We start from the raw sequence: 224218 nt of genomic DNA, 5'->3' as shown, positions 1-224218 counted from the left end.
GCTGTGCGTGGTATTGGCCGCCGCCATTGGCCTGGCCCTTACCCGTGGACTGCTGCGCGAGCTCGGGGGCGAGCCGGCCTACGCCTCCAGTGTCGCGCATGCGATCGCGAAGGGGGAGCTGCAGCACGGCGTCGATACCCGCCGGGCCCGGCCCGGCAGCCTGCTGGCCGCGATGAGCGCCATGCGCGACAGCTTGTCCGGCATCGTCGGAAAGGTCCGCAGCGGCACCGATACGATCGCCTCGGCTTCAGCGCAAATCGCTACCGGCAATGCCGAGCTGTCGCAGCGCACCGAGTCCCAGGCCGCCGAGCTGGCCGAGGTCGGCGGCGCCATGAAGGCCCTGATTTCTTCGGTGCGCCGGAATGCGGACTTTGCCGCCGAAGCGGCCGGGCTGGCGCGGGACGCCGCGCGCGTTTCGCGCCAGGGCGGCGACACGGTCGAGGGCGTGGTCGAGACCATGAACCTGATCCACGCGTCCTCGAAGAAGGCTGTGGAAATCATCGCCGTGATCGACGGCATCGCGTTCCAGACGAATATCCTGGCGCTGAACGCTGCGGTCGAGGCGGCGCGCGCCGGCGAGCAGGGGCGCGGATTTGCCGTCGTGGCGGCAGAGGTGCGCAACCTGGCGCACCGCTCCGCCGCCGCCGCCAGGGAAATCAAGGCCATGATCGAGGATTCGGTGAGCAAGGTCGGCGCCGGCACCGAGCTGGTCGCGCAGGCCGGCCGAACCATGCGCACGGTGGTTGACGGCGTGCACCGGGTGAACGATCTCATGGGCGAGATGTCGACTGCGACGCGCGCGCAATGCGAGGAGATCGACAGGGTCGACAGCGCCATCGCCCGGCTCGACCGGATGACGCTGCAGAACGCGGCCCTGGTGGAAGAGGCGTCGGCCGCCGCGCAATCGCTGCGCATCCAGGCCGAGCAGCTGGCGTCGGTGGTGAATACCTTCCAGCTGGAGCAGCCGGCGGCGGCATCGCGCTACCGGATGCTTGGCCGAGTCGCCTAGTGCAGGGTATCGGCGGGGGCTGCCTTGTCGGCCTGCACCAGCACGAAGGGATTGACCACCGAAGCCCACAGGCGGGCGTCGGTCGCATGCCACTCGAGGGCCTGGGCGTCCGACACCTTGGCGACCTTGCCTTCGTTCATCCAGCGCGCGATGGGTTCCTTGTCGTCGTGGGCGATGCGCAGGGCCACCTCGACCAGGTCGAGTTCCTGGCTCACGTAGATCACCATGCCGTGGGCGAAATGGCGCTCGAGTTCCGACCAGTTGATGCGGGCGGTCTCGCGGTTGATCTTGTCGTGCAGTTCGGTGTCTTTTAATGGATCGGTTTTCATGGCTTCGTTGAATCAGATGGGTTCGACCGTGGGAGCCGGCGAACCCGCCCATGTTAACCGATACGCCCGGCCCTTGCGGACATTCCCGACCAGCGCAGGGCGGAAGCACGCGAGATTCGTGCCTCCGGGCCGGCGCACGCTGGGGTAGATGATGCCCATCGAGCCGGCTTCCAGCAATTCCGCCGCCAGGCGCTGCGAGGCGATGTAGCTGTCCGTCGCCAGGCAGTCGGCATAGGCTTCGTTCGCGCGCAGGTCGTGCAAGGTGGCGGTGAAGTCGGCCAGCAGGGCCTGGTAGCTGACGCTGTCGTCGAAGCGGCCGATCTCCTGGTATTCGACGGTCTTGTGGAAGCTGACCTCGGCCAGCGCCGTCTCCGGCTCGAAGGCGCAGTACCAGGCGCCGCGCTCGCCGTCGTTGAAGCGGCTGCCTTCCGGGCGTGCATAGGTATAGGCCGCATTGATCATGCGGAAGTTGGGCACGCCGAACACCAGCTCGTCCATGCCGATGCCGGGCAGCAGGCCGGACTCGCCGCGCAGGCGGTCATTGGTGGCGTTGTCGAGGTCGAACAGGTCGCGCAGCACGGCATCGTTTTCCGCCAGCGGCGCCAGCACCGAGTCTTCGGCATCGGCGAAGCGGGACGGGATCAGGCGGACGGTATCGAACTGGCGCAACTGGGTGAGCCCGGGTTCCTGCCTGGAGACCAGCTTCACTCACAGCCCTCCGCGGCGGGCGTCGAGCAGGCGGCGCACGGTCTGCATCGACAGCAGTCCACCCGCCAGCATGAAGGCCAGCGGCGCGCGGCCGTTGAAGACGGGATTGCTGTTGGGGAGGTGCACCCATTCGTCGGCCAGCTTGTCGCCGTACAGGATGTGCAGGGCCTTGTAGATGCCGAGCAGGTAGGAGATGCGGGTGATGCGGTCGACTTCGAGCACGCGGTCCGGATGTTTCTTCCATTCGTAGAAGGCGGACGAGGAGACGCCGCCGAGCAGCTCGCGCGCATCGTCGTCGCGTACCCGCCAGGCATTGGCGAGCTGGAAAAAGCCCAGCAGCGCGGAGCGCGACAGGCGTTCGCGCTGTTTGCGGTCGTTGAGGTCGACCAGCACTGCCGTTTCGAAGCGGCTCTTCGGGTAAGCGTAGGCGAGACTCATAGGAATCCTCCGGTTCCGGACCATTTATACTCCGCTTCCGGACTCCATGCAAGCGACTTGTGCAAATGGTATTGCCGTGACAAAATTGTCCGCTTAGCAATAGCCGATTTCAAGCCCGGAGTTCCACACGTGGAGGATGCATGCGTCTGCTGTCGATTGGGGTTTTGTGCATCAGTATGTTCATGCTGGCGGTCGCCAGCGCGGCGCGGCCCTCGAACGCCGAGCTGAAGAAGCAGGTGGCCGACACCGAACGCGCCTTCGCAGCCACCATGAAGGCGCGCGACCACGCGGCCTTCACCAGCTTCCTGTCCGAGGAAGCCGTGTTCTTCTCGGGCCCGGGCAGCGTGCTGCGCGGCCGCGAAGCCGTGTCCACTGCCTGGAAAAAATACTACGACGGCCATCAGCCGCCGTTTTCCTGGGAACCGGAAGAAGTCGAAGTGGTCGAGTCCGGCACCCTGGCCTACAGTGGCGGCCCGGTCTACGACGCCAGCGGCAAGAAGATCGGCCGCTTCAACTCGATCTGGCGCCTGGAAGCACCAGGCCGCTGGAAGATCGTCTTCGACCGCGGCGAACAGCCTTGCGACTGCAAGCCCAAAATCGATACGCCCTGAGCTGCAATTCGGGGTCAGAGCACTTTTTCGGGCAAGTGGGCTTAGGAAATTGCCAGGAAATGTGCTCTGACCCCGATTTAACCCCGATTTACGCATGTCGATCTGGCGTCTGTAATTCGGGGTCAGAGCACTTTTTTGAACAATTGGATTGAGGAACTTGCCAAAAAATGTGCTCTGACCCCGAATTTGGTTTTAGTCCCACACCGGCGCCAGGCCCTCGGGGTTGACTTCGCGGCCATTGCGGTCCAGCGCCGCGATCAGCGCCATGTCGTCGGCGTCCAGCACGAGTTCGCGCGCCAGCAGGTTGCTCGCCAGGTTCTCGGGTTTCGTCGACGATGGAATCACCGCATAGCCCAGCTGCAGCGCCCAGGTCAGCGCCACCTGGGCGACGGTGGCCTGGTGCTTGTCGGCGATGCGCGCCAGCACCGGATCCTTCAACACCTTGCCATAGGCCAGAGTCATGTAGGAAGTGACGGTGATGCCCTGTTGGTCCAGGAAAGCGGTCAGCTTGCGGCCCTGCAGGTAGGGGCTCAGCTCGATCTGGTTGGTGGCGATCTGGTCCTTGCCGACGACGTCGATGGCCTCCTGCGTCAAAGCGATGTTGAAGTTGGAGATGCCGATCTGGCGCGTCAGGCCCAGCGATTTGGCTTCGGCCAGCGCTTCCATGGTTTCTTTCAACTCGACGCCGTTGCCGGGCGCCGGCCAGTGGATCAGGGTCAGGTCGACGTAGTCGGTGCGCAGTTTCTCCAGGCTTTCGCGCAGGCTCGGAACAAGCCGCTCCCGCGCATGGTTGGCGGTCCAGATCTTGGTGGTCAGGAACAGCTCGGCGCGCTGCACGCCGCTCTCGGCCACGGCCTGGCCGACCTCGGCTTCGTTGCCGTAGATCTGGGCCGTGTCGACGGCGCGATAGCCGAGCTCGAGTGCGGTCGACACCGAGTCGATGACGGTCTGGCCGGTCAGGCGGAAGGTGCCGACGCCGAAGGAAGGGATGTTGTTGTTCATGCTATATGTTCTTGTTAACCTTGAGTCAGATGGAAGACGAGGAAGTGCAGGCCGCATCGCGCTGGCGGCCGGCGTTGCCGATCCACACCAGGGCGAGACCGCCGGCTGCGAGCGCCGCACCGACGTAAGGCACGGCCGCATAACCGAGACCCTGGCCGATGACCACGCCGCCGAGGGCAGCGCCGACCGCATTGCCGAGGTTGAAGGCGCCGACGTTCACCGACGAGGCCAGGCCCGGCGCCTGGGCCGCGGCCTGCATCACGCGCATCTGGACCGGCGGTACGATGCCGAAGGCGGCGGCACCCCAGACCAGCAGGCCGATGGCGGCGCCGGCATGGGTTTGCATCAGCAGCGGCAGCAGGACCATGACGACGGCGAGCGAAGCGAGGATCAGCTTGGTGGCGCCATCCAGCGACCAGTCGGCCAGGCGGCCGCCGAGGCTGTTGCCGACGGTGAAGCCGATACCGATCAGCACGAGTGCAAGGGCGACGAAGCCGGGGCTGGCGTGGGTGATCTCGGCCAGCATCGGCGCCACGTAGGTGTAGAGCGCGAACATGGCACCGGAACCCAGCACGGTGGTGCCCATGGCCAGCAGCACTTCGCGGCTGGTCAGCACCTTCAGTTCGCGGCGCACGTCCGGACGTGCGCCCGGTTCACCCTTCGGCAGGGCCAGCCACAGCGCGCCGATGGTGACCAGGCCCAGTACGGCGGTGCCGCCGAAGGCAAGACGCCAGCCGACCTGCTGGCCGATCCAGGTGGCCGCCGGCACGCCGCCGACGTTGGCGACCGTCAGGCCCATGAACATGGCGGCGATCGCGCTGGCCTGTTTCTCTTTCGGCACCACGCTGGCGGCGACGACGGCGCCGATGCCGAAGAAGGCGCCATGGTTGAGGCTGGTGATCAGGCGCGACAGCAGCAGGGTCGTGTAGCCGGGGGCGAAGGCCGACAGCAGGTTGCCGATCGTGAAGATGAGCATCAGCGACATCAGCGCCGCCCGTTTGCCGAAGCGGCTGAACAGCAGGGTCATCACCGGGGCGCCGACCATCACGCCGATCGCATAGGCGGACACGAGCATGCCAGCGGTGGGGATGTCGACCTGGACGCCGTCGGCGATCACCGGCAACAGCCCCATGGGCGTGAATTCGGTGGTGCCGATGGCGAAGGCGCCGGTGGCCAGGGCCAGTAATGCGGTGGAAGATTTCATTGAAGCTCCTTGAAGAAGAATCCGTCGGTTTTTTCGATGGAAGTATTGTCCTTGGTTTATATTTGCGGATTAAGACCCTAAGCGGCCAAAGACTTTTGCGTTTGAGTCAAAAATGAAGACAACCCTCGACGAAATGCAGGCCTTCGTGGCCGTGGTGGACACGGGCTCGCTCACCGCTGCCGCGGAACTGCTGGGGCTGACGGTATCGGCGACCAGCCGTGCGCTGGGACGGCTGGAAGAAAAGCTGCAGACGACCCTACTGCGCCGGACGACGCGGCGGCTGGAATTGACGGAAGAGGGCGGGGCCTTCCTGGCGCATGCGCGCACCATCCTGGATGCGGTCGACGCGGCGGAAGAGCAGATGGCGGCGCGGCGCATGCGTCCGGCAGGGCGGCTGCGGGTCGATGCGGCGACACCCTTCATGCTGCACGTGTTGGTGCCGCTGGTCGAAGGTTTTCGCGCCCGCTATCCGGATGTGGAACTGGAATTGAACTCGAACGAAGGCATCACCGACCTGATCGAAAAGCGCACCGACGTCGCCCTGCGTATCGGTGTCCTGAAGGATTCGACCTTGCACGCGCGCCTCGTGGGAACCAGCCGCATCCGCGTGCTGGCCAGTCCGGCCTATCTGGCGCGTCACGGCACGCCGGCCGGACCGGAGGAACTCGGGCAGCACGTGCTGCTCGGCTTTACCCAGCCCGAGACCCTGAACGACTGGCCGCTGCGCGATACCGACGGCTGCACGCTGCGGATCCGCCCGACCATCGCCTCGTCGAGCGGCGAAACGCTGCGGCAGATGGCGCTGGCCGACCTCGGCATCGTCTGCCTGTCGGATTTCATGACCCGCGAAGACCGCGCGAACGGCCGGCTGGTCCAGCTCTTCCCCGAACAGACCCTGGACGTGCTCCAGCCCATCAACGCCGTCTACTACCGCAATACGGCGCTGGCGGCCCGCATCACCTGCTTCGTCGACCACGTGGTGGCGGTGCTGGGCAAGCGTCCTTTCGACGCCTGACCGGCTTGTCTAGTCGGTGACCTTGCCGCGCAGCGCCTTGAGCTGGCCGCTGCGGGTCTTTTCGTCCAGCCGGCGCCGTTGGGATGAGCGCGTCGGCCTGGTCGGGCGCCGCACCGCCTGCACCACGGCCGCCTTGTCGATCAGCGCCTGCAGGCGCCGCAGCGCGTCTTCCTTGTTGGCTTCCAGGCTGCGCGACTGCTGGGCTTTCAGCACCAGCACGCCGTCCTCGGTGAGGCGGCTGTCGCGCATCGCCAGCAGGCGCTCCTTGACATGGTCCGGCAGCGAGGAGGCCTTGATGTCGAAGCGCGCGTGCACGGCGCAGGAGACCTTGTTGACGTTCTGCCCGCCCGGGCCCTGGGCCCGGATCGCGCTGAACTCGACCTCGTCCGGATTCAGCTTCACACCGGCTCGGCGTGCTCGACCAGCAGCTGCACCTTGGTCACGCCGTTGTACTCGTTGGCGTCGAGCCGGAAGGCCACACGCGCGCGTTCGCCCAGGGCTGCGGTATTGCCGAACCAGATCGCGTCATAGCGCCGGCCGTTCCGCTCCAGCAGCAGTTTGAGGTGCTTTTCCTTGAGGACGCGCTGGCTGACCACGCGGAACTCGTCGCAGAACACCGGCGGCGCGAAGCCCTGGCCCCACACCTGGGCGTCCACCAGCTCGATGAACTGCACGGTATAAAAATCGTCTTCCAGCGGACCGTCGGTCTCGATCACGCGCTCGAGCTGGGCTTCGCTGAGCCATGCGCGGCCGATGGCTTCGAAGGCTTCGCGGAAGGTGTCGAAGTGTTCATGCCGGATCGACAGGCCGGCCGCCATCGCGTGGCCGCCGAACTTGTCGATCAGTCCCGGCACGCGCTTGGACACGAGGTCGAGCGCGTCGCGCATGTGGAAGCCCGGGATCGAGCGCCCGGATCCCTTGATCCAGCCGTCGCCGGCCGGCGCGAAGGTGATGGTCGGGCGGTAGAACTTCTCCTTCAGGCGCGAGGCGACGATGCCGATCACGCCCTGGTGCCAGCCGTCGTCGAACACGGCGATGGTGCTGGCGTCCGACGGGCTGAAATCGTCCAGGTGGAGCAGGGCGGTGTCCTGCATCTCGGCCTCGATCTCGCGGCGCTTCAGGTTGATCTCGTTGAGCTGCTGGGCGATCTGCCAGGCGCGGTCTTCATCGTCCGTCACCAGGCACTCGATCCCGAGCGACATGTCTTCCAGCCGGCCGGCGGCGTTCAGGCGCGGACCCAGGGCGAAGCCGAGGTCGAAGGGCGAGGCGCAGCGCGCTTCGCGGCCGGCGACGCGGAACAGTGCGGCGATGCCGGCATGCATGCGGCCCGCGCGCATGCGTTTCAAACCCTGGGCGACCAGGATGCGGTTATTGGTGTCGAGTTTGACGACGTCGGCCACCGTGCCCAGCGCGACCAGGTCGAGCAGGGAATCCAGCTTCGGCTGGGAAGCGGCGTCGAACACGCCGCGCTTGCGCAGCTCGGCACGCAGGGCCAGCAGCACGTAGAACACGACCCCGACCCCGGCCAGGTGCTTGCTGGGGAAGCCGCATTCGGGCTGGTTGGGGTTCACGATCACGCGCGCGTCGGGAAGCATGTCGCCCGGCAGGTGGTGGTCGGTGACCACGACTTCGATGCCGCGCGCACGCGCCGCCTCGACGCCGTCGATGCTGGCGATGCCGTTGTCGACGGTGATGATGATGTCGGGCGATTTTTCGCGCGCGGTCAGCTCGACGATTTCCGGCGTCAGTCCGTAGCCGTACTCGAAACGGTTCGGCACGATGTAGTCGACCTGCGCCCCCATCGCGCGCAGGCCGCGCAGGGCGGTGGCGCAGGCGGTGGCGCCGTCGCAGTCGTAGTCGGCGACGATGGTCATCTTCTTCCGGCCCTGAATGGCGTCGGCCAGATACACGGCGGCGGCATCGATCTGCAGCAGGGCGGCGGGCGGCAGCAGGGCCTGCAGTTCGCTGGCCAGCTCGCGCGGGTCGGACAGGCCGCGCGCGGCGTACACGCGGGCCAGGACGGGATGGATCCCGCCCTGGGCCAGCAGCTCGCTCTGGCGGCCGGGGCAGGGACGGGTGGAGATACGGGTCTTCACTTCTTCAGGGGTTCCAAGGTCGGACGGCGCCAGAATTTGCGCTGGGCCATCGGTGTGGTCGTGGTTTCCAGGTGGCCGTCGCGGTGGCTCAGCACCAGCCGCAAGGACTTGATACGACCCTGCTTGAGGGCCGCCAGCAGGGGCGCGAACAGCGTCTGCTCGAGGGTGTGCATTTCCTGCAGCCAGGCGTGCCAGTCGGCCGCGATCGCCGCCGCGGCGGCGTTGCCGCAGACCAGCAGGCGGCCCTTGTCGGCACCCCCATCGGCATCGCCGGCGGCGATCAGGCCGCCGATGCCGCCCAGGCTGTCGAGGCGCTGGTCGGCCAGGGCAGTCAGCCAGCCCGGCGTGGCGTAGGTGGCGACCGCCGGCTGGGGCGCCAGCTTGCCGGCGGCGCGCGCAACCAGCTTCAAGGCATGCTCGCCCGCCATGCTGGACGCGCCCCAGGGCCAGATCGAATTGATCGGCGCCTGGCCGCGCGCTTCGCGGGCGGCGTTGACCGGGTCGGTGTACCAGCTGACCTGGACTTCGTTCTGCAGCTTGCGGAAGGCGCGCGCCTGTTGTCCGGCCGGCACCCAATCGGTCAGGTTCATGCCGACCGCGGCGTCCGGGCTGGCGGTCTGGATGCCGTCCCAGGTGTCGGCGCGCAGGAACCAGGTGTCGGGCGCGCCGTACAGCAGCGCATGGCCGGCGTCCTCGCAGCAGGCGCGCGCGCTGTCGAACAGGCCGCGCGCTTCATCCTCGCGCAGGTCGAGCCGGCGCGTGTCGCCCATCATCAGGTGGCTGTGGGCGATCTGGATGTGGGCCGGGTTCACGATGAACCAGGTGCCGTCGCCCGGATCGAGGCCGTAGCCGCGCATGCTGCTGGTGGCGAAGCCGGGCGCGGTGCCGTTGGCCAGGCCGAGGCTGCGCGCGATCCAGAGTTCGTGCGGCAGCACGCGCGCGCTGCCCTCCAGCGGGCGGAACGTTTGGCTGGATGAGCGCGACAACAGCGCCGCCAGAGCCGGGGCCTCGAGGGCGCGGATCAGGTCGGGCGCGAATTCGGGAACGGGGAGGGCGAACGGCAGGACGAGCGATATGTGGGCCATGGCGTATTGTAGGACAAATGGACGGTCCGCGAGAACAGCGGCCAGCCGGAAATCTTTATTTCAATCGTGACAAGCCCTCACATGGATGAGCTTTGTATGGCACACTGCGGGCCTCGAGCAGCGTTTATCATGGAGCCCATGAGCATCATCCACAAATTGCCCTACGAATGGCTGGTCGGCCTGCGCTACACGCGGGCCGGCAAGCGCAGCGGCCGGAACAGTTTTATCTCCTTTATTTCGCTGATTTCGGTGTCCGGTATCGCCCTCGGGGTGGCCGCGCTGATCGTGGTGCTGTCGGTGATGAATGGCTTCCAGAAGGAAGTGACGGACCGCATGCTGTCGGTGCTGGCCCACATCGAGGTCTTCGACGCCAGCGGCAGCATGCCCGACTGGCGCCAGGAAGAGCAGCAAGCCTTCCGCAACCCGGCCGTGCGCGGCGCCGCACCCTTCGTCGAGACCCAGGGCCTGCTGGTGCGCGACGAGGTTATGAAGCCGGCGGCCATCCGCGGCATCCTGCCGGAAGAAGAGTACAAGGTATCAAGCGTCGGCAAGCAGGTCCGCCAGGGCAGCCTGCAGAACCTGCGTCCGGGCGAGTTCAACATCGTGCTGGGCTATGTGCTGGCGCGCTCGCTCGGCGTCGGCGTCGGCGACAAGGTCACCATGATGCTGGCCCAGGCCCAGACCACCCCGGCCGGCATGGTGCCGCGCACCCGCAGCTTCACGGTGGCCGGCATCTTCGAGGCCGGCCATTACGAATTCGATTCGGCGATGGCCTTCGTCCACCTGCAGGACGCCGAGCGCATGGAGCGTCTGCAGGCGCCGATGGGCCTGCGCCTGCGCATCGCCGACATGCACCAGGCGCCTCGGGTGGCGGCGGAACTCAAGAAATCGATGCCTGGCGACCTCGTCATGCGCGACTGGTCCAAGCTGAACGCCAACTGGTTCGCCGCCGTACAGACCGAAAAGCGGATGATGTTCATCATCCTGACCCTGATCATCGCAGTGGCCGCGTTCAACCTGGTCTCGACCCTGGTGATGACGGTGACCGACAAGCAGCCCGACATCGCCATCCTGCGCACGCTCGGCTCCTCGCCGCGCTCGATCATGAAGATCTTCATGATCCAGGGCGCGCTGGTCGGCATCCTGGGCACCATCGCCGGCGTCGCGCTGGGGGTGCTGGTGGCCCTGAACATCGACGTGATCGTGCCCTTCATCGAACACCTGTTCGGGATCCAGTTCCTGTCCAAGGATATCTACCTGATCAGCGAGATCCCCTCGGATATGCGCTGGCCGGACGTTTTCAAGATCGGCGGCGTGTCGGTGCTGCTGGCTTTCGTGGCGACCCTGTATCCGAGCTGGTCGGCGTCGCGCGTGAAGCCCGCGGAGGCCCTGCGCTATGAATGACATGCGAACAGAAATGAGCAATACCATGAACACTGCCGGCACGCCGGTCCTGTCCTGCCGCGGCGTCGGCAAGACCTTCCGCGAAGGCGACTACGCCGTGCGGGTGCTGGACAATATCGATTTTTCCATCGGCCGCGGCGAACGCGTGGCCATCGTCGGCGCCTCCGGTTCCGGCAAGTCGACCCTGCTGCACATCCTCGGCGGCCTCGATACCCCGAGCGGCGGCGCGGTGGTGCTGCAGGGCGAGGACTTCGCCACGCTGTCGGAAACCCGGCGCGGCGAGCTGCGCAATGCTTCGCTCGGCTTCGTCTACCAGTTCCATCACCTGCTGCCGGAATTCTCGGCGCTGGACAACGTCGCCATGCCGCTCCTGATCCGCCGCGTGAAGCGCGAGGAGGCGGTGGCGCGCGCGGAAGCCATGCTGGCCAGGGTCGGCCTGGCCAAGCGCGCCATCCACCGTCCGGGCGAACTCTCGGGCGGCGAACGCCAGCGCGTGGCCCTGGCGCGCGCCCTCGTCACCGAACCGGCCTGCGTGCTGGCCGACGAGCCGACCGGGAACCTCGACCACAACACCGCCGAAACCATCTTCGACCTGATGCTGGAACTCTCGCGCACCCTCGGCACCGCCTTCGTGATCGTGACCCACGATCCGGAACTGGCGCGCCGCTGCGACCGCGTGCTGCGCCTGACCGAGCACGGACTGCAGGCCGGACAGGCCTGAGCCGCCATGTGGATCGACACCCACTGCCACCTCGACGCCCACGAGTTCGGCGACGAGTCCGTGCAGGTCGCGGCGCGCGCGGGCCAGGCCGGGGTGTCGATGATCGTGATCCCGGCCGTTGAACGCGGCAATTTCGAGATCGTCCGCAAGCTGGCCCATGCCGCCCCGAACGCCAGCTACGCGCTCGGCATCCATCCGATCCATGTGCCGCGGGCGACCGAGGAAGATCTGGTGCTGCTGCGCCGCCTGGCCGAGGAAGCGATGGCGGACCCGCGCTTCGTCGCCATCGGCGAAATCGGCCTGGACTTCTTCATTCCCATGCTGTGCGAGCCGGCCATGCGCGAGAAGCAGGAGCTGTTCCTGCGCGAGCAGCTGCGCATCGCGCGCGACCTCGGCCTGCCGGCGCTGACCCACGTGCGCCGCTCGCAGGACCAGGTGCTCAAGCACGTCCGCCAGATCAGGCCGAACGGCGGCATTGCCCACGCCTTCAACGGCAGCTTCCAGCAGGCGCAGAACTTCATCGACCTGGGCTTCCGCCTCGGCTTCGGCGGCGCCATGACGTTTACGCGCGCGCTGCAGATCCGGCGTCTGGCGGCCGGGCTGCCGCTGGACGCCATCGTGCTCGAGACCGATGCGCCCGACATCGCCCCAAGCTGGATCCACCCCGGCCGCAACAGCCCCGAGGAGCTGCCGGCGATCGGCCGCATGCTGGCCGAGCTGCGCGGCGTGCCCGACTCCGAGGTCGGCGCGGCGACCTGGCGCAGCGCGCTGGGCGCGATTCCACGCCTGGAATCGCTGCTCGCGTCTTGAAGATCGTCTAATCGCGCGCTTCCCCACCCATTCCGCATGCAGGGTGCCGTCCGCCGCAACCGGGAGGCGCGGCGGACGCGCCGTCGCCCGCGCCGGCTTCCGCGTTCACGCTGCCACGACCATTCCGGCCGGATGAAGTTCCGTCCGGAGCCGCCCCGAAGCGTATGACGCATTGCAATGTTTGCTCCACGCACCGTGGAAGAATGTGTGCTTCGGCGGCACGACGGCACGCATGGAGGAGAGACGGTGGAGAGCGCGAGCGAGTTCCTGCGGATGCTGCAGTACGAGAAGTCCCTGAGCACGGCCCATCGCCCCCTGCGCCTGCGCCTCGCGCACGGCGGCCAGCTCGCCGAGGACATCCTGCTGCCGCAGCGGGTGGTGGGCAGCGAGGCGGTCTGCGGCGGTATCGAGTACCGCGTCGCCTGCCTGGCCGGCAGCCCGCACCTGCCGCTCAAGGAACTGATCGCGCTGCCGGCCGAGATCCAGTTCGTCACCGACCGCGGCCAGTTGCGCAGCGTCTGCGGCCTGGTCACCGAGGCGCGCGCCGGCGACTCCGACGGCGCCCTGGCGGCCTACGAGCTGGTGCTGCGCGACGTCTTCGCGGTCATGGAAAAGCGCAGCAACAGCCGCGTGTTCCGCTACCAGAACGAGCTGGAGATCGTGCAGATCCTGTGCGACGAATGGCGCCACTCGAACACCGTGCTGGCGAACGCCTTCGAACTGGAAATCGACCCGCTGATCGACAAGCGCGACTATCCGCCGCGCGAACAGACCATGCAGCACAACGAATCCGACGCCGCCTTCGTGCGCCGCCTGCTCAAGCGTCGCGGCATTGCCTGGGTCTTCCGCCCGGGACGCAGCCGCAACACCGCGGTCGACCCTACCCACGACCGCACGCCGGCCCACACGCTGCTGCTGTTCAGCGACGCCACCAGCCTGCCGCGCAATGCCGCCGGCAGCGTGCGCTACCACCGCGACGGCATCGCCGACGGCCGCGACACCGTGACTTCCTGGACCGCTGCGCGTCGCCTGCAGCCCGGCGTCACGACTCGCCACAGCTGGGACTACAAGAACCCGGCCGGCGGCCAATTCATGACGGCCAGCGCGCGCAGCATGGCCGACCAGGGCCCGAGCGGCAACCAGCTCGCCGCCACACTGGATGACTACCTGATCGAGATGCCGCATGCCGGCAACGACGTCGAAGACCACTGGCGCCTCGGCCACGTGCGCATGAGCCGCCACGAATTCGAATCGAAGTGCTTCCACGGCGAGGGCAGCGTGCGCGACTTCTGCGCCGGCCAGTACTTTTCGCTGGAAGACCACCCCGAGATCGACACCCACCCGGCGCCCGAGCGCGACTTCGTCATCACCGAACTGCGGGTGGTGGCCGACAACAACCTGCCGCGCGAGCTGGCCGCGCCGGTGTCTTCGCTGCTCGGCACGGTGGCTCCCGCGTCCGCGGCGGAAGGCGGCGGCCGCGTGCGGATTGCCTTCAGCGCGGTCCGGCGCGGCATCCCCATCGTGCCCGCCTTCGACCCGCGCAGCGACCTGCCGCATCCGCAGTTGCAAAGCGCGATCGTGGTCGGTCCGCCGAACGAGGACGTGCATTGCGACGTCCTCGGCCGCGTGAAGATCCGCTTTCCCGGCATGCGCGCCGCCGACCACGCGCATGCGCGCGGCGCCGGTGCCTCCGGCGGGCCCGCGGACTCCGCCTGGGTGAGAGTGGCCTCCAACTGGGCCGGCAACGGCAGCGGCAGCCAGCACCAGTCCGGCGACGTCCACCTGCCGCGCGTCGGCACCGAGGTGCTGGTGGCCTTCCTGGGCGGCGATCCGGACCGCCCCATCATCCTCGCCCAACTGTACAACCAGCGCTCGGCGCCGCCGGCCTTCAACGGCGCGGGCACCCTGCCGGGCAATCGCTACCTGTCCGGCGCCCGCAGCCGCGAAATCGGCGGCGCCCGTGGCAACCAGCTGCGCTTCGACGATACCCGCGGCCAGATCAGCGCCCAGCTGGGCAGCGACCATGGCGCCTCGGAACTCAACCTGGGCTGGATGACCCAGCCGCGCGACCACGGCGCCGCCGAACCGCGCGGCGAGGGTGCGGAACTGCGCAGCGAGCTGTCGGTGGCGGTGCGCGGCGCGCAAGGCGTGCTGATCAGCGCCGAACCGGGCGAGGGCGGTTCCACCGGCCAGCTCGGGCGCGCCGGCCTGGTCGGGCTGGCCGAGGTCATGCAGGGCATCCTCGACGAGGTCGGCAAGCTGGCGGCCGTGCACAACGAAGACGAGCCCTCGCAGCAGCGCCTGGCCGCGCTGGTCGAGAAGCTCAAGCGCTGGCACGAGGGCAGCAACGTCGCCGAGGGCGGCGCCGGCGGCGGTGCGGCCATCGTCGCCGCCAGCGCCCCGGCCGGCGCGATCGTCGCCAGCAGCGACAACCTGGCGCTCGGCGCGGCCAGCAAGGTCGACGTGGTGAGCGCCGGCGATGCCGAGATCTCGACCGGCCGCAACATCTTCTTGCGCGCCGCCCGCGGCCTGAGCCTGTTCGCCCACGAGATGGGCATGAAGCTGGGCGCGGGGCGCGGCGATATCGTGCTCCAGACCCACCTGGGCAACATCCAGATCAAGTCGTCCGGCCGCATCAGCCTGATCGCCGCCGAACGCATCGAACTGGAGGCGCCGGCCGTGAAGATCATCGCGCCGGGCGCCACCACCGACTGGGTCGACGGCAAGATCACGCACCAGAGCAGCGGCCAGCAGATCCACAAGGGTTCCGAATTCGCCTACTACGGCCCCGGCAGCGCCAGCCCGAAGGACCTGAATCTGCCGACCGCGCACCTGCACACCGATGAATACCTGGTCCTGCGCCACCTGCAGACCGGCGAGCCGATCCCGAACCAGCGCTACCGCGCGACCTTCGAAAACGGCCGCACCGTGACCGGACGCACCGACGACCAAGGCCGGACTTCGCTGCTGATCGGAGAAATGATCGCAGGCGTGGACATGGCCTACCTTCCAGAAGACGACGGTCCGGCCGCCTGAGCCGGATCCATTACCTCACACGGAGCGCGCATGCCAGACCCGACCCGCCCATTGCCGAACCTCGTCCCCCAGCCGGACGGCAGCTGGACCGGCCGCGCGGTGCTGACGCCGACGGCGCTCAAGACCAGGGGCTTGTTTACGATGCCGCCGTCGAAGGTGGTGCCGGTGATTGTGGTGCCGGGGATTATGGGAACGAATTTGCGGGCGAAAAAGAAGGGAAAGCAGCGAAACAAGGTGCTGAATCCAGGTGAGTCGGCTTGGCGCGCACCGAATGGCCCGATCGAGGGGCTTGCCACTGCACGTACCTGGCGGAGGCTCGACGCGATCGTTCGCCAAAACATTCTCGATGGGGAAACTCTCGAAGTCGATGACGACGGAGGAATTCATTTGCCGCCCGAAGCGCGGAACTACGGGATGTCTGAAAAGGAGGTGCATGACCGGCACTGGGGCGAAATCCATTGGGGATCCTATGGCGACCTTTTGTATGGTCTAGATGTCGGGTTGAACCACACCTTCGAAATCGGTGTGGTAGACAACGCAAGGGTGCTGTGCCGCCATTGGAAACAAGTGATGGCTTCCGATCCCGCAAAATGGGGTGTGCGCACCATTGAGCGTATTACAGAAAAGGAGCTGGAGAAACACGCGGAATATTTTTTTCCGGTATATGCCTGTGGCTACAACTGGCTTGAATCTTGTGAAGAGTCTGCGCTTCGACTACGCAATCGTATCGAGGAGACGATCAAATTCTGGAGAAACAAGAAGCGCGACTGCACGAAAGTCATCCTGATCACGCACTCGATGGGCGGGCTTGTCGCACGTGCATGTGCGAAACAAATTCCTGACCAGATCCTTGGCCTCATCCATGGCGTCATGCCGGCGCTTGGAGCGCCTGCGTGTTACCGCAGAATAGCCTGCGGTACCGAAATCTGGAGCCCAAGCAATGACGTCATCGATAATACCAAGGCTGAGCTGGTAGCGGACATCCTGGGCAGTCAGCCGAAGCTGACCATGCCTGTCATGGCGCTCGCGCCCGGCCCACTGCAACTTCTGCCAAATCACCTGTATCCGCGTCCTTGGCTGCACGTATGTCTGCTAAGCAAAATCAACAATAAGGATGTGCCGCGCGACGTGCTACATCTGCCAGTTGGAAATCCATTTGATCTATACCGCGACACACAATCCTGGTATCGGCTGATTGATCCTGAGCTGGCCGATCCCGCTGGGAAATATATTGGAGAGGCTGGAGTCAAGGATCAGATCAAGAAATCGATAAGTATTGCCGAGCATTTCCACCGGGAAGTACTAGATACCTATTATCATCCGAACACCTACGTCTTCTACGGCGCCGATCCGTCACACATGTCCTTCGGGGCGGTACGCTGGGTAGCGCGGGATCCGGGCGCAGGCGCCGTTTTCACCGAGGCCAATCTTCGCGGGGCAAGCCTGACGGGATACCGGGAGACCGTGGGTCGCCGTATCAAGGTCGAAGGCAAGACCGTGTTGGATGTTGTGCCAGCACGTCAGGACATTGCCGGCGACGGCACGGTACCACCTCAGTCCGGGGGAGGACCTCGGGGTAAGGTCCGACAAATTTTCGAGATGCGCGGGTTCGACCACCAGGAAGCATTCAGGAACGAGACCGTTCTGTTGTTGGCCCAGCACCTCGTCGTAAAGATGGTCCAGGAGATGCCATGAAGTTCGTGTGCATCCAACTCGGCAATATTGAGATGTCGCACGACGACGCGCATGAAGCCACGGTAAGTAGGTTGGCGTCCAATCATTTCAACGTCAAGCATTTACAGAAGTTGCCATGACGCGAATAAGGAAACGCGGGTGGCGGGAACTTATCGTTCTGCTGGCAGCCCTTGCCTGTGCCGGAAGCTGGGCCGCTAGTCAGGTCCGCAGCATGCGTGACAGATCCGAGGTAGCACAAATGACGGAAAAGATGAAGACGGTATGTGTCGGCCGCTACCTAATCGACGTGCCGGATCGCTCGGAAATTAGCCTCTCCCATGAACGGATTCATGGATTCGCAATTGAGACGATCGAGGAAAGCGAGACCGAATTTCGTCAGCGGATCGCGCAACGCGAGGCCGAAATCGAAGCACATGGAGGCGATACCAAACCTGGATTGGAAGGGGGCATGATCGAGGCAAGGGACCTGCGCGTCCCTGGCGTTGTCGGGCGCACTTTCATTTTTGGGCGCAGCCGTGGGTATTTGATGGAAGGGGATCGCCGAGTCAATCTTGAATCCGTTTCTGTTGAGACCCATGGACATATTGGAGGGCTGAGCTTTTCGCTTTCCGCAACATCAACCGGGGAAGACAGCGCACGCGAGGCTGAATCGTTGATGGCGCAGCTTCGACTCCGTGGTGAAGACGAAATTCCGGCCACACCTGGCTTTTGTATCTGGCGTGCAGTGTTTGTGGAGCCCTTGCCGTCACATAAAAACGAGCAGGTAGCAATGCACCTAAGCATGCCTGATCATGCCGATCTCGTATTAACCCTGCTTAGCGTCGCCGGTGGCCGCTCCGGCCCAGGCTTGCTCGCGCGCAGCGCACTTGTGGATGCGAACGCTAGTGCAGATGAAATGCTACGGGTGACCAAGTTGCGCTCCGAGCAACGCAGCATCAATAGTCTGGCGGGCGAGGAAGTGGTAGAGCGGATACGGGAGTTCAACTTCACTACAACCTATACGCTCAGTTGGGAGACGCGAGGCGCGGAGGGTGATGTGTCGTTGCCATTCTTGTCTCTGCAAGCCCAGGCCGGAATCAATGTGCGTCCCAGTTCTCCGCCACCGGGGTCGAGTTTGCATGAAGACGCTGTGCTCGTTCTGTGGGACAGCATCGCGTCCAGCCTTCGACTGCGGAAGGGTGGCCCGCCCCCGCGGTCGAGTTCACCCCGTGAGCCAACAGGACCCAAATTGGGGGCGGTGGTCACGGCTGGCGAAATATGCCCACAGTCAGGCTGGTGGCGCTGCTCCGGGGGTGGCCCTGGCGTCGACGTGCACGGTGGTCAAGTGCAGTACCTCCGCAAGGGGGGCCGAATGCCGCAGGTATTGTTGTTAGCGCGTCAGACGCTTTGGCAGAAGGTTAAGCGAGTTCAGCCGCGTGTCGAGATTCCAAGCCCCACAGCATGGACTTTGGTCGATAAACGACTAAACCCGCGGCGCACGACCGCGGTGACCCTGGTACCTGCAATGTTGCCCGCATCGGTAACGCAGTTGTCTGTCAGTGATGATCATCAAATCGCGCTCGGAACGTATGTCCGAACCGGCGATGCCTGTCCCGCCAGTGGCTGGTGGCGCTGCGAGGAGTTGCACGCTCTGGACGGAACACGCTGGTTCCAACGAGGCACTCTACTGCCGGCAGCAAGCTTCCAAGTTCCAGCGGGCGTATTTGGGAAATCTGCCGGGCCTGAAGCGATCCAACGCCGAAGTGCATGGCAGCTCATGCGGCATTCCGAGTTCCCAAACGAGCCACGGACCGCGCCTTCACCGCCGGATAGTATGCCTCCTGGCGAGCCCCCGGCATTGGTTTGAGTGCCGGGCACCTTTTGCGGTGGGATTAACAGGCATATAGGGAGAAGTCCGGTATGCGCCGATGGCTACAACTCGTCGTTTTGCTGTCAGTACTCGCTTGGATAGGAGGCTGGGCAACCGGACAGATCGGTGAGGCTGAGATTGCAGCCCGTAACACTGCTTCGGGCGGTTCGGATGGGATGTTGGAGGATGTTCTGTTACGCATGAATAAACTGCGTGAACGTCAACGCTCGATTAATGGCATCGAGGGTGACTTGCTGCTTCCGTATTTATCATTGGAGCTTCAGACCGCTAAAAGTGCCACGCCAGGCGGCACACCGGTCGACACGATCCTGCACGAAGACGCAATGCTGGCACTATGGGATCGCATCGCCTCCAGCATCCGCCTCCGGAACCCGGACACGACCAGCCCCCGCTCGAATCCCCGTCCAGCAGATCCGCGGCCGCCTGTCGCGCCCTGATCACCCGTCCACGAGATCCGCGATGCGCAGCGCCATCCTGGGTTTCACAACCGGCGTGCTGGTACTGCAATCCTCCGCCGAGCTCCCATCCATCGCCGTGCTGTGCGCCTGCGGCGCGGGCGTCATGGCACTGGGCGCACTGATCGCGCTGGCGAAACGCCCCGGAAGCGTCGGCAATGATGCGGGAAAGGCCGGCGCCGCTGTCATCGCCGCCACGCTGCTCGGCTACGCCTGGGCCGCTCTGGTGGCCTACCACGCGCTGGCTCCCCGGCTGTCCGCCGATGACGAAGGCCGCGACCTCGCCATCGTCGGCATCGTCGACAGCCTTCCATACCGCTTCGAGCAAGGCTTGCGCTTCAACCTCCAGGTCGAGCGCACGGAAACGCCGGGCGTCACCGTCCCGCCGCGCATCGCACTGTCGTGGTACGCTGATCGCCGCGGCGAAGCGAAGCTGCCCGCGGCACTGATGCCCGGCGAACGCTGGCGTCTGACTGTCCGCTTGCAGCGCCCCCACGGCAACGCCAATCCTGGCGGCTTCGACTACGAAGCCTGGCTGCTGGAGCAGGGCCTGCGCGCCACCGGCTATGTGCGCGCCGACGATGGCAACGCCCGCCTGGACGCCTTCGTGCCGCGCTTCGGCACCCTGGTCGAGCGCGGCCGCGCCCTGCTGCGCGAACGGATCCTCCGCGCGCTCGAGGGGCGGCAGTACGCCGGGGTGATCGTCGCGCTGGTGATCGGCGACCAGCGCGGCATCGACCAGTCGGACTGGCAGGTCTTCAACCGCACCGGCATCGGCCACCTGATTTCCATCTCGGGCTTGCACATCACGATGATTGCCGGGCTGGCGGCGCTGGCCGTCTCGAGCCTGTGGCGGCGCTCCTTCTTCACCGGCGCCCAGCTGCCCTTGCGGCTGCCGGCGCAAAAAGTCGCCGCCTTGAGCGGTGCGCTGGTCGCGCTGTTGTACGTGCTGCTGGCCGGCTTCGGTGTGCCGGCCCAGCGCACGCTCTACATGCTGACGGTGGTGGCGCTGGCCTTGTGGGTGGGAAGACTGTCCAGCGTCACCCACGTGCTGTGTGCGGCGCTCGGCGTGGTCTTGCTGCTCGATCCCTGGGCCGTCCTGTGGCCGGGGTTCTGGCTGTCGTTCGGCGCGGTGGCGGTGATCCTGTTCGGCGGCCACGGCAGGATAGCGGCGCATGAGACCGGGCTGAGGGACAAGCTGGCGCTGGCCGGTCGCACCCAGTGGTCGGTCACCTTGGGACTGGTGCCGTTGACCATGCTGCTGTTCGGCCAGGTGTCGCTGGTCAGCCCGCTGGCGAATGCGGTGGCGATCCCGCTGGTGAGTTTTGTCGTGACGCCGCTGGCGCTGCTGGGCAGCCTGCTGCCCGCGCCCTTGTCCGGCTGCTTGCTGGTGACTGCGCACGCGGCGGTGGCGGGACTGGCTTTCGTCCTCGGCCAGCTAGCCGCGCTGCCCGCGGCCGTCTGGCGCGCGCCGGCGCCCCAGCCCTGGGTCTTCCTGTTGGCCCTCGGCGGCACGCTGTGGATGCTGATGCCGCGTGGCTGGCCGCACCGCTGGGCGGGCGCCGCGGCCTGGCTGCCGCTGCTGCTGCAGTTGCCCGAGCATCCGGCGCCAGGGCGCTTCCGGGTCGTCGCCTTCGACGTCGGCCAGGGTATGGCGCTGCTGGTCGAGACGGCCGGCCACCGCCTGCTGTACGACACCGGCCCCGGCTATGCGCCCGGCGCGGATGCCGGCAGCCGCGTGCTGCTGCCTTATCTGCGCATGCGCGGCATCGGCGCGCTCGACGGCGTGGTGGTCAGTCACGGCGACCTCGATCACACCGGCGGCGCACTTGCGGTGCTGGGCGAACAGCGGGTTGGCTGGGTGGCCTCGTCGCTGGAAGACGGCCATGCCATCGTGCGCGCGGCGCGGCGCCACCTGCGCTGCACGGCGGGCCAGCAGTGGGAGTGGGATGGGGTGCGCTTCGAGATGCTGCATCCGCCGGCGTCGATCTACGCGGATCCGAAGCCGAAGGCGAATGCGCGCAGCTGTGCGCTGAGGATCACGAACGGGCGCACGGCCATCCTGCTGGCCGGCGATATCGAGGCGGCCCAGGAAGCAGCGTTGGTCTCGGCAAACGCGCCGAAGCTGCGCGCCGATGTGCTGCTGGCGCCGCACCACGGCAGCGGCACCTCGTCGACGGCGGCCTTCCTGGCGGCCGTGCGGCCGGGCGTGGGGGTGTTCCAGGTGGGCTGGCGCAACCGCTACAAGCATCCCAAAAAGGAAGTGTTCGAGCGCTACGGCCAGCTCGGCATCGAGCGTCTGCGGACCGACGAGCAGGGCGCCGTCACCCTGGAGTTCGGCGACGATCTCGGATACCAGCAATACCGGTTCGGGCATGCACGCTACTGGTACACCCGACCTTGATGGGCTGATTCTTACCGGCTGTCTCGTTCGGGTTGGCAGGACTGCATGGCCACGGGATTCAAATGATGGCGTTTGAGTTTTCGCCACATGACGCTATTATTGATTTCCATAAGGAAACAATTGCGGATTACTGACTACGGTTTTCAGGGAGGTATTAAGGTGTATTTGCTTAAAGAGGGGCGAGCGGCTTTCCTCGAGTTTTTGCGTAATCTTACGCCGCAGATCCTGTTGTTATCGTTAGCATTCTTAGTCGGGAGTAAGCTGGATTTCACAAGGCTTGATTTTTCGAATACGACCCCGACGCTTATTTTCTTTATATTTGTGATAATCGCTTTGATGGCAGGTTGGGCGAACGTCACGCTCTTGATGGATCGATTTGCCCCAATGATCAGATTTCGTCGCGGCGTCAGGTTGATAGATAAGGCGGCATCGCATAAATTCCGCGCCAAACTAGGATTCGCTTCGAGAAGAAGGGCGGCCGTGATCGACGGGATTTTGCTTATTGGCTTGGTTCAGTTCGGCGTTGCTGCGACCTTCTTGTCCGCCATCGCAACCGCCAACAAGATGGTTATTTGAGGTCTTGGCCTTTGCGCCAAATAGCGGTCCAATGCATCCGTGGCATTGCGGGATGACTGCCGCCGGCAGGCCCGGCCGCGCTGGCTCAAGCCTCGCGCGGCAGGGTAATCGTCACCCGCAAACCCCCACCGGCGCGGTTGGCCGCCGTGATCCGGCCGCCATGGGTCTCGACCACGCGCTTGGCGATCGCCAGGCCCAGGCCGTGGCCGTCGACGTTGTTCTGCGACGGATTCGAACGGAAAAAGGGATCGAAGATCCTGCCCATGTCTTCCTCGGCGATGCCGGGGCCGCGGTCCAGCACTTCGATGTGCACCGAGCGGTCCTCGGGGTGCAGGGCGACGTCGACCGCGCCGTCCGCGCCGCCGTGCTTGACGGCGTTGCGCACGATGTTCTCGACCGCGCTCCACAGGAGGTCGGGCGCGCCGCGCACCGTCACCGGGACCGGTGCGTCGACGTCGATGCGGGCGCCGGCTTCGAAGCGGGCGTCGTCCGCGATCTGGTCGACCATCTCGACCAGGTCGACCGATTCCATCGCCGGCGGCTTGCTGGCCGCGTCCAGGCGCGACAGGGTCAGCAGCTCGCCGACCAGGCGGTCCATGCGCACGCTTTCGCGTTCGATGCGGTCGAGCGAGGCCCGGATCTTTTCCGGCTGCTGGTGGGCCAGGCCGATCGCCGCCTGCAGGCGCGCGAGCGGCGAGCGCAGTTCGTGGGAGACGTCATGCAGCAAACGGCGCTGGCCTTCCATCAGGGCGCGCAGCTGGGCGCTCATGCGGTCGAAGTCCTGTCCCAGTTCGGCCAGCTCGTCGCCACCGACCGCCATTTTCGTCTCGGCGAACTTGGGTGCGAGGTCGCCGGCGGCGGCGGACTCGAATGCGCCGCGCAGGGCGCGGATCGGGCGCGAGAAATACCAGGCGAGGAGGGCGGCGAACAGGAAGCTGGCCAGGGTCGCGGCGACGATCGGCAGCCAGCGGCCGACGTGGCGTCCGAACTCGGACGGCAGGCCGAATCCGCTGCCCGGGCCACGTGGACCGAGGCCGGGACCGAGCCCGGGACCGGTGCCGCGGCCCGCGCCATAGCCGCCGGCGTCGCGCGAGGCGATCCGCGGGCCGGGCGGGGTGCCGACGCCGGCCCCGGCCCCGGCGCCCGCGCCGCCGGCAAACCCGGGCTTCGGCATCTCGCCGCCGAGGCCCGGATAGGGGCCAGGAACCCGCGACGCAAATGCCAGGTAGCGGCGGCCGTCCGGGGCGGTCAGTCGGGCGACGGCATGCAGGGACTGCGGGCCGGCCAAGAGGTCGCGCTCGACCTGCTCGCGCAGTTTGACCGGGACCGTGCGGCCGAGCAGTTCCCGGCCCTGCTCGTCAAGTACGTAGAGGCGCACGCGGCGGCTGTTGGCGGCCAGCTCGCGCAGGCCCTCGATGCCGCCGTACCTCAGGGTGGCGGTGGCGGCGTCCAACATGATGACGGCGGGTGGGCCGACGTCCAGCGTCGGTTCGGTGTTGCGATGCCGGGCCTGGTCGCGCAGCCATACGGTGCCGCCGATGCCGATCGTGGCCGCCACCTGCGCGAGCAGGATCGACAGGAAGAACTTCCAGAACAGCCGGCCCATCGCTATTCGCGGATCAGCTGGTAGCCGAGACGGTAGACGGTCTGCAGGCAGGAGCGGCCGTCCGACAGCGTGCCCAGTTTGTGGCGCAGGCTGCTCAGGTGGACGTCGATGTTGCGGTCGAAGCGGGCCAGCGGACGGCCCAGGCCCTGTTCGGACAGGTCGTTCTTGCTGACCGGGCGGCCGGCGTTGCGGGCCAGGACTTCGAGCAGGTTGAATTCGGTGCTGGTCAGTTCCAGCGGCACGCCGTCCCAGGTGGCGCGGCGCTGTTCGGGCAGCATGGTCAGTTTGCCGACCGACAGCGTGATGCCGGAACCCTCGGTGCCGGTGCCCTGGGTGCGGCGCAGGATGGCACGCACGCGGGCCGTCATCTCGCGCGGGGTGCAGGGCTTGGTCACGTAGTCGTCGGCGCCCAGTTCGAGGCCAAGGATGCGGTCGGCGTCGTCGCCGCGGCCGGTCAGCATCAGCACGGGGATGCGGCTGGCGGCGCGGATGCGGCGCAGGGTCTCGATGCCGTTCACGCGCGGCATCATCACGTCGAGGATGACGATGGCGTACTGGCCGCTGAGCGCTTCGCGCGCGCCGGTTTCGCCATCGTGGGCACAGGCCACCCGGAAGCCTTCCTGCTCCAGGTATTCGGTGAACATCCCGACCAGTTCGGTATCGTCGTCGATTAACAGCACTTGAGTCATGTTCGCATCTTAGCAAATGGCGGCAAATGGGGCAGCCGGCCAGCGATTCTCTTTACGCCGTTTTACACCGGCCTAACACCACTTAACAGATGCGCACACGACAATGCGGCATCCCAACCACGCAAGGATGCACGACATGAACCTGACGCGCAAAACCATCGCCGCCGCACTGCTCGCGGCCTGCTGTGCCACCACCTTCGCCGCCGGCCAGCTGGAAGCACCTCCGGCTGACGGTGGCCAGGACGCCGCCCAGGGCCGCGAAGGCCGCGGCCCTGGTCCTGGTCCCGAAGCGCAAGGCCGCGGCCCTGTCGGCCCCGGTTTCGGCCCCGGTGGCGGCCACGATGGCGGTCCAGGCTTCGGCCACGAGGGCGGCCACGAATTCGGCCCCGGTTTCGGCCACCACGGTGGCCTGCGCCTGACCGAAGCCCAGCAGGACAAGGTGTTCGCGATCCGGCACGCCGCCGCGCCGCAGCACCGCCAGCAGGAAAAGGCGGTGCGCCGCGCCCACGAAGCCCTGCGCGCCCTCGGCGACGCCGTCCCGTTCGATGAAGCCAGGGCGAATGCCGCCTCGCGCGAACTCGGCCAGGCGATCGCCGCCCAGGCCCTGCTGCGGGCGCGCGTCCACGCCCAGATGCTTGCCGTGCTGACGCCCGAACAGCGCGAGCAGATGCGCAAGCGCCGTCCGCAGCCGCCGCAAGAACGTCCCTGATGTTGGCGGCGCCTGTAGGCGTTTCCCTCTAAACGGAAAGCGCGCCGGGAGCCAGTCCGCGGCAATGCCCTTACAATGGGCGGCATGAACAAGCCTCTGCTGCACTTCACGCACGGGAACAGCTATCCGTCGGGCTCCTACGGGCGCCTGCTCGGGGAGCTGGGCCGCGACTTCGACGTCCGCACCACCGACATGCTGGGCCACGATCCGCGCTATCCGGTGGACGACAACTGGCATGCGCTGATCGACGAGCTGATCGCCCAGCTCGAGCGCTATGCCGATTCGATGAGCGAACCGGCCATCCTGGTCGGGCATTCGCTCGGCGGCGCGGTCGGCATGCTGGCCGCCTGGCGCCGGCCGGACCTGGCGCGCTGCGTGGTGATGCTGGATTCGCCGGTGGTGGCGGGCTGGCGCGCCCACGTCTGGCGGATCGCGAAAGCGCTGGGCCTGGGCCGCAAGCTGTCCCCGGGCGGCATCGCCGAGCGCCGCCGCAATGTCTGGCCTTCGCGCGCGGCCGCCTACGAACACTTCCTCTCGAAGCCGATCTTCCAGGCCTGGGCGCCGGGCGCCCTGGACGACTACCTGGACCATGGCCTGGCGCCGCATCCGGAAGGCGTGCAGCTGCGCTTCGACCGCGACGTCGAGGCGGCCATCTACAGCAGCCTGCCGCACGACATGGGCGAGGTGCTGCGCAAGCCCTATCCGCTGCCGATCGGCTTCGTGGCCGGCACCCGTTCGGAGGAACTGCGCCAGGCCGGCATGGCCTCGACCCGCAGGCTGGTGGGCGGGAATCTGGTCATGATCGAGGGCTCCCACCTGTATCCGATGGAGTCGCCCCAGCTCACCGCGCGGCTGACCCGCGAGATGATCGCGCGTCTCCTGCCCGAGCTTGCGACAGATGACCGCCGCAAGGCTTTCGCGTAGAATCGCGGGCTAATATTCATTCACCGGAAAGCCCTGCGATGAGCATCAAAAGCGACAAATGGATCCGCCGGATGGCGGAAGAACACGGCATGATCGAGCCTTTCTCGGCCAAACAGGTCAGGGAAAACGAAGGCCGCAAGATCATCTCCTGGGGTACCTCGTCGTACGGCTACGACATCCGCTGCGCCGACGAATTCAAGGTGTTCACGAACATCAACAGCACCATCGTCGATCCGAAGAACTTCGATTCGAACTCTTTCGTGGACGTGAAAAGCGACGTTTGCATCATCCCGCCGAACTCCTTCGCGCTGGCCCGCACCATCGAGTACTTCCGCATTCCGCGCAACGTGCTGACGGTCTGCCTGGGCAAGTCGACCTATGCGCGCTGCGGCATCATCGTCAACGTGACGCCTTTCGAGCCGGAGTGGGAAGGCTATGTGACCCTGGAGTTCTCGAACACCACGCCGCTGCCGGCCAAGATCTATGCGGGCGAGGGCTGCGCCCAGGTGCTGTTCTTCGAGAGCGACGAGGTCTGCGAGACCTCGTACAAGGACCGTGGCGGCAAGTACCAGGGTCAGCATGGCGTGACCTTGCCGAAGACCTGATACGGTTTTCAAGAGCAGGTACGAAAAAATGTATCAAATCAAAGGAGGCTGCGGCCTCCTTTTTACTTGCCGGCGAATAGCCGGCGGTTGTAGCTGGTACACCCCGGTCCTTGCTTGAGACCGGGACCGGGGGCATGCGTGCTACTGGCTGACCCGCTGGGCCGGGGCGCTGGCCTGCAAATCGACCAGGGCGTTCGTGTAGCCCTGCGGTATCGGTCTCAGGGCCGCCAGGCTCCCTGCGATTTCCTCGAGCCTCTCGGCGCTGCGCAGTGCATAGATTTCGTTCAGCTGGTTGAGCTCAGCGGGCATGCAGGCCGTGCCCCAGCTGTGCTTGAGGATGCGCTCGATCTCGGTCCAGCGCGAGCTGAAAATGGACGCCGGGTCGAAGCTGAGATGCTGGATGGTGTGCCTGAAATTTCCGGCCTGGATGGTGACCTTGTCCGGATTGCCGCTCATCTCGGAGAAGTCGGTACCGGTCGGCAGCAGCACGGACAGCAGATCGGTGGGATCGGGGTGTCCGGGCCGCGGCCTGAACTGCGGCTCGTTGCCGCACCAGCCCGCAAGATTCCAGCCGAAGTGGTACTCCGCCTGCTGCCTCGTGAATTCGGCGGCGGCGAACAGATCGGCACGGTCACTTTCGCCGCGCTTCCCGAAGTAGGGGAAATGGTGCAGGAAATGGCCGAACAGCATACTTGTCTGCACCATATACAGTTCCGAGTCCGCCATGTGGCTATGCCAGACGTGATCCACATAGCGCGACGGCGACAGGGTCTTTCCCGGATTCGCATGGCACAGGAACAGGAAGCCCTTGTATTTCTTGACGGCGTCGAGGGATTGTTCGAAGGACAGGCCCGGCCGGTCTTCAGGGTGCATGAGCTTATGGGTCAGGGGACCGAAGTCGAGCTTGTTGAGCCTGGTGAGAAATTCCGCGTGCTTGCTATTGTCCTGCAGGCCTTCGTTCATGTCGTTACCTCCAATGGAATCGCTGCGGGCGCACATCGTTTGGCGGGACAAGCGCCGGGTGCGCACGGCGCCGGTCGCGCACCCGCGTCAACGATACTGTGCGAACCAGGCCCGCATGTGGGATGCATCAATCGGACGCGAACAGGCAAAAAAAAGGCGCTGTTCGCGCTAAGTGTTGAACCTGCCGAGCGCCGCTCTCAAAAAGGCGTCGGAGCTGGCGATGCGCTGCCCGTCCAGCGCCCAGCGCCAGCCGAAGTAATGGTCCAGGTAACGGCTGGCGACGCCGCGAAATGGCACCAGCCAGGCGCGCATCCGGCTGTGATAGGCGTTGACGTTTTGGATGTGCAGCGCACCGCGCCTTCTTTCGCCGGCGCTCGCGTTGATGGCTTCATGTGAGATCCCGAGCTCCCGCGCGAATTCCGGATAGGCCGCATGGCTATCGGTCACCAGCAGCACGTCACGTTCAAGGCGCGGCCCCAGGTGCTCTACTAGCTGACGCTTGCTGACGCTGCCCTTGCCGGTCACGGCGTCGATGGTCTGGCCGCTGCGATCGCGTGCGACGAGGATGCACACCTGCTCGTTCGATATCCCACGCTTTGTCGCCTTGCCGCCGCGCTTTCGTGGTGGACGAGTGAGATGTCGGGAACCCTTGTGCGATTCGAGCACATACATCTCATCGGCTTCGGCGATACCGCTCAAGCGCTGCGGGCGGTCATCCTTGCTCAAGGCCAGGAAGCGGTGACGCCATCGAAAACTGGTCGCGCTGGCCACGCCGATCTCGCGCGCCGCGCGGCGCACGCTGCGGGAGTCGAGCATGCCGCCGAGGTAGTCGAGCCAATGCCCTTTGTAGCGCAGCCGGGCCAGCGGCGTGCCGCTGAGCAGGTTGAAGGTGCGGCGGCAATTGCGGCAGCGGTAGCGCTGCAGTCCATGTGCGTGACCGTGACGATAGGGTTTGCTGGCCTGGCAGTGCGGGCAACAGAGCGGCGCGGCGGGCTGCTCGACGATCTCGAGAACGCGGTCGAGGCCGGCTGCCGATTGCAGCAGGGCGAGCAGGCGGTCGCGTTGCCGCCGGGTCAGGCTGGACAGGCGTTGCAGGAACTGTTCGAACTGCCGTGCTTGCATGGAGCCTCCGTCAACGGTTCAGGTCGACATTGGACCGCAGGCTGACGGAAAAGATTCCACACTTGGCGTGAACAGCGCCAAAAAAAATCCCGGAAGGCTCCGGGATTTCCTTGGCGTCGGGCAGGGAAATCAGTCCTGCTTCACGCAGTCGACGAAATACCCCAGCTTGCCATCCACCTCACGCTTGACCAGGCCGTGCACATCGGTCTCGAAGCCCGGGAAGCGCTCGTTGAAATCACGCGCAAAGCGCAGGTAGTCGACGATGGTCTTGTTGAAGCGCTCGCCCGGGATCAGCAGCGGGATGCCCGGCGGGTAAGGCGTCAGCAGGATGGCCGTGATGCGGCCTTCCAGGTCTTCGATCGCCACGCGCTCGATCTCGCGGTGCGCCATCTTGGCGAAGGCGTCCGACGGCTTCATCGCCGGGATCATGTCCGACAAATACATCTCGGTGGTCAGGCGGGCCACGTCGCGCGACTTGTAGAAGTCGTGGATCTGCTGGCAGAGGTCGCGCAGGCCCCAGGACTCGTAGCGCGGGTTGGCCGAGGTGAACTCCGGCATGATGCGCCACATCGGCTGGTTGCGGTCGTAGTCGTCCTTGAACTGCTGCAGGGCGGTGACCAGGGTGTTCCAGCGGCCCTTGGTGATGCCGATCGTGAACAGGATGAAGAAGGAGTACAGGCCGCACTTCTCGATGATCACGCCGTGCTCGGCCAGGTACTTGGTCACGATCGAGGCCGGGATGCCGGAATCGTCGAAGGAGCCGTCCAGCGCCAGGCCCGGGGTCACCACGGTGGCCTTGATCGGGTCCAGCATGTTGAAGCCTTCGGCCAGCTTGCCGAAGCCGTGCCAGGTGTCCTCGGCATGGATCATCCAGTCGGCCTGAGTGCCGATGCCTTCCTCGCTGGTGACCTGCGGGCCCCAGACCTTGAACCACCAGTCGTCGCCGATCTCTTCGTCGACCTTCTGCATCGCGCGGCGGAAGTCCAGCGATTCGTAGATCGACTCTTCGACCAGGGCGGTACCGCCCGGCGCTTCCATCATCGCCGCGGCGACGTCGCAGGACGCGATGATCGAGTACTGCGGCGAGGTCGAGGTGTGCATCAGGTAGGCCTCGTTGAAGGCATCCTGGTCCAGCTTGACGGTCTCGGATTCGCGCACCAGCACCTGCGATGCCTGCGACAGGCCGGCCAGCAGCTTGTGCGTCGACTGGGTCGAGAAGATCATCGACTCCTTGGCGCGCGGGCGGTCGCGGCCGATCGCGTGCATGTTCTTGTAGAAGTCGTGGAAGGTCGCGTGCGGGATCCAGGCTTCGTCGAAGTGCAGGGTGTCGATCTTGCCGTCCAGGAGTTCGCGCAGGGTCTCGACGTTGTAGACCACGCCGTCGTAGGTCGACTGGGTGATGGTCAGGATGCGCGGCTTCTTGTTCTTGGCTTCGCGGGCGAAGGGGTTCGCCTCGATCTTCCTGCGGATCGACTCCGGCGAGAACTCTTCCAGCGGGATCGGGCCGATGATGCCGAGGTTGTTCCGGGTCGGCATCAGGAAGACCGGGATCGCGCCGCACATGATGATCGAGTGCAGGATCGACTTGTGGCAGTTACGGTCGACGACGACGATGTCGCCCGGCGCGACGGTCGAGTGCCAGACCATCTTGTTCGAGGTCGAGGTGCCGTTGGTGACGAAGTAGCAGTGATCCGCGTTGTAGATGCGGGCGGCGTTGCGCTCGGACTTGGCGACCGGGCCGGTGTGGTCCAGCAGCTGGCCCAGTTCCTCGACCGCGTTGCAGACGTCGGCGCGCAGCATGTTCTCGCCGAAGAACTGGTGGAACATCTGGCCGATCGGCGATTTCAGGAAGGCGACGCCGCCCGAGTGGCCGGGGCAGTGCCAGGAATACGAGCCGTCGTTGGCGTAGTTGACCAGGGCGCGGAAGAAGGGCGGCGCCAGGCTGTCCAGGTAGGCTTTCGCTTCGCGGATGATGTGACGCGCCACGAATTCCGGCGTGTCCTCGAACATGTGGATGAAGCCGTGCAGCTCCTTCAGGATGTCGTTCGGGATGTGGCGGCTGGTGCGGGTCTCGCCGTAGATGTAGATCGGGATGTCCGAGTTCTTGTGGCGGATCTCCTGCACGAAGGCGCGCAGCGCGCTGAGGGCGAAATTGGTCTCTTCGAGCGTCCCGCCGCCGAATTCCTCGTCGTCGATCGACAACACGAAGGCCGAGGCGCGCGACTGCTGTTGGGCGAACTGGGACAGGTCGCCGTAGCTGGTCAGGCCCAGCACTTCCATGCCTTCTTTTTCCATCGCGGCGGCCAGCGCGCGAATGCCGAGGCCCGAGGTGTTCTCGGAACGGAAGTCCTCGTCAATGATGACGATAGGGAATCGAAATTTCATGGACAGCTCCAAAGCGAAGCGCCGTGCACCCCATCTTCCTCAGGCGGAGATGGCCGGGCACGGCACCGTAAAAATTGAGAAGCGGATTTTCGCAGAAAACTTCCGGTCCCGTGCAAAAATTTTTGCTAGGTTAACCAGACTGGACCGATCGTGGCGCACTCTTGTGGCCGAGCTTACTTCCTGCGCTCGTAGGTGACGAAGGCAAACGCCACCCCATCGGCCGAGCGATGCTCCTCGCGCGCGGTCTCGATCCAGGTTGCCGGATCGATCTCGGGGAAGAAGGTGTCGCAGCGGTAGACGCCGTCGATGTGCGTGACGATCATGCGGTCGGCGATGCCCATCGACTCATGGAAGATCTGGGCGCCGCCGATGATGCTGGCGGGTTCGGTGCCGGCGAGGGCGACGGCCTCCTGCAGCGATCCCGCCACTTCGACGCCTTCGTGCGACCAGCCCGCATTGCGGGTGACGACAATGTTGCGGCGCTTGGGCAGCGGGCGGCCGATCGAGTCGAAGGTCTTGCGGCCCATGATGATGGGATGCCCGAGGGTGACCCGCTTGAAGTGGGCCAGGTCCTCCGGCAGGTGCCAGGGCAGCTGGTTGTCGACGCCGATGCCGCGCTGGGCGTCCATTGCGACCACGAGGGTGATTTGTTTAGCCATGGATTACACCGCCACCGGGGCCTTGATCGCGGGATGCGGATCGTAGCCGACCACCTCGAAGTCGTCGAACCTGTAGTCGAACAGCGAATCGGGCTTGCGCTTGATGACCAGCCTGGGCAGCGGACGCTCTTCGCGCGCGAGCTGCAGCTCGACCTGTTCCATGTGGTTCGAGTACAGGTGGCAGTCGCCGCCGGTCCAGATGAAGTCGCCCACTTCCAGGCCGGCCTGCTGGGCCATCATGTGGGTCAGCAGGGCGTAGGAAGCGATATTGAAGGGCACGCCGAGGAAGATGTCGGCGCTGCGCTGGTAGAGCTGGCAGGACAGCTTGCCGTCGGCCACGTAGAACTGGAAGAAGGCGTGGCAGGGCGGCAGCTTCATCTGCGGCACGTCGGCCACGTTCCAGGCGGAGACGATCAGGCGGCGCGAGTCCGGATTGTTCCTGATCTGGTCCAGCACCTGGCTGACCTGGTCGATGTGCCGGCCGTCCGGGGCCGGCCAGCTGCGCCACTGGTAGCCGTAGATCGGGCCCAGGTTGCCGTTCTCGTCGGCCCACTCGTCCCAGATCGAGACGCCGTTTTCCTTCAGGTAGGCGATATTGGTCGAACCGTTCAGGAACCAGATGAGTTCATGGATGATCGACTTCAGGTGCACCTTCTTGGTCGTCACCAGCGGGAAGCCGTCCTGCAGGTTGAAGCGCATCTGGTAGCCGAACACGGAACGCGTGCCGGTACCGGTGCGATCTAGCTTGACCGCGCCATGGTCGCGTACATGGCGCATCAGGTCTGAGTATTGGCGCATCGGAGTGTCGGTATAAAGCGGATGGATGATCCGGCATTTTAACCGATCGCCGCCTGTACCTCGGCCGCCAGCAGCGCCACCGCTTCGCGCACCCGTCCATCCGGCGTGTCGAGCAGGTTGTCCCCCACGTAGAGTTCGAAGTAGGAGGTGTCGGGCAGCACGCCGTGGCTGATGCGGTGGAAGATCCACAGCCCGTGCTCGGCCGCCAGCTTGCGGCGGATTTCGAGCGCGCGCTCGCGGCCGACCGGCAGGTGCACGTGCAGCATATTGGCTTGGGGCGCCGCCGGATTGACCTTCAGGACAGGATGCTCGGCCAGCACCTCGTACACGAAGCGGGTGCGCTCGAACAGGGCCGGCATGCTGGCCAGGCGCGCGTCGAACTGCATGGCCGCCGCCACCACGTAGGGGCTCTGGTGCACCAGCTTGCCGCCCTGGCGCGCGAACCATTTGGCGGCGCGCGCCACGAACTCGCGCGTCCCCAGCAGCATCGCGCCGCCCACGCCGCCGATGCCCTTGTACAGCGAGACGTAGACCGAATCGAAGCCGGCCGCGATCTCGGCCAGCGGGCGGCCATAACCGGCCGCGGCTTCCCACAGGCGGGCGCCGTCCATGTGCAGGTGGATGCGGTTCGCGCGGCAGTGGGCCTTGATGGCCTGCAGTTCGTCCCATCCGGAGAGCTGGCCGCCGATCTCGCGCATCGGGATTTCGAGGCCGACGGCGGACAGGCGGTCGGGAATGCCGGTGATGTCGGCAGCGGTCCATGGACGGTGGCGCTCGCCGACCGACAGCGCATCGAAGTGGTTCAAGAGCTGGTAATTCGACTGCTCGTGCACGAAGATGTGCGACGTCGGATGCAGGGCCACCGGCGCATTGCCACGGTCCATTGCCGCCAGGCGCAGGGCGGTCACCTGGGTCATGGTGCCGGAGATGCAGAACACGGCCGCCTCGAAGCCGAGCAGCTCGGCCACCTTGCGTTCGAAATCCTGCACCACGGCGCCTTCGCCGTAGACGTCGTGCTGGATGCCCTTGGCTTCGCACCAGGCGGCCATGGCGGAGAACATCTCGGCCGGGCGGCGGGCGCGGTGGCCGGGGAGGACGGTGGTGCAGCGTGCAAGCAGTTCGGTATCGCTCAAGGGGGACTCCAGTGGATCGGTCTTGTCAACCGCGCCACTCTACACCGAACTGCCGGGACCCGAAAGGGCGGCCCCGGCGGCCTCGGCCGGGTCGAGCGTGAACAGGCGCACCGCGCGCGCCAGCTGGCCGGCCTGTTCCCGCATGGCCTGGGCGGCGGCGCTGGCTTCCTCGACCAGCGCGGCGTTGTGCTGGGTGACGCGGTCCATCTCGCCGATCGAGCGGTTGACGTTCTCGATGCCGCCGGCCTGCGCGTGGCTGGCGGCGCTGATGCGGCCCATGATGGCGGTGACCTGCTCCGCGCTGCCGAGCACCTCCGCCATGGTGGTGCCGGCTTCCTGTACCAGGCTGCTGCCCGCGTCCACCTCGGCACCCGAGGCCTGGATCAGGCCCTTGATCTCCTTGGCCGCCGCGGCCGAGCGCTGGGCCAGGTTGCGCACCTCGGCGGCCACGACCGCGAAGCCGCGGCCCTGCTCGCCGGCGCGCGCGGCTTCGACCGCCGCGTTCAGGGCCAGGATATTGGTCTGGAAGGCGATGCCGTCGATGACGCCGATGATGTCGGCGATGCGCCCGGACGACTGCTTGATCGCTTCCATGCGCGCGATCACCTGGCTCACCATGCGGCCGCCTTCCTGCGCCACCATCGAGGTGTTCACCGCCAGCTGGTTGGCCTGGTGGGCGTCGCCGGCGTTGCGGCGTACGGTTTCGGTCAGGTCCTGCATCGCGTTGGCGGTGGCGGCCAGGGTCGCAGCCTGCTGTTCGGTGCGGGCGCACAGGTCGAGGTTGCCGGACGAGATCTCGCTGGACGCGTTGGCGATCTGCTCGGCGCCGCTGCGCACCTGGCCGACCACGCTCGACAGGCCCTTGCCGATCTCGTTCATGGCATCGGCCAGGCGACCGATCTCGTCGCGGCGGCCGGCGTTCACGGTGACGGTCAGGTCGCCCTGGGCCATGCGCACGGCGGCGTCGCGGGCTTCGGAGAGCGGACGGGTGACGGTGCGCTTCAGGACGGCGTTGAGGATCACGGCGAAGATCGCCAGCGCGGCCAGGCCGGTGAGGATGGCGCGGTCGCGCAGGCGGTTCGCTTCGCGCACGATCTCGTCCTCGTAGGTGCCGCCGGCGATCAGCCAGTTCCAGTCCTTGAACAGGGTATAGGCCACCACGCGCTTGCGCGGCCTGGCGTCGCCGTCGCCCTGCCACGGATAGACGGTCAGGCCTTCCTTCGATTCCAGCATCTCGCGCACGAATTCGCGGCCGCCGGCATCGCGGTTGCCGAGAAGGTTCTTGCCTTCGTCGGTCGGGTGGACGATCAGCTCGCCGTAGTTCTTGCCGGGGGCGGCGTTCAGCACATAGAAGTAGCCGGTCTCGCCCACCTTCATGGTCTTGATGTGCTCCTTCAGCTTGGCCAGTTCGGCGCTGATGTCGATACCCACGTACAGCACGGCGATGACCTTGCCAGCGGCATCCAGGACAGGCTGGTAGCTGGTGATGGTCTGCTTGCCGAACAGGGTGACCAGGCCGACGTAGGATTTGCCGGCGCGCAGGCGGGCATAGGCCGGGCTGGCGTGGTCGAGGACGGTGCCGACCGCGCGCTCGCCGTTCTCCTTGCGCACCGAGGTGGTGACGCGGATGAAGTCGTCGCCGCTGGCCACGAAGATGGTGGCGTTGCCGCCGGTCTCGCGGGTGAAGCGGTCGGGGGCGCTGAAGTCGAGGTTGAGCGTGGCGTCGCCGTTCTTCAGCAGCGGCACCCGCTTGCCGCCGATGTCGACGGTGTTGGCGGTGTCGACGCTGAATTCGCCCGGCAGGCCGGCGGCGAAGATCTTGCCGAAACTGGCCGCCTCGCTGGACACCGCATTGTCGAACATCTCGACCGTGGCCGCGACGCTGCTCAGCTCCGCCTTGACGCTGACGACCGCGCGCTCGTGCAGCAGGCTCGAGGTGGTCCAGCTGTTGGCGGTGACGAGTGCTGCGAGGATCAGGCTGACGAGGGCGAAGGTGAATACGGTGATCTTCGAGCCGACCGACCAGCTCGAGACGTCGAACATGCGCTTTTTCATGAATCGTGGGGAGGGGATGGAGTTTCCCTATGATACTGGAAGTATCTTTAGGGAAACTACTCCAATGTCACGACCTCGACGTATTCCTGCAACAAAAATGCGAGCAATGCATGGTTAGTCGCTAGGGCCGCCCGGATTCAATGTGCCACTTGCACGTGATGGAACTGCAGCGCCGCCAGGTTCGCATAGATGCCGCCCAGCGCGACCAGCGAGGCGTGGGTCCCGGTCTCGACGATGCGGCCGTCTTCCATCACGATGATGCGGTCGGCGCGCTGCACGGTGGCCAGGCGGTGGGCGATGATGAGGGTGGTGCGGCCGACCATCGCCGCTTCCAGCGCGCTCTGCACCAGGCGCTCGGATTCGGCGTCGAGGGCGCTGGTGGCTTCGTCCAGCAGCAGCAGCGGCGGATTCTTGAGCAGCGCCCGCGCGATCGCGATGCGCTGGCGCTGGCCGCCGGACAGGCGCACGCCGCGTTCGCCCAGGTAGGAGCCGTAGCCCTCGGGCAGGCGCTCGATGAATTCGTGGGCGGCCGCCATCTTCGCCGCCGCGATCACCTCCGCATCGCTGGCCTCCGGACGGCCGTAGCGGATGTTCTCCATCGCGTTGGCCGAGAAGATCACCGTGTCCTGGGGCACGATGCCGATCGCGTTGCGCAGCACGTGCAGGTCGAGGTCGCGGATGTCGACGCCGTCCAGCAGGATCGCGCCCGATTGCGGATCGTAGAAGCGCAGCAGCAGCTGGAACAGGGTGGTCTTGCCGGCGCCGGACGGGCCGACGATGGCGACCGTCTCGCCAGGCTTGATGGCCAGGTCGAGGTGGGACAGCGCAGCGTGGTCCGGGCGCGAGGGATAGGAGAAGCCGACGCCGGCCAGCTGCAGCGAGCTGCCCGCGGCCTGGCGCGCCGGCAGCGGCTTCGGCTGCAGCGGGCTCTCGATGCTGGAGCGCAGGGCCAGCAGCTCCAGCAGGCGCTCGGCGGCGCCGGCCGCACGCTGGGCCTCGCCCATCACTTCGGACAGGGCGCCGACCGCGCCGGAGACGATCGAGGCATACAGGATGAACTGGCCGAGGTCGCCGCCCGTCATCCGGCCTTCCAGCACCGCGTGCGCACCCATCCACAGCACGAAGACGATGGCGCCGAACACCAGCACGATGGCCAGCATGGTGAGGATGGAGCGCGCGCGGATGCGCCGCATCGCCGTGTGGAAGGCGTGTTCGACCGAGGTGCCGAACCGCTGGGCCTCGCGCCGCTCGCCGGTGAAGGACTGCACGGTCGGCATGGCGTTGAGGATTTCGCCCGCCAGCGCGGAAGCGTCGGCGATGCGGTCCTGGGAATCGCGCGACAGCTTGCGCACGCGGCGGCCGAACAGCACGATCGGCACCACCACCAGCACCAGCAGGCCGAGGATGATGGAGGTGAGTTTGGCGCTGGTCACGAACAGCATGGCCAGTCCGCCCACGAACAGCAGGCTATTACGCAGGGCCAGCGAGATGCTGGTGCCGACCACGGTCTGGATCAGCGTCGTGTCGGTGGTGAGGCGCGACAGCACTTCGCCGGTGCGGGTGGTCTCGAAGAATTCGGGGCTTTGCCGGACCACGTGGGAGTAGACGGCGCTGCGGATATCGGCGGTGACGCGCTCGCCCAGCCAGGACACCATGTAGAAGCGGGCGGCGGTCGCCACCCCCAGCACCGCCGCCACGCCGAACAGGGCGAGGAAGGTGGCGTTGACGTTGGCGATGCTCTTGCCGCCGGCCGCGGCGCCGAAGCCGTGGTCGATCATCTGCTTGAAGGCGTAGGGAATGGCCAGGGTGGCGCCGGCGGCGACCAGCAGGGCGATCCCGGCCAGCACGAACTGGCGGCGGTAGGGGCGCAGGAAGGGAAACAGGCCGGCGAGGGCGGCAAAGGTGCCCTTGCGGCTGACGTTATCGTTTTTATTTGAATCGGTAGGACGCTTGCTCATGTCTCTTGGCTTCTTGTTGTCGGGGTGGTTCAGAGTTTCATCGGGTCGAGGTAACCGGTCAGTTCGAGGTAGCCGCGGCCCAGCGGGCGGCCGTCGCGCTCCACCGTCACCGCGCCTTCCCAGTACACCGCGCCGGTCGAGCGGCGCGAGTCGAGTTCCTGGTCCGGCTGCAATGGCTTCAGCTGCCAGCGCAGCGTGCCGGTCGTGATCGTGGCCGCCACCGGGTAGGTGGCACCGGTGCGCGGCGATTTCCAGTGCACCTGCGGCGCAAAGCCGACCTGGTCCGGGCCGTACTGGCTCAGGCGGCCGGCGCCGTCGCGCAGGGTCGCGTGGGCCCACAGCTTGCCGCCATCCTTGGCGCGGATCTGGAAGGCCATCAGGGCGCCGCCGTCGTCGAGATTGATCCCGGTCCAGTCCCAGCCGGCCGCATTCGTGTCCAGCACCTGGCTGGACCATTCGTGGTCGAGCCAGGCAGTGCCCTTGACTGCCAGCGGCTTGCCCTTGCTGGTCACCGTGCCCGACACCGCCAGGTGGGGCTCGCTGTAATAATAACTGGCGTGCCCGGCCTGCGGGCCCTTGCGCGAAAAACCGGCCTCGCCTTCGAGCAGCAGCGGCTGGGTCGGCGCGAGCTGCAGCTCGAAGGCCAGTTCGGCGCCGCGCACCGAGACCAGGTAGCGGCCGTCCGGCGCCCGCCGCATGCGCCAGTCTTCGAGCTTGACGTCGGTATCGCCGGTCTTCGCCCAGGCCAGGCCGAAGCCTTCGCGCGCGCTGCGCTGGTCGTGCAGCAGGCGGCCGGCGGCCGGATCGGACAGGGCGGCGTGGCCGATCACCAGCTGCTTGGGGGCGAAGGCGCTGGGATTATCCGGGTCGTGTTCAGTGCGGCTGCGGAAGAAGGTCACCTGGAAGCCGAGCGGCTTGCCGTCCGGCGTGTTCAGCCAGCCGGTCACGTACCACCATTCGGTGCGGTGCTCGGGATGGGCGCCGTAGTCCTGCGGGAACTGGAGCGTGCGGCCGGGCGTCACCGGCGCGAATTGCGGCGGGCCCGCATTGGCGGCGCCGCCCAGCATCGACAGCGCGAGGAGCAGAAGGCGGAGCAGGCGCATCACCAGTCCTCCCTCACCGCCCGCACCGGCCCGCCGGACAGCGCATAGCGGCCCGACACCAGCGCGGTGGCGACCGAGGCCGCCACCAGCACCGCGGCCACGCTCCCGAGCAATGCCCAGGGCAGGTGCAGCTGCATGGTCCAGTGGAAGGATTGCGGGTTCACCACGTAGACCAGGATCAGGCTGATCAGCAGGCCGAGGGCGAAGCCGGTGGCCACCCCCAGCACGGTCAGCGAGCCGCCCTCCAGCGCCAGGATGCGCAGCACCTGGCCGCGCGATACGCCCACGTGGCGCAGCATGCCGAACTCGCGGGCCCGCGCCAGGGTCTGGGCCGAGAAGGTGGCGGCCACGCCGGACAGCCCGATCGCGATCGCGATCGCCTCCAGCAGATAGGTGACGGCAAAGCTGCGGTCGAAGATGCGCAGGCTGGCGGCGCGGATCTCGCCGGGGCTGGCCAGCTGCAGGATGGCGCCGAAGGGCAGGGCGCGCAGCCGCGCGGCGATGGACTCGGTCTGGCTGCCTTCGGCGGCCCACAGCGCGGCATCGGTGACGATGGTATCGCCGGTCAGGCGCCGGTAGTCCGCCAGCCTGACGATCACCGAACCGGACTGGTTGGCGTAGTCGCGCCAGACGCCGGCCACGAAGAAGCCTTGCTTGCGGCCGCCCAGCGGCAGTTCGATCCGCTGGCCGACGTGCATGCCGTACAGGTCGCTCATGGCTTCCGACACCCATGCCGGCAGTTCGCCGGCCGGCGCCGAGGCGCTCGCGCCGACCAGGGCCAGCAGGCGGCCCGGATCGGCGGCATCGATGTCGCGCGCGACCAGCGTGATGTTCGGCCGCGCCGGATCGAGCGACAGCGGGCGGGTGCGCAGGAAGGTCGCCCGGGCGACGCCGGGCAGCGATGCGATCGCCGCCTGTTCGGCGGGCCCGAGGCCGCCGGTATTGCCGCCGCTGGCGGTGCGCACGTAGAGGTCGGCCGGCAGGATGTGCAGCATCCAGTCGTCCACCGAGATGCGGAAGCTGGCCACCATGATGCCCATCGCGACCATCAGGCTGAAGCTGGCCAGCACGCCGCCGAGGGCGATCGAGGCCTGGCCCGGCGCATTCGCCAGCCGCGCCAGCGCCAGCGACAGCACCGGCGACGGCGCGCGGTCCGGATGCCCTGAGCCGCGCCGCATGTGCAGCCGGTTCAGCAAGCGGAAGCTGCTGGCCGCCAGGCGCGGCATCAGGCCGATCCCGCCGATCAGCAGCAGGGCCACGGCAAAGTAGCCGAACAGCGGCAGCCCGAACACCGGCGGGGCGAAGGCGCAGGCCGCGGCCGCGCCGAGGCAGAGCAGCGAAGGCCAGATGCGCGCCAGGCGGGCCAAAGCAGTCTCGTCGTTGCCGGACTTGAGGGCGACGGCGGGCCGGGCGCGTGCCGCTTCCCAGGCCGGCGCCGCGCAGCCCAGCAGGGCCACGCCCAGGCCGAGCAGGAAGAACACGCTCGCCGCGACGGGCGTGAATTGCACGGTCGGCTTCACGCCGGGGAAGTAGCCGGCGCCGAGGTCGCCGCCGAAGAAGGCCAGCGCCGCGGCGGCCAGTCCGTAACCGGCGCCGATCCCGAGAAGCGAACCGATCACGCCCAGGCTGGCGCCTTCGACCAGCACCTGGCGCAGCAGCAGCCGGCGCGGCAGGCCCAGCACGCGCAGCAGCGCGAACTGGCTGCGCCGCCGCAGCACGGACAGGGCCTGGGTCGAGAACACCAGGAAGGCGCCGGTGAACAGCGCCACCAGGGCCAGCACCGTCAGGTTGACGCGGTAGGCGCGGCTGAGGTTATTGTTGCGGCTTTCCTGGTTGGCGTCGTTCGGCGCCGCCACCGTGAAGCGCCCCGGGAAATCGCGTTCCAGCTCGCGCGCCAGGCCGCGCTCGAAGGCGGCGCGGTCGACGCCGTCGCGCAGCTTGAGGTCGATCCGCGACAGCTTGCCGAGCTGGTGGAAGCGCCACTGCAGGGCGCCGATGTCCATCACGCCCAGGCGCTGGCCGCTGCGGGCGCGCAGGATGGGGCCGGCCACGCGCAGCGGCACATCCTGCGTGCCGGCGCGCAGCAGCAAGGTGGCGCCGGCCTGCGCGCCGAGCCAGCTCTGGGCCGCCGGCGAAAGGAAGAGGGTGTCGTCGGCCAGCACGTCGGCGCCGCGTCCTTTTTGCGGGACGCCGGCCAGGTCGGGCGAGACGTAGCCGGCGCGCAGCGCGTCGAGGCCGACGATCTTCAGCGCACCCGGCCTGCCGGCCAGGGCGGCGTCGAGTTCCAGCACCGGCGAGGCCAGTGCCACGCCTTCATGGGTGGCCAGGCGCGGATAGATGCTTTCGTCGAACTGGGCTTCGCGCCCGCTCACCTGCAGGTCGGCCTGGCCGGCCAGGCTCTGGATGGCGGCCGAGAATTCATTGAAGGCGGCGGCATTGATCAGGTGGATGGCGAAGCCCATGGCGACGCCGACCGCGATCGCGGCCACGGCCAGCAGGGCGCGCATCGGATGCGCGCGCCACTCGCCGAACAGCAGCCAGCGCGACAGCAGCCCTAGGCCGGACATTCCACCGCCAGGGCCTCGGCCTGGCGCCTCAGTTTGATGCCCGCCGCCTCATGCTTCGGCCCATGCGCGGTACGCGCCAGGTCTTCTTCCGCCCACTTCCGGCGCAGGCGCAGCTTGTCGCATTTCTTGCGCTGGGCCTGGGCCGCTCTGGCCTGGCGGACCTCGACGCGGCCCTGCTTCTCGGCTGCCTTGTCGCGGGCGATGCGGGCCTTTTCCAGTTCCAGCAGGGTGCGGGCGTCGCCGCCCTGCAGACCGATCTGGTCCGAGATCGAGATGCCGGCCGGCGGTGGCGGCAGGGCTTTCGACGCGCCTTGCACGCAGGGTTGGTCGGTGTAGCTGGTCTTGCCCTCGTGCGAGCATTTGTACACGTCCTGGGCCTGCACGGCGGCGGGCAGCAGGGCGGCGGCGAGGAGGAAAGCGCGCATCATGAAGGATCTCCGGTCAAAGGATTTTGCCAGGGTTCATGATGCCCAGCGGGTCCAGCGCGGCCTTGATCGCACGCATCAGGTCGAGTTCGACCTGGGCCTTGTAGCGTGGCAGTTCGTCGCGTTTCAGGGCGCCGATGCCGTGCTCGGCGGAAATCGATCCGGCGAAGGCCGCCACGCTGTCGTGCACGATGCGGTTGACGTCGCCCTGATAGGCGAGGAAGGCTTCGTGCGGCGTACCCTCGGGCGGCGCGATGTTGTAGTGCAGGTTGCCGTCGCCCAGGTGGCCGAAGCAGACCACCTGCACGCCGGGCCAGGCGTGTTCGAGCAGGACGTCGGTCTTTTCGACGAAGTCGGCGATGCGCGAGATCGGCACCGAGATGTCGTGCTTGATGTTCTTGCCGTCCGCGGCCTGGGCCAGCGGGATGTGCTCGCGGATCGCCCACAGCGCGCGCGACTGGGCGATCGAGGTCGCCACCACGGCGTCCTGGGCCAGGCCGGCTTCCAGCGCGCGTTCGATGGTCTCTTCCAGCAGGCGCACCGCGTGCTGCTCCGACTCGTGGCTGGACAGTTCGAGCAGGGCGTACTGGGGGTGGGTCTGCGGGAAGGGCCGCGGCAGGTCGGGGAAGTGCTTGCCGACCAGGCGCAGGCAGACGTCGCTCATCAGTTCGTAGCCGGTCAGGGTCGGGCCGGCGGTGTCCTGGGCCAGGCCCAGCAGCGCCAGGGCATCGCGGCAGGAGTCGAGGGCCACGAGGGCGGTGATGCCCGCCTTCGGCTGCGGGAAGAGCTTGAGCACGGCGCCGGTGATCACGCCGAGGGTGCCTTCGGCGCCGATGTACAGGTCGCGCAGGTCGTAGCCGGTATTGTCCTTGCGCAGGCCGCGCAAGCCGTCCCACAGCTCGCCGCGGGCGGTGACGACCTCGAGGCCGAGGCAGAGCTCGCGCGTATTCCCGTAGCGCAGGACGCCGGTGCCGCCGGCATTCGTCGCCAGGTTGCCGCCGATGGTGCAGCTGCCCTCGGCCGCCAGCGACAGCGGGAACAGCATGCCGTGATGGCTCGCGGCCTGCTGGATGTCGTGCAGGATGCAGCCGGCGTCCACCGTCATGGTGCGGTTGACCGGATCGACGGCACGGATGCGGTTCAGGCGGCGCAGCGACAGCACCACGGCGTGGCCGGATTCGTCGGGCACGCTGCCGACCACCAGGCCGGTGCGGCCGCCCTGCGGGACGATGGGCACGCGGTGGGCGGCGCACAGGCGCACCAGGCCGGCCACCTGGGCGGCATCGAGGGGGCGCAACACGGCGCGCGCACGGCCGGTGAAGCGGCCGCGCCAGTCGGTCAGGTAGGGGGCGACGTCGGCCTCGTCGGTGAGGACGTGCTCGACGCCGATCAGCTCGCGGCAATGGGCCAGGAAGAGATCGGATACGGAATCAGTCATGCGGTACTTTTACCTTGTCGAGCAGCTCCTTCGCCAGCTTCTGGGCCTGTTTCTTGTAGGGGCGCAGGTAGAGCAGGGCGAACACGAAATAGGAGACCACCAGCAGCACCTCGCCCAGCGCCATGATGCGCGAGATGTCGGTCTTGTCGCTCCAGGCGCGCACCACGCCTTCGACGAAATAGATGAGGATGACCATCGACGACCACTGCAGCGTGTACAGGTCGCGTTTGATCACGCCGCGCAGCGGCAGCAGCAGCGGCAGCGCTTTCAGCGCCAGCAGAGAGCCGCCCGGGTGCAGCGGGGCGACCGCGATTTCCCAGGCAAGCAGCCAGACGCACAGGATGACCAGGCTGGTCACCGCCCCCGTGTGGAATACCCGATGCACTTGCATGTCCTACTCCATCCCCTGCAGCTTGCGGCTCGCCAGCGCCAGGCGCCGGCCCAGCGCGACCGCGAGCCGCTTCTCGTCGTCCGTGATCGGGCGGTTGCCGTCCACGCCGGACCAGTGGGTCGCGCCGTAGGGGCTGCCGCCGCTTTCGGTGGTCATCAGTTCCGGCATGGTGTAGGGCAGGCCCATCACCATCATGCCGTGGTGCAGCAGCGGAATCATCATCGACAGCAGGGTCGATTCCTGGCCGCCGTGCAGGCTGCCGGTGGAGGTGAAGACGGCAGCCGGCTTGCCCGACAGGGTGCCGGACAGCCATTGTGCCGAGGTCCCGTCGAGGAAGTACTTCATCGCCGCCGCCATATTGCCGAACCGGGTGGGCGAACCCAGGGCCAGTCCGGCGCATTCCGCCAGGTCCTCGAGCTCGACGTAGGGAGCGCCGCTGCGTGGGATGTCCGGTTCGGTGGCTTCGGCCACCGTCGACACCGCCGGCACGGTGCGCAGGCGCGCCTCCGCGCCGGGGACGCTCTCCACGCCCTGGGCAATGAGTTCGGCGAGCTTGCGTGTCTTGCCATGTCGAGAGTAATAGAGGACGAGGATGATCGGATTGGTTGGGTTCATCGTTGGTATTATAGGGCGCTTTATAATATGACACGAAGCGCGTCATGACCGCGCGCCGCTACCAGGGTCCAATGCTTTCCAAAACCGTCTCCAGTATTTCCCGTTCCACCAGCGAGATGATCAACGTCGGCGTCGACAAGGTGCGCGGCCTGACCTGGGCCGAGGTCCGCGACCTGGTGCGTTTCGCGCGCCGCCGCCTGCTGACCGAGAAGCTGCCGCAGGTGGCCGGCAGCCTCACGTTCACCACCACGCTGGCGCTGGTGCCGCTGCTGACCATCGTGCTGGCGATCTTCACCACCTTCCCGATCTTCGGCCAGCTGCGCTCCTCGCTCGACCATTACTTCGTGCAGATGGTGATGCCGAAGGCGATCGCCAACACGATCACCTCGAACCTGACCCAGTTTGCCAGCAAGGCGACCAAGCTGTCGGCGGTCGGCGCGGTGGCCCTGGTGCTGACCACGGCGGCCATGATCGGCATGATCGAGCGCGCCTTCAACCAGATCTGGCGGGTCAAGCGCCCGCGCCCGCTGGTGCAGCGGGTGCTGATCTACTGGGCCCTGGTGACGCTCGGGCCGCTGCTGTTCGGTATTTCGCTGACCCTCACCTCCCAGCTGTTCAGCGCCACCACGGGCCTGATGAGCGCGATTCCCTTCATCGGCACCCTGTTCTATACCGCGATGTCGGTGGCGCTGACCACCGGCGCCTACACGCTGCTCTACATGACCGTGCCGAACCGCTGGGTCGACTGGCGCGACGCCCTGTGGGGCGGGCTGGTGGCGGCGATCGCCTTCGAGATCGCCAAGCGCGTGTTCGCCATCTTCATCCGCCAGTTCCCGACCTACGCCATCATCTACGGCGCGCTGGCGGCGCTGCCGCTGTTCCTGCTGTGGCTGTACCTGTCGTGGCTGATCACCCTGGTAGGCGCCCTGCTCACCGCCGCGCTGCCGGTGGTGAAGTACGAGCGCTGGTGGTACGAGCCGGTGCCGGGCGGCGCCTTCGTCGATGCGATGGCGATCCTGAAGGTGCTGCACGGCGCCGCCGCGACCACCGGCACCGCGCTGGCGACCGGCGCCCAGATCCGCGCCCACACCCGCATCGGCTACGACGAGATGACCCTGCTGCTCGAACAGATGGTGGCGGTCGGCTGGGTGGGCCGGGTGCATGCGGAGGAGACGGTCAAGGCGATCTGGGGGCGCGGCGCGCGCCAGGGCGGCGACGGCTGGGTGCTGCTGGTCGATCCCGGCCTGATCCGCCTGTCCGACGTCTACCGCCTGTTCGTGTTCGGCGGCGCCGGTGTCGAGGGCCCGCCCGCGCCGGGCGCGGCTTCGGGCGAGACTGCCCAGGTTTCGCCGCTGGCGCTGGATACGGCCACGCTGGCGCGCCGGGTCGAGGCGGCGGTGGAGCGCGGGCTGGACCAGACCCTGGCGGCGCATTTCTCCGCCTAGCTGTGATGTTTCAATAGGTTGTTCTGGTTCATTCGGATTGGATTTGAGAAACTGGAAATCGCCAAACCCCCAGTTTTCAAAGTGACCAACCGAATGAACATCCATAAGAATGCCCGATTGACCTTCATCCGTCGAGTCGAAATGGTCGAAGAYGTCCTCAAAGGTGGSCTGGTGGCCGCTCAAGCCGCCCAGTTGTATGGCGTCAGTAGCGCCACAGTTCGCAAGTGGGTTGGCCGTTTTCTGGCCGAAGGACGCACTGCGCTGGTCGACCGGTCGTCCCGTCCAGCTTGCAGCCCACGTGCCATCGACGCAGCAAAAGCGCTGACCATCGTGGAGCTGCGCAGGAAGCGCATGACGCAAGCGCGCATCGCCGAGTATCTGTCGCTATCGAAGGCGACAGTGAGCCGGGTGCTGACTCGTGCCGGCCTGGCGCGCCTGTCCGACCTGGAGCCGGCAGAACCGGTGCAGCGCTATGAACATGAGCGACCAGGGGACCTGATCCACATCGACACCAAGAAACTCGGGCGCATTGAAAAGACCGGACACCGCGCGACTGGCGACCGCCGTGACCGCAGCCGCGGCGCCGGCTGGGAAGTGCTGTTTGTCGCTATCGATGACCATGCACGGATCGCCTACACCGAGCTGTATCCCGACGAGTCGCAGGAGAACGCATGCCGCTTCCTGACCAACGCCTACGCGTATTACTCGTCGCTGGGCGCCAGGCCGAAGGCACTCCTGACCGACAACGGCTCGGCCTTCCGCGCCAAGAGCTTCAGCCGTGTCTGYGCAGCCCTGGAACTCAAGCACCGCTATACACGGCCCTACCGGCCACAAACGAACGGCAAGGCCGAGCGTTTCATCCAGTCGGCACTACGTGAATGGGCTTACGGCTTCGTCTACAAGAACTCTGACGAGCGAACAAACATGCTGCGTCAGTGGAACCATCACTACAACTGGCACCGCCCGCACCAGGGCATCGGCGGCAAAGCACCGATGTCCAGGCTCTCATCCAGCCGAAACAACCTCTTGCAACTTCACACCTAGCCCGCTGTTCAAGTTGCTGTTCGCCAACAGTTCCAGTTTGTTTCGCTGGGGATATAGTTGAATTGTGGAATCTTGCGTTGCCTGATGTTACTATTCTCGGCATACGTTTGGAGACCACATGGTTGTGCGCCGCTTGCTCCTGGGCCTGCTGTTCCTGTGCTGGACTGCGCTGGCCCATGCCGGCGACGACCAGTACGAATTCAATCACGAGCTGATCAATGCCCGCGAGGAAGCCTATGTCATGCCCCTCGACGCCCTGCGCAAGCTCGAGGTGCTGAAGGAAGGGCGCAGCGGACCGCAACTGGGCCTGGTACTGGTGGAAAGCAGCCGCGCCTGGTTCTGGCGCGGGCGCAAGCACGAAGCCTTGAATGCCGCCGTCCAGGCGGAACAGATCGCCCGCGAATCCCACGACGATAACCTGCTGGCCAAGGCCATGCTCAACCACGGCCTGGTGCTGTCCAGGCTGGTGCACGACCAGGATGCGGCGCGCCGCCTGGTGGACGACGGCGCCGCACTGGCCGCCGACAGCCGCGACGTCCACCTGCAGACCCGCGCCCTGGTCGCCCAGGGGCTGCTGGCCGACCAGGAAGGCCGCCTCGACGCTGCCCTCGACTTCATGACGCGCGCGGTGGTCCTGGCCCGTGCGGGCGGCGACCCGGACGCCTTGTCGATGGCGCTGCGCGAACACGTGCGCCTGCTGGCCGGCAATGGCACCGCCGGCGCGGCCCAGGCCCTGTCGCTGAGCGACGAACTGGTGTCCATCGCCAGGAGCCGCGGCATCCCGGCCCAGCTGGCCCATGCCAGGCTGACGGAATACGCGGCCGCCGCCCGCGCCGGCAACCAGAAGCGCGCCGAGAAGGCCTTGCTGGCGGCCGTCGAGACCCTCGAAAAGCTGCAGGCCCGCGAGAGCCTGGCGGTGCCGATGGCCAACCTGGCCGAGCTCTATATCCAGTCGCGCCGCTTCGGCGAAGCGGCCCGCACCAGCGAAGCGGCGCTGCGCATCGCGCGCGAATACGAGGACGACACCGGCAGCCGGCTCGCGTCCTTCCAGCTCGGCATCGCCACCATCTATTTCCGCAACATCGCCGGCGGCCGCGCCATGGTCGAGAAGGCGCTGGCCGGCATGCAGGGCGACGAGCGCTATGTGCGCATGCTGCTGGATTACGGCCACGCGCTGAACCAGGTGGGCTGGGGCGACGACGCGCTGACGATCTACGAGAAGGCCGGCTCGGTATCGCTGGCCGCCTGGCGCAAGGAAAAGCAGCTGTCCTACCAGGCGCTGCAGCGTGCCTACGCGGTCCAGAAGAAGCAGGCCGAGTTGGCCGCACTGCACCACGAAAGCGAGTTGAGGGCGGCCGAACTGGCCAACGTCAAGCGCCTGCGCCGCATGTGGGTCCTGCTCAGCGCGACGACCCTGGCCGCGGTCGTCCTGATCGCCCTGCTGTACACCCGCGTCAGGAAGGCGAACGCCACGCTGAAGCTGAAGAACGAGCAGCTGTTCCTGCAGAGCACCCGCGACTCGCTCACCGGCCTGTTCAACCGCCACTATTTCTACGAGCAGGTCGTGCCGCAACTGCACGCCCAGCGCAGCCGCGGCGAAGACAAGGCCGGCGGCGTCTTCCTCCTGCTCGACGTCGATCACTTCAAATCCATCAACGACCGCTTCGGCCACGGGGCCGGCGACGTGGTCCTAAAGAACGTGGCCGCGCGCCTGGCGGGGGCGCTGCGCGAACAGGATGTGCTGATCCGCTGGGGCGGCGAGGAATTCCTGGCCTACCTGCCCGGCGTCGCCACCGACGAGGCGCGCCAGGTCTGCGCCCGCCTGCTGGCGGCGGTGTCCGGCACGGCCATCGTCGCCGAGGAGCGCGAGCTGACCATCACCGTATCGATCGGCTTCTGCCCGAACCCGGGCGGCAGCGAGGCGGCTCCCGGCTGGGAGCAGCTGGTCCACCTGGCGGACCTCTGCCTCTACCTGGCCAAGACGGCCGGCCGCAACCAGGCTTTCGGCGTGCAGGATGCCGCCGAGTTGACCAGGGAGGCGATCGCCGCCGCCGATGCGGACCTGAAACAGGCTTCCGCCGACGGCCTGCTCAGCCTCGTCAACGTTACCAGCTGAGCTTCCCGGTCAGCATCTGCCAGTACATCACCCAGTCCGCCCGGAACGACCACCAGGGATTGCCGAAGGTCGCCGGGCGGTTCTTTTCGTAGACGAAGTGGCCGATCCAGGCCCCGCCATAGCCGCTTGCCAGCGCGAACAGCAGCCACCAGGGGTTCAGGCTGTCGAGGTACTGGGCGATCGCGGCGATGGCCGACGAGGTCCCGATGAAATGGGCGCGCCGGCACAGGCGGTTGTCGTGCTGGGTCAGGTAGTAAGGATAGAACTCCGCAAAGCTGCTGTAGCGAACGGCCGCCATCTCGAGGTCTCCTCTTATCGTCGGCGGGCTTCGGCGAAGGCGATCAGCGCGTCGAGCACCGCATCCGGCTGCTCGGCCATCATGGCGTGGCCGGCATCCACGCTGACGATTTTGCCATGGCTGATGGCTGACGTCAGCGCTTGCGCGGAACGCGGCGGGGTCATGATGTCGCGCGTACCCAGTACGAACAGGGTCGGGCAGGCGACGCCGGCCGCCGCCGCGCCGCCGTTGGCGTAGGCATTACAGGCCGAAAAGTCGGTGTGGAAGAGCTGGTCCGGGTTCTGCTCGGCCAGGCGCTGCATCAGGCGGCGCGACAGGCCGGTGACGGAAAAGCCGGGCGCCGGGCAGGCCGGCCGCGGCAGCGGACCGGTGTGCGACCAGATGTTGACCATGTCGATCGCGTCCTGCAGCCGGTCCTTCGAGGCGGCGAGCAGGGTGTCGGACACCTTCATCGGCCAGGTCGTGCCGAGCAGGGCCAGGCCCGTCACCCGGCCGGGCGCGCGGTGGGCGGCTTCCAGCGCGATCAGGGAGCCCATACTGTGGCCGGCCAGCACGGCCTGGCCGGCGCCGGCCGCATCCAGCAGGGCCAGCAGCCAGCCGGCCATCGCCTCGACGCTGCCGAGGGCCGGACCGCCGCTGCGGCCGTGGCCGGGCAGGTCGGGCGCCAGCACGTTCCAGCCGTGCCAGGCGAACCAGCGGCTCTGCAGGGCCCACACCGAGTGGTCGTTCTGGGCGCCGTGCAGGAAGACGATGGTGGGCTGGCGGGTATCGAAGGCCTTGCCGCCCGTGTAGGCATAGGCCGGGGCGCCGCTGATCTCGTAAATCATTTCAGGCTCCCTTCTGGGCCAGCTTCAGCCCGCGCGTCAGGTCTTCGATCAGGTCGTCGGCATCTTCGAGGCCGACCGACAGCCGGATCATGCCTTCGCCGACCCCGGCCGCGGCCAGCTGGTCGGCGGGAACCCGGAAATGGGTGGTCGAGGCGGGGTGGATCGCCAGCGATTTCGCATCGCCGACATTGGCCAGGTGCGAGAACAGCTTCAGGCCGTCGACGAAGCGCTTGCCGGCCGCGCGTCCGCCGCGCAGGTGGAAGGAGAACACGCCGCCGCAGCCGCGCGGCAGCAGGGTCTTGGCCAGCTCGTGGTCGGGGTGGCTGTCGAGCTCGGGCCAGACCACCGATTCCACCGCCGGGTGGCTGGCCAGGAATTCGACCAGCTTGCGCGTGTTCGCGACGTGGCGCTCCATGCGCAAGCCCAGGGTTTCGATGCCTTGCAGGATGGCGAAGGCGTTGTGCGGGCTCATCGCCGCGCCGAAGTCGCGCAGGCCTTCGCGGCGCGCGCGCAGGGCGAAGGCAGCGACCGTGGACTCCTCGGCGAACACCATGCCATGGAAGCCCTCATACGGTTCGCACAGTTCGGCGAAGCGTCCCGTGCGCGCATGGGCGCGCTGCCAGTCGAAGCTGCCGCCGTCGACCAGCAGGCCGCCGATCGCGGTGCCGTGCCCGCACAGGAATTTCGTTGCCGAGTGGAGCACCAGGTCGGCGCCGTGATCGAAGGGTCTCATGAGCCAGGGCGTGCTGAGGGTGGCATCGACCATCAGCGGCAGGTCGTGCTCGTGGGCGAGTGCGGCCACCCGCGGGACGTCGAGCACGTCCAGGCCCGGGTTGCCGAGGGTTTCGCCGAACAGCACCTTGGTTTCCGGGCGGATCGCGGCGCGCCAGGCGTCGAGGTCGCGCGGATCGACGAAGCTGGTGTCGATGCCGAAGCGCTTGAGGGTGTAGGCCAGCAGGTTGTGCGAGCCGCCGTAGAGGGCGCGCGAGGCGACCACGTGGCTGCCGGCGCCGGCGATGGTGGACAGGCCCAGGTGCAGCGCGGCCTGGCCGCTGGCGGTGGCGATGCCGGCCACGCCACCTTCGAGGGCGGCGATGCGTTCCTCGAGCACGGCATTGGTCGGGTTCGAGAGGCGGGAATAGACGTGGCCGGCGCGTTCCATATTGAACAGCGAGGCCGCGTGGTCCGCATCGCGGAACGCGAACGAGGACGTGAAATACACCGGCGTGGCGCGCGCGCCGGTGGCCGGGTCGGGGCTGGCGCCGGCGTGCAGGGACAGGGTGTCGAAGCCGGGATACCTGGGACCGCTCATGATCTGTTCATCCGTAGTGATGGTGACGAGCGGCATCCTACCACCAGCCGATAGCAATGCGACATCGCCAAGAGCCTTAAATCATCATTTGTGCAAGTTTGTTAGCGCGCAAGTATGGCTTTTTCGGAAGGCATAGGCTAGAGTCGGCGTTATGTGTTGAATAAGGTCCAAGTACCTCCGAATCCAGTGTCCAGCTCTCTCGTTCCCAGCGCTCCCGTACCACGTACCCACGACATGGTGACCACTATGAAAGTATCTGAAATCCTGCAGGTGAAAGGCGATATCCTTTACACGGTGTCTCCGGACACGCCGCTGGCCGACGCCGCGGCGACGATGGCGGAGCGCGATATCGGTTCTCTGGTGGTCATGGAATACGGCGACCTGGTCGGCATGCTGACCTTCCGCGAAGTGATCCAGGCCGTCAATACCTTCGGCAGCGCAACCGCCGCCGGCAGCGTGCGCAAGCACATGGACGACAGCCCGATCACCGTGACCCCGGACACCGAGGTCAACGAGGTCCGCCGCATCATGCTGGAAAAGCATGCGCGCTACCTGCCGGTGATGAACGCCCGCACCCTGTTGGGCGTGATCTCGTTCTATGACGTCGCCAAGGCGGTGCTGGAGGCGCAGAGTTTCGAGAACCGGATGTTGAAGGCTTATATTCGGGATTGGCCGGCGGAGCAGGCGGCTGACGACTGAGTGTTGGCCTGAAGACCGTCATCCCCGCGCAGGCGGGGATCCAGGTTTGCTTGGGTAGTGCAGGCAGGCGCCGTCAGTTCGCGGCGAACTTGGGTTGCCGCCTGCGCGGGAACGACGTAGTTGATATTCAAGCCGCGCGCGTCAGCGCATCCGCCCCCAGCCACTCCAGCAGTTGTTCCGGCGCCAGCGGCCGCGAAAACAGGAAACCCTGCGCCAGCGGGCAGCCCAGCGCCTGCAGGATCTGCGCCTGGCGCTCGTCCTCCACACCCTCGGCGATGATCGACAGCCCGAGGTTCCGACCCAGCTCGATCACCATTTCCGCAATGCTGCTGCCGCGCGCCGAGCCCGTGATCTCGGTGACGAAGGCGCGGTCGATCTTCAGGCGGTCGACCTGCAGGCGCTGCAGGTAGGACAGCGACGAGAAGCCGGTGCCGAAGTCGTCGATCGCGATCGAGACGCCGGTGCGCTTGATCGCGTCGAGACGCTCGATCAGCAGGTCCGGCTCTTCCATCGCCATCGATTCCGTGATTTCCAGTTCGACCCGCTCCGGCGGCGCGCCGGTTTCGAGCAGCGCCGTGCGCAGCATGTCGAGGAAGCCCGGGTGGCGGAACTGCACCTGGGAGACGTTGATCGACATCGTGAAGTCCAGGTAGCCGGCCGCGCGCAGGCGCATCAGCTCGGCGCAGGCCTGGCGCAGCACCCATTCGCCGATCTCGATGATCAGGCCCGACGACTCGGCGATCGGGATGAAGCGGTCGGGCGGCACCAGGCGTCCATCCTCGGTACGCCAGCGCAGCAGGGCTTCGGCGCCGAAGGGACGGTGGGCGCCCAGTTCGACCTGGGGCTGGAAGGCCAGGAACAGTTCGCCGCGCGCGAAGCCGCTGCGCAGCGCGTGCATCAGGCGCACCCGTTCGCGGATCTCCACGCCCATGCCGCGCGAGAAGTAGAAGTGGCCGCCGCGCTGGCGGCTCTTGGCGCGCTTGAGGGCGATGTCGGCGTCCTTGAGGGCGTCGGCGCCGCTGCCGTCGTGCTCGAGCATGCGCACGAGGCCAAGGGTGATCGAGACTTGCAGGTCCTGGCCCTCGATCGAGAAGGGCGCCGCGAACAGGGCGCGGATCGCTTCCGGATCGACCGCGGCGGCGTCGCCCAGCACGCAGAAGATATCGCTGCCGATGCGCGCCAGCTGAAGGCGCGGATCGAGCAGGGCGCGCAGGCGCTGGGCCACCGCGACCAGCAGGGCGTCGCCGAACTGGTGGCCGAGGGCGTCGTTGATCTCGGCAAAGTGGTCGAGGTCGATCAGGCACACGACCTCGTCCGCCATGTCGGCGTTGCGGGTGATGCCTTCGTCGAGCAGTTCGACCAGGCGGGTGCGGTTCGGCAGGCCGGTCAGCGGGTCGTAGAAGGCGGCGCGCTGGAGGTCGGTCAGCAGGGCCACGTTGTCGAGGCCGACCGCGATATTCGACGCGAACAACTCCAGCAGCCCGCGGCGCAGCGGATCGAGCGGACGCTCCAGCTCGATCCAGGCGGCGAAGTCGCAGTGGGCCTTGCCGCCGAAATACAGGGTCAGGTAGCGCTCGCCGAACACGTGGCGCTGTTCGAGGAGGGTCTGGCGGATCGCGGCCGCGGCAGGGTCGCTGCCGGCGGCCAGCATGCCGGTCGGCGCCAGCGCAGCCTTGTCGTGGGTGGCCGCCAGCACCTGCCATGCCGCCGCCTGCAGGCCGCCGAGGCAGGCGCACATCAGGCCGGGCGCGGGCTGGCCGATCAGGCGGGCCGCTTCGCGCAGGATGCCGTCCGCCATGCCGCCGACGGTGCGCAGCGCCATCAGCTCGGCGTTGGCGCGCACCACCTCGGCCAGGCCCTGGCGGCTGGCTTCCAGCGCGCTGATCTGTTCGTAGGCACGGATCGCCGACGCCACCGAGGTGTAGAGCTTGGTGCGCGTGAGTTCGGACTTGGTCCGGTAATCGTTGATGTCGTAGCCGCGGATGGCGTCCATCTCGGGCGCGTAGCCGGGCTGGCCGGTGCGCAGGATGATGCGCAGGTCGTGCCGGCCCAGGGTTTCGCGGATGTACCGCACCAGGTGCAGGCCGGCGTCCGCCTCTTCCATGACGACGTCGAGCAGGACCACGGCGATGTCGCCTTCACGCTCCAGCAGGGCGCGCGCCTCGGCGGCCGAGTAGGCATGCAGGAAGGCGAGCTTGCGGCCGTGCAGTTCGAGGCTGCCGAGGGCAAAGGTGGTCGTCGAGTGGACGTCGGCGTCGTCGTCGACGATCAGCACCCGCCACGCGCCGGCGCTGCCGGCTTCGTTGTCCGGGGCGCCGGAGGCTGCCGGCGCTTCGTCGACGAACACCAGTTCGTCGTCCTGCGCCTGGCCCTGAGGCGTCGTCGGTGCGGGCATTGCGGTATCTCCAGGTTGGCATGGAACAATGAAATCTAGTATATCTGAGTTGCCAGCTCGACAGGAAAAAAATTCTCTACGGCAACATCGAAAGCGTTGTTCCGCGACCCCTCGCCACCATGGTTTGGGTCCTGCTGGTAGAATCGTCCATTCCGTTTACTTAACTCACGCATCCATGTCCGGTAATACCTTTGGCAAGCTGTTTTCCGTCACCACTTTCGGCGAGTCGCATGGCCCGGCCATCGGCTGCGTCATCGATGGCTGCCCGCCAGGGCTCGCTCTTTCCGAGGCCGATATCCAGCCCGAGCTGGACCGTCGCAAGCCCGGCACCTCGCGCCACGTGACCCAGCGCCAGGAAGCCGACCGCGTGCAGATCCTGTCCGGCGTCTACGAGGGCGTGACCACCGGCACCCCGATCGCGCTGCTGATCCCGAACGAGGACCAGCGCAGCAAGGACTACGGCAACATCGCCGATACCTTCCGCCCCGGCCACGCCGACTACACCTACTGGCACAAGTATGGGGTGCGCGATCCGCGCGGCGGCGGCCGTTCGTCGGCGCGCCTGACCGCGCCGGTGGTGGGCGCCGGCGCGATTGCCAGGAAATGGCTGCGCGAGCACTACGGCACCGAGTTCATGGGTTGCATGTCCCAGCTCGGCGACATCCCGGTCCCGTTCCAGTCCTTCGAGCACGTGCATGCGAACCCCTTCTTCGCCGCGACCTCGGACGCCGACCTGATCGCGCGCATGGAAATCGCGATGGACGACCTGCGCCGCGCCGGCGACTCGATCGGCGCGCGCATCGACGTGGTGGCGAAGAACGTCCCGGTCGGCCTCGGCCAGCCGCTGTACGACAAGCTGGACGCCGACATCGCCTACGCCATGATGGGCATTAACGCGGTGAAAGGCGTCGAGATCGGCGCCGGTTTCCTGTCGGTGGCGCAGAAGGGTTCCGAGCATGGCGACGAGCTGACCCCGGAAGGCTTCGTCGGCAACAACGCCGGCGGCGTGCTGGGCGGGATCTCGACCGGCCAGGACATCACGGTCTCGATCGCGATCAAGCCGACCTCGTCGATCCGCACGCCACGCCGCTCGATCGACAAGGACGGCAAGCCCGTCAGCGTCGAAACCTTCGGCCGCCACGACCCCTGCGTCGGCATCCGCGCGACGCCGATCGCCGAGGCGATGCTGGCGCTGGTGCTGATCGACCATGCGCTGATGCACCGGGCGCAGTGCGGGGATGTGCGGGTCGGCACGCCGCGTATTTGAGCCAAGTTCGCCGTCGGTTCCGGCATTGCCGGAACTGACTTCCCGCTGTCGCGGGAATGACGGCCGCCGTATGTACCGCCCCCTCGCCAACTTCGCGCTGTTCCTGTTCGTGTATTACGCGTTCATGGGCACGCTGACCACCTACGCTCCTCTCTATTTCGCCGCCCACGGCGTGACCGCCGCCGAAGTCGGCATCCTGATGTCCCTGGTCCAGGTGATGCGCATCGTCGGCCCGACTTTGTGGGGCTGGGTTGCCGACCACACTAGCCGGCGCGTGCTGGTGCTGCGCATGACGGCGCTCGGGGCACTGGCGGCCTTCTCCGGCATCGCCTTCGGGCGCGGCTTCGCCCACTTCTTCGTCGCGATGGTCTGCCTGAACCTGTTCACCAGCGCCCAGGGGCCGCTGACCGAAGCGCTGATGCTGGCCGAGATGCGCGGCGACACCAGCCGCTACGGGCGGGTCAGGCTGTGGGGCTCGCTGGGCTTCGTCGCTGCCGTGATGGCGGCCGGCTTCGCGCTCGACCGCCTCGGGGTCGCCGCGCTGCCCTGGCTGGCGGGCCTGGTCCTGCTGCTGGTGCTGGGGCAGTCGCTGCGCATCCGCGAGGCGCCGCGGCTGGACGGTCCGCACGCCGCGGCGCCCCTGCTGCAGGTATTGCGCCAGCCGGCGGTGATTGCCTTTTTCGCGCAGGCGGCGCTGATGGTGGGCGCGCATACCTCGCTGTATGCCTTCTACTCCCTGTACCTGGAGCGGGCCGGCTACGGCAAGGCGCTGACCGGGACGATGTGGTCGCTGGGCGTGCTGGCCGAGGTAGTGTTCTTCTATTTCCAGGCCAGCGTATTGCGGCGCGTCGGCGTGCGCACCACGATGATGGCCTCGTTCGCGGTAGCGGTACTGCGCTTCGGCATGATCGGCCTGGGCGCCGGCTGGCTGCCGGTGCTGGTGCTGGCCCAGCTGCTGCACGCCTTCACCTTCGCCGCCCATCACTGCGCCTCGATCACCGCGATGCAGCGCTGGTTCGGCGGGCCGCTGCAGGCGCGCGGGCAGGCGCTGTTCATGAGTATCGCCTATGGGATCGGCGGTACTTGCGGGGGCTTGTTCATGTCGTGGTGCTGGGAGCGGCTGGGGCCGGGTTCGGTGTATGGGGCGGGGATGGCCTTGAGCGTGCTGGCGGCTGGGGCGGCCGGCTTGTTCTGGCGGTGGGAGGGCTATTCCGAACGCCATTCCCGCTTTCGCGGGAATGAGGGTGCAAACGGGACGATGGAAATCAGGCGCGAGTAGCCACCGCCTCCAACTGCTGCCTGCGCTCCACCGACTTCACCACCAGCGCCCGCAAATCGTTCAGCAGCCCGAATTCGGTCTGGCTCAGGAAGACCTGGGGAAAGCGGTCGTCCCAGTCGCCGTAGATGAAGCCGACTGGTTCGCCATGGGTGCACAGCGGAATGATCACGAAGCAGCGCGCCGAGCCGAGGGTACCTTTCCACCAGCCGGGCAGCTTGCTGGCGAATTTCGGGTCGCGTGCGTTCTCGATGAAGATCACGCGGTCGCTGCCGAGCGAAGCGAAGAATACGTTCGGCTCGTAGGTGTCGTCGAACACCAGGTTCGGTTGCAGGGTGCGGGCGCCATCGCCGAGGCCGATCTTGGCGCTGTACTTGCCCTCGCGGCGGCTTCGCAGGAAGCCGAAGGCGCGCGTGAACGACAGGCCGTGGTAGGCGGTTTCGAGCGCGATCGACATCATCTGGCCGGGCGTCGCGCCGGCGGCCGCTTCGCGCATCTCGGCCACGCCGGCCTTCAGGATCTTGTTGCCGGCATCGCGCATGCGGGTCGCGGCGGCGGCGCGGGCGCGCTTCTCGGGCGGGTTCGCCAGCGGCGCGATGGTGAGGTCGGCCGCCGCTTCGACCTTGGCCTGCTCGATGGCGCCGACGATCTTCTCCGACTCGATGCCCAGCATCGGCGCGAAGCTCGAGGCCAGCTGGGCGACTTGTTCGAGTCCCTGTTCGTCGCCGTGCCACAGCGACTCGGCGCACTGCGAGGACATGGTGCCCAGCGCGGCCAGCCAGTCGTCGTGGCCGAAACCGTCGCCGCGTTCGCCCGGTTCGATCCGGCGCATGCCGGCGATCAGGTTGCGCGGCAGGCCCCAGTGTTCGGCGGTGGCGCGGCCGACCTGTTCCAGGGTCAGGCCGAGCTGGTCGAGTGCGGCGGCGTCTCCCGCGCCTTCGCTCGCGGCCTGCTGGAGCAGGGTCCAGCGTTCCGGCAGGTAGAAGGTCACCATCATCCGACCCAGCGAGTGCAGGATCGAGCAGACCACCGCTTCCTCGGGGTCGCGCACGTCGGCCTTGGAAGCGACCTGCTGGGCCACCATCCCGGCCAGCACCGCCTTTTCCATCTCGATGTGGGCCTGCATCGAATCCGGCGTGGACTTGCTCAGCTCCTCGATCAGCTTCAGGCCCAGCGCCAGGTGGCCGATGGCTTCGGTGCCCAGCACCAGCACGGCTTTCGAGACGGTGTTGATGCGCTGGCCGAAGGCCGAGTACATGCCGCTGTTCGCCAGGCGCAGCACCTTCTGGGTCAGCACCGGGTCGGACAGCACCGTCTGGGTCATGGAGAAATCGCGCTCGTCTTCGCCGCGCATCGAGGCCAGGATGGCGTTGATGGCGCGCGTGAAGCCGGGCATGTCGCCGCGGCGGCGGATACGCTCCCACAGCAGGGCGAGGGTGGCGTCCGCTTTCGGCGAGCGCTCGAGTTGGAGTGTCTGGTTCATGGTGTGCCCGCGCGCAGGTCGTCCGGCAGCAGCTCGGTGTACAGGTCTTCCTTCAGTGCGGCCAGGGCCACGTGCGCCGACATGGGCTTTCCGGTCAGGTAGCCCTGCACGTAGTCGCAGCCGCGCGACTCCACGTAGGTGAGTTGTTCTTCGGTCTCGACGCCTTCGGCCACGACCGACAGGTCGAGGTGCTTGGCCAGGTCGAGCACGGCGTTGCAGATCGCCGCATCCTTCTCGGACGCGGGCAGGTCCTTGATGAAGGCGCGGTCGATCTTCAGTACCGAAATGGGGAAGCGTTTCAGGTAGGCCAGCGAGGAGTAACCAGTGCCGAAATCGTCGATCGCGATGCGCGCGCGGCGCTCGGCCATCTTGCCGAGGATGCTCTCGGCGTGGGCCGGATCGACCATCAGCGTGCCCTCGGTGATCTCGAGCACCAGCTTGTCGCCGGGGGTGCCGGAAAAGGCGAGGGCATCGTCCAGCACCGACAGGAAGCGGTCGTTGCGGAACTGGCGCGGGCTGATGTTTACCGAGATGTACAGGTCGCGCCTGGCGACTTCCTCGAACTGGCGCAACTGCACCAGCGCCGACTTCAGCGCCCAGGCGCCCAGCATGTTGATCAGGCCATTGGTCTCGGCGATCGGGATGAAGCGGACCGGCGGCACCATGCCGAGGGTCGGGTGCTTCCAGCGCATCAGGGTCTCGAAACCTTCGATGCGGCGTGTGCGGCTGCTGACGATCGGCTGGTAGTACAGCATGAACTCGCCCTCGCGCACCGCCGAGAACATCGCGGCTTCGAGCGAGATGTCGTGCTGGTGCGGGCCGCGCATTTCGCCTGCCGTATGCGCGCTGTAGGTGACGGTGCGGGCCCCGCCGGTTTCCTTTGCGCTGCCCATCGCGCTGTCGGCCAGGGCCACCAGGCGTACCTCGTCTTCGGCGTGGTCCGGATAGACCGAGACCCCGATCGAGGCGCCCAGGTAGACCGTATGGCTGTCGATCTCGAACGGCGACTGCAGCGCGGCCAGCAGGCGGCCGGTGACCAGCTTGATCTGCGCTTCGTTGAACGTGCCTGGCAGGACCGCGACGAATTCGTCGCCGCCGACGCGGGCCAGGGTGTCGGAATCGCGCAGCGTCTTGCGCAGGCGGCCGGCGGCCATGCGCAGCACGGCGTCGCCGACCGGGTGGCCGAGGCCGTCGTTGACCTTCTTGAAGCCGTCCAGGCCGATGGTGGCGACCGAAAAGCCCTGGCCGGAGCGGCGGGCGTTCGCGATCACCATGCGGATGCGGTCGGACAGCAGCAGGCGGTTCGGCAGTTCGGTGAGGGCGTCGTGGGTCGCCATGTGGCGCAGGCGCTGCTCGGTGGCGCGCTGGGACGACATGTCGCGCCCGACCGCCAGCAGCTCCGGGCCGCCGTCGAGCAGGCTGACGCGCAGTTCGAACCAGGTATCCTTTTCGCCGGCGCGCACGCGGGCTTCGACCAGTACCGGTTCGGCGCGCGCAGTGGCGTCGACGATGGCGTTGCGCAGCGCGGGCTGGTCGACGTCGAGGGCGAGGGCGGACAGGGTGGTGCCGCGCAGTTCGGCGGCGCCGAGCAGGCGCAGGGTGCGCCGGCTGGCATGGCGGATCAGGCCGGAGGGGTCGATCCGGAACGCGATGTCGCCCGCCGCTTCCATGAGCGCATCCAGTCCGTGGACCGCAGGCGCATGGCGCGGATCCTCGTTCGCTGCTGCTGGTGAACCGGGGCGCATTATTAAAATATCTGCTTTCTTATCTTGGCCGAAACGACGGGTTCCGGTGGAGCCGCACGAGTGTACCAAATCAACAGGCAATGTATCACTGAAAGATTCTCAAGAGCATTAAAAAACACAATGCGTTCGCCTGATTGGCCGTCTCTTGAGGTCCCGCAGCTGCCGTTTCGGACAGGTCGTGCTTGCCCGGCAAAAGGCTTTAGGCTAGCCTTGTTGCCTTGTCGATAACTCGATTGCGGCGCCGAACCGCTGCATTGTCGCCGATATAGTGCAAATAGGAAACTTTTCCTTCCTAGCCATGATGCTTACGTGCAACAACAATTGGACACCACGCAAGGAGACGCGGCCATGAACCGATTCGATACGCACGAGGTCTTCAACCAGGCGCCGCCCTTCGGCGACGTCAACCTGTTCCGCTGCGACCCCGCCCTGCGCGAGGGCCTGGAGCGCGAAGGCGCCGGCTGGGCCACGGAGATGCTGGACGCGCTCGGCGCCAGGCTGGGCAGCAACGAGGTGCTGGACCTGGCGCGGCTGGCCAACGAATTCACGCCGCGGCTGCTGAATTTTGACCGCGCCGGCACGCGCATCGACGAGATCGAATTCCATCCCGCCTGGCATCGCCTGATGAGCATGCTGATCGAGAACGGCGCGCATTCGCTGCCGTGGGAGCGCAACGAAGCTGGGCAGCCCGGCAGGCAGGTCGCGCGCGCCGCCGCCTACCTGCTGTTCGGCCAGGTCGAGAACGGCTCGCAATGTCCGGTGACGATGACCTATGCCTCGGTGCCGGCGCTGCGCCAGAACCCGGCGATCGCCGCGCGCTGGCTGCCGAAGATCCTGTCGCGCGACTACGATCCGCGCTCGCTGCCGGTGGAGCAGAAGCGCGGCGCCCTGATCGGCATGGGCATGACGGAAAAGCAGGGCGGCACCGACGTGCGCGCCAATACCACGCGCGCCACGCCACTCGATCGGGAACACGCCAAAGCCCGCTTCGGCGAAGAAGGCGAGGGCGCATTCGCGCTCGTCGGCCATAAATGGTTCTTTTCGGCGCCGCAGTGCGATGCCCACCTGGTGCTGGCCCAGACCGGCAGCGAGGGTAGCGCCGGACTCAGCTGCTTCTTCGTGCCGCGTTTCCTGCCGGATGGCAGCCGTAACGCCATCCGCGTGCAGCGCCTCAAGAACAAACTGGGCAACCGTTCGAACGCGTCGTCCGAGGTCGAGTTCTGCGACGCCGTCGGCTGGATGATCGGGCGCGAAGGGCGCGGCATCCCGACCATCCTCGAGATGGGCAGCCATACCCGGCTCGACTGCGTGCTGGGGACCGCCGGCATCATGCGCGCCGCCCTCTGCCACGCCTTGCACCATGCGCGCGGACGCAGCGTATTCGGCCGTCCGCTGGCCGAGCAGCCGCTGATGCAGAACGTGCTGGCCGACCTGGCGCTGGAATCGGAGGCGGCCACCGCCTTCGCGCTGCGCCTGGCCCGTTGCTACGACCGCCAGGACGATCCGGACGAGGTGCTGCTCGGCCGGATCCTGACCCCGGCCGGCAAATACTGGCTGTGCAAGCGCGGCCCGGCCTTCGGCGCCGAGGCGATGGAAGTCATGGGCGGCAACGGCTATGTCGAGGATGGCCCGCTGGCGCGGCTGTACCGCGAATTCCCCGTGAACTCGATCTGGGAGGGTTCGGGCAACGTGATGTGCCTGGACGTGCTGCGCGCCTTCGGCAGGTCGCCCGAGGCGGGCGCCGCCCTGGCGCGGGAGCTGGGCCTGGCGGCCGGACGCGATGCCCGCTTCGACGCCTGGTGTACGGGCCTGCTCGACGAACTTGCCGGGGGGGCGGTGCCGGAATCCGGTGCGCGCCGCCTGGCCGAGCGTCTGGTGGTCGGGGTCCAGGCCGGGCTGCTGCTGCGCCATGCGCCGGCCCAGCTGGCCGATGCCTTCGTAGCCTCGCGCATCGCCCGTGACGTCGGCGGCGCCTTCGGTCGGCTGCCGGATGGGGTCGACGCGGCCGCGATCCTGGCCCGCGCTCTGGAAATTTCTTCAACAAGATAGGGACAAATGGTCCCGCGGCTGGGATAATGCTGCTCTTTCAGCATCGCTGACCGCAATTAGATAGAGTTCGATAATGAAACAAGATCCGCGTTTCCCCAGCCTGTTCATCCTGAATCACCCGCTTATCCAGCATAAGCTGTCGCACATGCGCGACCGCGGCACCTCGACCCGGACCTTCCGCGAGTTGCTCAGGGAGATCACCTTGCTGATGGGCTACGAGATCACGCGCGATCTGCCGCTGACCACCCGCGAGATCGAAACCCCGCTGATGACGATCGACGCGCCTGTCATCGCCGGCAAGAAACTGGCGATCGTCCCGATCCTGCGCGCCGGCGTCGGCATGAGCGACGGCCTGCTCGAGCTGGTGCCGTCGGCCCGCGTCGGCCACATCGGCGTGTTCCGCGATCCGGACACGCACCAGCCGGTGGAATACCTGGTGCGCCTGCCGGACACCAACGAGCGTACCTTCATCCTCTGCGATCCGATGGTCGCGACCGGCAATTCGGCGGTCTACGCGGTCGACGTGCTCAAGAAGCGCGGCGTGCCGGACGACCAGATCATCTTCCTGGCCCTGGTGGCGGCGCCGGAGGGCGTGGAGGTGTTCCACAAGGCCCATCCGAACGTCAAGCTCTACGTGGCCTCGCTGGACAGCCACCTGAACGACCACGCCTACATCATTCCGGGCCTGGGCGATGCGGGCGACCGCATCTTCGGCACCAAGTAACGCACGCCGATGAGCACGGCCCAGGGCATGAACGGTGCGGTCGACGTCGAATTCTTCGAGCGTCTGGCAGCGCTGAACGACAAATTCGCGGCCTCCCTGCCGCTGACCCTGGGGCGGCTGTCGGCTGCGCGCAACACCTTCGACACGGTTCGGCCGCAGCCTGAGCTCATCAGCGAGCTGCACGCCGTGCTCCACACCCTGGCGGGCTCCTCCGCCACCTTCGGTTTCCGCATCCTCGGCCACCAGGCCCGCAACCTTGAACAGCGCCTGCGGGTCCTGATGACATTCGACGCCGTCGCGCCGGACGACTGGGCCGCCTGGCTGTGCGAACTGGACGTCTTCGTGGCCTGGGCCCTGCGCGACCCGAAGGACGCCTATCCCAATGACGAGTCTGGCATCTGATCTTTGGACAAGAATTTTGTCTGAAAGTCGTTTGATATATGACAAACTTGCCAAGATTCGTTACTCTATATTCTGCTTACAGCCGACGTTAAATAAAGGCTCGTGAAAGTTGGTTTTAGGAATGTCACGAATCGCGCTTTTTATTTTTCGAAAACCGTGTATGTTCTGGTTTATTCGGTATAATGTGGGATCGTTGGATTCGCGGTTGCAGTGCAGTTAGTCTGTCATTTGTTTCTTGCTTCTTCAAACGATCGTAAACGGGCGCAAGCCCACTTCAACTGAAATAGGAAATAGTAATGGCAACTGGCATCGTTAAATGGTTCAATGACTCCAAGGGCTTCGGCTTCATCACCCCGGACGAAGGCGGCGAAGATCTGTTCGCTCACTTCTCGGCGATCCAATCCCAAGGCTTCAAGTCGCTGCAAGAGAATCAGCGTGTTTCGTTCGACGTGACCTCGGGTCCGAAGGGCAAGCAAGCATCGAACATCCAGCCGCTGTAATCGTCACGATTACTCGCTGAATGTGAGCAAAAAATCCTCGGCATGTCCGGGGATTTTTTTTGCCTGTAGCATTCTTTTTTGTCGGAAACGTTCTTTAATTTCCAAGCTTGTTCCGCCAATACTCCGGCTGGGAATAGGCGTGCCGCAGGAAGTCGACGAAACTCCTGATGCGCAGCGGCAGGTGGCGCCGCTGGGCGAATACCGCATAAATATCGTTGCCCGGCGCAGCGTATTGTTCCAGTACCGGCACCAGCCTTCCGGCTGCGATTTCCGGCCCCACTTCCCACATCGAACGCCAGGCGAGGCCGCGTCCGGCCAGCGCCCAGTCGTGCAGCACGGCGCCGTCGTTGCAGACCATATTCCCGCCCACCTTCAGGGTCACGATACGGCCGTCTTCCTGGAAGGTCCAGCCGCGCTGGCTGCCTTCGCTGCTGATCGCCAGGCAGTTGTGGCGCGCGAGTTCGTCCAGGGTCTGCGGCGTGCCGTGGCGCTTCAGGTAGGCCGGCGCGGCCACCACCACGCGATGGTTGTCGGCCAGCTTCACGCCCACCAGGCTGGAATCGGACAGGGCGGCGATGCGGATCGCCACGTCCACGCCTTCGCCGATGACGTCGACCACCCGGTCGTTCAGGTTCAGGTTGAGCGTGAGGTCGCGGTGCTCGGCGAGGAAGGAGGGCACCAGGGGCGCCACGTGCTGGCGCCCGAAGCCGGCCGGGGCCGATACCAGCAGGTGGCCGGTGGCGCGCGCACTGCGCTCCGAGACGGCCGACTCGGCTTCCTCCAGCTCGGACAGGATGCGCTGGCAATCCTCGAGGAAAGCGGCGCCCTCGTCGGTCAGGACCAGCTTGCGGGTGGTGCGCTGCATCAGCTTGACGCCGAGGCGGGCCTCGAGGGCGTCGAGGCGGCGGCCGATCATGGCGGGGGCGATGCCCTCGGCGCGCGCCGCGGCGGACAGGCTGCCGCGCGCGACGACTTCGACGAAGGTGGAAATCTGACGAAAATGACCCATGCTGACTGTGTAGGCTCCCCATCTGTGACATAAACGCACAGATGAATATATTTTTTGTCTCGTTTAATGACGCTTGAGTGAATATACTTGACCAGATAGCAAACGCCAACCCTAGGAGAATAAGTCATGAGTATCGCCACCCCGTCCGGAATGGAGATCCGCGCCGAGATCAAGCCCGGCTACGAACAGATCCTGACTCCCGAGGCACTCGCCCTCGTCGCCAAGCTGAGCCGCGAGTTCGAGCCGCGCCGCCAGCAACTGCTGGCCGCCCGCGCCGAGCGCGCCAAGCGCCTGGACGCCGGCGAGCGTCCGGACTTCCTGCCGGAAACCGCCAACATCCGTAACGGCGACTGGAAGATCGCGCCGATCCCGAAGGCGCTGGAGTGCCGCCGTGTGGAGATCACCGGCCCGGTCGAGCGCAAGATGGTGATCAATGCCCTGAACTCGGGCGCGGACAGCTACATGACCGACTTCGAGGATTCGAACACCCCGAACTGGGACAACCAGATCACCGGCCAGCTGAACATGGTCGACGCCGTGCGCGGCACCATCTCGCTGGAGCAGAACGGCAAGCAGTACAAGCTGAACGACAAGGTGGCAACCCTGGTCGTGCGTCCGCGCGGCTGGCACCTGGACGAGAAGCACGTGCTGGTGGACGGCAAGCGCGTCTCCGGCGGCATCTTCGATTTCGCCCTGTTCATGTTCCACAACGCCAAGGAGCAGCTGGCGCGCGGCGCCGGCCCCTACTTCTATCTGCCGAAGATGGAATCGCACCTGGAAGCCCGCCTGTGGAACGACATCTTCAAGATGACCCAGGACGAACTGGGCCTGCCGCAGGGCACGATCAAGGCCACCGTGCTGATCGAGACCATTCTGGCCGCCTTCGAGATGGACGAGATCCTGTACGAGCTGCGCGAGCACAGCGCCGGCCTGAACGCGGGCCGCTGGGACTATATCTTCTCGTGCATCAAGAAGTTCAAGCTGGATAAAGAGTTCTGCCTGGCCGACCGTCCGAAGGTGACGATGACGTCGCCCTTCATGCGCGCCTACGCGCTGCTGCTGCTGAAGACCTGCCACAAGCGTGGCGCACCTGCGATCGGCGGCATGTCGGCGCTGATCCCGATCAAGAACGATCCGGAGAAGAATGCCATCGCGATGGGCGGCGTCATCAGCGACAAGGCGCGCGATGCCACCGACGGCTACGACGGCGGCTGGGTCGCCCACCCGGGCCTGGTCGAGCCGGCCATGACCGAGTTCAAGAAGGTGCTGGGCGACAAGCCGAACCAGATCGGCAAGCAGCGTCCGGACGTCGAGGTCACGGCCGCCCAGCTGCTCGACTTCAAGCCGGAAACCCCGATCACGGAGGCCGGCCTGCGCTACAACATCAACGTCGGCATCCACTACCTGGGCGCCTGGCTGGCCGGCAATGGCTGCGTGCCGATCCACAACCTGATGGAAGACGCCGCCACCGCCGAGATCAGCCGCTCGCAGGTGTGGCAGTGGATCCGCTCGCCGAAGGGCGTGCTGGACGATGGCCGCAAGGTCACCGCCGAGATGGTGCGCGCGATGATTCCGGAAGAGCTGGCCAAGGTGAAGGAAGTCGCGCCGAACGGCGACAACCCGAGCTATGCGCGCGCGGCCGAGATCTTCGAGCAAATGTCGACGTCGGAGGAGTTTGCCGAGTTCCTGACCTTGCCGCTGTACGAAGAGATCTGATCGTTGGCGTGGGCACGGTGTGCCCACCCTAGGTGCGCGACGCTAGGGTGGGCGTGCGTGCGGGAGTGCCCACCCGACGTTGTGCCAATGGTTCGCGCGCCAGGAACGCGGCCAGCTGCTGCTCATCGACCGCACCGGCTTCGAGCCGCCACAGCAGCGCTTCGATGCGATCCCCGCCCCAGAACAGCTCGCCATCGAGCCGGAAAGTCGGCACCCCGAAGATACCATCGGCAATCGCGGCATCGGTCGCCGCTGCCAGCGCCTGCTTGGCCTGCGGCGTCGCGGCCCGCTCCAGCAAGGCATGGCCATCGAAACCGGCCTCATCGGCCAGGCGCGCCAACACGGCCGCATCCGACACATCGTCCCCACCTTCCCAGCAGGCCGCCATCAAGGCCAGCGCCAGCCTGCGCCGCTCGAAGTCGTCGCCGAGCGCCGTGCACATGCGCAGCGCCGTCAGCGGATTGAAGGGATGGCCGGGCGGCCCGGCGAAGGGCAGGCCGCGGCGGGCCGCTTCGCGCATCACGTCGCGGAACAGGTAGAGACGTTTGGCCGGCACTTCGGCCGGACCCAGGTTGCCGTGGGCCTTCAGCAGGCCGGCGAACAGCACCGGCACGAAGCGGACCTGACCGCCGGCATCCTCGAGGCGATCCAGCGAACGTGCCGCCAGCCAGGCATAGGGGCTGATCGGGTCGAAGTAAAAGTCGGCCAGCGCCGGCGCGGCGCTCATCAGAACACGTTCTTCCACTCGCGCAGGGCGGCGAAGGCGGCTACCGGCGAAGCGCCCGGCTGCAGGCGGCCGGCGGCGACCAGGCTGTCGACGATGCCGGGCTCGCCGGCGCGCAGGAAGGGATTGGTGGCTTTTTCAGCGGCGATGGTCGAGGGCACGGTCGGCAGATTCGTGCCGCGTGCCTTGCTGTCGGCCTCGATCCGCATCCTGAGGGCGCGATTGCCCGGCTCGACGGCCTCGGCAAAGCGCAGGTTGGACAAGGTGTATTCGTGGGCGCAATAGACGAGGGTATCGTCGGGCAGGGCGGCGAGCTTGGCCAGCGACGCGGCCATCTGCTCGGGGCTGCCTTCGAACAGGCGGCCGCAGCCGGCGCCGAACAGGGTGTCGCCGCAGAACAGCCAGTGTTCGCCCGCGGCGTGGCCTGCATCATTCCTGACGTAGGCGATGTGGCCCAGCGTATGGCCCGGTACCTCGAGCACCGACAACGCCAGCGCCAGGCCCGGCACCTGGAAGCGGTCGCCTTCGCCCAGGGGATGGGTCACCGCGGCGATGCCGTCGTTGCGCGGGCCGTAGACCGGTACGTCATATTCTTTAAGCAATTGAGGCACGCCACCGATATGGTCAGCATGGTGATGGGTGAGTAGAATGGCGGTGAGGGTCAGGCCGTTCGCGCGCAAGGCATCGAGGATGGGCTGGCCGTCGCCCGGATCCACCGCCGCGGCGTGGACACCGTCATGGATCAGCCAGAGATAATTGTCCTTGAAGGCGGGTACGGTCAGGACTGCCAGAGTGCTCGGCGAATTCGTCATAAGCGATGAAAATGCGTGTAGAGATCCGATTCAGGAAAGGATGGCATGGATAGCGCTGCATCCGAAAAATCCATTATAGCGCTCGACCGCTGGCTGCAATCGCCGGCCGGCGCCTACGTGCGCGCCTGGGAGCAGGCCTGCCTGGACGAGCTGACGGCCGACATCTTCGGCTTCAACGCCGTCCAGATCGGCGTGCCGCAGATCGATGCGCTGGCCGCCAACCGCATGCCGAACAAGTGGCAGGCCGCAACCCGCACCTCGAACGCCGACGAACTGGCGATCGCCGCCAGCGGCAAGCAGGTCGCCGTCGCCCTCGACTTTGCCGACCTGCCGTTCGCGTCGCAGAGCCTGGACCTGGTGGTGCTGCCGCACGTGCTCGAGTTCGCTGCAGAACCGCACCAGGTGTTGCGCGAGGTCGAGCGGGTCTTGATTCCGGAAGGGCAGTTGATCATTTGCGGCTTCAATCCGGCCAGCATGTGGGGCGTGCGCCAGGGCATGGGCCGCATCACCAGCAGCACCTACCTGCCGACCGCGGGCGAGTTCATCTCTATGCCCCGGCTGAAAGACTGGTTAAAATTGTTGAATCTCGGCGCCACCCGCAGCCATTTCGGCTGTTACGCGCCGCCATTCCGCACTTCCCAATGGCTGAACCGCTTCGCCTTCGTCGAGGGGGCAGGGCGGCGCTGGTGGCCATATCTCGGGGCCGTCTACATCGTGCACGCGATCAAGCGGGTCAAGGGCATGAACATCATCGGGCCGGCCTGGAACAAGAAGCCGGGCAAGGCGCCGAAGGCGGTGCCGGCGACCAACCGCAACGAACGCAACAACCAGAACTAAGGCAAGAGGAAAAGAACGCAGCATGACGACCAAAGTAGAGATTTTTACCGACGGGGCCTGCAAGGGAAATCCGGGCACTGGCGGCTGGGGCGCGCTGCTCGTGGCCGGCGACCACGAAAAGGAGATCTTCGGCGGCGAGCCGAACACCACCAACAACCGCATGGAACTGCGCGCCGTGATCGAGGCGCTGGGCGTGCTCAACCGCCCCTGCCACGTGGTGCTGCACACCGACAGCCAGTACGTCCAGAAGGGAATCTCGGAATGGATCCACGGCTGGAAGGCGCGCGGCTGGAAGACCTCGACCAAGGAACCGGTCAAGAACGAAGACCTGTGGAAGGCCCTCGACGCCGCCCAGCAGCAGCACGCGGTCGAATGGCGCTGGGTGCGCGGCCACAACGGCCACCCCGGCAACGAGCGTGCCGACGTCCTGGCGAACATGGGCGCGGCCTCGGTGCGGCGCTGAAGCGCTGTTCCGGAAATGCTAAAATAAGCCTTTGATTTTCAACGAATTCTCTCAATAAGCGCATGCGCCAGATCGTTCTCGATACCGAAACCACCGGCCTGAATCCACGCACCGGCGACCGCATCGTCGAAGTCGGCTGCGTCGAAATCTTCAACCGCAAACTCACCGGCAGGAACCTGCACTACTACGTCAACCCCGAGCGCGACTCCGACGAGGCGGCGCTGGCGGTGCACGGGCTGACCACCGAATTCCTGAGCGACAAGCCGAAGTTCCACGAAATCGCCGAGGAGTTGCGCGAGTTCGTCAAGGGTGCGGAAATCATCATCCACAACGCGCCCTTCGACCTCGGCTTCCTGAACCACGAATTCGAGCGCATCGGCCTGCCGCCCTTCGTCAACCATTGCGCCAGCGTGATCGACACCCTGGTGCAAGCGAAGGAACTGCACCCGGGCAAGCGCAACTCGCTGGACGCGCTGTGCGACCGCTACGGCATTTCGAACGCCCACCGCAAGCTGCACGGCGCACTGCTGGACTCGGAGCTGCTGGCCGACGTCTACCTGGCGATGACGCGCGGGCAGAACATGCTGTCGATGGATGTCGAGGTCGAGGAGACCGGCGGCGGCGCGCTGCTGGAGGCGGTCCCGCTGGGCGACATCATCGTGGTGGCGGCTGCCGAAGACGAGCTTGCCGAGCACGAGAACGTGCTGGCTGCACTCGATAAAGGCGTGAAGGGAGAATGTGTTTGGAGAAAATATTCTCCGCAGGGGTGACAAAACGCAAAACTCCCCCTATAATGCTCGTCATTGCAGCGATGCATTCGCAGCAAAAGCAGTAGATAGAGAGTAACAAGCAGGGAGGTTAGCTCAGGGGTAGAGCACTGCATTCACACTGCAGGGGTCGCAAGTTCGAAACTTGCACTTCCCACCAGGATTCATCGAAAAGGCCAGCAGATTTGCTGGCCTTTTTGTTTTTGCACGGCAAGCCGCAAAGCTTGCATCCCCCATCCCCGGCGTTTATCCTCTAGGCAACTTCTGCCTGCGTAAAGCCACATGCCAGCCTTCGCATTCCGCCTCCTGTTCGCCCTTTGCCTCATATCGAGCGTCACAGGATGCAAGACCGTTCAAGTCCTCGCCAAGGCCCAGCCCGGCACCACAGCCGAAGCGGCAGGAATCGCAGGCCGCTGGGCGGACGCGAACGGCGACATCGCCGTGGCAAGCACCTGGTCCCGCAAGGTCGCGGCAGGCATATCGCCCAAGGAAGTCGAGGAAGCCTTCGCCAGCGTGGCCGCCGAAGACAATCTGCGGCCGGTAGGGGAGTTGTTCCTGTCGAAGGAACTGGCGGCCCGCTCCGGCCACCAGCAGAAGTTCCTCAAGATCTACTCCTACTGTGATCCCGAAACTGCACGCGCGATCGTCGATTTCAGTCCCGCCATGTCGGCCTTCCTGCCTTGCCGGATTGCCGTGGTCGAACAGGACGACGGCCTGTGGATCTACGCGATGAATATGGATGTGCTGCTGCGCCTTGGCCGTCGAATGCCGCCGGATCTGCAGCAGTCCGTGCTGCGGGTGCGCAAGACCATGCTCAAGATGCTCGACCGTGGCGCCGCGGGCGAATTCTGATCCCCACATGCGGCGATGCAATATCGAAAGTTCTTGCGATAGTGCCAATGTGATGGTTATATGCGCATACACGCATAGATGAATACGAACACATGGACCCCGATCTCGACAACACGGAAATGGCCGAAGTATTCGAGCAGGTGTCGAACTACTTTTTCCTGCTGTCCGAGCCGACCCGCCTGAAGATCCTGCACGCGCTGTGCAATGGCGAGCGTCCGGTCGGCACCATCGTCAGTGAACTCGGCGCCACCCAGGCAAATATCTCGCGCCAGCTGAACATGCTCTACCGCGCCCGCATCCTCGGCAGGCGCAAGGAGGGGGCGCAAGTGTATTACCGCATCGAAGACCAGAATACGATCGAACTCTGCCGGACGGTCTGCACCCACATGGCCGAGAAAGTGAAGAAGAGCCGGCGCATCGACCAGGCCGCAATCGAACACTTCATGTCCACGGACGCGTGAAGCAGGGCGCACAGGCGCCAGGCAAGCTATTGATTTAATGCGCATATGCGCATTTAGCGATATGCGCATATGACTATATGCGCAGTTGGTAATGCATCATCAACCGGAACGGAACAGAGGATGGATAAACCTGTACGCAGATTTGGCCGTGTCGTGAAGGCGCCCGAGAACTTCCTTGATCGGGAGCTGGTCGACGAGATCAATACCCAGGGACTGGACGAGCGGCGGCGCGGCTTCCTGCGCCGCAGCTTCCTTGCCGCCAGCGCCGCGATGGCCGCCGGCAGCGCGCTCGGCCAGGAAGGTCCTGCCGCAGCAGGCGATGGCGATCCGCACATCCTGACCCTGCCGGAACATTCGCGCACCCTCGGCCGGCCGGTCGCGGCCATGCCCTATGGTCTGCCGTCGAAGTACGAAGCCAAGCTGCAGCGCCGCGAATCCCCCGGCCTGACCCGCGTCTCGGCGGCCTCGGTCGCGTTCACCCCGCTGCAGGGCCTGTTCGGCATCATCACGCCGTCCGGCCTGCACTTCGAGCGCCATCACCAGGGCTGGCACGACATCGATCCGAGCGGGCACCGCCTGATGATCAATGGCCTGGTGCGCAATCCCAAGGTCTACACGATGGACGACCTGATGCGCATGCCGTCGGTCTCGCGCATCCACTTCATCGAATGCGGCGCGAACACGGCCATGGAGTGGGGCAATGTGGCGGTGCCGTCGGTGCAGTACTCGCACGGCATGCTGAGCTGCAGCGAGTTCACCGGCGTGCCGCTGTCGGTCCTGCTGGAGGACTGCGGCTACGACAAGAAGACCGCCCGCGTCGTGCTGGCCGAAGGCGCGGACGGCTCCTCGATGACGCGCACCATCCCGCTCGACCGCGCGCTCGACGACGTGATCGTCGCCTGGGGCATGAACGGCGAGATGCTGCGGCCGGAGAACGGCTATCCGCTGCGCCTGGTGGTGCCGGGCATCCAGGGCGTCTCCTGGGTCAAGTGGCTGCGCCGCATCGAGGTCGGCGACAAGCCCTATGCCACCAAGGACGAAGCGATCCACTACATGGACGCGATGCCGGACGGGAGCTATCGCCAGTACACCTCGATCCAGGAGTGCAAGTCGGTGATCACGACGCCGTCCGCCGGCCAGCGCCTGCTCGGCACGGGCTTCTACAACATCACGGGCCTGGCCTGGTCCGGGCGCGGCAAGGTCAGGCGCGTCGACGTGTCGGTGGACGGCGGCCGCAACTGGCGCACCGCGCGCCTGGAGACGCCGGTCCTGAGCAAGGCCCTGACGCGCTTCAACATCGACTGGGAGTGGAACGGTGCGCCCGCCGTCCTGCAGTCGCGCGCGATCGACGACACCGGCTATGTCCAGCCGAAGATCAACGAACTGCGCGCGGTGCGCGGCACCCGCTCCATCTATCACAACAATGCCATCCAGTCGTGGCAGGTGGCGGCTTCGGGGGAGGTGGCGAATGTCCAGGTTTATTAAGATCGCCGCCGCCATCGCGGTGGCCGGCGCCGCCGCCGCCGCCATCGCCGGACCGCTGAGCGGCCTCGGACGCACCGCCACGCCGAAGGAGATCGCGGCCTGGGACATCGACGTCCGCCCCGATTTCAAGGGCCTGCCCAAGGGTTCGGGCAGCGTGTCGGCCGGCCAGGCGGTCTGGGAAGGCAAGTGCGCATCCTGCCACGGCACCTTCGGCGAGTCGAACGAGGTGTTCACGCCGCTGGTCGGCGGCACCACGGCGGAAGACGTCAGGAACGGCCGGGTCGCCGCTCTTGTCAACGGACGCCAGCCGCAGAAGACCACCTTGATGAAAGTGGCGACCGTGTCCACGCTGTGGGACTACATCAACCGTGCCATGCCGTGGAACGCGCCGAAGTCGCTCACGACCGACGAGGTGTACGCCGTCACCGCCTATCTGCTGAACATGGGGGAGATCGTGCCGGACGACTTCGTCCTGTCCGATACGACGATCGCCCAGGCCCAGCAGCGCATGCCGAACCGGAACGGCATGACCACCAACCACGGCATGTGGGACATCAAGGGCAAGCCGGACGTGCACAGCGTGGCCTGCATGAAGAACTGCCCGGCCGATCCGGCCCCGCGTTCGACCCTGCCGGAAGCATCGCGCAACGCCCACGGCAACCTGGCCCTGCAGACGCGCGACTTCGGTGCCACCCGCGGCGTCGACACCACGCGGCCGGCGCCGGCAAGGCTGGGCGAGGGCGCCGCGGCGCCGGCCGTGGCCATGGCCAGCACCGCATCGAAGGCGCCGCCGGCGGCATTCCAGGCCAATGCCTGCCTGGCCTGCCACGGCGTCGACAGCAAGGTGGTGGGGCCGAGCTTCCTGTCGGTGCGCGCCAAATACAAGGACGACCCAGGCGCATCCGCGCGCCTGGCGCAGAAGATCAGGAACGGCAGCACCGGGGCCTGGGGCCCGATCCCGATGCCGGCCCAGGGCCACGTGAAGGACGAGGACCTCAAGGTCCTGGTGGGGTGGATCCTCGCCCCGCAATGAAGCTGTAGCCAGTTCAACTTGGAGATGGAGTACATATGAAACATGCAGTTCTCGGCATCGCCTTGTCGCTCGCCTGCGCGGGTGCCATGGCGGCCGATCACCAGGTCAGGATGCTCAACACCGGCAAGGACGGCAGCATGGTGTTCGAACCAGGCTTCCTGCGCGTCGCCAAGGGCGATACCGTCAAGTTCGTGAAGGTCGATCCCTCCCACAACAGCGCCTCGGTGCTGGTGCCGGCCGGCGCCACGCCGTGGAAGGGCAAGCCGGACGAAGAGATCTCGGTGAAGCTCGACCAGGAAGGCGTCTACCTGTACGTGTGCGAGCCGCACAAGATCATGGGCATGGCGGGCGTGATCCAGGTCGGCAAGCCGCTCAACCTGGCCGAGGCCAAGGGCCAGGCCGAGACCCTGTCGAAGTCCTTCGTCATGAACAAGGATCGCCTGGCCGGCTATATGGCGCAGGTGAAGTGACTCTCAACCAACGGAGAACCGTATGAATCAACAGCGACGCAACATCATGCGCATCAGCTCGGTGCTGGGGGCCGCCTTTGCGGCCGGCCTGCTCAAGCCCGCCGACGTCTTTGCGGCGGAATGGAGCCAGAAGGTTTTCGACGCCAAGAGCCTCGAGGCGGCGGTCAAGGAGCTCGGCGGCGACAAGTTCACCGTCAGCCAGGACGTGACGATCACCGGTCCGGACATTGCCGAGAACGGCGCCGTGGTGCCGGTGTCGATCGCCAGCCGCGCGCCGAACACCGATTTCATGGCCATCCTGGTCGAGAAGAATCCGAGCGCCATGTCGGCCAGCTTCAATATCCCGGCCGGTACCGAACCGGCGGTGACGACCCGGGTCAAGATGGGCGCGACTTCCAACGTCCACGCCCTGGTACGCGCCGACGGCAAATGGCTGGTCGCCAGCAAGGAAATCAAGGTCACCCTCGGCGGCTGCGGCGGCTGACATCTCACCACGAGACAGAGAAAGGAAGAAAACATGGCAGACCCAATGCGTATCCGCGCCAGCCTCAATGGCGACACGGCCGAGGTGAAGGTCCTCATGCGGCACGACATGGAGACCGGGCAGCGCAAGGATGCGGGCGGCAAGACGATTCCCGCGCATTTCATCAAGACCCTGGTGGCCAAGGTGAACGACAAGGTGGTGCTGGACGCGAACTTCGGCCCCTCGGTGTCGAAGGATCCCTTCCTGTCCTTCAAGGTCAAGGGCGCGGCCAAGGGCGACAAGGTCAGTGTGACCTGGGTCGACAACGCCGGCGACACCCGCACCGACGAAAGCACCATCGGCTAATAAAAGGTGAGCGCGGCGCCAGACTGCGCAGGCCATACCAGGAGGAGAGAGGCATGAGGATCTTACGTTTCGTTTGCGTCGCCCTGCCGCTGCAGGCGGCGTGCGCGCTGGCGCTGGCGCAATCGTCGGCCACCGACGAGATCGCGAAGTACCGGCAGATGCTCGCCGACGGCAATCCCGCCGAGTTGTGGGAGATGCGCGGCGAGGAGCTGTGGAAGAAGAAGGCGGGACCGAAGAATGTCTCGCTCGAGCAGTGCGACTTCGGCAAGGGGCCGGGCGTGCTGAAGGGCGCCTATGCCGAGCTGCCGCGCTACTTCAAGGACGTGGGCAAGGTAATGGACCTCGAGCAGCGGCTGGTGTACTGCCGCATGACCCTGCAGGGACTCAGCCTGGCCGACGCCACCAGGGTGCCTTTCGGCTCGACCGGCAAGCAGTCGGACATCGAGGCCCTGGTCGCCTACATCACCTCGGAGTCGCGCGGCGTCGCCATGGCCGTGTCGACCAATCACCCACTGGAGAAGCAGGCCTACGAGGCCGGCAGGCAGCTGTTCTTCTACCGCGGCGGCGCCCACGACTTCGCCTGCGCCACCTGCCATTCGACCACCGGCCAGCGCATCCGCCTGCAGGAACTGCCGAACATCCTGGATAAAGCCAATGCACAGGCGGCCTATACCACCTGGCCGGCCTACCGCGTCTCGCAGGGCGAAGTGCGCACCATGCAGCACCGGCTGTACGACTGCTTCCGCCAGCAGCGCTTCCCGGAACCCCTGTACGCATCGGATGCGATCACCGCGATCACGATGTTCCTGGCGAAGAACGCGAATGGCGGCGTGTACGCCGGCCCGGCACTCAAACGATAGGAGGGCAGCATGAACATCTTCGCAAGAACCCTGGGGGCGCTGGCCGGCGCCGTGGCCGTGGCGGGCTGCGCCACCGTTGCCGCCGAAAGCGACGCGGGACAGAGCGCGCTGGCGCTGCTGAAGCAGGACTTCCGTTCGAAAGGCCCGGCCACGCTCGAACGAGTGACGGAGCGCGACGAGGCCCAGCAGCTGTGCAGCCAGTATCCGCAGGAGCGTCCGGCCGAGGTGGCGACCCGCATCGAGACGGCGCAGCAGAAGACCATCCGCCCGCCGGCCGACGGCAAATACCTCGGCAGCTGGCAGGAAGGCGAGAAGATCGCCCAGAACGGCCGCGGCATGCAGTCGTCGGACACGGTCGGCGGCATCAACGGCGGCAATTGCTACGCCTGCCACCAGATCACGAAGCAGGAGATCTCCTTCGGTAACATCGGGCCCAGCCTCTACCAGTACGGCAAGCTGCGCGGGAACAGCGAGGAGATCGTCAAGTACACCTGGGGCAAGATCTACAACGCCCAGGCCTATACCGCCTGCTCGAACATGCCGCGTTTCGGCCACAACGGCATCCTGAGCGAGGCGCAGATCAAGGACGTGGTGGCGCTGCTGCTCGACCCGGCGTCGCCGGTGAACCAATGAGGCCGGGGCGGGAGGAGGACCGATGGGAATGAATCGACGCGAATTCGCGCAACTGCTCGGGATCGCCGCCGCCGGCGGCATGCTGCTCGACGCGAAGTCCGCGCTGGCGGCCCCGCGGCCGGACGCGATCTACGACCTGCCGCGCTTCGGCAACGTGCACTTCCTGCATTTCACCGATTGCCATGCCCAGCTGATGCCGGTCTACTTTCGCGAGCCGAGCGTGAACATCGGGCTCGGCCCGGCGGCCGGGCGCATGCCCCACCTGGTCGGCGAAGCGCTGCTGAAGGAAGCCCGCATCCCGGCGCGCTCGCCGCAGGCGCATGCCTTCACGGCGCTCGACTTCGAAACGGCGGCCCGCAATTACGGCAAGATCGGCGGCTTCGCACACCTGGCGACGCTGGTGAAGAAGATGCGGGCCGGACGTCCGGGTGCGCTGCTGCTCGACGGCGGCGATACCTGGCAGGGTTCCGCCACCGCGCTCTGGACCAGGGGCCAGGACATGGTCGATGCCTGCCTGCAGCTGGGCGTGGACGTCATGACCGCGCACTGGGAGATGACCCTGGGCGACAAGCGGGTGCAGGAAATCGTCGGCAAGGACTTCAAGGGCAAGGTCGACTTCGTGGCGCAGAACGTCAAGACCAACGACTTCGGCGACCCGGTGTTCGACCCTTACGTGATCAGGGAAATGAACGGCGTGCCGGTGGCGATCATCGGCCAGGCCTTCCCCTACACGCCGATCGCCAATCCGCGCTACATGGTGCCCGACTGGAGCTTCGGCATCCAGGAAGAGAACATGCAGAAGATGGTCGACGAGGCGCGCGCCAAGGGCGCGAAGCTGGTGGTGGTCCTGTCGCACAACGGCATGGACGTCGACATCAAGATGGCTTCGCGGGTGCGCGGCATCGACGCCATCCTGGGCGGGCACACGCACGACGGCGTGCCGGTGCCGGTGGTCGTGCCGAATGGCGGCGGCAAGACCCTGGTGACGAACGCGGGCAGCAACGGCAAATTCCTCGGGGTGCTCGACTTCGACGTGTGCGACGGCCAGGTGCGCGGCTTCCAGTACCGCCTGCTGCCGGTGTTCTCGAACTTCCTGCCGCCCGACCGCGACATGGCCGCGCTGGTGAAGAAGGTCCGCGCGCCCTACGAAGCCCGGCTGAACGAGAAGCTGGCGCTGACCGAAGGCACCCTGTACCGCCGCGGAAACTTCAACGGTACCTTCGACCAGCTGATCGTCGACGCGCTGATGGAAGTGAAGGGCGCCGACCTGGCCTTCTCGCCGGGTTTCCGCTGGGGCACCACCTTGCTGCCGGACAGTCCGATCCTGATGGAGCACCTGATGGACCAGACCGCGACCACCTATTCCTACAGCACCCTGACCGAGATGAGCGGCGCGACCATCAAGACCGTGCTCGAGGACGTGGCCGACAACCTGTTCAATCCGGATCCCTACTACCAGCAGGGCGGCGACATGGTGAGGGTCGGCGGCATGAGCTATGCGATCGACCCATCGGCGCCGATGGGTTCGCGCATCGGCGACATGCGCCTGAACGGCAAGCCGGTCGAGGCGGGCAAGACCTACAAGGTGGCCGGCTGGGCGCCGGTGGCCGAGGGCGCGTCGGGCGAGCCGGTGTGGAACGTGGTGGCGCAGTGGCTCAAGTCGAAGAAGACGATCCCGCCGCGCAAGCTGAATACGCCGCGCCTGGTGGGCGTGCAGGGCAATCCCGGCATCATGGCCTAGCCGCCGTGCGAGGGCTGGCGATGGCGGCGAGGATCGGGGTGGCGACGGCGCTGGCACTCACCGTGCTGCTTGGGGCCGTGCGTGCGGCGCCGGCGCGGGCCACGCTGCCGGCGGCGGACGATCTGGCCCGCGACGGCCGCACCGCCCTGCAGCGCGGCGTGCCGCTGGTGATCCTGTTCTCGCTGCCGGGCTGCGCCTATTGCGAAGTGGTGCGCCGCCATTACCTGCTTCCCTTGGCGCACGAAGGTCCGGCCGGCGAGCGGCCGCTGGTGCGCGAAGCCGACCTGTCGTCGGCCGCGCCCCTGCGCGGTGTCGACGGCGGCGCCGCTTCCGGCAGCGCGCTGGGCAAACGCTTCGGCATCCGCGTGGCGCCCAGCGTGCTGGTGCTGGATGGACGCGGGCGGCAACTGGCGCCGGTACTCGAAGGCGGCGACGTCGCCGGCATGTACGGCGCCTACCTCGACGACACCTTGGCGGCGGCGCGCCGTGCGCTGGCGGAGAAGCGGTGAACGACTATCTTGACATCGCGCCGGTGCGCGGGAGGAGTGGGGAATGCGTTTGTTTCAGATGATGTCGGCGTGGCTGCTGCCGCTGGTGCTGTTTGGCTTGACCACGGGCGCCGGGGCCGCGCCGCCGCAGCCGCAGCCGCAACCGCCGGTACTCACGCCGATCAAGGTCAGCGCCCACGCCTGGTTCTTCCACGGCCAGCCCGGCGTGGCGGGCAGCGACAACAAGGGATTCATGTCGAATGCCGGTTTCGTCGTCACCAACGACGGCGTGCTCGTGTTCGACTCGCTCGGCACCCCGGCCCTGGGCGAAGCGATGGTGCAGGCGATCCGCGGCGTGACCTCGCAGCCGATCCGGCGCGTGATCGTCAGCCACTACCACGCCGACCATTTCTATGGCCTGCAAGCCTTCAAGGCCGCCGGCGCCGAGATCTGGGCGCACCGGAACGGCCGCGCCTACCTGGCCTCGGATACGGCGGCCCTGCGGCTGGCGCAGCGCAAGGAAACGCTCAAGCCCTGGGTCGACGACCGCACCCGCCTGCTGCCGGCCGACCGCTGGCTGAGCTTCGGCGACGGCAGGTATATCGCCTTCGAGATGGGTGGCCTCCACTTCAGGATCATCGATGCCGGCGGTGCGCACGCGCCGGACGACATCATGCTCGGCGTCGACGAAGACAGGCTGCTGTTCGCCGGCGACCTGTTCTTCACCGGCCGGCTGCCCTTCGTCGGCGATGCCGACAGCCGCATCTGGCTGGTGGCGCTGGACCGCATGCTGGCGCTGGCGCCGGCGGTCGTTGTGCCGGGGCATGGCGAGGTGTCGCGCGACCCGCGCAAGGATCTCGACCTGACCCGCTCCTACCTGCTATTCCTGCGCAAGACCATGGGCGAGGCGGTGGCCAACCTGGACTCCTTCGACGAAGCCTACGCAAAGGTCGACTGGAGCGCCTACGCGGGTTATCCTGCATTCGAGCAGGCCAACCGGCTCAATGCCTACGGCACCTTCCTCCTGATGGAGAAGGAAAGCCTCGAACCGAAGCCGAAACCGTCGCCACAACCTTGAGGAGCATCCCATGAAGCTATTCCGTGCAATCGCTGCGGTGCTGTGCCTGGCCGTCCTCGCCGCCGCCGTCGGCGCCGCCGGCGGACGCGAAGAGAAGGTCGTCTATCACATCAACGATTCGTCGACGGCGATGGCGGCGATGGGGAATATCCGCAACCACCTGAATGCCAGCCCGAAGGCCCAGATCGTCGTGGTGGCGCATGGTCCGGGCATCGACTTCCTGCTCGAGGATGCCAAGGACAAGAACGGCAATCCCTACGATGCCGTGGTCCAGGAACTGTCGAACCGCAACGTCAAATTCAGGGTGTGCAACAATACCCTGGAGGCGCGCAAGATCGACCGCAAGCGCGTCATGCCGGAGGCGACCATCGTGCCTTCGGGCGTGGCCGAGGTGGCGCGCCTGCAGTACCAGGAAGGCTATGCCTACCTGAAGCCTTAGACCGGGGCTGTCATGGTGGCGGACACGAACGCGCTGCTCGTCCACCTGTTTGCCTTCCCCTGAGTCGCCGCGCTCGCCAGGTGCGCGATCGTTTAGAATAGCCCGATGACGAAAGCAAGCCGATCGAAGACCGCCATCCCCAAGGAAGAGGAAGCAGGCACCCGCGACAGGATCCTCGAGGTCGCGCTCCAGGAATTTTCCAGGCGCGGCCTGAGCGGCGCCCGCATCGACGCGATCGCCGCGGAAAGTGGGCTCAACAAGGGCATGATCTACTACCACTTCGGTAGCAAGGAGGATCTGTACGTCGCCGCGCTGGAAGAGAGCTATCGACGCTTCCGCCAGATCGAGAGCGACTTCCATCTCGAGAGCCTGCCACCGGTGGAGGCCTTGGGCGCCCTGGTCGGCGCCAGCTTCGATTTCCATGCCGCGCATCCCGAATTCATCCGCATGGTGATGAGCGAGAACATCAACCACGGCGAATACATTCGCAAGATCCCGCAGCTGCGTGCGATCAACCGTTCGGCGATCACGGTGCTGGAAGCTTTGTGCCGGCGCGGCATCGACGACGGCGTGTTCCGCGCCGACGTCGATCCGGTCGACCTGCACATGACGATCAGCGCGCTGTCCTTCTACAACGTGTCGAACCGCCATACCTTCAGCTTCATCTTCGACCGCGACCTCGGCGCGCCCGAGGTGCATGCGGCGCGGCGCGCGTCCGTGATCGACACGGTCCTGCGCGCCGTGCGAGCTTAGTCAATCAGAACGTGATCTTCAGCTGGGTGCCGATCGCGAGCGCGTTCCGGGTCGAGCGGTAGCTGAAGGCGCCGGGTTGTACGACGTACTGGACGTCGGCCCGCACGCCCAGCCAGCGCCGTGGCTGCACACCGTAGCTCAGTTCGACCACGGATTCGCCGGCGGGCAGCGAGGCATCGTCACCGTCCTCGAGGTTCGAGAGGGCCGCCACTTCGCGCAGGCGCGGATTGACCTGCGCATGCACCAGGCCAAGCGCCACCGTATCCGCATCCCGGCCGGCAAAGGTGCCGGTCTTGACCAGGCCGGCCGCAACCCAGCGCGTGATCTGGGCCGAGGCCCGCGGATTCGCCGTGAACTGGCCGAACACCGACAAGCCGCGGCCGCCGGGACCCTCGCGCAGGATCATCTGGTCGGCCAGCAGGTAGATGCCATAGCGTCCGCTCACGGTACCTGTTTCGCCTTGCCGCTTCACGTCCGCCGTATCGTAGAAGACGCCCAGCTTGTAATGGCCGGGCAGGGCCTCGCTGTGCGGCGCGCTGCCGGGCGCATATTCCAGTTCCAGCGGCAGCATCATGCCGGCCGTGCCGGCGGCGAATGGCCGGAAGGCGTTCCGCCTGTCGCCGAGGCGGGGATTGTCCTGGAACAGGCCGGTGCGGAACAGCAGCTCCGGGGCCAGCTTGTAGCGGACGGCCGCGCCCCAGCGCGCATTCGGGTAGTTGTACCAGCCGCTGTTGCCCGAGAGCGAAAGCGGGTGGGCGCAGAAGGCCGCATTCACCAGCTGGCAGCCGATCGCCATGCCGCCGAGGTCATTGCCCATCGCAAAAAACCCGAGGCGCAGGTTGAGCCGGTCCCCAAGCAGGTTCTGCTCATAGCTGGCCTCGCTCAGTCGGGTATAGGGACCGCCGTAGACTTCCTGGACCGGCAACCGGTTGCCGATGTAATCGGCGGACACGCCCGCACCGCGCCGGTCGTTGATGGTGAGGTGGAGCGTGGCGCCGGACCAGCCGGCGAGGCGCGCCATGTCGAAGTCTGCGCCCAGGCGCAGTTGCTGGGCATAGGTGCTACCGCGCTTCAGGCCGCCGCTCACGTTGGCAAAGGTCTCGGAGACGTAATCGCCGCGGAAATTCACCCCGGCGTCGAGATACCGGGTGCGCGCGCCGCCCCAGTCGCCGGTCAGGGTGGAGTCGTCGGCAGCCGACGCCACCGGGGCGAGCGCGACCAGGGCCATCAGGGTGGCGCAGCCGGCCGGGCGCCAGATGGGCTGGCGCCGGGATTCATTAATATTTTTCATTAGTTACCTCGATCATTCAGCGATTCAGCGCATAAGCGATGACGTAATCGCCGCGGTCCGGCGACTGGCGTGCGCCGCCGGCCGAGATCAGCACGTACTGCTTGCCGGTCTTCGGCGACACATAGCTCATCGGTCCGCCCTGGCTGCCCACCGGCAGGCGCGCCTTCCAGACTTCCTTGCCGGTTGCGCTGTCGAAGGCGCGCAGGTAGTAGTCCTGGGTGCCGGCGATGAAGACCAGGCCGCCCTGGGTCGCCAGGGTGCCGCCGAGGGTCGGCATGCCGACCGGCATCTTCATGCGCATCTTGATGCCCATCGGGCCGGTGTCCTGCACGGTACCGACCGGCACTTGCCACAGGATCTTCCGCGTCTTCAGGTCGACGGCCGACAAGGTGCCGAACGGCGGCTTCTGGCAGGGGATGCCGAGCGGGGACATGAAGCGGTTCTTGTTGACCGCATACGGCGTGCCCTTCAGCGGGACGGCGCCCATGCCGGTGTTGACCGCCTCGCCGCCATTGCTGGCGGGGCCCGCTTCAAGCTTTTGCGGGATCATCTGCACCCACAGGCCGAGGCGCATGTCGTTCACAAAGATGACGTGGTGGTTCGGGTCGACCGACAGGCTGCCCCAGTTCATGCCGCCCAGCGAGCCGGGGAAGCTGAGCGAGACGTCGGTGCCCGGCGCCGTGAACAGGCCTTCATAGCGCATGGACTTGAAGCTGATGCGGCACATCAGCTGGTCGAAGGGCGTCGCGCCCCACATATCCGATTCCTTCAGGGTGTCCGCGCCGATCTGCGGCATGCCGACCGAGAAGGGTTGCGTGTTCGAGTACTGCTCCTGCCGGATGCCGGCGGTCTTGACCGGGCGCTCCTCGACCCGGGTCAGCGGCTTGCCGGTCAGGCGGTCGAGCACGAAGAGCTGGCCGGACTTCGAGCCGAACACGACGGCGGGCCTGGTCGAGCCGTCCCTGGCCGGGAAGTCGACCAGGCTGGGCTGCATCGGCACGTCGAAGTCCCACAGGTCGTTGTGCACGGTCTGGTAGACCCATTTCTCCTTGCCGGTCGCCGCATCCAGCGCGAGGATGGAGGTGGCGTAGCGGTGATCAAGCGGGGTGCGGTTGCCGCCCCACAGGTCGACCGAGGAACTGCCCATCGGGATGAAGACGGTATTCATCGCCGGGTCGTAGGACATCGGCGCCCAGGAATTCGGCGTGCTGCGGGCGAAAGTCTGGCCCGGCGCCAGCTGCGCGTTCGGATCGTCGTGGCCGGGGTCGAAGGCCCAGCGCATCTGACCGGTGATGACGTCGAAGCCGCGCAGGACGCCGCCCGGCATGTCGGTCTGCACGTTGTCCGCCACGCGGCCGCCCACCACCACGGTGGTGCCGGCGAGGGTCGGCGCGGAGGTGAGCTGGTATTTCGGATCGTCGGCGATGCCGAGGCCCGCCTTCAGGTCGACGAAGCCGCCCTTGCCGAAGCCTTCGCACATGGCGCCGGTGTCGGCGTCGATGGCGACCAGGCGGGCGTCGATGGTATTCATCAGCAGGCGGCGCCGGCAGTTGGCGCCGGCCGGCAGCGTGGCCGGCGGGACCGGGGTCGCGCCGGCGAGAGTCGGCTGGGCCAGCGGCTGGGTGACGTCGAAATAGGCCAGGCCGCGGCAGCGGTTCCAGACCTGGGATTGCGCGTTGATGTCGCGCTCCCAGATCTTCTTGCCGCTGTCCGCATCGACCGCGATGACGTTGTTATGCGGCGTGCATAAATAGATGCGGTCGCCGATCTGCAGCGGCGTTTCCTGGTCTTCCGCGCCGTTGCCGGTGGGGCTGACCGGGGTGTCGCCGGTGTGGAAGGTCCAGGCCACCTGCAGGTTCTTCACGTTGTCGCGGGTGATCTGGTCCAGCGCGGCGAAGCGGCTGCCGCCCGGCGTGTTGCCGTAGTTGCTCCAGTTCTTCTGCGCCTGACCGGGGGCCACCGGCACCAGCGGGGTGGGCGTGCCCTGGAAGGCGACGGTCGGATGCGGCTGGAACATGTTGACGAAGGCGATCGCCATGCCGGCCGCGAGCAGCGCCGCCAGGCCGTAGGCGCCTTTGCCCGCCGCCTGTCCGCTGGCGAGCCTGCGCAGCGAGGGCCAGGTCAGCAGGGCCAGCACCATCAGGCCGGTCGGCAGCATCAGGCGCGAGACCAGCGGCCAGAAGTCGATGCCGGCGTCGAGCGGCGCCCAGACCAGGGTGCCGGCGAAGGCTGCGCCATACACCAGCACCGCGGACGCCTTCTTCCGCCAGAACTGGACGGCGGCCGCGACGATGACGAGGCCCGCGACCAGGAAGTACCAGCTGCCGTGCAGCGAGGCGAGCCTGGCGCCGCCGACGGCGAAGAACAGGCCGGTGGCCAGCAATACCAGGCCGAACAAACCACACCACACCCTCAGCCCTGTCGACGGAGGGGTTTCACTTTTAGTCATTACGAATTCTCCAAGAACTAACCATGCAATCAAGCGTTGTTCGTTCAGCCTCGGAGGAGGGGGCGCGTCGATTCGTATCGCCTGTACGGCAGGCCCCGTTCGCCAGGCCGGCGGATAACTAACCAGTTAGTTAAACATGGTCCGTTTCGATGTCGTCCTGGCTGCGATGCGATAAGAAGCCTGGCCGAAGCTTGCCGGATATGTAATGAATTGCGGCGCGCGATCAGTGTCCTGATGCGGCCCTGGTCTTTGCTGAGCGGGGAGAGTCGAGGGTGATACTAGTCAAAAGTCGATACGGCCATCCAAGCGAGGTTTTCCCGAAGGCAGGATTTTAACACGCTCGTTCGATGGCCGCTGGGCGATGCCTGTTTGCGAAGGCCGCTTAGTGCAGGGTATCACCGCCGCCCTGCACGCCGATGCGGGCGGTACGGGCGGCGGCGATGGCGCGCGAAGAGCCGGTCACGGCCAGCGCCTCGTCGGGCGGCACGCCCAGCTGGTTCAGCACGATGGAATAGGGCGACTTGTGCCCGCGTTCCTTGAAGTCCGCGCCGGTCAGGACGACGGAAAAGATGTGGTGGGCGGTGTCGCCGAAGCGGCGGCGCAATTGCTGTTCGGCCTGGCGGTAAGGAAGTTCGGAGATCAGGGCGCAGGGCAGGCCGTGCTCCACCGCTTCGTGCAGCAAGCGGTCCGTGTCCATGTTCACGAATGCGGATAAGTCGAAGATGAGCGCTTGTGCCGACATGATGAAATCCTTTTCTGAGCCGTTGTTGCTGGATGGGTTTTACTATACGGCCGCGCAAGATAAAATAAAAATAAATATTTCTTGGAATTCGATAAGGTAGAGCTTATGTCTCCAGCCAGCTTCAAGCAATTGCAGGCCCTCATGCTGGTCGCGCGCCACCAGAGCGTCTCGCGGGCCGCGGAAACCATGCACGTCACGCAGCCGGCCGTGTCCCTGCACCTGAAACTGCTGGAACAGGCGGCCGGTGTGCCGCTGACCCGGCGCCAGGGCCGCAACATCCAGATGACGGCCGCGGGTGAATTGCTGGTGGGCTACGCCGAGCGCATCCTCGGCTTGTGGGAAGAGGCGGGCGACGAGATCGCCGCACTCAAGGGCGTGACCAGCGGTACCCTGCGCATCGGCGCGGTGATGACCGCCGAGCACCTGCTGCCGCCGATGCTGGTGCGCTTCACGACGGGGCGGCCGCACGTGCGCATCAAGCTGCAGGTCGGTTCACGGCCGGAAGTGATCGGCATGCTGAGCCGCGACGAGATCGACCTTGCCATCATGGGCACGCCGCCGCGCGAATTCCCCACCAGCGCCAGCCGCTTCGCCCGCCACCCGATGGCCTTCTTCGTGGCCCCCGGCCACCCGCTGCTGGCACAAGCCACAGTGACCCTGGACGATATCGCCGCCCACAACCTGCTGGTGCGCGAGCGCGGCTCGGGCACGCGCGCGGCCATCGACCGCCTGTACGAGGACGAAGGCGTGCCGCTGGCGATCGGCTCCGAGCTGTCGAGCAACGAGGCGATCAAGCAGATGACGGCCGCCGGCCTCGGCGTCGGCTTCCTGTCCGTGCACGCCTGCACGCTGGAGGTCAGGAACAATCTCCTCAGCGTGCTGCGGGTGCCGGGCGTCAAGGTGCAGGGCGATTGGTACGTGATGCACAAGGAGGCGCGGGCGATCCCGAAGGTGGCCGCCTCCTTCCACGAATTCATGGTCGAGCACGGGCAGCAGCTGATCTCGGACGAGCTGGAAAGCTTTGCCTGGCGCTGAGGTCGCCGAGGGTGCTGGCGCCGCTTACTTCCTGAGCGTGCCCGCCGGCGCCGTGCGCGGCCAGGAGCCGGGTTCCGGAAATGCCGGTGTTCATGGCTGTGCTCATCGATGGGTGGATGACAGGTTCAGGGCTGCAGGACGTAGACGCCGGGCGCCTCGCCCAGGCCGTCGACGGGCCCCGGCGGCGCCGTCAGCGGACCGGCGCGCGCGGCCAGCCAGGTCTCCCAGGCCGGCCACCAGCTGCCTTCGTGATGCTGGTTCGCCGTCTGCCATCTGTCCGGCGCCACATAAGGGGCATCGTGGGCGTGGGTCGCGACCTGGTAGCTGCGCCTGGGCGTGCCCGGCGGCGACACCACGCCGGCATTGTGGCCGCCCGTGGTCAGCAGGAAGGTGACGTCGGTATCGGTCAGCGGCACGATCTTGTACACCGAATGCCAGGGCGCCACGTGGTCGGTCATGGTGCCGACCGCGAAGATCGGAATATGGATGTCGGTCAACGCCACCGCGTGGCCGTCGACGATGTAGCGCGCGCTGGCCAGGCTGTTCTTCAGGAACAGCTTGCGCAGGTATTCGGAATGCATGCGGTAGGGCATGCGGGTGGCGTCGGCATTCCAGGAGGCGAGGTCGTTGTCCTTGTCGGGAATGTCGAGCAGGTAGTGGCGCAGCCGCCGCGACCAGATCAGGTCGTTCGAGCGCAGCAGCTGGAAGGCGCCGGCCATCTGGCGGGTGTCGAGGTAGCCCTGCTGCCACATCACGGCTTCCAGGAAGGCCACCTGGCTGTCGTCGATGAACAGCGAGAGCTCGCCCGGCTCCGTGAAGTCGACCTGGGCCGCCAGCAGGGTCATGCTGGCCAGGCGGCGGTCGTGGTCGCGCGCCATCGCCGCCGCCGCGATCGCCAGCAGGGTCCCGCCCAGGCAGTAGCCGCAGGCGTTGATTTTCTCCGCGCCGGTCTGGGCGGCCACCGTGTCGAGCGCCGCCATCACCCCCAGGCGCCGGTAATCCTCGAGCGAGAGGTCGCGGTCCCCGGCGTCCGGGTTTTTCCAGGAAACCATGTAGACGGTGTGGCCGTGCTCGACCAGGTAGCGCACCAGCGAATTCTCCGGCGACAGGTCGAGGATGTAATACTTCATGATCCAGGCCGGCACGACCAGCAGCGGCACGGCGTGGACCTGGGGCGTCTGCGGATCGTAGCGGATCAGCTCGATCAAGTGGTTTGCCATCACCACCTTGCCGGGCGTGATCGCCACGTCGCGGCCGGGGCGGAAAGTGACGGCGGCGGTGCCGGCCAGGCCGCGGCGCAAGTCGCCGGCCGCGCGCAGGGCGCCGTGCAGCAGGTTTTCGCCGCCGCTGGCCAGGGTGGTCTGCTGCGCCACCGGATTGGTGGCGATGAAGTTCGAGGGCGCCAGGCCGTCCAGCAGCTGGCGGGTGAGGAAGGTGACGACGTCGCGGTGGTGCGGCGACAGGCCGCGCACGCCGCTGGTGGCGCGATGCCACCATATCTGGGTCAGCAGGAAGCCCTGGCTCAACTGGTTGTAGGGCCAGGCGTGCCAGGGAGGATCGCTGAAGCGCTTGTCCTGGGCCAGCGGCCGCACCGGTTCCTCGGCATTGCCGAACATGGCGGCGGTGCTGTAGCGCAGCCATTCCTCGACGCTGGTGGCGGCCTGCATCGCCAGCTCCATCTGCTTGGCCGGCGACAGCAGCAAGTGGATCGCCCAGTCCTGCCAGGCGGCGGCCAGGGCGGCCGGCGACACATAGCCGGTCATGCGGCCCAGCCAGGCATTCAGGGTGAGGTCGACGTGGGCGTGCTCGACGCTGGAGTCGGGATAACGCGGCGGAATGCCGCCCTGCCAGGCGCTGGCTTCGCGCATCTGCTCGCTGGGCGGGATGTCGGGACGGGCGTTCATGGAGGCGACCTTTCGGAAGAGGGCATGAGTTCGACCACAACTGGGCGGCAAAGTGCCGCGCGCTTGTGAAGTTTCCGTATACACATGGTCCGTACCACAAAGATAAGTTTGTGTCGCAGAAATTTGTTGCGTTACAATGCCGGACGAATTTTCTGCCCAGGCTGTTCAAACGTGTTCGGTAAAACAAGACTGCTCCCGCTGGCGCACCGCATCGCCCTGTCCATGTCCCTGGTCGCCTTCGACGTCCAGGCCCAGGCCTCCGCGCCCGATCCGCGGGAACTCGGCGACCTCAGCCTGGAAGAGCTGGCCAACATCCAGGTCACCTCGGTGTCGCGCCGCCCGCAAGCCCTGGCGGAAGCCGCCTCGTCCATCTTCGTCATCACCGGCAGCGAGATCCACCGCGCCGGCGCCACCAGCTTGCCGGAAGCCCTGCGCCTGGCGCCCAACCTGCAGGTGGCGCGCGTCGATGCGCGCAACTATGCGGTCACCGCGCGCGGCTTCAGCAGCGCCTTCGAGAACAAGCTGCTGGTGCTGATCGACGGCCGGACCGTGTATTCGCCGCTGTTCTCCGGCGTGTTCTGGGACGTCCAGGACGTGGTGCTGGAAGACATCGACCGCATCGAGGTCATCAGCGGACCCGGCGCCACCCTGTGGGGCGCGAATGCCGTCAACGGCGTCATCAACATCATCACCAAATCGGCGGCCGGCACCCAGGGCACGCTGGTGAGCGCCAGCGCCGGCAAGGACGAACGCAACGGCGCGGTGCGCCATGGCGGCGTCCTCGGCAACGGCGGCCACTACCGCGTCTACGGCAAATACGCCGCCAACGACGACGTCGAGCGCGAGAACGGTGCCCGCACCCGGACCGGCTGGCGCCGCCAGCAGGCGGGCTTCCGCGCCGACTGGGGCGACGCGGCGCGCGGCGCGACGCTGCAGGGCGATGTCTACGACGGCAAGCTGCAGCAGGCCGGCACCGCGGACATCGCGGTGCGCGGCGCCAACCTGCTCGGCCGCCTAACCCGGAGCTTCGCCGGCGGCTCGGCCGCGACCCTGCAGATGTACTGGGACCATACCGAGCGCGACCAGCCGCTGGCCTTCGTCGAGCACCTCGACACCCTCGACCTGCAGCTCCAGCACGCGGTCAGCCTGGGCGAGGGCCACCGCCTGGTCTGGGGCGGCGGCTACCGCTGGGGCCACGACCGGGTCGACAACGGCGCCGCCTTCGGCTTCCTGCCGGGGCATCTGAACCTGCACTGGGCCAACCTGTTCGCCCAGGACGAGATGGCGCTGGGCGACAAGCTGCGCCTGACCGCGGGCATCAAGCTCGAAGACAACAATTACACCGGCGTGGAAGCGCTGCCGACCCTGCGCCTGGCCTGGACCCCGCGGCCGTCGACCCTGGTGTGGGGCTCGCTGTCGCGCTCGGTGCGCGCGCCTTCCCGGATCGACCGCGACCTGTATTCGCCGACGGTGCCGGCGGTCGTCAACGGCGTCCCGCAATACGCGATCGCGGGCGGGCCGGACTTCGAATCCGAGGTCGCCAATGTGTTCGAACTCGGCTACCGCGCCCAGCCGCTGGCGGCGCTCTCGTATTCGGCCACCGCCTTCTTCGGCCGCTACGACAAGCTGCGCACCCTCGAGCCGAACCAGCATGGCAGCGGCTCGGTGTTCCGCAACCTGGCCGACGGCCGCACGCGCGGCATCGAAGCCTGGGCCAGCTGGCAGGCAGGCAAGAACTGGCGCCTGTCGGGTGGCGGCGTGGTGCAGCGCATCGACACCGCCGTCAACCCCGGGAGCCGCGACCTGAGCGGCGCCACCGGCCTCGCCACCAGCGATCCCAGCCATTACTGGATGCTGCGCTCCTCGCACGACCTGGCGGACAACCAGGAGCTGGACTTCACGCTGCGCCACGTCGGCGCGCTGCCCAGGCCGGCCGTGCCCTCGTACACGGCACTCGACCTGCGCTACGGCTGGCGGATCCGCACGGGCCTCGAGCTGGACCTGATCGGCCGCAACCTGCTGGATCCGGGGCACGCCGAGTCCGGCGCGGCCGGGACGCGCAGCAGCTACGAGCGTGCGGTCCTCCTCAAGCTGGTCTGGAAGCTGTAAGCCGTGCCACACCTGCGCATCCTGTTCAGCGGCGCCTTCCTCGCCGGCATTTGCCTGGCGGGCGCCGGCCTGGGCGCGGCCCTTGACGCCGCGGCGGCCGGCGCTCCCATGGTCGCCAGCGAAGAGAAGGTCGAGGCGGCCTACCTGCACAAATTCCTGAATTACGCGGAATGGCCGCCCGCCGTGTTCCCGGCGGCCGACAGCCCCTACGTGATCGGCGTGGCCGGCGACGACACCGTCGCCGACGAGCTGGCGCGCATCGCCGCCGGCCGCAGCGTCAACAATCGCGGCGTGGTGGTCAAGCGCCTGCTGCCGGGCGACGCCGTCAACGACTTGCACCTGCTGTTCGTCGGGCGTGGCGAACGCGGCCGGCTGGCCCAGTGGCTGCGCCCGGCGAAGGGGCGGCCGATCCTGACCGTCACCGCCTTTGACGGCGCGCTGGAGCAGGGCAGCATCATCAATTTCCGGACCGTCGACGACCGGGTCCGCTTCGAAGTCTCCGTGGACGCCGCCGAGCAGAGCGGCATCCACCTGAACTCGCGACTCTTTAGTGTCGCGACCAATGTCGTGAAAGGAAACCATTAGGCATGTTCGGCGCCGTAAAACAATCGATCTCCCGCAAGCTGGTGCTGGGCGTATTGGTGAGCACCCTGACCGCGCTGCTGGTCGCCGCCGCCTCCATGCTGGTGCTCGACGTGCATAATTACCAGACCGGCTGGGCCGAGGACCTGCGCGCCCAGGCCGACATCCTGGCCGAAGTCACCAAGCCGGCCCTCGAATTCAACGACGCCGGCGTGGCCCGGGAAAACCTGCTGCAGCTGCGCGCGCGTCCGCCGATCGTCGCCGCCGCCATCTACCGCCCGGACGGCAAGGTCTTCGCCAGCTATGCCAAGGCCGCGCCGGACCTGGCGCGCCTGCCGAAGCGCCTGCCGCGCCCCGGCCAGGCCATCGATGGCGGCAAGATCCGCGTCGCCACGCCGATGCTGCGTAACGGCGAGCTGGTCGGCACGATCTATGTGGAGGCCGAATATCCGCTGATGGCCCAGGTGCAGCGCTACCTGTCCATCCTCGGCGCGGTGCTGGCCGGCAGCCTGCTGGTGGCGATGCTGATGTCGAGCTGGCTGCAGGCGACCATCATCAAGCCGGTGCTGGCGCTGACCGAGGCGGTCGACCGCGCGATGCGCAAGCGCGACTTCTCGACCCGTGTGCCGAAGACCACCGAGGACGAGGTCGGCGTGCTGGTCGACGCCTTCAACGGCATGCTCGGCGAAGTCGGCGAGCGCGCCAAGGCGCTGGAAGCATCGCATGCGCGCATGCAGCACGAGATGGACGTGCGGGTCGAGGCCGAGGAGGCCGTGCGCCAGCTGAACAACTCGCTGGAAGCGCGCATCCGCGAACGCACCGCCGAACTGGAAAAGACCCACGCCCAGCTGCGCCAGTCGCAGAAGCTGGAGGCGATCGGCCAGCTGACCGGCGGCGTGGCCCACGACTTCAACAACGTGCTGCAAGTCATCGCCGGCAACCTGCAGCTGCTGCAGATGTCGTTGGCGGGCAATCCGGAAGCCCAGCGCCGCCTGGAATCCGCGGCCTTCGCGGCCGACCGCGGCGCCAAGCTGTCGTCCCAGCTGCTGGCCTTCGCGCGCCGCCACCCGCTGCAGCCGGTGGCGACCAATATCGGCCGCGTGCTGCGCGGCATGGACGACCTGCTGCGCCGCGCGCTGGGCGAATCGGTGCAGATCGAGACCGTGGTGGCCGGCGGCCTGTGGACCACGCTGGCCGACCCGCACCAGCTCGAAAACGTGATCCTGAACCTGGCCATCAACGCGCGCGACGCCATGAAGGGCGACGGCCGCCTGACCCTGGAACTGAACAACGCCATGCTCGACGACAACTACGTCCTGCACGAGCCGGAAGTGGCGCCGGGCCAGTACGTGATGCTGGCGATCTCGGACACCGGCTGCGGCATGCCGCCGGAAGTCGTCGCGCGCGCCTTCGAACCCTTCTTCACCACCAAGCGCGAAGGCGAGGGCACCGGACTGGGCCTGTCGATGGCGTACGGCTTCGTCAAGCAGAGTAACGGCCACATCCGCATCTACAGCGAGGTCGGCAGCGGCACCACGATCAAGATCTACCTGCCGCGCTCGATGCAGCCGGAAGTCGAGCTGCCGAACCTGCGCAATGCGCCGGTGGTGGGCGGCTCCGAAACCATCCTGGTGGTCGAGGACGACCTGGCGGTGCAGGCCACCGTGGTCGACATGCTGCAGGGCCTCGGCTACCGCGTGCTGAAGGCCAGCGACGGCCAGGGCGCGCTCACCATCCTGCAGAGCGGCATCCCGGTCGACATGCTGTTCACCGACGTCGTGATGCCGGGCCCGGTGCGCAGCATCGAGGTGGCGCGCCAGGCCAAGCAGATGTTCCCGGCCATCGAAGTCCTGTTCACCTCCGGCTATACGCAGAACGCCATCGTGCACGGCGGCCGCCTCGATCCAGGCGTCGAACTGATCAGCAAGCCCTACCGCCGCGACGAGCTGGCGCGCAAGATCCGTCAGCTGTTTGCGGCGCGCAAGGAGGCCGCCGTGGCGGCGCCGGCGCCGGTGCCTGCCTTGCCGTCCGAACCGGCGCCTGCGGTCCCGGCTTCGGCCGCCGAAGCGGAAGCCGCGCTGTCGACCGCCGCCCGGCCGCTGTCCATCCTGGTGGTCGAAGACAACCAGGACGCCCGCGCCATGCTGTCCGAACTGCTGCTGGTGCTCGGCCATGCGGTGGAAGGCGCCGGCAGCGCCGAGCAGGCGCTCGGGATCCTGGCCGAAAGGCAGTTCGACATCCTGCTGACCGACCACTCGCTGCCCGGCATGACCGGCCTCGACCTGGCGCGCACGGTGGCGGCGCGCGGCATGGGAATGCGGATCATCTTCTCGTCCGGCTACGGCGCCCCGGATACCCCCGGCCTGGCGGTCAAACCGGCCTTCCTGCCCAAGCCCTTCACCCTGGCCGCGCTGCAGCAAGTGCTGGATGAGGCCACCTGCACGGACGGCGCTTGAGTTCGGACGGATTAAGGATATGATTCCGTGGTGTACTCAACAAAAGGAGGCATCGCCATGGAAACCTCGAACGTCCTGCATCCCGCCACCGACGACCAGGGCAAGCTGCTGCTGCGCGTGCTGCTTGCCGTCCTGCTGTTGTTCCATGGCGTGTCCAAGTTGATCGGCGGCATTGGCATGATTACCGGGATGCTCGACAAGCTGGGGATCCCGCATGTGATCGGCTATGGGGTCTACGTGGGCGAGGTGATCGCCCCGCTGCTGATGCTGGTCGGCCTGTTCACCCGCGCCGCCGCCCTCGTGGTCGTGATCAACATGATCGTCGCGCTGATGCTGGTGCATACCAAACAGTTCTTCACCCTCAACGAGACCGGCGGCTGGGCGCTGGAACTGCAGGGCATGTACCTCGGCGCCGCGGTGGCCGTGGCCTTGCTGGGCGCCGGGCGCTACAGCCTCGGCGGCGCGGCGGGGCGCTTCAACTAGGGGCGGCATCTTTTTGCGGCCGACGCCGTGAACCATCGGCCCTGATCCCGGTATCAACGGTGCCAGTCAAGCCCGCGCATGCGGGCGGGGCGGCATTCCATTGACGAACCGGAGGGGCTTATCATGAAGAGGATGTCCATACCACTGGCCTGCGCGATTGGCGCGCTGGCCTTCGCCGGCGCGCAGGGCGCCTGGGCGGGCGAATTCTACAAGCAGCGCAACCTGGTCTCGGACAGCAGCCAGATCAGCGCCGAACACCACGACCCGCACCTGGTCAATGCCTGGGGCCTTGCGTTCAATCCCTTCGGCGTGGCCTGGGTGGCGGACAACGGCACCGGTTTCTCGACCCTGTACGACGGCGACGGCAAGCCGCAGCCCCTGGTCGTCACGATCCCGGGCACCGGCAAGCAGACCGGCAACCCGACCGGCACCGTCTTCTATGGCGGCCCCGCCTTCATGGTCAGCAAGGGTGGGGTGTCGGCAGCGAGCCGTTTCCTGTTCGTCAACGAGGACGGCGGCATTTCCGGCTGGGCACCGACCGTCGACCTGAACCATGCCGTGCGCGTGATCGACAACGGCGCCGGCAATGCCGTCTACAAGGGTGTGGCGATCAGCGCGAACGGCCGCGGACCCCTGCTGTACGCGACCGACTTCCATAATGGCAAGATCGACGTCTATGACGGCAACTTCAAGCCGGTCACCCTGCCGGACCGCCCGTTCTTCGATCCGAACATGCCGTCCGGCTTCGCCCCCTTCGGCATCCAGGCCATCAACGGCGACCTCTACGTCAGCTACGCCAAGCAGGACGCCGATCGTCACGATGACGTGCAGGGGCGCGGCCTCGGCTTCATCGACGTCTTCGATCCGGACGGCCGCCTGGTGCGGCGCCTGGCCTCGAACGGCGCCCTCAACGCGCCCTGGGGCATGGCGCTGGCGCCGGCCAGCTTCGGCAAGTTCAGCAACCGGCTGCTGGTCGGGAATTTCGGCGACGGCAGGATCAATGCCTACGACCTCGACAGCGGCCGCTGGGTCGGGCGCCTGAAGGGGATGGATCACAAGCCCGTGCGCATCGATGGGCTGTGGGGCATCGCCTTCGGCAACGGCCTGCAGAACCAGCCGATCGATACCCTGTTCTTCAGCGCCGGGCCGGCCGACGAGCAGCATGGCCTGTACGGACGCCTCGACGTGGCGCCGGGCGACCAGTTCGACGACAGCAACGACGCCGAGTAGCGTTCGGCTAACCCGCGCCGGCGCGCTGGGCGGCGTCCACCGTCACCAGGCGCTGGATGTCCTCGAGCCGGCGGCCGCGGGTATCGATGCCCTTGCGGGCCAGCAGCACGGCGGCGCCCAGCATCGGCACGGCGATGACCAGGGCCGACAGCGAGACGTCGGCGAACAGCCCGGCCACGCCGAGGCCGGCGCCGACGATGCCGCCCAGCTTGGAACTGGCGGCGATCACGCCGGAACCGGTGGCGCGCAGGTGCACCGGATAGATCTCGGAGGCGTAGGGAATCAGGGTGGCGATCACGCCGCTGGCCGAGACCAGCAGCGCGCAGGTGGCGACCGCCAGCGCGGTGGTGGAGGCGATGCCCAGCCAGCCGAGCAGGAAGAAGGCCAGCAGGCTGGCGGCGCTCAGGGCGATGAAGGCGGCCAGGGTCTTGATCGAGCTCCAGCGGTGATACAGCCAGATCACCAGCAGGGTGCCGGGCAGGGCCAGGAAGGCGGCGCGGGCCAGCAGGGCGGTGGCGGTGGCGGCATCCATGCCCATGGCGCGCAGGTTCATCGGCAGCCACAGCAGGAATCCGAAGTTCGCCAGTCCCCAGGCCACGCCGGCCACGCTCATGCCGATCGTCAGCGGCGCGTAGCCGCCGCGCAGCAGCGCGCCGATGCCGGAGCCGGCCGCCGCCGGTGCAGCGCCCGCGGCCGGGCTCGGGGCCGCATCGCGGATGCTGCCGGCGAAGCGGGCCAGCACCGCGCGCGCTTCGGCATGCAGGCCGTTATTCGCAAGGAAGCGCGGCGATTCCGGCAGCAGACGGCTGAGCAGGATGATCACGGCGCCGGTCGGCAGGCCCAGCAGCCACAGCACGCGCCAGCTGTAGGTCGGCTCCAGCAGGCTGGCGGCGCCGGCGGCCACCAGGTAGCCGGCCGAGTTGCCGATGCCGCCCAGCGCCACCAGCAGCCAGCCGCGGTGGGCCGCCGGGATCATCTCGGCCATCAGGGTGAAGGTGATCGGCAGCAGGCCGCCGGCCGAGGCGCCCATCAGGAAGCACATCGCCAGGTTCCAGCCGAAGGAAGGCATGGCGCCGCAGATGGCGGTGCCGATGAACATCAGCGCGGACAGGAGGATCGTGGCGCGGCGGCCGTAGCGGTCGGCGATCACGCCCCAGGCCACCGAACCGACCGTGGTGCCGGTCAGCGCGACCAGGGCCAGGAAGCCGGCGTTCTGCTTGCTGAGGCCGTATTCGCTGGTCATCCCCGGCATCACGAAGCCGAGGGTGGCCGGTTTCATGACGTCGATGGTGAGGGCCACCACCAGCACCAGCACCAGGCTCCAGTGGCGGCGGTTCAGCGGGATGCCGTCCGCCACCTCGAACAGCAGGGGCGCGTGGCCGGCGCCGTGCGCGCGCAGGCGCCCCAGGCGGGGCATCAGGCCGTAGCCGGCCAGGACCAGGCCCAGCGGAATCAGCGCCATCCCGGCCAGCATCGCCGCATCCATCGGCATGCCGACCATGCGGTAGCCCATGTGGGAAGCGCAGACGAACATCGGCATGTGGGCGAGGACGCCGGCAACGATGGCGAGGGTGCCGATCCAGAAGGCGATGGGAGAGTGAAAGGTCAGGCCGTTCTGCTTCATGGGGCTTCCGGAAGAACACAGCGGTGCGGTGGAAGCGCCGATTATACCGACGTGCAACTGACTGTTGACAACTTAATGGGCGTCCTTGCCGAGGACGGTCTTGCGGATCCGCCGCCAGTTGGCCAGGAAGGCGTCGACCTCGGCCGCCTCGCTCTCTTTCCGCTGCAGCATGCCGGCCATGGCCCGCGTGGTGCCGCCGTTCAGGTACCAGCTCAGCGGCGGCTGGCGTCCCTCGGCCGTCCAGGGATAGCGCAGCTCGACCACGCGGCCGGCGCCGCAGCCGCCCAGCAGGCGGGTGGTTTCCTCCTCGGCGGCCTGGGCGCGCGCGTTGCGGGTCTGGTACAGGGCGTAGAACGGAAGCGACAGCTCGGGTACCGGCGGCACCACCTTGTCGCCGGGGCGCAGGCGCGCTTGCCAGGGCATGCGCAGGCCCACCGACAGCGGGCGCGGCGCCGGACCGGCGGCGGCATCGCGCAACTGGGCGCCCGTCGGGCAGATCCATTGCGACTGCGTGGCCGGCTCGTTTTCGATCAGCAGCACCACCAGCTGCCCGGGCTCGACCACCCCCAGTTTCAGGATCTCGCGGATCATCGCATTGAGCGTCGCCGCGCCCGAGTTCTCGAAATAGCCGCCGTCGACCAGGTAGTCCCAGCGCTGGCCGCCGGTGGTGGTCACCAGCGCGGCCGGGCTGATGTAGGGAAAGCGGGCGCTGTTGTGCACTGCCTGGGCCAGGGTCAGGCGGGTGGTGTCGAGCGCCTGGTCGCCCGGCGGGCTGGCGAACAGGTCGTAGGCCTGGGGCGGCAGGAAGGCCAGGTTCGACTGCAGCACCCGGCGGCCCTCGCTGGCGGAGGTCGTGTTGAACAGCAGCCGGGGCAGCGCGGCCGCTTCGGGTCCGGGCGCCAGCAGCGGACGGCTGAACCAGTCGTGCGCCGGCGACAGCGGAAAGCGCCGGGCCCAGCCGCGTTGCCAGGCGCCTTCCAGCGCCAGCGAGCGGTCGCAGGCACGGCAGGGGAAGGGCCAGAAGCGCGCCAGCAAGTCCGGATAGAGCAGGTAGCCGACCAGCGGCGCCAGGTAATCCTGGCCGAGGAAGGCTTCGGCCTGGTCGGCCGTGCGCTCGTACTGCGGATCGCCTACCGCCAGCGAGCCGGCAAAGGCAGCCAGGCCCAGGCTGCCGCCGGAGACCCCGCTCATCGCATAGACGTTGGGCGCGAAGCGCTTGCCCTGGCGGCGCGCCTGGCGCTCGAGTTCCAGCAGCAGGGTGCCGGCCCAGAAGGCGGCGCGCGAGGCGCCGCCGGCCGCGGCCACGAGGTAGACCGGTTCGCCGCCGTGGACCCCGCGCGCCGCCTGCCAGGCGCGGAAGTCGTCGGCCAGCGCCGGGCGCCGGACCGCCAGCGGCGGGCCGCCGTTGCGGGCCACGAAGTGGTTCTCGTTCGAGATCGAGGACAGCAGGACGGCGAACAGCGGCAGCAGGGCCAGCGAGGGCCAGCCGGCGCTTTTCGGCAGGTAGACCAGCACGATGCTGCCGAACACGGTCCAGGAGCCGAAGGCGAACAGCAGCAGGGCCGGGGCGCCGAGGAGGCGCGAGGCGGTCTCCCGGCCGATGCAGACCGCCGCCAGCACCATCCCGGACACGGCGAACATCAGCAGCATCGCGGCCAGGCTGATGCGCGGCGTATGGTGGGTGCGCGCCCAGGCCTTGTCCGCCACCGCCTGCCGTCCCAGCCAGCGGTTCAGGAGGCGCCGGCGCCTCACCATCAGCGCCACGAACAGGCCGCTGTACAGGGCCGGGGCCAGCCAGGCGCCGGGCGGCGCGTCCGGCAGCGCGAACCGGGTCGTGAGCGGGACGCAGGCCAGCAGGCCGAGTGCGCGCGGCAGCCAGGTATTGGTGGCGGCGGCAAAGCGGTGGCTGGCGCACTGGCCGACATTGTCGACCGCGAAGCGCTTGGCCAGCAGCAGCCGCGCGCAGTACCAGGCCGTCAGCGACCAGTAGACGAGGGCTGCGATGAAACACCAGTAGCCGCTGTTGGTCCAGACCTCGTCCCTGGTCTCGTTGAAGTTGCCGAAGGCGCCCAGGGCTTCGCGCGCCTGCGGCACCACGAGCAGGATGATGTTGCCGGCGACGACCGTCAGCCCCGGATAGAAATTCAGCAGCAGGGTGCGGCGCAGGAAGGTGAAGCGGGTGACATGGTTGCCGCGGCCTGGTGTGCGCCGGCGCGGCGCGGCCGGCGCGTGCGGCCGCTCCTCGCCGATGTCACGCTCGCCGACTTCCGTCCGTTCCGGCATCCTCCGTCTCCCTGTGTGGCACGCTCTCCAAGATCATACGGGCAAGGCCGGCGTCGTGGAGGGTTTCCCGCGCACGGCTTCGGCAAGGATCAAGACGGCGCCGCGCCGCTGCTGTCGGCCGGAAAAACCGGCCTCCAACGCGCGTGCTTAAGGCCGCGGCACGCGCTCGGGCGCGACGAAGGCCAGCGCCTCTTCGAAGGAACGCAGCACCATGTCGACCTGCTTTTCGACCAGCGAGGCGCTCGGCACCGGATCGATCAGCGGCAGGCGTATCGTCACCACCATCGATTCCGGCAGACCGGCGCGCAGGTTGGCGACGGTGGCCAGCCACTGCTCCAGCATGGCTTCGACCGGATAGGCGATGAAGACGGTCGACACCAGGTCGGCCGTGTCCGGGCCCGGATTCTCGTTGTCGGCGATGATCGAGAAGCTGCGCGCGTCGACGCCGGCTTCGCGCAGCGCGCGCACCAGCAGTTCGCTGAGCAGGTCGTCACGCATCGAGGCCAGGCCGACGCACAGCACGACCGAGTGGGCGGGCACGTCGAGGGCGCCCTGCCAGCGGCCCAGGCGCGCCTCGCGCATCTGGCGCAGGTGGGCGCCGACATTGGCGTCGAGCAGCGAGATGTCGCGCCGGCGGCGGTTCTTCGGCGGACCGCCCGATTCGGGCGTGAGGGTGATGGCGACGTCGGCGATGACGGCGCGGATCCGTTCTTCCTGGGTCTTTTCCATCTTTCCCGAGCGGGTGTCGCTGGCGGCCAGCACGATGCCCGGCAACAGGATGTGGTCGCAGTAGCGCGCGAAGCTGGAGCGCTCCAGGTAGGCGTGGGCGTCGTGGATGATGGCGGCGATGTCGCCGGCCAGCACGCGCTGGTAGAAGCGCTGGGCGCCGGAGACGGCCGGGGCGTCGCCGAGCAGGATGGTAACCGGCTCCAGGGTGCGGACGTGGCGGCCGGCCACCACCAGGCACAGGGTCAGCGGGGTCGACAGCAGCAGCCCGACCGGGCCCCACATCGCGCCCCAGAACAGGGCCGACACGATCACCGCCAGCGGCGACAGGCCCGAGCTGTGGCCGTAGACCTTCGGTTCGATGATGTTGGCCACCGCCAGTTCGAGCGCGATGAACAGGACCATCACCGACAGGGCGAGGGTCCAGCCCGGGTCGATGGCGGCGACGAACACCGCGATCACGGCGCCGGCGGCCATGATGCCGAGGTAGGGAACGAAGCGCAGCAGGCCGCTGAGCGCGCCCCACAGCGCCGCGTGCGGCACGTTGAGCGCCCACAGCAGCACGCCGATCAGGGCGCCGAAGGTGACGTTGACGATGAATTGCGAAAAGAAGAAGCGCGAGACGCCCTGGGCCGCATCGGCGAGGGCCTGGATCGTGCGGCTGGTCTCGGTCTGGCCGCCGAGCCGGATCAGGCGGTCGCGCAGCGATTCATGCTCCAGCGACATGAAAATCAGCAGCACCAGCACCAGGCCCGCTTCGCCGATCGGGCCCCAGGCCAGCGAGAACAGGCGGGTCAGCGCGCCGGTGGTGGTCAGGCGCGGGGCGCGGATCTCGACCGGGATCGGCTGGGTCGGGCTGATGGTGATCGTCGTCATGCCGCGCTTGCCGGTGGCGGTGGTGCCGCCCGACGGCGCCACCGCGCTCAGTTCGGCCTCGATGCGCGCGAAGGGCCGCTCGGCGATTTCGCGGACGGCGGCCACCTTGGTGCGCATCGCCGCACGGTACTTCGGCAGGTCGCCGGTGACGGCCACCAGCTGGAAGGCCAGCACGATCCCGACCCCGACCAGGCAGGTGGTGGCGAGCAGCACCGACAGCGCCGTCGCCGGCACCTGGGGCAGGCCGGCGCGGCGCATGCTGCGGATCAGCGGGGCGATCACCAGGCTGAGGATGGAGGCGAGGGCGATCGGCTCGAGAACGTCGCGCCCGACGTATAGCAAACCCAGGCCACAGGTGACGGTGATCAGGGAGCCGGCATTCAGGTGCTTGAACAGGGAAAGATCGCGCATTCGCGTGTTGCGTGCGGAATAGAAATCTATCCCGAGAAAACGTAAAACCAGCAATGTAGCGCAAAAACGTGAAGGCGATCAATTTTATGGTGGTTTTCAAGCCCCCTGGTCGACGCCGGCGGCCTGCAGCGGCGCCAGCGCCGGCCCTTCCAGCACCCGGCCGTCCGGCGCGAAGCGGCTGCCGTGGCAGTTGCAGTCCCAGCTGGTCTCGGCGCCGTTCCACCGGATGTCACAGCCCATGTGCGAGCACTTGCCGGCCACCGCCTGCAGGCGGCCGTCCTGGGAGCGATACACCGCCACCGGCTTGCCGTCGACCTCGATCTTGCGGCTCTGGCAGGGCGGCAGGTCGGCCAGCCCGGCGAGCTCGCCGGCGCCGAGCGCCACCGCCTGGTCCGGGCTGGCGGGACCGCTGCTTTCCTTCTCGAAGCCCTCGGGGCGCTTGTCGCCGGCCAGGCGCTCGACCGCGTACAGGTCGCGCCAGGGCGTGCCGCGGCCGAGGATCTCGTCGGCCAGCATCATGCCGGCCAGGGTGCCGTAGGTCAGGCCGTCGCCCGAGAAGCCGGTCGCGATATAGGTGTTCTCCGCATCGACGTTCCGGCCGATATAGGGCAGCTTGTCCTTGGCCCGGTAGCGCTGGGCGGACCAGCGGTATTCGACCGGCCCGATCGGAAAGTGGTCGCGCGCGAACAGTTCCAGCTGCTGGAAGCGCTCGGCACCGACTTCCTTCTCGCCCAGCTTGTGGGCGCTGCCGACCACCACCAGGTAAGTGCGGCCGTGCTCGGTGAAGGTGCGCACCGAATGCCGCTCGCGGCCGATGCACCAGTAGACGCCCGGTTCGGGAATGCTGTCGTGCAGCGGCGCGGCGATGCCGTATTCGCGCACCACCTCCAGCTGCGACTGCACCAGGTGGATGCCGACCGGCGTATGGGTGGCGATCACGATATGCTGGCAGCTGACCTTGGCGTGCTCGGTGTGGACCACGGCCGGCGCATCGTCGATGGCGGTGACGCGGGTGTTCTCGAAGATCAGGCAATCCTCGCCGCCGATGCGCTGGGCCAGTTGCCGCACGTAGGCCAGCGGCTGGAACTGGGCCTGGTCCTCGACCCGCAGGGTTTTCAATGCGGCGTCGATCGGCAGCGGGGCGTCGTCGCGCAGGTCGGCATGCAGGCGCGCGCGCATCGCCGCCAGCGCTTCCTTCTCGATATCGCCCACGTGGGCGGCGTCGACGCCGATCAGGTGCCAGGGCACGCGCTGGAAGCCGCAGTCCAGGTTCAGGCGGCCGACCGTGGCCTCGATCAGGTCGATGGCGGCCGAGCGCGACTCCACCACCCGGCGCATGGTTTCGAGGCCATGCCGTTCTTCCAGCGTGTGCAGGCCGAGGTCGACGGTGGCGTAGAGGTTGCCGGTCGAATTGCCGGTGCTGGCGTCGCCGGCCTTGTGGGCGTCGAGCACGGCGACTCGCTTGCCGGCCTGGACCAGCAGCATGGCGGCGGTCAGGCCGGTGATGCCGGCGCCGACGATGGCGACGTCGACGTTCAGGTCGGTTTGCAGGGTCGGCAGGCAGGCGGTCTTGGCCGCCTTGCCTTTCCAGAGCGATGAGGTATCCATAGGGGGCGCCTTTCTGTCGTTGTCTGTTCTATGCACGGCCGGCCGTGGGCGCTTGCCGCGTTCGGCTCATGATCCCAAGAACCGGCATGCCGCGGCGCAGCGTTGACGAACGTAAACGAAAGAAGATGCCGGCCGGCGCCGCCCTCAGCGCGCCACGATCAGGCGCAGGCCGAGCGCGATGAAGATGCCGCCGGCAATCCGGTCCATCCACATGCCGGCGCGCGGGCGGCGCGCCAGCCAGGCGCCGACCGCGCCGGAGAAGAAGCCCAGCAGGCCGAACAGGATGGCGGCCTGGGCCGTGAAGCTCAGGCCGAGCAGGGCGGTCTGCAGGTTGGCGTCGCCGCGCTGGGCCACCACGAACTGCGGCAGGAAGGACAGGAAAAACAGCGCCACCTTGGGATTGATGGCGTTCGCGAACACGCCGCGGAAGAACAGGGTGCGCGCGGATTCGGTCACTCCCTCGGCGCGGCTGGCGGCGGCGCCGCCGCGGCTGCGGATGGCGTTGAAACCCATCCAGGCAAGGTAGAGGCCGCCGCATACCTTCAAGGTCGTGAAGGCCAGCGGCGAGGCCGCGATCAGGGCGCTGACGCCGATCACCGCCAGCAGGGTATGGCTCAGGCAGCCGAGCGCGCAGCCGAGACCGAAGGCCATGCCGCGCATGCGGCCCTTGGCCATGCCGATGCCGAGGACCATCATATTGTCGGGCCCCGGAGACAGGGTCAGCAGGATGGCGGCGGCCAGGAAGGCGAGCAATTGTTCGGGTGTCAGCATGGGCGCATCTTACACTTCGTTGACATGGAGCACTAGTCCCGGTCCAAGGCTGCGCCCCCGGGCGGGTACGTTGGTGTACAGTGGCAATTTTGCAACATCTGTTGATTCCTTATACTGCATGCGACCGAGCAAACGCCACCGTCCAGTCCGCCACGCCACCGAGAGGGTGCTGAACACCCTGCTTGCGGGCGGCTGGGCGGCGGGACTCAGCTATCGCCTGGGCGGTCACGGCAGCCTCGGCGTGAGCCGCTACGAATGTGAACTGGGGCCGGCGCAGCGCCTGCCGCGTCCCCTGAAGATCGGTTTCGCCTCGGATTTCCATGCCGGCCCGACCACCCATCCGGCCCTGTTCGACGCGTTGCTGGCGCGCATCCGGCAGGAAGGTCCGGACCTGCTGCTGCTGGGCGGCGACTATATTTCCTTCGATGCCGCCAACATCGGCAAGTTGCGCGGTTTCCTGCGGGAAGCGAAGGCGCCGCTCGGCACCTACGCCGTGCTGGGCAACCACGATGTCTGGAACGGCAGCGCCGAGGTGGCCGCGGTGCTGGCCGAAGCCGGTATCGAGGTGCTGGTCAACCGGAACATCGCGCTGCCGGCGCCTTACGGGGCGGTCAGCATCTGCGGCATCGACGATCCCTGGACCGGCGCGCCCTCGGCCGAGGCCACGTTCGCCGGCGCCGGTCCGGTGCGGATCTACCTGATGCACTCCCCGGACGGCCTGTGGTGCCTGCAAGGCCAGCGTTTCGACCTCGGTTTTGCCGGTCATACCCACGGCGGGCAGGTGGTACGCCGCAATGGCGAACCGCTGAAGCGTCCCAGCGGTCCCTATTCGCGGGAATACGGCCATGGACGCTTCGACATCGCGGGCAACGGCCCCCTGTTGGTCAGCCGCGGCATCGGCTGCGCCGGCATTCCGTTGCGTGTTCGCGCCGATCCGGAGCTGGTCATCTGCACTTTGCGCTAAAAATTCTTCCCGAATTAACCGTTTTTCGGGCATCGGCGTACTCTATCGATTGATTTTTGAGTAATATGGCGTGCCGCTTAAGCTGCTGCCGAGCGGCAACCACGCCCGCGGAGGAGACATCCAATATAAAAGGGCCTGGGGACTATCTACTATCGATTGGAGAATGCAGTGAGTCTTTTTAGAACCAAGAATCTCGACCACATGGTCGCCGCCGCGGGCAAGCCCAGCGGACTGAAGAAGGTGCTGGGCCCCTTCGACCTGATCCTGATGGGTATCGGGGCGATCGTCGGTACCGGTATCTTCGTGCTGACCGGCACCGGCGCCCTGACCGCCGGTCCGGCGCTGACGCTGTCCTTCGTCGTCTCGGCCATCGCCTGCGGTTTCGCCGCCCTCTGCTATGCCGAGTTCGCATCGACGGTGCCGGTGGCCGGTTCGATCTATACCTATAGCTATGTGGTGCTGGGTGAACTGGTGGCCTGGATGATCGGTTGGGACTTGCTGCTGGAATACGGCCTCGCGACCTCCGCGGTGTCGGTCGGCTGGTCGGGCTATTTCCAGTCCCTGATCGGCGGCTTCGGCCTCGAGATTCCGAAGGCCTTGTCGGCGGCACCGGGCGCGCTGCCCGGCGTCAGCACGGTGATGAACCTGCCGGCGCTGCTGATCATGCTGGTCCTGACCGCCATGCTGTCGTGGGGCGTGCGTGAGTCGGCCCGCGTCAACAACGTGATGGTCGTGATCAAGATCTCGGTCGTGCTGCTGTTCATCCTGGTGGGCTTCAAGCACGTGACCCCGGCCAACTGGCATCCCTTCATGCCCTTCGGCGTGTCGGGTGTGATGAGCGCCGCCGCCGTCGTCTTCTTCGCCTTCATCGGCTTCGACGCCGTGACCTCGGCCGCCGAGGAAGTCAGGAATCCGACCCGCGACCTGCCGATCGGCATCATCGGTTCGCTGGCCATCTGCACCATCCTGTACGTGATCGTGTCGGCCATCATGACCGGCATCGTGCCGTTCAAGCTGTTCGAAGGCATCGACCACCCGGTCTCGCTGGCCCTGCAGCACGCCGGCGAAAACTGGTTCGCCGGCTTCGTCGACCTCGGCGCCATCCTCGGCATGACCACCGTGATCCTGGTGATGGCCTTCGGCCAGACCCGCATCGTCTACGCGATGTCGCGCGACGGCCTGCTGCCGGCCAAGCTGTCGACCGTGCACCCGAAATTCGGCACCCCGTTCTTCGCCACCTGGGTCGTCGGCATCCTGTTCGGCCTGATCGCCGCCTTCGTGCCGCTGAACGTGCTGGCCGAGCTGGTCAACATCGGTACCCTGGCCGCCTTCTGCCTGGTGTCGGTGGCCGTGATCGTACTGCGCAAGAAGCGTCCGGACCTGAAGCGCGCCTTCCGCTGCCCGGGCGTGCCGGTGATCCCGGCGATCGCCGTGATCTTCTGCCTGGCGCTGATGAGCTTCCTGAGCCTCATCACCTGGATCGCCTTCGGGATCTGGCTGGCGATCGGCCTGCTGGTCTACTTCGGCTACGCACGCAGCCGTTCGCTGCTGCATGGCGTGACCCGGTAAGCGTCATTCTTTGGTGTTGCCCGATCGGGGCGCCCCGGCTGTTGCCGCGGCGCCCCGATCGTTTTTCGAAGTTCCTTCTGGAAATTCGTGAAATTTTTGTAATCCCTGTCCGACACTCAGGTAAGCCGGCAACCGATTACGTGCGCGCCGGGCGCTACGGATAATCTTGGTAGAACATTTACCAATAGATTGTCTATGACTACCACCTACGCTATGGAGTTGCCTGAGCTGACCACCGCGCCGCGAGCGCGTGCAGGCCAGGCTCTCGCAAGCTCGAAAGCCCTGTATTTCTCCCTGCTGGACAACCCGGAGGTCGCCGCCGCCAGGTCGCGCGACTACCTGCAGGCCCAGATCGAGGCCGCGCGCCTGGAACCCTGCGACCTGCCGGAAGCCTTGTGGGAGCTGCCCGGCTGGATCCAGGGCCGCGCCGAAACGGTGGGCATCGCCTATCGCGAATACCTGAGCGCCCGCAAGAACGGTGCGCCGCGCCGCTATTTCGGCAGCAAATCGCATGCGCTGTACTTCCTGAAGGGCGTCGCCCCGACCAAGCTGGTCGACGGCGCCTGGCTGTACGGCACCCTGCCGCGCTGGGAAAACCCGGATTTCCATCCCCTCATCAAGACCTATCTCGAGGAGCTGGGCGACGGCGTGCCGGACAAGAACCACGTGACCCTGTACCGCCGCCTGCTGGCGGCCCACGGCTGCGAGCACTGGGAAGGCCTGCCGGAGAACCATTTCGTGCAGGGCGCGATCCAGCTGGCGCTGGCCTACAACGCCGACCGCTTCCTGCCCGAGGTCGTAGGCTACAACCTCGGCTACGAGCAGCTGCCGCTGCACCTGCTGATCACGTCCTACGAGCTGAACGAACTGGGCATCGACCCGTATTACTTCACCCTGCACGTCACCGTCGACAACGCCGGCAGCGGCCATGCGCACAAGGCCGTGCAGGCGCTGCGCAAGCTGATGGCGCAGTCGGGCGATCCGGCCGATTTCTTCCGCCGCGTGCTGGACGGTTATCGGCTCAACGAACTCGGTGCCTGCACCACCTCGGTGATTGCCGCCTTCGACCTGGAAGCGGAACTGGTCGAGATCTTCACGGCCAAGGCCGCGGTCGGCCGCAACATGCATTCCGATTACTGCCGCGTCGCCGGCCGTTCGATCAACGACTGGCTCGGGGAGCCGAAGCAGATCCCGGCCTTCCTGGGGGCGCTGGAGAGCGCCGGCTGGATCAAGCGCGGCGAGGACGTCGAGAACAGCCGCTTCTGGCGCCTGATCCAGGGCGAGCGCGCCGAGATGTTCGGCGTCTTCACCAGCTACGAACAACAGGTGCTGCGCGACTGGATCCAGACCCCGCGCGATGCCGAGGCGTCGCAGCGCACCACGCGGGTGCTAAGCCACCGCGCGCGCCAGCGCACCCTGGACACCCTGACCCAGCACGCCGGCAAGAGCGGCTATCCGGAGCGCGGCCTGATCCGCCGTCATGCGGCCGGCGCCCTGCAGGGCGATGCCGAGTTGCGCCAGCTGGAAGAGAGCGTCGCCGGCGCCGCCGGCAAGCCGGAAGCGATGGCCATGCTGGCGCGCCTGATGTCGCCGTCCGTGCATCATACGGCCATCGGCCTGATGGCGACCCGCATGTACTCGCAACTGCTGGACGCATAGCGGCCAGGCGGGAAGGAAGCAGGACCCAACGGCGCGGAAGGGATGGCTCTCTTCCGCGCCGCTGTGCGATCAGCCTTACAAGGACCAAGGACTTAGACGTGCAAATTCTCGAACAACGATTCCTGCGTGGCCCGAACATCCATGCGGACACTCCCTGTCTGCTGTCGGTGCTGGACCTCGGCGACCTGTACGGCGTCTCCACGCGCGACATCCCGCAGTTCAACGAAGCCCTGTTGAACCTGCTGCCTTCGCTGGCCGAGCACCTGGTGCCGATCGGCCAGCCCGGCGGCTTCGCCCAGCGCCTGCGCGAGGGAACCTACCTGGCGCGCGTGGTCGAACACGTGACCCTCGGCCTGCAATGCCTTGCCGGCGCGCCGGCCAGCTTCGGCCGCACCCGTCCGGTGGCCGGCACGCCCGGCCAGTACCGCGTGGTGTGCGCCTACCAGATCGAGAAGGTGGCGCAGCCGGCCTTCCAGCTGGCGGTGGAGATCGTCGACGCGCTGGCTCACGGCCATGGCTTCGGCGACCTGGCGGCGCGCCTGGAGGAGCTGCGCGAGCTGGCCGAGCATTACGCGATCGGCACTAGTACCGCCGCCGTGCTGGCGGCTGCCCGCGAGCGCGGCATCCCGGTCCAGCGCATCACCGAGGACGCCAATCTGTTCCAGCTCGGCTGGGGCGTCAGGCAGAAGCGCATCCAGGCCACCATCACCGGCGACACCAGCAATATCGCGGTGCGCATCGCCAGCGACAAGCAGCTCACCAAGCAGCTCCTGGCGGAAGCCGGGATACCGGTGCCGGAAGGCGAAACCGTCGACACCATCGACGACGCCCTGCGCGTGGCCCGCAAGCTGGCGGTGCCGGTCACCGTCAAGCCGCTCGACGCCAACCAGGGCAAGGGCGTGACGGTCGACTGCCGCACGCCCGAAGAAGTCGAGCAGGCCTACGCCTTCGCCCGCAGGTTCGGGCGCCGGATCATCGTCGAGCGCAGCATCCAGGGCCGCGACTACCGCGTGTTCGTGGCCGCCGGCCGGGTTGCCGCCGCTTCCTGCCGCCGTCCGGCCCATGTGGTGGGCGATGGCCGGCATACCATCCGCGAGCTGGTCGAGATCGAGAACCGCAACCCGGCGCGCGGCGCGGGGCATACGAACATCCTGACCCGGATCGCACTCGACGCCCATGCCGAGGACGTCCTGCGCAAACAGGGCCAGGCGCCGGACGCGGTCCCGGCCGAGGGTTTGACGGTCGAGCTGCGCGGGAACGCCAACCTGTCGACCGGCGGCACCGCCGAGGACGTGACCGAGCTGCTGCCGGAATCGACGCGCCAGATCTGCGTGCGCGCCGCCGGCAAAATCGGCCTGGACGTGGCCGGGATCGACATCGTCTGCCGCGACATCAGCCAGCCGCTGGCGGCCCAGGGCGGCGCCGTGATCGAAGTGAACGCCGCGCCGGGCATCCGCATGCACCAGTACCCGAGCAGCGGCGAGCCGCGCGACGCCGGCGACGCCATCGTCGAGGGCCTGATGGGCAATTCGGACGGCCGCATCCCGATCATCGCCTGCACCGGCACCAACGGCAAGACCACCACCACCTTGCTGATCGCCCACACCACGCGCCTGGCCGGCCGCGTGACCGGCGCCACCACGACCCACGGCGTCTACATCGACGGCAAGCAGATCACCAAGGGCGACTGCACCGGCTACTGGTCGGCGCGCACCGTACTGGCCGCGCCGGAAGTCGAGATCGCGGTGCTGGAGACGGCCCGCGGCGGCATCCTCAAGCGCGGCCTGGCCTTCGACCACTGCGACGTCGGCATCTGCCTGAACGTCTCGCCCGACCACCTTGGCCTGGACGGCGTCGACAGCATCGAAGACCTGGCCCAGGTGAAGGCCGTGGTGCCGCTGTCCGCCACCCGCGCCGCCGTGCTGAACGCCGAGGACCCATTGTGCGTGGCGATGGCGCGCCGCGTGCGGCCTGACGTGGAGCTGGTCTATTTCGCCATGAATCCCGAAGACCCGGTGCTGCTGCGCCACCTGGAAGAGGGCGGCCGCGCCGCCTACCTGCAGGACAACGCCGTCGTCCTCGCCGACGGCAACGTGCACCAGGAACTGCTGCGGGTCGAAAGCATGCCGATCTCGATGGGCGGCCGTGCGCGCTACAACATCGCCAACGCCCTGGCGGCCAGCGCGGCGCTGATGGCCGCCGGTTTCAGCAACCTGCAGATCGCCACCGGCCTTTCCACCTTCGTCAGCGACGGCAAGACCAACCCGCTGCGCACCAATGTGTTCGAACTGCGCGGCGTGACCGTGATCGTCGACTACGCCCATAACCCGGCCGCCTATGCCGCGCTGGCGGAAATGGCGCGCTCGCTGCTGCCCGGCCAGCTGGTCGGCATCGTCACCGCCCCGGGCGACCGCCGCGACGCCGACCTGCTCGAAGTCGGGCGCGTCTGCGCGGGACGTTTCGACGAACTGGTGGTCTACGAATCGTCCAGCCGCGGCCGCGACTACGGCGGCGCCGTCGACCTGATCATGCAGGGCGCGGAACAGGTGGTCGGCAAGACCGATACCCTGCACCGCGAGCTGGAAGTGGGAGCGGCGATCCGGCTGGGCATGTCGCTGTGCGGGCGCGGGGACGTACTGGTGTTTGCCTGCGGGTCCTCGCTGCAGGTGTTCGTGGATGCGATCCGGGAGATGGATCCGGAGAGTGCGGAGCGGATTGCGGGGCAGGTGGGGTGAGCGTATCGGGGAGCTGGAGCGTATCTAAATTGCATGATATGATGCAATCAGGAAACATTTCAGCTCACTCAAAATTATATGCTCCAGAAACTCAAACGTTCGCACATCCTGTTCATCTTCGTCGCCGGCTGCTCGACTGCCGCGACGGCAACCGACTGGGACATCAGGTTCGACAACCACCTGAAATACTACGACGCGTCCGAAAGCTACCGGGAATTCTACTTCGGTGACAACATGCGGGGACCGAACTTTACCCAGTTCGAGTTCTCGCGGGCGATCCTGCCGGGAGTCAAGGACGGCGTCGACATGAAAAACCTGTGCTACCGGGTCAATGCATTGACCGGCAGGCCGGGTCTCTTCAAGAGCAAGGCGACCATCGACGTCTATTACGTCAATCTGACGAAGATCGCCAGCGTCGAGAGCATCGGCCGCAGCGGTACCGACAAGGATCCCTATTTCACCGAGATGGTCAAGCTGCGGGATGGTACGAAGTTCGAGACCGTCAATTTCGACAACCGCTACGTCCTGGCCTGCGGCATGGCAGAGGACGGCAATTTGAAAGTGATGCCCCAGCAGTGGGTCAGTTTCAGTTCCTACCAGGAGGCGGACTGCAGCTATGACGAAACCCGCATGGACCGCAGCAAGTGGCCATATGCGAACCTGTCAAAGGTATTCGCCTACGGCAGACCGTCGAACGACGTCAGGGTCTACCTGGGTTTCAACCAGTTGGGAAAAGGCTGGACCACGAGCTTCGATACCGACCAGGCTGCGCTCGCGGCGAAGTTCGAACAATGCTCGAGCGGTAGCGCAAAGTACCTGGCGCTCGAAAAGGCGCAGGCGGCCGACCAGAAAACGGCTTACGAAGCGCGCAAGCAGCAGCAGGAGCAGGAGCAGCAGGAGCGGGCGCGGCGCCAACAGGAACTGCAGGCGAAGCTGCTGGCCGAGGCGGTCGAGATGCGCAAGACGATTGCAATCGGTACCAGGACCAATTGCGGTCTCGTCTTCGACATCAAGAAACCCATGATCGGCGTGCAGACGATGATGGGGATGCAGTACATCCACATCGACCAGCTCTGGGGCCCATCGTCCGACTGCCATTTCCGCAATGGCGTGTACACGGGTCCCACTCGCTAGCCGGCATGCAGGGCGGCCTCAGGCCGCCTCGGTCTCGATCCGCCTGGCCGCCTCCGGCGACGTCGGGCGTATCGCCTCCAGCAACTCGCTGATGTCCGAGCCGCAGCCGAACACCAGCACATCGCCCTTCTCGCAGCGCGCCAGCCCGGCACGGATCGCTTCGTGCACATCCAGCTCCACGCGCAGATGGTCTTCCTCGAACTTCGCCAGGCGGATGCCTTCGACCAGCCGGGCCGCCACGGTGCCGGCGGCGCGGCCGCGGTTCTCGGTCTCGTAGACCACCAGCTCGTCGAAGCCGGCGGCGCAGGTGATGCCGATGTCGACCAGGTCGGCATCGCGGCGGTCGCCCGGCGCGGCCACCACGCCGACCAGGCGGCCCGGCGTCATCGCGCGCGCGGTCTCGGCCAGGGCCGCATAGGCGGCCGTGTTGTGGGCGTAATCGAAGATCACGGTCACGCCGTCGACGTCGAACAGGTTCGAGCGCAGCGGGTTGTGCTTCCAGTCGGACACGAAGCTGCGCAGGCCGTCGGCGATTTCCTGGTTGCCGAAGCCGCAGGCCGCCAGCGCCGCGGTGGCGGCGAGGCTGTTGGCGATGTTATAGCGGGCCGCGCCCTGCAAGGTCACCGGCATCTGGCGCACGTCGGCAATCGCTTCGTGGCGGGCGCCGTTGGCCAGCACGATCGTATTGTCTTCCAGGTAGACCGCGCGGCCGCCGTTGTCCAGGTGGCGCAGCAGGTGCGGGTTGTCGGCGTCCAGCGAGAAGTAGAGCGGTTCGACGCCCTCCGCCAGGGTCGCCGCCATCGCCACGCAATGGTCGTCCTCGGCGTTCAGCACCACCGCACGCGAGGCGCGCTGGGCCACCACGGCCTTGACCCTGGCCAGCTCCTCGACCGAGTCGACGCCGTCCATGCCCAGGTGGTCGGCCGACACGTTCAGCACCACCGACACGTCGCAGCGGTCGTAGGCCAGGCCGCGCTTGAGGATGCCGCCGCGCGCCGTCTCCAGCACCGCGAAGTCGACGTCCGGCGAACTCAGGATGCTGCGCGCCGAGCGGTAGCCGGTGCAGTCGCCCTTGACGATGCGCTGGCCGTCGACGAATACGCCCTCGGTGGTGGCGACCCCGGCGCGCAGGCCGGCCATGCGGACGGCGTGGGCGATCAGCAGGGTGGTCGTGGTCTTGCCGTTGGTGCCGGTGACGGCCACCACGGGGATGCGGCCGTCGTCCTCGCCGAACAGGGCCTCGACGATGGCGGCGCCGGCGTCGCGCGGGGTACCGCGGCTCGGGTACTGGTGCATGCGGATGCCCGGCGCCGCGTTCACCTCGATGATGCCGCCGCGCTGCTCGCGCAGCGGCTGCGAAATATCCTCGCACACGATGTCGATGCCGGCGACGTCCAGGCCGATGGTGCGGGCGGCGCGGATGCAGATGTCGCGGGTCTCTTCCGGCAGCAGGTCGGTCACGTCCTCGGCGGTGCCGCCGGTGGAGAGATTCGCGTTGCCGCGCAGTTCGACGCAAGCGTCTTCCGCCGGCACCGAATCGAGATCATAGCCCTGCCTCGCCAATATCTGGAGGGCGATCTCGTCGAGCGGGATCCTGGTCAGGATGTTGGTGTGACCGTCGCCGCGCGCGGGGTTGCGGTTCTCGGTCTCGACCAGCTCCCGGATGGAATGCACGCCGTCGCCGGTCACGTGCGGCGGGCGGCGCCAGGACGCGGCCGCGATCCTGCTGCCGGTGACCAGCACGCGGTAGTCGCGCCCGCGCAGGAATTCCTCGACGATCACGCGGCGGCCATGCTTGCGCGCGAACGCGAAGGCGCGCTCGACCTCTTCCGGTGTCGCGCAGGCCGTGGTCACGCCCTTGCCCTGGTTGGCGTCGAGCGGTTTCACGGTGACGCTGCCGCCGTTCCTGCACAGCCTGTGGGCGACGCGCTGGGCCTCGGCCAGGCTGGTGACGGTGTCGCCGGCCGGGACCGGGCAGCCGGCCTGGTCGAGCAAGGTCTTGGTGAGCTGCTTGTCGCTGGCGATGCCGACCGCGATGTTGTTGGTGGCGCCGGTGATGGTCGCCTGCAGGCGCTTCTGCTTGCTGCCCCAGCCCAGCTGGAACAGGTTCGCCTGCTCGGTCAGGCGAAGGCTCGGGATGCCGCGCTTGCGGGCGGCATCGATGACGGCACCGGTGCTGGTGCCGATCGCATGGTCCTGCGCGATCTCCTGCAGTTCCTTCAATGCGGCGCCGAGGTCGACGTCCTCGTGCGCGGCGAGGGCCCGGATCAGCTCACGGGCAGTGCGCAGGGCGGCCCCGGCTACCTGTTCGATGGCATAGCCGCAGACCACCCGCAGCCGTTCCGCTTGTGCGGGAATGGGCATGCTGGCGCTGAAATCGGAGGCGGCGCCGGCCAGGCGCTGCAGCTCCATCGTCACCGGTTCCAGGGCTTCGGCGGGCGAAGCGCAGTCGGACAGGCGGACCGCGGCTTCCGGACAGATCCCGGGCAGCAGGGCCAGCAGGCGGGCGCCGAGGCCGGCGATATGGGAATGCGCGCCATCTTCGCCGGTGTCGACGACGGCCATCAGGCAGGGCGCGGCGGCGTACAGGTTGGGGCCGCGCAGGAAGCGTTGTTCGATGATTCTCATGAGAGCGGATTCCGTTTCGTTACGTTTTCTAAAAACTCGAGCAGCGGGGCCGGGATCCGGTGCGGTTCGCAGGATTCGTCCGCCTCCGGCAGGCAGTACTTGCTGCCGGCCGGGAGCAGGTGCAGGCGTACGTCGATCAGTTCGGGGGTTTCGCGGTCGGAGATCTCGGCGATGTTGGTGCTCATGTTGCGGCCGTCGACGATGGTCACCGCGCCTTCGCCCAGCACCTCGATGCCGACCCCGCGTTCGATGACCAGGGCGGTGTCCTCGTCGATGCCGATGCCCTGCAAGTACGGATTCTGGGCCACCACCGACAGCAGGCGCGAGAGACGCTGGCGCTCCGAGAAATGCTGGTCGATGACGACCTTGTGCAGGAAGCCCAGGCCTGCACCCAGGCTCACCGAGCCTTTCTCGGGATGCAGTTCGGCGCGCCCCTGGGCCAGCATGTGGCCGGACATCGCGGAGGCGCCGGCGCTGGTGCCGCCGATGCAGGCGCCGCGCAGCTTGAGGGCGGCGTGCATTGCGGTGTCGAGGGCGGTGCCGCCGATGATGGCCAGCAGTCGCTTCTGGTCGCCGCCGGTCATGAAGATGCCGGTGGCGTCGCGGATGTCCTCGATGTGTTCAGGGTCGTTGGCGCACTGGCGGTTCCGCAGGTGCAGGTGTACGCGGTTCGTGACGCCCAGTTCGCCGAAGGCCTGGTCGTAGATCTCCCACATCTCGTCGGCGACCGTGCTGGCGGCCGAGATCACGACGATCTTCGCATTCTTGCCGCCGGCGAGGTCGACGAAGCGGCACAGGATTTCCTTGTCGCGCTTGCGGTCTTCATGGCCGCCGATGATGACCAGGTGGCCGTGGCTTTCGCGCACCTGGCGCTGCTGATCCTCTTGTTCCTGGGTTTGTTCTCGTGGTGTCATGTGGTCGGTGCTTTTCAATCCATGATGCTCAGTTGCCGATCCGCGCCTGCGGCATGTCGCGGTTGCTGAAGGCGCCGGCTTCGGTGCGGCTGACCGCGATGAGGCCGACGTCGACGTCCTTGTCGAACAGCTCGATGCCGCGCCTGAGTGCCTGTTCGAGCGGCATGCCGTCCTCGATCCAGGTGTAGACGCGGTGCGCCAGCAGGTGGCGCACGATGTATTCGCCGACGCCGGTGGCGGCCACCGCCCCATGCGGGCCGGCGTAGAAGCCGCTGCCGATAATGGGAGTGTCGCCCACCCGGCCCAGCAGGGAGGGGGCCGAGCCGCCGGTAGAGGCGGCCACGCCGAAATGGCCGTCCGCTGCGCGCACCACGGCACCCACCGTGTCGCAGGCCGCGCCCGCCGGCAGGTCCGGCGCGCTGCGGTAGTTCCAGAAGCGCAGGAAGGCCTGGTTGTCGACGCCGGGCATGGCCGGGGCCGATCCGGCCAGCGCTTCGCGCACCTTGCGGTGCTGCTCGCGCTGGTGTTCGGAGATCTGGTGCCAGACCGGGTGGCGGATGGCGGCGGCGAAGCGGTCGGCGCCGTCGCCGGCGAGGAACCAGTGCGGGGTATCGGCCACCGCGCGCGCCAGCAGCACCGGGTTCTCGATGCCGCGCACGCAGGCCACCGCGCCCAGGCGGCCGCGGGTATCCATCACCGAGGCGTCCATCTCGACGGTCTCGCCGTCCAGGCACAGCACCGAGCCGCGGCCGGCGTTGAAACGGCCGTCGTCCTCGAGGACGGTGACGGCGGCGATGGCGGCTTCGAGTGCGTCGCCGCTGATGCCGAGCTCTTCGACGGCGCGCAGGGCGGCGCGCTCGCAGCCATCCTTGTACTCGGGCTTGCCGCCGGCGCCGCCGTGGACGACGATGGCATGGCTTCCTTGGCTTACGGACATTCTTCTTCTCCAAAATGTTGCAATGCCGCGCTAGGCTTCAGCGCGGCATTCGAATGTGCACATTATGCAAATGATGTAGAAATTGAAACATCGGTGCCGGGGCCGTGTGAATGTAAGAGCCCGCTGACAAGGATTGGTGAAGAGGGATGGGAAGGGCTCAGTGCAGGGGTCAGTGCAGGGCGGAAACCTGGCGCAGGGCCTGGCGCAGTTCGCGGGCGACCTGGCGGCGCTTGGCTTCATTGACGAAGCGGCCCACTTCGATCCGTACGCCGCGCGACTCCAGGGTGATCAGGGGGCGCCGGGCGCCGGCGGGCGGCGGCTCGGCGGGCGGCAGGACCCGGGTCCAGAGCGGATCGAGGCGCGCCTGGCTGCGTACATTCGCCTGCACGCATTCGATCAGCAGGCAGCTGGTGGACAGGGAGATGCGTTCGCGGTCGAGGGCGTGGCGGGCATACAGGACCAGGGCCAGGCCCACGCAGGCCAGTTCGAGCAGCGAGAAGGCCAGCACGATCCAGACCCCGCGCAGGAAAAAGGCGAGGGCGACGGCCAGCGAGATGCTGCACAGCACCGCATAGGCGCGCGCCACCTGGCGGGGCGTCATCGAGCAATTGCGCTGCAGTGTCCACTCGAACCACATTCATTTCACCATCGGCGGGGTCTCGAAGGTGTGGAAGGGCGCCGGGCTGGGCACCGTCCACTCCAGCCCTTCGGCGCCGTCCCAGGGCTTGGCCGGCGCCGGCGGCCCGCCGCGGATGTTCGGGATGGCGATGAAGAGCAGCCAGTACACCTGGGACAGGCCGAACAGCCAGGCACCGACCGACGTAATCATGTGGAAGTCGGTGAACTGCACGGGATAGTCCGCATAGCGGCGCGGCATACCGGCCAGGCCCAGGAAGTGCATCGGGAAAAAGGTCAGGTTCACCCAGATCAGCGAATTCCAGAAGTGGAACTTGGCGCGCCACTCGTTGACCATATGCCCCGTCCACTTCGGCACCCAGTAATAATAGCCGGAGAACATGCAGAACAGCGATCCGGCGACCAGTACGTAATGGAAATGGCCGACCACGTAATAGGTGTCCTGGACCTGGATGTCGATCGGCGCGATCGACAGGATCAGCCCGGAAAAGCCGCCGATGGTGAATACCCACAGGAAGCCGACCGCGAACAGCATCGCCGGCTCGAAGGTGAGCGAGCCCTTCCACATGGTGGCGACCCAGTTGAACACCTTCACCCCGGTCGGAATCGCGACCAGCATGGTGGCGTACATGAAGAAGAGCTGGGCCGTGACCGGCATGCCGGTGGTGAACATGTGGTGGGCCCAGACGATGAAGGAGATGATGGCGATCGCCGCCGTGGCGTAGACCATCGAGGCATAGCCGAACAGGGGCTTGCGCGAAAAGGCCGGAATGACCTGCGAGATGATCCCGAAGCCGGGCAGGATCATGATGTAGACCTCGGGGTGGCCGAAGAACCAGAACACGTGCTGGAACATCACCGGATCGCCGCCGCCGGCCGCGATGAAGAAGGTGGTGCCGAAATGGCGGTCGGTGAGCAGCATGGTGACGGCCGTGGCCAGCACCGGCATCACGGCGATCAGCAGGTAGGCGGTGATCAGCCAGGTCCAGCAGAACATCGGCAGCTTCATCAGGGTCATGCCGGGCGCGCGCATGTTGAGGATGGTGGTGATGATGTTGATCGAGCCCATGATCGACGACACGCCCATGATGTGGATCGCGAAGATGGTCAGGTCCATCCCCATGCCCATCTGCAGCGACAGCGGCGGGTACATGGTCCAGCCGGAGCCGGTGGCGCCGCCCGGCACGAAGAAGGAAGCGGTCAGCAGCAGGGCGGCCGGTGGCAGCAGCCAGAACGAGAAATTGTTCATGCGCGCGAAAGCCATGTCGGCGGCGCCGATCTGCAGCGGCACCATCCAGTTGGCGAAGCCGACGAAGGCCGGCATGATCGCGCCGAACACCATGATCAGGCCATGCAGGGAGACGAACTGGTTGTAGAGCTCGGGCCGGAAGAATTGCAGGCCGGGCTGGAACAATTCCAGCCGGATCAGCATGGCCAGCAAACCGCCTTCCATCAGCATCACCGCCGAGAACCACAGGTAGAGCGTGCCGATGTCCTTGTGATTGGTGGCGTACAGCCAGCGCCGCCAGCCGTGCGGATGGACGTGCGCATGGTTTTCTCCATGTGCAAAGTCGGGGCTGCCTGCCGTGGTGCCCATAGCGTTCTCCGTGACGGGGCGGGAGCGGTCAATACACTATACGGCCAGCGGCCGGTGCGCACGATTGCGGTGTGTGGCCGGCTTGATACATCCGGCGCCCGATTGCGGCTTCCGGAACTTCCGCCGCGGCGGGAGACTCGCCGGCCCCGGCCGAGTTCTGGTAACATCTCGCCCCTTCTCTTGCTCCTCTTCCAGATAGGCTTCCATGGCGAACGCTTGCGGCGTCGATTTCGGCACCTCCAATTCCACCGTCGGCTGGGTCCGCCCCGGCCATCCCAGCCTGCTGGCCCTCGAGGACGGCAAGCCGACCCTGCCGTCGGTCGTGTTCTTCAATGCCGACGACGAACAGGTGCGCTACGGCCGCGCCGCCCTGGCCGACTACCTGGAAGGCTACGAGGGCCGCCTGATGCGCTCGCTGAAAAGCCTGCTCGGCACCAGCCTGATGGATGGCCAGACCGAAGTTGCCGGGCGCGCCTTGCCGTTCCGTCAACTACTGTCCCATTTCATCGGCGAACTGCGCCGCCGCGCCCAGCAGCAGGCGGGGCGCGAATTCACCAGCGCCGTGTTCGGCCGCCCGGTGTACTTCGTCGACGACGATCCGCAGGCCGACCGCCTGGCCGAGGACACCCTGGCCGAGATTGCGCGCGCGGCCGGTTTCCGTGAGATCGGCTTCCAGTACGAACCGATCGCCGCCGCCTTCGACTACGAATCGCGCATCGAGAAGGAAGAACTGGTGCTGATCGCCGACATCGGCGGCGGTACCTCGGACTTTTCGCTGGTGCGCCTCGGCCCGGAGCGCGCCGGCCGGATCGAGCGCCGCGACGACATCCTCGCCACCGGCGGCGTGCACATCGGCGGCACCGACTTCGATAAATACCTGAGCCTGGCTTCGGTGATGCCGCTGCTGGGCTACGGCAGCGCCCTGGTTTCGGGTGCACCGGTGCCGTCCAGTTATTATTTCAACCTGGCGACCTGGCACACGATCAACCAGGCCTATACCCGCAAGAGCATCGCCCAGCTCGACGACCTGGCGCGCGACGCTGCCGAACCGGCCAAGCTGGGCCGGCTGCGCCATCTGATCGACGAGCGTGCCGGCCACTGGCTGGCGATGCGCGTCGAAGATGCCAAGATCGGCCTGTCGGCCACGCCGCTGGTCGAGCTGGACCTGGACCGCCTGTCGCCGCCCGAGCGCCTGCAGGTGGAGCGCGCGGTGTTCGAGGCGGCCATCGCGGGCCTCGTCGACCAGGTCGGCGCCACCGTGCAGCGCCTGCTGGGCGAGGCCGGGGTGGCGGCGGACCAGGTCGACACCGTGTTCTTTACCGGCGGCTCGAGCGGGGTCGCGGCCCTGCGAGAACGGATTGCGGCCATCGTGCCCCAGGCGCGCCGCGTCGAGGGCGACCTGTTCGGCAGCATCGGCGCAGGCCTGGCCATCGATGCCGCCCGTAAATTTGGCTAAGTGAAAGCCCAACTCTGAAAGCCCACCATGTTTGAACGCCCGATCGTCATGCTCGACTTCGAGACCACCGGCCTGTCGCCGGAGTCCGGCGACCGCATCACCGAGGTTGCCGCGCTGCGCATCGCCGGCGGCGAGATCGTCGACCGCTACGTATCGCTGGTGAACTGCGGGGTGCGGATTCCGCCCTTCATCACCTCGCTCACCGGCATCACCCAGCAGATGGTCGACACGGCGCCGCTTGCCGAAGACGTGGTGCCGGAACTGATCGAGTTCATCGGCGGCGACACGCTGGCGGCCCACAACGCCAGCTTCGACGAGAAATTCCTCAAGGCCGAAGGCGCGCGCCTGGGCCACGCCTGCCGCCATGCCGGGCTGGTGTGCTCGGTCAAGCTGTCGCGGCGGGTGCTTCCGGGCATGTCCAGCTACAAGCTCGGCGAACTGGCGCGTTCCCTCGGCATCGCCTTCCGCGGCACCGCCCACCGCGCCGAGGCCGACGCCGAAGTGGCGGCCCGTCTGCTGCTGCACATCGGCCGCCGCCTGGGCGAATCCTACGGCCTGGCGCCGGTGGCGCCGGAATTGCTGGTCGAAATCAATCGCCTCTCGGCAGCCAGGGTGCATGGCTATATCGGCGATTATGCTGCGGCGCGCAAGAGGGAACGCTGAGCTTTGACGGGGCCGCGCGCTAGCCTGTGCGCGAACCCAACAGTTTGTCTCATCACAACGGCTGCCTCATCCGGTCGGCGTGATTTCCGCAACAGTTGCGCTGGCTCCGCCTAGTCGCCGATTTTCCCGGACTTTTTTTCCGCGTCGAACGGTCGCCCATCTGTGCCAGATCAAGCCCGTCGGATTCCTCCTAGTTAAACTTTTGGCAATTCTTGCGGCACTGCCATGAGGCGGTGCCGAGGCTTTTCTGTCCGATTTTTCCTGGAGCGAGCATGCAGCAGTCTGACGTCTCACCGGAGAATTCCGTGCTGGCCTGGTTCGCCCGCGCGGCCGAGCGCGGCGACCCCTATGCGCAATTCAACCTTGGGCTGATCTACAAGAACGGCGACGGCGTAAGCCGCGACGATGTCCGCGCCGCCGAATGGCTGCGCCGGGCGGCGGAGCGCGGCCTGGCCTTTGCCCAGAACCATTTCGGCTCGATGGTCTACCAGGGCCGCGGGGCGCCGCAGTCGGACGCCCAGGCGGTCGGCTGGTTCGCTCTGGCGGCGGAGCAGGGCGATCCCTCGGCCCAGCAGAACCTCGGCGACATGATGCGCCGCGGCCGCGGCGTGGCGCGCAGCCTGGAGCTGGCGCTGGTGTGGTACCAGCGCGCAGCAGCCCAGAACCTGCCCAGCGCCCAGCACCTGCTCGGCGAATGCTATCTGCGCGGCGAAGGCACGGCCGTCAACTACCCGCTGGCCGCGGCCTGGCTGCGCAAGGCCGCCCTGGCCGGGTATGCGCCGGCCGAAGTGGCTTTGGGCATGATGCTGCGGCGCGGCCAGGGCATGGCCCCCAACGATGCCGAAGCCGTCTACTGGTTCCGGCGTGCGGCCGGGCGCGGCGATGCTGCCGCCCAGCGCTTGCTGGGCCTGTGCTACCTCGAAGGCGTGGGCGTGGCGCGCGACGCCAAGGCGGCCCGGTCCTGGCTGCACTGCGCCGCCATCCAGGGCGATGCCGAAGCCCAGTTCAGCCTGGCCCTGCTGCTGGCCGGCGGCCGCGGCGGCCCCTGCGACCAGGCCGAGGCGCTGGTCCTGACCATCCGCGCCGCCAAGCAGGGCCATGTCCTGGCCCAGTACAACCTCGGCAATATGTACGCGCACGGCCGCGGCGTAGCGGCCGACGTCCGCCAGGCCGTCTACTGGTACCGCCTGGCCGCCGGGCAGGGCGCCGCGAACGCCCAGTTCACGCTCGGCGTGATGTATGCGAACGGCCAGGGCGTTCACCGCGACGAGGTGCTGGCGGTCGAATGGTACCGGCGCGCCGCCGAACAGGGCGATGCCAGCGCCCAGAACAATCTCGGCGTCATGTACGCCACCGGGCAAGGCGTCGGACAGGACGATGCCGAAGCCGTGCGCTGGTACGCCCTGGCCGCCGAGCAGGGCCACGCGCTGGCCCAGTACAACCTGGGCGGCATGTACAACAGCGGCCGCGGCGTGCCGCGCGACAGCGTGCGGTCCTATATGTGGATGCTGCTGGCGGCCGATGCCGGCGACCCGGCGGCCAGCGCCAACAAGGCCATTGTCGCCCGCCGCCTCTCGCCCCGCGAAATCGAGGACGCCCAGGACCTCAGCCGGCAATGGCATGCACGCACGCTGGCGCGCGACGAACAGCGCACCGCCTGAGTGGAACTGACGAGGGAGGATGTGCATGCTGCACTAAGGATATTTGTCGGATGGACAATTCGCGCTATCATGCCCAACGGCATGAGCCACTTCCTTCACCGTCAAGTCAATTAGAAAAAGCATGCATATGAGACAAGTCACCCTCGCCGCCGCCGTCGCGGCCGCCTTCTTCTCGTTCGGTGCCGCTTCGGCCATGGCCGCCCCGACCTGCGACACCAGCGGCACCCCGCTGAACTATCCGGTCGCAAAGAAAGTCGACCAGACCGACGATTACCACGGCACCAGGGTCGCCGACCCTTACCGCTGGCTGGAAGACGCGAACAGCGCCGAGACCAAGGCCTGGGTCGAGGCCGAGAACAAGGTGACCCAGTCCTACCTGGCGCAGATCCCGCAGCGCGAGGCCATCCGACAGCGCCTGACCCAGCTCTGGAACTACGAGCGCTACAGCGTGCCGTTCAAGGAAGGCGGCCGCTACTTTTTCAGCCGTAACGACGGCCTGCAGAACCAGTCGGTGCTGTACACCATGAAATCGCTGACGGATACGCCGCGCCTGCTGCTGGATCCGAACACCCTGGCCGCCGACGGTACCGTCGCCCTGGCGGGCACGGCGGTAAGCCCGGATGGCAAGCTGCTGGCCTACTCGACGGCGGCATCGGGTTCGGACTGGAACGAGATCCGCGTGCGCGACGTCGACACCGGCAAGGACCTGGAAGACCACATCCAGTGGGTCAAGTTCTCCAGCACCGCCTGGACCAAGGACGGCAAGGGTTTCTTCTACAGCCGCTACGACGAGCCGAAGGAAGCCACCAAGCTGGCCGACGTGAACTATTTCCAGAAGCTCTACTACCACAAGCTGGGCACCCCGCAGAGTGCCGACGTGCTGGTCTATGACCGTCCGGACGAGAAGGAATGGGGCTTCCACGCCGAGACCACCGACGACGGCCGCTACCTGCTGATTCAGGCGACCAAGGGCACGGCCCACAAATACCGGATCTTCTACAAGGATCTCGCCAAGCCGGATAGCAAGGTCATGCCGCTGATCGACAACTTCGAAGCCGCCTACGACTTCATCGACAACGTCGGCCCGGTGTTCTACTTCGCCACCGACCGCCATGCGCCGCGCAAGCGCATCGTCGCGATCGACGTCAGCAAGCCCCAGGAAGCGAACTGGAAGACCGTGGTGCCGGAAAGCCAGCAGACCCTGGTGTCCAGCCACATGGTCAACAAGCAGCTGATCAACGAATACCTGGCCGATGCGCAAAGCCGGGTCAGGATCACCGACCTGAAGGGCAAGCAGGTGCGCGAGATCGCCCTGCCGGGCATCGGTTCGGTGTCGGGCTTCGGCGGCAAGCAGGGCGATACCGAGACCTTCTTCTCCTTCACCGGCTTCACCACCCCGACCACGATCTACCGCGTCGACATGAAGAGCGGCGCCTCGACCGTCTTCCGCCAGCCGAAGGTGGCCTTCAATCCGGCCGACTACGAAACCCGCCAGCAGTTCTATACCAGCCGCGATGGCACGAAGGTCCCGATGTTCATCGTCTCGAAGAAGGGCCTGAAGCTGGACGGCAGCAACCCGACCTACCTGTACGGCTATGGCGGCTTCAATATCTCGATGACCCCGGGCTTCTCGCCGGCCAACCTGGCCTGGATGGAGATGGGCGGCGTCTACGTGGTCGCCAACCTGCGCGGCGGCGGCGAATACGGCGAAGCCTGGCACGAAGCCGGCACCAAGCTGAAGAAGCAGAACGTGTTCGACGACTTCATCGGCGCGGCCGAGTGGCTGGTCAACAACAAGGTGACGTCGCCGAGCAAGCTGGCGATCGGCGGCGGCAGCAATGGCGGCCTGCTGGTGGGCGCGGCGATGACCCAGCGTCCGGAACTCTTCGGCGCGGCGATCCCGCAGGTGGGCGTGATGGACATGCTGCGCTTCCACAAGTTCACGATCGGCTGGGCCTGGACCTCGGACTACGGCTCGTCGGAAAACGCGGACGAGTTCAAGGCCCTGGTGAAATATTCGCCGCTGCACAACCTGAAACCGGGTACCTGCTATCCGGCGACGATGATCACCACGGCCGACCATGACGACCGCGTGGTGCCGGCGCACAGCTTCAAGTTCGCCGCCACCGCCCAGGCCGACCAGGCCGGGGGCAATCCGATCATCATCCGCATCGATACCAAGGCCGGCCACGGTGCGGGCAAGCCGACCAGCAAGCAGATCGAAGAGGTGGCGGATCGCTGGGGCTTCCTGACCAAGGCCCTGAAGATGAATGAGGCGCAGACGGTGGCGGGCGGATCGGAGTAAGAGCCTGTCCTCGATGGCGCACCCTGGCGGTGCGCCATTGTCTATCGGGAGTCACGATGTTTCGTCACTGTTACCGGGCCGCTTTGGGCCCCTTGCTTTGTCTTGCCTTCATCGCATCCGGTCCCGTGTCCGCGGACGAGCCCGCGCCTGGCAGCGCGCATTGGATTGAAGTGGAGGGCGGCGCAGGCCGCTGGGAGATTACACGATCCAGTACCAGGAGCAGAGCAAGGATGGGCAGCGTTCGATACGCCTGGGCGGCGCCTGCAGCTTGCAAGGCGTCAAGGCCGAAGAGTTGAGAAAGCGCTTCCGCGTCGTGTTTGATGGCGGCACCTGTTTCTTCGACGCGACCTACGATCCGGAAGCAGGGCGCTTCCTGGACTTCGCATTTCACGGCTATGCCTGAGCCGGCGCGCGAGGCCGGCCCGGCCTCAGCGGTGCACCACCACCATCAAGGCCTTCGCCTCGGTCTTGCCGATATTCCGGATCGTATGCGCCACATCCGCCGGGTAGCGCGCCGTCGCCCCATGCTTGACCTTTTTCTTCTCCGGCCCCACTTCCAGCTCGACCGCACCGGTCACCACGGTCAGGTGCTCGCTGGTGCCCGGGTCATGGGCCTGGGAGGCCAGTTCGCCGCCCGGCTGCAAGGTCAGCTCATACCACTCATATTTGCCGGCCAGGTCCATCGGACCGAGGATGCGCAGCGAGTAGCCGGCGTGGGCGCCGGGCAGGGTGGGGATCTCGTGGGCGTCGACGACCCGGATCAGGTCGGTGCTGCGCACTTCCGACGACAGCAGTTCGCCGATCTGCACGCCCAGCGCGTTGGCCAGGCGCCAGGTGATGGCGATGGTCGGATTCGCCTTTTCGCGTTCGATCTGCGACAGCATCGACTTCGACACGCCGGCGATGCGCGACAGGTCTTCGAGCGTGAGGCCGCGCGCCAGGCGCAGGCGCTGCAGGGTGGCGCCGACTTCGGGCGGTGCGCCGACCGGTGCGGCGGGGGCGAGTGTTGTCACAACTTTATTCATCTACGCTTATTTGGCAATTGCTTGCCAACTCACTTGTCAACTGCGATGGCCGGGGGTAATATTCAATATATCGAATTTTTGTTCGAGATAAAGAACTCGGTTCAATACATCGAACGAACGGATCAACGGTACAACATCCGATAACCACCGGTCAAGCCGGAAAAGACAAGGACGAGGAAGACAATGAGCGACCAGGCATTCTATAGCGCCCTCCAGACCAAACTCGACACGCTGCAGACAGAGGGCCTGTTCAAGCCCGAACGCGTGCTGGCATCGCGCCAGGGCGCCGAAGTCGTCGCCGCGGACGGCCGTACGCTGATCAATATGTGCGCGAATAACTACCTCGGCCTGTCCGGCGACGCGGAAACCCAGAAAGCGGCCGAAGCCGCGTTGCAGAAGTACGGCTACGGCCTGTCCTCGGTGCGTTTCATCTGCGGCACCCAGACCGTGCACAAGGAACTGGAGCAGAAGCTGTCGGCGTTCCTCGGTACCGAAGACACCATCCTGTACGCGGCGGCCTTCGACGCCAACGGCGGCGTGTTCGAGCCGCTGTTCGACGAGAACGATGCGATCATCTCGGACGCCCTGAACCACGCTTCGATCATCGACGGCATCCGCCTGTGCAAGGCCGCGCGCTACCGTTACGCCAACAACGACATGGCCGACCTGGAGAAGCAGCTGATCGCCGCCCGTGACGCCGGCAAGCGCCACAAGATCATCGTCACCGACGGCGCCTTCTCGATGGACGGCACCATCGCCCAGCTGGACAAGATCGTCGAGCTGGCCGAGAAGTACGGCGCCCTGACCATGATCGACGAGTCGCACGCTTCCGGCTTCATGGGCAAGACCGGCCGCGGCACCCACGAGCATTTCAATGTGATGGGCAAGATCGACATCATCACCGGCACCTTGGGCAAGGCCCTGGGCGGCGCGATGGGCGGCTTCACCTCGGGCCGCAAGGAAGTCATCGAGACCCTGCGCCAGAAGTCGCGTCCCTACCTGTTCTCGAACACGCTGGCGCCGATGATCGCCGGCGCATCGATCGCGGTGCTGGACCGTATCAGTAAAAGCACCGAACTGCGCGACCGCCTCCACGAGAACACGGCATATTTCCGCAAGGAGATCGAGCGCATCGGTTTCACCATCAAGCCGGGCACCCACCCGGTGGTGCCGGTGATGCTGTTCGACGCCCCGGTGGCGCAGAAATTCGCGGCCCGCATGTTCGAACTGGGCGTGCTGCTGTCGGGCTTCTTCTACCCGGTGGTGCCGATGGGCCAGGCGCGCGTGCGCGTGCAACTGTCGGCCGCGCATACCCGCGAACAGCTCGACACCGTGCTGAAAGCCTTCGAACAAGCCGGCCGCGAGCTGGGCATCATTAAAAGCAACTGAGAACAGGTAGGTAAAGAATGGAACGCATCCTCATCATCGGCGCCAACGGCCAGATCGGCAGTGAACTCGTGTCCGCGCTGGCGGAACAGCATGGCGCGCAAAACGTCATCGCTTCGGACATCAGCGAAACCAATGTGTACGGCGCGGAGCGCTATACCCGCCTCGACGTGATGGACCGCGATGCCGTGTCCCGCCTCATCGCCGACGAGGGTGTCACCCAGGTCTACCAGCTGGCCGCGCTGCTGTCCGCGACCGGCGAGAAGGCGCCGCTGAAGGCATGGTCGCTGAACATGGACGGCCTGCTGAACATCCTCGAAATCGCCCGCGAACGCGTGGAAGCCGGCAAGCCGCTGAAGGTGTTCTGGCCGTCGTCGATCGCCGCCTTCGGCCCGAACACCCCGGCCGAGAACACGCCGCAGTACACGGTGATGGATCCGACCTCGATCTACGGCATCAGCAAGCTGGCCGGCGAGCGCCTGTGCGAGTACTACCACGCCAAGTACGGCGTCGACGTGCGCAGCATCCGCTACCCGGGCATCATCAGCTTCAAGTCGCCTCCGGGCGGCGGCACCACCGACTACGCGATCGCCATCTTCCACTCGGCGCTGAAGGGCGAGACCTACGAGTGCTTCCTGGGCCCGGAAACCACGCTGCCGATGATCTACATGCCGGACGCGATCCGCGCTACCATCGAGCTGATGGAAGCACCGGCCGAGAAAGTGGTCATCCGCTCCTCGTACAACGTGGCCGGCGTGTCCTTCAACCCGCGCGAACTGGCAGCCAGCATCCAGCGCAGGCTGCCCGACTTCCGGATCGCCTACAAGCCGGACAGCCGCCAGCAGATTGCCGATTCGTGGCCGAAGAGCCTGGACGATGCGCGCGCGACCGGCGACTGGGGCTGGAAGGCGAAGATTGGTGTCGAGGAGATGGTCGAGTCGATGCTCGAGAACGTCGACGTTGGCCAGACTGCCTGAATTTAGTGACGTCATTCCCGCGAAGGCGGGAATGACTTTTTTTAGCCAACGACCTCGTTACCGGTCGTAGGCTGCGAAGCCCATAGATAATAAAGAAGCTTTTTCAGGAGACAGCTCATGGACATGAGCGTATTTGACTTATTCAAGATCGGCATCGGCCCCTCCAGCTCCCACACGGTCGGCCCGATGGTCGCCGCGCGGCGCTTCCTGCTGGAGTGCGGGGACCTGGGCCAGGCGGTCGGCGTCGAAGCCCACCTGTATGGCTCGCTGGCCCTGACCGGGGTCGGCCACGCCACCGACAAGGCCGTGATCCTGGGCCTGATGGGCGAGACGCCGCAGGACGTCGATCCGGACAGCGTCGAGGACAAGCTGGCCGAGGCCGAACTCGATGGCGTCCTCAAGCTGCTGGGCACCAGGGAAGTGCCGTTCTCCAGCAAGACCAATCTGGTCTGGCACAAGCAGTCGACCCTGCCCGAGCACCCGAACGGGATGCGCTTCGTGCTGCAACTGGGCGACGGCAGCGTCATCGAACGCATCTTCTATTCGATCGGCGGTGGCTTCATCACGGCCGCCGGCGAGGCCCAGGCGCCGGCCAGGGAGACCGACGCGGCGCCCGTGCCTTATCCCTTCGACACCATGCGCGAGCTGCTCGACCACGGCAGGCGCGACGGCCTGTCCATCCCCGCCATGCTGCGCGCGAACGAGCTGTCGCGCATGAGCGAGGCCGAACTGGACGCCGGCCTGGACCGTATCTGGCATGTGATGCACGACTGTATCGCCCACGGCCTCGTCACCGAAGGCCAGCTGCCGGGTGGCCTGAACGTCAAGCGCCGCGCCGCCAAGCTGTGGAAGCAGGCGCACTGCGATGCCGGCAACCGCCGCAACGAACTGCCGCACGACGCGACCCACCACGTGACCCTGTACGCGATGGCGGTCAACGAAGAGAACGCGGCCGGCGGCCGGGTCGTGACGGCGCCGACGAATGGCGCGGCCGGCATCATCCCGGCGGTGCTGCGTTACTACGCCGAAGACTGCCGTCCGATCGATCCGGTGAAGGGCATCCGCGACTTCCTCCTGACCTCGGCGGCGATCGGCATGCTGTGCAAGAAGAACGCCTCGATCTCGGGCGCCGAGATCGGCTGCCAGGGCGAGGTCGGCGTGGCTTGCGCAATGGCGGCGGCCGGCCTGGTGGCGGCGCTCGGCGGCTCCAACGAGCGCATCGAGAACGCGGCGGAGATCGGCATCGAGCACCACCTCGGCATGACCTGCGACCCGATCGGCGGCCTGGTGCAGATCCCCTGCATCGAGCGCAACGGCATGGGTGCGATCAAGGCGATCACCGCGGCCTCGCTGGCCATGAAGGGCGACGGCACCCACTTCGTCAGCCTCGACAACGTGATCGATACCATGCGCCAGACCGGCTACGACATGCAGGCCAAGTACAAGGAGACGTCGCTTGGTGGCCTGGCGGTGCACGTGGTGACCGTGAACCACGCGGCTTGCTGAGTTCGGGCGTGGGCTCACCGTGCCCACAGCCTCCCATCTGAACAATATTCGGTAAAAAGACAAGTTTGCTGCAGGCGCACTATAATAAATAGTCAATGCCCGCCAACTTCGATCCTGCTTACCGTATGCACTATGTCTCCACCCGCGCGACCAGCGCGTCCGCAGCACGCAATCCCCAACGATTCTCCGACATCCTGCTGGGCGGCCTCGCGCCTGACGGCGGGCTGTATCTGCCGGCCGACTACCCGCAGGTGACCGGCGCCGAGCTCGATGCCTGGCGCTCGCTCTCCTACGCGGACCTGGCCTACGAGATCCTCCGCAAATTCGCCACCGACATCCCGGAAGCCGACCTGAAGGCCCTGACCGCGAAAACCTATACGGCCGCGGTCTACCGCAATGCGCGCGCCGACGAGTCAGCCGCCGAGATCACGCCGCTGCGCGTGCTGGAAGAGGGCGCCAAGGGCAAGCTGATCCTGCAGGGCCTGTCGAACGGTCCGACCCTGGCCTTCAAGGACATGGCCATGCAGTTGCTCGGCAACCTGTTCGAGTATGCGCTGGCCAGGAACGACGATGAGCTGAACATCTTCGGCGCCACCTCGGGCGACACCGGCAGCGCGGCCGAATACGCGATGCGCGGCAAGCGCGGGATCCGCGTATTCATGCTGTCGCCGCACGCGAAGATGAGCGCCTTCCAGACCGCTCAGATGTTCAGCCTGCAGGATCCGAACATCTACAACATCGCCGTCGAGGGCGTGTTCGACGATTGCCAGGACCTGGTCAAGGCGGTGTCGAACGACCTCGAATTCAAGGCCCGCCACAAGATCGGCACCGTCAATTCGATCAACTGGGCGCGCGTGGTGGCGCAGGTGGTGTACTACTTCCGCGGCTACCTGAAGGCGACCACCTCGAATGAGCAGAAAGTCTCGTTCACCGTCCCCTCGGGGAACTTCGGCAATGTCTGCGCCGGCCACATCGCCCGCATGATGGGGCTGCCGATCGACAAGCTGGTGGTCGCGACCAACGAGAACAATGTGCTGGACGAGTTCTTCCGCACCGGCGTCTACCGCGTGCGCAAGCCGGCCGAGACCTTCCATACCAGCAGCCCGTCGATGGACATCTCGAAGGCCTCGAACTTCGAGCGCTTCGTCTACGAGCTGGTGGGCCGCGACGCCGAGCGCACCCACGCGCTGTTCCGCAAGGTCGATACCCACGGCGGCTTCGACCTGTCGGGCGCGCCGGGCAGCGACGGCGACGAATTCAAGCACGTGGCGCGGTACGGCTTCGTGTCCGGCTGCTCGAAGCATGAAGACCGCCTGAACACCATCCGCGAAGTCTTCGACGACTACGGCATCACCATCGACACCCACACGGCCGATGGCATCAAGGTCGCGCGCGAACACGTCGCGCCGGGCGTGCCGATGATCGTGCTGGAGACCGCGCTGGCGGCCAAGTTCAACGAGACCATCCTCGAAGCCCTGGGCACGGACGCCGAACGCCCGGCCGGCTTCGAGAACATCGAGGCGCTGCCGCAGCGCTTCGTGGTCATGCAGCCGGACGTCGAGCTGATGAAGGCGTATATTGCAGAACGAACCGGCGCAGAGAGGACCGCGCCATGAGCGCAGCCGCCGCACCGGCGCGCAAGCCGCTGATGCCCGTGCGCGAAGCGCTGGACTTCCTGCTCGCCGCCGCGCGTCCGGTGACCGGGGTCGAGCTGGTGCCGACCCTGGAGGCCAACGGCCGGGTGCTGGCCGAAGACCAGGCCTCGAAGCTGGACGTGCCGGGCGCCGACAATACCCAGATGGACGGCTACGCGGTGCGCGCGGCCGACTGCGCCGGCGCTGCCGCCAGGCTGAAGGTGGCGCAGCGTATCCCGGCCGGCCAGGTCGGCAGCTTCCTGGAGCCCGGCACGGCGGCGCGCATCTTCACCGGCGCCCTGATTCCCGAAGGCGCGGACGCCGTCGTCATGCAGGAGCAGTGCGAGCTGGATGGCGACGTCGTCACCGTCAGGCATGCGCCGCAACCTGGTGAATGGATCCGCCGCCGCGGCGAGGACGTGCGCGCCGGCGCCGTCATCCTGCCGGCCGGCACCCGCCTGCGCAGCCAGGAGCTGGGGCTGGCGGCCTCCGTCGGCCTGGCACAGCTGCCGGTGCGGCGCCGCCTGCGCGTGGCCGTGTTCTTCACCGGCGACGAGCTGGCGATGCCGGGCGAGCCCTTGACGCCTGGCGCGATCTACAACTCGAACCGCTTCACCCTGCGCGGCCTGCTGGAGAACTTCGGCTGCGAATTCACCGATTACGGCATCGTGCCGGATTCGCTGCAGGCGACCCGCGACACCCTGCGCGCGGCCGCCCAACAGCACGACCTGATCATCACCTCGGGCGGCGTCTCCGTCGGCGAGGAAGACCACATCAAGCCGGCGGTGGAAGCCGAGGGCAGCCTGAACCTGTGGCAGATCGCCGTGAAGCCGGGCAAGCCGCTGGCTTTCGGTGAAGTCGACCGGGTCGAAGGGGGATCGGCGTTCTTTCTCGGCCTGCCCGGCAATCCGGTGTCGAGCTTCGTGACCTTCCTGCTGTTCGTGCGCCCCTTCCTGCTGCGCCTGCAGGGCGTGAGCGGCGAGGTGGTGCCGAAAGCGGTGACGATGCGCGCCGACTTCGACTGGCCGAAGCCGGACCGCCGCAACGAATTCCTGCGCGCCCGCATCAACGGCGAGGGCGGGCTGGGCCTGTTCCCGAACCAGGGCTCGGGCGTGCTGACCTCCACCGTGTGGGCCGACGGCCTGATCGACTGCCCGCCGGGCCAGGCGATCGCGCGCGGCGACCTGGTCCGCTTCATCCCATTCGCTTCACTTCAACACTGACATGAACATCAATTTGCGATTCTTTGCCAGCGTGCGCGAGGCTGTTGGTACGGCTGGGGAGGCGGTGACGCTGCCCGAGGGCGTGGCGACGGTCGGCGCGGTGCGCGATTTCCTGATCGCCCGCGGCGGCGCCTGGGCCGAAGCCCTGGGCCGCGAGCGGGCGCTGCGCATGGCCTTCAATCATGTGATGTGCGAGCCGGAGACGGCGATTCGCGAGGGTGGGGAGGTGGCTTTCTTTCCGCCGGTGACAGGGGGGTGAAAGGTCCGTAATCCAACGGGCAGGCGGCGTTAAGGACACCACGCGGCGTGTAAACGTCGTCCCCGCGGAAGCGGGGATCCAAGTTCGTCGGTCAGCCACTTACCTCAAACGAAGTTGGCAGCGCACATGAACTTGGATCCCCGCCTTCGCGGGGACGACGGTTTGAAGGCTAACGACTGGTTTCAGGCCAGCGTCTTCTCCGCCAAAGCCAGCAAGCGCGCGCAATTTTCGTTACGCGACCCATAATCCTTCCAAGCCGTCTCCCGTGCAATCTCCTGCCACTTGCGCAGCGATTCCCCGGTCAGGTCCACGGTGCGCCCGCCCTTGCCCTGGAACAGGGCGGCGACCGCCGCATCGTCCCTCTCGGCCGACCTGCGGGCGAAGGCTTCCAGTTCGGCGCCGACCGACATCAGGATACCCTGCTGCTCGCGTGGCAGGCGGTCGAAGGCGGCTTTCGAGATCAGCAGCGGCTCCAGCATGAACCAGTAGGCGCCGCCGCGGGCGGTGGTCACGTATTTCGAGACTTCGTCCAGGCGGAAGGAGATCAGCGAGGACGAGGAAGTCATGGCCGCATCCAGCTGTCCCTTCTGCAGGGCGGCGCGGATTTCGTTGGACGGCATGCTGACCACGCTGGCGCCGGCTTCCTTGAGCAGCATGTCCATCTCGTGCGAGCCGCCGCGCACCTTCAGGCCGGCCGCGTCTTCCGGATTCACGATCGGCTTGCCGCGCGAGGCGACGCCGCCGGCCTGCCAGATCCAGCTCAGGATCACGATGCCGCGGTCGGCCAGCATGCGGGTGAATTCCTTGCCGATCTCGGCATCCTTCCAGGCATAGCCCTGCTCGTAGGAGGTCACCAGGCCCGGCATCAGGCCGATGTTCACTTCCGGCAGTTCGGCGCCGGCATAGGTCAGCGGCACCAGCGACATGTCGAGCTGGCCCCTGGACAGGGCCGGGATCTGGTCTTCGCTCTTCATCAGCGAGGAGTGCGGGTAGATCGAGAACTTGAGCCGGCCCCTGGTACGGCGTTCGACGCCGGCCGCGAACATGCGGCACAGACGGTCGCGGAAATCCCCTTCGGCGACGCTGCCGCCGGGGAACTGATGGGAGATCTTGAGATTGGTGGGCTGGGCCCATGCTGCCTGAAGCCAGAGCGGGCTGGTCGCGATCGCGCCCAGCAATGTCCTACGTGTCATTGCCGACATTTACATCCTCCAAGATGATGTTACGGACTACCGGACTACGTGGTTCTTTATTGTTGTACGCATAAGAATATGCTCAGCAGCATACAAGTCAAGAAAATTGTTGTGCATCTGCTAAACAAAAAATGCTGCAGTGCATAGCGAAAAAGCCCGATGCGGCATGAGTATTACCCATGTGTTCGGGGGCTCTTTGCGCTGGCGCTGGAGAGGGCGGGATCGAAAATGACAACGCCGCGGCATGCTGCGCCGCGGCGTAGGAAATGCGGGCAGCCGGAACGCCGTGTGGCGAATCCGGCCGTGGCGGAAGATCAGCGCGCCGGCAGCGGGTAGGTCGCCGGGCTGACGTTGCCGTCCTTGTCCACGGCCTGCACGCCGTACAGTACGTTATCCTTGGACATGTCGATGCGGGCGGTGGTCACGTTGCCGACGTAGCGCGAACCCTGCCACAGCGGGGCGGTGGTCTCGCGCCAGACGATGCGGTAGCCGGCAAGGTCGGGTTCCGCATTCGCCTTCCACACCAGGTCGGTGCCGTTGTCGAGGGCCGCGGTCTTCACCTTCACTTCCTGCGGCGCCGCCGGGGCCAGTGCCAGCGATGCCAGCGAAGCCGCGTTCACGCGCGCCACCTGGGCCACGTAGTCGGGGTCGACGAATTCCGGCAGGTCGCCGATCTTGACGCCGTTCTCGCTGCGCAGGTCCTGGTGCTGGTGCTTGAAGTCCTCGTTCGGCTCCGTGAAGCGCACCGCCGCATAGCCGGCGTCCAGGAAGGGGCTGTGGTCGCCGCCACGCAGGTAGCGGTCGCGCCGGTAGATGATGTCGACCTTGAAGTTCGGGACGTAGCGTTCGCCGGTTTCCTTGACGTGGCGGGCCAGCTGGCGGGTGATCGAATCGTTCTCGCCGCCGGTCACGAGCAGGGTGCGCAGCTCGGGCGAGGGCGCTTCCTTCAGCGGCGGCACGCCTTCGGCGAACAGGCGCACGCGCGAGTTGTCCTGCTTGCCCTTTTCGTCGTGCGAGCTGCCGATGATGTCGTTGTTCAGCATGCCGGCGATATTCAGTTTGCTGGCCTTGGCTTCCCTGGCGAAGTGGCCGGCGCCGTACAGGCCCTGTTCTTCGGCCGCCACGGTCATGAAGACCAGGGTGGCGTCGAACTTGTGGCGCGCCAACACGCAAGCCATCTCGATCACGGCCGCGGTGCCGGACGCGTCGTCGTTGGCGCCCGGCGCATCGGCGGTGTAGTTCATGACGTCGGTGACGCGCGAATCGTAGTGGCCGCTGACCACGTACAGGCGGTCCTTCGAGACTGCCTGGGTGCCCGGCAGGGTCGCGACCACGTTGACGATCTCGGTCGGGCGCGAGATGCGGTTGTCGATCGGGTGCAGGTGGCTGTCGAAGCGTACCTCGAGGCGGCCGGCGCCGCAGCGCTCCATCTCCGACTTGATCCAGCGGCGGGCGGCACCGATGCCGCGCGTGTCGGAAGTGGTGTCCGACATCGTGTGGCGGGTGCCGAAGCTGACCAGCTTGTTGACGTAGGCCTGGATGCGTTGCGGCGAGATCTCCTTGACGATGGCGTCGATCTCGGCCTGGCGAAGGGGAAGCGGGCGGTCCGCGGCGGCGGTGTCGGTGGCGGCTTGCGCGCCGCTCTGGATGGACGCGGCGCCGGCGAACAGCAGGGCCACGGACAGCTTGGTAAGACGAGGCATAACTCTCCTTGCGATGAATACGTAGACGGCGCGGCAGCCATCGGGCCGCGCCGTCGAGCATATATCACTTCGCGGCGGCGCGGAAGGTCACAGCGAGGCCAGGTACTTGCGGAGCGCGTCGTTGACCTGCTGCGGCTGGTCGATCATCGCGAAGTGGCGGGCCGGCGCCACCGTCACCACCTCGACCTTCGGCGCGCCCTGCAGCAGCGAGCGGTAGTAGTCGGCCTTGGCGTTGGCGGTGAGGCCCTGCTGGCTGCCGTCAGCGTCGAAGTATGGCGAGATCACCAGCACCGGCGCCTGGATGTTCTTCAGGCCGGGACGCAGGTCGAGCTCCAGCACGTCGGCCGCGTACTGGCCGGTGGAAGCCGGGTCGCTGCGGCCGGTCAGCAGGGCGAGGTCGTCGGCTTTGCTCATGTCCATCACGCCGATCGTGCGCATATAGCCCTGCTGCTGGGATGCGAACAGCGCCGGGTTCATGCCGGCCAGGCGCGCCTTCATGGTCTGGGCATACTTGCTGCGCTCCGCCGGCGGCAGGGCTTCGGTGCCCGGCATCACCGGCAGGCCGTCGATGGCGACCACGCCGCCGACGCTCGCCGGCTTGTCCTCGGCCACCGCCAGCGCCATGGTGGCGCCCAGGCTGTGGCCGACGATGACCGGCTTGTCCAGGCGGCGCTGCTCGACCAATTTCTCGACCGCGGCCCGCGCCGAGGCGAAGGCGTTGGCGGGCGCCGCCGGGCGGCCGTCGAAGCCGGGCAGGGTCAGGACGTACACCGCGTGGTCGGCGCTGAAGGCGCGCACCGTCTCCTGCCATACCCAGCCGCCGCTGGCCAGGCCGGGGATCAGGACCAGCGGACGGCCCTTGGCACCCGCTTTTGGCCCGAACCGCTCGACCAGCACGCCGTCGACTTCGAAGCGCTCGGCCGGGGCGATGGTGGCGGCGAAGCGGTTCGCCGGCGGCGCGGCCGCTTCGGCGGCGTGGCTGGACCCGGCGGACATCAGGGCGACGAGGACGCCGACGACGATGGGGTAGAAGGCGAAGGGCTTTTTGCAGGCAAACGGGTTCATGCTGGCTCCTGTTCTGGGAAGAAGATTGCTTCGATCGGTTGTTCAAAGAGTTTCGAAATCGTGAAAGCCAGGGGCAGGCTGGGGTCGTAGCGCCCGGTCTCGATGGCGATCACGGTCTGGCGCGAGACGCTCAGCAGGTCGGCCAGGTGGGCCTGGCTCCAGCCGCGGGCGGCGCGCAGTTCGCGGATCAGGTTCTTCATTTTTCGAGCAGGCGGCGGGCAAGGTTGACGATGGCCACGCTCGAGCACATCACGACCCATACGTAGAACATGGAGAGCTTGGGGAAGCCGGCGGTTTCCATGAAGCCGTAGGTGAAGGTCACGGCGCCCGTGATGGCGGTGGCGATCGCGAGGTTCTCCAGCATGCGCATGCGCTGGTATTCGTCGATGCGGGCGAAATGGCGCGCGATGGTGCGGATCATCAGGCCGAAGCCGATCATGGGGCTGACCAGCACCAGGGTGCGGAGCCAGCCGTCTTCCATCGGGCGGCCGTAGCGGATCGCCGCCATCAGCAGTACCGTATAGACGGCCAGCGCGATCATCAGCTCGAGGGTATAGGCCCGCGCAACTCTTTTCTCATGCATTTGGACATCTCCTTTTATGTAAAGTAGACTTAACATGTAAAGCATGCTTGACACTGTAGGACGCAGCGAAAGCAATGTCAAGGCCCCTTTACATATATTTTTGAACACCCACTTCGTCTACAATGCCGGCCCATGAATGCCAACCCCGAATCCCCGCGCCGCGCCATCGTCGTCGGCGGCGGTCCCGCCGGCCTGATGGCCGCCGAAGTGCTGTCCGCCGGCGGCGTGCAGGTCGACCTGTATGACGCCATGCCCTCCGTCGGCCGCAAGTTCCTGCTGGCCGGCAAGGGCGGCATGAATATCACCCATTCGGAAGATCTCGAGGCCTTCGCCGCCCGCTACGGCGAGCGCCGCGCCGAGGTCGGGCAATGGCTGGACGCCTTCACGCCGCTGCAGGTGCGCGAATGGATCCATGGCCTCGGCATCGATACCTTCGTCGGCAGCTCGGGCCGCGTGTTCCCGACCGATATGAAGGCCGCGCCGCTGCTGCGCGCCTGGCTGCACCGGCTGCGCGAGGCCGGCGTGCGCTTCCACATGCGGTACCGCTGGCTGGGCTGGCGCGACGGCGGGCTCCTGTTCGGGACTCCGGACGGCGAGCGGGTGGCGTCCGCCGATGCGGTGGTGCTGGCGCTCGGCGGCGCCAGCTGGCCGCGCCTGGGCTCGGACGGCGCCTGGGCGCCGCTGCTGGGTGAGCAGGGCGTCGAGGTGGCGCCGCTGGTGCCGATGAACTGCGGTTTCGAGACCCAGTGGAGCGAGCATTTCGCCAGCCGCTACGCCGGCGCGCCGCTCACCACCGTGGCGCTGGCGGCCGAGGATGGCGATGGGCGAAAGATCTATCGCAAGGGGCAGTTCGTGATCACGGCCACCGGTATCGAGGGCAGCCTGGTGTACGCCTTGTCGGCACCCATTCGCGACCGCATCCTGCGCGATGGCCGGGCCACGGTCTGGATCGACCTGCTGCCCGACCACGATGCCGCGCGCGTGGCGGAGGAAGTGATGCGCCCGCGCGGTGCGAAGTCGATGTCCAGCCACCTGCAAAGCCGGCTGGGGATCAAGGGCGTGAAATCGGGTCTGCTGCACGAAGCCCTGGGCAAGGAAGACTATGCGGACCCGGCGCGGCTGGCGGCCGCCATCAAGGCCTTGCCGCTCACGCTGGAGCGTCCGCGCCCGATCGCGGAGGCGATCAGCAGCGGCGGCGGGGTGCGCTTCGAGGCGCTGGCTTCGCCGGCCGGCATGCTGCGCGCGCTGCCGGGCGTGTTCGTGGCCGGCGAGATGGTCGACTGGGAAGCGCCCACCGGCGGCTACCTGCTGACCGCCTGCTTCGGCAGCGGCCGCGCCGCCGGCCAGGGTGCGCTGGCGTGGGTGAAGGGTGGCTGATCAGTCCTGGAAGCTGACGCTGCCGCTGCCGTTGCGGCTGACTTCGCGGCGGTCGGGATTGCCGAACACCGTGATGCTGCCGCTGCCGGTCATTTCCACGTTCACGTGCTTGCTCGCGTAGACGGCGCTGCTGCCCGAACCGTGGTGGGTCAGGTCGACGTCGTCGGCGCGCAGGTGGCGGGCGTCCAGTTCGCCGGCGCCGGCGACTTCCGCATGCAGTTCGCGCGCGCCGCCCACCAGCGTCATGTGCCCGGTGCCCTTGACGTCGGCCGTCACCCGGTCGGCGTTGCCGCCGGTGACATCGATGTCGCCGCTGCCGAGCAGGCTGGCGTCGATCTCGCGGTAGCGGCCATTGAAGCGCAGGCCGGCGGAGCCGGTGACGTTCAGTTCGATGCGCTCGCCCGAGAAGCCGCTGACGGTGTGCTGGCCGTTGCCGCCGAGGGTCAGGTGTTCCAGCGCCGGCAGCACCAGCGTGACTTCGATCGGCTGGCGGTGGCGCAGCAGGATGCCGCGCGGGCCGATGTGCAGGGTATTGCCGTCCACCGTGGTGTCGACGTTGGCCAGCAGGCGCTGTTCGCCGCGCACTTCGAGCGCGGCCGAGGTGCCCTGGCGCAGGGTCAGGTTGATCGGTCCGCTGACCTCGACCTCGCCGATGCTGGCGCCGAGCCTGCGTTTTTCGGTGGCGACCAGGCGGCTGCCCGGGCTGGCGGCGCCGGCGCTGCTGCCCTGGGCCCGCAGCATGCTCCAGGAAGCGCCGATCAGCAGCAGGGCCAGCAGCAGCAGGGCGAATCCGGTCTTGATCAATGCGCGCATCGGTCTCCTCGCTCTCTCAATGTCCCTTGAGCAGGGAGAAATTCATCTGGACGTAGCGCTTGATGCCTTGCGCCGTGAAGCGCGTCGCCACCAGCGACAGCAGGAACAGCGCGATTCCGCCCAGCACCATGCCGAAGCCGAACAGGGTCTGGGTGGTGCGCGAGTCGGCGTCCATGTCGGTGGTGATGTGCAGGCTGTTGCCGGCCACGACCTCGGCGCCACGGCGCAGGCGCGAGCCGCCCGCCTCGTCGTCRTTGCCGGCGTCGGCGCCTTCCTCGTGGACGTGGATGCCGGTATCGTCGATCCGGACGCGGATCTGGCGGCGGTCCGGGTCTTCGTCGTCGATCTGCACGTAGCGGGTCGGCAGGTCGAGCAGCAGTTCGCTGTTGCCGGCCAGGCCGCTGGCGGTGATGGCGATGCCGCTCAGGTAGAAGGCCAGGGCGCACACATACAGCGCGAACAGCAGGGCCGAATACACCATGGCCGGCACGATCATGAACAGGTTGAAGATCGCCAGGCCGGCGCCGGACACCAGCACCCGCAGCACCCCGACCGGATTGCGCTTGTCAAGAACGGGAGTCGGCCTGGGAGCGGCATGGCCGGCGGCTTGCGAAGTGAATTGCGCCGTGGCTTGCGGCGCGGCCTGCGCGCCCAGCTGCGCACTATGGCTGCTGGCGCGCAAGGTCATCGCGATCCTGGTCGGGTCGTCGAGTTCGCGCGCCACGTCCTGTTCGCTGCGTCCGGTATTGACGCCGTCGACGAAGCGCTGCTCGTAATAGCCGAGGGTCTTGGCCTGCACTTCGGGCGGCAGGCCCAGCATGGCGCGCTTCAGCAGTTCGAGGTATTCCAGTTTGCCCATCGCCTGCTCCACCTCAGTTCCGCGCCACCATCAGCATGGCATGGACGGCCGCATCGTTCGACATGCCGAGGCCGGGCCGCACCAGGACGGCCGTTGCCACGACCACGAAGGCGAGCAGGAGCAGGGTACGCAGGGCCAGCAGGCTGTTCATTTGCAGATCCGATAACATTGGTGTCGATGCTGCCACTGTACCCATCCGGGCCCGGGCACGCCACGCATGTGCGACAGGATGCAGTTTTGACGGGGCAGGCTGCACCTGGGGGCGATAACCGTAGCTCATGGCTCGAGGCCCAGCGCCAGCCGGGCGGCGGCCAGGCCGCTGCGCGCGGCCGTCTCCAGGGTCGCCGGATAGTCGCCGGCGGTGTAGTCGCCGGCCAATACCAGGCCCGGCAGGCCGGTGGCATTGGCGGGACGCACCAGGCCCGGGGTGCAGGCGAAGGTGGCGCGCTTCTCGGTCAATACGCGGGTCCAGCGCGGCCGGGCCAGGGCGGGCCGGCTGAAAGCGCCCGCCAGCTGCGCGGCGACCTCCCGGGCCAGTTCATCCTGGTCGAGGGCCGCAGCCTCGGCCGCCGTACTGACGACCACCGCCAGCAGGCCGTCCTGGCCGGGATCGAGCTGGCCGCGGTCGAAGGCGAACTGGCCCCAGGCTCCATGGCCGGGGTCGTCGAGCAGGGCGCAGAAGGGCAGCGGCAGGCGTTGCCCGGCGTCGTATTGCAGGTAGACCGTCGAAATCGGCTCGTACTCGAAGGCTTCGAGCTGGGCAGCCAGCGCTTCGGCGCCGGCATGGGGCCGCAGCAGGGCCGCGCTCTGCCAGGCCGGGGTGGCCAGTACCACGGCGTCGAAGCGGGCGGCATCGGCGCCGCTGGCGACCTGCCAGCCTTGGTCCGCCGGCGCGATGGCGTCTACCCGGGCGCCGCACAGGACGCGGCCGCCGCGCTCTTCGATATGGCGTTGCGCGGCGTGGGGGAAGAGGGCGTCCAGCATCACCCGCGGGATCAGCATGTCCGAAGCCTTGCGTTTGGCGCCCAGGCTGTCGCGCAGCACCGCCAGGAAGACCTTGGCGGAGGCGCGCTCGATCGGCGTATTCAGGGCCGCCAGGCACAGCGGCCGCCACATCAGGCGGGTCAGGCGCGGGGTCTGGCCGAAGCGCTCCAGCAGCTCGGCCACGCTGCAGTCGGTGTTCAAGCCCCACTGCATCCAGCGCGCACTGGTGCTGAAGCGCGCCAGCGCCAGCTTGTCGTCGCGGTCCAGGCCTTTGGCGCGCAGCAGGGCCAGCGCCATGTGCAGCGGCGCCGGCAGGGGCGGCGCGACGAAATCGAGCAGCCCGCTGCCGGGCGGATAGCGCATCTGCAGGGGCAGGCGCAGCAGGGCGTCGCGCTCCGCGACGCCGACCCGGCGCAGCAGCGCCAGTGTCTGCGCATACGCGCCCAGCATGATGTGCTGGCCGTTGTCGAGCAGGGCTTCCTTCGCCTGCACGGCGCGGGCGCGGCCGCCCAGGGTGCGGGCGGCTTCGAACAGCGTGACGCGGGCGCCGCGGGATGCCAGTTCGACGCCGGCGGCGCAGCCGGCCCAGCCGCCGCCGATCACGGCGACGCGCGGACCGGCGGCAGCGTTGCGCTTATCCGCGGACATAGGTCTTCCACGCCAGCCACAGCTTGCGCAGCGGCGTGAGGGAGATACGCTGGTTCAGGACCTTGAAGTTGTCGCGCTCGATCTCGTCGAGCACGGTGCGGTAGATCGCCGCCATCATCAGGCCGGGGCGCTGGGCGCGCCGGTCTTCCTTCGGCAGCAGGGCGAAGGCCTCGTCGTAGACGGCGCGCGCGCGGTCGGCCTGGAACTTCATCAGCGCCTCGAACTTCTCGTTGTGGCGGAAATTCAGGATGTCCGCGGCGGTCACGTTGAACTGCTGCAGTTCGTTGACCGGCAGGTAGATGCGGCCCTTGCGCGCATCGTCGCCGACGTCGCGGATGATGTTCGTCAGCTGGAACGCGAGGCCGAGCTTCTCCGCATATTGCAGGGTCCGGGGATTCGTCACGCCGAAGATGCTGGCCGACAGGATCCCGACCACGCCCGCCACATGCCAGCAGTATTTGCGCAGGCCGGCGTAATCGAGGTAGCGCGACTGGTCGAGGTCCATTTCCATGCCGTCGATGATCGCCTGCAGGTGCTGCTCCTGCAGGTCGTAGGCGGCCAGGTGGGGCTGCAGGGCCTGGGTCACCGGGTGGGTCGGCGCGCCCTTGACCATCGCCGACACTTCGGTGCGCCACCAGGCCAGCTTGATGCGCGCGACCGACTGGTCGTGGGTCTCGTCGACGGTGTCGTCGACCTCCCGGCAGAATGCATACAGCGCCGTGATCGCCCTGCGGCGCTCCGGCGGCAGGAACAGGAAGCTGTAGTAGAAGCTGGAGCCGCTTTGGACGGTCTTTTGTTGGCAGTATTCGTCGGGAGACATAAATAGTAGTGGTTGATGCCTGATGCTAGTCCGCTATTTTACATGCGGAACGCTCGCCCCAGCAGTATCGCCCAGTCCAGCCGCCCGAGCTGGGGCCGGCGCTGGAACACATCGTAGTCGGCGCGTTCGATCCCTTCCAGGATCCGCAGCCCGCCCTGCACGACCAGGCGCAGCTCCCAGCCTATCCGTCCCGGCAGGCGGGTGGCCAGCGGCGCGCCTTCCAGCATCAGGGCGCGCGCCCGTTCGACCTCGAAGCGCATCAGGGCGCGCCAGGCGGGGCCGGTGTGGCCTTCGGCGATCTCGTCCTCGCCGACCTGGTGGCGGACCAGGTCTTCCTGCGGCAGGTAGATGCGGCCTTTTGCGATGTCGATGCCGACGTCCTGCCAGAAGTTGATCAGCTGGAGGGCCGAGCAGACCGCATCCGATTCGCGCAGGCTGGCCTCGTCCACGGTGCCATAGAGGCCCAGCATCAGGCGTCCGACCGGATTCGCGGAACGCCGGCAATAATCGAGCAGGGCTGTATAGTCGGGGTAGCGGGTGGTGACGACGTCCTGGCGGAAGGCGCTCAGCAGGTCGCGCAGCGGCTGCAGGGGCAGGGCGTGGCGTCGCAGGGCGTCGGCCAGGCGCGCGAACATCGGGTTGGCGGGAGGCTCGCCGCGCTCGATGCCGTCCAGCGCGGCATCGTAGGCGCGCAAGGCGGCAAGCCGCTCGGCGGGCGCCGCATCGCCTTCGTCGGCGATGTCGTCGGCGCTGCGCGCGAAGGCATAGATCGCCTCGACCGCCGGCACCAGGCGGCGCGGCAGCAGGATGGAAGCGACTGGAAAGTTTTCGTAATGGTCTATGGGCATGGAGCGGACATCGAGAACTGACTCTAACGTCATTTACTGGCTGTATTTGCATGATTATAATTGTTGCGCTTTGAGATAAGAATTCGGACAAGAATATTGCCGCCTTCGCCGCGGCCTTCCCCCAAGAGGAAACCACTGTGCAAGTACTCCGCATTCCCGTTCCGCGCACCCTGATCACCGCGGCCCTCGCCCTGTCCCTGCTGGCCGCCTGCTCGAAGGATGCGCCGCCGCCCGAGGACGTGCGTCCGGTGCGGGCCCTGACCCTTGCCGCGGGCGGCGTGCGGGACAGCGCCGAATTCTCCGGCGACGTGCGGCCGCGCTACGAGTCGCGTCTCGGTTTCCGGGTCGGCGGCAAGATCAGTGCGCGCAAGGTGGACGTCGGTACCAGCGTCAAGCGCGGCACCGTCCTGATGCAGCTCGATCCCCAGGACCTGCGCCTCGGCCAGGTCCAGGCCCAGGCCAATCTGCGCGCGGCCCAGACCAATGCCGAGCTGGCGCGCGCCGAGCTGAAGCGCTACCAGGACCTCCGCAGCCAGAATTTCGTCAGCCAGGCCGTGCTCGACCAGAAGGTGGCGGCGGCGCACTCCAGCCAGGCCAGCGCCGAGGCCGCGCGCGCCCTGCTGCGCGAGCAGGCCAACCAGACCGGCTATGCCAGCCTGGTGTCCGATACCGACGGCGTGGTGACCGGCATCGATGCCGAGGTCGGCCAGGTGGTGCAGCCAGGCACGCCGGTGGTGCGGGTCGCCCGTACCGACGAGAAGGAAGTCGTGATCGGGGTGCCGGAAGACCAGGTCGAGCAGCTGCGACACGTGGGCGAGGTGAAGGTGCGCCTGTGGGCCGATCCGGACCGCAGCATCCCGGGCACCATCCGCGAGGTGTCGCCGGTGGCCGATCCGGCGACCCGCACCTACACCGTGAAAGTGTCGATCCCGCCCAGTGACGACGTGCGGCTGGGGATGACCGCCGTGGTCGAGCTGGTGCGCCGGGCCGGCGAGGCCGCCGCCACGCAATTGCGCGCGCCGCTGTCCGCGCTGGTCCAGAGCCAGGGCGGCAGCGCGGTCTGGGTGATCGACAACGCCAACGGCGTCCAGCAGGTGCGGCTGCAGCCGGTGCAGGTGGCCGGCGTGGCCGGCAACGACGTGCTGCTCAGCGGCGGCGTGCGCCCCGGCCAGGCCATCGTCACCGCCGGCGTCAACCTGCTGAAGAACGGCCAGAAGGTGAAGATCCTGACCGCCGACGTCGCGCGCCGCGCCGACGCGGAGCTTGAAGCGGCCGGTGGCGGAGCCCGCAAATGAGGGGGTTCAACCTGTCGCGCTGGGCACTGGAAAACATCCCGCTGACCCGCTACCTGATCGCCGTCCTTCTGCTGCTGGGCATCCTCAGCTACAACCAGCTCGGCCAGGACGAGGATCCGCCCTTCACCTTCCGCGGGATGGTGATCCAGGCGCGCTGGCCGGGCGCCACCGCCGTGCAGATGGCCCAGCAGGTGACCGACCCGCTGGAGCGCAAGCTGCAGGAGACGCCCTACGTCAACCGGATCCGCAGCTTTTCCAAGCCGGGCGAGACCACCATCATCCTCGAGCTGCGCGAGTCGACGCCGCCATCGGCGGTGCCGCCGACCTGGTACCAGGTGCGCAAGAAGATCGGCGACATCGCCCTGACCCTGCCGCAGGGCGTGATCGGGCCCTTCTTCAACGATGAATTCGGCGATACCTACGGCTCCATCTTCGCGCTGTCCGGCGACGGCTTCACCTATGCCGAGATGCGCGACTATGCCGACTTCGTGCGGCAGCAGCTGCTGGGCGTGCCGCTGGTGGCCAAGGTCGAGCAGTTCGGGGTGCAGCAGGAGAAGATCAACATCCTGTTCTCGCAGCAGAAGTTCGCCCAGCTGGGCGTGCCCTTCGACGCCATCGTCAACCAGATCGCGACCCAGAACGGGGTCGAGTCGGCCGGCGTGCTGGTGACGCCGGGCGAGAACCTGCAGGTGCGTGTTACCGGCGCCCTGAAGTCGCCGAAGCAGCTGGAGGATCTCAGCCTGCGCGCCGGCACCACCACCTTCCGCCTGGGCGACTTCGCCACCGTGCAGCGCGCCTACGAGGATCCGCCGCACGACAAGATGCGCTTCAACGGCAAGGAAGTGATCGGCCTGGGCGTGTCGATGGAGAAGGGCGGGAACATCATCCAGCTCGGCAAGGGCCTGGAGCAGACGGTGGCGCGTATCAAGTCCCAGCTGCCGGTCGGAATCGAGCTGGAGCGGGTGTCGAACCAGCCGGCCGCCGTCACGGCCTCCGTCAGCGAATTCATGCACACCCTGGTCGAAGCGGTGGTGATCGTGCTGGTCGTGTCCTTCCTGGCGCTGGGCCTGCACAGCAAGCCGCGCTGGCGGGTCGACGTGCGCCCGGGCCTGGTGGTGGCGCTGACGATTCCGCTGGTGCTGGCGATTACCTTCCTGTTCATGAACCTCCTCGACATCTCGCTGCACAAGGTGTCGCTGGGCGCGCTGATCATCGCCCTCGGCCTGCTGGTGGACGATGCCATCATCGCGGTCGAGATGATGGTCCGGAAGATGGAGGAGGGCATGTCGCGCTTCGAAGCGGCCACCTTCGCGTATACCTCGACCGCCTTCCCGATGCTGACGGGGACCCTGATCACGGCGGCCGGCTTCCTGCCGATCGGTCTGGCGAAGTCCGCGGCCGGCGAATACACCTTCTCGATGTTCTCGGTGAACGCGCTGGCGCTGGTGATTTCCTGGGTCGTCGCCGTCACCTTCACGCCCTATATCGGCTTCATCCTGCTGAAGGTGCAGCCGCATCCGCCCGGCGAGCATGGCGGCCACGACGTCTTCGACACGCCGGGCTACCAGCGTTTCCGCCGCCTGGTGAACCGCTGCGTGGAATGGCGCAAGACCACCATCGCGCTGTCGCTGGCGGTGTTCGCGCTGGGCGTGTTCGGCTTCAAGTTCATCGAGAAGCAGTTCTTCCCGGATTCCAGCCGCCCCGAGCTGATGGTCGAGATGTGGCTGCCGGAAGGGACCAGCTTCGCCGCCAACGAGGCGCTGGTGAAAAAATTCGAAGCCTGGGTCCGCCGCCAGCCGGAACTGGAAAGCGTGACCAGCTACGTGGGCACCGGCAGCCCGCGCTTCTACCTGCCGCTGGACCAGATCTTCCCGCAGTCGAACGTCTCGCAGATGGTGGTGCTGCCCAAGGACACCCATGTGCGCGAGAAGCTGATGCACAAGATCGAGACAGTGCTGAAGACCGACTTTCCGGAGGTGCGCGGGCGCGTGAAGCTGCTGCCGAACGGGCCGCCGGTGCCGTATCCGGTGCAGTTCCTGGTTTCCGGTCCGGACATCGCCGTGGTGCGCGGCGTGGCCGACCAGGTCAAGGAGATCATGCGCGCGAACCCGAATGCGGTGGGCGTGAACGACAACTGGAACGAGGCGGTGAAGGTGCTGCGGCTCGACCTCGACCAGGACAAGCTGCGCGCCCTGGGCGTGACCAGCCAGGCCGTGCGCCGCACCGTCGCCACCGTGCTGTCCGGCACCACCATCGGCCAGTTCAGGGAGAGCAACCGCCTGATCGACATCGTGGTGCGCCAGCCGGTCGAGGAGCGTTCGACCATGTCGGTGCTGGCGAATGCGAATGTCGCGACGCCGTCCGGCAAGCCGGTGCCGCTGTCCCAGGTCGCCCGCATCGAATTCGTGTGGGAGCCGGGCGTGGTGTGGCGCGAAGGGCGCGAGTGGGCGATCATGGTGCAGTCCGACGTGGTGCCCGGCATCCAGGGCGCGACGGTGTCGACCCAGGTCGGCGAGAAGCTGGCCGCATTGCGCGCCAGGCTGCCGGCCGGCTACAAGGTGACCCTGCGCGGCGCCGCGGCCGACAGTTCGGAAGCGGAAGCCTCGATCTCGGCCAACGTGCCGCTGGTGCTGTTCATCGTCTTCACCCTGCTGATGCTGCAGCTGCACAGCTTCTCGCGCTCTGTGCTGGTGTTCCTGACCGGACCGCTGGGCGTGGCCGGCGCGGCGATGGCCCTGCTGCTGCTGGGCCGTCCCTTCGGTTTCGTCGCCAACCTGGGCGTGATCGCGCTGTTCGGCATGATCATCCGGAATTCCGTGATCCTGGTCGACCAGATCGAAAAGGATATCGCAGCGGGCGCCGAAGCCTGGGATGCGATCGTCGAAGCGGCGGTGCGGCGCTGCCGTCCGATCCTGCTGACGGCGGCCGCGGCGGCGCTGGCGATGATTCCGCTGTCGCGTTCCGTCTTCTGGGGACCGATGGCGGTGGCGATCATGGGTGGCCTGCTGGTGGCGACCGCGCTGACCCTGCTGTTCCTGCCGGCGCTGTATGCCGCATGGTTCCGGGTGAGGAAGCCGGATTCGGCTCATCCGCACGGCAGAATCAAAAATCGCCCAATGGTGTCAGAAAATCCAGTAAAATAACTGGTTGAAGTTGTAGCCCCTAAACAGATGGAGTGCAGGGCGACCGGAAGTATCGTCGGGCGCCCTTTGTTTTTGCGGCAAGATGCAATCCTGAGCGAGGATGGCGAAATTGGTAGACGCACCAGGTTTAGGTCCTGACGCCAGCAATGGTGTGGGGGTTCGAGTCCCCCTCCTCGCACCACGAATAATTATTTTTTTGGACGATTTTTACAATGGCAACTGCAGTCGAAAACCTGGGTAAACTCGAGCGTCGCTTGACTCTCACTTTTCCGCTGAGCGACGTACGTACGGAAGTTGAAAAGCGCCTCAAGAAGCAGGCCAAGACCGCTCGTGCGCCGGGCTTCCGTCCGGGCAAGGTCCCTCTGAAAATGGTTGCGGCTCAGTACGGCTACCAGATCGAGTCCGACGTGCTGAACGACAAGGTTGGCCAGGCATTCGGCCAGGCCGCCGAAGAGAACCAGCTGCGCGTTGCCGGCATGCCGAAAATCGAGCCGAAGGAAGAAGCGCCGGAAGGCATGCTGGCCTTCGACGCCACCTTCGAAGTCTACCCGGAAGTGACCCTGCCGGACCTGTCGGGCATCGAAGTCGAGACCGTCAAGGCCGACGTGTCGGACGCCGAGATCGACAAGACCATCGACATCCTGCGCAAGCAGCGCGTGCACTTCCACACCAAGGGCGAAGCCGGTGAGCACGGCGACGGCGGCGAGCCGGTGGCCGCCAACGGCGACCGCGTGACCGTCGACTTCGTCGGCACCATCGACGGCGTCGAGTTCGCCGGCGGCAAGGCCGAGGACTACGCATTCGTGCTGGGCGAAGGCCGCATGCTGCCGGAATTCGAAGCCGCCACCGTCGGCCTGAAAGTGGGCGAGGCGAAGTCCTTCCCGCTGGCTTTCCCGGAAGACTACCATGGCAAGGACGTGGCCGGTAAAACCGCCGAGTTCACCATCACCCTGAAGAAGCTGGAGTGGGCGCACCTGCCGGAAGTCGACGCCGAGTTCGCCAAGTCGCTGGGCATCGAAGACGGCAGCGTCGAGAAGATGCGCGAAGACATCAAGGTCAACCTGGAGCGCGAAGTCAACGCCCGCATCAAGGCCCGCAACAAGGAAGCCGTGATGGACGCCCTGGTCAAGGCCACCGAGATGGACGTGCCGAAGGTCATGATCGAGCAGGATTCGCAGCGCCTGGCCGAGCAGACCCGCCAGGATATGGCCCAGCGCGGCATGGACGTGAAGAGCCTGCCGTTCCCGGCCGACCTGTTCGCCACCAAGGCCGAGCGCCGCGTGCGCCTGGGCCTGATCCTGTCGCAGCTGGTGGGCGACAACAACCTGCAGGCAACCCAGGAGCAGGTGAAATCGCAGATCGAAGACTTCGCGCAAAGCTACGAAGATCCGAAGGAAGTCCTGAAGTACTACTATAGCGATCGTCGTCGTCTGGGCGAGATCGAGGCTCTTGTTTTGGAAGAAAACGTCGTTAACTATGTGCTTGGCAAGGCAAAGGTGACGGCCAAGGACATCGCCTTTGACGAGCTGATGGGTAGCGCGCCGCAAGCCTGAGCTTCGGTGTAAGCTTGAGGTGACGAGCCTTGCCGACCGGCGCCCTGTGCGCCGGTTGGCGTCTCTGAACATCTTCTTTAAGGAAAGTGACAGGTATGAATCGTAATCCTGCGTTGGATACCCAAGCCCTCGGCCTCGTGCCGATGGTGATCGAGCAGAGTGGCCGCGGCGAGCGTGCCTACGACATCTATTCGCGCCTGCTGAAAGAGCGCGTGATCTTCCTGGTCGGCCCTGTCAACGACCAGATGGCCAACCTGATCGTGGCCCAGATGCTGTTCCTGGAGAGCGAGAATCCCGACAAGGATATTTCGCTCTACATTAACTCGCCGGGTGGTTCGGTGTCGGCCGGCCTGGCCATCTTCGACACGATGAACTTCATCAAGCCGGACGTCTCGACCCTGTGCACGGGCCTGGCTGCCTCGATGGGCGCCTTCCTGCTGGCCGCGGGCGCCAAGGGCAAGCGTTTCTCGCTGCCGAACTCGCGCGTCATGATCCACCAGCCGTCCGGTGGTTCGCAGGGCATGGCTTCGGATATCGAAATCCAGGCCAAGGAAATCCTGTACCTGCGCGAGCGCCTGGCGCGCATCATGGCCGACAATACCGGCCAGACGATCGAGCAGATCCACAAGGACACCGACCGCGACCGCTTCATGTCGAGTGAAGAAGCCGTTGAATATGGTCTGATCGACAAGGTCTTGACCAATCGCTCCTGAGCACCATAATAGGTGTTGCTGAAAGACGCCCGAGCGCAACAGCGTACCGGGCGTTCTTTTTTTATTTCAGGTAGCATGGAGATGTGCGCACTTGTTGCGCCCCCGTATTAGCGTTATATTCGAAGCAATTCAACAGAAACCTGCCCCATGTCTGACAAAAAATCCTCTAGCGGCGAAAAACTCCTGTACTGCTCCTTCTGCGGCAAGAGCCAGCACGAGGTGAAGAAGCTTATCGCGGGACCGTCGGTCTTCATCTGCGACGAGTGTATCGACCTGTGCAACGACATCATCCGCGACGAGACCTCCAATGTCGAATCGGTGGCGGGCGCGAAGTCCGACCTGCCGACGCCGCACGAGATCGCCGAACTGCTCGACCAGTACGTGATCGGCCAGCAGACGGCCAAGCGCATCCTGTCGGTGGCCGTCTACAACCACTACAAGCGCCTCAAGCACCTCGGCAAGAAGGACGATATCGAGCTGTCCAAGAGCAACATCCTGCTGGTGGGCCCGACCGGCTCCGGCAAGACCCTGCTGGCGCAGACCCTGGCGCGCACCCTGAACGTGCCTTTCGTTATTGCCGACGCGACCACGCTGACCGAAGCCGGCTACGTGGGCGAGGACGTCGAGAACATCATCCAGAAGCTGCTGCAGAGCTGCAACTACGAAGTCGAGAAAGCCCAGCGCGGCATCGTCTACATCGACGAGATCGACAAGATTTCGCGCAAGTCCGACAATCCCTCGATCACCCGCGACGTGTCGGGCGAGGGCGTGCAGCAGGCCCTGCTGAAACTGATCGAAGGCACCATGGCCTCGGTGCCCCCGCAGGGCGGGCGCAAGCACCCGAACCAGGACTTCGTGCAGATCGACACGACCAATATCCTGTTCATCTGCGGCGGCGCCTTCGACGGCCTCGACAAGGTGATCCAGAACCGCTCGGAAAAATCGGGCATCGGCTTCGGCGCCAACGTCAAGAGCCAGACCCAGCGTTCGGTCAGCGACGTGCTGATGGAAGCCGAGCCGGAAGACCTGGTCAAATTCGGCCTGATCCCGGAACTGGTGGGCCGTCTGCCGGTCGTCGCCACCCTGAGCGAACTGACCGAAGAGGCGCTGATCCAGATCCTGGTCGAGCCGAAGAACGCCCTGCTCAAGCAGTATTCGAAGCTGCTCGACATGGAAGGCGCGGAACTCGAAATCCGCCCGGCGGCCCTGCATGCCATCGCCAAGAAGGCGCTGGCGCGCAAGACCGGCGCACGCGGCCTGCGTTCGATTCTCGAACATGCGCTGCTGGACGTGATGTATGAACTGCCAAGCCAGCAAAATGTGGTGAAAGTCGTGATCGATGAAAATACGATCACGAACGGCGCGAAACCTTTGCTGATTTATAGCGAATCCGCCAAAGCCGCCGGCGAAAATTAAAAATTTCCGGGCGCACACACAACAAAAGGTCTTGAATCGCTGATTCTTGGCGGTACAATCAATCTCAACAAAAGACCAGGCTTCAATCGAAAAGCCACTCGTGATTCCGGTCGCGTGGTGGCTTTTTTATTTCGAAAATGCCCTTTTGTCAGAACGGCTAAATGTAAATAACTGTTGCGATAGAAAATTATTTTTCGGCCGCTCTTGTGAATTGACGGTGGACTCCCAACATCGTCAACACGCTTTTTATAAGGTATGCCATGACGACTACTAAATTTACTGAACAGATGACCTTGCCGCTGCTGCCCCTGCGCGACGTGGTCGTGTTTCCGCATATGGTGATACCTCTGTTCGTCGGCCGCCCGAAATCGATCAAGGCGCTCGAAGCCGCGATGGAACAGGGTAAGAGCATCATGCTCGCTGCCCAGAAAGCAGCTGCCAAGGACGAGCCTTCCGCCGCAGACATCTACGAGATCGGCTGCGTGGCCAATATTCTGCAAATGCTGAAGCTGCCCGACGGTACCGTGAAGGTGCTGGTCGAAGGGGCCCAGCGTGCCCGCATCAACCATATCACCGACGCGCCGAGCCATTTCGTGGCCGACCTGACGCCGATTAATTCCGAAACCGGCGACGATTCGGAAGTCGAGGCCATGCGCCGCGCGATCGTCCAGCAGTTCGACCAGTACGTCAAACTGAACAAGAAAATCCCGCCCGAGATCCTGGCTTCGCTGGCCGGTATCGACGACGCCGGCCGCCTGGCCGACACCGTCGCCGCCCACCTGCCGCTCAAGCTCGAGCAGAAGCAGGTCATCCTCGAGATCTTCAACGTTTCCAAGCGCCTGGAGCATCTGCTCGGCCAGCTGGAAGGCGAGCTCGATATTCTGCAGGTGGAAAAGCGCATCCGCGGCCGCGTCAAGCGCCAGATGGAAAAATCGCAGCGCGAGTATTACCTGAACGAGCAGGTGAAGGCGATCCAGAAGGAGCTGGGCGAAGGCGAAGACGGCGCCGACATCGAAGAGCTCGAGAAGAAGGTGATCGCCGCCAAGATGCCGAAGGAGGCCATGGAAAAGGCCCAGGCCGAGATCAAGAAGCTGAAGATGATGTCGCCGATGTCGGCCGAGGCCACTGTCGTGCGCAACTACATCGACACCCTGGTGTCGCTGCCGTGGAAAAAGAAATCCAAGGTCACCATCGACCTGGAGAAGGCCCAGCAAGTGCTGGAAGCCGATCACTACGGCCTCGACAAGATCAAGGAACGCATCCTCGAGTACCTCGCGGTGCAGCAGCGCGTCGACAAGCTGAAGGCGCCGATCCTGTGCTTCGTCGGTCCTCCGGGCGTGGGCAAGACCTCGCTGGGCGAATCGATCGCCCGCGCCACCAACCGCAAATACGTGCGCATGGCGCTCGGCGGCGTGCGCGACGAAGCCGAGATCCGCGGCCACCGCCGTACCTACATCGGCTCGATGCCGGGCAAGGTGCTGCAGTCCCTGTCGAAGGTCGGCGTGCGCAATCCGCTGTTCCTGCTCGACGAGATCGATAAGATGGGCGCGGACTTCCGCGGCGACCCGTCGTCGGCACTGCTGGAAGTGCTGGACCCGGCGCAGAACCACACCTTCAGCGACCACTACGTCGAAGTCGATTTCGACCTGTCGGACGTGATGTTCGTGGCGACCTCGAACTCCTTCAACATCCCGCCGGCGCTGCTGGACCGGATGGAAGTGATCCGCCTGTCGGGCTACACCGAGGACGAGAAGACCTCGATCGCCCAGCGCTACCTGCTGCCGAAGCAGATCAAGAACAACGGCCTGAAGGAAGAAGAAATCAAGGTCGAGGAGTCGGGGATCCGCGACATCATCCGCTACTACACCCGTGAAGCGGGCGTGCGTTCGCTCGAGCGCGAGATCTCGAAGATCTGCCGCAAGGTCGTCAAGATGCTGCTGCTGAAGAAGGACAGCAAGCGCGTCATCGTCAACGGCAAGAACCTGGACAAGTTCCTGGGCGTGCGCCGCTTCGACTTCGGCGTGGCCGAGAAGGACAACCAGGTTGGCCAGGTGGCCGGCCTGGCATGGACCGAAGTGGGCGGCGACCTGCTGACCATCGAAGCCGTGCAGGTGCCGGGCAAGGGCGCCGTGATCCGCACCGGTACGCTGGGCGACGTGATGAAGGAATCGATCGAGGCGGCACGTACCGTCGTACGTTCGCGTGCTGCCCGCCTGGGCATCAAGAACGAGGTGTTCGAGAAGACCGACATCCACATCCACTTGCCGGAAGGTGCGACGCCGAAGGACGGTCCGTCCGCCGGTATCGGCCTGACGACGGCGCTGGTGTCGGTGTTCACCGGCATCCCGGTCCGCGCCGACGTGGCGATGACAGGCGAGATCACGCTGCGCGGCGAAGTCCTGCCGATCGGCGGCCTGAAGGAAAAACTGCTGGCGGCCCAGCGCGGCGGCATCAAGACCGTGCTGATCCCCGAGCAGAACGTGAAGGACCTGGCCGAGATCCCGGACAACGTCAAGAACAAGCTCGAGATCGTTCCGGTGCGCTGGATCGAGAAGGTGCTCGAAGTGGCGCTGGAACGCCAGCCCGAGCCGCTGGTCGACGTCCCGGCGGTGGCCAGCAGCCCGGTGGCGGCGACCGCCGAAGGGCAGGGCGGCGTGGTCAAGCACTAAAGCAAGTCAGCGGTCGTACCGTCGTACACGCATCTCCCCGCCTTCGCGGGGAGTTTTTTTTGGCAATGCCCAAAAAAACAAAGTTTTGAATCTCTTCCTGCCGTTCGAAAGGCAACGTTGCTTGACACAAAGTATTCCCGCCTTGTCTAATACGCGCTTGCGGTTTTTTGCCGAATGTCTAACGAGGGAAAAGAAGTGAACAAAACTGAACTGATCGAAGAAATTGCGAAGTCCGCGGACTTGACCAAAGCCTCTGCGGCACGTGCCCTCGACGCGATGATCGACGCCGTGACCAATACCCTGAAAAACAAGGACAGCGTGACCCTGGTCGGCTTCGGCACATTCACCGTCGGCGAGCGCGCTGCCCGTACCGGCCGCGATCCGCGCACCAAGGAAGCCATCAAGATCAAGGCTGCCAATGTCCCGAAATTTAAGGCTGGTAAAGCCCTGAAAGATGCAGTAAACTAATGCCTTCGCTGCGCTGAGCGCGGCGAAAAGTGTCGCCTTATTGCGTGGAGCGGTAGTTCAGTTGGTTAGAATACCGGCCTGTCACGCCGGGGGTCGCGGGTTCGAGCCCCGTCCGCTCCGCCACCAAAAAGACGATACGCATGCAGCACAGAATCTGGAGCGGTAGTTCAGTTGGTTAGAATACCGGCCTGTCACGCCGGGGGTCGCGGGTTCGAGCCCCGTCCGCTCCGCCAGAATCAGGTGTGAAAAAAAGGCGAACCACGGTTCGCCTTTTTTTTCGGCTTTTTGTAATCGCATTTTCAACCTTGATTGGCTGACCATGTTTGAATTTATCCGTACCCACCAGCGGCTGATGCAGTTCGTCCTGCTCCTGCTGATCCTGCCTTCGTTCGTGCTCGTCGGCGTCAGCCAGTATGAGAAGCGCGGCAGCAACGATGGCGTGGCCACCGTCGACGGCCGCACGATCACGCAGCAGGAATGGGAAGCGGCGCAGCGCCGCCAGATCGACCAGGCCCGCGCCATGATGGGCCCGCGCTTCGACCAGAAGCTGTTCGAGACCCCGGAAGCGAAGCAGGAAGTCCTCGACGGCCTGGTCTCCGAGCGTGCGATCAGCGCCGAAGTGGCGCGCAGCCACCTGGCCGTCGGTAATGCCTCGCTGGCCAAGGCGATTCAGGAACAGACCGGCCTGCGCAAGCCGGACGGCAGCTTCGACCTCGACGCCTACAAGGCCTTCCTGACCTCCCAGGGCCTGACCGCCCAGGCCTTCGAGCAGCGCATCGGCTACCAGATGGCCGTGCAGCAGCTGGCCGAATCGGTGCAGGCAACGTCCTTCGCGCCGCGCTCGGTGGCCGGCCGCCTGTCGGACATCAACGACCAGCAGCGCGAGGTGCAGGAACTGCTGCTCCCGATCGCGAGCTACGCGTCGCAGGTCAAGGTCACCGACGACATGGTCAAGGCCTACTACGACAAGAACGCGACCCTGTTCCAGGTGCCGGAGCAGATCAAGGCCGAATACGTGGTGTTCAACGCCGACGCCGTCGAGAAGCAGGTGAGCGTCACCGACGCCGAGATCGCCGATGCCTACAACAAGAACAAGGCCCGTTTCTCCACCCCGGAAAAGCGCAGCGCCAGCCACATCCTGATCACCGTGCCGAAGGACGCCAAGCCGGCCGACGACGCCGCTGCCAAGGCCAAGGCGCAAGCCATCCTGGCTGAAGTCCAGAAGAACCCGAACGAGTTCGCGAAGATCGCCAAGGCGCAATCGCAGGATCCGGGCTCGGCGGAACTGGGCGGCGACCTCGGCGTGGTCGAGAAAGGCCTGTTCGACAAGCCGGTCGAAGATGCCATCTACCAGCTGAAGGAAGGCGAAGTCAGCGGCCTGGTGCGCTCGAGCTTCGGTTACCACATCGTCAAGGTGACCAAGGTCGTGCCGTCCACCCAGAAGACCCTGGAAGAAGCCAAGCCGGAAATCGTCGCCGACCTGAAGAAGACCAAGCTGTCGAACAAGTATTCGGAACTGGCCGAGATCTTCTCGAACACCGTGTACGAGCAGTCGGACAGCCTGAAGCCGGTGGCCGACAAGCTGGGCCTGACCATCCAGACCGCCGACGGCCTGACCCGCACGCCGAACCCGGCGCTGGGCAACTCGCCGGTCAACAACGACAAGTTCCTGAAAGCGATCTTCTCGCAGGACGCCATCGCCAACAAGCGCAACACCGAGGCGGTGGAAGTGGCGCCGAGCACCCTGGTGGCGGGCCGCGTGGTCGAGTTCAAGCCGGCCGCCAAGCGTCCGCTGGCCGAAGTGGCCGACCAGATCCGTCAACGCGTGACCCAGGAAGAAGAGCTGCGCCTGGCGCGCCAGGCCGGCGAGGCCAAGCTGGCCGCGCTGAAGGCATCCGGCGACGCCACCGGCTTCGGCGACGTCAAGGTCCTGTCGCGCACCATGACCACGGATCCGGGCATCAACCACGCCGCCGCGCTGGCCGTGCTGAAGGCCGACGTGAGCAGGCTGCCGGCCTATATCGGTCTCGAGCTGCCGGGCCAGGGTTATGGCATCTACCGCATCGGCAAGGTCACCATGCCGGCGAAACCTGACCAGGATCGCCGCAAGCAGGAAGCCGACTCGATCGCCCGCGCCATCGGCAATGCCGAGACCTACGGCTACATCGAGGCGCTGAAGAAGAAGGCCAAGGCCAAGCTGAACGTCAAGCCGGCCGACCTGGGCACCAGGTCCGAGTAAGCGCCCAGGCGCAAAAAGAAAGCCCGGTTCGCTTTTGCGGCCGGGCTTTTTAATTGATGTTGTTTGAAGCGTGGGCACCGGGTGCCCACCGTACGGGAGCGGCGGGCAGTCGCGGTAGGGTGGGCACACCGTGCCCACGCTGGCATCGACGGATTACGCGGCGTGCAACTTGCGCGCAGCCGCCAGGAAATCCTCTTTCGAAATATCCCCCAGCTCCACCACCTCCGCCTGCGGATACTGCACGAAATTCCGGTCGATCGACCGCAGGTAAGCCGGGTCGTAATGCTGCACCAGCAGCTCGTCGACCAGCTCCGGCAACTGGCCGCCGTTCGCCATCCCGTGCCAGGTTTCGATCCTGGCGCGGCCGTGCAGCTGCACCAGATGGTCGAGCTGGCGGTTCAGGGCCGAGGGATCGGCGCAGAAGTGCTGGTAGTCTTCCATCAGCAGGCGCACGCGGTTCGGGCGCGACAAGGTCAGCGAGATGCAGGGCGCGGCGCGCATGCGCTCCATGACCACTTCCGGCACCCGCAGGTTGCCGACCTTCTTGCTCTCCGATTCGACGAACACCGGCTTGCTCGGATCGAAGCGGCGCAGCTTGTCCCAGATGCGGGTCTCGAACATCTTCTGGCTGGGCTGGGGCTCGTTCGGCAGGTGGCCCAATACCGAGCCGCGGTGGGCCGCCAGGCGTTCGAGGTCGAGCACCTGGGCGCCGATCGCGTCGAGGGTCTCCAGCAGGCGGCTCTTGCCGCTGCCGGTGGTGCCGCACACCACGCGGAATTGCAGCTCCGGCGGATTCTCCAGGGCCGAATTGACGTAGCCGCGGAAAGCCTTGTAGCCACCGTCCAGCTGCACCACCGGCCAGCCGACCTTGGCCAGGATGTGGGCCATCGAGCCGCTGCGGTTGCCGCCGCGCCAGCAGTAGACCAGCGGCTTCCAGTCGCGCGGCTTGTCGGCGAACAGGGTGTCGATCGCGTGGGCGATATTGCGTGCCACCAGCGGCGCGCCGATCTTTTTCGCTTCGAAGGCGCCGACCTGCTTGTAGGTGGTGCCGACCAGGATGCGTTCCTCATCGTCGAGCACCGGGCAGTTGATGGCGCCGGGAATATGGTCGAGCGCGAACTCCGATTCGCTGCGCGCGTCGATGATGGTGTCGAATTCGTCGAGCTGCGGCAGGACGTCGTTGAAGCTCAGGACTGCGGGGTATTTCATTGTTTATTGTTTGATCAGGGGAGCCAGTTGCGGCCAGATGTTGTTGAGGATGACGGGGTGGGCCGTGGCCAGCGGATGCATGCGGTCGGCCTGGAAATTCGTCGGCACCAGGTCCACGCCCTGCAGCATATAGGGCACCAGCGGTACCTTCAGCTGCGTCGACAGGTCCTTGTACATGCCGGTGAAGCGTTCGGTATAGGCGCGGCCGTAATTCGGCGGCATGTGGATGCCGACCAGCAGGACCTTGGCCTTGTTCTGCTGCGACAGCTTGATCATGCTGCGCAGATTGTCTTCGGCCGAAGCGATCGGCAGGCCGCGCAGGCCGTCGTTGGCGCCCAGCTCGAGCACCACCACGTTCGGCTTGTGCTGGGCCAGCAGGGTCGGCAGGCGGGTGCGTCCGCCGCTGGTGGTGTCGCCGCTGATGCTGGCGTTGACGATGCGGGCGTCCAGCTTCTCGGCCTTCAGTTTCTGTTCGAGCAGGGCGACCCAGCCGCTGCCGCGCGCCAGCCCGTACTCGGCGGACAGGCTGTCGCCCACCACCAGCACGGTTTTTGGTGCAGAATAGGCGCTCCCCGATGCGGCCAGCGCGAAGGCCGCAAGGACACCGACCGTCGTTTTCCTGGCATTGAGAGTGAGATGAGCAAGCATGCGTGATATTCCCGAGGCTACCAAAGATGGTGCAATCGTCCGGCATCCGGCAATCGAGGTCGCCGGCCTGTCGAAGCGGGTGGCGGACGCCAGCGGCGAACTCACCATCCTGCACAGTGTCGATTTTACCGTGCAACCGGCCGAGACGCTCGCTTTGGTCGGTGCTTCGGGGTCCGGCAAGTCGACCCTGCTGGGCCTGCTTGCCGGCCTCGACACGCCGTCGAGCGGCACCGTGAGGCTCGACGGCACCGACATCTTCGCCCTCGACGAGGATGGCCGCGCCGCCTTCCGCAAGGCCAAGCTGGGCTTCGTGTTCCAGTCCTTCCAGCTGCTGCCGCACCTGAGCGCCCTGGAAAACGTGATGCTGCCGCTGGAGCTGCGCGGCGACGCCGACGCCCGCGGCAAGGCGTCGGACATGCTGGGGCGGGTCGGCCTGGAGAGCCGCCTGCGCCACTATCCGAAATACCTGTCCGGCGGCGAGCAGCAGCGCGTGGCCCTGGCGCGCGCCTTCGTCACCGAGCCGCCGCTGCTGTTCGCCGACGAGCCGACCGGCAGTCTCGATGCCGCCACCGGGGAGTCGGTGATTCAGCTGATGTTCGAGCTGAACCGCGAACGCGGCTCGACCCTGGTGCTGGTCACGCATGATCCCGCGATGGCGGCGCGTTGCGGGCGTACCCTCACGATCGCCGCGGGCCGGCTCGTGTAGGGTGTGCACCCGGTGCCCACGCGTGCCCTAACACGGCGCGCACCTTACGCGTGGGCACGGAGTGCCCACCCTACCGGGCGTCCGGGTCGGCGACCAGGGCGTTGAATACGGCCCGAATCGCTTTCGGCAGCTCGCCCGCCGTCAGCCCGATCGGCCCGCTGCCATCCGCCACCAGCCAGTCGGCCGCCGAACCGTGCATCCACACCGCGCCCAGCGCCGCCTCCCAGGCCGGCCAGCCCTGGGCCAGCAGGGCGCCGCAGAAGCCCGCCAGCACGTCGCCGCTGCCGCCGGTCGCCAGCCCCGGATTGCCGCTGGTGTTCAGCGCCACGAAGCCGTCCGGCCGCGCGATCACGCTGCCCGCACCCTTCAGCACCACCACGCAGTTGAAGCGCATGGCCAGCTCGCGCGCATGCTCCAGGCGGTCGGCCTGGACGATGGACGCGGTCACACCCAGCAGGCGTGCCGCTTCCAGCGGATGCGGGGTCAGGACCAGCGGTCCGCCGTGCGCCGCCAGGCCTTCCTGCAGTTCCCGCCGCGCAGAGGTGAGGTTCAGCGCATCGGCATCCACCACCAGCGGCGCGCGCGCCGCCAGCACCTGGCCGAACAGGTGTATGGCCGCATCGGCATGGCCCATGCCGGGGCCGGCGACCACCGTGCGGCCGGCGTAATCGAGGCCGGCGGCGTCGCGGAACATGATCTCGGGCTGCAGCGGATCCATGCTCATGCCGGGGTCGAGCATGGCGGCGAAGACCCGTCCCGCGCCGCCGAATAAAGCCGCGCGCGCGGCCAGGACCGCCGCCCCGGCCATCCCGCGCGCACCGCCCAGCACGGCGACGTCGCCGAAGCTGCCCTTGTGTGAATTCTGGCGCCGCGGCTGCAAGGCATCTGCGAACAGGGCGGGGCCGTTCAGCACGGCCTGGGCCGACTCGCCATGCAGCCCCTCGGCGCCCAGCATGTCGACGCGCACCGCGCCGGCATGGTCGCAGCCGTCGCCTGTGTACAGGCCCGGTTTGTTGCCGAGGAAGGTGATGGTGTGGCTGGCCGTCACCGCGATGCCGTCCGGGCCATGCAGGCCGCCGGTGTCGGCATCGAGGCCGCTGGGCACGTCGAGGGCCAGGACGGGACAGTCGATACCCGCCGTCCACGCAGCCAGCTCGCGCGCCCGTCCGGCCAGCGGGCGCGCCAGGCCGATGCCGAACAGGGCGTCGACCACCAGCCGCCACGGCCGGCCCGCCGGGATTTCGTCGACGAAGCGTGCGCCGGCCTCGCGGGCCCGCTGCAGCGCGCGTCCCGCCTCGAAGGAGGGTTCGCGCTCGCCGGCCAGGTGCAGCACCTCGACCTCGGCGCCGGCGCGCGCGAGGTGGGCGGCCAGTTCGAGGCCGTCGCCGCCATTGTTGCCGGGACCGGCCAGCACCAGCACCGCGCCCGCGGCCTCGCGGTCCAGCAGTTCGCGCGCGTAGTCCGCCGCGGCGCGGCCGGCGCGCTCCATCAGTTCGCCCGGCGCGACATTAGCCTGGGCGGCGTGTTCGATGGCGCGGATCTGGGCGCAGCTGTAGAGCAGGGTATCCATATTGCCTCCTGGTGGGCGGGAATGCTGTCGATACCCGGCATTGTCGCCAAAATCGCGCCGGCGCGCGAGACGCGACTACAATAGGCTGGATTTTCCGGCAACGAATTGGAGACAGCATGGATTGGCAGTTCTGGATCGACCGCGGCGGCACTTTCACCGACATCGTGGCGCGCCGCCCCGATGGCGCCCTCGTCACCCACAAGCTGCTGTCCGAGAATCCCGAACAATACCGTGACGCCGCCGTGGCCGGGATCCGCCACCTGCTGGGCCTGAAACCCGGCGACGCGGTGCCGGAAGGCGCGATCGACGCCGTCAAGATGGGCACCACGGTCGCCACCAACGCGCTGCTGGAGCGCAAGGGCGAGCCGACCGCGCTCGCCATCACCCGCGGCTTCCGCGATGCGCTGCGCATCGCCTACCAGAACCGGCCGCGCCTGTTCGACCGCCACATCGTGCTGCCCGAGCTGTTGTACGGACGCGTGATCGAGATCGACGAACGCATCGGCGCCCACGGCGAGGTGGTGCTGCCGCTCGACGAGGCCGGTGCGCGCCGCGACCTCCAGCAGGCCTGGGCCGCCGGCCTGCGCAGCCTGGCCATCGTCTTCATGCACGGCTACCGCTACACCCGGCACGAAGCGGCGGTGGCGCGCATCGCCCGCGAGATCGGCTTCGGCCAGGTCTCGGTATCGCACCAGGTCAGTCCGCTGATGAAGCTGGTCGCGCGTGGCGACACCACCGTGGTCGATGCCTACCTGTCGCCGATCCTGCGCCGCTACGTCGACCAGGTCGCGGCCGAGCTGCCCGGCGTGAACCTGCAGTTCATGCAGTCGAGCGGCGGCCTGACCGATGCGCGCGCCTTCCAGGGCAAGGACAGCATCCTGTCCGGCCCGGCCGGCGGCATCGTCGGCATGGTGCGCTCCAGCCGCCTGGCCGGCTTCGAACGCGTGATCGGTTTCGACATGGGCGGCACCTCGACCGACGTCTCGCATTTCGCCGGCGACTTCGAAAGGGTATTCGAGACCCAGGTGGCCGGCGTGCGCATGCGCGCACCGATGATGAGCATCCACACGGTGGCGGCGGGCGGCGGCTCCATCCTGCACTTCGACGGCAGCCGCTATCGCGTGGGACCGGACAGCGCCGGCGCCAATCCCGGTCCGGCCAGCTACCGCCGCGGCGGCCCGCTGACCGTCACCGACTGCAACCTCATGCTCGGCAAGATCCAGCCGCGGCACTTCCCGCATCTGTTCGGTGCCGGCGGCGACCAGCCTCTCGACCTCGAGGCCGTGCGCGCGGGCTTTGGCGCGCTGGCGGACCGGATCGGCGCGGCCACCGGCAGCACGCCGGCGCCGGAAGCGGTGGCCGAAGGCTATATCCGGATCGCGGTCGGCAATATGGCGAACGCGATCAAGCAGATCTCGGTGCAGCGCGGCCACGACGTGACCGGCTACACGCTCACCAGCTTCGGCGGCGCCGGCGGCCAGCACGCCTGCCTGGTGGCGGACGCGCTGGGCATGAAGACGGTGTTCATCCACTCGCTGGCCGGTGTGCTGTCGGCCTATGGCATGGGCCTGGCCGACCAGAGCGCGATGCGCGAGCGCGCGGTCGAGCGTCGCCTGGCCGATATGCGCGGCGACGAACTGTCCGCCGAACTCGACGAATTGGCGGCGCGGGCACGCGAGGAACTGCTGGCCCAGGGCGTGCCGGGCGAGCGCATCGACATGCTGCGCCGCGTCCACCTGCGCTACGAAGGCACGGATTCGGCCATCGTCGTGAGCCTCGGCACACAGGCGGCCATGCAGCAGGCCTTCGAGGATGCCTACAAGCGGCGTTTTTCCTTCCTCATGCCGGGCAAGACGCTGGTGGTCGAGGCGGTGTCGGTGGAGGCCCTTGGCCGTTCCGATGCGCCGCCCGAGACGGCGCTCGACGTCGCTGCGGCCGGCGCCGAGCCGGCCGCGCACGAGCGCGTGAAGATGTTCGCCGGCGGCGAATGGCGCGACACCGCGGTCTACCTGCGCGCGGACGTCAAGCCCGGCGCCATCGTCAAGGGTCCGGCCATCATCGCCGAGGCGAATGCGACCACGGTGGTCGAGGCGGGCTGGCAGGCCGAGGTGACGGCCTACGACCACCTGGTGCTGCGCCGCGTCGAGGCGCTGCCCGAACGCCACGCGATCGGCACCAGCGCGGATCCGGTGATGCTGGAGGTCTTCAACAACCTGTTCATGTCGATCGCCGAGCAGATGGGCCTGCGCCTGCAGAACACGGCCTACTCGGTCAACATCAAGGAGCGCCTCGACTTCAGCTGCGCGATCTTCGACCACGAAGGCAACCTGGTCGCGAATGCGCCGCACATGCCGGTCCACCTCGGCTCGATGGGCGAGAGCATCAAGGCGGTGATGCGCAAGAATAGGGCCGACCTCGCGGGCGGGATGAAGGCGGGCGACGTCTACGTGCTGAACGACCCGTACAACGGCGGCACCCACCTGCCGGACGTGACGGTGATCTCGCCGGTGTTCGACGAGGCGGGCAAGCAGATCCTCTTCTACGTCGGCTCGCGCGGCCATCACGCGGACATCGGCGGCACCACGCCGGGCTCGATGCCGCCGGATTCCCGCCACATCGAGGAAGAGGGCGTCCTGATCGACAACTTCAAGCTGGTCGACGGTGCCGACGGCGTGCTGCGCGAGCAGGAGACCCGTGCGATGCTGGCCGCGGCGCGCTGGCCGGCCCGCAATCCCGACCAGAACCTGGCCGACCTGCGCGCCCAGGTCGCCGCCAACCAGAAGGGCGTCGAGGAATTGCGCAAGATGGTCGGCTACTACGGCCTGGACGTGGTGCGCGCCTATATGGGCCACGTGCAGGACAATGCCGAGGAAGCGGTGCGGCGCGTGATCGCGGTGCTGAAGGACGGCTCGTACAGCTATGAGCTCGACAACGGCGCGCGCATCGAGGTGGCGATCCGCGTCGACGCCGCCGAGCGCAGCGCGGAGATCGACTTCAGCGGCACCTCAAGCCAGCTGCCGAACAACTTCAATGCGCCGTCCGCCGTGTGCATGGCGGCCGTGCTCTATGTGTTCCGTACCCTGGTCGACGACGAGATTCCGCTGAACGCCGGCTGCCTGAAGCCGCTGAAGGTGATCATCCCGCCGGGCTCGATGCTCAATCCTCACTATCCTGCCTCGGTGGTGTCGGGGAATGTCGAGACCTCGACCTGCATCACCAACGCGCTCTACGGGGCGCTGGGCGTGATGGCAGCTGCGCAGGGAACGATGAACAACTTCACCTTCGGCAATGCGCGCTACCAGTACTACGAGACCATCTCCGGCGGCTCCGGCGCGGGAGAAGGCTTCGACGGTACCGACGTGGTGCAGACCAATATGACCAACTCGCGCCTGACCGATCCGGAGATCCTGGAGTTCCGCTTCCCGGTGCGGCTGGAGAGCTACGAGATCCGGCCCGGATCCGGCGGGGCGGGACGCTGGCATGGCGGCAACGGCGGGGTGCGCAAGGTCCGCTTCCTGGAGCCGATGACGGCGGCCATCCTGTCGAACAACCGGGTGTTCGCGCCTTTCGGAATGGCGGGCGGGGAGCCCGGGGAGAAGGGCAGGAACCTGGTGCTGCGGGCTGACGGGCGGGTGCAGGAGCTGGGGCATATCGGCAAGGTCGATATGCAGGTGGGGGATGTATTCGTTGTCGAAACGCCGGGCGGAGGTGGTTACGGTTTGCCCTGACCGGTGAGCAGCCACCAACCAGGAAATCAACCCGAAATACCGTACTTCCGCTTGGCGCCCGCAAACTCCTCATCCAGCGCCTGCAAGCGCGGATGTCCCGGATCCACCGCCCGGATATGCTCGAGCTGCTCGGCGCACAGGCCGGCCAGCGGATGGTCCCAGCCCATTTCCATGATCTGGCGGAGGATGCCGCCCACCACCGCGATCATTACCTGCAGGTTGCCCGGTGCCATATGCAGGGCTTCCAGCAGGGTCTGCACGGCGCCGCGGACGTCGCCCATATTGCGCTTCTCGTCGGCCACGCCGAGCAGGATCTGGGCCTGGGCGCGCAGCTGCTTGCCCATGCCGTCCGCCAGGTCGGGACGGCCGGCCTTCACGAACACGTTCATGGCCTGCTGCACGGTCACGCCGCCGTCCTGGCCGCTCATGGCGGTCATCATGACTTCCGAGGCTTCCTCGTCCATGCGGTGATCCAGCAGGGAGCGGGTCAGGCCGACTTTCAGGTTCGGCGACAGCGCACTGCCGGCCCGCACCGCCTTTACCGCGCCGCGCAGGTCGGCGATGGCGCCGGCCCTGTTGCCGTTCGCATCGTGGAGCAGGGCGCCGGAGATCGCCATGCAGGCGTCAAGCTCCGGGGTGCCGCGCAGCGAACGTTCGAGGTCGCGGATCACGCCGACCGCCCCCTGCTGGTCACCCTTGCGCACCAGGGCCTTGACCAGGTTGACGTGGTCCTCGGGATTGCGGAATTCGGAGTAGCGCGAGCGCGTGACGACCTGCTTGAAGGACTTTTCGGCGGCGGCGACGTCGCCCGTCTCCAGCGCCACCTCGCCCAGCTTGCGCAGGCGCCGCACCATGTGGGGCGAGATGCCGACCGCTTCCTCCAGCGTCTTCTGGGCATGCGCGTGGTCGCCGCGCTCCTCGTAGCAGCGCGCCAGCAGGTCGTAGGCGGCCATCAGGCGCGGGTTGTCGCGTACCAGCTGTTCGAGCAGCTCGACGCCTTCGTCGACGCGGTTCTGGAACACCAGGCTGCGCGCCAGTCCCAGCCTGGCCCAGCCCAGCGGCCGCGCGGCGATCAACTGGCGGTACACGCCCTCGGCCTGTTCGTATTCCTTGAGCGAGACGTGCAGCTCGGCGCGCAGGCGGGCGAAGTCGACTGCGTGGCGTGGCTGGGTCCTGGCGGCCTCGATGCAGGTGCGGATCGCCGCCTGCGGATTGCCCTGGGCGATCTGCTGGTAGGCCGGCAGCATGGCGGTGCGGCGGGCGAGGGCGCGCTGGATGCGCTGGTTCAGGACCTCGGCCGTGAAGGGCTTGAGGATGTATTCGGTGGGCGCGAGCTCGGCGGCGCTGACCACCTTGTCGTGGGCGGCTTCGGAGGTCAGCATGATGAAGATGGCCCAGGGCGGGATCAGCTTGTGGTGGCGCAGGTCTTCCAGCAGCTGCTGGCCGTCCTGGCCTTCGCTGCCGCTGCCGCTGCCACCGCCGAGATCGTACTCGCAGAGGATGACGTCGTAGCCGCGCCGGCTCAGCTGCTTGACGGCCGTACCGGCGTTGACGGCATACTCGACGCGCGAGATGCCGGACTGGTTGAGCATGTTCTGCAGGTTGGCGCGGATGCCGGGGTTCGGATCGACCACCAGCACCGTCAATTGGCTATTTTCTTGCATCGTTTTTCGCGTCCATGCTCATTGGGTCTCCCCCGCTAAGATACCTATTCCTTGCCGTTCCGGCAACCATACCAGGAAGACCAGAGCCGAGGCAGGGGCGACGCTGTATAATAGCGGGCTATCTTCCACCCGCAGCCACGCTGCATCAACCGACTACCAAGCCATGTTGATTCTGCCGGGTTCCAATGCCCTCTCCGCCTTCCGTAGCCAACGCCTCCTCGCCCAGCTGCAAGCCGTCGCCCCGACGATTGCCGCGGTCCAGGCCCGTTACTACCACTTCATCGACGCAAGCAGCCCCTTGTCCACCGAGGACACGGAGCGCCTGTCGGCCATGCTCACCTACGGCGAGCCTGTGCCGGAAACGCAGTACGAGGGCGTGACCGAGGAGTACTTCGTGATCCCGCGCCTGGGCACGATCTCGCCCTGGGCCTCGAAAGCGACCGACATCGCGCACAACTGCGGCATGGCCCACATCCACCGCATCGAACGCGGCGTGGCCTATACCGTGGTGCTCAAGAGCGGCATCCTCGGCACCGGATTCGGGGCGCCGAAGAAGCTGGGCGCCGACGAAGTCCAGGCCGTGGCAGCCCTGCTGCACGACCGCATGACCGAGACCGTGCTGCGCAGCGCCGACGAAGCGCAGGCCCTGTTCAGCGAACTCGAAGGCCGTCCGCTCGAAGCCATCGACGTGCTGGGCAAGGGCCGGCTGGCGCTGGAAGAAGCCAACCGCGACATGGGCCTGGCCCTGGCCGAAGACGAGATCGACTACCTGCTCGACGCCTTCACCAAGGCCCAGCGCAACCCGACCGACGTCGAGCTGATGATGTTCGCCCAGGCGAACAGCGAGCACTGCCGCCACAAGATCTTCAACGCCGAGTGGACCATCGACGGCGTCAAGCAGGACAAGTCGCTGTTCCAGATGATCAAGAACACCCACCAGCTGCAGCCCAAGGGCACGGTGGTGGCGTACAGCGACAACTCGGCCATCATGGAAGGCAGCGCAGCGATGCGCTTCTTCCCGCAGCAGGGTGAAGACGGCGTCCAGGAATACAAGCCCATGACCGAGCTGACCCACACGCTGATGAAGGTCGAGACCCACAACCACCCGACCGCGATCTCGCCGTTCCCGGGCGCCTCCACCGGTGCCGGCGGCGAGATCCGCGACGAAGGCGCGACCGGCCGCGGCGCCAAGCCGAAGGCCGGCCTGACCGGCTTCACCGTGTCGAACCTGGCGATCCCCGGTGCCGAACAGCCCTGGGAAGTGCCGGCCTACGGCAAGCCCGAGCGCATCGCCTCGCCGCTGCAGATCATGGTCGACGGCCCGCTGGGCGGCGCCGCTTTCTCGAACGAATTCGGCCGTCCGGTGCTGGGCGGTTACTTCCGCACCTACGAACAGAACGTCGGCAAGACGGCGATGGGCGAGAACACCGTGTTCGGCTACCACAAGCCGATCATGATCGCCGGCGGCATCGGCAACATCTCGGACGCCCATACCCACAAGAACGACATCCCGGTCGGCAGCCTGCTGCTGCAGCTGGGCGGTCCGGGCATGCGCATCGGCATGGCCGGCGCGGCGGCGTCCTCGATGGCGACCGGCACCAACACCGCCGACCTGGACTTCGACTCGGTCCAGCGCGGCAATCCGGAGATGGAGCGCCGCGCCCAGGAAGTGATCAACTCCTGCTGGCAGCTGGGCGAAGCCAACCCGATCATCTCGATCCACGACGTCGGCGCCGGCGGCATCTCGAACGCCTTCCCCGAGATCACCAACGACGCCAAGCGCGGCGCAACCTTCGACCTGCGCAAGGTGCCGCTGGAAGAGAGCGGCATGTCGCCGCGCGAAATCTGGAGCAACGAGTCGCAGGAGCGCTACGTGCTGGCGATCTCGCCCGACGACCTGGCGCGCTTCGCCGCCATCTGCGAACGCGAGCGCTGCCCCTTCGCGGCCGTCGGCGTCGCCACCGAAGAGCGCCAGCTGCGCCTGATCGACCCGATCACCAGCACCTCGCCGGTCGACATGCCGATGGACGTCCTGCTCGGCAAGCCGCCGAAGATGCAGCGCGACGTGACCCACGTGCAGAATACCTTCCAGCCGGTCGACGTGACCGGCCTGGAACTGGATGAAGTGGCGCGCCGCGTGCTGCTGCTGCCGACCGTGGCCGACAAATCCTTCCTGATCACCATCGGCGACCGCAGCGTCGGCGGCATGAGCGTGCGCGACCAGATGGTCGGTCCGTGGCAGGTGCCGGTCGCCGACTGCGCCGTCACCACCCTGAGCTTTGAAGGCTACAAGGGCGAGGCGATGGCGATGGGCGAGCGCACCCCGGTGGCCGTGATCGACGCCGCCGCCTCGGGCCGCATGGCCGTCGGCGAGGCGATCACCAACATCGCCGCCGCCCCGATCGCCAGTATCGAAGACATCAAGCTGTCGGCCAACTGGATGGCGGCCTGCGGCCAGCCGGGCCAGGACGCCGCCCTGTTCGATACCGTGAAGGCGGTTGGCATGGAACTGTGCCCGGCGCTGGGCATCTCGATCCCGGTCGGCAAGGATTCGCTGTCGATGCGCACCACCTGGAACGACAACGGCGAAGCCAAGGCCGTGATTTCGCCGGTGTCGCTGATCGTGTCCTCGTTCGCACCGGTCCATGACGTGCGCAAGACCCTCACGCCGCAGCTGCGCACCGACCTTGGCGACACTTCGCTGATCCTGGTCGACCTCGGCCGCGGCAAGAACCGCCTCGGCGCATCGAGCCTGGCCCAGGTCACGAACCAGGTCGGCAACGATACCCCGGACCTCGACAACCCGCAGGACCTGAAAGCCTTCTTCGCCGCGATCCAGCAGCTGAACGCGGACGGCAAGCTGCTGGCCTATCACGACCGTTCGGACGGCGGCCTGTACGCGACCCTGTGCGAGATGGCCTTCGCCGGCCGCGCCGGCGTGTCGGTCAACCTCGACATCCTGACCATGGAAGGCGAGCACGCTTCCGACCATGGCGACGCCAAGAACTGGACCGCGCAAGTCGGCGAACGCCGCAACGAGATGACCCTGCGCGCGCTGTTCAGCGAAGAGCTGGGCGCCGTCATCCAGGTGCGCCACGACGAGCGCAGCGAGGTGATGAACGTGCTGCGATCCTTCGACCTGGGCGCCTGCAGCCACATCATCGGCAAGGTCAACGACCGCGGCGTGATCGAATTCACGCGCGACACCAAGGTCATCTACAACAAGCGCCGCAGCGAGCTGCACCGCCTGTGGAGCGAGACCAGCTGGCGCATCGCCCGCCTGCGCGACAATCCGGAATGCGTCGACCAGGAATACGAGCGCCTGCTGGACGAGCAGGATCCGGGCTTCACGCCGAAGCTGGTGCACGACACGCAGGAAAACATCGCCGCGCCCTTCATCGCGACCGGCGCCCGCCCGAGCGTGGCGGTGCTGCGCGAGCAGGGCGTCAACTCGCACATCGAAACCGCCTGGGCGCTGCACCAGGCCGGCTTCAAGGCGGTCGACGTGCACATGAGCGACCTGATCGCCGGCCGCGCGAAGCTGGATGACTTCAAGGGCATCGTCGCCGTCGGCGGCTTCTCCTACGGCGACGTGCTGGGCGCCGGCGAAGGCTGGGCCAAGACCATCCTGTTCAACGCCGCGCTGAAGGAACAGTTCGCCGAATTCTTCGGCCGCGCCGATACCTTCGGCATGGGCGTCTGCAACGGCTGCCAGATGATGAGCAACCTGAAGTCGATCATTCCGGGCGCCGAAGCCTGGCCGAAGTTCACCCGCAACAAGTCGGAACAGTTCGAAGCCCGCTTCGGCATGGTCGAGGTGCTGGACTCGCCGTCGATCTTCTTCGCCGACCTGGCCGGCACCCACGCGCCGCTGGCGATCGCCCACGGCGAAGGCTTTGCGGACTTCTCGCAGACCGGCGACCTGTCGAAGGCAATCGGCGCGCTGCGCTATATCGACAACCGCGGCCAGGCGACCGAGCAGTATCCGTTCAACCCGAACGGTTCGCCGGGCGGCCTGACCGCGGTCACCACGCCGGACGGCCGCTTCACGGTGATGATGCCGCACGCCGAGCGCGTGGCGCGTACCGTGACGATGTCCTGGCATCCGGATGGCTGGGGTGAGAATTCGCCCTGGGCGCGCATGTTCCAGAATGCGCGGAAGTGGGTTGGTTGATTTGATGTGATTCGTCACGAAAAGCGCTCCTGCGGGGGCGCTTTTTTTTGGGCGCTGTTCGCGCCAGGTGTGGAATCTTTTCCGTAAGCCTGCGGTCCAATGTCGACCTGAACCGTTGACGGAGGCTCCATGCAAGCACGGCAGTTTGAACAGTTCCTGCAACGCCTGTCCAGCCTGACCCGGCGGCAACGCGACCGCCTGCGCGCACTGCTGCAATCGGCAGCCGGCCTCGACCGCGTGCTCGAGATCGTCGAGCAACCCGCCGCGCCGCTCTGTTGCCCGCACTGCGAAGCCAGCAAACCCTATCGCCACGGTCACGCCCATGGACTGCAGCGCTACCGCTGCCGCAGTTGCCGCCGCACTTTCAATCTGCTCAGCGGGACGCCGCTGGCCCGGTTGCGCTACAAGGCGCACTGGCTCGACTACCTCGGCGGCATGCTCGACTCCCGCAGCGTGCGCCGCGCGGCGCGCGAGATCGGCGTGGCCAGTGCGACCAGTTTTCGATGGCGTCACCGCTTCCTGGCCTTGAGCAAGGATGACCGCCCGCAGCGCTTGAGCGGTATCGCCGAAGCCGATGAGATGTATGTGCTCGAATCGCACAAGGGTTCCCGACATCTCACTCGTCCACCACGAAAGCGCGGCGGCAAGGCGACAAAGCGTGGGATCTCGAACGAGCAGGTGTGCATCCTGGTCGCACGCGATCGCAGCGGCCAGACCATCGATGCCGTGACCGGCAAGGGAAGCGTGAGCAAGCGGCAGCTAGTAGAGCACCTGGGGCCAAGGCTGGAGCGCGACGTGCTGCTGGTGACCGACAGCCATGCGGCCTATCCGGCATTCGCGCGGGAGCTCGGAATCTCACATGAGGCCATCAACGCGAGCGCCGGCGAACGAAGGCGCGGTGCGCTGCACATCCAAAATGTGAACGCGTATCACAGCCGGATGCGCGCCTGGCTGCTGCCATTTCGCGGCGTTGCCAGCCGTTATCTGGGCCATTACTTCGGCTGGCGCTGGGCGCTGGATGGGCAGCGCATTGCCAGCCCCGACGCCTTTTTGAGAGCGGCGCTGGGCAGGTTCAACACTTAGCGCGAACAGCGCCTTTTTTTTGCAGTCATGATCAGCTACTGTCGAGTAGTTTGACATCTGGTTAAATGAAGCCATGTACTGCCGCGCCAAGTAATTGAAAACAATGAGTTATCGATTCCTGGTATCAAATTTGCTATAGATCGTCTGCCACTAATCAATTCCGGTGTCGGCCCACGCTGCCGGTCGGCGTCTTGTCGCCTGTCGCGCGCGGCGATGCGGAACTGCTGACCCAGAAGCGCTGTCCAATCCGGTATCGACAAACCGGGAGGACGGCGCATGGCTACACGGGTAGGCGAGCTGGTCGAACGCTTCGGCGGACAACTCGAGGGCGATCCCGACGTCGAAGTGTCGACGATCGCCCCGCTGGAGCGTGCCGGCCCCGGCGACATCAGTTTCCTCAGTAACAGCAGGATGCGCCCGTTGGCGGCGCACAGTCGGGCGGCGGCGTTGATCCTTTCGCCGCGCGACGCGCCGGAAGTGGCGGCCACCTATGAGGGCGCCCGCATCGTCACCGCCAATCCCTATGCCTATTTCGCGCGCACCGCGCAGTTCCTGCTGCCGCGCGCCGCCCCTGAGCCGGGCATCCATCCGTCCGCGGCGGTGCACGCGAGCGCGCGCATCGATCCCGCGGCCCATGTCGGCGCCCAGGTCACGGTGGAAGCGAATGCGGTGGTCAAGGCCGGCGCCGTGATCGATGCCGGCTGCTATATCGGTCCCGAGGCCGTGGTGGGGGAGCAGACCCATTTCTTCGCCAACGTGACTTTTCACGCCCGCTGCGTGATCGGCGCGCGCGGCATCCTGCATTCCGGGGCGGTGATCGGCGGCGACGGGTTCGGCTTCGCAATGGAGGATGGGATCTACATCAAGATCCCGCAGATCGGGCGGGTGGTGATCGGGGACGACGTCGACATCGGCTGTAACACGAGCGTCGACCGCGGCGCCCTCGACGACACCATCATCGAGGATGGGGTCAAGCTCGACAACCAGATCCAGATCGGCCACAACTGCCGCATCGGCGCCCACACGGCAATGGCGGGCTGTGTCGGCGTGGCCGGCAGCGCGCATATCGGCAGGCATTGCACCTTCGGCGGCGCGGCCATGGTCAACGGCCATATCGAGATCGCCGACCACGTGCACATCACGGCCGGCACCCTGGTGGCGACTTCGATTTCCGAGCCGGGCCGCTACACGGGCTTCTATCCGATCGCGCCGCACGCCGAGTGGGAGCGCAGCGCGGCCCTGCTGCGCAAGCTGCCCGTCATGCGCGAGAAGGTCCGAGCGCTGGAGCGGGCGCTCAAGTCACTGTTGCAGGGCTAGGCGGCTGCAGCGCGCGGACCAGGTCCTCCAGCGTGGCCGGCTTGGTCAGGTGAAGGTCGAAGCCAGCGTCCCTGGCGTGCTCGATGTCGGCCTGCTGGCCATAGCCGGACAAGGCCACCAGGCGCAGCGCCTTGCCGTGCTCCTGGCGCAGGGCCGCGGCAAGCTGGTAGCCGTCCATGTCGGGCAGGCCGATGTCGAGGATGGCGACTTCGGGCGCCTGGACGCGCGCGGCGGCGAGGGCCTGCATGGCGTTGTGTGCGACGTCGACGCTGTGTCCCAGCTGCCGCAGCAGGGTGCCGGTACCGGCGGCGGCGTCTTCATTGTCGTCGACCAGCAGGATGCGGCAGGTTTTCCGTGCCGCGGCGGGCGCGCTTGGCGCCGGCTTGGCCGGGGCGGCGGCGAGCGGCAGCAGCACGTCGAAGCGGCTGCCCTGGTTCGGGCCCGGGCTGTTCGCGCTGACGCTGCCGCCATGCAGTTCGACGATCTTGCGGACGATGGCCAGGCCCAGGCCGAGGCCGCCCGTGTGGCGCGCCAAGGGTTGGGGCGCCTGGTAGAAGGGTTCGAAGACCCGCGACAGCAGCTTGGCGTCCATGCCGATGCCGTTGTCCTCCACCGTCAGCCGGGCCAGGCCGGCGTCGTGGTCGGCCACCAGGCTGACGTGGGTGGCGGTGCTGCCGAAGCGCGCCGCGTTCGACAGCAGGTTGTTCAGGACCTGCACCAGGCGGCTGTCGTCGCCTTCGATCCAGAGCGTGTCCGGCGCTTCGAGGGTGATGGACATGCCGGGCAGGGCGGCGACGGTGTGGCGCACGGTCTCGGCCAGGTCGAGGGGGCGCAGGTGCAGGTTCAGCTTGCCGGAGGCGATGCGCGAGACGTCGAGCAAGTCGTCGACCAGGCGCTTCAGGTGAGTGACCTGGCGCCGCATGATGGCGCGCTCGCGCTGCGCGCCGGGTTCGTCGCGCATGTCCATCAGGTCGAGCGAGGCGACGATGGGACTGAGTGGATTGCGCAGTTCGTGGCCCAGCACGGCCAGGAATTCGTCCTTGGCCTGGCCGGCGCGGCGCGCCTGCTCGAGCGCGTCTTCGAGCGAGGCCAGCAGGCGCGATCGTTCCAGTTCGTGGCGGGCGCGCTGGTGTCCCGCCGCTTCGAGGGCGCGGCCCATGCGGCCCAGTTCGCGGATGCGCGAATGCGGCACGCTGAAGGGGCGTCCGGCGCCGACCGCCGCCGCGGCCCGGCGCAAATGGTTGAAGGCGGCGACGATGCGCCACGACAGCCAGTAGGCGAGGGCGATGCAGATCGCCAGCGAGATGCCGACGCCGGCCGCGTAGGTGCCCACGCCCTGCAGGAAGGCGGTGCGCAGGCTAGTCACCGGGCTGTTCACGATCACCGTCCAACCGTAGCGCGACAGGCTGGTGTAGGCGGTGGCGACGGGGTCGCCTTCCTTGGTGTACGTGGGGCCGGTGCCCTCCTGGCCGTGCTTGTGCATCAGTTCGCGCATCGCGGGCGTGATCGGCTGGGCGACATAGCGTTCCTGGTTCTTGGAGCGCGCAACGATGTGGCCGGAGGCATCGATCACGGCGATCAGCGAGTCCGAGGGCGCTTGCTGGCGCTCGATGACGCGCAGGATGCGGTCCGGCTTGACGACGGCGCTCAGCACGTAGGCATGCGCGCGGCCGTCGGTAATCGGGATCCGGACCGCGGCGGCGGCACGCCCCCGCGGTCCAAGGATCATGCGCCCGACGACGGCCCGATGGAGAACCAGCGCTTGCTGGAGACTCTCCGGATCGACGGGCGGCGGCATGACGGAGCCGAACGCCGCGTTCGTGCGGAACAGGGTTGTTCCTTCATGGTCCGCCAGGAATACCCCCAGCCAGTTGGGCTGGCTTGCGGCCTGGTTGCGCGCCACCTCGTAAAACGAGCGGATATCGCCCGCGACCATGGCTGGGCTGCGCGCCAGGCCCGACAGGGCGGTGACCGTCGAATCGAGTTCGGCGTCGACGGCGCTGGACAGGGCGCGGGCCAGGTCCAGCATCGCGCGCTCCTGCTCGCGCTGGCGGTATTCGCTGGCCACGTGGATGCTCCAGATGCCGAGCAGCGCGAGGGGCAGCAGCCCGATCGCGGTCAAGAGGATCAGCAGGTGGCGGAGCGGCAGAGAGCGGCCGCGGTGAGCGTGCATGGTGGCCCGAGGCTTAGGCAGTGAATGAAGGAAGGGCTCAAAAAAAAGCGCTCCGGCCTGGAGCGCTTTTTGAGTCGCAAGACCGGATTACTGGATCTTGGCCTTCTTCATCAGCTCTTCGCGGAAGGCTGCCAGCTTACGCTGCTGCAGCTGTTCCGCGACCTGCTGCTTGACTTCTTCCAGCGGCGGGATCTTGGCCGCACGGGTGTCTTCCAGCTTGATCACGTGGTAGCCGAACTGGGTCTTGACCGGGGTCTCGGTGATCTGGCCTTTGTTCAGCGAGGTCATGGCCTTCGAGAACTCGGGCACGAAGTTGGCCGGGCTTGCCCAGTCCAGGTCGCCGCCGTTCTGTGCCGAACCCGGATCCTTCGACTGCTTGGCCAGGTCTTCGAACTTGGCGCCGCCCTTCAGCTTGGCGATAATGGCCTTGGCTTCGTCTTCGGTGCCGACCAGGATGTGGCGGGCGTGGTATTCCTTGTCGCCGACCTGGGACTTGAACTTGTCGTACTCTGCCTTGATTTCGGCGTCGGTGACCGGATGCTTCTTGACGTAGTCGGCCAGCATCGCGTTGATGATGATGCTCTGGCGGGCATTCTCGATCTGGTTCTTGACTTCCGGACGGGTGCCGATGCCTTGCTTGTCGGCTTCCTGGATCAGGACTTCGCGGCCGATCAGGTCGCGCTTGATCGCCTCGCGCAGTTGCGGCGAATCGGTGGCCTTGCCCTGGGCAACAACTTGCTTGACGACCTGGTCGACCTTGGCCGCAGGGATGGGCTTGCCATTGACGGTCGCGACGTTTTGTGCGAACGACGGCAGGGCTACCATCGCGGTCATGGCTAACAACAGGCGGGCTGGCTTGACAATCATTTATTCGATCCTATTCAAATACGAAAAGTCGCGAGGCGACGAAAACCGGCGGCACGGGGGCCGCCGGTGATGCTACATCTTACTGCACCTTTGCCTTTTTGACCATTTCCTCTTGGTACGAGGCCAGCTTCTGCTGGGTCAGGGCGTCGGCGATCTGCGGCTTGACTTCGTCCAGGGTCGGCAGCTTGGCCGGGCGGACGTCGTCCAGCTTGATCACGTGGTAGCCGACCTGGGTCTTGACCGGCTTCTCGGTGATCTGGCCTTTGCTCAGGCCGGTGAAGCCGGCGGCGAATTCAGGCGGGAAGGAGGACGGGCTGGCCCAATCCAGGTCGCCGCCGTTGCTGGCGGTGCCGGTGTCTTTCGACTGCTTGGCCAGGTCTTCGAACTTGGCGCCGCTCTTCAGCTTGGCGATGATGGCGTTGGCGTCGGCTTCGTTCTCCACCAGGATGTGGCGCACGTGGTATTCCTTGTCGCCGGTCTGCTTGGTGAAGCGGTCGTACTCGGCCTTGATCTCGGCGTCGGAGACCGGATGCTTGGCGATGTAGTCGCGGGCCAGGGCGGTGATCACGATGGTCTGGCGGGCGTTCTCCAGCGCCTGCTTCACATCCGCGTTCTTGTCGTAACCCTGCTTGACCGCTTCCTGCATCATCACTTCGCGGGCGATCAGGTCCTTCTTGATCGCTTCACGCAGTTGCGGCGAATCGGTTGCCTGGCCCTGGGCCACGACCTGCTTGACCATCTGGTCGGCGCGCGAGGACGGGATCGCCTTGCCGTTGACGACGGCGAGGTTCTGGGCGAACGAGGACGAGGTGGCAAACGATGCGGCGATAGCGATCAGGGCTAACAGCAGCCGTGCTGGCTTAAAAGTCATGGTGGTTCCTGTGAGGGGGTTGCTTGGACGAGATTGGATTAGTTCTTGTAATACGTAGCAGATTTTCGAACAGATTACTTAAGACTTCCTGAAGGGCTAAGGCTTACGACAATTCCGATGGTGCAAGGGCGGTGATCGCCAGCGCGTGAATGTCGGTATGCATCATTCCTTGCACGGCATCATACACCAGCCGATGGCGCATGACGAGCCTCTGGCCCTCGAAGCGATCGGAAACGATTCGGACGCTGTAATGGCCCCCGCCGGAGGCCGCGCCGGCGTGGCCGACGTGCAGGTGGGAGTCGTCGCCGACCTCGAGCTGGGAAGGCTGCAAGGCGGCTTGCAGCAGGGAGCGGATGCGCTCGAGGCGCTCGTTGTTTACGGTTGCCATGCTCACGCGTCTCCCTGTTCCTGTTCCTGGTCCTGGATGTGCTTCGACAGCATCAGGGTCTGGATGACGATGAAGGCGAAGAAGATGCCGGTCACGCCGAACAGCTTGAAGCTGACCCAGGCGCCGGTATTGTCCTTGAAGACGATGAAGGCCATGACCAGGTTCAGCACGCCCACCAGGGCGAAGAAGGTCATCCAGGCATAGCCGACCTTGGCCCAGACGTGTTCGGGCAGCTTGATCTGCGCTTCCATCACCTTGCGCATCAGGTTGTTGCGGAACCCGACCTGGGCCACGAACAGGGCCAGCGCGAATACCCAGTAGAGGATGGTCGGCTTCCACTTGATGAAGTTCTCGTCGTGGAAGTAGATGGTGGCGCCGCCGGTCACGGCGATCACGCCCAGCGACAGCCACAGCATGCCGTCGACCTTGCGGCCGCGCGCCAGCAGATACAGGATCTGCAGCACGGTGGCGACGATGCCGACCGCGGTGGCCAGCATGATCGGCGACTGCGCCGGGGTGAGGTTGCCGCCGGCGATCAGGCCGCCCATATACTGGACCGCCAGGGCGTGGGCCGCCTCCTGGTGGCCGTCGGCGAACTTGAAGACGACGAAGAAGAGAATGACCGGGAACAGGTCGAACAGGAATTTCATGCGTGTGCGCGTGCCTAGTGTGAAAACCGTGATTATGCCGGTTCGAAACGCAGAGCGGCCGAATTGATGCAGTAGCGCAGGCCGGTCGGCGGCGGACCGTCTTCGAACACGTGGCCCAGGTGGGCGTCGCAGACGGCGCAGATGATCTCGGTGCGCACCATGCCATGGCTGCGGTCGACCTTCTCGATCACGTTGTCCGGGTCGATGGCGCGGAAGTAGCTGGGCCAGCCGCAGCCGGACTCGAACTTGGCGTCGGACTCGAACAGCGGGGTATTGCAGCAGACGCAGTGGTAGATGCCGTGTTCGTGGTGGTCCCAGTACTTGCCCGTGAAGGCGCGCTCGGTGGCCGCGTGGCGGGTCACCTGGTATTCCATCGGGTCGAGCTGGGCGCGCCAGTCGGCGTCGGTCTTGGTCACTTTTTCGGTCATGATGTCGTCTTGAATCTCGATGATGGTATCAGGAGGAGCAGCTCACCTCGAGGTGGGATGCCCAGTCCGGCGGCAGCGCCGCATACTGTTCGTTCTCCGGCTGCTCGTCGAAGGGATGTTCCAGCACGGCGAGCAGCTTGCGGACTTCGGAAAAATCACCATTCTGCGCCTTTTCGATGGCGGTCTGGGCCAGATAGTTGCGCAGGATGTACTTGGGATTGACGCGCTGCATGGCTTCGCGGCGCACGGCATCGACGCTGCCTTCCTGGCGCAGGCGGGCGCGGTAATCCGCCGCCCAGGCATCGAAGCCGGGGCGGTCGAGGAAGAGGTCGCGTAGCGGCGGATCGGCTACCCGCATGTCGGCTACCCGCATGGCCGCCTCGGTCCCGGCGTCATCGAGGACGTCGACGCGCAGCTCGCCCAGCCGGCGGAAGAACAGGGTGAAGTCGACGCGGTTCTCGTGCATCAGCTTGAACATCGCATCGGCCAGCGCGCGGTCGTTGTCCTGCACGGTGGCCAGGCCCAGCTTGGCGTGCACCAGTTCGTCGAACTTGTCGCCGTAGGCGTCGACATAACCGTCCAGCGCAGCCTCGGCCGCCTCCTTGTCCTGGATCAGCGGCAGCAGGGCATTCGCCAGCGCATAGCAGTTCCAGTGGCCGACCGGCACCTGGTTCGAGTAGGAATAGCGGCCGCCCTGGTCGGTGTGGTTGCAGATGTGGTCGACGTCGAAGGCTTCCATGAAGCCGAAGGGACCGTAGTCCAGGGTGATGCCGAGGATGGACATATTGTCCGTGTTCATCACCCCGTGCATGAAGCCGACCGCCTGCCAGTGCGCGATCATGCGCGCGGTACGGCGCGTGACCTCGAGCAGCAGCTCCAGATAGGGGTTCTCCGCGTTCCGCAGTTCCGGATAGAAGTCGCGGATCACGTAGTCGGCCAGGATGCGCAGCTCTTCCTGCCTGCCGCGGTAGTGCCAATGCTCGAAGGAGCCGAAGCGCACGAAGCTCGGCGCCATGCGGGTGACGACGGCGGCGGTCTCGATGGTTTCGCGCACCACCTGCTGGTGCGAGCCGGTCAGCATCAGGGCGCGCGTGGTCGGGATGCCGAGTGCGGCCATGGCTTCCGAACAGAGGAATTCGCGGATCGAGGAACGCAGTACGGCGCGGCCGTCGCCCATGCGCGAGTAGGGCGTCATGCCGGCACCCTTCAGCTGCAGCTCCATCGGACCTTCGGGACCGTTCAGCTGGCCCAGCAGGATGGCGCGGCCGTCGCCCAGTTGTCCGGCCCAGTGGCCGAACTGGTGGCCGGAGTAGACGGCGGACAGGGGCTGGGAGCGCGGCGGCACGTGGTTGCCGCTGAAGACCGCGACAAGATCCTCCTGGCGCAAGGTCGCCGGGTCGAGCCCGGCCAGCGCCGCGGCCCTGCCGCTGGCCGCAACGAAGTAGGGCGCAGGCAGGGGCGTCGGCATCAGCCGCGTGTAGAACGCGGGCGGCAATTCAGCGAAGGAATTGTCGAATGGCAGGTCGTCAGCGGTAATGGCGTTTCCTTCTTGTTCGGACGTTCAAGTCGCAGTTGCCGGGATTCTAACCCAGACGGCGGGATCATATGAGCGCGCTTGTGTGCGGCCCATTACCGTTACATTCGGTAACGAATACCTTTGCCTCGTGATGCGGCGCAGCATCGAAAACCGTTGACGCTCTGCGCAGAGCCGTCCCACACTCGGCCGCAACAACCACAGGAGGCCCGATGCAGTCCTATCCGCAGAGCCCTGTCATGGGGCAGATGATGAGCCAGCCGCTCTCGATCTCCAGCATCATCCAGTTCGCCGCGCGGCATTACGGCGGCAGCGAAATCGTCTCGCGGCGGGTCGAGCCCGACCTCACGGACCTGCACCGCTACAGCTACCGCGACTGCGAACTGCGTGCCCGCCGCCTGGCGCGGGCGCTGGCGGAGCGCGGCATCGCGATGGGCGAGCGGGTCGGCACCCTGGCGTGGAATGGCTACCGCCACCTCGAACTCTATTACGCGGTGTCGGGCTCGGGCGCGGTCCTGCACACCATCAATCCGCGCCTGCATCCGGAGCAGATCGCCTACATCGTCAACCACGCGCAAGACCAGCTGCTGTTCTTCGACCTGACTTTCCTGCCGCTGGTCGAGGCGATCGCGCCGCACTGCGCGGGCGTGAAGGCGTTCGTGCTGATGAGCGACCGCGCCCACATGCCGCTCGAAACGCGTATCCCGAACCTGCTCTGCTACGAGGAACTGATCGAGGCCGCCGCGAGCGACTACAGCTGGCCGCTGTTCGACGAGAACGCCGCCGCAGCGCTGTGCTACACCTCGGGCACCACCGGCAATCCGAAGGGTGCGCTGTACTCGCACCGCTCGACCGTGCTGCACGCCTATGCCTCGGCGATGCCGAACGTGCTGAACGTGTCGGCCCGCGACACCGTGCTGCCGGTGGTGCCGATGTTCCATGTGAACGCCTGGGGCTTGCCGTATTCGGTGCTGCTGTCGGGCGCGAAGATGGTCTTCCCCGGCGCGCAGCTGGACGGCAAGTCGCTGTACGAGCTGTTCGAGCGGGAGGGCGTGACTTTCTCGGCCGGCGTGCCGACCGTCTGGCTGGGGCTGATCAACCACGCGCTGCAGAACGGCTTGCGCTTCTCGACCTTCCGCCGCACCGTGATCGGCGGCTCGGCCTGTCCGCCGGCGATGATGGATACCCTGATCGAACGCTTCGACGTGCAGGTCATCCACGGCTGGGGCATGACGGAGATGTCCCCGCTCGGCACCACCGGCGGCCTGTTGGTCAAGCACCTCGCGCTGCCGAAGGAAGAACAGCGCAAGATCCTGCAGAAGCAGGGCCACGCGATCTATGGCGTCGACATGAAGATCGTCGACGACGACGGCGTCGAGCTGCCCTGGGACGGCGTGAGCTTCGGCCACCTGCTGGTGAAGGGGCCGTGGATCGTCGCCAAATACTTCCGCGATGAAGGCGGCGACGTGCTGCAGGATGGCTGGTTCCCGACCGGCGACGTCGCCACCATCGACCCGGAAGGCTTCATGCAGATCACCGACCGCAGCAAGGACGTGATCAAGTCCGGCGGCGAGTGGATCGGGTCGATCGACCTGGAGAACATCGCGATGGCCCATCCGGCCGTGATGCAGGCCGCCTGCATCGGCGTCCATCATCCGAAGTGGGACGAGCGCCCGCTGCTGGTAGTGGTGCGGCGGCCCGGCGCGGAAGTGACGCGCGAACAGCTGCTCGGCTTCTTCGAAGGGAAGATCGCGAAGTTCTGGATGCCGGACGACGTGGTGTTCACCGACAGCCTGCCGCTGGGCGGCACCGGCAAGATCCAGAAGAACCGCCTGCGCGAGCTGTACCGGGACCACCGCCTGCCCGGCACCTGAACGAAGCGCGCCTCAGGTGGGCGTGTCGGTGTCGTCCCAGCCGGCGTCTTCGAAGCAGGTCAGCCAGTTGAGGGCGTGGTGGCGTTCCGAGACCACGCCGGGATCGATCCCTGCCGGCAGCGGCTTGCCTTCCTTGCGGGCCTGGCGCACCAGCCAGTGCAGGCGGTAGTGGAGGTCGAGGGCATCCAGGATCTCGGCCGGCGGGCGCAGCGTGAGTGCATCCCTGGCGACGTCCTCGAGGCGCTCCAGCAGGCTGCGCGCGGTCAGCGCGGCGTCGCAGGGCTGGTCCGGCCAGGGAAGCTCGCCCAGGCCCAGCGCCCATTCCAGGGTCTGGAGGCTTTCGTAGCGCCATGAGAATCGGGCCAGTTCGGCGGCGTCCGGCTGTGCGGCGGCCAGGAAGGCGGCTTCGTCGGGACTCAGGACCTGGCTCAGGCCCGGCAGCTTGCGCTCCAGCTCCTCGGCCGGCAGCGGGTTCCCGCTCGCCAGCGATTCCGCCCTGAGCGCCACCGCCAGCAGGGCGACGGCGCGGCGTCCGGTTTCCGGGATCCCGCGCAGCCGCAGTTCCGGCTCGGCGACCAGCGGCGGCAGGTGGGGCGAGGACGGCAGGCCGCGGGCGGCGAGCAGGGCTTCGGTGGCGGTCTTGCGCTGGGTTGCGGCGGCCGGATAGGGCACGGCGGCATCCGCTTCGGCGGCGCCGTCCTTGCTCGACACCAGTACTTTCAGATGCGGGTCGCGCGGCTGGCCGTCCGGCAGTTGCAGCAGGGCGTTGGCGGCAAGCGCCCAGTCGGCGAGGGCGGCGATGGCGGCGGCATCGGTGCGCGCGACGCCGAAGCTGAGCTGGTGGCGGCTGCGCTGGATATGGCGCATGACGTGGTAGCGGGTGCTGCTCATCTTGCCGCCGCCGAGCGACTGCAGGTAGTGCAGGAAGCCGCCGAGTTCGTGGCGCAGCGCCGGATCGCCGCTGTCGCGGCGCCCGTGCAGCCGGTGCGGGAAGGGCAGCGGCGGCACCTCGTTCAGGGTGCAGTAGGCATTGACCAGCAGCTCGTCCTGGATGACGGCGGCCTGGCGCGGTGCGAAGAGTTGTTTCAGCTGTTTGAACATCGTTGGGCTTCGGTAAGGCATTCGGGACGCCGCATTGTGCTCCATTCTTTCCTGCTTGACCACAGCGCGGGCCGGTGCTACTGTACCATCTGTCCTAGTACAGTGAGGTTCATATGAATCGGCGTGCTCCCCTGATGCTGCAGATCGTCACCGGCGATCCGCGGCCCATCATCCGCCAGATCACCGACGGCATCAAACGCCTGGTGGCCGGCGGCGAGCTGCAGCCGGGCGACGCCCTGCCCAGCGTGCGCGGCCTGGCCCAGCAGCTCTCCATCAACCCGAACACGGTGGCCAAGGCCTATGCCGAGCTGAGCGCCGAGGGCTGGCTGCTGTCGCGCGCCGGCCTGGGCCTGTACGTGGCCGAGCAGCGCCAGCGCCTGTCGGACGCCGAGCGCGCGCGCCGTCTCGACGAGGCGGTCGACCGCTTCGTCGGCGACGTCATCGGCCTCGACTACCCGGCCGACACCATCCTCGACCGCGTGGCGGGCGAGCTTTTCCATTACGAAAACAAGAAATCGGCATGAACGAGCATCCAAGCGAATTCGTCATCGACACCGACGAGCTGTGCCTGCAATACAGGGGCAAGCTGGCGCTGAACCGTCTCAGCCTGCGGCTGCCGCGCGGCGGCATCCACGCCTTCGTCGGCGCCAACGGGGCCGGCAAATCCTCGCTGTTCCGGGTGCTGCTGGGCTTCGAGCCCCTGACGTCCGGTTCGGCGCGCGTGCTGGGCCACGAGTGCGGCCGGCTCACGCCGGAACTGCGCGGCCGCATCGGCTTCGTCAACGAGGAGCACACCTTGCCTGGCTGGATGCGGGTGCGCGACCTGATGCGCATGCAGCAGCGCCACTACGAACAGGATGGCCGCCAGCGCTGGAACGGCGCGCGCTTCGACGAGGTGCTGTCCCACTTCAACGTCCTGCCCGAGCAGCGGGTCGGCGAACTCTCGCGCGGCGAACGCGCCGGCCTGAACCTGGCGCTGGCGCTGGCCCAGAGCCCGGAACTGCTGATCCTCGACGAGCCGACCCTGGGCCTGGACGTGGTCGCCAAGCGCGCCTTTCTGGACGCCATGCTCGAGTCCAGCATCGACGACGGGTCGACCATCGTCTACTGCTCGCACCAGATGGACGAGATCGAGCGGGTGGCCGACAACCTGGTGATCCTCGAGCGCGGCAGCCTGCGCACCATGAGCGGTCCGGACGACTTCTGCGAACGGGTACAGCTGTGGGTGGCGGAGTTTCCCTTCAAGGCGCCCGAGGTGAACCAGCTGCCCGGGGTGCTTCAGGTGCAGCAGCTCGACGGCCTGACCCACATCGTCACCTTCGACCAGCAGGACGGCGCCGCCTTCGAGGCCCGTCTCAAGCTGCTGGGCGCGCGCCGCGTGCAGGCCATGGCGCTCGGCCTGGAGCGTGCCGTCAACGCCTTCCTCTCCCATGGACATGCCGGCGCCCGCCGTGCCGCTTAAGCCGAAGGAATTCAGCAAATGATCGAACTGTTCTTGTCCGAGCTGCGGCGCTTCCGCAATGCCGCCGCCATCTACTTTGCCGCCAGCCTGGTGCTGGTGACGGTGCTGAACCAGCCGGTCGACATCGCCAACGGCATGAAGGAGCTGCACGCCATCGTGCTCCTGCTGTATGCGCTGTCCGGGCTGGGCTTCGGCCTCTACCAGTTCGGCAGCTACCGCCAGCCGAGCCGCTGGATCTGGCTGCAGCACCGGCCGCTGCACCGCGGCCGCATCCTGGCCGGCATCGCGCTCGCCTCCGTGCTGCTGATCGCGCTGGCGGTGGCGCTGCCCCTGTTCATCGTGCTGGGGCTGCAGGACCGGCTTACCCAGCGCGTGGTCGACGTCCGCCATTATGCCGCCGTGCTCTACCTGGTCTCGTCGACGGTGTCGGCCTGGCTGGCCGGCGCCTACATCATGCTGCACCGCAGCCGCTGGGCTTTCGTGATCCTGGTGCTGCCGATCCTGCTGACCGTGCACCTGGCCAGCTACGGCACCGTGCTGGCGCTGGCGCTCGCCTGCAACGCGGTGCTGCTGTTCCTGGTCTACACCGTGTTCCGGCCGAACCGCTATACCGGCGACGATGCGCTCGCCACCGTCGCCTCGGCGGCGCCGCTGCAGCTGAGCTTCTACATCGCCCTGCTGTGGGGCGGTTCGATGCTGTTCCAGGTCGGCCAGATGATGGCGGGCGTGCATCCGCTGTCGGGCGGGCAGGCGATGGCCGGCGGCCTGGTGGAGGCGCAGCGCTTCACGCCGCGCGAGGCGGTGCAGGCGGGGCTGGCCGGAGCGCCGGACCCGCGTGCGGCCGGCTGGCGCGCAGGCGTGGCGGCGGGCGATGCCGCCAAGCTGGGTCCGGAAGTGCGCCAGTACGTGGTGAGGAACCTGGTCTCGAACCGCAACAGGCCCGAGTTCTATGACGATCACCAGCATGCCTGGACCTTCAGCCACGACCGCATGATCTACCGCGGCCGCCACGTCCGCCTCGGTACGCCGGTCGGCTGGTACGGCGCCGGCGGGATGGGCGACACCACGCCTTTCGATTCCCAGCCGGTGGTGATCGGGGACAACCAGCGCAACGGCTACCTGGTCAACGCCCACGACCTGTATCAAATCCAGCGAGGCACGCTGGGTCTGCGCCACCTGATGCATGTCGAGGGCGCCGAGCAGCTGGCCGGCGGCGTCGCCGTGCTGGGCCGCCGCACCGCCATCCTGACCAACCGCCGCGTGCTGCTCCTGCAGGACAGCAACGGCCAGCCGGCCCCGGTCGCGTCCGTCCCGCTGCCGCTGAATTTCGGCGACATCCACCGGGTCGACGCGGCGCCGGTGGCGGACGGCACCCTGGTCAGTTTCACCGCCGGCAACCGCCGCTACGACGGCGTCGGCGCGGCGCCCCAGGTGACGTATCTGGTGGATGCCGGCGGCCGGATAACGGAAGTGGCGCGGCGCGAGCTGGCCCACGACTTCCCGGCGCTGTTCGAGCACAAGGATTGGTGGATCTCGCCGCTGCTGCAGGCGGTGGTGAGCCTGCCGGACCTGGTGATCGACAAGGGCGCGGTGCCGGACTACGGCGCCAGCCGCTTCGCGCCGCTGCTGCTCGAGCGCCCGGCCGTGGCCTGGACGGCGGCCGGCGTGCTGGCCCTGCTGGCCGGCCTGGGCGCCATCTGGTGGACCCGCCGCGCCCCGCTCGGACCGCGGGCCCGCCTGGCCTGGTGCCTGGCCTGCCTGCTGCTGGGCGTCCCGGCGCTGCTGTCGCTGATGGTGCTGCAGCCGCGTGCGGCGCGCCGGGCGCCCGCGCGCGCAACGGAGCCGGCAGCGCCGGCGCCGGTGTGAAACTCAGGCGGCCTGCGCCGCCGCCATTGCCGCATCCATCTCGATGACCCGCTGCGCGCAGGGCCGCGCATTGAAGCGGGCGACGTAGTCCACGATCTCGGGCAGCGCCGGCACCAGTTCGAAGGCCGAGGTCCAGGCCAGCGCATAGCCCCACAGGACGTCGGCCGCCGAGAAGCGCTCGCCCAGCAGCCAGGGGCCGGCGCGCAGCTGCCGGGTGAGCGTGGACAGCATGGTGTCGTAGTCGCCGTAAGGGCAGGTCGAGGGCGGCGCCGGCTCGTGCTTCATCGCCCGGTCGACCACCGCGGGTTCGAAACAGGAACCGTAGAAGGCCAGCCAGCGTAAATACGATCCCCGCTGCAGCTCGTCGACGGCCGGCGCCAGGCCGGCCTGCGGGAACAGGTCCGCCAGGTAGATCATGATGGCGGCCTGTTCGGTCACCAGCACGTCGTCTCCTCCTTGCGCGACGCGCAGGGCCGGCACCTTGCCCATCGGGTTGATGGCCAGGTAGCGCGGTGTGTGGGTCTCGTTGGCCTTCAGGTTCACGGTTTCCAGCGCATAGGGTGCGCCCAGCTCCTCGAGCAGGATGCGGACGGCGCCGGAGCGCGAGTGCGGGGCGTGGAAGAGGGTGATGCTATGGTTCATGGCGTCCTCGTGGTGAGTAAGGACGCTCAGGATAGTCCTTCATAAAATTGCCGTCTTGTAAAAACGCGAATGCTAGAATCCCGGCAGACGATCCCATGAATGGCACCCGATGACACCGCTCGCAACCGTCCAGGACCGCCCGAAAGGCGTGGTCGCGCCCGCCCAGGCGCGCAAGATGTTCCGCATGGAGCGTTATCTGCCCGCGCCCGGGCTGGCGCCCTTTCTCGACCATTTCTGGATCGTCGAATGGGATCTCGGCGAGCAGCCGCCCTACGTCCAGCGCACCCTCCCGTATCCCTGCGTGCACCTGGTGTTCGACCGCGCCCGCAGCGGCATCTGGGGCGTGCCGACCGGCGCCTTCGACTACGAACTGAAAGGCAAGGGCAAGGTCTGCGGCCTGCGCTTCCGACCCGGCGCCTTCCGGGCCCTGCTCGGCAAGCCCCTGCATACCATCACCGACCAGGTGCTGGGCCTGTCCGAAGTCTTCCCCTGGGATGAAGCCGCGAGCCGCGACGCGGTGCTGGACTGCGTCGATGACGCCGGCATGGTCGAGGCCTGCACCCGTTTGCTGGCGCCGCTGCTGCCGGCGCCCGATCCCCAGGTCGAGCGCATCGCCGCCATCCTGCGGGTGGTCGAGACCACGCCCGGCCTGACCCAGGTCGAGCAGTTGGCCGAGGCCGCCGGCTTGAACCTGCGCAGCCTGCAGCAGCTGTTCAGCGACTACGTGGGCGTGAGCCCGAAGTGGACCATCCGGCGCTTCCGCCTGCACGAAGCCGCCGACCGCCTGGCCGGGGGCGAGACCGGCCTGGCCGCGCTGGCCCAGGAGCTCGGCTACTTCGACCAGGCCCATTTCAGCGCGGATTTCCGCAAGCTGGTCGGCCAGCCGCCATCCCACTACCTGAAACGCGAGCGCGACAGCGCACGCCCCGCCTGATCGGACCGGCATGCTATCCGCAATCGACAGCTTCCTGATGGACGACCGCCCCCGGCCTCTGGCCGGCCTGCGCCGCGGCCTCGTCGAGTTCCTCTACTTCGGCGTCAAGGAGGCCCGTGCCTGCCTCTTCGTCGGCCTGTTCTTCGCCGCCATCTTCCTGATGCCGCGCGCCGGCCTCTGGGGTGTCCCGCGCTACGACCTGCTGCTGGTGGTGGCGATCGCGATCCAGTTGTGGATGGTGAAGGTCAAGCTGGAGACCTGGGACGAGCTGAAGGCGGTCTGCCTGTTCCACGTGGTCGGCTTCGCGCTGGAAGCCTTCAAGGTGTCGGGCAGCGTCCAGTCCTGGAGCTATCCGGACTTCGGCTATACCAAGATCTTCGGCGTGCCGCTGTTCTCCGGCTTCATGTACGCGGCGGTCGGCAGCTATATCGTGCAGGCCTGGCGCCTGCTCGACCTGCGCATCCGCCACCATCCGCCTTACTGGATGGCGACCACGATCGCGGTCCTGATCTACGTGAACTTCTTTACCCACCATTACATCGGCGACTACCGCTGGTACCTGGCCGCCTGCGCCCTCGGCCTGTATTCGCGGACGACGGTGGTGTTCCGGCCCCTTGACCGCGACCGCCGCATGCCGCTGATGCTGGGCTTCGTGCTGACCGGCTTCTTCATCTGGCTGGCCGAGAACATCGGCACCTTCTGGGGCGTGTGGCGCTATCCGAACCAGCTGGGCGCCTGGTCGGTCGTCCACATCAGCAAATGGAGTTCGTGGTCGCTGCTGGTGATCATGACCTTCACCATCGTGGCCAGCCTGAAGCATGTGAAGGCCAGGATCCATATCGCCGAGGAGTGATTTATCGTGATGCGAACAACAATCGAAACCGAACGCCTGATACTGCGCCCCTTTACCCTCGACGACGCCGAAGCCTGGCTGCCCCTGATCACGCTGCCGGAGATCATCCGCTACACCGGCGACATCCCGGTCTCGACGCTCGACGAAGCGCGCGAGATCCTGCGCACCCGGCCGCTGCGCGACTATGCGGTGCATGGCTACGGCCGCATGGCCGTGATCGAAAAGTGCAGCGGCCGCCTGGTCGGCTTCAGCGGCCTGAAATACCTGGAAGACCTGGGCGAGGTCGACGTCGGCTACCGTTTCCTGCCCGATTGCTGGGGCAAGGGCTATGCGACCGAGAGCGCGCGGGCGCTGATGGCGCAGGGCGTTCGCGAGCACGGCGCCAAGCGCATCGTCGGCATGGTGCATCCGGAGAATGCGGCGTCCGGCCGGGTGCTGGAGAAGCTGGGGCTGGTCTACGAGCGCCCGCTGGAACTCGACGGCCACGGCGTGGCCTACAGGCTGTACGCGACGGCAGCTGCGGAATAACACGACCGTACTTTTATCGCTTATAGTGTCTGTTGTAGTTTCAACATACCTATACCAAGTCCAAGGAGACCCCATGAGCGCCGATTACCAGGTCCAGAACAACGTCGCCGTCATTACGCTGAACAACCCGCCGGTCAACGGCCTCGGGCTGGCGACGCGCACCGCCGCCGTCGAGGTGCTGCAGCTCGCCGAAGCCGATCCCCTGGTCAAGGCGATCGTCATCACCGGCGCCGGCAAGGCCTTCTCGGGCGGCGCCGACATCCGCGAATTCAATTCGCCGAAGGCGCTGACCGAGCCGACCCTGCATACCCTGATCCGCACCGCGGAGGGGTCGAGCAAGCCGGTGGTCGCCGCCATCCATAGCGTCTGCATGGGGGGCGGCCTGGAACTGGCGCTGGGCTGCAACTACCGCGTGGCCGTGCCGGGCGCCCAGATCGCGCTGCCGGAAGTGAAGCTCGGCCTGCTGCCGGGCGCCGGCGGCACCCAGCGCCTGCCGCGCGTGATCGGCCTCGAGGCCGCGCTGGACATGATCGTGTCCGGCAATCCGGTACCGTCCGAGAAGCTGGCCGGCAGTTTGTTCGACGAGGTGTTCCCGGCCGGGACCGAGCTCGTAGCCGCCGCCGTCGCCTTCGCCAACAAGGTCGCCGATGTGCGTCCTCTGCCGAAGGTCCGCGAGCGCCAGGTCGAACATGCCGACGCCCAGGCCTTCCTCGATGCCGCCCGCGCCAGGGTGAAGGCGCTTGCGGGCGCCTTCCCGGCGCCGCTGGAATGCGTCGAGACCATCGCCGCTTCGGTGAACATGCCCTTCGAAGAGGGCTGCAAGTTCGAGCGCTCGCGCTTCATCCACCTGACCCAGACCGTCGAATCGAAAGCCCTGCGCCACGCCTTCTTTGCCGAGCGCGCCGCCGGCAAGATCCCGGACGTGCCGTCCGATACGCCGGTGCGCGAGATCCGCTCCGCCGCCGTGATCGGCGCCGGCACCATGGGCGGCGGCATCGCGATGAACTTCGCGAACGCCGGCATCCCCGTCACCATCCTCGAGACCAGGCAGGAAGCCCTGGACAAGGGCCTGGCCACGATCCGCAAGAATTACGAGAACACCGTCAGGAAGGGCAAGCTGGCGCCCGAGAAATTCGAGCAGAGGATTGGCCTGGTGAAGGGCACCCTCGACTACGCCGACATCGCCCAGGCCGACATCGTGATCGAAGCGGTGTTCGAAGACATGGGCGTCAAGGAGAGCGTGTTCCGCCAGCTCGACCAGGTGATGCGCCCGGGCGCCATCCTGGCCTCGAACACCTCGACCCTGGACCTGAACAGGATCGCATCCTTCACCTCCCGCCCGCAGGACGTGATCGGCCTGCATTTCTTCAGCCCGGCCAACGTGATGAAGCTGCTCGAGATCGTGCGCGGCGAGCGGACCGGCAAGGACGTGCTGGCCACCGCGCTGGCGCTGTCGAAGAAGCTGAAGAAGACCGGCGTGGTAAGCGGGGTCTGCGACGGCTTCATCGGCAACCGCATGGTCGAGCAGTACATCCGCCAGGCCGGCTTCCTGCTGGACGAGGGCGCGCTGCCGCAGCAGGTGGACCGCGCGATCGAACAGTTCGGCTTCGCCATGGGGCCCTTCCGCATGGGCGACCTGGCCGGCAACGACATCGGCTGGGCCATCCGCAAGCGCCGCGCGCTCGAGACGCCGGAGGTGGCCTATTCGAAGACCGCCGACCTGCTGTGCGAAGCGGGCCGCTTCGGCCAGAAGACGGGCGGCGGCTGGTACGACTACCAGGCCGGCGACCGCACCCCGCATCCTTCGCAGTGGGTCGACGACATGATCGTCCGGCACGCGAAGGACCTGGGAATCCAGCGCCGCGAGATCGGCGACCAGGAAATCGTCGAGCGCCTGGTCTACGCCCTGGTCAACGAGGGCGCGAAGATCCTGGAAGAAGGCATCGCCTTGCGCGCCTCCGACATCGACATGGTCTACCTGACCGGCTACGGCTTCCCGCTCTACCGCGGCGGGCCGATGTTCCATGCCGATACCGTGGGCCTGGCGAATGTGCTGGCGGCGATCGAGAAGTACTCGCGCGGCTACCATGGGGAGGCCTGGAAGCCGGCGTCCTTGCTGCAGCGTTTGGCGGCTGAGGGGCGGGGGTTCAATAGCTGACGTTCGCACGTCGTTGCCGCACGCCCACCGTCGTTCCCGCGAAGGCGCCTCGCTGCGCGAGGCCCCAAGTTCTGCTTGCGTCACGTTAGATCATACAAACTTGGGTCCCCGCCTTCGCGGGGACGACGGGGAGAGGGAGCGGGAACGACGGTAGGTAATATTCGCCGGCGATGCCCCTGATGCGCGCATGGCCTCGCTCATGTTAGGCTCGACATCCTTACCGTACTCGAGCCCGCTGTGAAAAATGCCCTCCTGATCGCGACCGCCTGCCTGCTCGGCCTGCTGTCGACGACCGGCGCTTCGCTGCCTTACCCGATCCTGCCGCCGCTGTTCGCGGGTGTGGAAACTGCGGGCGCCGCCAATGGCCTCACCAACTTCCTGGGCCTGCCGCCCAAGCTGCTGTTCGCCATCGCCCTGATGGTCAATCCCATCGGGCTGCTGATCGGCACCGCCGTGCTCGGCTCCCTGTCCGACCGTTTCGGCCGCCGTCCGCTGCTGCTGTGGACCGCGGCCGGCGCGGCCGTCGGCCATGTGCTGACCGCCTGGGCGCTGGCGATGGGTTCCTATCCGCTGTTCCTGCTGGCGCGCTTCGGCACCGGCCTGCTGGAAGGCCAGGGCGCCATCGTCCGTGCCATGCTGGCCGACCGCCTGCAAGGCCCGGTGCGCAACCATGCGCTGTCCTGGCTGAACGGTTCCTTCACCCTGGGCTGGCTGTTCGGTCCCTTGCTGGCCGGGCTGACGATCGGCTTCGGCGTCACCGTGCCTTTCTATATCGCCGCCGGCGCGCTGCTGCTGGGGACGGTGCTGGTGGCGATCAGCCTCAAGCGCGAGCCGAGCGTCCACGGTCCCGGCTGGTGGGCGGTGGCGCGCGAGAAGCATGCCTTCAACCTGCTGCGCCACGACGGCCTGCGCATGCTGTTCGTGGTCCAGCTGGCCTATACCTGCGGCGTGACCGCCTTCTACGAGTTCTATCCGCTGTGGCTGGTCGAGGTCGGTCGCTACGATACGCGTGCGATCTCGCTTGTCAACGTCGGCATGTGCGCGCTGATGAGCTTTACGGCTGTTTTTGCCGGACGGCAAAATCGTGACGATCCCCTGCGCCGCGCGGCCTTCCTGGCGCTGGCGGTGGCGCTGGCGATCGCCTCGCTGGGCACCGGACAGCTATGGATCGGCCTGGCCGGCATCATGCTGTTCGGGCTGCCGCATGCCTGCTACAACGCGGTGATCCAGGTATGGGCGGCGGACCGCTTCGGCGGCCACGGCCAGGGCGCGGTGATGGGCCTGCTGTCGACGACCTTCTGCCTGGCGAACATCCTGATGGCGGCGGCGGGCGCGGTGCTGACCTTGGTCGATACGCGGCTGGTGCTGGTGGCGGGGGCCATGCTGACGGCCTGGGCGGCGTTCCGGATGCGGGCGTGGAGCCGGGTGCCGGCCTACCAATGAAAGAACGTGGGCACGGCGTGCCCACGCCCAACTAACTCAGTCTGCAGCGTAGATATTATTGTCCTTCGTCTCCCGCACGAACAGCATGCCGATCACGAAGGTAATCGCCGCAATGACGATCGGATACCACAGGCCGTAGTAGATGTCGCCTTTCGCCGCCACCATCGCGAAGGCGAAGGTCGGCAGCAGGCCGCCGAACCAGCCGTTGCCGATGTGGTAGGGCAGGGACATCGAGGTGTAGCGGATCCGGGTCGGGAACATCTCGACCAGCATCGCCGCCACCGGACCGTAGACCATGGTCACGTACAGCACCAGCACGAACAGCAGCAGCACCACCATCGGCTTGTTGATCGTGGCAGGATCGGCCTTGGCCGGGTAGCCGGCAGTCTTCAGGGCGGCGCCCAGGTCGGACTTCAGTGCGGTTTCGCGGGCCTTGCTGGCCTTGTCGAGGTCGAGGCCGTCGGGCGTCTTGGTGGCGGCGAAGGACGGGTAGACCTTGTCGCCGATGTGGACGCTGGCAACGGTGCCGGCCGGCGCATCCTGGCGGGTGTAGCTGACCGAGGCGGCGGTCAGCTGGGCGGTCGCGATGTCGCAGGACGAGGAGTAGATTTCCTTGCCGGTCGCCTTGAACTGGAAGTGGCAGTCGGCCGGATCGGCCACCACCACCACCGGCGAGTTCTGCAACGCGGTCGCCAGGGCCGGGTTGCCGTAGCTGGTCAGGCCCTTGAAGATCGGGAAGTAGGTCAGGGCCGCGATCAGGCAGCCTGCCATGATGATGGGCTTGCGGCCGATGCGGTCGGACAGCGAGCCGAACACGATGAAGAAGGGTGTGGCCAGGGCGAGGGCGACCGCGATCATGATGTTGGCGGTGGCCGCATCGATCTTCAGGGTCTGGGTCAGGAAGAACAGGGCGTAGAACTGGCCGGTGTACCAGACCACGGCCTGGCCCATCACCACGCCGACCAGCGCCAGCAGGGCGATCTTGGCATTGCTCCAGGTCAGGAAGGCTTCGGACAGCGGCGCCTTCGAGGTCTTGCCCTCGGCTTTCATCTTGGCGAAGGCCGGCGACTCGCTCATCGACATCCGGATCCACACCGAAATGCCCAGCAGCAGTACCGACACCAGGAAGGGAATGCGCCAGCCCCAGGCGTCGAAGGCCTTGGTGTCCATCGAGGTGCGCACGCCCAGGATCACCAGCAGCGACAGGAAGAGCCCGAGCGTGGCGGTGGTCTGGATCCAGGCGGTGAAATAGCCGCGGCGGCCTTCCGGCGCGTGCTCGGCCACGTAGGTGGCGGCGCCGCCATACTCGCCGCCCAGGGCCAGGCCCTGCAGGATGCGCAGCGAGACCAGGATGATGGGCGCGGCGATGCCGATCGAGGCGTAGGACGGCAGCAGGCCGACGATGAAGGTCGAGCCGCCCATGATCAGGATGGTGACCAGGAAGGTGTACTTGCGGCCGATCATGTCGCCGAGGCGGCCGAACACCAGCGCGCCGAAGGGGCGCACGAGGAAGCCGGCGGCAAAGGCCAGCAGGGCGAAGATGAAGGTGGTGGTGGGGTCGCCGACGAAGAACTGCTTGGCGATCACGGCCGCAAGAGAGCCGTAGAGGTAGAAGTCATACCACTCGAAAACCGTGCCGAGGGAAGACGCAAAGATGATCTTGCGTTCTTCCCGGGTGAGTCCGCCGGCGGAAGGCGATGCCTTGCCGCCGGCTGTCATGCCGGGGGTGATAGCCATTGTAGTCTCCGTATTGAGTTGTATTGTCAATGGGTAGCCGATATTTACGCCAGCTACGGCAGCGACTCTGCGCCGCGAAACTTACGCGGTGCTTGCTCCAAACTTACACGAAACTTACAGATGAACTGTTCGACTGCTTCCTTATGCGCGCTGGATGGAATCAGGCGTCCTTGTCCTTTGGACCGGCTTCCGGCGCCTGGGTTTCCGGATTGACTTTGGCGTACTTATAAGCCTCTGCCGATCGTTCGAGTGCGAGGCCCAGTGCGGTGGTGAGCTCGCTTTGCGGCGTGCCCTGGCGCAGTTGCTGCGAGGCGAAGGTATTGCGCAGGGTGCGTCCGCCGGCGCGCGGCACGGCCAGTCCGGCGCGCTCGAAGGTCGCCTTGACCTGGCGGTAGACGGTGGCCTTGTGCAGCGCTTCGCCCTCCAGGTTGGCGGGAAACACCAGCTCGCCTGGAATCTTGAGTGCCTGCCGCTCATCCAGCCAGGCCAGCAGTTCGGCCACGCCTTCCTTCGGCAGGGTGGTGGCGTGCTCGTAGCTGGTGCGGTGCTTGTGCTCGGGCGTGATGTCGAGCCGCAGGCCGCCTTCGACGTCGGGCTGGCGGCCGATCTCGTCCACCAGCAGGCCGATCGCTTCGGCCACGCGCAGGCCGGCCAATGCCATCGTCACCTGCATCGCGCGGTCGCGGCGGCGCTTCCAGCCCGAGGCCTTGCCCTCGTCATCGGCGCGGCGGCCGGGCAGGGCGGCCAGGAAGCGCGCCAGCTCGTCCGCGTTGAGGGCGGTCATCGGGGCGTCGCGGGTGATCTGGGCGCGGTCGATGCCGACGATGGCTTCGCGCGCCGGGTTCGGCGCACTCTGCAGGTAGTCGTAGCAGCGCTCCAGCAGGCGCAGGTAGCGGTAGGCGATCTTGCTGTTCAGGTCGCGGTGGCCGTCGTGGGCCAGCTGCACGAAGCGGTGCAGGTCGCGCGCCGTCACGGTCGACATCTTGAGGCGCTCCTCCAGCATCCAGGCGGCGAACTTCCCGAACATGAACTTGTAGATGGCGGCGGATTCCGGCGACACCGGCTTCGGATTGTCTTCGCGCTGGCGGCTCGAGGTCAGGACGAAGTCGGGCGAGGCGACGAAGGCGCTGAAGCGTTTGAGGGGATCGGCATCCCAGGCGGCGAGTTGGTCCATGCCATATTCTGCAACTAACCGAGCGCGGATGCAAATGGCCGGGCGTGCGCCGGCAAGCACCTCCCATCGCCGTCCACGCTGACATTTAAATGCAACTAACCGACAGGTGGAGCAAACCCAAACTAAAAACCCGGCCACCAGCACGAGAGGGCAGGCAAATCCACCCGCACTCGCCATCCAGCCGCCCAGGCGGTATGCTTGGCGCTATCCGTTCGATCACATTGGAAACAAGGAAGGAAACTCATGCTCAAGCACATCGTCATGTGGAAACTGAAGGAACACGCCGAAGGCGCCGACCGCGCGGCCAATGCCCGCGAAATGAAGCGCCGCCTGGACGAGTGCGCCGGCATCGTCCCCGGCATCCACAAGTTCGAGGTGACCCTGGCCCAGCCGGGCCTGGAAGCGACCTATGACGTGGTGCTGTACTCGGAGTTCGCCGACAAGGCCGCGCTCGAAGCCTATGCCAAGCACCCGACCCACCAGGCGCTGGTGCCCTTCATCGGCGCGATCCGTGAAGTGCGCCAGTGCATGGACTACGAAGTCTGAGCGGGAGGCCGCCATGCGCACGGTAAGGGAGCTGTTTTCGCTGGAAGGCAAGACCGCCGTGGTGACTGGCGGGTCGCGCGGCCTGGGCCTGCAGATGGCCGAGGCGCTGGGCGAGCAGGGCGCGCGCGTGCTGGTGTCGGCGCGCAAGCAGGACGAGCTCGATGACGCCTGCGCCCGCCTGGCGGCGCGTGGCATCGAAGCGCACAGCATCGCCACCGACCTGTCCGATGAAGCGGCGATCGGCGGCTTTGCCGGCGAGGCGATGCGGGTTCTCGGCCAGGTCGACATCCTGGTCAACAATGCCGGCGCGACCTGGGGCGCCCCGGCGGAGGCATTCCCGGTCGAGGCCTGGGACAAGGTGATGAACCTCAACGTGCGCAGCGTCTTCCTGCTATGCCAGGCCTTCGGCCGGCTGTCGATGATTCCGCGCGGCCGCGGCCGCATCGTGAACATCGCCTCGATCGCCGGCCTGGCCGGCAATCCGCCGGGCACGATGCAAACGATCGCCTATAACACCTCGAAGGCGGCGGTCATCAATTTCACCCGCACCCTGGCCGGCGAATGGGGCCGCCACGGCATCACGGTGAATGCGATCGCGCCGGGTTTCTTCCCCTCGAAGATGACCCGGGGCATACTGGCGGCGGTGGGCGCCGACAGGCTGGCGCAGCAGGCGCCGCTGGGCCGGCTCGGCGACGACGAAGACCTGAAGGGCGCGGTGGTCCTGTTCGCGTCCGATGCGGGCAAGCACATCACGGGACAGGTGCTGGCGGTCGACGGCGGCGTTTCGGCGGTCTGATCCGCGCACGGCGCGGGGAAGGAGTGCAATGAAGCAGTTCGCAGGACGGGTAGCCGTCATCACCGGCGCGGGCAGCGGCCTGGGCCGCGAATTCGCCAACACGGCGGCGGGGCTGGGCATGAAACTGGTGCTCGCCGACATCGACAAGGGAGCGCTGGAGCGCGCCACCGACGAGTTGCAGGCCGGCGGCGCCGAGGTGCTGTCGATGGTGGTCGACGTCAGCAAGGCCGAGCACGTCGAAGAGCTGGCCGATGCCGCGATGATCCGCTTCCATTGCGTGCACTTGGTGTTCAACAATGCCGGCGTCGGCGCGGGCGGCCTGATCTGGGAAAACAGCCAGGCCGACTGGGAATGGGTGCTGGGCGTGAACCTGTGGGGCGTGATCCACGGCGTGCGCGTGTTCACCCCGATCATGCTGGAATGCGCGCGCCGCGATCCCGCCTACGAAGGGCATATCGTCAACACGGCCTCGATGGCCGGGCTGCTGGCTCCGCCGGCGATGGGCGTCTACAACGTGTCCAAGCATGCCGTGGTGTCGCTGAGCGAAACCCTCTATCACGACCTGCGCCTGGTCGATGCCCCGGTCCAGGCCTCGGTCCTGTGCCCCTACTTCGTGCCGACCGGGATCGGGCGCTCGGAAGCCCACCGGCCGCACGAGCTGCAGAACGATGGCGGGCCGACGGCGAGCCAGCAGGCGGCCCGGGACCTGATCAACAAGGCGGTCGATGCCGGCAAGGTGACGGCCGCCGAGGTCGCCGCCATCACCTTCGACGCTGTGCGCGAAGGCCGCTTCTACATCTATTCGCATCCGCAGGCGCTGGGCGCGGTGGCCGAGCGCATGGACGCCATCGTCCACGGCAAGCCGCCGGCGGACGCCTATGCGGCGACGCCCCAGCTCACGCAACTGCTGAAGGCGCAGCTGAAGCGCTGACGGCCGGGGCGCTGATCTCGAGCAGCAGGCCGCGCAGCCAGCGGTGGGCCTGGTCGGCATCCATGCGCGGATGCCACAGCATCGACACCGATATGCCCGGGACCGCGAACGGAAGCGCGAAGCTGGCCATGCCTTCGCGCAGCCGGCCCGTATGCCGCTCGGGGACGGTGGCGACCAGGTCCGATCCGCGTGCGAGCGCGAGCGCGGCCGCGAAGCCGCCGACCGAAGCGGCGATGCGGCGCTGCAGTCCGAGTGCGTCGAGGGCCTCGTCAACGCTGCTCCGTTCGCGTCCGCGCCGACTCACCAGCACATGCCTGGCCGCCGCATAGGCCGCCGGCGTGATCGCCGTGCCGGCAAGCGGATGCGCCGCGCGAACCACGCCGACGAAACCGTCCTCGAACAGGATGCGGGTGCGCAGTTCGGGGCTGGCGGCGCCGCCCACCACGCCCGTTTCCAGGTCGACGCTGCCATCGCGCAGCGGTGTGCTGTCCTTGTCCGTCTTCTGCAGGAATCGCAGACGCACGCCCGGCGCCTCGGCGGCGGCGCGCGCCACCAGCAACGGTCCGAAGTTCTCGACGAAGCCGTCGCTGGTGCGCAGGGTGAAGCTGCGCTCCAGCCGGCCCAGGTCGAGCGGCACGGCGGGACGCAGCACCGCCTTCGCTTCCTCGACCAGCGGACCGATACGGGCGCGCAGCTCGAGTGCCCGCGGCGTCGGCACCAGGCCGCGTCCGGCGCGTACCAGCAGCGGGTCGCCGGTGGTCTCGCGCAGGCGGGCCAGCGCGCGGCTCATGGCGGACGCGCTCAGGCCCAGCCGGCGCGCGGCGCGCACGACATTGCCTTCGGCGAGCAGGACGTCGAGGGTGACGAGGAGATTCAGATCGGGCGTCGACATCGGGCCACGATAGCACGTCCGCTCGGGAGTGTGGCGTTCGATGCACTGATTGAATGCAAATGCTGCATCTTCCGCCATATCCCCGGTGCGGCTACGCTTTTCATATCCAACCACAGGGAGCCATGGGCATGAAACCGCATTCCGCCATCCTCGCCAGCCTGTCGCTGAGCGCCTTGCTGTCCTCGCTCGGAACCAGCATCGCCAACGTGGCCCTGCCGGCGCTGGCGCAGGCTTTCCGGGCGCCGCTTCCCGCCGTGCAATGGGTCGTGCTGGCCTACCTGCTGGGCGTTTCGGGACTGGTGGTGGCGGCCGGCCGGCTCGGCGACCTGGTGGGGAGAAAGCGGCTGCTGATGACGGGCATCGCCCTGTTCAGCCTTGGCGCCGGGCTCGGCGCCGCGGCGCCAATGCTGCCGGTGCTGGTCGCCGCCCGCCTGCTGCAGGGTGCCGGCGCGGCGGCGATGATGGCGCTGACCATGGCGGCGGTCAAGGACGTGTTGCCCGCGGCGCAGACCGGGCGCGCGATGGGCATGCTGGGCACGGTATCCGCGGCCGGCACCGCCCTCGGGCCTTCGCTCGGCGGCGTGCTGGTCGCGCGATTCGGCTGGCCGGCCGTGTTCCTGCTGCAGGCGGGCTGCGGCGTTGCGGCCTTCGCCTGCGCGGCGCGCTTCCTGCCCGCCGATCTTCCGCGGCAGGCGAAACCGCGCTTCGACCATGCCGGCACCTTGCTGCTTGCGTTCGCACTGACGGCCTTTGCCCTCGCAACGACGGGCGCTGCCGGGCCGCGCGGACTGTTCCTCGCGCTTGCCGCCGGCGCTGCGATCCTGTTTGTCCACGTCGAGCGGCGCAGCGTCGCGCCGCTGGTGGAGCCGGCCCTGGTCCGCGATCCCGTCATTTGTGCCGGGGTCCTCACGAGCATGCTGGCGACGGCGGTGGTGATGGCCACGCTGGTGGTCGGCCCCTTCTATCTGACCGGCGTCCTGGGCCTGGAAGCAGGGAAGATGGGCTTCGTGATGGCCGCCGGGCCGGTCGCCGCGGCGCTTGCGGGCTTGCCGGCCGGACGGGCCGTGGACCGCTTGGGGGCGCGCTGGAGCCTGCTCGCCGGCCTGGCGGGCATGGCCGCCGGCGCCTGCCTGTCGTGGATGCTGCCGCCGTCGAGCCCGGCTGCCTACGTGGTGTCGATCGCCGTGCTCACCGCCGGCTACGCGCTGTTCCAGGCAGCAAACAACACGGCGGTGATGTCGGCAGCGGCCCCCGAGCGGCGCGGACTCGTGTCCGGAGTGCTGAACCTGTCGCGCAATCTCGGCCTGATCGGCGGCGCTGCCGGGATGAGCGCCGTCTTCATGAACGCGGCGGCGGATGGCAGCCAGGCGGCGCTCGTGGCCGGTTTCCGCGCCTGCTTCGGCCTGGCTGCCGTCCTGCTCGGCCTGGGATGCGTGCTGGTGTTCGTCCTACAGTGGTCCGGGAAGTCATCCTATTCGCCCGGCGCTCGGGGGCGCTAGGATAGTTCCATCGGTAATCGCACCAGGAGGACATGATGGGCAACAAAAAAGACAAGGGAGGGCAAGGTACGCAGGACCAGCCCGCCCAGGGCGGCGGACAGAACGCACAGGGCGGCGCGGATGGCAGCCAGCAAAGCGGTTTCCTGCACAGTTCGCCGGAAGCGAACGTGTTCCCGGCCGGACATGCGCAGGCCGACAACCCGGGCAGGCCCGGCGGCGACTCGGCAGCCGGTACGCCGGACGAGGGCAGGCTGGGCGGCTCGGGCGGCACCTCGGCCCCGGGCACCACGGGCAACGATCCCGACCGCTGAGGGCGGCCTGAACGGCCGTGATGGATACCGCGGCGCCGGACGCCCGCGGTATGTTCACTTGTTCCTTGACCTGGCGTCTTGCGTGTCCTAATATGATGCACATCATATTGGAGCCGACGCCATGTCCACTACCCGATCTTCCCGCCATCTGCAGTCCCACGAGCGCATCCTCGATGCCGCTGCGCGCGCCGTACGCCGTGCTGGTGTAGCCGGGGTCGGTGTCGCGGAGGTGATGAAGGAGGCCGGCCTGACCCATGGCGGCTTCTATGCCCATTTCGAATCGCGCGAGGCGCTGCTGGCCGAAGCCCTGGAGCACGCCGGCCAGCAGAGCAACGCCCGGGTGCGTGAACGCATGCGCGCCCGCACGGATGCCGGCGAAAGTCCGCTGGCGGCACTGGTAGACGAATACCTGTCCGGTACGCACATGGCGGCGCTGGAACTCGGCTGCCCGGTCGCGGCCGTGGGCTCGGACATGCAGCGCGCCCAGGACGCCTTGCGCGAGGTGTCGCGCAACCGGGTACGGGGACTGGCCGCCCTGGTCGCCGAAACCCTGCCATCCGATGCGCCGCCCGGCAGTGCCTGGACGCTGGCCGCGACCCTGGTCGGCGCGATCCAGTTGGCCCGGGTGCTGGGGCCGGATGGTGGAGGTAACGAGGTCTTGCAGGCCTGCCGCGAGACCGTGCTGATGCAGTACGTCCGCCCGGACCCGAAGGTCTGAGGCGGAGGATGCCGTGCCCATGGGCGCGGCTTTTTTTGAAACTCGAATATGACGACTGTCATATAAAGGAATGCCATGAAACTCGATAACGCCATCGTCTTCGTCACCGGCGCCAACCGCGGCCTCGGCGCGGAGTTCGCCCGCCAGGCCCTCGCCCAAGGCGCGCGCAAGGTCTACGCCGCCGCCCGCGATCCCGCCACGGTCCGCCTGCCGGGTGTGGTGCCGGTGCGGCTGGACGTCAACGATCCGGTCCAGGTGAAGGAAGCGGCCGCCGCCTGCGGCGACGTCACGCTGGTCGTCAACAATGCCGGCATCGCCAGCCCCGGCAGCCTGCTCGACGACGACGCCGTCGCCGCCCTGCAGCGCATGATGGAGACCAACGTCTACGGGATGCTGCGCGTCAGCCAGGCCTTTGCGCCCGTGCTGGCGAAGCACCATGGCGGCGCCTTCGTGAACGTGCTGTCGGTGGCGAGCTGGATCAGCACGCCGGGCCTGGCCGCCTACGCCGCCACCAAGTCGGCCGCCTGGAGCGTGAACAATGGCTTGCGGATCGCGCTGAAGGAGCAGGGCACCCAGGTGCTGGGCCTGCACGTCGGTTTCGTCGACACCGAGCTGACGCGCGGGATCGACCTGCCGAAACTGGCGCCCGCGGAAGTGGTCGCGCGTGCCTACGAGGCGCTCGAGGCAGGCGCACAGGAAGCCCTGATCGACGAGCTGTCGCAGAACGTCAAGCGCGGACTCTCGTCGGATCCAGGCATCTACCTCGACGTCGTGCGGCGCCCGGAGTGAATCGCGGTCGTGGTAGCATCGGCCGATGGAACGACGCACCGACTACAAGACCGCACTCCTGATCGAAGCCGTGATTCATGAGGCCGGCGCCATCGGCATGCCGGCGGCGGCACGCCGGCTCGCCGAAATCGGCGTGGCGATGGACGTGGCCTTGCGGGTGTTGACCCGGCCGGTGGAGCGGCGGCAGCAGTTCGATTCGCCGTTCATGCGTAGAGAGGCTTGAGGCGCCGTTGCCCGGCACAACGGCAGATCCTATGAGGTCTCCGCTTCCGGACAAGGCTGCAACACCCGCTCATGCAGCTCCGGCTCGCCGTCCTGGTACAGCCTGACCACGGTGGAGGTGCGGGTGCCGTAGCCCGGGATCTCGATGCAGACCGCGGACAACTGGCGCTCGACTTCGATCGGCACGCCGGTATCCGGCAGGCGCAGGTCGGGTGCGCGGGTGGTGTCGGCCAGCATTTCGAAATAGGCTTCCTCGGGTGCGCCCTGCAGCAGCAGGCTGGCGAAGCTGGCCTTGGTGCGCAGCACCTTCGGCCAGGGCGCATCCAGCAGGCCGTTCGAGACGCCGTAGATGCCGGGGTCGAGAGGCTTGCCGTTGCGCGGGTCGGCGCCGGCGCGGTTCGAGAACCAGTACAGGCCTTCGCGGTCGCCCAGGATCAGGTTGAAGCCGTTGTACTCGCCGGCGCCACGCGCGATGTGGTCCAGGTAGGCCGGGGCGGCTAGGTCGCCCTTGAGGAAGTCGGCCACCAGCGCGCCGCGCGTGGGGGCGTCGCTGCGCCGTTCGCCGGGAGCGCGGATATTCGTCAGCGCGGCGAACTTCGGGCCGTTCGGGCCCGAGCGCGTCACGCCCATCCAGCTGCCGCCGCCCTGCAGGTCGCGGCCGGCGATGATGTCCGGGTTTTCCGGCCAGGGGCCGGCCGGGGTGGCGGGACGGTCGTAGAACTCGTCGCGATTGGCGCAGGCGATCACCGGCACGCCGGGAATCACGCGCCAGGCAAATACGATCAGGCACATGGGTTCAGCTCCGGAGTCAGGTCGACGAATACCTCGGTGCGGCGCGGGCCGCTGATCAGGCCGGCGAGGCCGGCGCCGAGGGCGGCGCTGTCGACGGCATCGGCAAAGGTATCGGCGGCGCCGGGATAGACTTCCATCCAGGTCTGCATGCCGTCCTTGCTGTCGGGCCGGCGCTTGAGCTGGACGGCGACGCCGTGGCGCGAAGCGAGCGCCGCCTGCATCGCGCGTACCCGCGGCGCCAGCGCGGGCGCATCCGCCTCGCGCACCTTGTAATAGACGTACAGGTCGATCATGGGCGCGGGACGTCAGTCGGCCGGGGTGTCGATGGCATAGGGCAGCGGCAGGAAGGACAGCGGCGTGCCGCCGGCCGCGCCGTGGCGCACTTCCTGGTCCAGCGCGGCCAGCTTGATCTCGACCAGCGCATCGGCGCCGCCCTGGCCGTTCGGGGCCGCGTTGACGATCATGCCGCAAGGCTGGTCGGGGTCGTCGCTGGCGAACACTTCATCGCCGGCGCGCGCGGCCGCATTCGCCAGCGTGGCCAGCACCATGCGGCGTTTCAGCTTGCCCAGGTACTGGCTGCGGGCGACGATTTCCTGGCCCGGATAGCAGCCCTTCTTGAAGTTCACGCCGCCGATCAGTTCGAAGTTGATCATCTGCGGCACGAACTGTTCCTGGGTCGGCTGGGTCACCTGCGGCACGCCGGCGTGGATCCCGGCCAGGTGCCAGGCGGCGTTGCCGCCCAGCGCCAGCGTCTCGCGCAGCTGCGGCAGGGCGGCGATGGCGGTGCCGGCGCTGGTGATCCACAGGTAGCGCGGCGCATCGAAGGCGTCGGCCAGGCGGATCACGGTGCCGGACTCGCCCTCGGTTTTCGCATAGGGCGCCTGCGGCAGGGCACCGGCATGGCGGGCCAGCGCTTCCCGGGCCTTGGCGCCGGCCAGGCCGAGGACGGCGGTGGTCGGCGCTTCCTCGGTGGCGTCGCGCAGCTTGGCCTTGGCGCGCAGCACGAACATGGTCAGGCGCTTCTGCAGCGTGGCCTGGATGGCGCGCGGCAGTTGCAGGTAGATGTCCTCGGCGCCGCGCCACATCAGCAGGCTGGCCTGCATGCGGCCTTTCGGCGTGCAATAGGCGGCCAGGCGGGCTTCACCGGTGCCGAGGTGTTCGACGTCGTTGGTGAGCTGGTTGTGCAGGAAACTGGCGGCGTCGTCTCCGCTGACGGCGATGAGCCCGAGGTCGGTGACCGGCGCCACCATGCCGCCCGCCAGGTCGGCGGCCGAGAGGGTCTTTCCGAAGTCTTCGATCTGCGCCGCTTCGTCCTGATGGAAGCGGGCGCCGAGCGAGGCGAGGTGTTCGATCCAGTTATTCATACAATCCACGTATCAAATTCGATTTAATTCTCGTTTAGGCTTTATCATTACGGCCTCATTATAGGGTTGTCGACAAAATCGCGCCGGGCACGGCGCAAAACCTGATTTCATATGGCACTAATAAGAAAACTCATCGTCACGGGCGTGATCGTGTCAGTCGCGGCCGTCGGCGGCTTCCAGTGGTGGGCGGGTCGCCCGATCACCGCAGCGGACAGCCCCGTCATTCCTTTCGCCATTGCCCAGGGCAGCGGCGTGGTCGGAGCGACCCAGCAGATGGCGAGCGCCGGGGTGCCGGTCAACGGCTTCCTGTTCGGCGTGCTGGCCCGCGTGAGCGGCAAGGCCGGGCAGATCAAGGCCGGCAGCTACGAGCTCAAGCCGTCCACCACGCCGCGGCGCCTGCTCACCCAGCTGGTGCGCGGCGAATTCGCCCAGGAATCGCTGACCATCATCGAAGGCTGGACCTTCCGCCAGATGCGCCAGGCGGTCGACGCCGCCCCGAACCTGAAGCACGAGACGGCCAAGCTGTCGGACAAGGAATTGCTGGCCAAGGTGGTCGCGGACGATAAATACAAGGCGCCGGAAGGCCTGTTCTTCCCGGACACCTATCTGTTCGCGAAGAATTCGAGCGACCTGCAGATCTACAAGCAGGCCCACGAGATGATGATGAAGCGCCTGAAGGCGGCCTGGGAAAAGCGCGATCCGAACCTGCCTTACGTCGACCCTTACCAGGCCCTGATCATGGCCTCGCTGGTGGAAAAGGAAACGGGCCAGAAGAGCGAGCGGGCGATGATCGCCGGCGTGTTCGTGAACCGCCTCAAGACCGGCATGCTGCTGCAGACCGACCCCACCGTCATCTACGGCATGGGCGACAAGTACGACGGCAAGATCCGCAAGAAGGATCTCGAGACCGACACCCCGTACAACACCTACACGCGCGCCGGCCTGCCGCCGACGCCGATCGCGCTGCCGGGCGTGGAATCGCTGGCCGCCGCCCTGGCGCCGGCCAAGACCGAAGCCCTGTACTTCGTCTCGCGCGGCGACGGCACCAGCCATTTCTCGGTCAACCTGAACGAGCATAACAAGGCGGTCAACCAGTACCAGCGCCAGGGGTCGAAATGATGCCGGGACGCTTCATCACCTTCGAAGGCATCGACGGCGCCGGCAAATCGACGCATATCGGCTTCGTCACCGACCTCCTGAAGGACGCCGGCAAGACCGTGGTCTCGACCCGCGAACCGGGCGGAACGAAGCTCGGCGAAAAGCTGCGCGACCTGCTGCTGCACGAAAAGATGGACCTCGAGACCGAGGCCCTGCTGATGTTCGCCAGCCGCCGCGAACACATCGCCCAGGTGATCGATCCGGCGCTGGCGCGCGGCGACTGGGTGCTGTCCGACCGCTTCACGGATGCCAGCTTCGCCTACCAGGGCGGCGGGCGCGGCCTGGCGGTCGAGAAACTGGGCCGCCTGGAGCAATGGGTCCATCCCCACCTGCAGCCGGACCTGACCCTGCTGTTCGACGTGCCGCTGGCAGTGGCGCGCGAGCGGCTCGATGCGACCCGTCATCTCGACAAGTTCGAGTCCGAGGAAGCGGCGTTCTTCGAGCGCTGCCGGAATGAATACTTGCGACGCGCCACGGAAGATCCCGGGCGCATCGTGGTGATCGATTCGACCCGGACCATCGATGAAGTCCGCATCGCGCTGCGTGCGGCATTGGAGAAGTTGTTGTGACGAGCATTGCCCCGATCTACCCCTGGCAGGAGCAGGCCTGGACCCAGCTGCAGCAGATGCGCGTGCGCCTGCCCCATGCGATCCTGTTCTACGGCCCGGCCGGCATCGGCAAGGCCGACTTCATCGAAGCCTTCGCCCAGGCGCTGCTGTGCGAAGACGTGCGCCCCGACGGCCATGCCTGCGGCGAGTGCGCGTCCTGCGGCTGGTTCGTCCAGGGCAACCATCCGGACTACCGCCGCGTGCGTCCGGAAGCCCTGGAAGACGAAGCCCCGGCGGCCGAGGGCGAAGAAGCGGGCGATACGGACAAGAAGGCCAAGTCGAAGACCGCCTCGAAGGACATCAAGATCGAGCAGGTGCGCGCGCTGGCCGACTTCATGAACATCTCGACCCACCGCCAGGGCTTGCGGGTCGTGGTGCTGTACCCGGCCGAGGCCCTGAACATGCCGGCCTCGAACGCGCTGCTGAAGACGCTCGAGGAGCCGCCGCCGGGCACCGTGTTCCTGCTGGCATCGAACGGCCTGGACCGGCTACTGCCGACCATCCTGTCGCGCTGCCGCAAGTTTGCGCTGCCCATGCCGGACCACGCCCAGGCCCTGGCCTGGCTGGAAGCCCAGGGCGTGCAGGATGCCGACGGCTGGCTGCGCGAGCAGGGCGGGGCGCCGCTGGCGGCGCTCAACCAGGCCGAAACCGGCAGCCGCGAGGAGCTCGATGCCCTGTTGCAAATCCTGGCCCAGCCCAGCGTCGAGGCCGCGTTGCGCGCCGCCGACAAATTGAGCAAGGCGCCGCTCGCATCCCTCGTCGCATGGCAGCAACGATGGCTGTATGACGTATTTTCGTACAAGCTCTCCGGCACGATCCGCTATTATCCGCGTTACCGCCAGCAGCTCGCCAACCTGGCCGGGCGCGTGCATACGGCGAAGCTGATGCAGGCGATCAAGGCGACCAATGAGCGGCGCGCGGTGGCGGACCACCCCTTGTCGCCGAAATTGTTTGTCGAAGACATGTTGCTCGATTACGAAAAAGGATTCCGATGAACGGCTTGCCCACCGATCCGAACGCGCCGCCGGGCTTGCCGACGGCGCCGCAAGCGCCGCGGCCGTCCGTGCTCTCGCTCGCGATCAAGGAAAAAGCCGCGCTGTACGCGGCCTACATGCCTTTCCTGAAGAACGGCGGCATGTTCGTGCCGACCAATAAGCCCTACAAGATCGGCGACGAGATCTACCTGATCCTGTCCTTGATGGACGACCCGAACAAGTACCCGATCGCCGGCACGGTTGCCTGGATCACCCCGGCGGGCGCCAATAATAACAAGGCGCAAGGTATCGGCGTCCATTTCCCGGCCGACGAAACGGGCCAGCGCGCCAAGCTGCGCATCGAAGAAATCCTCGGCGCGGCGCTGCGATCCTCGCGCGCCACGCACACCCTGTAATCCCCATCACCGACTCCCGTATTTCCACCATGCCGTCGTACGTACACCGCCTCGCCCGCATCGAAGACCTGCCCGTCATCGTCGATATCTACAACTCCACCATCGCCTCGCGCGAAGTCACCGCCGACACCGAACCGGTCACGGTCCAGTCGCGCGAGCAATGGTTTGCCGACCACACGCCGGAACGCCGTCCGCTGTGGGTCATCCACGACGCCGGCGACAAGTCAGGGAACCCGGAAGTGATCGGCTGGTGCTCCTATTCGAACTTCTACGGCCGCCCGGCGTATTCCGGCACGGCCGAGGTGTCGATCTATATTGCCGAGGCATGGCGCGGCAAGGGCATCGGCCGCTATTGCCTGGAGCAGGCGATGGCCTTTGCGCCGAACATCAAGGTGCATACGCTGCTGGGCTTCATCTTCGGCCACAACGCGCCCAGCCTGGCCCTGTTCCGCAAGTACGGCTTCGAGACCTGGGCCAATTTCCCGCGCGTGGCGAACCTGGACGGGATCGAGCGCGACCTGATCATCCTCGGCAAGCGGGTGGCCTGAGCCGCCGTCAGGGCGTCATTCCCAGCTCTGGTGTGTCGAACGGGGAACCGCTCAGCGGTCGACGATCTGCTTCGGCACCAGCACAAGCAGGCAGGCGCCCACCAGCAGGACCGCCGAGGTCAACATCAGGCCTGCCCCCTGCTTGCCGGTGAAGTCGTTCAACCAGCCCACGAGCGAAGGCGAGACGAAGCCGGCCAGGTTGGCGATGCAATTGATGGTCGCGATGCCCGCCGCTGCCGTCATGCCGCCCAGGAAGGCTGTTGGCAGCGTCCAAAATTGCGAGGTGCAGCCGATTGCGCCCGCCGCCGCGGCGCTCAGGAGGATCAGCGCAATGCCGACGCCGTCAGTGAAGGGCAAGGCGAACAAGGCTGCAGCCGCAATCAGCATCGGTCCACCGCAGTGCAGGCGCCGGGCTCTGGTGCGATCGGAGCTGCGGCCAATGATCGGCAGGCAGGCCAGCGCCACCGCATACGGGATCGCCGCCAGCAGACCGACCATGGCGGCGCTGCTCACACCCGCATTCTTGACGATGGCCGGCAACCAGAAGGTAATGCCATATTGGCCCATTACGATGCAGAAGTAGATGGCGGTCAGCAGCCACAGGCGACGGTCGGACAGAAATGCGCGCGCCGAATGGTGGGCGACCTTGTCGCTGTTCTCGGCGGCGATATTACGCTGCAGGATGGCTTTCTCGTCGGGCGTTAGCCATTTGGCGGCCTCGATGCTGTCGTCCAGGTAGAGCAGGATGGCGACGCCGAGCAGCATGGACGGCAGCGCCTCCAGGACGAACAGCCACTGCCACCCCTTCAGGCCATGGAGGTTCGAGAAGGCTTCGAGGATCCAGCCCGACAGCGGAGCGCCGACGATGCTCGCCAGCGGGATCGCCATGAAAAACATGGCCATGACCTTGGCCCGCCGCGCTTGCGGGAACCAGTAGGTGATGTAGAGGATGACGCCGGGCGCGAAACCCGCTTCGGCAACGCCGAGCAGAAACCGCATGACGTAGAACAGCGTCGGCGACTGGACAAAGCTGAAGCTGGCGGAGACGATAGCCCAGGTGATCATGATGCGCGCGAGCCAGCGGCGGGCGCCGAAGCGGTGCAGAATCAGGTTGCTGGGTACTTCGAACAGGAAGTAGCCGATGAAAAATATGCCGGCGCCCAGTCCATACACCGTGTCGCTCCAGTGGAGGTCGCTGAGCATCTGCAGCTTGGCGAAGCCGACGTTGACGCGGTCCAGGTAGGCCGCCAGGTAGCACAGCATGAGGAAAGGAACCAGCCGGCGCGTGAGCTTGGCATAGGTACGCGATTCGACGTCGGTGGCGTCGGAAAGAGTGGCCCCGGCGCCAGCCGCCGAGGGTGTGACGGTAGGTGATTTCATCTGTGTCTCCTCATCGTTCTCGTTTTTTACGCGGCCCGCCAAAGGTCTTTGCCTTCTTGATGCGTACCTGCCGCGCGCTCGAACTGGCTGGCCGGTCAGACCAGCCAGGACTTGATGCTGGTGGCCATTGCCTCTGTCGAGATGCCATAGCGGTCGTGCAGCGTCGGCAATGCGCCGGCATCGAGGAAGGCGTCGGGCAGGGCAATCTGGCGGAAGGTCGGCGCCACGCCTGCCCGCAGCAGAGTGCCCGCGACCGCTTCGCCGAGGCCGCCCACCACCGAGTGGTTCTCGGCCACCACCACCAGTCGGCCACTGCGCCTGGCTTCCCGGATCACAGCTTCCTCGTCCAGCGGTTTGATGGTCGGCGTATGCAGCACCGCCACGCTCACGTTGTCCGCCTTCAGCGCCTCGGCCACTTCCAGCGCGCGCATCGTCATGATGCCACTGGAGATCATCAAGACATCGCGGCCATCGCGCAGCAGCTTCGCCTTGCCGAGTTCAAACGTGTAGTCATATTCGTCCAGCACCAGCGGGACTTTACCGCGCAGCAAGCGCATGTAGACCGGCCCCCGGTGGGCGGCGATGGCCGCCACCGCCTGTTCCGTGTCGAGCGCGTCGCAGGGGTCGACGATGGTCAGGCCTGGTACGCCGCGGAAGATGGCAATGTCTTCGGTGGCCTGGTGGCTGGGGCCGTAGCCCGTCGTCAGGCCCGGCAGGGCGCAGGCGATCTTGACGTTGAGGTTTTCCTCGGCGATCACCTGATGAATGAAGTCGTAAGCCCGGCGCGACGCAAACACCGCATAGGTGGTGACGAAGGGCATGTAGCCTTCTTTCGCCATGCCGCCGGCGGCGCCCATCAGCAACTGCTCGGCCATCCCCATCTGGAAGAAGCGCTCCGGGAATTCCTTGGCAAACAGGTGCAGGTCGGTATATTTGGCCAGGTCGGCGCTCATCCCTACGATGTCCCGGCGCTGGCTTGCCAACTCGACCAAGGCATTGCCGAACGGCGCGCTCTTGGTGCGCTGGCCTTCGGTGGCGATGGATGCGATCATCGCCGAGGTGGTCAGGCGGGGCTTGTTCTGGGTAGCGGTGCTCATTGGTTGTCTCCTGCCTGTTGCGCATCGAGGATGGCGATGGCCTGCTGCCATTCGTCGGCCTCGACGCGGATGAAATGGTTCTTGTCGCGCTGCTCGAGGAAGGGCACGCCGCTGCCCATCAGGGTGTCGCACAGGATAACGCGCGGCTGCGGGGCCGGATGGCTGCGCGCAGCGTCGAAGGCCTGCACCACGGCGCCGATATCGTTGCCCTTGACGCGCTGGACGAACCAGCCGAAGGCGTTCCACTTGTCGGCCAGCGGTTCGAAGCCGAGGATCCTGCTCGACGGGCCGTCGGCCTGCTGGTTGTTGATGTCGACCAGGCAGATCAGGTTGCCGAGACCGAAGTGAGCCGCGGACAGCGCCGCTTCCCAGGTCGAGCCTTCGTCGAGCTCGCCGTCGGACATCGAGTTGTAGACGAAAGCCGGGTTGTTCTTCTGGCGCAGGCCCAGCGCTATGCCGACCGCGATGCTCAGGCCCTGGCCAAGCGATCCGCCGGACATTTCCATGCCTGGCGTATAGGTCGCCATGCCGGACATCGGCAGGCGGCTATCGTCGCTGCCGTAGGTTTTCAGTTCGGATTCGGGCAGAATGCCGGCTTCGAGCAGGGCGGCGTAGAGTGCGATCGCATAATGGCCGTGCGACAGCAGAAAACGGTCGCGGCCTTCCCATTCCGGCTCATCCGGCCGATAATTCATCGCGTGCCGGTAGGCGACGGCGAGGATGTCGGCCATCCCGAGGGCCTGCCCGACGTAACCCTGGCCCTGGACCTCGCCCATGCGCAGCGCGTAGCGACGGATGCGGTAGGCCGCACTCGTCAAGGCGCGTAGGGAGGTGTGATACGGGGAGTGTTGCTGCTCCATGTGTGTGTCTCCAATCCGGTTTTTCGACTGATTCAAGCGTCTCGTGCAGCGGTTTTACGAGACCAGTGTATGAATTGACCGATGAACCGTATAGCGAGTAATTCTTGGCGATAGATGAAACCAGTTCAGCGATACCGCGCTCTTCGCAAGGCTTCACTCAAAGGATTGCAAGCCTTCGAGGCGGCCTACATGCACCGTTCGTTTGCCGCGGCGGCCCAGGAGCTGTCCATCACAGCCTCGGCGGTCAGCCATTCGATCCAGACGCTCGAGGAGGCGCTCGGGACCCTGCTGTTCGAGCGAGCGCGCCGCGGGGTCGTGCCGACCGCGGAAGGTGCCCGCCTGTACGAGGTGATTCGCCGCTCCTTTGGCGACATCGACGATGAGTTGCGCACCATCCTCGACCGCGGCGGCAAGCAGCATGTCGTGACGATCCAGAGCGCTCCCAGCTTCGCCGCGATCTGGATCATGCCGAGATTGCCCGCCTTCCTGCGCGCCCATCCGGAGGTCGACGTCCGGCTGTGGGCGGTGCACCAGCCACCGGATTTTTCCAACAGCGGCGTCGACGTCGCGGTGACCTATGGCAGGCCGCAAGCCTCCGCCGGCGTGCACGTCGAGCCGGTGTCCCGGCGCGAGCGCTACCTGCCGGTGTGCAGTCCGGACCTGGTCGATGGCTGGACCCTGCCGCTGCCCGTTGGCGATATCGAGCATTTTTACCTGATCCAGAACGACGTCTCGCTGACTTCCTGGGACGAATGGATCGCACGCTTCGCGCCCGGGTGCGGCAACCCGGTGCGCGGCCTACGCCTGGACCGCGCGTTCATGACGCTGGCCGCCGCCGAGAATGGGCTCGGAATGTGCATCGAAAGCACGGTCCTGGTCCACGACTACCTGCGGCAGGGCCGCCTGGTCTGCCCGTTCGGCGAGCTCGCCATCGAAGCGACTGCGCATCACCTGGCAGTCCCGAAAAGCAGAGAAGGGCTGCAGTCGGTGCGCATCGTGCTGGACTGGATCCGGGGATTCGCCGACTTCGACAGCGCGGCGACGGAAAGGATGGGGGCGGACACAGCGCCGTCCCGCGAACAGGCCTGAAGGGCCGGGTGGTGGCGGCCCGTTGCCAGGACTCAGTGGATCAGCATGCCACCGTTGACGTCCAGCGTGATGCCTGTGCAGTAGGCGGACAGCTCGCTGGCGAGGAATACGACCGCACCGGCGATGTCGCTGGCCCGGCCCAGGCGCGCCAGCGGAATCTGCTCGGCGATCTCGCCCTTGCGCTCTTCCGTCAGCTTGCCCTTGATGATGTCGGTGGCGATCAGGCCAGGCGTGATGGCGTTGACGCGAATGCCGTCCGGGCCGAACTCCCGCGCCATCGCGCGAGTCAGCCCTAGCACGCCAGCCTTTGCGGCAGAATAGTGCGGACCGCCCAGGATGCCGCCGCCGCGCTGCGCCGACACCGACGAGGTGCAGATGATGCTGCCTTGTTGTTGCCGCTGCATGGCCGGCAGGACTGCCTGGGACATCAGGAGCGTACCGCGCAGGCTGACGTCGAGCACGGCGTCGTAGTCCGCGGCAGAAATTTCCAGCGTCTTGCGCGGCTGGGTAATGCCGGCGTTGTTGAACAGAATGTCGATGCGACCGTAGCGCGCCAGCGCCGCCCGCGCGGCGGCTTCGCATTGGTCCTTATCGGTCACGTCGGCAACAAGGCCGAGGTGCTGTGGCCCGAGCTCGGCTGCGGCGCCAGCCGGGTTGCTTGCCGCCAGGTCCAGGATCACGACGTTGGCGCCCTGCGCAGCCAGCATCCGCGCCGTCGCAAAGCCCAGTCCATTGACGCCCGCTCCACCCGTGACGATGGCCACTCGCTCTTTCAGTAACATGATGTCTCCTTGGTATTCGATGGTGACGCCATGTTCGTGGATTGCCGACGCCTCGACAAACGAGGAAATCTCAATGCAAGGCGAAATCAATTCATGTCTGTACGACGGGCTGATCCGCGTATGCACCAGAGCTTTGGAAGTCCCACCGACCGTATTGACTTTGCGGCTCGCAATTCAACAATACCCTCTTGTTCGGCATTCCGATGCCTTTTGCGGCCGGCGCCTGAACGTCTGTTTTTGGCGGAACCCGGCCTTCCGTTCCACTACACCTCAGACCCCAGTTTCATCAGCACCAGTCCGCTGACGATGAGGGCGGCCGCGATCGCGCGCTGAACGGTGAATTGTTCGCCAAGCACGGCAACGCCGAGCACGAATGCGCCGACGGCGCCGATGCCGGTCCAGATGGTGTAGGCGGTGCCGAGCGGAATGGTGCGCATCGAAAAGGACAACAGGCCAAAGCTGGCTGTCATCAACACGAGCGTCAGAACTGCGGGAAGGGGGCGGGAAAAGCCATCCGATACCTTCATCGAATAAGCCCATGCAACTTCGAGAGCGCCGGCGATCACAAGCATTATCCAGGCCATGACTCACTCCTTGATAGAGCGGGTCGTCCCGAATTAGATGCCCCGAAATGCCGGGGGAGGTCGTCCTCCTGAGGAGGCTAAATTATAGGCAGCGATGTGCTGTGGGGTCAACGCTCGGGTGATTGCGCCGTCATTGCCGGATCAAACTTGGGTCCCCGCCTTCGCGGGGACGACGTAGGGTCGTTCTAATCGCCCGGTCCCTCGCCGGGCATGGTGTCCGCCATCAGGCGCAATTCTTCCGGCGTCAGCTCTTCCGGCTTCTTGTTCGCCAGCGCATCGAAGTCCGGATGGTTGTCGGCTTGCGCCTGCTGCTGGGACTGGCCGGACGGCTGGGCGGCTTGCTGGTTGCCGGGCGGGACCGGTTGCTCGTTCTGCTTCTGCTGTTCGTTGCTCATGACAGGGCTCCATGCTGAAAGGTCGTGCGAGCGAGTGTGGCACAGAGCCGATCGGGCCGGCGTTCCGTTCATTTGGGGCGACTCGCGTACAATGACGGGATGTACATCGATTCACACTGCCACATCAATTTCCCGGAGCTGGCCGCCCGCATGCCCGAGATCCTCGCCAAAATGGCCGAGAACAAGGTCGACAAGGCACTGTGCGTGTCCGTCAACCTGCCGGAATTCCCGAGCGTGCTCGCGCTGGCCGAGCAATATCCGCATATCTACGCATCGGTCGGCGTCCATCCCGACTACGAGGACACGCCCGAGCCCAGCGTCGAAGAGCTGGTGCGCCTGGCCGACCATCCGAAGATCGTCGCGATCGGCGAGACCGGCCTCGACTACTACCGCCTGGAGGGCGACCTGGAGTGGCAGCGCGAGCGCTTCCGCACCCATATCCGCGCCTCGCGCGAGACGCGCAAGCCGCTGATCATCCATACCCGTTCGGCCAGTCTTGATACCATCCGCATCCTGCAGGAAGAGGGCGCGGCGGTGGACAAGGGCGGCGTGGCCGGCGTCATGCACTGCTTTACTGAGACCCTGGAAGTGGCGCAGGCCGCGATCGAGATGGGTTTCTACATCTCCTTTTCCGGCATCGTCACCTTCAAGAGCGCGAAAGACCTGCAGGCGGTGGCCAAGGCGCTGCCGCTGGACCGTATCCTGATCGAAACCGATTCGCCGTATCTCGCACCCGTGCCCTACCGCGGGAAAGTGAACGAGCCGGGCTTCGTGCCGCATGTGGCCGAGTTCATCGCCACGCTCAAGGACGTGCCGCTGCGCGAAGTGGCTGAGCGCACGACCGACAATTTCTATAAACTCTTCAAGGTTCCGAACAATTAAGGAGGGAGTGCGCCATGATGCAGCGTCGCGGTTTTCTACGCCTGACCGGCAGGACGGTTCTTGCCGCCGTCTTCATGGCCGCCTTCCCGGGTACGGCAGCCTTCGCCGTCACCACCGGCCAGACGGCCGACTTCTACCGCGCCGTGCAGATGGATGACCTCAAGACCGTCAAATCCCTGCTGGCCGCGGGCGTCGATCCGAACCGGCAGAATCCGCTGGGCGGCGAGCCGGCGCTGGTGCTGGCGGTGCGCGAAGGGTCGATGCGGGTGTTGCAGGCGCTGCTCGACCAGCCCGGCATCCAGCTCGACGCTCCCGCTCTGAACGGTAACACGGCCCTCATGATGGCGGCCTTCAAGCGCAACCGGCCGGCCGCCGAGGCCCTGGTCGCACGCGGCGCCGCCGTCAACCGTCCGGGCTGGACCCCGCTGCATTACGCGGCCGCCAGCGGCGACGAGGACATCGCCCGTCTGCTGATCAAGCGCGGCGCCAGGGTGGACGCCGTCTCTCCGCCGGCCAGCGGCAGCTATACCCCGCTGATGATGGCGGCGCGCGAAGGGCATCCGGACATGGTGGACTTCCTGACCAGGCAGGGCGCGAATCCCGCTCTGCGCAACAGCGAAGGCTTGACCGCAGCCCAGCTCGCGGAACGGTCGGCCGGCGCCCGCTGAGGCCTGCGGGGCTGCGTCTCAACAGGCGGCCTTGGCAGGATCTGCCTTCCTGGCCTTTTTTTGGCGGTACATGTCGATGTCGGCGTGCTTCAGCAGCTCCTCGATCCGTTGGCCGTGGTCCGGGAATACCGCGCAGCCGATACTGGCCCCGACAGCCAGCTCGGCGCTGTCGATCCGCATCGGGATCGCCATCGCCGCGCCGATCTGATGGGCGATGCGGTCGGCGTCGTCCGCGCTGTTGAGGTCTTCCAGGATCAGTACGAATTCGTCGCCACCGATGCGCGCCACGGTATCCGAATCGCGGGCGCAGTTCGCCAGGCGGGCGGCGACACCGCGTAACAGTTCGTCGCCGGCCGCGTGACCATGGACGTCGTTGACCTGCTTGAAATCGTCGATGTCCACGTAGAGCAAGCCCATCCGTGCACCCGTGCGCCGTGCGCGCGCCAATGCGGTGCCGATCCGGTCGAAAAACAGATAGCGGTTCGGCAGGCCGGTCAGTTCATCATGGCAGGCGTGGCGCAGCAGGTCGTCGTGCAGGCGTTTGCGCTCCAGGGCCATGCCGATCTGTCCCGCGGTAAAACCCAGCAGTTCGCAGTCTTGCGCCGGATAGGCGGCGTCGCCGCGGGAGCGTAGCAGCAGGCCGCCGATGGCGCCGTCCGTGCCGCGCAGTTCCAGCGCCAGCCAACCCGGCGGCGGCATGCCGCGCCATTGCTCGAAATGGCGCGCCTCGGAAGAGTCGCCGGCCGTGCTCTTCAGGTAGATCGTCCTGCATCCGCCACAGGCGTCTTCGGTGACGACCGCCATCCCGGTGACGCCGACCAGGCCGTCCAGCACCGCATGGATTTCCGCGCACAGGCTCGCCAGGTCCGGCGCCCGGTGGGCAGCCTCGGAAATCGCATACAGCGCGGCCTGGCGGCGCTCCGCCTGCTTGCGCGCGGTAATGTCGCGGGCAACCCCGATCCGCAGGCCCAGCGCATCGATGCGCCGTGCGGACCACATGATGTCGACCAGGCCGCCGTCCTTGCGCCGATAGCGGTTTTCGAAGCCGATGCCTTCCTCGCCGGACTGTATGCGCGCCGCTTCCTCGAGGCTACGGGCGCGATCCTGCTCCGCGACGAAATCGAAGAGGTTCCGGCCGATCATTTCGTCGGGACGGTAGCCCAGCAGCCGCTCGCACCCGGCGCTCACATCGACGAGCTTTCCGGTGGCGTCGACAAGGAAGACGACATCGAGGAGAAGGTCGGCGACGTTCGCCGACAGCATACCGATGGTGCAGGACATGATCGATGGGGCAATGCGCCCGGGGCCGCTGACGCCTTCATACTAGCACTGCCATTTGCGGCTGCAAAAGAATTCTCTCGATTAACGAGGCCGGCGCCCAAACGGCGAAACTGGACGGGAATTCGCCATCAGCTCGGCGTATGGCAATAAGTGTTTCTTGAAGATAATTCAGCCGTAGACCAACCATGGCGCCGGCGGGACCGGGAGCTGACAACAAGGAACAACATGCTGAACGAACGCGAAATCGAGAGCTGCTACCTGGGACAATTCATTCCGGTCCATTACCACCACAACATGTTGATGGACCAGAATCGCATGCACGGCTTCAAGTCGGCGATCTTCCACGCCGTCAAGCCGGGCGCCAAGGTCCTGGAACTGGGTGGCGGCACCGGCGTGCTGTCCTTTTTTGCCGCCCAGGCCGCCAGCAAGGTCTACTGCGTCGAGTTCAACCCGGACATGGTGCGTGAAGCGCGCAAATTCCTGGCCATGAACGAGAACGGCCACAAGGTCGAGGTGATCCACGCCGACGCCTCCGAGTACCTGCCGCCCGAGCCGGTCGATGTCGTGATCTGCGAGATGATCCACGTCGGCATGGTGCGCGAGAAGCTGGTCGAGGTGATCGAGTCCTTCAAGCGCCGCTACCTGGCGCGTTTCGGCGGCCCGCTGCCCGTGTTCCTGCCGGAAGCCGTCATCATGGCGGCCCAGCCCCTGCAGCAGGAATACGATTTCGAAGGCTTCCAGGCCCCGATCGTGCAGTTCCAGGCGACCAATGCGGTCTATCCGGGCACGGTGGAGCTGGCCCAGCCGGCCGTCTACAGCATCCTCGATTTCAAGCAGCCGGTCGATTCCCTGATCGCCTGGGAAGGCCGCTTCCAGGTCGAAAAGACCGGCCGCCTGAACGCGCTGCGCTTCATCACCAAGAACGTGTTGTACATCATTGAAGAGCAGGGAACCACGGTCGACTGGCTGAACCATTACATGATGCTGCCGCTGGCGCGTCCGCTGGATGTGCGGGCGGGCGACGTGGTGCAAATCAGCTTTGCCTATCGCTGCGGTGGTTCGATTCCGTCGCTGGAGGCGTCGATCCGGGCTGAGCTGGTGGCGCGGTTCGAGGAAGACGGTGTTCGCGAACAGGCTGGCGCGGCGGTGTACGCCTAAGTCTTCGGTACTCGCGGTAAACCTGGATTCCCGCCTGCGCGGGAATGACACGCCCACACGTCGTTCCCGCGCAGGCCCCATTTACCCCCGCTTTTCTCCCGTTTATCCCGGCAGGCTGCCTTTCATCGCATCGGGATTGCCCTCGCGCCGTCTTGTCATTACAGTCACAGCATCGACGTCACTTCTCACTGAAGGAGCGAACAATGCTCGGATTCCTCGCCTGGTTGCTGCTGCTGTTCCTGTGCTGGCCCTTGGCCCTGCTGGCACTGTTCCTGTATCCGCTGGTCTGGCTGATCCTGCTGCCTTTCCGCCTGGTCGGCATCGGCGTCGAGGCCGTGTTCGAGTTGTTGCGTGCCGTCGTGATGCTGCCGGCGCGGGTGCTGGGGGCGTCGCCGGGCCGTTGAGCGGCAAAAAGTTTCTTGTCTTAAAGCCAGTGTGCGTCGATTAACAGACTGTGCTCCGCCCTTCGCCTATCGTGGGCATACTGATGGCTTGAGTCCATCAGCCATGCTTAGAAAGGAAACGACTATGCGCCTGGATATTTACCGCAGAGCCGAACAGGACGGCAAGTTCTCGTACCTGGCGGTGCCCGAAACCCGCAACATCCCCGAGGAAGCCACGAATACAGACTGGGAAGTCGAAGCCCGTGCGGTCGAGGTGGACGACAACGCCCAGCAGATCGACGACTACCATATCCAGAACCTCTCCGGCCAGCTGGCCGAGAAAGGTTACGCTGTCACCTCCGTCATGCACTGACCCTGTAGCACGTCCACGACAAGTCGCAGCCTGAAGCCGGCACCTCCACCGCATGCGGGGGAGGGCCGGCGAACGGCTGCGCGTCGCATATGGTATCCTTGCGCTCCGTGTAGACAGGTGCAAGTGGAGGCGTAATGAAGTGGGCAGTCGTGGGTTTTCTCATCCTTTCCGTCCTGCATATTCATTTCCGCGGTAAGGTCCGCCTCCCGTTCGGCCGCCAGCTGTTCGACCATTCGTCGTTCATGGCACCGATCAATATTTTTATGCACCTGTTTTCGCGTGTGCCGAGCACGCCCTACATTCCGGTGCGCGAATTCCCCGAACTCGACGTCCTGCAGCAGAACTGGCAGGTGATCCGCGAAGAAGCGCTGAACCTGGTCGCGCTCCAGAAGATCAAGGCCTCCGAAGAAAACAACGACGCCGGCTTCAATTCCTTCTTCAAGACCGGCTGGAAGCGCTTCTACCTGAAGTGGTACGACGCCAGCCACCCGTCGGCCGAGCGCCTGTGCCCGAAGACCTATGCGCTGCTGCAGGGGATCCCGTCGGTGAAGGCCGCCATGTTCGCCGAACTGCCGCCCGGCGCCAAACTGAACCCGCACCGCGACCCCTTCGCCGGTTCGATGCGCTACCACCTTGGCCTGGCCACGCCGAACGACGACCGCTGCTTCATCGAAGTCGACGGCCAGCGCTACAGCTGGCGCGACGGCCAGGGCGTGATCTTCGACGAAACCTTCATCCACTGGGCCGAGAACACCAGCGGCCAGGATCGCGTGATCCTGTTCTGCGACGTCGAGCGCCCGCTGCGCTTCGGCATGGGCGCCGTCAACCGCTGGCTGGGCCGCACCATGATGACGGCCGCCGCCTCGCCCAACGAAAGCGGCGACCAGACCGGCCTGGTGAGCAAGCTGTTCCGCATCTCCCACGTGATGGGCCAGTACCGCCGCCGCTACAAGGCCTGGAACAAGAATGCGTACAAGGCCACCAAGGTGCTGCTGATCGTCGGCCTGGCCGCGCTGGTCTACTACGTCTGATTCCGGCTCTGGATAAAAAACGGCGCGCCAGCCCGTGAGGGCGGCGCGCCGTTGCCGTTCCAGGAGCGCTTCAGAACGAAAATGGAACCCTGACCATCAGGGTGACGTCCGGGGTGTCGCGGGTCAGGCCGGCGCCGACCGAGACGTTGAGGGTGCGTTTGTCGCTCAGACGGTAGGAATAGCCCAGCAGCAGGGTGCCGAGCTGGATGCGGACCGAACCCGGCACCACCTGGCCGCCCTGGCGGGTGCGGGCCACCGAGCTGTGGTCGTAGCCGATGCTGAACGAGGCCTTTTCGTTGAGCGCCAGGCCCATACCGAAGTTGAAGCCGAACACATCGCCCGGTTTTACATCTCCCAGGAATTCCTTCACGCCGTTCTGGACAGTGCGGTAGACGTTGCCGCGTTTGAAGTTATGGGTGTAGCTGAAGCTGCCGAAGAAGATCGCCGGGTCGGACGGCATCAGCCAGGTCAGGCTCGGCTGCAGCGAATAGAAGCCGGAGCCGGTCGGCAGGTCGAGCGGCAGGCCGGTGCCGGTGACGTTGTCGCCCACGCAGCGGGTCTGGCAGTCGGTCACGACCTGGAAGGGATCGCGGCCGGTACGGGTCTTGAAGCGCAGGCCGGCGATATAGTACGGCTTCTCGATGCCACCGTCGTTCAGCTGGTAGCGCCAGCCCAGTTCGATGTCGCCGATCGCCTTGCCGCTGGTTTCGAAGGCGCGTTCGGCCGCGGTGCCGGTGAACAGCTCGCGGCTGACGGTGGAATCGCTGCGGTAGACGTAGGGAATCTTGGCTTCCAGCTCGAGGCGGTTGTCGAAGCCGTAGCGGAAGGTGGCGGCGGCGGTGGTGGTGTTGCGCTTGACCTCGCGCACGTCCAGCAGGCCGATCAGCAGCGCGGGAATCACCGTGTAGCCCACCAGGGCCACGCGGTTGCTGGACGAATAACCGTACTGCACCGAGGGCTCGAACACCATCTGGCCGCGCGGCGTCAGCACGCCCGGGCTTTCGAAGATCGGCGCCACCTGCGGTGCGCGCGCGGCTTCGCTCGGCGGACGGCCGACCGCGTTGCCGCCGTTGACCGGCTGCGGCGACGGCGGCGGCGCACCGCCGTTGTCCGTCTGCTGGCCGGTGTCGGCCACCGCGGCCGCGCCGGTGCCGCGCAGCTTGTCAAGCTGGGTCGGCTGAGCGACCCCGCTCGCGCGCAGTTGACGCTCCAGCTCGTCCACCCGGACACGTTGTTCTTCCAGCTGTTGCCGCATGATCTTCAGCTGTTCCAATAGATCAGGCGATTGGGCGCCTGCAGGGAAGGCCGCAAGGATGAGACTCACCCCAATCGCAGTGGACAGTGCTGGAAACTTTTGCATATTTTTTTTCTCCGGGTTGGACCGTCACCTTCCTGTGACGGCGGTGTTTAAGGCGTTCGCGAGCGTGGACTGGAAATTCATGGTTTGCATTAGTCCGCGCGCGTCTACGCTGGCGTTGATGATGGTCTGGCTGTTGATCAGCTGGTTGTTCAAGTTATTCTGGATAAAAGTCCCGCCCAGCACGTCCTTCCCGAGCTGGAGGTTGGCGGTGCCGACGCCGTTCTGGATCAGGTTGACCTGGCCGGCGGTCTCGGCCGAGACGCGCGACATGCCGCTGGTCAGGGTGCCGAGGTTGCCCAGGTTGAGCTGGCTGCGTTCGGCGACGTTGCCGTTGATGCTGACGATGCGCTCGATGCCCAGCGAGACGATGAGGCCGCCAGGCATCTCGAAGCCGCCGCGCAGCTCGTCGAGGGCGGCCGGGTCGACCGCCTGCGCGGGGTCGAAGCCGCGCTCCGGTGCGCCTGCCAGGCCCTGGCCGGCGATTGCGGCGCTGGCCAGCAGCAGGCAGATCTTGACGGTGAGGCGCATGGTATCTCCTCTTAAAAATCGGTCGGACCGAACTTCGGCAGACTCGTATTGTCGATGCCGGTCCGGTTCACCGCGTCGCTCAGCGGCGCGCGCGGTGCGGCACGCCAGTCGGCGGTGAGATTGAATTGGGGCCGGGACGGCGCGTCGTGGATCACGAACAGCAGCCGGCTCGGCCAGATGGATTCGAAGTGCTCGCGCGTGATCGCGCGGGTGCCGCTGGACGGGTCGCCCAGCAGGATGCGGCCATCCTCGGCGCCCTTGACGACGACAAAGTGGTTGTAACCCCTCTCGGAGATCAGCACGATGGCCGGCACCTTGGCCTGGATCAGCTTGTCGATCGGCTGGCGGAAGCCGTCCGCCTTGAAGCCGATCGAGGCCAGGTAGCGCTGCATGTCGAGCAGCGAAAAGCCTTCGCGCCGGATCTTCTGCTGGTCGCCTTGCTCCCACATGGCCTGGAAGGCCGTGGTCTCGCTGATCGGGTAGCCGTAATGGTGGGTCAGCAGGGTCGCCAGCGCCGCCGAGCCGCAGCTGAAATCGAATTGCTGGCGGGTGGTGGAGATGAACTTCAGTTCCTTCAGGCTATGCACGGGAATGTTAAAACGGGCGCCACCCGCGATCGGCAGCTCGGCTGCGTTCACGCAGGTGACGCCCATCAGCGCGCACAGCAGGGGCATTGCGCTAAGTTTCATTTGAATTGCACATTGATGACGGTGGAACTCTGGATCAGCACGTTGGCTCCGCTGTTCTGGATCACGACCGGGATACCGGACATGTTCGAAAACGCGCCGGAATCGATCACGTTACCCCCGGTGGAGACGTTGATGGCGCTGTTGCCCGTCACGACACCATCGAGCTTGACGTCGTTCTTGGTTTCCGCACCGCCGCGCGACTGCTCGAGCTTGCCGAGGTCGGCGGCCGGGCCGAAATCGAGGCTCAGGCCGGACCGGGCCGGGGCCGCCGTTTCCGGCTTGGTCTCCTGCCTGGCCGGCGGCTGAGCCCCGTCTTGGCCGGCCTGGGGCTCGCCGGCCCAGGCCGGAGACGCCAGCAACGCGAGCGCAGCGATGCCGCACAAGCGCCTGACGACCCCCTGGTTGAATGATTGCTGCATTCTGTACCCCCGTTTGCTCTGCTCTTGGCTCGGCAACCGCCGCGCCCGGAGGCGCGGCGGCCGCTTCGCCAGGCCCGGTTACTGGCCGCCGACTTTCAGGTTGGCCTGGACGTTGACGCTTTGCTGGACCAGGGAGGAGATGCCGGTGTTCTGGCTGATGACCATGATGCCTGCCGCGTTCTGGCCGGCGCCGCTCATGTTGTTCGACATGTTGAAGGTGCCGGCATTGACGGTGTTCGTGCCGCCGTTGCCGCCTGCACCCGCACCGCCCGCACCGTTGGCGCCATAGCCGGTGGTGATGGCAGCCAGGTCGCCGCCACGGCCGCCGGTGCTGGTGCCGCCCGCACCGCCTGCGCCGCCGGCACCGCCGGTCGAGCCGCCGTTGGTGGCTGCGCCGCCGGTTGCCGCGCCGGTGGCCGACGAGCCGCCTG

General features: G+C 66.7%; 197 protein-coding genes, 4 tRNA genes and 1 pseudogene (1 of these 202 cut by a window edge). 112 read left to right on the top strand and 90 right to left on the bottom strand.

All coding sequences use genetic code 11. The features are described 5' to 3' along the window. Positions 1-1009 carry the 3' portion of a methyl-accepting chemotaxis protein gene (locus tag AC1DOQ_RS06390; protein ID WP_477361340.1) on the top strand. It extends 611 nt beyond the left edge of the window, so the window shows 1009 of its 1620 coding nt (coding positions 612-1620); the start codon falls outside the window, past its left edge; it ends in the stop codon at positions 1007-1009. On the opposite strand, the gene AC1DOQ_RS06385 is transcribed toward AC1DOQ_RS06390, so the two are convergent. The 3 genes from AC1DOQ_RS06385 to AC1DOQ_RS06375 are packed head-to-tail and all read right to left on the bottom strand — an operon-like array spanning position 1006 to position 2484. After that, on the bottom strand, positions 1006-1338 hold the full coding sequence (locus tag AC1DOQ_RS06385) for a DUF2288 domain-containing protein (protein ID WP_477361338.1): 333 nt from the start codon (positions 1336-1338) through the stop codon (positions 1006-1008). The genes AC1DOQ_RS06390 and AC1DOQ_RS06385 overlap by 4 nt on opposite strands. Positions 1339-1350: 12 nt before the next feature. After that, entirely contained in the window at positions 1351-2046 is a 696-nt protein-coding gene (locus AC1DOQ_RS06380; RefSeq protein ID WP_477361336.1) for an RES family NAD+ phosphorylase, read from the bottom strand. After that, positions 2047-2484 (bottom strand): antitoxin Xre/MbcA/ParS toxin-binding domain-containing protein, encoded by a 438-nt coding sequence (locus tag AC1DOQ_RS06375; RefSeq protein ID WP_477361334.1) that lies wholly within the window; start codon positions 2482-2484, stop codon positions 2047-2049. Positions 2485-2666: 182 nt separating this feature from the next. On the opposite strand from AC1DOQ_RS06375, the gene AC1DOQ_RS06370 reads away from it, so the two are divergent. Continuing rightward, positions 2667-3095 (top strand): YybH family protein, encoded by a 429-nt coding sequence (locus AC1DOQ_RS06370; RefSeq protein WP_477361332.1) that lies wholly within the window; start codon positions 2667-2669, stop codon positions 3093-3095. A gap of 192 nt (positions 3096-3287) precedes the next feature. Here AC1DOQ_RS06370 and dkgB read toward each other — a convergent pair whose 3' ends face one another. Continuing rightward, complete coding sequence (gene dkgB, locus AC1DOQ_RS06365) at positions 3288-4097, bottom strand: 2,5-didehydrogluconate reductase DkgB (RefSeq protein ID WP_477361331.1); 810 nt, start codon at positions 4095-4097, stop codon at positions 3288-3290. A gap of 25 nt (positions 4098-4122) precedes the next feature. Beyond that, positions 4123-5301 (bottom strand): MFS transporter, encoded by a 1179-nt coding sequence (locus AC1DOQ_RS06360; protein ID WP_477361329.1) that lies wholly within the window; start codon positions 5299-5301, stop codon positions 4123-4125. 112 nt (positions 5302-5413) lie between these two features. Between AC1DOQ_RS06360 and AC1DOQ_RS06355 the strand changes: the two genes are divergently transcribed. Continuing rightward, on the top strand, positions 5414-6316 hold the full coding sequence (locus AC1DOQ_RS06355) for a LysR substrate-binding domain-containing protein (RefSeq protein ID WP_477361327.1): 903 nt from the start codon (positions 5414-5416) through the stop codon (positions 6314-6316). A gap of 9 nt (positions 6317-6325) precedes the next feature. Here AC1DOQ_RS06355 and arfB read toward each other — a convergent pair whose 3' ends face one another. The 3 genes from arfB to AC1DOQ_RS06340 are packed head-to-tail and all read right to left on the bottom strand — an operon-like array spanning position 6326 to position 9497. Then, a complete protein-coding gene (gene arfB / locus AC1DOQ_RS06350) occupies positions 6326-6718 on the bottom strand; it encodes an alternative ribosome rescue aminoacyl-tRNA hydrolase ArfB (RefSeq protein ID WP_477361325.1) in 393 nt (130 codons plus the stop codon). Then, complete coding sequence (recJ, locus tag AC1DOQ_RS06345; RefSeq protein WP_477361323.1) at positions 6715-8412, bottom strand: single-stranded-DNA-specific exonuclease RecJ; 1698 nt, start codon at positions 8410-8412, stop codon at positions 6715-6717. Before recJ ends, arfB begins: the two co-directional genes overlap by 4 nt. Next, on the bottom strand, positions 8409-9497 hold the full coding sequence (locus AC1DOQ_RS06340; protein WP_477361321.1) for a hypothetical protein: 1089 nt from the start codon (positions 9495-9497) through the stop codon (positions 8409-8411). The genes recJ and AC1DOQ_RS06340 overlap by 4 nt, the downstream gene beginning before the upstream one ends. 138 nt (positions 9498-9635) lie before the next feature. Between AC1DOQ_RS06340 and AC1DOQ_RS06335 the strand changes: the two genes are divergently transcribed. From AC1DOQ_RS06335 to AC1DOQ_RS06295, 9 genes are all read left to right on the top strand, one after another. Continuing rightward, positions 9636-10901, top strand: coding sequence for a lipoprotein-releasing ABC transporter permease subunit (locus tag AC1DOQ_RS06335; protein ID WP_477361319.1), 1266 nt, complete (start codon positions 9636-9638; stop codon positions 10899-10901). A gap of 25 nt (positions 10902-10926) precedes the next feature. Then, positions 10927-11622: a lipoprotein-releasing ABC transporter ATP-binding protein LolD gene (lolD, locus tag AC1DOQ_RS06330; RefSeq protein WP_477361317.1), complete on the top strand. Its 696-nt coding sequence runs from the start codon at positions 10927-10929 to the stop codon at positions 11620-11622. 6 nt (positions 11623-11628) lie between these two features. Next, positions 11629-12432: a TatD family hydrolase gene (locus AC1DOQ_RS06325; protein ID WP_477361315.1), complete on the top strand. Its 804-nt coding sequence runs from the start codon at positions 11629-11631 to the stop codon at positions 12430-12432. 246 nt (positions 12433-12678) lie between these two features. After that, positions 12679-15468 carry a type VI secretion system Vgr family protein gene (locus AC1DOQ_RS06320; protein ID WP_477361313.1) on the top strand — a complete coding sequence of 930 codons (2790 nt, stop codon included), beginning with the start codon at positions 12679-12681 and terminating at the stop codon, positions 15466-15468. Between the two features lie 30 nt (positions 15469-15498). Beyond that, entirely contained in the window at positions 15499-17163 is a 1665-nt protein-coding gene (locus AC1DOQ_RS06315; RefSeq protein WP_477361311.1) for an esterase/lipase family protein, read from the top strand. Between the two features lie 238 nt (positions 17164-17401). Continuing rightward, positions 17402-19009 carry a T6SS immunity protein Tli4 family protein gene (locus tag AC1DOQ_RS06310; RefSeq protein ID WP_477361309.1) on the top strand — a complete coding sequence of 536 codons (1608 nt, stop codon included), beginning with the start codon at positions 17402-17404 and terminating at the stop codon, positions 19007-19009. Between the two features lie 203 nt (positions 19010-19212). Next, the gene (locus AC1DOQ_RS06305; protein WP_477361307.1) at positions 19213-19470 is read left to right on the top strand and encodes a T6SS immunity protein Tli4 family protein; all 258 of its coding nucleotides are present in this window, start codon (positions 19213-19215) and stop codon (positions 19468-19470) included. Positions 19471-19492: 22 nt separating this feature from the next. Next, a complete protein-coding gene (locus AC1DOQ_RS06300; protein ID WP_477361305.1) occupies positions 19493-21892 on the top strand; it encodes a DNA internalization-related competence protein ComEC/Rec2 in 2400 nt (799 codons plus the stop codon). Between the two features lie 87 nt (positions 21893-21979). Beyond that, the gene (locus AC1DOQ_RS06295; RefSeq protein ID WP_477361303.1) at positions 21980-22468 is read left to right on the top strand and encodes a hypothetical protein; all 489 of its coding nucleotides are present in this window, start codon (positions 21980-21982) and stop codon (positions 22466-22468) included. A gap of 85 nt (positions 22469-22553) precedes the next feature. Here AC1DOQ_RS06295 and AC1DOQ_RS06290 read toward each other — a convergent pair whose 3' ends face one another. Further along, positions 22554-24074, bottom strand: coding sequence for a sensor histidine kinase (locus tag AC1DOQ_RS06290; protein ID WP_477361301.1), 1521 nt, complete (start codon positions 24072-24074; stop codon positions 22554-22556). Between the two features lie 2 nt (positions 24075-24076). After that, positions 24077-24763: a response regulator gene (locus AC1DOQ_RS06285; protein ID WP_477361299.1), complete on the bottom strand. Its 687-nt coding sequence runs from the start codon at positions 24761-24763 to the stop codon at positions 24077-24079. Positions 24764-24899: 136 nt separating this feature from the next. Between AC1DOQ_RS06285 and AC1DOQ_RS06280 the strand changes: the two genes are divergently transcribed. The 3 genes from AC1DOQ_RS06280 (at position 24900) to dcd (ending at position 27001) form a co-directional block, all read left to right on the top strand. After that, complete coding sequence (locus tag AC1DOQ_RS06280; RefSeq protein ID WP_477361297.1) at positions 24900-25472, top strand: Spy/CpxP family protein refolding chaperone; 573 nt, start codon at positions 24900-24902, stop codon at positions 25470-25472. An 84-nt stretch (positions 25473-25556) separates the two neighbouring features. Further along, positions 25557-26396, top strand: coding sequence for an alpha/beta fold hydrolase (locus AC1DOQ_RS06275; RefSeq protein ID WP_477361295.1), 840 nt, complete (start codon positions 25557-25559; stop codon positions 26394-26396). 38 nt (positions 26397-26434) lie between these two features. After that, positions 26435-27001 carry a dCTP deaminase gene (dcd, locus tag AC1DOQ_RS06270; RefSeq protein ID WP_442122044.1) on the top strand — a complete coding sequence of 189 codons (567 nt, stop codon included), beginning with the start codon at positions 26435-26437 and terminating at the stop codon, positions 26999-27001. A gap of 141 nt (positions 27002-27142) precedes the next feature. Here the strand turns inward: dcd and AC1DOQ_RS06265 are convergent, their stop codons facing one another. The 14 genes from AC1DOQ_RS06265 to wrbA form a co-directional block, all read right to left on the bottom strand. Then, on the bottom strand, positions 27143-27964 hold the full coding sequence (locus AC1DOQ_RS06265) for a glycine-rich domain-containing protein (RefSeq protein WP_477361293.1): 822 nt from the start codon (positions 27962-27964) through the stop codon (positions 27143-27145). 168 nt (positions 27965-28132) lie between these two features. After that, complete coding sequence (locus AC1DOQ_RS06260; RefSeq protein WP_477361291.1) at positions 28133-29086, bottom strand: IS1595 family transposase; 954 nt, start codon at positions 29084-29086, stop codon at positions 28133-28135. A 129-nt stretch (positions 29087-29215) separates the two neighbouring features. Further along, positions 29216-31471 (bottom strand): Orn/Lys/Arg family decarboxylase, encoded by a 2256-nt coding sequence (locus AC1DOQ_RS06255; protein WP_477361289.1) that lies wholly within the window; start codon positions 31469-31471, stop codon positions 29216-29218. A 173-nt stretch (positions 31472-31644) separates the two neighbouring features. After that, a complete protein-coding gene (locus AC1DOQ_RS06250; protein ID WP_477361287.1) occupies positions 31645-32130 on the bottom strand; it encodes a dihydrofolate reductase in 486 nt (161 codons plus the stop codon). A 3-nt stretch (positions 32131-32133) separates the two neighbouring features. Further along, positions 32134-32928: a thymidylate synthase gene (gene thyA / locus AC1DOQ_RS06245; RefSeq protein ID WP_477361285.1), complete on the bottom strand. Its 795-nt coding sequence runs from the start codon at positions 32926-32928 to the stop codon at positions 32134-32136. Positions 32929-32966: 38 nt separating this feature from the next. Next, positions 32967-34061 (bottom strand): threonine aldolase family protein, encoded by a 1095-nt coding sequence (locus AC1DOQ_RS06240; protein WP_477361283.1) that lies wholly within the window; start codon positions 34059-34061, stop codon positions 32967-32969. A gap of 39 nt (positions 34062-34100) precedes the next feature. After that, positions 34101-36116 (bottom strand): methyl-accepting chemotaxis protein, encoded by a 2016-nt coding sequence (locus AC1DOQ_RS06235; RefSeq protein ID WP_477361281.1) that lies wholly within the window; start codon positions 36114-36116, stop codon positions 34101-34103. Between the two features lie 137 nt (positions 36117-36253). Beyond that, positions 36254-38074, bottom strand: coding sequence for an ABC transporter transmembrane domain-containing protein (locus AC1DOQ_RS06230; RefSeq protein ID WP_477361279.1), 1821 nt, complete (start codon positions 38072-38074; stop codon positions 36254-36256). Between the two features lie 29 nt (positions 38075-38103). Continuing rightward, positions 38104-39177, bottom strand: a complete 1074-nt coding sequence (locus tag AC1DOQ_RS06225; protein WP_477361524.1) for a lipocalin-like domain-containing protein — start codon at positions 39175-39177, stop codon at positions 38104-38106. Then, entirely contained in the window at positions 39177-41744 is a 2568-nt protein-coding gene (locus AC1DOQ_RS06220; protein ID WP_477361277.1) for an ABC transporter permease, read from the bottom strand. Before AC1DOQ_RS06220 ends, AC1DOQ_RS06225 begins: the two co-directional genes overlap by 1 nt. Then, positions 41732-42172: a DUF4124 domain-containing protein gene (locus tag AC1DOQ_RS06215; protein WP_477361275.1), complete on the bottom strand. Its 441-nt coding sequence runs from the start codon at positions 42170-42172 to the stop codon at positions 41732-41734. The genes AC1DOQ_RS06220 and AC1DOQ_RS06215 overlap by 13 nt, the downstream gene beginning before the upstream one ends. Positions 42173-42185: 13 nt before the next feature. Then, the gene (locus AC1DOQ_RS06210) at positions 42186-43607 is read right to left on the bottom strand and encodes an FAD-binding oxidoreductase (protein WP_477361273.1); all 1422 of its coding nucleotides are present in this window, start codon (positions 43605-43607) and stop codon (positions 42186-42188) included. Further along, complete coding sequence (locus AC1DOQ_RS06205) at positions 43600-43998, bottom strand: DUF2069 domain-containing protein (RefSeq protein WP_442122054.1); 399 nt, start codon at positions 43996-43998, stop codon at positions 43600-43602. Before AC1DOQ_RS06205 ends, AC1DOQ_RS06210 begins: the two co-directional genes overlap by 8 nt. Positions 43999-44001: 3 nt before the next feature. Then, positions 44002-44613, bottom strand: coding sequence for an NAD(P)H:quinone oxidoreductase (gene wrbA / locus AC1DOQ_RS06200; protein WP_477361271.1), 612 nt, complete (start codon positions 44611-44613; stop codon positions 44002-44004). A 71-nt stretch (positions 44614-44684) separates the two neighbouring features. Between wrbA and AC1DOQ_RS06195 the strand changes: the two genes are divergently transcribed. The 3 genes from AC1DOQ_RS06195 (at position 44685) to AC1DOQ_RS06185 (ending at position 49218) form a co-directional block, all read left to right on the top strand. Next, positions 44685-46058: a YihY family inner membrane protein gene (locus AC1DOQ_RS06195; protein WP_477361269.1), complete on the top strand. Its 1374-nt coding sequence runs from the start codon at positions 44685-44687 to the stop codon at positions 46056-46058. Positions 46059-46151: 93 nt separating this feature from the next. Further along, entirely contained in the window at positions 46152-47102 is a 951-nt protein-coding gene (locus AC1DOQ_RS06190) for an IS481 family transposase (protein ID WP_477361267.1), read from the top strand. 118 nt (positions 47103-47220) lie between these two features. Next, positions 47221-49218, top strand: coding sequence for a GGDEF domain-containing protein (locus AC1DOQ_RS06185; RefSeq protein ID WP_477361265.1), 1998 nt, complete (start codon positions 47221-47223; stop codon positions 49216-49218). On the opposite strand, the gene AC1DOQ_RS06180 is transcribed toward AC1DOQ_RS06185, so the two are convergent. From AC1DOQ_RS06180 to AC1DOQ_RS06170, 3 genes are read right to left on the bottom strand one after another with little or no spacing between them, the layout of a single operon-like run. Beyond that, complete coding sequence (locus tag AC1DOQ_RS06180; protein ID WP_477361263.1) at positions 49208-49516, bottom strand: Mpo1-like protein; 309 nt, start codon at positions 49514-49516, stop codon at positions 49208-49210. The two genes, AC1DOQ_RS06185 and AC1DOQ_RS06180, sit on opposite strands and share 11 nt — an antisense overlap. A 14-nt stretch (positions 49517-49530) precedes the next feature. Continuing rightward, on the bottom strand, positions 49531-50343 hold the full coding sequence (locus tag AC1DOQ_RS06175; protein WP_477361261.1) for an alpha/beta fold hydrolase: 813 nt from the start codon (positions 50341-50343) through the stop codon (positions 49531-49533). Between the two features lies 1 nt (position 50344). Beyond that, a complete protein-coding gene (locus AC1DOQ_RS06170) occupies positions 50345-51655 on the bottom strand; it encodes an O-acetylhomoserine aminocarboxypropyltransferase (RefSeq protein ID WP_477361259.1) in 1311 nt (436 codons plus the stop codon). A 246-nt stretch (positions 51656-51901) separates the two neighbouring features. On the opposite strand from AC1DOQ_RS06170, the gene AC1DOQ_RS06165 reads away from it, so the two are divergent. After that, complete coding sequence (locus AC1DOQ_RS06165; protein WP_442122061.1) at positions 51902-52354, top strand: CBS domain-containing protein; 453 nt, start codon at positions 51902-51904, stop codon at positions 52352-52354. Positions 52355-52481: 127 nt separating this feature from the next. Here AC1DOQ_RS06165 and AC1DOQ_RS06160 read toward each other — a convergent pair whose 3' ends face one another. After that, the gene (locus AC1DOQ_RS06160) at positions 52482-54749 is read right to left on the bottom strand and encodes a putative bifunctional diguanylate cyclase/phosphodiesterase (RefSeq protein ID WP_477361257.1); all 2268 of its coding nucleotides are present in this window, start codon (positions 54747-54749) and stop codon (positions 52482-52484) included. Positions 54750-54924: 175 nt separating this feature from the next. Between AC1DOQ_RS06160 and aroC the strand changes: the two genes are divergently transcribed. Next, positions 54925-56016: a chorismate synthase gene (aroC, locus tag AC1DOQ_RS06155; protein ID WP_477361255.1), complete on the top strand. Its 1092-nt coding sequence runs from the start codon at positions 54925-54927 to the stop codon at positions 56014-56016. A gap of 70 nt (positions 56017-56086) precedes the next feature. Continuing rightward, entirely contained in the window at positions 56087-57295 is a 1209-nt protein-coding gene (locus AC1DOQ_RS06150) for an MFS transporter (protein ID WP_477361253.1), read from the top strand. Here AC1DOQ_RS06150 and AC1DOQ_RS06145 read toward each other — a convergent pair. Next, positions 57282-58775, bottom strand: coding sequence for an HDOD domain-containing protein (locus AC1DOQ_RS06145; RefSeq protein WP_477361251.1), 1494 nt, complete (start codon positions 58773-58775; stop codon positions 57282-57284). The two genes, AC1DOQ_RS06150 and AC1DOQ_RS06145, sit on opposite strands and share 14 nt — an antisense overlap. After that, complete coding sequence (locus AC1DOQ_RS06140; RefSeq protein WP_477361249.1) at positions 58772-60520, bottom strand: putative bifunctional diguanylate cyclase/phosphodiesterase; 1749 nt, start codon at positions 60518-60520, stop codon at positions 58772-58774. The genes AC1DOQ_RS06145 and AC1DOQ_RS06140 overlap by 4 nt, the downstream gene beginning before the upstream one ends. 348 nt (positions 60521-60868) lie before the next feature. Here AC1DOQ_RS06140 and AC1DOQ_RS06135 point away from each other — a divergent pair, with 348 nt between their 5' ends. The 4 genes from AC1DOQ_RS06135 (at position 60869) to AC1DOQ_RS06120 (ending at position 64195) form a co-directional block, all read left to right on the top strand. Continuing rightward, positions 60869-62569, top strand: a complete 1701-nt coding sequence (locus tag AC1DOQ_RS06135; RefSeq protein WP_477361247.1) for an isovaleryl-CoA dehydrogenase — start codon at positions 60869-60871, stop codon at positions 62567-62569. Between the two features lie 73 nt (positions 62570-62642). After that, a complete protein-coding gene (gene upp, locus AC1DOQ_RS06130) occupies positions 62643-63293 on the top strand; it encodes a uracil phosphoribosyltransferase (RefSeq protein WP_477361245.1) in 651 nt (216 codons plus the stop codon). A gap of 9 nt (positions 63294-63302) precedes the next feature. Next, positions 63303-63695 (top strand): Hpt domain-containing protein, encoded by a 393-nt coding sequence (locus tag AC1DOQ_RS06125; protein ID WP_477361243.1) that lies wholly within the window; start codon positions 63303-63305, stop codon positions 63693-63695. Positions 63696-63991: 296 nt separating this feature from the next. Beyond that, positions 63992-64195, top strand: a complete 204-nt coding sequence (locus AC1DOQ_RS06120) for a cold-shock protein (protein ID WP_036166698.1) — start codon at positions 63992-63994, stop codon at positions 64193-64195. Positions 64196-64289: 94 nt separating this feature from the next. Here the strand turns inward: AC1DOQ_RS06120 and AC1DOQ_RS06115 are convergent, their stop codons facing one another. Then, positions 64290-65204, bottom strand: a complete 915-nt coding sequence (locus tag AC1DOQ_RS06115) for a LysR family transcriptional regulator (protein ID WP_477361241.1) — start codon at positions 65202-65204, stop codon at positions 64290-64292. A gap of 126 nt (positions 65205-65330) precedes the next feature. On the opposite strand from AC1DOQ_RS06115, the gene aceB reads away from it, so the two are divergent. Next, positions 65331-66920, top strand: a complete 1590-nt coding sequence (aceB, locus tag AC1DOQ_RS06110; RefSeq protein ID WP_477361239.1) for a malate synthase A — start codon at positions 65331-65333, stop codon at positions 66918-66920. A gap of 28 nt (positions 66921-66948) precedes the next feature. Here aceB and AC1DOQ_RS06105 read toward each other — a convergent pair whose 3' ends face one another. Then, positions 66949-67665, bottom strand: coding sequence for a DsbA family protein (locus tag AC1DOQ_RS06105; RefSeq protein ID WP_477361237.1), 717 nt, complete (start codon positions 67663-67665; stop codon positions 66949-66951). Beyond that, complete coding sequence (gene gloB, locus AC1DOQ_RS06100; protein ID WP_477361235.1) at positions 67647-68456, bottom strand: hydroxyacylglutathione hydrolase; 810 nt, start codon at positions 68454-68456, stop codon at positions 67647-67649. The genes AC1DOQ_RS06105 and gloB overlap by 19 nt, the downstream gene beginning before the upstream one ends. 45 nt (positions 68457-68501) lie before the next feature. Here gloB and AC1DOQ_RS06095 point away from each other — a divergent pair, with 45 nt between their 5' ends. The 18 genes from AC1DOQ_RS06095 to AC1DOQ_RS06010 all read left to right on the top strand — a co-directional run bounded on the left by AC1DOQ_RS06095 (position 68502) and on the right by AC1DOQ_RS06010 (position 81645). Beyond that, positions 68502-69293 (top strand): class I SAM-dependent methyltransferase, encoded by a 792-nt coding sequence (locus AC1DOQ_RS06095; protein WP_477361233.1) that lies wholly within the window; start codon positions 68502-68504, stop codon positions 69291-69293. Between the two features lie 22 nt (positions 69294-69315). Further along, positions 69316-69756 (top strand): ribonuclease HI, encoded by a 441-nt coding sequence (gene rnhA / locus AC1DOQ_RS06090; RefSeq protein ID WP_477361231.1) that lies wholly within the window; start codon positions 69316-69318, stop codon positions 69754-69756. A 62-nt stretch (positions 69757-69818) separates the two neighbouring features. Continuing rightward, positions 69819-70526, top strand: coding sequence for a DNA polymerase III subunit epsilon (gene dnaQ, locus AC1DOQ_RS06085; protein WP_477361229.1), 708 nt, complete (start codon positions 69819-69821; stop codon positions 70524-70526). A gap of 82 nt (positions 70527-70608) precedes the next feature. After that, positions 70609-70683, top strand: a tRNA-Val gene (locus AC1DOQ_RS06080). A gap of 122 nt (positions 70684-70805) precedes the next feature. Then, positions 70806-71375 carry a DUF302 domain-containing protein gene (locus tag AC1DOQ_RS06075; protein WP_477361227.1) on the top strand — a complete coding sequence of 190 codons (570 nt, stop codon included), beginning with the start codon at positions 70806-70808 and terminating at the stop codon, positions 71373-71375. Between the two features lie 92 nt (positions 71376-71467). Then, positions 71468-71836: an ArsR/SmtB family transcription factor gene (locus AC1DOQ_RS06070; protein ID WP_442122077.1), complete on the top strand. Its 369-nt coding sequence runs from the start codon at positions 71468-71470 to the stop codon at positions 71834-71836. Positions 71837-71956: 120 nt separating this feature from the next. Beyond that, on the top strand, positions 71957-73321 hold the full coding sequence (gene soxC, locus AC1DOQ_RS06065; protein WP_477361225.1) for a sulfite dehydrogenase: 1365 nt from the start codon (positions 71957-71959) through the stop codon (positions 73319-73321). Next, positions 73305-74354: a c-type cytochrome gene (locus AC1DOQ_RS06060; protein WP_477361223.1), complete on the top strand. Its 1050-nt coding sequence runs from the start codon at positions 73305-73307 to the stop codon at positions 74352-74354. The genes soxC and AC1DOQ_RS06060 overlap by 17 nt, the downstream gene beginning before the upstream one ends. Positions 74355-74389: 35 nt before the next feature. After that, entirely contained in the window at positions 74390-74824 is a 435-nt protein-coding gene (locus tag AC1DOQ_RS06055) for a pseudoazurin (RefSeq protein WP_477361221.1), read from the top strand. 22 nt (positions 74825-74846) lie between these two features. Beyond that, the gene (gene soxY, locus AC1DOQ_RS06050; RefSeq protein ID WP_477361219.1) at positions 74847-75308 is read left to right on the top strand and encodes a thiosulfate oxidation carrier protein SoxY; all 462 of its coding nucleotides are present in this window, start codon (positions 74847-74849) and stop codon (positions 75306-75308) included. Between the two features lie 33 nt (positions 75309-75341). Then, positions 75342-75653 (top strand): thiosulfate oxidation carrier complex protein SoxZ, encoded by a 312-nt coding sequence (soxZ, locus tag AC1DOQ_RS06045; protein ID WP_477361217.1) that lies wholly within the window; start codon positions 75342-75344, stop codon positions 75651-75653. A 53-nt stretch (positions 75654-75706) separates the two neighbouring features. Next, positions 75707-76513 carry a sulfur oxidation c-type cytochrome SoxA gene (gene soxA / locus AC1DOQ_RS06040; RefSeq protein WP_477361215.1) on the top strand — a complete coding sequence of 269 codons (807 nt, stop codon included), beginning with the start codon at positions 75707-75709 and terminating at the stop codon, positions 76511-76513. Between the two features lie 9 nt (positions 76514-76522). Then, a complete protein-coding gene (gene soxX, locus AC1DOQ_RS06035; protein ID WP_477361213.1) occupies positions 76523-77146 on the top strand; it encodes a sulfur oxidation c-type cytochrome SoxX in 624 nt (207 codons plus the stop codon). Positions 77147-77174: 28 nt separating this feature from the next. Further along, positions 77175-78887, top strand: a complete 1713-nt coding sequence (soxB, locus tag AC1DOQ_RS06030) for a thiosulfohydrolase SoxB (protein ID WP_477361522.1) — start codon at positions 77175-77177, stop codon at positions 78885-78887. Between the two features lie 20 nt (positions 78888-78907). Then, entirely contained in the window at positions 78908-79396 is a 489-nt protein-coding gene (locus tag AC1DOQ_RS06025) for a thioredoxin family protein (protein WP_477361211.1), read from the top strand. 43 nt (positions 79397-79439) lie between these two features. Continuing rightward, on the top strand, positions 79440-80453 hold the full coding sequence (locus AC1DOQ_RS06020) for an MBL fold metallo-hydrolase (RefSeq protein ID WP_477361209.1): 1014 nt from the start codon (positions 79440-79442) through the stop codon (positions 80451-80453). Between the two features lie 10 nt (positions 80454-80463). After that, the gene (locus AC1DOQ_RS06015) at positions 80464-80892 is read left to right on the top strand and encodes a DsrE family protein (protein WP_477361207.1); all 429 of its coding nucleotides are present in this window, start codon (positions 80464-80466) and stop codon (positions 80890-80892) included. 105 nt (positions 80893-80997) lie between these two features. Continuing rightward, positions 80998-81645: a TetR family transcriptional regulator gene (locus tag AC1DOQ_RS06010; RefSeq protein ID WP_477361205.1), complete on the top strand. Its 648-nt coding sequence runs from the start codon at positions 80998-81000 to the stop codon at positions 81643-81645. 4 nt (positions 81646-81649) lie between these two features. Here AC1DOQ_RS06010 and AC1DOQ_RS06005 read toward each other — a convergent pair whose 3' ends face one another. From AC1DOQ_RS06005 to AC1DOQ_RS05995, 3 genes are all read right to left on the bottom strand, one after another. Next, entirely contained in the window at positions 81650-82936 is a 1287-nt protein-coding gene (locus tag AC1DOQ_RS06005; protein ID WP_477361203.1) for a carbohydrate porin, read from the bottom strand. Positions 82937-82952: 16 nt separating this feature from the next. Then, entirely contained in the window at positions 82953-85385 is a 2433-nt protein-coding gene (locus tag AC1DOQ_RS06000) for a glucose/quinate/shikimate family membrane-bound PQQ-dependent dehydrogenase (protein ID WP_477361201.1), read from the bottom strand. Positions 85386-85767: 382 nt separating this feature from the next. Then, positions 85768-86127 (bottom strand): HAD hydrolase-like protein, encoded by a 360-nt coding sequence (locus tag AC1DOQ_RS05995; RefSeq protein ID WP_477361199.1) that lies wholly within the window; start codon positions 86125-86127, stop codon positions 85768-85770. Positions 86128-86232: 105 nt separating this feature from the next. On the opposite strand from AC1DOQ_RS05995, the gene AC1DOQ_RS05990 reads away from it, so the two are divergent. Beyond that, the gene (locus tag AC1DOQ_RS05990; protein ID WP_477361197.1) at positions 86233-87162 is read left to right on the top strand and encodes a LysR family transcriptional regulator; all 930 of its coding nucleotides are present in this window, start codon (positions 86233-86235) and stop codon (positions 87160-87162) included. A 125-nt stretch (positions 87163-87287) separates the two neighbouring features. Here the strand turns inward: AC1DOQ_RS05990 and AC1DOQ_RS05985 are convergent, their stop codons facing one another. After that, positions 87288-89066 carry a PHA/PHB synthase family protein gene (locus AC1DOQ_RS05985; protein ID WP_477361196.1) on the bottom strand — a complete coding sequence of 593 codons (1779 nt, stop codon included), beginning with the start codon at positions 89064-89066 and terminating at the stop codon, positions 87288-87290. A gap of 171 nt (positions 89067-89237) precedes the next feature. Here AC1DOQ_RS05985 and AC1DOQ_RS05980 point away from each other — a divergent pair, with 171 nt between their 5' ends. From AC1DOQ_RS05980 to AC1DOQ_RS05960, 5 genes are all read left to right on the top strand, one after another. Then, positions 89238-91175 (top strand): TOL_0244 family TonB-dependent receptor, encoded by a 1938-nt coding sequence (locus tag AC1DOQ_RS05980; RefSeq protein WP_477361194.1) that lies wholly within the window; start codon positions 89238-89240, stop codon positions 91173-91175. 3 nt (positions 91176-91178) lie between these two features. Continuing rightward, positions 91179-91760, top strand: a complete 582-nt coding sequence (locus tag AC1DOQ_RS05975) for a TOL_0243 family YfiR-like periplasmic protein (protein WP_477361192.1) — start codon at positions 91179-91181, stop codon at positions 91758-91760. Positions 91761-91762: 2 nt separating this feature from the next. Then, positions 91763-94213, top strand: a complete 2451-nt coding sequence (locus AC1DOQ_RS05970; RefSeq protein ID WP_477361190.1) for a sensor histidine kinase, YfiR-like protein-associated — start codon at positions 91763-91765, stop codon at positions 94211-94213. A 57-nt stretch (positions 94214-94270) separates the two neighbouring features. Continuing rightward, positions 94271-94696, top strand: coding sequence for a DoxX family protein (locus AC1DOQ_RS05965; protein WP_477361188.1), 426 nt, complete (start codon positions 94271-94273; stop codon positions 94694-94696). Between the two features lie 123 nt (positions 94697-94819). Then, positions 94820-95926: a TIGR03118 family protein gene (locus AC1DOQ_RS05960; protein ID WP_477361186.1), complete on the top strand. Its 1107-nt coding sequence runs from the start codon at positions 94820-94822 to the stop codon at positions 95924-95926. Positions 95927-95933: 7 nt separating this feature from the next. On the opposite strand, the gene AC1DOQ_RS05955 is transcribed toward AC1DOQ_RS05960, so the two are convergent. The 5 genes from AC1DOQ_RS05955 to AC1DOQ_RS05935 form a co-directional block, all read right to left on the bottom strand. After that, positions 95934-97550 carry an MFS transporter gene (locus tag AC1DOQ_RS05955; RefSeq protein ID WP_477361184.1) on the bottom strand — a complete coding sequence of 539 codons (1617 nt, stop codon included), beginning with the start codon at positions 97548-97550 and terminating at the stop codon, positions 95934-95936. A 72-nt stretch (positions 97551-97622) separates the two neighbouring features. Next, positions 97623-99833, bottom strand: coding sequence for a hypothetical protein (locus tag AC1DOQ_RS05950; RefSeq protein ID WP_477361182.1), 2211 nt, complete (start codon positions 99831-99833; stop codon positions 97623-97625). Between the two features lie 147 nt (positions 99834-99980). Continuing rightward, positions 99981-101846 (bottom strand): AI-2E family transporter, encoded by a 1866-nt coding sequence (locus AC1DOQ_RS05945; protein WP_477361180.1) that lies wholly within the window; start codon positions 101844-101846, stop codon positions 99981-99983. A gap of 96 nt (positions 101847-101942) precedes the next feature. Beyond that, positions 101943-103454, bottom strand: coding sequence for an FAD-dependent oxidoreductase (locus AC1DOQ_RS05940; protein WP_477361178.1), 1512 nt, complete (start codon positions 103452-103454; stop codon positions 101943-101945). 144 nt (positions 103455-103598) lie between these two features. Further along, the gene (locus AC1DOQ_RS05935; RefSeq protein WP_477361176.1) at positions 103599-104225 is read right to left on the bottom strand and encodes a LysE family translocator; all 627 of its coding nucleotides are present in this window, start codon (positions 104223-104225) and stop codon (positions 103599-103601) included. A 118-nt stretch (positions 104226-104343) separates the two neighbouring features. Here AC1DOQ_RS05935 and AC1DOQ_RS05930 point away from each other — a divergent pair, with 118 nt between their 5' ends. The 5 genes from AC1DOQ_RS05930 to AC1DOQ_RS05910 all read left to right on the top strand — a co-directional run bounded on the left by AC1DOQ_RS05930 (position 104344) and on the right by AC1DOQ_RS05910 (position 112286). Further along, complete coding sequence (locus tag AC1DOQ_RS05930; RefSeq protein WP_477361174.1) at positions 104344-105189, top strand: metallophosphoesterase; 846 nt, start codon at positions 104344-104346, stop codon at positions 105187-105189. Positions 105190-105357: 168 nt separating this feature from the next. Beyond that, entirely contained in the window at positions 105358-106758 is a 1401-nt protein-coding gene (locus AC1DOQ_RS05925) for an amino acid permease (protein ID WP_477361172.1), read from the top strand. A 195-nt stretch (positions 106759-106953) separates the two neighbouring features. After that, a complete protein-coding gene (locus AC1DOQ_RS05920) occupies positions 106954-108417 on the top strand; it encodes an iron-containing redox enzyme family protein (protein ID WP_477361170.1) in 1464 nt (487 codons plus the stop codon). A gap of 98 nt (positions 108418-108515) precedes the next feature. Further along, positions 108516-111152: a cyanophycin synthetase gene (gene cphA / locus AC1DOQ_RS05915; protein WP_477361168.1), complete on the top strand. Its 2637-nt coding sequence runs from the start codon at positions 108516-108518 to the stop codon at positions 111150-111152. A gap of 78 nt (positions 111153-111230) precedes the next feature. Next, positions 111231-112286: a hypothetical protein gene (locus AC1DOQ_RS05910; protein WP_477361166.1), complete on the top strand. Its 1056-nt coding sequence runs from the start codon at positions 111231-111233 to the stop codon at positions 112284-112286. 18 nt (positions 112287-112304) lie between these two features. On the opposite strand, the gene cphA (AC1DOQ_RS05905) is transcribed toward AC1DOQ_RS05910, so the two are convergent. The 5 genes from cphA (AC1DOQ_RS05905) to ctaD form a co-directional block, all read right to left on the bottom strand. Next, complete coding sequence (cphA, locus tag AC1DOQ_RS05905) at positions 112305-114914, bottom strand: cyanophycin synthetase (RefSeq protein WP_477361164.1); 2610 nt, start codon at positions 114912-114914, stop codon at positions 112305-112307. Then, entirely contained in the window at positions 114911-115828 is a 918-nt protein-coding gene (locus tag AC1DOQ_RS05900; RefSeq protein ID WP_477361162.1) for a cyanophycinase, read from the bottom strand. The genes cphA (AC1DOQ_RS05905) and AC1DOQ_RS05900 overlap by 4 nt, the downstream gene beginning before the upstream one ends. A 28-nt stretch (positions 115829-115856) precedes the next feature. Beyond that, the gene (locus AC1DOQ_RS05895; RefSeq protein ID WP_477361160.1) at positions 115857-116765 is read right to left on the bottom strand and encodes an isoaspartyl peptidase/L-asparaginase; all 909 of its coding nucleotides are present in this window, start codon (positions 116763-116765) and stop codon (positions 115857-115859) included. 169 nt (positions 116766-116934) lie between these two features. Next, positions 116935-117366, bottom strand: coding sequence for a DUF2244 domain-containing protein (locus tag AC1DOQ_RS05890; RefSeq protein WP_477361158.1), 432 nt, complete (start codon positions 117364-117366; stop codon positions 116935-116937). A 36-nt stretch (positions 117367-117402) separates the two neighbouring features. Then, the gene (gene ctaD, locus AC1DOQ_RS05885; protein WP_477361156.1) at positions 117403-118998 is read right to left on the bottom strand and encodes a cytochrome c oxidase subunit I; all 1596 of its coding nucleotides are present in this window, start codon (positions 118996-118998) and stop codon (positions 117403-117405) included. Between the two features lie 205 nt (positions 118999-119203). Here ctaD and AC1DOQ_RS05880 point away from each other — a divergent pair, with 205 nt between their 5' ends. The 5 genes from AC1DOQ_RS05880 (at position 119204) to AC1DOQ_RS05860 (ending at position 125486) form a co-directional block, all read left to right on the top strand. Next, entirely contained in the window at positions 119204-120454 is a 1251-nt protein-coding gene (locus tag AC1DOQ_RS05880; protein WP_477361154.1) for an Hsp70 family protein, read from the top strand. A 27-nt stretch (positions 120455-120481) separates the two neighbouring features. After that, complete coding sequence (locus AC1DOQ_RS05875; protein ID WP_477361152.1) at positions 120482-121117, top strand: 3'-5' exonuclease; 636 nt, start codon at positions 120482-120484, stop codon at positions 121115-121117. Positions 121118-121389: 272 nt separating this feature from the next. Continuing rightward, positions 121390-122778, top strand: coding sequence for a tetratricopeptide repeat protein (locus AC1DOQ_RS05870; protein WP_477361150.1), 1389 nt, complete (start codon positions 121390-121392; stop codon positions 122776-122778). 121 nt (positions 122779-122899) lie between these two features. Then, positions 122900-125083, top strand: a complete 2184-nt coding sequence (locus AC1DOQ_RS05865; protein WP_477361148.1) for a prolyl oligopeptidase family serine peptidase — start codon at positions 122900-122902, stop codon at positions 125081-125083. Between the two features lie 268 nt (positions 125084-125351). Next, a complete protein-coding gene (locus tag AC1DOQ_RS05860; RefSeq protein WP_477361146.1) occupies positions 125352-125486 on the top strand; it encodes a hypothetical protein in 135 nt (44 codons plus the stop codon). Between the two features lie 25 nt (positions 125487-125511). Here the strand turns inward: AC1DOQ_RS05860 and AC1DOQ_RS05855 are convergent, their stop codons facing one another. Beyond that, complete coding sequence (locus AC1DOQ_RS05855; protein ID WP_477361144.1) at positions 125512-126108, bottom strand: helix-turn-helix domain-containing protein; 597 nt, start codon at positions 126106-126108, stop codon at positions 125512-125514. A gap of 183 nt (positions 126109-126291) precedes the next feature. On the opposite strand from AC1DOQ_RS05855, the gene AC1DOQ_RS05850 reads away from it, so the two are divergent. The 6 genes from AC1DOQ_RS05850 (at position 126292) to moaD (ending at position 133093) form a co-directional block, all read left to right on the top strand. Further along, on the top strand, positions 126292-127497 hold the full coding sequence (locus tag AC1DOQ_RS05850; protein WP_477361142.1) for a glycine C-acetyltransferase: 1206 nt from the start codon (positions 126292-126294) through the stop codon (positions 127495-127497). Between the two features lie 17 nt (positions 127498-127514). Next, on the top strand, positions 127515-128471 hold the full coding sequence (locus tag AC1DOQ_RS05845) for an NAD-dependent epimerase/dehydratase family protein (protein WP_477361140.1): 957 nt from the start codon (positions 127515-127517) through the stop codon (positions 128469-128471). A gap of 117 nt (positions 128472-128588) precedes the next feature. Next, positions 128589-129977 (top strand): L-serine ammonia-lyase, encoded by a 1389-nt coding sequence (locus AC1DOQ_RS05840; protein WP_477361138.1) that lies wholly within the window; start codon positions 128589-128591, stop codon positions 129975-129977. Between the two features lie 125 nt (positions 129978-130102). Beyond that, positions 130103-131593 carry a threonine synthase gene (gene thrC, locus AC1DOQ_RS05835; RefSeq protein ID WP_477361520.1) on the top strand — a complete coding sequence of 497 codons (1491 nt, stop codon included), beginning with the start codon at positions 130103-130105 and terminating at the stop codon, positions 131591-131593. Next, on the top strand, positions 131590-132834 hold the full coding sequence (locus tag AC1DOQ_RS05830) for a molybdopterin molybdotransferase MoeA (protein ID WP_477361136.1): 1245 nt from the start codon (positions 131590-131592) through the stop codon (positions 132832-132834). Before thrC ends, AC1DOQ_RS05830 begins: the two co-directional genes overlap by 4 nt. A gap of 1 nt (position 132835) precedes the next feature. Then, positions 132836-133093, top strand: a complete 258-nt coding sequence (gene moaD / locus AC1DOQ_RS05825) for a molybdopterin converting factor subunit 1 (RefSeq protein WP_442122125.1) — start codon at positions 132836-132838, stop codon at positions 133091-133093. 182 nt (positions 133094-133275) lie between these two features. Here moaD and dctP read toward each other — a convergent pair whose 3' ends face one another. From dctP to AC1DOQ_RS05800, 5 genes are all read right to left on the bottom strand, one after another. Beyond that, positions 133276-134295, bottom strand: a complete 1020-nt coding sequence (gene dctP / locus AC1DOQ_RS05820; protein ID WP_477361134.1) for a TRAP transporter substrate-binding protein DctP — start codon at positions 134293-134295, stop codon at positions 133276-133278. Positions 134296-134600: 305 nt separating this feature from the next. Next, positions 134601-135989, bottom strand: coding sequence for a M28 family peptidase (locus AC1DOQ_RS05815; RefSeq protein ID WP_477361132.1), 1389 nt, complete (start codon positions 135987-135989; stop codon positions 134601-134603). 87 nt (positions 135990-136076) lie between these two features. Next, positions 136077-137054 carry an alpha/beta fold hydrolase gene (locus AC1DOQ_RS05810; RefSeq protein ID WP_477361130.1) on the bottom strand — a complete coding sequence of 326 codons (978 nt, stop codon included), beginning with the start codon at positions 137052-137054 and terminating at the stop codon, positions 136077-136079. After that, positions 137051-137254, bottom strand: a complete 204-nt coding sequence (locus tag AC1DOQ_RS05805; protein ID WP_442122129.1) for a helix-turn-helix transcriptional regulator — start codon at positions 137252-137254, stop codon at positions 137051-137053. Before AC1DOQ_RS05805 ends, AC1DOQ_RS05810 begins: the two co-directional genes overlap by 4 nt. Continuing rightward, positions 137251-137637: a hypothetical protein gene (locus AC1DOQ_RS05800; protein WP_477361128.1), complete on the bottom strand. Its 387-nt coding sequence runs from the start codon at positions 137635-137637 to the stop codon at positions 137251-137253. The genes AC1DOQ_RS05805 and AC1DOQ_RS05800 overlap by 4 nt, the downstream gene beginning before the upstream one ends. A gap of 132 nt (positions 137638-137769) precedes the next feature. On the opposite strand from AC1DOQ_RS05800, the gene AC1DOQ_RS05795 reads away from it, so the two are divergent. Next, positions 137770-139014 (top strand): BaiN/RdsA family NAD(P)/FAD-dependent oxidoreductase, encoded by a 1245-nt coding sequence (locus AC1DOQ_RS05795; protein ID WP_477361126.1) that lies wholly within the window; start codon positions 137770-137772, stop codon positions 139012-139014. Here the strand turns inward: AC1DOQ_RS05795 and AC1DOQ_RS05790 are convergent, their stop codons facing one another. From AC1DOQ_RS05790 to hpnC, 6 genes are all read right to left on the bottom strand, one after another. Beyond that, positions 139015-139827 carry a head GIN domain-containing protein gene (locus AC1DOQ_RS05790; protein ID WP_477361124.1) on the bottom strand — a complete coding sequence of 271 codons (813 nt, stop codon included), beginning with the start codon at positions 139825-139827 and terminating at the stop codon, positions 139015-139017. A 16-nt stretch (positions 139828-139843) separates the two neighbouring features. Next, positions 139844-140686: a DUF1700 domain-containing protein gene (locus AC1DOQ_RS05785; protein ID WP_477361123.1), complete on the bottom strand. Its 843-nt coding sequence runs from the start codon at positions 140684-140686 to the stop codon at positions 139844-139846. A 13-nt stretch (positions 140687-140699) separates the two neighbouring features. Beyond that, positions 140700-140837: a hypothetical protein gene (locus AC1DOQ_RS05780; RefSeq protein ID WP_477361121.1), complete on the bottom strand. Its 138-nt coding sequence runs from the start codon at positions 140835-140837 to the stop codon at positions 140700-140702. A gap of 125 nt (positions 140838-140962) precedes the next feature. Continuing rightward, entirely contained in the window at positions 140963-142318 is a 1356-nt protein-coding gene (gene hpnE / locus AC1DOQ_RS05775) for a hydroxysqualene dehydroxylase HpnE (protein WP_477361119.1), read from the bottom strand. After that, positions 142305-143138 (bottom strand): presqualene diphosphate synthase HpnD, encoded by an 834-nt coding sequence (hpnD, locus tag AC1DOQ_RS05770; RefSeq protein ID WP_477361117.1) that lies wholly within the window; start codon positions 143136-143138, stop codon positions 142305-142307. The genes hpnE and hpnD overlap by 14 nt, the downstream gene beginning before the upstream one ends. 38 nt (positions 143139-143176) lie before the next feature. Beyond that, the gene (gene hpnC, locus AC1DOQ_RS05765) at positions 143177-143986 is read right to left on the bottom strand and encodes a squalene synthase HpnC (RefSeq protein ID WP_477361115.1); all 810 of its coding nucleotides are present in this window, start codon (positions 143984-143986) and stop codon (positions 143177-143179) included. A 137-nt stretch (positions 143987-144123) separates the two neighbouring features. Between hpnC and AC1DOQ_RS05760 the strand changes: the two genes are divergently transcribed. From AC1DOQ_RS05760 to AC1DOQ_RS05710, 11 genes are all read left to right on the top strand, one after another. Beyond that, complete coding sequence (locus AC1DOQ_RS05760) at positions 144124-145281, top strand: efflux RND transporter periplasmic adaptor subunit (RefSeq protein WP_477361113.1); 1158 nt, start codon at positions 144124-144126, stop codon at positions 145279-145281. Further along, positions 145278-148424: an efflux RND transporter permease subunit gene (locus tag AC1DOQ_RS05755; protein WP_477361111.1), complete on the top strand. Its 3147-nt coding sequence runs from the start codon at positions 145278-145280 to the stop codon at positions 148422-148424. Before AC1DOQ_RS05760 ends, AC1DOQ_RS05755 begins: the two co-directional genes overlap by 4 nt. A 94-nt stretch (positions 148425-148518) precedes the next feature. After that, a tRNA-Leu gene (locus AC1DOQ_RS05750) sits at positions 148519-148605 on the top strand. A 31-nt stretch (positions 148606-148636) separates the two neighbouring features. Continuing rightward, complete coding sequence (tig, locus tag AC1DOQ_RS05745; RefSeq protein ID WP_477361109.1) at positions 148637-149977, top strand: trigger factor; 1341 nt, start codon at positions 148637-148639, stop codon at positions 149975-149977. A gap of 95 nt (positions 149978-150072) precedes the next feature. Then, positions 150073-150690, top strand: a complete 618-nt coding sequence (gene clpP / locus AC1DOQ_RS05740) for an ATP-dependent Clp endopeptidase proteolytic subunit ClpP (RefSeq protein ID WP_477361107.1) — start codon at positions 150073-150075, stop codon at positions 150688-150690. 147 nt (positions 150691-150837) lie between these two features. Then, positions 150838-152106, top strand: a complete 1269-nt coding sequence (gene clpX, locus AC1DOQ_RS05735; protein ID WP_477361105.1) for an ATP-dependent Clp protease ATP-binding subunit ClpX — start codon at positions 150838-150840, stop codon at positions 152104-152106. Positions 152107-152366: 260 nt separating this feature from the next. Beyond that, positions 152367-154775 carry an endopeptidase La gene (gene lon / locus AC1DOQ_RS05730; RefSeq protein WP_477361103.1) on the top strand — a complete coding sequence of 803 codons (2409 nt, stop codon included), beginning with the start codon at positions 152367-152369 and terminating at the stop codon, positions 154773-154775. Positions 154776-154970: 195 nt separating this feature from the next. Next, a complete protein-coding gene (locus AC1DOQ_RS05725) occupies positions 154971-155243 on the top strand; it encodes an HU family DNA-binding protein (RefSeq protein WP_442122143.1) in 273 nt (90 codons plus the stop codon). A gap of 46 nt (positions 155244-155289) precedes the next feature. After that, positions 155290-155366 (top strand) — tRNA-Asp (locus AC1DOQ_RS05720). A 33-nt stretch (positions 155367-155399) separates the two neighbouring features. After that, positions 155400-155476 (top strand) — tRNA-Asp (locus AC1DOQ_RS05715). Between the two features lie 86 nt (positions 155477-155562). Continuing rightward, a complete protein-coding gene (locus AC1DOQ_RS05710; protein WP_477361101.1) occupies positions 155563-157482 on the top strand; it encodes a SurA N-terminal domain-containing protein in 1920 nt (639 codons plus the stop codon). 153 nt (positions 157483-157635) lie between these two features. Here the strand turns inward: AC1DOQ_RS05710 and mnmH are convergent, their stop codons facing one another. Together mnmH and AC1DOQ_RS05700 are read right to left on the bottom strand one after the other, a co-directional pair. Further along, positions 157636-158691, bottom strand: a complete 1056-nt coding sequence (mnmH, locus tag AC1DOQ_RS05705) for a tRNA 2-selenouridine(34) synthase MnmH (RefSeq protein ID WP_477361099.1) — start codon at positions 158689-158691, stop codon at positions 157636-157638. 3 nt (positions 158692-158694) lie between these two features. Continuing rightward, positions 158695-159339 carry an arylesterase gene (locus AC1DOQ_RS05700; RefSeq protein ID WP_477361097.1) on the bottom strand — a complete coding sequence of 215 codons (645 nt, stop codon included), beginning with the start codon at positions 159337-159339 and terminating at the stop codon, positions 158695-158697. Here AC1DOQ_RS05700 and AC1DOQ_RS05695 point away from each other — a divergent pair. Further along, on the top strand, positions 159338-160045 hold the full coding sequence (locus AC1DOQ_RS05695; RefSeq protein ID WP_477361095.1) for an ABC transporter ATP-binding protein: 708 nt from the start codon (positions 159338-159340) through the stop codon (positions 160043-160045). The two genes, AC1DOQ_RS05700 and AC1DOQ_RS05695, sit on opposite strands and share 2 nt — an antisense overlap. 70 nt (positions 160046-160115) lie before the next feature. On the opposite strand, the gene AC1DOQ_RS05690 is transcribed toward AC1DOQ_RS05695, so the two are convergent. Then, the gene (locus tag AC1DOQ_RS05690; protein WP_477361093.1) at positions 160116-161615 is read right to left on the bottom strand and encodes an NAD(P)H-hydrate dehydratase; all 1500 of its coding nucleotides are present in this window, start codon (positions 161613-161615) and stop codon (positions 160116-160118) included. A gap of 116 nt (positions 161616-161731) precedes the next feature. On the opposite strand from AC1DOQ_RS05690, the gene AC1DOQ_RS05685 reads away from it, so the two are divergent. Next, on the top strand, positions 161732-165343 hold the full coding sequence (locus AC1DOQ_RS05685; protein ID WP_477361091.1) for a hydantoinase B/oxoprolinase family protein: 3612 nt from the start codon (positions 161732-161734) through the stop codon (positions 165341-165343). Positions 165344-165369: 26 nt separating this feature from the next. On the opposite strand, the gene AC1DOQ_RS05680 is transcribed toward AC1DOQ_RS05685, so the two are convergent. After that, positions 165370-167007, bottom strand: a complete 1638-nt coding sequence (locus tag AC1DOQ_RS05680) for a tetratricopeptide repeat protein (protein ID WP_477361089.1) — start codon at positions 167005-167007, stop codon at positions 165370-165372. A gap of 163 nt (positions 167008-167170) precedes the next feature. Between AC1DOQ_RS05680 and purL the strand changes: the two genes are divergently transcribed. From purL to lpxD, 3 genes are all read left to right on the top strand, one after another. Then, positions 167171-171181: a phosphoribosylformylglycinamidine synthase gene (gene purL, locus AC1DOQ_RS05675; protein WP_477361087.1), complete on the top strand. Its 4011-nt coding sequence runs from the start codon at positions 167171-167173 to the stop codon at positions 171179-171181. A gap of 129 nt (positions 171182-171310) precedes the next feature. Beyond that, positions 171311-172264: an IS1595 family transposase gene (locus AC1DOQ_RS05670; RefSeq protein ID WP_477361085.1), complete on the top strand. Its 954-nt coding sequence runs from the start codon at positions 171311-171313 to the stop codon at positions 172262-172264. A gap of 276 nt (positions 172265-172540) precedes the next feature. After that, on the top strand, positions 172541-173581 hold the full coding sequence (lpxD, locus tag AC1DOQ_RS05665; RefSeq protein WP_477361083.1) for a UDP-3-O-(3-hydroxymyristoyl)glucosamine N-acyltransferase: 1041 nt from the start codon (positions 172541-172543) through the stop codon (positions 173579-173581). Here the strand turns inward: lpxD and AC1DOQ_RS05660 are convergent. From AC1DOQ_RS05660 to AC1DOQ_RS05630, 7 genes are all read right to left on the bottom strand, one after another. After that, positions 173559-175754: an ATP-binding protein gene (locus AC1DOQ_RS05660; RefSeq protein WP_477361081.1), complete on the bottom strand. Its 2196-nt coding sequence runs from the start codon at positions 175752-175754 to the stop codon at positions 173559-173561. The two genes, lpxD and AC1DOQ_RS05660, sit on opposite strands and share 23 nt — an antisense overlap. 87 nt (positions 175755-175841) lie before the next feature. Beyond that, positions 175842-176621, bottom strand: a complete 780-nt coding sequence (locus AC1DOQ_RS05655) for a peptidylprolyl isomerase (RefSeq protein WP_477361079.1) — start codon at positions 176619-176621, stop codon at positions 175842-175844. A gap of 79 nt (positions 176622-176700) precedes the next feature. Further along, on the bottom strand, positions 176701-177492 hold the full coding sequence (locus tag AC1DOQ_RS05650) for a peptidylprolyl isomerase (protein WP_477361077.1): 792 nt from the start codon (positions 177490-177492) through the stop codon (positions 176701-176703). A gap of 103 nt (positions 177493-177595) precedes the next feature. Beyond that, a complete protein-coding gene (locus AC1DOQ_RS05645; RefSeq protein WP_477361075.1) occupies positions 177596-177880 on the bottom strand; it encodes a BolA family protein in 285 nt (94 codons plus the stop codon). Positions 177881-177882: 2 nt separating this feature from the next. Further along, complete coding sequence (locus tag AC1DOQ_RS05640) at positions 177883-178530, bottom strand: septation protein A (protein WP_477361073.1); 648 nt, start codon at positions 178528-178530, stop codon at positions 177883-177885. Between the two features lie 32 nt (positions 178531-178562). Beyond that, on the bottom strand, positions 178563-178958 hold the full coding sequence (gene msrB / locus AC1DOQ_RS05635; RefSeq protein WP_477361071.1) for a peptide-methionine (R)-S-oxide reductase MsrB: 396 nt from the start codon (positions 178956-178958) through the stop codon (positions 178563-178565). Positions 178959-178986: 28 nt separating this feature from the next. After that, positions 178987-180426 carry a protein adenylyltransferase SelO gene (locus AC1DOQ_RS05630; RefSeq protein ID WP_477361069.1) on the bottom strand — a complete coding sequence of 480 codons (1440 nt, stop codon included), beginning with the start codon at positions 180424-180426 and terminating at the stop codon, positions 178987-178989. A gap of 278 nt (positions 180427-180704) precedes the next feature. On the opposite strand from AC1DOQ_RS05630, the gene AC1DOQ_RS05625 reads away from it, so the two are divergent. Further along, complete coding sequence (locus AC1DOQ_RS05625) at positions 180705-182366, top strand: 3-(methylthio)propionyl-CoA ligase (protein WP_477361067.1); 1662 nt, start codon at positions 180705-180707, stop codon at positions 182364-182366. Positions 182367-182378: 12 nt separating this feature from the next. On the opposite strand, the gene AC1DOQ_RS05620 is transcribed toward AC1DOQ_RS05625, so the two are convergent. Beyond that, complete coding sequence (locus AC1DOQ_RS05620; protein ID WP_477361065.1) at positions 182379-183467, bottom strand: DUF4272 domain-containing protein; 1089 nt, start codon at positions 183465-183467, stop codon at positions 182379-182381. 113 nt (positions 183468-183580) lie between these two features. Here AC1DOQ_RS05620 and AC1DOQ_RS05615 point away from each other — a divergent pair, with 113 nt between their 5' ends. The 3 genes from AC1DOQ_RS05615 to AC1DOQ_RS05605 are packed head-to-tail and all read left to right on the top strand — an operon-like array spanning position 183581 to position 186795. Beyond that, positions 183581-183991 (top strand): GntR family transcriptional regulator, encoded by a 411-nt coding sequence (locus AC1DOQ_RS05615; protein WP_477361063.1) that lies wholly within the window; start codon positions 183581-183583, stop codon positions 183989-183991. Beyond that, the gene (locus tag AC1DOQ_RS05610) at positions 183988-184929 is read left to right on the top strand and encodes an ABC transporter ATP-binding protein (RefSeq protein ID WP_477361061.1); all 942 of its coding nucleotides are present in this window, start codon (positions 183988-183990) and stop codon (positions 184927-184929) included. Before AC1DOQ_RS05615 ends, AC1DOQ_RS05610 begins: the two co-directional genes overlap by 4 nt. Before the next feature lie 18 nt (positions 184930-184947). Continuing rightward, complete coding sequence (locus tag AC1DOQ_RS05605; protein ID WP_477361059.1) at positions 184948-186795, top strand: hypothetical protein; 1848 nt, start codon at positions 184948-184950, stop codon at positions 186793-186795. Positions 186796-186798: 3 nt separating this feature from the next. Here AC1DOQ_RS05605 and AC1DOQ_RS05600 read toward each other — a convergent pair whose 3' ends face one another. Beyond that, positions 186799-187437 carry a glutathione S-transferase family protein gene (locus tag AC1DOQ_RS05600; protein ID WP_477361057.1) on the bottom strand — a complete coding sequence of 213 codons (639 nt, stop codon included), beginning with the start codon at positions 187435-187437 and terminating at the stop codon, positions 186799-186801. A 109-nt stretch (positions 187438-187546) separates the two neighbouring features. On the opposite strand from AC1DOQ_RS05600, the gene AC1DOQ_RS05595 reads away from it, so the two are divergent. From AC1DOQ_RS05595 to AC1DOQ_RS05575, 5 genes are all read left to right on the top strand, one after another. Further along, positions 187547-188371: a DUF6597 domain-containing transcriptional factor gene (locus AC1DOQ_RS05595; RefSeq protein ID WP_477361055.1), complete on the top strand. Its 825-nt coding sequence runs from the start codon at positions 187547-187549 to the stop codon at positions 188369-188371. 10 nt (positions 188372-188381) lie between these two features. Further along, complete coding sequence (locus AC1DOQ_RS05590; protein ID WP_477361053.1) at positions 188382-189224, top strand: DUF817 domain-containing protein; 843 nt, start codon at positions 188382-188384, stop codon at positions 189222-189224. A gap of 9 nt (positions 189225-189233) precedes the next feature. Next, entirely contained in the window at positions 189234-189752 is a 519-nt protein-coding gene (locus AC1DOQ_RS05585; RefSeq protein ID WP_477361518.1) for a GNAT family N-acetyltransferase, read from the top strand. A 73-nt stretch (positions 189753-189825) separates the two neighbouring features. Next, a complete protein-coding gene (locus AC1DOQ_RS05580; RefSeq protein ID WP_477361051.1) occupies positions 189826-191910 on the top strand; it encodes a 3-hydroxyacyl-CoA dehydrogenase NAD-binding domain-containing protein in 2085 nt (694 codons plus the stop codon). Positions 191911-192147: 237 nt separating this feature from the next. Further along, a complete protein-coding gene (locus tag AC1DOQ_RS05575) occupies positions 192148-193353 on the top strand; it encodes an MFS transporter (protein WP_477361049.1) in 1206 nt (401 codons plus the stop codon). Between the two features lie 36 nt (positions 193354-193389). On the opposite strand, the gene AC1DOQ_RS05570 is transcribed toward AC1DOQ_RS05575, so the two are convergent. Together AC1DOQ_RS05570 and AC1DOQ_RS05565 are read right to left on the bottom strand one after the other, a co-directional pair. Next, a complete protein-coding gene (locus AC1DOQ_RS05570) occupies positions 193390-195090 on the bottom strand; it encodes an MFS transporter (RefSeq protein ID WP_477361047.1) in 1701 nt (566 codons plus the stop codon). A gap of 160 nt (positions 195091-195250) precedes the next feature. Continuing rightward, the gene (locus AC1DOQ_RS05565; protein ID WP_477361045.1) at positions 195251-196264 is read right to left on the bottom strand and encodes a tyrosine-type recombinase/integrase; all 1014 of its coding nucleotides are present in this window, start codon (positions 196262-196264) and stop codon (positions 195251-195253) included. A 243-nt stretch (positions 196265-196507) separates the two neighbouring features. Here AC1DOQ_RS05565 and AC1DOQ_RS05560 point away from each other — a divergent pair, with 243 nt between their 5' ends. From AC1DOQ_RS05560 to AC1DOQ_RS05550, 3 genes are read left to right on the top strand one after another with little or no spacing between them, the layout of a single operon-like run. Further along, complete coding sequence (locus tag AC1DOQ_RS05560) at positions 196508-196810, top strand: Dabb family protein (protein ID WP_477361043.1); 303 nt, start codon at positions 196508-196510, stop codon at positions 196808-196810. A 13-nt stretch (positions 196811-196823) separates the two neighbouring features. Continuing rightward, positions 196824-197606, top strand: coding sequence for an SDR family oxidoreductase (locus AC1DOQ_RS05555; RefSeq protein ID WP_477361041.1), 783 nt, complete (start codon positions 196824-196826; stop codon positions 197604-197606). A gap of 28 nt (positions 197607-197634) precedes the next feature. Next, entirely contained in the window at positions 197635-198537 is a 903-nt protein-coding gene (locus AC1DOQ_RS05550) for an SDR family oxidoreductase (RefSeq protein WP_477361039.1), read from the top strand. Here AC1DOQ_RS05550 and AC1DOQ_RS05545 read toward each other — a convergent pair. Next, entirely contained in the window at positions 198503-199429 is a 927-nt protein-coding gene (locus tag AC1DOQ_RS05545) for a LysR family transcriptional regulator (RefSeq protein WP_477361037.1), read from the bottom strand. The two genes, AC1DOQ_RS05550 and AC1DOQ_RS05545, sit on opposite strands and share 35 nt — an antisense overlap. Before the next feature lie 128 nt (positions 199430-199557). On the opposite strand from AC1DOQ_RS05545, the gene AC1DOQ_RS05540 reads away from it, so the two are divergent. From AC1DOQ_RS05540 to AC1DOQ_RS05520, 5 genes are all read left to right on the top strand, one after another. Then, a complete protein-coding gene (locus AC1DOQ_RS05540; protein WP_477361035.1) occupies positions 199558-200928 on the top strand; it encodes an MFS transporter in 1371 nt (456 codons plus the stop codon). Between the two features lie 35 nt (positions 200929-200963). Continuing rightward, positions 200964-201239: a hypothetical protein gene (locus tag AC1DOQ_RS05535; RefSeq protein ID WP_477361033.1), complete on the top strand. Its 276-nt coding sequence runs from the start codon at positions 200964-200966 to the stop codon at positions 201237-201239. A gap of 121 nt (positions 201240-201360) precedes the next feature. Then, complete coding sequence (locus AC1DOQ_RS05530; RefSeq protein ID WP_477361032.1) at positions 201361-201957, top strand: TetR/AcrR family transcriptional regulator; 597 nt, start codon at positions 201361-201363, stop codon at positions 201955-201957. Between the two features lie 75 nt (positions 201958-202032). Continuing rightward, a complete protein-coding gene (locus AC1DOQ_RS05525; RefSeq protein ID WP_477361030.1) occupies positions 202033-202746 on the top strand; it encodes an SDR family oxidoreductase in 714 nt (237 codons plus the stop codon). Between the two features lie 25 nt (positions 202747-202771). Then, entirely contained in the window at positions 202772-202969 is a 198-nt protein-coding gene (locus tag AC1DOQ_RS05520; protein ID WP_477361028.1) for a hypothetical protein, read from the top strand. Between the two features lie 29 nt (positions 202970-202998). On the opposite strand, the gene AC1DOQ_RS05515 is transcribed toward AC1DOQ_RS05520, so the two are convergent. The 3 genes from AC1DOQ_RS05515 to ygfZ are packed head-to-tail and all read right to left on the bottom strand — an operon-like array spanning position 202999 to position 205124. Continuing rightward, positions 202999-203760 (bottom strand): NRDE family protein, encoded by a 762-nt coding sequence (locus AC1DOQ_RS05515; protein WP_477361026.1) that lies wholly within the window; start codon positions 203758-203760, stop codon positions 202999-203001. Next, on the bottom strand, positions 203751-204053 hold the full coding sequence (locus tag AC1DOQ_RS05510; protein WP_477361024.1) for a DUF4936 family protein: 303 nt from the start codon (positions 204051-204053) through the stop codon (positions 203751-203753). Before AC1DOQ_RS05510 ends, AC1DOQ_RS05515 begins: the two co-directional genes overlap by 10 nt. A gap of 12 nt (positions 204054-204065) precedes the next feature. After that, positions 204066-205124 (bottom strand): CAF17-like 4Fe-4S cluster assembly/insertion protein YgfZ, encoded by a 1059-nt coding sequence (gene ygfZ, locus AC1DOQ_RS05505; protein ID WP_477361022.1) that lies wholly within the window; start codon positions 205122-205124, stop codon positions 204066-204068. Positions 205125-205235: 111 nt separating this feature from the next. Between ygfZ and mltG the strand changes: the two genes are divergently transcribed. Genes mltG through AC1DOQ_RS05480 form a run of 5 tightly spaced genes read left to right on the top strand, consistent with a single transcriptional unit; the run spans position 205236 to position 208828 of the window. After that, a complete protein-coding gene (mltG, locus tag AC1DOQ_RS05500; RefSeq protein ID WP_477361020.1) occupies positions 205236-206243 on the top strand; it encodes an endolytic transglycosylase MltG in 1008 nt (335 codons plus the stop codon). Continuing rightward, a complete protein-coding gene (gene tmk, locus AC1DOQ_RS05495) occupies positions 206240-206851 on the top strand; it encodes a dTMP kinase (protein WP_477361018.1) in 612 nt (203 codons plus the stop codon). The genes mltG and tmk overlap by 4 nt, the downstream gene beginning before the upstream one ends. A gap of 5 nt (positions 206852-206856) precedes the next feature. After that, complete coding sequence (locus AC1DOQ_RS05490; protein ID WP_477361516.1) at positions 206857-207885, top strand: DNA polymerase III subunit delta'; 1029 nt, start codon at positions 206857-206859, stop codon at positions 207883-207885. Next, on the top strand, positions 207882-208280 hold the full coding sequence (locus AC1DOQ_RS05485) for a PilZ domain-containing protein (RefSeq protein WP_477361016.1): 399 nt from the start codon (positions 207882-207884) through the stop codon (positions 208278-208280). The genes AC1DOQ_RS05490 and AC1DOQ_RS05485 overlap by 4 nt, the downstream gene beginning before the upstream one ends. 29 nt (positions 208281-208309) lie before the next feature. Continuing rightward, positions 208310-208828, top strand: coding sequence for an N-acetyltransferase family protein (locus AC1DOQ_RS05480; RefSeq protein ID WP_477361014.1), 519 nt, complete (start codon positions 208310-208312; stop codon positions 208826-208828). 51 nt (positions 208829-208879) lie between these two features. On the opposite strand, the gene AC1DOQ_RS05475 is transcribed toward AC1DOQ_RS05480, so the two are convergent. The 3 genes from AC1DOQ_RS05475 to AC1DOQ_RS05465 all read right to left on the bottom strand — a co-directional run bounded on the left by AC1DOQ_RS05475 (position 208880) and on the right by AC1DOQ_RS05465 (position 212165). Further along, entirely contained in the window at positions 208880-210208 is a 1329-nt protein-coding gene (locus AC1DOQ_RS05475) for an MFS transporter (RefSeq protein ID WP_477361012.1), read from the bottom strand. 95 nt (positions 210209-210303) lie between these two features. After that, positions 210304-211305, bottom strand: coding sequence for a transketolase family protein (locus tag AC1DOQ_RS05470; RefSeq protein WP_477361010.1), 1002 nt, complete (start codon positions 211303-211305; stop codon positions 210304-210306). Beyond that, the gene (locus AC1DOQ_RS05465; protein ID WP_477361008.1) at positions 211302-212165 is read right to left on the bottom strand and encodes a transketolase; all 864 of its coding nucleotides are present in this window, start codon (positions 212163-212165) and stop codon (positions 211302-211304) included. Before AC1DOQ_RS05465 ends, AC1DOQ_RS05470 begins: the two co-directional genes overlap by 4 nt. Positions 212166-212279: 114 nt before the next feature. Here AC1DOQ_RS05465 and AC1DOQ_RS05460 point away from each other — a divergent pair, with 114 nt between their 5' ends. Further along, positions 212280-213254 carry a LysR substrate-binding domain-containing protein gene (locus AC1DOQ_RS05460; protein ID WP_477361007.1) on the top strand — a complete coding sequence of 325 codons (975 nt, stop codon included), beginning with the start codon at positions 212280-212282 and terminating at the stop codon, positions 213252-213254. A 32-nt stretch (positions 213255-213286) separates the two neighbouring features. Here AC1DOQ_RS05460 and AC1DOQ_RS05455 read toward each other — a convergent pair whose 3' ends face one another. The 3 genes from AC1DOQ_RS05455 to AC1DOQ_RS05445 form a co-directional block, all read right to left on the bottom strand. Further along, complete coding sequence (locus AC1DOQ_RS05455) at positions 213287-214036, bottom strand: SDR family NAD(P)-dependent oxidoreductase (RefSeq protein WP_477361005.1); 750 nt, start codon at positions 214034-214036, stop codon at positions 213287-213289. A 263-nt stretch (positions 214037-214299) separates the two neighbouring features. Next, entirely contained in the window at positions 214300-214620 is a 321-nt protein-coding gene (locus AC1DOQ_RS05450) for a DMT family transporter (protein WP_477361003.1), read from the bottom strand. 185 nt (positions 214621-214805) lie between these two features. Continuing rightward, complete coding sequence (locus tag AC1DOQ_RS05445) at positions 214806-215015, bottom strand: hypothetical protein (protein WP_477361001.1); 210 nt, start codon at positions 215013-215015, stop codon at positions 214806-214808. Positions 215016-215114: 99 nt separating this feature from the next. Here AC1DOQ_RS05445 and AC1DOQ_RS05440 point away from each other — a divergent pair, with 99 nt between their 5' ends. Further along, a complete protein-coding gene (locus AC1DOQ_RS05440; protein WP_477360999.1) occupies positions 215115-215897 on the top strand; it encodes a TatD family hydrolase in 783 nt (260 codons plus the stop codon). Between the two features lie 14 nt (positions 215898-215911). Then, positions 215912-216565: an ankyrin repeat domain-containing protein gene (locus AC1DOQ_RS05435; RefSeq protein ID WP_477360997.1), complete on the top strand. Its 654-nt coding sequence runs from the start codon at positions 215912-215914 to the stop codon at positions 216563-216565. Positions 216566-216583: 18 nt separating this feature from the next. On the opposite strand, the gene AC1DOQ_RS05430 is transcribed toward AC1DOQ_RS05435, so the two are convergent. Then, the gene (locus tag AC1DOQ_RS05430) at positions 216584-217846 is read right to left on the bottom strand and encodes a diguanylate cyclase domain-containing protein (protein ID WP_477360995.1); all 1263 of its coding nucleotides are present in this window, start codon (positions 217844-217846) and stop codon (positions 216584-216586) included. A 225-nt stretch (positions 217847-218071) separates the two neighbouring features. On the opposite strand from AC1DOQ_RS05430, the gene AC1DOQ_RS05425 reads away from it, so the two are divergent. From AC1DOQ_RS05425 to lpxO, 4 genes are all read left to right on the top strand, one after another. Further along, positions 218072-219004: a class I SAM-dependent methyltransferase gene (locus AC1DOQ_RS05425; RefSeq protein ID WP_477360993.1), complete on the top strand. Its 933-nt coding sequence runs from the start codon at positions 218072-218074 to the stop codon at positions 219002-219004. A gap of 203 nt (positions 219005-219207) precedes the next feature. Beyond that, positions 219208-219408 (top strand): hypothetical protein, encoded by a 201-nt coding sequence (locus AC1DOQ_RS05420; RefSeq protein WP_477360991.1) that lies wholly within the window; start codon positions 219208-219210, stop codon positions 219406-219408. 124 nt (positions 219409-219532) lie between these two features. After that, positions 219533-219760, top strand: coding sequence for a DUF6139 family protein (locus AC1DOQ_RS05415; RefSeq protein WP_477360989.1), 228 nt, complete (start codon positions 219533-219535; stop codon positions 219758-219760). A 134-nt stretch (positions 219761-219894) separates the two neighbouring features. After that, complete coding sequence (gene lpxO, locus AC1DOQ_RS05410) at positions 219895-220791, top strand: lipid A hydroxylase LpxO (protein ID WP_477360987.1); 897 nt, start codon at positions 219895-219897, stop codon at positions 220789-220791. A gap of 70 nt (positions 220792-220861) precedes the next feature. Here the strand turns inward: lpxO and AC1DOQ_RS05405 are convergent, their stop codons facing one another. The 5 genes and pseudogenes from AC1DOQ_RS05405 to AC1DOQ_RS05385 all read right to left on the bottom strand — a co-directional run. Beyond that, positions 220862-222151, bottom strand: coding sequence for an acetate kinase (locus AC1DOQ_RS05405; protein WP_477360985.1), 1290 nt, complete (start codon positions 222149-222151; stop codon positions 220862-220864). A 24-nt stretch (positions 222152-222175) separates the two neighbouring features. Next, the gene (locus tag AC1DOQ_RS05400; RefSeq protein ID WP_477360983.1) at positions 222176-222679 is read right to left on the bottom strand and encodes a hypothetical protein; all 504 of its coding nucleotides are present in this window, start codon (positions 222677-222679) and stop codon (positions 222176-222178) included. Between the two features lie 11 nt (positions 222680-222690). Continuing rightward, entirely contained in the window at positions 222691-223353 is a 663-nt protein-coding gene (locus AC1DOQ_RS05395; RefSeq protein WP_477361514.1) for a C39 family peptidase, read from the bottom strand. 11 nt (positions 223354-223364) lie between these two features. Continuing rightward, positions 223365-223787, bottom strand: a complete 423-nt coding sequence (locus AC1DOQ_RS05390; RefSeq protein WP_477360981.1) for a hypothetical protein — start codon at positions 223785-223787, stop codon at positions 223365-223367. A 78-nt stretch (positions 223788-223865) separates the two neighbouring features. Continuing rightward, a pseudogene (locus AC1DOQ_RS05385) lies at positions 223866-224218 on the bottom strand (hypothetical protein); the annotation flags it as partial.

Source organism: Massilia sp. 01N417, assembly GCF_056399645.1.
This window is presented reverse-complemented; position numbering and strand designations above follow the sequence as displayed.

What these genes read in the sequence shown, in the direction of transcription:
- AC1DOQ_RS06385 (WP_477361338.1), bottom strand. Translation starts at nt 1,338, where the DNA reads ATGAAAACCGATCCATTAAAAGACACCGAACTGCACGACAAGATCAAC.
- AC1DOQ_RS06375 (WP_477361334.1), bottom strand. Translation starts at nt 2,484, where the DNA reads ATGAGTCTCGCCTACGCTTACCCGAAGAGCCGCTTCGAAACGGCAGTG.
- AC1DOQ_RS06370 (WP_477361332.1), top strand. Translation starts at nt 2,667, where the DNA reads ATGCTGGCGGTCGCCAGCGCGGCGCGGCCCTCGAACGCCGAGCTGAAG.
- dkgB (WP_477361331.1), bottom strand. Translation starts at nt 4,097, where the DNA reads ATGAACAACAACATCCCTTCCTTCGGCGTCGGCACCTTCCGCCTGACC.
- AC1DOQ_RS06360 (WP_477361329.1), bottom strand. Translation starts at nt 5,301, where the DNA reads ATGAAATCTTCCACCGCATTACTGGCCCTGGCCACCGGCGCCTTCGCC.
- AC1DOQ_RS06355 (WP_477361327.1), top strand. Translation starts at nt 5,414, where the DNA reads ATGAAGACAACCCTCGACGAAATGCAGGCCTTCGTGGCCGTGGTGGAC.
- AC1DOQ_RS06340 (WP_477361321.1), bottom strand. Translation starts at nt 9,497, where the DNA reads ATGGCCCACATATCGCTCGTCCTGCCGTTCGCCCTCCCCGTTCCCGAA.
- AC1DOQ_RS06335 (WP_477361319.1), top strand. Translation starts at nt 9,636, where the DNA reads ATGAGCATCATCCACAAATTGCCCTACGAATGGCTGGTCGGCCTGCGC.
- lolD (WP_477361317.1), top strand. Translation starts at nt 10,927, where the DNA reads ATGAACACTGCCGGCACGCCGGTCCTGTCCTGCCGCGGCGTCGGCAAG.
- AC1DOQ_RS06325 (WP_477361315.1), top strand. Translation starts at nt 11,629, where the DNA reads ATGTGGATCGACACCCACTGCCACCTCGACGCCCACGAGTTCGGCGAC.
- AC1DOQ_RS06315 (WP_477361311.1), top strand. Translation starts at nt 15,499, where the DNA reads ATGCCAGACCCGACCCGCCCATTGCCGAACCTCGTCCCCCAGCCGGAC.
- AC1DOQ_RS06310 (WP_477361309.1), top strand. Translation starts at nt 17,402, where the DNA reads ATGACGGAAAAGATGAAGACGGTATGTGTCGGCCGCTACCTAATCGAC.
- AC1DOQ_RS06305 (WP_477361307.1), top strand. Translation starts at nt 19,213, where the DNA reads ATGAATAAACTGCGTGAACGTCAACGCTCGATTAATGGCATCGAGGGT.
- AC1DOQ_RS06300 (WP_477361305.1), top strand. Translation starts at nt 19,493, where the DNA reads ATGCGCAGCGCCATCCTGGGTTTCACAACCGGCGTGCTGGTACTGCAA.
- AC1DOQ_RS06295 (WP_477361303.1), top strand. Translation starts at nt 21,980, where the DNA reads ATGACGCTATTATTGATTTCCATAAGGAAACAATTGCGGATTACTGAC.
- AC1DOQ_RS06290 (WP_477361301.1), bottom strand. Translation starts at nt 24,074, where the DNA reads ATGGGCCGGCTGTTCTGGAAGTTCTTCCTGTCGATCCTGCTCGCGCAG.
- AC1DOQ_RS06285 (WP_477361299.1), bottom strand. Translation starts at nt 24,763, where the DNA reads ATGACTCAAGTGCTGTTAATCGACGACGATACCGAACTGGTCGGGATG.
- AC1DOQ_RS06280 (WP_477361297.1), top strand. Translation starts at nt 24,900, where the DNA reads ATGAACCTGACGCGCAAAACCATCGCCGCCGCACTGCTCGCGGCCTGC.
- AC1DOQ_RS06275 (WP_477361295.1), top strand. Translation starts at nt 25,557, where the DNA reads ATGAACAAGCCTCTGCTGCACTTCACGCACGGGAACAGCTATCCGTCG.
- dcd (WP_442122044.1), top strand. Translation starts at nt 26,435, where the DNA reads ATGAGCATCAAAAGCGACAAATGGATCCGCCGGATGGCGGAAGAACAC.
- AC1DOQ_RS06265 (WP_477361293.1), bottom strand. Translation starts at nt 27,964, where the DNA reads ATGAACGAAGGCCTGCAGGACAATAGCAAGCACGCGGAATTTCTCACC.
- AC1DOQ_RS06260 (WP_477361291.1), bottom strand. Translation starts at nt 29,086, where the DNA reads ATGCAAGCACGGCAGTTCGAACAGTTCCTGCAACGCCTGTCCAGCCTG.
- AC1DOQ_RS06255 (WP_477361289.1), bottom strand. Translation starts at nt 31,471, where the DNA reads ATGAAATTTCGATTCCCTATCGTCATCATTGACGAGGACTTCCGTTCC.
- AC1DOQ_RS06250 (WP_477361287.1), bottom strand. Translation starts at nt 32,130, where the DNA reads ATGGCTAAACAAATCACCCTCGTGGTCGCAATGGACGCCCAGCGCGGC.
- thyA (WP_477361285.1), bottom strand. Translation starts at nt 32,928, where the DNA reads ATGCGCCAATACTCAGACCTGATGCGCCATGTACGCGACCATGGCGCG.
- AC1DOQ_RS06235 (WP_477361281.1), bottom strand. Translation starts at nt 36,116, where the DNA reads ATGAAAAAGCGCATGTTCGACGTCTCGAGCTGGTCGGTCGGCTCGAAG.
- AC1DOQ_RS06230 (WP_477361279.1), bottom strand. Translation starts at nt 38,074, where the DNA reads ATGAGCAAGCGTCCTACCGATTCAAATAAAAACGATAACGTCAGCCGC.
- AC1DOQ_RS06225 (WP_477361524.1), bottom strand. Translation starts at nt 39,177, where the DNA reads ATGCGCCTGCTCCGCCTTCTGCTCCTCGCGCTGTCGATGCTGGGCGGC.
- AC1DOQ_RS06220 (WP_477361277.1), bottom strand. Translation starts at nt 41,744, where the DNA reads ATGTCCGGCCTAGGGCTGCTGTCGCGCTGGCTGCTGTTCGGCGAGTGG.
- AC1DOQ_RS06215 (WP_477361275.1), bottom strand. Translation starts at nt 42,172, where the DNA reads ATGATGCGCGCTTTCCTCCTCGCCGCCGCCCTGCTGCCCGCCGCCGTG.
- AC1DOQ_RS06210 (WP_477361273.1), bottom strand. Translation starts at nt 43,607, where the DNA reads ATGACTGATTCCGTATCCGATCTCTTCCTGGCCCATTGCCGCGAGCTG.
- AC1DOQ_RS06205 (WP_442122054.1), bottom strand. Translation starts at nt 43,998, where the DNA reads ATGCAAGTGCATCGGGTATTCCACACGGGGGCGGTGACCAGCCTGGTC.
- wrbA (WP_477361271.1), bottom strand. Translation starts at nt 44,613, where the DNA reads ATGAACCCAACCAATCCGATCATCCTCGTCCTCTATTACTCTCGACAT.
- AC1DOQ_RS06195 (WP_477361269.1), top strand. Translation starts at nt 44,685, where the DNA reads ATGCTTTCCAAAACCGTCTCCAGTATTTCCCGTTCCACCAGCGAGATG.
- AC1DOQ_RS06185 (WP_477361265.1), top strand. Translation starts at nt 47,221, where the DNA reads ATGGTTGTGCGCCGCTTGCTCCTGGGCCTGCTGTTCCTGTGCTGGACT.
- AC1DOQ_RS06180 (WP_477361263.1), bottom strand. Translation starts at nt 49,516, where the DNA reads ATGGCGGCCGTTCGCTACAGCAGCTTTGCGGAGTTCTATCCTTACTAC.
- AC1DOQ_RS06175 (WP_477361261.1), bottom strand. Translation starts at nt 50,343, where the DNA reads ATGATTTACGAGATCAGCGGCGCCCCGGCCTATGCCTACACGGGCGGC.
- AC1DOQ_RS06170 (WP_477361259.1), bottom strand. Translation starts at nt 51,655, where the DNA reads ATGAGCGGTCCCAGGTATCCCGGCTTCGACACCCTGTCCCTGCACGCC.
- AC1DOQ_RS06165 (WP_442122061.1), top strand. Translation starts at nt 51,902, where the DNA reads ATGAAAGTATCTGAAATCCTGCAGGTGAAAGGCGATATCCTTTACACG.
- AC1DOQ_RS06160 (WP_477361257.1), bottom strand. Translation starts at nt 54,749, where the DNA reads ATGCCCGCACCGACGACGCCTCAGGGCCAGGCGCAGGACGACGAACTG.
- aroC (WP_477361255.1), top strand. Translation starts at nt 54,925, where the DNA reads ATGTCCGGTAATACCTTTGGCAAGCTGTTTTCCGTCACCACTTTCGGC.
- AC1DOQ_RS06150 (WP_477361253.1), top strand. Translation starts at nt 56,087, where the DNA reads ATGTACCGCCCCCTCGCCAACTTCGCGCTGTTCCTGTTCGTGTATTAC.
- AC1DOQ_RS06145 (WP_477361251.1), bottom strand. Translation starts at nt 58,775, where the DNA reads ATGAACCAGACACTCCAACTCGAGCGCTCGCCGAAAGCGGACGCCACC.
- AC1DOQ_RS06140 (WP_477361249.1), bottom strand. Translation starts at nt 60,520, where the DNA reads ATGCGCCCCGGTTCACCAGCAGCAGCGAACGAGGATCCGCGCCATGCG.
- AC1DOQ_RS06135 (WP_477361247.1), top strand. Translation starts at nt 60,869, where the DNA reads ATGAACCGATTCGATACGCACGAGGTCTTCAACCAGGCGCCGCCCTTC.
- upp (WP_477361245.1), top strand. Translation starts at nt 62,643, where the DNA reads ATGAAACAAGATCCGCGTTTCCCCAGCCTGTTCATCCTGAATCACCCG.
- AC1DOQ_RS06125 (WP_477361243.1), top strand. Translation starts at nt 63,303, where the DNA reads ATGAGCACGGCCCAGGGCATGAACGGTGCGGTCGACGTCGAATTCTTC.
- AC1DOQ_RS06120 (WP_036166698.1), top strand. Translation starts at nt 63,992, where the DNA reads ATGGCAACTGGCATCGTTAAATGGTTCAATGACTCCAAGGGCTTCGGC.
- AC1DOQ_RS06115 (WP_477361241.1), bottom strand. Translation starts at nt 65,204, where the DNA reads ATGGGTCATTTTCGTCAGATTTCCACCTTCGTCGAAGTCGTCGCGCGC.
- aceB (WP_477361239.1), top strand. Translation starts at nt 65,331, where the DNA reads ATGAGTATCGCCACCCCGTCCGGAATGGAGATCCGCGCCGAGATCAAG.
- gloB (WP_477361235.1), bottom strand. Translation starts at nt 68,456, where the DNA reads ATGACGAATTCGCCGAGCACTCTGGCAGTCCTGACCGTACCCGCCTTC.
- AC1DOQ_RS06095 (WP_477361233.1), top strand. Translation starts at nt 68,502, where the DNA reads ATGGATAGCGCTGCATCCGAAAAATCCATTATAGCGCTCGACCGCTGG.
- rnhA (WP_477361231.1), top strand. Translation starts at nt 69,316, where the DNA reads ATGACGACCAAAGTAGAGATTTTTACCGACGGGGCCTGCAAGGGAAAT.
- dnaQ (WP_477361229.1), top strand. Translation starts at nt 69,819, where the DNA reads ATGCGCCAGATCGTTCTCGATACCGAAACCACCGGCCTGAATCCACGC.
- AC1DOQ_RS06075 (WP_477361227.1), top strand. Translation starts at nt 70,806, where the DNA reads ATGCCAGCCTTCGCATTCCGCCTCCTGTTCGCCCTTTGCCTCATATCG.
- AC1DOQ_RS06070 (WP_442122077.1), top strand. Translation starts at nt 71,468, where the DNA reads ATGGACCCCGATCTCGACAACACGGAAATGGCCGAAGTATTCGAGCAG.
- soxC (WP_477361225.1), top strand. Translation starts at nt 71,957, where the DNA reads ATGGATAAACCTGTACGCAGATTTGGCCGTGTCGTGAAGGCGCCCGAG.
- AC1DOQ_RS06060 (WP_477361223.1), top strand. Translation starts at nt 73,305, where the DNA reads ATGTCCAGGTTTATTAAGATCGCCGCCGCCATCGCGGTGGCCGGCGCC.
- AC1DOQ_RS06055 (WP_477361221.1), top strand. Translation starts at nt 74,390, where the DNA reads ATGAAACATGCAGTTCTCGGCATCGCCTTGTCGCTCGCCTGCGCGGGT.
- soxY (WP_477361219.1), top strand. Translation starts at nt 74,847, where the DNA reads ATGAATCAACAGCGACGCAACATCATGCGCATCAGCTCGGTGCTGGGG.
- soxZ (WP_477361217.1), top strand. Translation starts at nt 75,342, where the DNA reads ATGGCAGACCCAATGCGTATCCGCGCCAGCCTCAATGGCGACACGGCC.
- soxA (WP_477361215.1), top strand. Translation starts at nt 75,707, where the DNA reads ATGAGGATCTTACGTTTCGTTTGCGTCGCCCTGCCGCTGCAGGCGGCG.
- soxX (WP_477361213.1), top strand. Translation starts at nt 76,523, where the DNA reads ATGAACATCTTCGCAAGAACCCTGGGGGCGCTGGCCGGCGCCGTGGCC.
- soxB (WP_477361522.1), top strand. Translation starts at nt 77,175, where the DNA reads ATGAATCGACGCGAATTCGCGCAACTGCTCGGGATCGCCGCCGCCGGC.
- AC1DOQ_RS06025 (WP_477361211.1), top strand. Translation starts at nt 78,908, where the DNA reads ATGGCGGCGAGGATCGGGGTGGCGACGGCGCTGGCACTCACCGTGCTG.
- AC1DOQ_RS06020 (WP_477361209.1), top strand. Translation starts at nt 79,440, where the DNA reads ATGCGTTTGTTTCAGATGATGTCGGCGTGGCTGCTGCCGCTGGTGCTG.
- AC1DOQ_RS06015 (WP_477361207.1), top strand. Translation starts at nt 80,464, where the DNA reads ATGAAGCTATTCCGTGCAATCGCTGCGGTGCTGTGCCTGGCCGTCCTC.
- AC1DOQ_RS06010 (WP_477361205.1), top strand. Translation starts at nt 80,998, where the DNA reads ATGACGAAAGCAAGCCGATCGAAGACCGCCATCCCCAAGGAAGAGGAA.
- AC1DOQ_RS06005 (WP_477361203.1), bottom strand. Translation starts at nt 82,936, where the DNA reads ATGAAAAATATTAATGAATCCCGGCGCCAGCCCATCTGGCGCCCGGCC.
- AC1DOQ_RS06000 (WP_477361201.1), bottom strand. Translation starts at nt 85,385, where the DNA reads ATGACTAAAAGTGAAACCCCTCCGTCGACAGGGCTGAGGGTGTGGTGT.
- AC1DOQ_RS05995 (WP_477361199.1), bottom strand. Translation starts at nt 86,127, where the DNA reads ATGTCGGCACAAGCGCTCATCTTCGACTTATCCGCATTCGTGAACATG.
- AC1DOQ_RS05990 (WP_477361197.1), top strand. Translation starts at nt 86,233, where the DNA reads ATGTCTCCAGCCAGCTTCAAGCAATTGCAGGCCCTCATGCTGGTCGCG.
- AC1DOQ_RS05985 (WP_477361196.1), bottom strand. Translation starts at nt 89,066, where the DNA reads ATGAACGCCCGTCCCGACATCCCGCCCAGCGAGCAGATGCGCGAAGCC.
- AC1DOQ_RS05970 (WP_477361190.1), top strand. Translation starts at nt 91,763, where the DNA reads ATGTTCGGCGCCGTAAAACAATCGATCTCCCGCAAGCTGGTGCTGGGC.
- AC1DOQ_RS05965 (WP_477361188.1), top strand. Translation starts at nt 94,271, where the DNA reads ATGGAAACCTCGAACGTCCTGCATCCCGCCACCGACGACCAGGGCAAG.
- AC1DOQ_RS05960 (WP_477361186.1), top strand. Translation starts at nt 94,820, where the DNA reads ATGAAGAGGATGTCCATACCACTGGCCTGCGCGATTGGCGCGCTGGCC.
- AC1DOQ_RS05955 (WP_477361184.1), bottom strand. Translation starts at nt 97,550, where the DNA reads ATGAAGCAGAACGGCCTGACCTTTCACTCTCCCATCGCCTTCTGGATC.
- AC1DOQ_RS05950 (WP_477361182.1), bottom strand. Translation starts at nt 99,833, where the DNA reads ATGCCGGAACGGACGGAAGTCGGCGAGCGTGACATCGGCGAGGAGCGG.
- AC1DOQ_RS05945 (WP_477361180.1), bottom strand. Translation starts at nt 101,846, where the DNA reads ATGCGCGATCTTTCCCTGTTCAAGCACCTGAATGCCGGCTCCCTGATC.
- AC1DOQ_RS05940 (WP_477361178.1), bottom strand. Translation starts at nt 103,454, where the DNA reads ATGGATACCTCATCGCTCTGGAAAGGCAAGGCGGCCAAGACCGCCTGC.
- AC1DOQ_RS05935 (WP_477361176.1), bottom strand. Translation starts at nt 104,225, where the DNA reads ATGCTGACACCCGAACAATTGCTCGCCTTCCTGGCCGCCGCCATCCTG.
- AC1DOQ_RS05930 (WP_477361174.1), top strand. Translation starts at nt 104,344, where the DNA reads ATGCGACCGAGCAAACGCCACCGTCCAGTCCGCCACGCCACCGAGAGG.
- AC1DOQ_RS05920 (WP_477361170.1), top strand. Translation starts at nt 106,954, where the DNA reads ATGACTACCACCTACGCTATGGAGTTGCCTGAGCTGACCACCGCGCCG.
- AC1DOQ_RS05910 (WP_477361166.1), top strand. Translation starts at nt 111,231, where the DNA reads ATGCTCCAGAAACTCAAACGTTCGCACATCCTGTTCATCTTCGTCGCC.
- cphA (WP_477361164.1), bottom strand. Translation starts at nt 114,914, where the DNA reads ATGAGAATCATCGAACAACGCTTCCTGCGCGGCCCCAACCTGTACGCC.
- AC1DOQ_RS05900 (WP_477361162.1), bottom strand. Translation starts at nt 115,828, where the DNA reads ATGACACCACGAGAACAAACCCAGGAACAAGAGGATCAGCAGCGCCAG.
- AC1DOQ_RS05895 (WP_477361160.1), bottom strand. Translation starts at nt 116,765, where the DNA reads ATGTCCGTAAGCCAAGGAAGCCATGCCATCGTCGTCCACGGCGGCGCC.
- AC1DOQ_RS05890 (WP_477361158.1), bottom strand. Translation starts at nt 117,366, where the DNA reads ATGACGCCCCGCCAGGTGGCGCGCGCCTATGCGGTGCTGTGCAGCATC.
- ctaD (WP_477361156.1), bottom strand. Translation starts at nt 118,998, where the DNA reads ATGGGCACCACGGCAGGCAGCCCCGACTTTGCACATGGAGAAAACCAT.
- AC1DOQ_RS05880 (WP_477361154.1), top strand. Translation starts at nt 119,204, where the DNA reads ATGGCGAACGCTTGCGGCGTCGATTTCGGCACCTCCAATTCCACCGTC.
- AC1DOQ_RS05875 (WP_477361152.1), top strand. Translation starts at nt 120,482, where the DNA reads ATGTTTGAACGCCCGATCGTCATGCTCGACTTCGAGACCACCGGCCTG.
- AC1DOQ_RS05870 (WP_477361150.1), top strand. Translation starts at nt 121,390, where the DNA reads ATGCAGCAGTCTGACGTCTCACCGGAGAATTCCGTGCTGGCCTGGTTC.
- AC1DOQ_RS05865 (WP_477361148.1), top strand. Translation starts at nt 122,900, where the DNA reads ATGCATATGAGACAAGTCACCCTCGCCGCCGCCGTCGCGGCCGCCTTC.
- AC1DOQ_RS05855 (WP_477361144.1), bottom strand. Translation starts at nt 126,108, where the DNA reads ATGAATAAAGTTGTGACAACACTCGCCCCCGCCGCACCGGTCGGCGCA.
- AC1DOQ_RS05850 (WP_477361142.1), top strand. Translation starts at nt 126,292, where the DNA reads ATGAGCGACCAGGCATTCTATAGCGCCCTCCAGACCAAACTCGACACG.
- AC1DOQ_RS05845 (WP_477361140.1), top strand. Translation starts at nt 127,515, where the DNA reads ATGGAACGCATCCTCATCATCGGCGCCAACGGCCAGATCGGCAGTGAA.
- AC1DOQ_RS05840 (WP_477361138.1), top strand. Translation starts at nt 128,589, where the DNA reads ATGGACATGAGCGTATTTGACTTATTCAAGATCGGCATCGGCCCCTCC.
- thrC (WP_477361520.1), top strand. Translation starts at nt 130,103, where the DNA reads ATGCACTATGTCTCCACCCGCGCGACCAGCGCGTCCGCAGCACGCAAT.
- AC1DOQ_RS05830 (WP_477361136.1), top strand. Translation starts at nt 131,590, where the DNA reads ATGAGCGCAGCCGCCGCACCGGCGCGCAAGCCGCTGATGCCCGTGCGC.
- moaD (WP_442122125.1), top strand. Translation starts at nt 132,836, where the DNA reads ATGAACATCAATTTGCGATTCTTTGCCAGCGTGCGCGAGGCTGTTGGT.
- dctP (WP_477361134.1), bottom strand. Translation starts at nt 134,295, where the DNA reads ATGTCGGCAATGACACGTAGGACATTGCTGGGCGCGATCGCGACCAGC.
- AC1DOQ_RS05815 (WP_477361132.1), bottom strand. Translation starts at nt 135,989, where the DNA reads ATGCCTCGTCTTACCAAGCTGTCCGTGGCCCTGCTGTTCGCCGGCGCC.
- AC1DOQ_RS05810 (WP_477361130.1), bottom strand. Translation starts at nt 137,054, where the DNA reads ATGAACCCGTTTGCCTGCAAAAAGCCCTTCGCCTTCTACCCCATCGTC.
- AC1DOQ_RS05805 (WP_442122129.1), bottom strand. Translation starts at nt 137,254, where the DNA reads ATGAAGAACCTGATCCGCGAACTGCGCGCCGCCCGCGGCTGGAGCCAG.
- AC1DOQ_RS05800 (WP_477361128.1), bottom strand. Translation starts at nt 137,637, where the DNA reads ATGCATGAGAAAAGAGTTGCGCGGGCCTATACCCTCGAGCTGATGATC.
- AC1DOQ_RS05795 (WP_477361126.1), top strand. Translation starts at nt 137,770, where the DNA reads ATGAATGCCAACCCCGAATCCCCGCGCCGCGCCATCGTCGTCGGCGGC.
- AC1DOQ_RS05790 (WP_477361124.1), bottom strand. Translation starts at nt 139,827, where the DNA reads ATGCGCGCATTGATCAAGACCGGATTCGCCCTGCTGCTGCTGGCCCTG.
- AC1DOQ_RS05780 (WP_477361121.1), bottom strand. Translation starts at nt 140,837, where the DNA reads ATGAACAGCCTGCTGGCCCTGCGTACCCTGCTCCTGCTCGCCTTCGTG.
- hpnE (WP_477361119.1), bottom strand. Translation starts at nt 142,318, where the DNA reads ATGTCCGCGGATAAGCGCAACGCTGCCGCCGGTCCGCGCGTCGCCGTG.
- hpnD (WP_477361117.1), bottom strand. Translation starts at nt 143,138, where the DNA reads ATGTCTCCCGACGAATACTGCCAACAAAAGACCGTCCAAAGCGGCTCC.
- hpnC (WP_477361115.1), bottom strand. Translation starts at nt 143,986, where the DNA reads ATGCCCATAGACCATTACGAAAACTTTCCAGTCGCTTCCATCCTGCTG.
- AC1DOQ_RS05755 (WP_477361111.1), top strand. Translation starts at nt 145,278, where the DNA reads ATGAGGGGGTTCAACCTGTCGCGCTGGGCACTGGAAAACATCCCGCTG.
- tig (WP_477361109.1), top strand. Translation starts at nt 148,637, where the DNA reads ATGGCAACTGCAGTCGAAAACCTGGGTAAACTCGAGCGTCGCTTGACT.
- clpP (WP_477361107.1), top strand. Translation starts at nt 150,073, where the DNA reads ATGAATCGTAATCCTGCGTTGGATACCCAAGCCCTCGGCCTCGTGCCG.
- clpX (WP_477361105.1), top strand. Translation starts at nt 150,838, where the DNA reads ATGTCTGACAAAAAATCCTCTAGCGGCGAAAAACTCCTGTACTGCTCC.
- lon (WP_477361103.1), top strand. Translation starts at nt 152,367, where the DNA reads ATGACGACTACTAAATTTACTGAACAGATGACCTTGCCGCTGCTGCCC.
- AC1DOQ_RS05710 (WP_477361101.1), top strand. Translation starts at nt 155,563, where the DNA reads ATGTTTGAATTTATCCGTACCCACCAGCGGCTGATGCAGTTCGTCCTG.
- mnmH (WP_477361099.1), bottom strand. Translation starts at nt 158,691, where the DNA reads ATGAAATACCCCGCAGTCCTGAGCTTCAACGACGTCCTGCCGCAGCTC.
- AC1DOQ_RS05695 (WP_477361095.1), top strand. Translation starts at nt 159,338, where the DNA reads ATGCGTGATATTCCCGAGGCTACCAAAGATGGTGCAATCGTCCGGCAT.
- AC1DOQ_RS05700 (WP_477361097.1), bottom strand. Translation starts at nt 159,339, where the DNA reads ATGCTTGCTCATCTCACTCTCAATGCCAGGAAAACGACGGTCGGTGTC.
- AC1DOQ_RS05690 (WP_477361093.1), bottom strand. Translation starts at nt 161,615, where the DNA reads ATGGATACCCTGCTCTACAGCTGCGCCCAGATCCGCGCCATCGAACAC.
- AC1DOQ_RS05685 (WP_477361091.1), top strand. Translation starts at nt 161,732, where the DNA reads ATGGATTGGCAGTTCTGGATCGACCGCGGCGGCACTTTCACCGACATC.
- AC1DOQ_RS05680 (WP_477361089.1), bottom strand. Translation starts at nt 167,007, where the DNA reads ATGCAAGAAAATAGCCAATTGACGGTGCTGGTGGTCGATCCGAACCCC.
- purL (WP_477361087.1), top strand. Translation starts at nt 167,171, where the DNA reads ATGTTGATTCTGCCGGGTTCCAATGCCCTCTCCGCCTTCCGTAGCCAA.
- AC1DOQ_RS05670 (WP_477361085.1), top strand. Translation starts at nt 171,311, where the DNA reads ATGCAAGCACGGCAGTTTGAACAGTTCCTGCAACGCCTGTCCAGCCTG.
- lpxD (WP_477361083.1), top strand. Translation starts at nt 172,541, where the DNA reads ATGGCTACACGGGTAGGCGAGCTGGTCGAACGCTTCGGCGGACAACTC.
- AC1DOQ_RS05660 (WP_477361081.1), bottom strand. Translation starts at nt 175,754, where the DNA reads ATGCACGCTCACCGCGGCCGCTCTCTGCCGCTCCGCCACCTGCTGATC.
- AC1DOQ_RS05655 (WP_477361079.1), bottom strand. Translation starts at nt 176,621, where the DNA reads ATGATTGTCAAGCCAGCCCGCCTGTTGTTAGCCATGACCGCGATGGTA.
- AC1DOQ_RS05650 (WP_477361077.1), bottom strand. Translation starts at nt 177,492, where the DNA reads ATGACTTTTAAGCCAGCACGGCTGCTGTTAGCCCTGATCGCTATCGCC.
- AC1DOQ_RS05645 (WP_477361075.1), bottom strand. Translation starts at nt 177,880, where the DNA reads ATGGCAACCGTAAACAACGAGCGCCTCGAGCGCATCCGCTCCCTGCTG.
- AC1DOQ_RS05640 (WP_477361073.1), bottom strand. Translation starts at nt 178,530, where the DNA reads ATGAAATTCCTGTTCGACCTGTTCCCGGTCATTCTCTTCTTCGTCGTC.
- msrB (WP_477361071.1), bottom strand. Translation starts at nt 178,958, where the DNA reads ATGACCGAAAAAGTGACCAAGACCGACGCCGACTGGCGCGCCCAGCTC.
- AC1DOQ_RS05630 (WP_477361069.1), bottom strand. Translation starts at nt 180,426, where the DNA reads ATGCCGACGCCCCTGCCTGCGCCCTACTTCGTTGCGGCCAGCGGCAGG.
- AC1DOQ_RS05625 (WP_477361067.1), top strand. Translation starts at nt 180,705, where the DNA reads ATGCAGTCCTATCCGCAGAGCCCTGTCATGGGGCAGATGATGAGCCAG.
- AC1DOQ_RS05620 (WP_477361065.1), bottom strand. Translation starts at nt 183,467, where the DNA reads ATGTTCAAACAGCTGAAACAACTCTTCGCACCGCGCCAGGCCGCCGTC.
- AC1DOQ_RS05615 (WP_477361063.1), top strand. Translation starts at nt 183,581, where the DNA reads ATGAATCGGCGTGCTCCCCTGATGCTGCAGATCGTCACCGGCGATCCG.
- AC1DOQ_RS05610 (WP_477361061.1), top strand. Translation starts at nt 183,988, where the DNA reads ATGAACGAGCATCCAAGCGAATTCGTCATCGACACCGACGAGCTGTGC.
- AC1DOQ_RS05605 (WP_477361059.1), top strand. Translation starts at nt 184,948, where the DNA reads ATGATCGAACTGTTCTTGTCCGAGCTGCGGCGCTTCCGCAATGCCGCC.
- AC1DOQ_RS05600 (WP_477361057.1), bottom strand. Translation starts at nt 187,437, where the DNA reads ATGAACCATAGCATCACCCTCTTCCACGCCCCGCACTCGCGCTCCGGC.
- AC1DOQ_RS05595 (WP_477361055.1), top strand. Translation starts at nt 187,547, where the DNA reads ATGACACCGCTCGCAACCGTCCAGGACCGCCCGAAAGGCGTGGTCGCG.
- AC1DOQ_RS05590 (WP_477361053.1), top strand. Translation starts at nt 188,382, where the DNA reads ATGCTATCCGCAATCGACAGCTTCCTGATGGACGACCGCCCCCGGCCT.
- AC1DOQ_RS05585 (WP_477361518.1), top strand. Translation starts at nt 189,234, where the DNA reads ATGCGAACAACAATCGAAACCGAACGCCTGATACTGCGCCCCTTTACC.
- AC1DOQ_RS05580 (WP_477361051.1), top strand. Translation starts at nt 189,826, where the DNA reads ATGAGCGCCGATTACCAGGTCCAGAACAACGTCGCCGTCATTACGCTG.
- AC1DOQ_RS05570 (WP_477361047.1), bottom strand. Translation starts at nt 195,090, where the DNA reads ATGGCTATCACCCCCGGCATGACAGCCGGCGGCAAGGCATCGCCTTCC.
- AC1DOQ_RS05565 (WP_477361045.1), bottom strand. Translation starts at nt 196,264, where the DNA reads ATGGACCAACTCGCCGCCTGGGATGCCGATCCCCTCAAACGCTTCAGC.
- AC1DOQ_RS05560 (WP_477361043.1), top strand. Translation starts at nt 196,508, where the DNA reads ATGCTCAAGCACATCGTCATGTGGAAACTGAAGGAACACGCCGAAGGC.
- AC1DOQ_RS05555 (WP_477361041.1), top strand. Translation starts at nt 196,824, where the DNA reads ATGCGCACGGTAAGGGAGCTGTTTTCGCTGGAAGGCAAGACCGCCGTG.
- AC1DOQ_RS05550 (WP_477361039.1), top strand. Translation starts at nt 197,635, where the DNA reads ATGAAGCAGTTCGCAGGACGGGTAGCCGTCATCACCGGCGCGGGCAGC.
- AC1DOQ_RS05545 (WP_477361037.1), bottom strand. Translation starts at nt 199,429, where the DNA reads ATGTCGACGCCCGATCTGAATCTCCTCGTCACCCTCGACGTCCTGCTC.
- AC1DOQ_RS05540 (WP_477361035.1), top strand. Translation starts at nt 199,558, where the DNA reads ATGAAACCGCATTCCGCCATCCTCGCCAGCCTGTCGCTGAGCGCCTTG.
- AC1DOQ_RS05535 (WP_477361033.1), top strand. Translation starts at nt 200,964, where the DNA reads ATGGGCAACAAAAAAGACAAGGGAGGGCAAGGTACGCAGGACCAGCCC.
- AC1DOQ_RS05530 (WP_477361032.1), top strand. Translation starts at nt 201,361, where the DNA reads ATGTCCACTACCCGATCTTCCCGCCATCTGCAGTCCCACGAGCGCATC.
- AC1DOQ_RS05525 (WP_477361030.1), top strand. Translation starts at nt 202,033, where the DNA reads ATGAAACTCGATAACGCCATCGTCTTCGTCACCGGCGCCAACCGCGGC.
- AC1DOQ_RS05520 (WP_477361028.1), top strand. Translation starts at nt 202,772, where the DNA reads ATGGAACGACGCACCGACTACAAGACCGCACTCCTGATCGAAGCCGTG.
- AC1DOQ_RS05515 (WP_477361026.1), bottom strand. Translation starts at nt 203,760, where the DNA reads ATGTGCCTGATCGTATTTGCCTGGCGCGTGATTCCCGGCGTGCCGGTG.
- AC1DOQ_RS05510 (WP_477361024.1), bottom strand. Translation starts at nt 204,053, where the DNA reads ATGATCGACCTGTACGTCTATTACAAGGTGCGCGAGGCGGATGCGCCC.
- ygfZ (WP_477361022.1), bottom strand. Translation starts at nt 205,124, where the DNA reads ATGAATAACTGGATCGAACACCTCGCCTCGCTCGGCGCCCGCTTCCAT.
- mltG (WP_477361020.1), top strand. Translation starts at nt 205,236, where the DNA reads ATGGCACTAATAAGAAAACTCATCGTCACGGGCGTGATCGTGTCAGTC.
- tmk (WP_477361018.1), top strand. Translation starts at nt 206,240, where the DNA reads ATGATGCCGGGACGCTTCATCACCTTCGAAGGCATCGACGGCGCCGGC.
- AC1DOQ_RS05485 (WP_477361016.1), top strand. Translation starts at nt 207,882, where the DNA reads ATGAACGGCTTGCCCACCGATCCGAACGCGCCGCCGGGCTTGCCGACG.
- AC1DOQ_RS05480 (WP_477361014.1), top strand. Translation starts at nt 208,310, where the DNA reads ATGCCGTCGTACGTACACCGCCTCGCCCGCATCGAAGACCTGCCCGTC.
- AC1DOQ_RS05475 (WP_477361012.1), bottom strand. Translation starts at nt 210,208, where the DNA reads ATGAAATCACCTACCGTCACACCCTCGGCGGCTGGCGCCGGGGCCACT.
- AC1DOQ_RS05470 (WP_477361010.1), bottom strand. Translation starts at nt 211,305, where the DNA reads ATGAGCACCGCTACCCAGAACAAGCCCCGCCTGACCACCTCGGCGATG.
- AC1DOQ_RS05465 (WP_477361008.1), bottom strand. Translation starts at nt 212,165, where the DNA reads ATGGAGCAGCAACACTCCCCGTATCACACCTCCCTACGCGCCTTGACG.
- AC1DOQ_RS05460 (WP_477361007.1), top strand. Translation starts at nt 212,280, where the DNA reads ATGAAACCAGTTCAGCGATACCGCGCTCTTCGCAAGGCTTCACTCAAA.
- AC1DOQ_RS05455 (WP_477361005.1), bottom strand. Translation starts at nt 214,036, where the DNA reads ATGTTACTGAAAGAGCGAGTGGCCATCGTCACGGGTGGAGCGGGCGTC.
- AC1DOQ_RS05450 (WP_477361003.1), bottom strand. Translation starts at nt 214,620, where the DNA reads ATGGCCTGGATAATGCTTGTGATCGCCGGCGCTCTCGAAGTTGCATGG.
- AC1DOQ_RS05445 (WP_477361001.1), bottom strand. Translation starts at nt 215,015, where the DNA reads ATGAGCAACGAACAGCAGAAGCAGAACGAGCAACCGGTCCCGCCCGGC.
- AC1DOQ_RS05440 (WP_477360999.1), top strand. Translation starts at nt 215,115, where the DNA reads ATGTACATCGATTCACACTGCCACATCAATTTCCCGGAGCTGGCCGCC.
- AC1DOQ_RS05435 (WP_477360997.1), top strand. Translation starts at nt 215,912, where the DNA reads ATGATGCAGCGTCGCGGTTTTCTACGCCTGACCGGCAGGACGGTTCTT.
- AC1DOQ_RS05430 (WP_477360995.1), bottom strand. Translation starts at nt 217,846, where the DNA reads ATGTCCTGCACCATCGGTATGCTGTCGGCGAACGTCGCCGACCTTCTC.
- AC1DOQ_RS05425 (WP_477360993.1), top strand. Translation starts at nt 218,072, where the DNA reads ATGCTGAACGAACGCGAAATCGAGAGCTGCTACCTGGGACAATTCATT.
- AC1DOQ_RS05420 (WP_477360991.1), top strand. Translation starts at nt 219,208, where the DNA reads ATGCTCGGATTCCTCGCCTGGTTGCTGCTGCTGTTCCTGTGCTGGCCC.
- AC1DOQ_RS05415 (WP_477360989.1), top strand. Translation starts at nt 219,533, where the DNA reads ATGCGCCTGGATATTTACCGCAGAGCCGAACAGGACGGCAAGTTCTCG.
- lpxO (WP_477360987.1), top strand. Translation starts at nt 219,895, where the DNA reads ATGAAGTGGGCAGTCGTGGGTTTTCTCATCCTTTCCGTCCTGCATATT.
- AC1DOQ_RS05405 (WP_477360985.1), bottom strand. Translation starts at nt 222,151, where the DNA reads ATGCAAAAGTTTCCAGCACTGTCCACTGCGATTGGGGTGAGTCTCATC.
- AC1DOQ_RS05400 (WP_477360983.1), bottom strand. Translation starts at nt 222,679, where the DNA reads ATGCGCCTCACCGTCAAGATCTGCCTGCTGCTGGCCAGCGCCGCAATC.
- AC1DOQ_RS05395 (WP_477361514.1), bottom strand. Translation starts at nt 223,353, where the DNA reads ATGCCCCTGCTGTGCGCGCTGATGGGCGTCACCTGCGTGAACGCAGCC.
- AC1DOQ_RS05390 (WP_477360981.1), bottom strand. Translation starts at nt 223,787, where the DNA reads ATGCAGCAATCATTCAACCAGGGGGTCGTCAGGCGCTTGTGCGGCATC.